This is a genomic window from Vibrio sp. EA2, assembly GCF_033042495.1.
GTDB lineage: Bacteria > Pseudomonadota > Gammaproteobacteria > Enterobacterales > Vibrionaceae > Vibrio.
In genome coordinates this window covers 1-230,686 of sequence record NZ_JAWLID010000002.1, presented here as the reverse complement: position 1 = coordinate 230,686, position 230,686 = coordinate 1, and the positions used below count along the sequence as shown (strand labels likewise).

Here is a 230,686-nt window from a genome sequence, read left to right as displayed (position 1 = left end):
GAATACACTTTATGACCGTACTATCGCGTTTGCTGGCATTTGCCAAGCTGTTGCTTTGGTTCAACAAGTTGCGAAAAACGGACATTGTGATCAAGATGCCTTTGAAACATCCATTAACGCTATTTTGAACACCAGCCCAGCCAACACGATTGGTGTATTTGGTCGTGAAGCCGACCTGAAGCTCGGTCTGGAGTGTCTGGTTAAAGGCATTGATAGCACGCCATCTGGCAGCGAGCTTACTCGCTATATCATCAGTCTGATGGCATTGGAACGTAAATTGACGGCACGCAACGACGCCATGTCGCAACTTGGTGATCGAATCCAGATGGCACAGCGTCAAACCGACCACTTCGAGTTGATGGACGATCAAATGATCAGCAACCTGGCAAGCATTTATCTGGATGTGGTCAGCCCGATTGGTCCGCGTATTCAAGTTACGGGTACGCCTGCAGTACTACAACAAACCTCAATCCAGCATAAAGTACGTGCTCTGCTATTATCCGGTATTCGTAGTGCTGTGCTTTGGCGTCAGGTTGGTGGCAAGCGTCGCCACTTGATTTTTGGTCGCAAGAAAATGGTCGAACAGGCACAGATCCTGTTGGCCCGCATGTAAGAATAACAACCACGAGCTCGCGTTTATCGCGAGCTCGTTTTTTAGAATACAATCACTCTCGCGCAAACGTTTGCGCAATGTTCGTGACAATTGCCACAGTTATTGGTATAACGCTCACGAAATTTAGAAACCCAATTCAGGAGAACATCATGGAACTGTCAGCATTGACTGCTGTTTCACCAGTAGACGGCCGTTACGGAAGTAAGACAATTGCGTTACGCGAAATTTTCAGTGAATACGGTCTACTAAAATACCGTACTATCGTTGAAGTCCGCTGGTTACAAAAGCTAGCTGCTACTGCTGAAATCGCAGAAGTGCCAGCATTCAGCGCAGAAGCGAACCAATTCCTAGACGACCTTGCTGCAAACTTCTCTGAAGAAGATGCGCGCCGAATCAAAGAAATCGAGCGCACAACTAACCACGACGTAAAAGCGGTTGAGTACTTCCTAAAAGAAAAAGTAGCTGATGTTCCTGAACTACATGCAGTTAACGAGTTCTTCCACTTCGCATGTACTTCTGAAGACATTAACAACACTTCACACGCGCTAATGCTGAAAGAAGCGCGTGAGACGGTAATTCTTCCAGAAATCCGCAACCTAATCGACGCAATCAAAGCACTTGCTGTTGAACACCGTGACATTCCACTTCTGTCTCGCACACACGGTCAGCCAGCTTCTCCATCAACAATGGGTAAAGAGATGGCTAACGTGGCGTACCGTATGGAACGTCAATACAAGCAGATCGAAAACGTTGAGATCCTAGCGAAAATCAACGGTGCAGTAGGTAACTACAACGCACACCTGTCGGCTTACCCAGAGTTAGACTGGCACAAGTTCTCTGAAGAGTTCATTACTGAATCGCTAGGCGTAACCTGGAACCCATACACGACTCAAATCGAACCACACGATTACATCGCAGAATTGTTTGACGCAGTTGCACGTTTCAACACAATCCTTATCGATTTTGACCGTGACATTTGGGGTTACATTGCACTAGGCCACTTCAAGCAGAAAACCATTGCTGGAGAGATCGGTTCTTCAACAATGCCACACAAAGTTAACCCAATCGACTTTGAAAACTCTGAAGGTAACCTAGGTCTTGCGAACGCAGTATTTGGCCACTTAGCGCAAAAACTGCCTATCTCTCGCTGGCAGCGTGACCTGACTGACTCAACGGTTCTACGTAACCTGGGTGTTGGTGTTGGCTACGCAGTGATTGCATACACTTCTACATTGAAAGGTATCAGCAAGCTAGAAGTTAACCGTGAAGCTCTACTTAAAGAGTTAGACCAAAACTGGGAAGTGCTGGCTGAACCAGTACAAACAGTCATGCGTCGTTACGGCATCGAAAAACCATACGAAAAGCTAAAAGAGCTAACTCGTGGTAAGCGTGTAGACGGTGAAGCGATGCGTGTGTTTATCGATGGTCTAGAGATTCCTGAGCACGAAAAAGCACGTCTGAAAGAAATGACGCCAGCAAACTACATCGGTCAGGCAATCGAACTAACTGATAAGCTGTAAGGTTCTAGGTTCTAGGTTCTAGGTTCCAAATCGAAAAAGGTTGATGTGAGAGCATCAACCTTTTTTATTTCTCTAAGCCTGTAACAGTGACCAAGGGTTCCCAGGTTTACTGTTTTTGAAAGAATAACGTGATGGTCCCCACTTCTACACCGAATTTTTTAATTTTGGTCAGATTAAACACGTGTTTCTCATCCTGGCGATAAAGCCAATCATCAAAAGCGACCGTAAAGGTGTCGTCATCAACTTTTAACTCAAAATCATATTGCCACTGCAATGCATTCCCTCGCTCTTGGCCAGTTGCCACGCCAACAATATCATCCGCTTTTCCCTGATAACGATTATTTTCCAGTTTGGTAATCACCCATATTCGTTGGTCTAGTTCGCCATCATCGAATACGAAATCCTCCACTAGGGTCAGTTCATTGCCTTTTACTGTGCCAACAATATCCACTTCGAATCGTCTGGTTTGCTGATCGGTATAATCTTGCACCATTCCCCACGCTTTCACATTGCCCTCAAAATAACCAAACAGATCAAAACTAGGTGTGGTGGTCTGATAATTGTCTATGTCTGCGGAGCATGAACTTATAAAAATGGTAACGACGCTCACCGTCACAATGATTAAGCGTTTAAAAACATTCACTATCTCACCTGCCCTATCAATTGTTTACGAAGTTTCGGAAACTCAGTCTTTGGAGACAACCAAATGGAGAGAAAAGCATCGTTCAGCCCTTCATCCTCAACATAGCCCACCGTTACCGGAGAAACCTCTCCGGCACGACGATAAAGAAGGTGACCCGATTTCCCGTCGGTTACGTAAGCGAGTTCATCACCTTTTTTTATATTCGGGTACATCTCATTTAGCTCTGAAAGCCATTGTTGACGACGCTGCTGATTCACACCGAGCTTTTGCCATTGCTCTTCTGTTACCTCAAGCAACTGCTGCTTTGTTACATCACGCTGATAATAGATTTCAAGCGCAAAAGGATGAGGCGACACATCCGCACTCACCTGATAGCGTCCATCCGGCGCTCGTAAACGTGATTCATAGATATCAAAGATAAACCAGGTTAATTTTGCCTGGCCAACCGTTTTCCATTGTCGCCAGTCCGCCGTGCTTACCTTGGTCGTATCGGCACCCACGCTCTGTGCATACAAGGGACCAGACATAGTTAAACCGATAACGAGCAATACACTAGTTAGACTGTTGGTTAAATTTCCCTGTAAGCTTCTCATTTCCATACACCCTGAGTATCAGTAGCGTTACGACGAACCACTCGATAAATAAAATCACCAGAGTGACAATAACGTCATAACCAAAATCCACGGCTTGGAGTTTGTAACCTGCAAAATAACTGGCCCCTCCTCCGATGCCGCCTACTATTGATACGTAAGTTTTAGGGAAACGATACAAAACGGTCTTAAGTTGACAGGCATACCAGGCAAACATCACCCACAAGCAGAACAACCAGAGTGGTAACCATAAGGTTGGAAAGATCAGAAGAGAAAACTGTTGGTTAATACTATCAAGGGCAAGCCCGAACATAGTGATCACAGCGATGGGTTTCAATGCAGCCGCATCGCGTAAGGCACAATAGGCAATGGTGACCAACGTAAAACAAACGGTAAGCCATTGCAACTGATAGGTACCGAGTACCGCCGCAAACCAGCACAGTTGAAACCAGGTTGAAGCAAGCAATATTTTCATGACGAATTACGGACGCTGGAAAGTCATGTGCACGGTACTGATGCTTCGGGCCAAAAACCCACCCTCACAGTAGCTCAGGTAATAGCGCCACATACGTACAAATCGGTCATCATAACCAAGCGCACGAACTTGTTTCTCGGCGATATTAAATCGGCGGTGCCATTCATTGAGCGTTTTCGCGTAGTCGAGGCCAATATCGAACAGGTCACGCACAACCAGATCACTATACTTGGTAGTGGCTTGCGTAAGCGAGGTAACAGAAGGTAAAAAACCACCCGGGAAAATGTACTTCTGAATAAAGTCGACGTTATTGCTGTAATATTCATAACGCTGATCGGCAATCGTAATCGCCTGAATAGCCATTAAACCACCTGGTTTGAGCAGTGATTCGCACTTCTTGATGTAGGACGGCAAAAACGCTTTCCCCACCGCTTCAATCATCTCAATCGAAACCAGTTTGTCATACGTACCATTCAGATTTCGGTAATCCTCTTTGAGCAAGGTGATTTTATCCGCTAAGCCTTTCTCTTCAATCTTACGTCTGGTGTAAGCATGCTGCTCGTCTGAAATGGTGGTGGTGGTTACCTGACAACCATATTGCTCTGCCATGTATATCGCCATCGCGCCCCACCCCGTACCAATCTCAATAACGTGATCAGATGGCTTTAAATCGAGCTGCTGACAAAGACGATCCATCTTATTTATCTGAGCTTGCTCTAGAGACTCGTTATCTTGGTGAAATAGCGCCGAAGAATAAAGCATTTCACTATCAAGGAATGACTCATACAGCTCGTTACCCAGATCATAGTGAGCATGAATGTTTTTTCGAGAATTCTCTTGTGAGTTGCGGTTAGCCCAATGGCTGACTTTGTAAAATAGCTTGGTTATCCAGCTACCCTGATCTTCTATTTGGTCTAATGCACGCATGTTGATCGCCATCAGCTTCATAAGTGCAGTGAGATCCGGGCTGTCCCACCAGCCATCCATGTATGCCTCACCCGCAGCGATACTTCCACCTCGTAATAGGCGCGAGTATAAACCGGGATGTTTCACTTCGATGGTAGCAACAACCGGCTGACCGTTATACGACCCATCAGGTGCAGTAAAACGTTCACTTCTTTGTGTCGTGTCTGAATTAAAGCTCTCTATTAAGGTTAAGCAACCAAATTCCATTTTTTTCAAACATTGAACGATCACTCTGCGAGCCGCTTTTTGAGTTGTAGTCAGTTCGCGCGGTAATGTGATTGCACTACTACTATTCAACATGCAGAATTCTCCTTGTTATCTCTTTTGTTATTTTTATTCTCTGGCTTTGTTTTACTTTCAGCTGAGTATTTAGGATGAGAATAAAAAGGTGCTCCTTTTCTCCATAACTTTAATGCGTGCCAGTAAATCCCAAATACCACTTTTACCGTTTGGATTGGTGTCACAACTAAGCATTTCATCAGGCTTTTGCTTGATAGAACCTTCGCTTTCATCGCCATTGTGGCATCAAAATGCTTACCGTCTTTGTGACACTCCAAGTGGATATTGAGCTTGTCGGTCAACGGTTTAATCTTCCACAGGTATTGTTGGTCAATCGGGTTAAACGGGGAGACATGAAATGCTTTCTCTTGCTTCCAGCCAAACTGCTCATCTTCCTGATCAGCACAAATAGCGTAATAATGACGCTCATTCCAAGGTGTATTACTCACTTCGGCCAACAAGTATTTCCATTCACCCCGCTCGTTATAAATATAATAGAAATTAACCGGACTAAAATAGAGCCCTAAATAACGCAAGTGACAAACCGCGATGACTCTGCCACGGCATCGTACGCCTGTGAGGTTTTCCAGCTTGTCTTGTACCGCCTGCTTAAGGTTTCCTTCACCGACATAGTCACTGCGCTTAAATCTCGCCCAGTGCCACCAGCGGGTACCGAACCCCCACACATTGATTTCGAGCTCACCAAGTTCATCGAGATCAATCGCCGGCATAAATAACGAATAGTTCAGTTCATGCAACACGGGCGTAAATCGTCGGTGCCTTACATTGCCGATAAACAACCGGCTGTTCATCCCGCTAACCATATTACGCCGCCCCTTTCTGTAGAGTCGCCACAGACTGTTCTCTGGTTTTGTTTCCCAGCGCTTTCACCACATCTAATGCACTACGTACACCATCTTCGTGAAAACCGTTGTACCAATAGGCCCCGCAAAACCAAATATTCGACAGCCCCTGAATCTCATCCTTTCTTTTTTGAGCGGCAATGGAATCAGTTGTAAATACCGGATGATCATAAGTAAACTTGCGCAATATTTTGCTCGAATCGATTTGGTCTGTACTATTCAGCGTAACGCAAAAAGTGTTTGGGCCAGCATCCACGTGCTGGAGTATATTCATATTGTAGGTCAGTGATGGAAGTCGTTGCTTTTCCCCTTCACATCCTTCTAACAGATAGTTCCAGGAAGCCCATGCCGCTTTGCGTTTCGGCAGTAAACTCGAATCGGTGTGTAAAACCACTTCATTCGCTTGATAAGCCATATTACCGAGAATACTTTGCTCCTCGGCGGACGGTTCACTGAGGATTTTCATTGCCTGGTCGCTGTGGCACGCGAAGATGACTTCATCGAACCATTCTGTGGTTCCATTTACCCGCAAAAGCACACGGTCTTTTGTTCGAGTGACACTCTCAACTGGACTATTGAGACGAATATGTTGAGCAAAGCCTTTGGTAAGCGGCGGAATATAAGCACGAGAGCCACCCTTGATCACATACCATTGAGGTCGGTTCGTCACATCAAGCAACCCATGATTCAAGAAGAAGCGCAAGAAAAACATCAGCGGGAATGCACGCATGTCTGCGAGTGTCGAAGACCAGATCGCCGCGCCCATAGGAAGAATATAGTTATCAGTGAAGAATTGACTAAACTGGTGTTCATCGAGGAATTCACCCAGCGTTTTCGTGTTTGTCTCCTCTTTTCCAGCAAACGATTTTGCTAACTTATTAAAGCGAAGGATCTCAAAAATAAAACGATAGAACTTCGGATTTACCCAGTTACGCTTTTGAGCGAAAAGTGTCGAAATCGTATGCCCGTTATACTCTAACCCGTTACTATTGTTGCGGACGCTGAAGCTCATTTCAGTCGGTATACCTTCCACACCAACCTCGTTCATCATCTTGATGAAATTAGGATAAGTCCGGTCGTTATAGACGATAAAACCGGTGTCAATGGCATAGTCTTGACCATCAACAGTCACATCAACGGTTGCCGTGTGTCCACCAATGTAATCATTCGCTTCAAATAGAGTGATGTCATGCTCTTTGTGCAAGTAATAACCGCACGTCAGTCCGGATATCCCAGTGCCTATAATTGCGATTTTCATATTTATTCCTTTTACGACACAAGTTTACGCGTTAAGCGTGCTTGCCAGCGGTATGGCAGTAACGAAATGAAACGGAGAATGCTGGTAAATCTCGCGGGAAAATAGATAAAACTTTTATTGGCGGAAAGCTGCTTTCTGATTGAGTCAGAGGCTTGCTTAACAGAAATGATCATCGGCATTTCAAAGGTGTTTTTGTCGGTCAGAGGCGTTTCAACAAAGCCCGGAAAAACCGTCACCACTTGTATGCCTTTTCTTTCGACATCTAACGCTAAAGTCCGCGCGAAGTAACTGACTGCAGCTTTTGATGCCCCGTAGGCTTCAGCTCTCGGTAGCGCGACTTCTGAGGCAATCGAACCCACAATTACGATGCGGTGGCCTGACTCAAAATAGGTCTGGCAAGCTTCGACACAGTTCGCTACGCCAATTACATTGACGTTCATTACCCGCGCCAAAAGTTTCGCGTCAACCTCACCATTATTCATATACTCACAATCACCAGCATTAAAAACCCAGGTTTGGGGGACAACGTTAAGTGACGACAACGCTTGCTTGGTTTGGTCGTAATCTGTCACATCAAAACGAAGCGTTTCAATCAGCGAAGAATGTTTACTCAATTCATCAAGTACACCTTCGTTTCGCCCGCAAGCGATCACTCGCCAACCTGAGTCTGCGTAATCAAGAGCCAGCTGCTTACCAATCCCAGATGTCGCACCGGTAATCAAAATAGAACCACTCATTGTCCGATCCTCTGCTTCACCATTTTTACCACTGCTCCAAGAAGCGGTAGGTTTTCATAGAGCATCTCTCCGAGATCGAAGTAGTCACGGTGATAGATGACCTGACCGTCAGAGAACTTGAGATGAGACGCGCCGTTAACCTCAATAGGTGAACCTTGTTGGAGCTTGGGGTGCAGTAGTTCCATGGTCCAGGTAATAAAGCCACTTTCTCCTACCTGTTGATGCTCATGAATATCAAAGTCGCAGCGGATAACATTGTTGTAGAGTGACTGGAAGTATTGATAGAGCTCAGTCCTGCCCTGCAAACGATGCGCTGCGTCTTCGAACACCACGTCAGGGTGATAAATCTCTTCCAGCAAATGTAAGTTTTCTTTGGTGAGCTGCTGGTAAACATCGACGACAGACCGTATTTCCATTTCGTTGCTCCTACTACGCACCTTAAATCATGAATGTTGTACAAAAATATGATACGTACAACATAGACTAATCGATCAAAGTTGTACAAAAATTATTTTGTATAACTTTGTGTCATTAGACTAAATACGTGAATCAGGAAGGTGGCGATCAGGCAGACGAAAAAAAGGCTTGGTAAAAACCAAGCCTTTTCAGAAAATTATTCGATTAGTACTGTTGACTACGTAATGCGTTAATACGCTTGTCCAGTGGTGGGTGGCTCATTAGTAGCTCTGTCAGAGACTGCTTTCCGTTGATACCAAACGCCATCATGGTGCCGTCTAACTTCGACTCCTGGCTCATTTTCAAACGCTCCAGCGCAGCAATCATTTTCTCTTTGCCGACCAGATGCGCTGCGCCCGCGTCTGCATGGAACTCACGATGACGGCTGTACCACATGGTGATGAAGCTTGCTAAGAAGCCAAACACCAGTTCTAACACCATAGAGACACCGAAGTACACCATCATGTTTGAGCCCTGGCCTTCTTCATCATCATTAGATGCCACAATATTGGCGATAAAACGAGACAAGAAGATCACAAACGTGTTCACGACGCCCTGCATCAGTGTCATTGTGACCATGTCACCATTCGAGATGTGGCTTACCTCATGGGCCAACACCGCTTCGGCTTCATCGCGAGTCATGTTATGTAACAGACCGGTAGAAACCGCAACTAAAGAGTCATTACGCTTCGCGCCTGTCGCGAAGGCATTGATATCTGGCGAGTCATAGATGGCCACCGTTGGCATGCCAATGCCTGCTTGTTGCGCTTGACGACCAACGGTCTCTAGTAACCAATGCTCTGTTTCGTTACGTGGACTTTCGATAACCATACCACCAACCGAACGCAGTGCCATGCCTTTAGACATCATTAACGAAATCAGTGCACCACCAAAACCAAAGACCGCAGCCAAGACCAACAGTCCAGACAGACTGCCCGGCTGCATTCCAGTTGTCGCGTAAACAATATTCAGAACAACACTAAGTACCAGCACGACGGCCAGGTTAGTTGCCAGGAATAACATAATTCGCTTCATTACTTTTCTCCGAGGAAGCTTATTGTTGTAAAAGCCGATCCCACTTGGTTTCGTGCTCCGTTGCGTTATAGATATAGTCTATCGATGTTAAAAACAAGGTTAAGCAATAAATTGCAACATTTGTTTTCTCAGCTGAAATAATTCGTAAATTTTTATAGCCTAAAAACAGTATTTTAGACTAGGTTTAGACTTTGGTCTTATTGTCCGATTGAATGAGCATGCTAAATTCAACTCAGATGAACGAAAACCGAGCTTACTCTAAACGCTTAACAAAGCCGAGTGGCTTAAAGATTCCATGTCTTGAGGGAAAAAATCATGGTAGAAACGAACGACTATCAAATGGCTATCGATTTACTACGTTGTCACCTAGGTATCTCAGAGGACGAGGCAAAGCAACAACTAGGTATTTCGACTGATGATCACATGGCTAGCCGTGTTGCAGAAACTCAACACGCGCTGATGGGCCTAGGTAACGAAAAATAAACCTGGCTTAGGTTATCGAATAAAGAAAGGGCTGCATTGTGCAGCCCTTTCGGTTTTTGAACTAAATGATTAACACTGAAGCAGAGGATCAATGTTAATGAACTTTCCAAGCTCTTTACGCTTAGCACTTGGAACATACGGAATCTCGCCTAATTTCGGCGCTTCTAAGCGATCTTCCAGCATTGCGATAATATCTGCGTAATGTTCAGTGCCTGGATTAATGCGGTTTGCTACCCATCCGACTAGGTTCAAGCCATCAGCCCGAATCACCTCTGCGGTCAATAGAGCATGACTTAAACAACCCAGTTTAATACCAACGACCAAAACCACCGGAAGCTGTTCTTGTTGCACCCAAGTGGAAAGGTTATCTGTATCAGAAACTGGAACACGCCAACCACCAGCACCTTCAACTAAGACAATATCTGCTTGCTCTTTGTGGTGAGCTAATTTCTCACTTAAGACCTCGTATTTTATCTCAGTATTTTCATGCTTCGCGGCGATATGAGGTGAAGTTGGAAGCTCTAACGCGTACGGATTAATATCGTCATAAGCGACTTCTAGCGTCGCTGCTTTTTGTAAATGCAACGCATCTGAGTTACGCCACCCCTGCTCAGTCTTTTCGCTGCCTGCTGCCACTGGCTTATAGCCAATGGTGTTTAACCCTTTTGCCGCTAACGCTTGCAGAATAGCTTTCGACGCTACCGTTTTTCCTACATCAGTATCCGTACCAGCAATAAAAAAAGCATCAATCATAGATGTATTACTCCAAAACAAACCTGATAACTTGCAGGTAAAAGACCTTTATTGTTTTTGAATTCTTGGTACGCGCGCTCTACGTGCATAAGTTTACGGCGGCTCGTGAGTGCAGGAGAACGTCCACTGACGTGGTTTGCTCCTATCCCCTTGAGATCCCGCATCACAGAAAACGCAGAGTCGTACCAAACTGTGATGGAGGTCAAGTCTAGATGATGGTCATTGCAGTGAGCTTGCGCCAACGCAATTTTTACCTGATTGATCGTTACAAAGTGATTGACGTGTTGATATGCATCAATTTTTTTCCATGATTCACGTAGTTCGAAAAGTGAACCATCGACAAGAGTAGAGAAAAAGCCGGCTCCCCCCTCTTTCAGGATTCGACGCACTTCACGTAGCGGGTCGCTTAAGTCACGGCACCACTGCAGCGCCAAACTAGAGAAGACGTAATCAAAACTATGATCATCAAAAGGCAAATTCTCTGCGTCAGCCAACACATAGCTTGCTCTTTCATCACCACATCGTTGCTGGGCTTTATTTAGCATCTCTTGAGAGATATCTGCGCAAACGACTTCGGCACCGCGTTGTTGGAGTAATTCAGAAAAATATCCGGTTCCACAACCGAGATCTAAAATGCGTTTGTCTGATAAATCTTCCGGAAGCCGCGCTAATAATCGGTGTCCGACATCCCGTTGAAAGGCTGCATGTGCATCATAGGTATCGGCGGCTTTACCGAATGAAATAGCGATAGCACTCTTATCTTGACCGTCAAGCGCCAGATCTCGCTGTTCTGCTTGATTCATTACTGCGCTCCTAGTGCTTGTTCAAGTGCGTGTGACAACGTTTTGATTTGATCTTTGGTGTGATTAGCCGTCAAGGTGATACGTAACCGGGATGTCCCTGCCGGAACCGTAGGTGGTCGAATCGCCGTTACCCAGAGGCCATTTTTGCGACAAGAGTCTGCCACACTTAACGCTTGTTCTGCGTCGCCTGTAAGAAAAGGTTTAATCGGTGTTAGCGTTTCAACAAAGCCGCTCTTGCCTTGTAAGCACTGCTTATAGTAAGCGCTCAACTCTGCAAGCTTCTCGCGCCGCCAACCTTGTTCTTGAACAATAGAAACGGCATGCGTTAAGGCATACGCTTGAGCAGGAGGCATGGCTGTCGAATAGACATGATGTCGTGCGAATTGTGTCAGGAAGTCACCCGTCACTCGGTCACAAAGAATAGCCGCACCGGAAATGCCAAATGCTTTGCCAAATGTGACCACGAGAATATCTGGTTTTATATTGCTCTTCTCACAAGATCCACCGCCGGTGTCGCCAAGTACACCAATGCCATGAGCATCATCCACTGCCAGCCAAGCGTCATTCGATCGGGTCAGTGTGGCTATCTCTTCAAGAGGAGCGCAATCGCCATCCATGCTAAACACACCTTCCGTCACCACAAGATGATTATGATTGGCCTCGAGAAACGATTTGAGGTGCGACATGTCGTTATGCTTAAAACGCTTCATCTTAGCCGGTGACAATGCCCCCGCTTCCATTAAAGAAGCGTGATTGAGCCGGTCTTGTAGCAGAACGTCTGACTTTTCCAATAAGGTAAATAATAATGCCTGGTTAGCACTGAAGCCTGAACCAAACAATACGGCTCGTTCAAAACCGAGCCACTCGGTCAGTGCGGCTTCTAAATTACTGTGTGCAGCGCTAAACCCGGTCACCATCGGTGAAGCACCGCTTCCGCTGCCGTAAACACTCAACCCTTGCTGCCAGGCACGAATCAACGCTTGATCATTGGCCAAGCCAAGATAATCATTGCTCGAAAAATTAATATAGCGTTTACCAGCATGTTCCAGAGTGGACTGGTTACCGGCAAACACTAGATTCATTGAACGATTCAGCCCCTGCTCTTTACGCTGCGCGAGAGCTGATTCGATACGAGATTTAAACGCTGGCATCGTAGAAAAGGTCGTCTTTTGTCGGGCGAGCGGCAACACGTTCTACCACACGATCAAGCAATTCGTTCTCTTCAATTTCATCCGGCTTTTGCGAGACTTGCTGGCTGTTTATGCCTAACTTATCAAACAGCATCATATCTTTGTCTTCAGAAGGGTTTGGTGTCGTCAGTAGTTTGCAACCGTAGAAAACAGAGTTCGCACCAGCCATAAAGCACAGTGTTTGCATCTGCTCATTCATGTTTTCGCGTCCCGCAGACAAGCGAACCGCAGATTGAGGCATCATGATTCGTGCGATAGCAATGAGACGAATAAAATCAAATGGTTCAACATCTTCGACTTTTTCAAGCGGTGTGCCTTTCACTTTAACCAGCATGTTGATTGGTACACTTTCTGGATGAGTCGGCAGATTAGCAAGTTCAACTAATAAACCAGCACGGTCGTTGGCACTTTCGCCCATACCAATGATGCCGCCCGAACAAATTTTCATGCCCGCATCACGAACATGAGATAGCGTATCCAAACGATCCTGATATGTGCGTGTCGTGATGATATTGCCGTAAAACTCAGGCGACGTATCTAAATTGTGGTTGTAATAATCAAGCCCCGCATCCGCGAGTTGGTTCGCTTGCTCAGGTGTCAGCATACCCAGCGTCATACAGGTTTCCAGACCCATGTCTTTCACGCCTTTGATCATATCGGTCAAATGCGGCATATCACGCTCTTTCGGATTCTTCCACGCCGCGCCCATACAAAAACGGGTAGAACCTGCGTTTTTCGCTTTTTGTGCCGCATCGAGGACACGCTCCACTTCCATCAGACGCTCTTTTTCAATGTCTGTGGTGTATCTCGCGCTTTGAGGACAGTACTTACAGTCTTCTGGGCATGCACCCGTCTTGATTGATAGCAATGTGCTAACTTGAACATGATTGGTTTGCTGGTATTGACGGTGAACAAGCTGTGCTTCGAACAGAAGATCCATAAATGGTTTTTCCATTAGCTCTTGTACTTCTGCATGCGTCCAGTTATGACGTACTTCCACGTGTATTCCTTAGATTACTTTTTTTGTTGTGTTGACAGTCTACCGAGTCCCGTTAAACTGTCAACATAAGCACAAAATCAAAAGTTTACTTCTGGTTATTTTTTAATCTACATTAATCTTGGAATTACACATGGATCTTGCCTTCGACCGCCAACATATCTGGCATCCCTACACTTCTACGCTCACTCCTCTGACCTGTTATCCCGTCGCCTCCGCGCATGGCGTATACATTAGCTTAGAAGATGGAACCCAATTAGTAGATGGCATGTCTTCCTGGTGGTCAACGATTCATGGCTATAATCACCCCCATTTAAACCAAGCTGCACATCAGCAAATTGAACAGGTTTCTCATGTCATGTTTGGTGGTATGACTCACCAACCCGCGATCAATTTATGTAAGAAGCTGCTTTCCCTGGCACCTGACAATCTCGAACACGTTTTTCTTGCCGACTCAGGCTCTGTAGCCGTAGAAGTAAGCCTGAAAATGGCATTGCAATATTGGCACGCAAAAGGCGAACGCAGACCCAAATTCCTTACCTTAAAGCACGGTTATCATGGTGATACCTTCGCAGCGATGTCGGTCACCGATCCCGACAATTCGATGCACTCACTATACAAAGGCTTTTTGCCAGAGCACATCTTCGCAGACTCTCCGACATGCGGTTATTGGGATGAATGGAACCCCGACGACTTGGCTGATTTCGCACAGAAGATCGAGCAGCATCACCAAGAACTTGCCGCAGTGATCCTCGAGCCAATCGTACAAGGTGCTGGGGGGATGCGTATTTATCATCCTGAGTTCCTTAAAGGGGTCAGAGCACTCTGTGATAAATATGAACTTCTATTGATTGCTGATGAGATTGCGACAGGATTTGGACGCACTGGAAAGCTTTTCGCATGTCAGCATGCCGGTATTCAACCTGACATCCTTTGTGTTGGTAAAGCATTAACTGGTGGCTATATGACGTTATCCGCCACCCTTGCGACCAAACATGTCGCTGATACGGTTTGCGGTGGCGAAGCAGGTTGCTTTATGCATGGGCCCACCTTTATGGGAAACCCGCTCGCTTGCGCGGTAGCGACCGCGAGTTTAGAGCTTATCGAGCAAGGAGACTGGCAGCAGCAGACTCAGCAAATTGAAACGCTTTTTTCTGAGTTGTTACCCAAGCTAGAACAATATGATGTGGTGAAAAATACACGTTGGCTTGGTGCAATAGGCGTTGTGGAAACTCATCGTCCCGTTAACATGGAAACGATTCAGGCACTGTTTGTTGATCAGGGTGTGTGGATTCGTCCGTTTGGCAAACTCATTTACATGATGCCACCATTTATCAGCGAGCCAGAACACATTGAAAGGTTGGTAAACGCGATTGAAACAGCGCTTCAACGTGAAGACTGTTTTTTATAACAACAACGCCCACTGATTTTGTTTTTTAGATATTAAAAACCCAGCTCAAAAGCTGGGTTTTTGTATTTATTCAGTTTACTTATTAACCGATGTGCGTTGCGCCGCCCATGTACTTCTGAAGTGCTGTAGGGATAGCAATACGGCCATCTGCTTCTTGGTTGTTTTCAAGGATAGCAACCATTGTACGACCTACCGCTAGGCCAGAACCGTTTAGCGTGTGCACAAGCTCAGGTTTCTTTTCGCCTTTACGACGGAAACGCGCTTGCATACGACGAGCCTGGAAGTCCCACATGTTAGAACATGAAGAGATTTCGCGGTAAGTTTCTTGAGCAGGAACCCATACTTCCAGATCGTAAGTCTTACGTGCGCCGAAGCCCATGTCACCCGTACATAGAACCACTTTACGGTAAGGAAGTTCCAGAATTTGCAGTACTTTCTCTGCGTGGCCAGTCAGCTCTTCAAGTGCGTCCATTGAATCTTCTGGTTTGGTGATTTGTACTAACTCAACTTTGTCGAACTGGTGCATACGAATCAGACCTCGAGTATCACGACCGTAAGAGCCTGCTTCAGAACGGAAACACGGTGTGTGAGCCGTCATCTTAAGTGGCAGATCGGCTTCGTCAGAAATCGTGTCACGTACCATGTTAGTTACTGGTACTTCAGCCGTTGGGATAAGTGACAACCTACGCGGCTCTTCGTCGTTTACTTTCTCTTCAAGTGGCTCTGTATGGAAAAGGTCTTTACCAAATTTAGGTAGCTGACCCGTACCAAACAGGCTGTCAGAGTTAACCAGGTAAGGTACGTACATTTCTGTGTAGCCGTGTTCTTCTGTATGAAGATCTAGCATAAACTGAGCGATTGCACGGTGTAGACGCGCGAACTGACCTTTCATTACGATGAAACGAGCGCCAGTGATTTTAGTCGCGCTAGCGAAATCCAGGCCATCGCCCATTTCACCTAGATCAACGTGATCTTTCAGTTCGAAATCGTAAGTTTTTGGCTCGCCCCAACGAGAGATTTCTACGTTGTCTTCTTCATCTTTACCGTCTGGCACATCGTCAGCTGGCAGGTTAGGAACAGAAAGCGTGATTTCCTCTAGTTGAGACATCACTTGCTCAAGTTCCACTTTTTTCGCATCAAGATCGCTACCTAAAGTACCGATTTGTTTCTTGATCTCTTCTGCACCTTCTTTGTCACCAGCCGCCATTTTTTGGCCGATTTGCTTGGAGATGGAGTTACGCGTGGATTGTAAATTTTCAACTTCTACTTGAATGGACTTACGTTGTTCTTCAAGGTTACGGATTGTCTCGACGTCTAGCTTAAAGCCACGACGTGCCAGTTTTGCAGCTGTTTCATCCAGCTCAGTTCGAAGTAATTTAGAATCCAGCATTGTTAATCCTATGCTTTTGTAGTTGTGAAATCGCGCACCAGCATCTTGCTAATACGCTATAAAAATTTACCGAATAAATGTATCCAAAAACGCCTACTTTTCATAGCGCTTTTGTGGACTATTTGCGTCTAAAGTAGCCAAGTAATCTAACTTTTCGCCGATTTTGGTCTCCAGACCACGATTTGTCGGCTGATAGTACTTACGATCGCCCATTTCTGGTGGCAGATATTGCTCGCCGGCTGCATACGCGCCCGGCTCATCATGAGCGTAACGATATTCGGCACCGTAGCCCATGTCTTTCATCAAGCTCGTTGGTGCGTTTCTCAAATGATGCGGCACTTCGTACTCGGGTAAGTTATGCGCGTCCGTGAGCGCTTGTTTCCACGCCACATAAACGGCATTGCTCTTAGGCGCACACGCAAGATAAACGATCGCCTGAGCAATCGCACGTTCGCCTTCTGCCGGGCCAACACGCGTAAAACAGTCCCATGCAGAGAGCGCCACTTGCATCGCACGAGGGTCAGCGTTGCCAACATCCTCAGAAGCAATCGCGAGTAAACGGCGTGCAATGTACAAGGGATCGCACCCTGCAGAGATCATTCTCGCCGCCCAATACAGCGCTGCGTCTGGGTTAGAGCCACGGATAGACTTATGCACTGCAGAGATTAAATCGTACCAAATATCGCCTTTGTTATCGAAGCGAGAAACTTTTTCTCCAGCGACTTCGGCAAGTAACTTAAGCGTAATCTCTTTCTCGCCTTGTGCATTGTCTTCGGCCATATCGTAGAGCAACTCAAGGTAGTTCAGAGACATGCGAGCGTCACCATTCACCAGCTCTGACAACCGATCCAGAACGTTATCAACAAAGTGTGCGGGGGTATTCCCCAAGCCACGCTCTTTATCGTTAATCGCTTGATTAAGCGCTAATGCGATCTCATCTTGATTGAGAGACGTCAGTTTGTATACTCGCGCCCGAGACAACAATGCGTTGTTCAGTTCGAAAGAGGGATTTTCTGTCGTTGCACCGATAAAGGTAACCGTACCATCTTCAATGTGTGGTAGAAAAGCATCTTGCTGTGACTTGTTAAACCGATGCACCTCATCGACGAATAATATCGTTCGGCGTCCCGCTATTTTATTCTCTCGCGCTTTCTCAATCGCAGCACGGATTTCTTTCACTCCAGAGGTCACCGCCGAAACACGCTCAACCTCTGCATTGGCGTAGTTCGCTGCAACTTCTGCTAACGTCGTTTTACCTGTACCAGGCGGTCCCCACAAAATCATCGAGTGGATATTGCCCGCTTCCAGCGCACGACGTAAAGGCTTTCCCGGACCTAAAATATGCTGCTGTCCAATATACTGCTCGACCGTTTGCGGCCTCATACGCGCAGCAAGGGGACGAAAATCTTCGTCCCCCGAGAAATCTAGTGTGTAATTCGTCACTACCTATTAATTCCTTTGGTCATCCACTTCCACACCTTTTGGAATCGTGAATGTGAATCGGTTGGCTTTTGGTTTTCCAAGCTTTACATTGCTGAATGTGAACAAGCCTCTTTGGCCGTCTTGTTCAATCACATTAAAGCCTTTCACAATCCCTTTTGCATCGATATTAATCTGGAAACGACCTTGTGTAGAGTCGACTGCCGTCGGGATGAGTGTGAACTCGTTACCTTTTTGAGAGACTTTGTAATTTTCCCAATCACTGGCGCGATTACGAGTCAAAAGTACAAAGGGGGTTTGTTCAGCCGCTTGCTCTTGCCAGTAAATACTGACCTGCTCGATGAACGGGCTGTAATACCAAAGTGTTTTACCATCAGACACCAACAAGTTTTCATCTGGGAATGTGGTACTCCAACGGAATAAGCTCGGACGTGCGATTTCAACCGTCCCTTCCCCTTCCATCACCGTTTCCCCTTCCGGGCTGATGACTTGTTGAGAAAAGTCAGCACTGAAACCTTCGTTAATGGCCAAACGCTTGCTTAACTCTGTTTTTGGGGATGCGGCGTACACCGTTGAGAATAAAGAGAAGCTTAAAACAAGCGCGGAGATGAATTTCGCAGAAAATCGTTTTTTCATTCAAATACCTATCACTGGGGTCGAAAGACCGAATATTACTCACCTCATTTGGACTGAGGTGAGTAAGACAAGTTCATTAATCTTTTGGCGGTGCAGGTGCCAGAACTTCACGGTTACCGTTGTGACCAGGGGCACTAACGATACCTTGTGCCTCAAGTTGCTCAACGATTCGAGCTGCTCGGTTGTAACCAATCTTAAAGCGGCGCTGAACGCCTGAAACTGATCCGCGGCGCGACTGAACGACGTGCTCAACCACCTGATCAAACAATGGGTCGACATCTTCGTCGGCTTCCATCTGCTCGCCAGGGAGCAAACTTTCCGGACTTTGTTCGCCACTGATGATCTCGTCAATGTAGTTTGGTTTACCGCGCGCTTTCCAGTTATTCACGACAGCATGCACATCTTCATCTGAGGCAAACGCGCCGTGTACACGGGTGGTATGGCTAGAGCCTGGCGGCAAGTAAAGCATATCACCCATACCCAATAGTGATTCTGCGCCACCCTGGTCCAGGATAGTACGAGAGTCCGTCTTGGTGGAAACCGTAAACGCCACACGTGTTGGGATGTTGGCTTTAATCAAACCAGTAATGACGTCAACCGATGGGCGCTGAGTCGCAAGAATCAAGTGAATACCCGCTGCACGCGCTTTCTGCGCCAAACGTGCAATCAGCTCTTCCACTTTTTTACCGACCACCATCATCAGGTCAGCAAATTCATCCACGACGACAACGATGTATGGCAGTTTTTCTAATAGCGGTGGTTCAGTGTCCATGCTATCGCCTTCTTGCCAGAATGGGTCGTGTATTGGGTGACCCGCTTCAGCCGCCATTTTCAGCTTCTCATTGAAGCCTTTTACGTTACGAACGCCGAGTGCTGACATCAGTTTGTAACGACGTTCCATTTCACCCACACACCAACGCAGGGCGTTAGAAGCATCTTTCATGTCTGTCACAACTTCAGATAGAAGGTGTGGAATGCCTTCATAAATGGAAAGCTCCAACATTTTCGGGTCGATCATGATAAAGCGCAGATCTTCCGGAGACGCTTTGTACAGCATACTCAAGATCATGACGTTCACACCTACCGACTTACCCGAGCCAGTAGTACCGGCTACCAGCACGTGAGGCATTTTAGCAATATCAGCAATAACCGCTTCACCCGCAATGTCCTGACCAAGTACGACGGTTGTCGGCGATTTAGCTTGCTCAAATTGAGGGCTACTGATGACATCCGACAGGAATACGGTCTGACGACTCATGTTCGGCAGTTCCAAGCCGACATAAGGTTTACCCGGAATCACTTCCACAACACGTACCGCCATTGCCGACAGTGCTCGTGCCAGGTCCATTGAAAGGCCAGAAATGCGGCTAACTTTCACACCCGGCGCCAGATCCAGCTCAAATCGAGTGATAACAGGACCAGGGTAAATGCCGACAACGTCCGCTTTAATTTTGTAGTCCGCCAGCTTACTTTCAACTAATCGTGCGACCTGCTCTAGCGCGTCACGATCAATGAAGTTCTCGCGTTTTTCTGGGTGATACAAAAGCTCAAGTGTTGGTAACGGCTCTTCAGGCACTGGCAGGTTTTCTTCCTGTTTCATCAAGAACGGATTCTGTGTTGCCGCAACTTTAGCCTGTGCACCAGCAACCATGTCCTGGAATGCAGCCACGTCTTGATCACCTTCTGCGACCTCTTCAGCTTCGGCCACCGAAGTGGGCTCAAAGGATGAGCTCGTTGAAGGTTGAGAGTTTCCTGTGTGTTGGCTTGATTGCGCTACCGACGGCTCTGGTTGAGGTGCGGCTGAATACACTGCAGCCTCAGGTTGCTCAGCAACATACTCATCTTCATCATCGAGCACATCAAAGTTAGAAATAGTCGGCTCAATATGCTGGCCAGGTTCCGTTTGATCCGAAATGGTATCCAGAGAAGCGTTATCGATAATCGGTTCTTCAAATGGTATCGATTCCGCTGGAGTCTGCTGTTCTTGCTCCGCCGCAAACTGAGCATATTCAGAGTAATCCGGTTCAGTTTGGAATGGTTGCTCACCCGCCACATCATCTTGAACAGGACGCGTAGGCTCTGCATGATGTTGTGTCGATGTTGATGTTTGTTTGGGTTGCGCTTCCACCGCCCAATCGTCTGCTTGCTGAGCAGCGGCTTCCAACTCTTCAATCGTGACATTCAACTGTTTAGTACGTTCCTGAGATGGGTCAACGTGACTCATGCTGAATGCCTGCGTTTGTGGTTCTGGTTTAGGTGCAGCCTCTTCCGCAGCAGGTGAAACAGGTTTGGCCGAATCCGCGACAGGTTTTGAACGGCGCGATTCCGGTTGAGTTTGCGGTACGTAAATAGGATATTCGTGCGGCGCTTGTTTAGGCTCTTCGACATCATAGGCTGTAAGATGAGGAAGCAGCTCTTCATCCTGTTCGTCATCAACACGTTTTCTCGCCACTTTATCGTCAATAAACTCATCCAGCTGAGGCTCTAGCATTTCCTGCTCAGAACCTCTCAGTTTATTAGCGATGCCACTGACTAACTCAAGAGTACGATCGCCAAGCCATTCAACAATGTTTAACCAGGAAATACCGGTAAAAAGAGTAAAGCCCGCTCCCCATAAAAACAGTAGAACTAGCGTGGTGCCTAGTACGTTGAGAGTAGGCAGTGCCAAACTCGACAGGACGTCACCGACAACGCCTCCAGATGAGAAGTACCAGATATCATCGAAGTTAATATCGGCCAGACCACAACTGGTCATAATGAGGACAACAAGACCAAGTAATCTTGTCCCCCAAAGCATAAGATCAATTGGCTCGTCTTCGCCGCGCTTACGACAAAGCACCCACGCCGCCGCTGCCACTAAGAAAGGCAGAGGGTAGGCCAATGAGCCAAAAGTAAAAAATAGAGTATCGGCTAGCCAGGCACCAAATAAGCCACCTGCATTATCGATCTCCCCTCCCCACGCGGTTTGGGACCAGGAAGGATCGGCCGGGCTAAAGGTAAATAACGCTACAGCAAGTAATACCGAGCTAAGAACGCCCACAATAAAGCAGCACTCTTTCAAGCGTTGGAAGCCATTTAAGCGTGAAGACTGAGGCTCTTCACTGGTTTTGATGATGGTTTCGACTTTCTTTGCGTTCTCTTTGAACATAAATCAACTTGAATATGGAAATGAAATAGGAAATTACAAAACATTCCGAGCGGCATAAAGCCGCTCGGTAAATTGATTTAACCATATCAAAGAGAAAAACCCAATTACTCAATGCCGAAAGCGGAAGCATATACCGCTTTCTTTGCAAGAATTTAACGAGTTTTAATCACAAGCTGGTTAGATTGTTTCACTTCTTCCATAACAACGTATGTACGAGTGTCGTTTACACCAGGTAAACGGAGAAGCGTATCGCCAAGTAATCGACGGTAAGCACCCATATCTGATACACGAGTTTTAAGAAGATAGTCAAAATCACCTGATACTAGATGACATTCTTGGATATCATCCAGTTTTTGAACCGCAGTGTTAAACTGTTCAAACACATCCGGTGCACCGCGGTTTAACGTAATTTCAACGAACACTAATAGTGAAGCATCCAAAAACTGCGGATTCAACAACGCAGTATACCCTGTAATGTACCCCTGACGCTCTAATCGACGTACACGCTCCAAACACGGCGTTGGAGAAAGACCAACACGTTTGGAAAGTTCTACGTTCGAAATACGACCGTCTTTCTGCAGCTCATTAAGAATGTTGCGGTCGATACGGTCTAGTTCCTTGGACGGCTTTTTATAGTTGTCTGCCATTTTTTATTCCACCTTATTACTTCCTTGCAAAAAAATATACTACAACTTTTTAATATTTGGTGCCAAATTTTACAAATCTATAACTATACTAGTTATTAATTCGATAATAACACCCTACAAATAGTTAATATAACCATTATAGAAAGAGGATACAGGATGATCATTGGCGTACCTAAGGAAATCAAAAACCACGAATATCGTGTCGGTATGATCCCAGCAAGCGTGAGAGAGTTAATCTCACATGGTCACCAAGTTTTAGTTGAGACCAACGCAGGTGCCGGCATTGGTTTTTCAGACGATGATTACATCGCTGTCGGCGCATCCATTCTCCCTCATGCTGCAGACGTTTTCGCGCAAGCAGACATGATAGTAAAAGTTAAAGAACCCCAAGCAGTTGAGAGAGCTATGCTCCGCGAAGGGCAAATTTTATTTACTTATTTACACCTAGCACCAGATTTTCCACAAACTGATGAGCTAATCAAGAGCAAAGCTGTCTGTATAGCCTACGAGACTGTAACAGATAATATGGGTCGTTTGCCACTGTTAGCACCAATGTCTGAAGTCGCAGGTCGGATGTCTATTCAAGCAGGTGCACAAACGCTAGAAAAATCTCATGGTGGTTGTGGTTTACTACTCGGCGGCGTACCAGGTGTTGGACCAGCGAAAGTGGTCATTATTGGCGGTGGTGTCGTTGGTGCAAACGCAGCTCGTATGGCTGTTGGTCTTCGTGCAGACGTCACTATTCTTGATCGTAATGTCGATACTCTGCGTAAACTTGACGAAGAATTCCAGGGTCGCGCTAAAGTTGTTTATTCTACAGAAGACGCTATCGAGAAGCATGTTCTAGAAGCAGATCTCGTCATCGGTGCCGTTCTTATCCCGGGCGCAGCAGCGCCTAAACTAGTGACAAAAGAACATATTGCGAAGATGAAGCCAGGCGCAGCGGTTGTTGACGTTGCTATCGACCAAGGTGGCTGTTTTGAAACTTCTCATGCGACCACACACGCAGAGCCAACTTACATCGTTGATGAAGTCGTTCACTATTGTGTAGCAAACATGCCAGGTGCCGTTGCACGTACCTCTACTTTTGCGTTGAACAACGCTACATTGCCTTACATCCTGAAGCTGGCAAATAAAGGCTACCAAAAAGCACTTCTTGACGAGAAAGGCTTCCTTGAAGGTCTAAACGTGATTCACGGTAAAGTGACTTGTAAAGAAGTTGCGGAGAGTTTTGATCTGGAGTACGTAGAAGCCGAGCAAGCGATCGCCATGTTTAACTAATGACAAAATAAATCATTTTTGTCACGTTTTGTTTACAAAAGCCCACAATTAGGTGGGCTTTTTCATATAGAGCATTTAGGTATAAATAATAACTACCTCTTATATGCGCAAATTAAAATGTTTCGGGGTGTGACAGATTTAGCGCAAAATTCCGACAATCTGGCACGATAACCATGTTGCTCAAGATAAAGTGCTTTATCTAATGCTAGCCAAACCTCTAATGGACGTTGAAAAACCAATTGTATTAAGCTCATTCTTTCCATATGCCAAAAGCGTTCTTCCGCCAACTTTTCGAACGCGTTGAACTCAATCGACTGACTAATATCAATCTGCTTTTGCTCTGCCGCCCAAAGACAAAAAGCCTCAAACCCTTCACTTAATTGTGACTTACGAAGGCTAGGAACTGGTTGATATTCTTCAATGCCGAGCACCTGACGAGTGATCAGATCAAAGCCAAGCCTGAAAATCATTTCTTGCTGACGATGACGACGTACACGTTCCCCACCCGTCACGGTTTGTTGCAATGGGATACGAAGTTCTTGTTTCGACAGCACTAACGTAGAGTGTTGAGCAATCTCGGACAATGGTTGATACTTTTCGCGCTGAATAAGGTGATAACAGCAGGGAGAAATCGTCATTGCCGAGATCCCTGCTTCACAGCCGTACTGAAGCAAACGAACATGTAAATCACCACAAGCATGCAAGGCTACGGCATGCTGCGTGGGTTTGAAAATCGCTTTCGTTTTAACATCAAACGCATTGCCCTGAATAAACGTCATTTTCCATTGATGTTCATTCGCCGCCAACTGCCCTGACTCACACAAGGACTGTTGATATTCAAAGCTGGTAACAGGCTGACCCGTTTGTGTGGTCAAAATGCGTCCAAGGTATCCCTTACCCGAGCACCACTCTAACCATTCTTCACCATAATGGCTCTGGATTGCGGCTTCTCCCATGGCAACTATTTGCTCAAGTTTACGACCAGGAACACCGCTGTCTAAACCGCGGTCAAGTGCCAGGCCTTGGAGTGGTACCGTTTCTAATTGAGTATGCTCAGACAGTGATTTAAGTACTGGTAGATAAGCGCTAATTTCACTCAACGCTTCTTCTGGTTTTGCTTTTAAGCGTTCAATATCAAGGGGAGACAGTGACGCTAACCACTGACAAAGATTGGGATACTGTTCTTGCCAAGGTAGTACTGGATGAATGCTGCTTTGGAATGGATCAAATCGCCACAACGATTGGTTGTCAATCAGACAGTCATTAATAAATTGGAATCGAGTGTTCATTAAGCCCCCACCACACTAGCGGGGGCGAATTATATACCTAACCAACCCTTTCAGGAACACTCGGCTTAGATATGGACATATAATTCATGGTTATCGGATTGGAAGGTCGATATCTTTAAACATCTCTTCGATTTCTACGTTTGACTTCAAAGAGATGGCTTGCTCTACCACAGGGCGAGTTAAGTGAGGCGCAAATCTTTCCATGAAATCAAACATATAAGAACGAAGGAAAGTACCACGACGGAAGCCAATACTGGTGGTGCTTGCGCCAAACAAGTGGCTCGCATCTATCGAAACCAGATCACTGTCTTGCTTTTCATCGACGGCCATACTTGCAATCACACCAACACCAATGCCCATACGTACATAGGTTTTAATTACATCCGCATCGGTTGCTGTAAATACCACGCGAGGAGTCAGGCCTTCACGGTTAAATGCAGTATCAAGTTCAGAGCGACCTGTAAAACCAAAGACGTAAGTCACCAGCGGGTAAGCGGCTAAATCATGGATGCTGATGTTAGCCTTCTTCGCTAGAGGGTGATCTTTCGGCACAACGATCGAACGGTTCCAGTGATAACAAGGTAACATGATTGCGTCTTGATAAAGGTGGAGTGCTTCCGTCGCTATCGCAAAATTCGCCGTGCCTTTTGCGATCGCTTCTGACATTTGAGATGGCGTGCCCTGATGCATGTGTAAAGAAACTTTAGGGTAACGAGTCGTAAAACCTTTAATGACATCTGGTAAGGCATAACGCGCTTGTGTGTGCGTCGTCGTAATGTTCAGGGTTCCCATTTCAGGATGCGTATGCTCACCCGCTACCGCTTTAATACTTTCGACACGTCCAAGGATTTCTTGAGAAATTCGAACAATCTCTTCGCCCGCACCAGTCACCTGAGTTAAGTGTTTACCACTTCGCTCGAAAATTTGGATACCCAGCTCATCTTCCAGTAACCTCACCTGCTTACTGATACCTGGCTGTGAGGTGTACAAACTTTCTGCGGTGGCAGACACGTTCAAATTATGGTTTACAACCTCAACAATATACTTCAGTTGTTGCAGTTTCATCGTAATCCCTTACTCGTTCCCGAGACACTAAAATCGAAAGCTAAAACGATCACTCATTTTGAGCGATATAATAATTAGTTATAACGCGACATACGCTAAATGAACAGTAATTTCTAACATATATCTCAAACTCATACTAAAAAATTAGAAGCAAATTAATATGCGCATGGTTGAACCGTTTAAATGCTGCTTTATAGATGTGAGCGAATCCATATAAATTAAAACGTGTGACGGGCTAAATAATCCGATAAATAGGGTGCCTTGCTTGTTGAGATTCATGTATTCTTTGTCGCTAGCCGTAGAAAACTGAAAGCAGACACAAAGATATGAATATTAGTTTAATAATCGCTTTGGTAGCCATCTTATTGGTCTTAATCCTAGGCTATAACATGATGTTGCAATACAAGGTCAAAGTAGAAACGGCAAGGAGACAGGAATCCGCTCGCTACGTTGCCTTAATTGACGGTACTGAAGAACTTATTGGTCACGCTCACCATATCCCTTTCAGCCCAGACCTTCTACTATGCCTAAACAATCGCATTCTTGATGCTTTAGAAAACATGCAAGAGCTCGATCCAAAGAATAAACACCTATCGCAACGGATAGAGAGCCTCAAGCAGCAAATTGTACAGTTGAAATTAAACGAGCAAGCCAGTGACAGTACAACGTTCAAGATGCCAAACAGCGATAAACAAGCGATTGCAATGCTGAAGCTGGTAAAACGCCTGAGAGATACGGTCCGTAATGAACACAACAAAGGTCGCCTGGATACTCAAACATACGTCAGTGAAAACGCGCGCTTGGAGACGATCCAAATTCGTATCAATATCGAGAACGTCATAAAAAGAGCCAACGACTCTATTGCGCGTGGTCAACCAGGTACTGCACTTCAGCTTCTGCGTAAAGGCATTGATGCGTTAAGTACCAAAAATGATGCTTATTCAATTCAGGCCAAACAAAAGCTAGAAGAGATGCTGGGTGATTTAGATAAAAGACGCCAAGATAAAAACAACTCAGAAATTCAGCAACTGGCCGATAAAGAGCGTGACAATGATATGGAAGTGCTCTTCGGCGAGAAGAAAAAGTGGTAATATCCACCCAGCTTTCCGCCCAAGGAAAAGGCTGCTCTGGCAGCCTTTTTTATATTTACAGTCCCGGTGGATAAAAATCAGAACGTAAAGTATTAAATTAACATGATAAATTTAGACGCCTACCAAGATCTTCTCGCTCCGATCAATCAGTTTCTACAATGCAGCACACCTGACGAGTGGGTTGAAGAAGCGAAAAAACCACAAAACCTGCAAACCATCTTGTTGGATCACTTGCTTTGCGAACTCAAAGCAGGTCAATCGGCAATGTTTTTGATCCGAAAATACGCCGTCGACCAAACCAGTTCTCACGCCTTATTGGATTGGTTTAAGCCGTATGAAGACTTCGCTTATCGTAATGTGGGCTCTTTAGAGACCTTAAAAGGCAAGAGTAATATTTCTAAATCAATCATGGCGAAATCAGACTCTCCGTATAGTCAGGAGCTGATTGATAAAATGGTGCTTTTGATTAAAGAAGAGTTACACCATTTTTATCAAGTACTTGAGATTATGGAAAGTCGTGGAATTGAATACCAGAATATCCCTGCGAGTCGCTATGCGAAAGGCCTTATTTCTCATATGAAAACGCACGAGCCGGAGACATTGATCGATAAGTTGATCATTGGCGCATACATAGAAGCTCGCTCATGCGAGCGCTTTGCGAAACTGGCACCACATATGGAAGAAGATATCGCTAAGTTCTATATCTCGCTGTTGCGTTCTGAGGCTCGCCACTATCAAGACTACTTAGTGCTGGCTGAGCAAATTGCAGGGAAAGACATTAGCGAACGCATCGCATACTTTGGTCGCGTCGAGGCGGATCTCATCCTGACCCCAGATGAAGACTTCAAGTTCCATAGCGGCGTTCCTGTTTAACGAAGTAAGACCAAGCACTCCTCACAGCCGGGCATCGTTTTCAAGCGTCCGGCTTTGTTATTTACTAACCCTCGTTACAAATGAATAAAAACGGCTTGTCGCTAAAAAAGAAAGGGGTTTATCCGCAAAGATAATTTCATCATGCCACTATTCCCCACCCCCTCATTTGTGGCTTAATAGCTAAACAATAATAACGTTTCGCTACGGGATACCTGAATGGACTCAGTTTTACATCAGTTGCAATTTTCTATATCGATTACAGGCCCCATCTGTTTGATGTTAGTACTCGGCGTACTGTTTAAACGAATTGGCCTAATTGATAATAACTTTATCGATGTCGGCTCCAAACTGGTGTTCAAGGTGACGCTTCCTGCCATGCTGTTCATTAGCATTGTGTCTTCAACACATGACTTTTCTTCAGCCAGTCATTTCGTCAACTACGGTGTCATCGCCAGCATTTCGTTTTTTGTTTTTACCTACCTTTCCGTCAAATTCTTATTTCCATCCTCCCCCGATCAAGGCGTGCTTATTCAGGGCGGATATCGAGCCAATACGGGCATCATAGGTCTTGCTTATGTGTCTAGTGCTTATGGTCCAAAAGGCGTAGCGATAGCCGCACTCTATGTTGCAGTGACCACCTTCATCTATAACGTTCAAGCGGTGATCTGCTTATCGCCAAAAGGGGCAACATCCGTCTCTCAGGCCGCGAAGTTGATGATTCGCACACTGACTAAAAACCCACTGATTATTTCCATTGTTCTCGGGATGCTTTTTTACGTCCTATCTATCCCGGTACCTCAAATTGCTATTGATGCGGGCAACTACTTGTCGAAGATGACATTACCGCTCGCGCTGTTATGTACAGGTGGTTCATTAAATCTACGCTTAATGCGGCAGGAAAAAGGGCCATCGTGGTTTGCCAGTAGTTACAAGTTATTGGTCGCACCAGCAGTAATAACACTAGGCGCTTATTTGGTGGGGTTCAGAGGTGTCGAGCTTGGCATTTTGTTCTTTATGAACGCCTCGCCTGTTGCGGCTGCAAGTTATGTTATGGCTCGTTCGATGGGGGGGAACTCTGTGCTGGCGGCAAATATTATTGCCATGACCACGGTGCTTTCTACATTAAGCTGCACCCTAGGAATCATTATACTGAATTCTCTGCAACTGATTTAAAACATAAAGTCGGCAGGCAGCTATTGTATTACCTCGTTGGTTGCGTTCCTCTCATGCTCAATCATGGTTGGCAAGCGTAACTTTCCTCACCAGACGCTTGAACTCCAGCGATTCCGATTCAGATAAACAAGAAAAGAAATCTCGTTGCAGATTGGCCATGATCTCATACACCTTGTGCAGCGTAGTTTGGCCATCCGCTGTCAGGCTCAACATTTTTATTCTTCGGTTGTAGTCACATTTAGAAATCTGCACTAAACCGCGCTTTTCCAGATTATCGACCATACGCTTCGCTACACTGCGTTCACAAAGTACCGCATTCGCTAATGCTTGCTGACTCATTGGCTGAAATTCTTCGATAGCCGCTAAAGCACTCGCCATTTCTAAGGTGGTTAAACTTTGACGGGATAATTCTGCCTGTGCGCGATTTCGATACATGCGATGCATCACGCCACACACGAACATAGGACTCTTGTCCAAAACGCTGATGGGAGAAATCTTGTTTTCTTTCATAGTAGACTAATTTGTATATGGCTCGGGTCTATGATACTTCTCATCGCCTTTAATTTACCGGCTACGTTCCTTTATCGCACTGATGAATCACTGTGTGATTGGCTTATCCAAAGGAGCGTAAACCTTGTTAAAGCATAAGACGTTGTTATTACAACGTTTAACAAGTGTACATAAACAAAGAGCGCCGAAGCGCTCTTTTATTACAAAACTATCAGTAGTATACCTTAGTTCAAACCATTAGGGTCTACTTTGGTGACTCCGATTCGTGAGCCAAGGCCTGTTGCTGTTCCTCTTCCTGCTCTTTTCTCGCTTTGCGGTCAAACAAACGTTCAACCACAACAAAGAAAATCGGAACAAAGAAGATACCCAACAATGTCGCACTCACCATACCACCAAGTACGCCGGTACCTACTGCGTTTTGACCCGCAGAACCTACACCTGAACTGATTGCCAGAGGCACAACGCCAAGACCAAACGCCAGTGAGGTCATGATGATTGGACGAAGACGCACTCGAATCGCATGTAACGTTGCTTCAATAAGTCCAGCCCCCTTCTGGTAGTAATCTTTGGCGAATTCCACGATCAGGATGGCGTTCTTAGTCGCCAGACCAACGGTGGTCAATAGACTCACCTGGAAGAATACATCGTTGTCCAAGCCTCGTCCCATTACCGCTAGTACTGCACCAAGCACACCCAGAGGCACGACTAATACAACCGCAAACGGCACAGACCAACTTTCATAAAGCGCAGCCAATACGAGGAAAACAACTAGAATCGACAACGCGTATAGCATTGGAGCCTGGTTTCCGGATAGTCGCTCTTCATAAGAGATACCTGTCCACTTCACCTGGAAGCCTTCAGGTAACTGTTTTACCAGCGATTCTATCTCTGCCATTGCGTCACCAGTACTAACGCCAGGAGCAGCACCACCTTGAATGTTCATCGCAGGCAGACCATCAAAACGTTGCAACTGAGGAGAACCATACGTCCACTCACCATAGGAGAACGCAGAGAATGGCACCATGTCACCATTGGAGTTACGCACGTACCAAGAATCAAAGTCTTTCGGCTGCATACGGAACTCAGCATCACTCTGCAACATCACCTTCTTAACACGGCCACGGTCAATGTAGTCGTTGATGTAAGCACCACCCCATGCTGAAGACAGGATTTGGTTAACGTCATCAATGCTCACATTCAAAGCGCGTAGCTTCGCGTGGTCAACGTGTACCTGGTACATCGGCGCATCAGCCTGACCGTTAGGACGTACACCAACAAGATTTGGATTTTGTGCCGCCATGCCAAGTAGCTGACCTTGCGCTGCAACCAATGCATCATGCCCTTGGTTCAATGAGTCTTGAAGGTAGAAATCAAAACCGGTGGCATTACCTAATTCCTGGATTGGCGGTGGCGCAAAGGCATACACCATCGCTTCTTTAATCGTCGAGAAATAACCCATCGCTCGACCCGTTAATGAAGCTGCATCCATTCCCGGCTCTTTACGCTCTGACCAGTCCTTCAAGTTGATAAATGCCATACCCATATTTTGTCCCTGACCAGCGAAACTAAAGCCAGCCACAGTAAATATCGAGTTCACAACTTCTTTTTCATCTTCAAGGAAGTAATCACGCATCTTGTCGAGTGTTTTCTCGGTTTGCTCCTGCGTTGAGTTCGGCGGCAAAATCGACATCGAGAAGATAGTGCCCTGGTCTTCATCAGGTAAGAAAGACGTCGACAGATTAACAAACAGCCAACCTGCACCTGCAGATAAGGCAACAAACAACAGCATCATACGGCCAGTGCGTTTAAGCAATTTGGCGACGCCCGATTCGTATCCTGAAGTTAGCGAGTCAAATTTACGGTTGAACCAGCCAAAGAAACCTTTCTTCTCAGCTAATTCCGCATCGCCCTTTTTCAGCAACGTAGCACACAGTGCTGGCGTCAGGATGATGGCAACCAGTACAGAAAGTGTCATTGCTGCAACGATCGTGATCGAAAACTGACGATAAATAACCCCGGTAGAGCCGGTCATAAATGCCATCGGTACAAATACCGCAGACAGGGTCAAGCCGACACCAACCAATGCACCAGTGATCTGCCCCATCGACTTTTTGGTCGCTTCTTTAGGTTCGAGCCCATCTTCATGCATCACACGTTCAACGTTCTCTACGACGACGATGGCATCATCCACCAGCAAGCCGATTGCCAGAACCATCGCAAACATGGTTAAGGTGTTGACGCTAAAGCCTGTCGTATACAAAACAGCAAACGTACCCAGCAATACCACAGGAACCGCAATGGTCGGGATAATCGTCGCGCGGAAGTTCTGTAAGAACAGGTACATGATCAAGAATACGAGAACAATCGCTTCCAGTAGCGTCTTCACCACTTCATGGATCGATGCTTGAACGAAAGGTGTGGTTTCAAACGGGTAAGCAATCTTCAAACCCGCAGGAAAGTTTTCTTGCAACTGGCCTAAACGCTCTTTTACTGCTGCTGCGGTTTCCAGCGCGTTCGCTCCCGTACCCAAAGAAAGACCTAAGCCCGACGCAGGGAAGCCATTGTATTGACCCTTGATGTCGTAACTTTCCGCGCCACGTTCAACACGAGCGACGTCTTTTAGGTAAACGTTCGCACCGCTGGTATCAGACTTAAGAATGATATTTTCAAACTCTTTAACACTGCTTAAGCGACTGGCAGAAGAGATGGTCGCATTCAGCAGTTGTCCTTCTTGAGATGGTGCTGCGCCAAGTTGACCTGACGAAACCTGAGCGTTCTGCTCACTGATCGCACCTGCGACATCAATTGCAGTCAGATTAAACTGGGTCAGCTTGAATGGGTCTAACCAAACACGCATCGCATATTGAGAACCAAACGCCTGAACCTTACCCACACCGGATACACGGCTGATTGGATCTTGAATGTTAGATACAACATAATCAGCGATATCATTTTGTGTGTAGTCTGGATCTTCCGAATACAGCGCCACCACCAATAAGAAAGAGGTATTCGATTTCTCGACCACGATACCTTGGCTTTGCACTTCACTCGGCAATGACGTCAGGGCTAGCTGTAGCTTGTTTTGCACCTGAACTTGCGCAATATCAGGATCAGCTTCGCTATCAAACGTTAGCGTGACCGTCGCATTACCAAACGCATCACTGCTTGATGAAAGGTAACGTAAGTAGTCAAGACCCGTCATATTTTGCTCAATAACCTGCGTTACGGAGTCTTCAACCGTTTTTGCAGACGCCCCAGGATAACGAGCAGAGATAGTAACCGTCGGCGGTGAAATAGTTGGATACTGCGATACTGGTAGATTCATCAGGGACATGATCCCCGCCAGCATGGTCAGAATAGCCAGAACCCAAGCAAAGACCGGACGATCGATAAAGAATCGTGCCATGATTACTCCTGTTCTCCGGTTTGAATGCTTACAGAACTACCCGGCCCTACCTTTTGCAGACCAGCCGTAATGACTTTATCGCCCGCATTCAGGCCGTCGATAATACGCCATTGATTATCAACCACTTCTGCTGTCGATACCGGAGTTGCAACGACTTCGTTATCCGCGTTAACAACCATAACGGTCGCTTGTCCTCTTGCATCACGAGTGACTGTATTTTGAGGCACAAGAATCGCTTCAGGATCCACACCCGTAATTACCGTAGCACGAACAAACATTCCCGGTAGAAGCAAGCCATCTGGATTAGGGAATTCCGCACGCAACGTCACACTGCCGGTGCTTTCATCGACGTTGACTTCGACAAACTTCATTGTGCCTTTATGGGCATAAGTTGAGCCATCTTCTAATTCTAAAGTCACTTCAGCTGACTCATCCTGTTGGATGTGTCCTTCAGCCAGAGCAGCTTTCAGGCGCAGCAACTGAGCAGATGACTGCACTATGTCGATATTAATAGGATCAAGCTGTTGAATTGTCGCTAATGTGTCAGCCTGGTTTGCGGTAACCAAAGCACCAGCGGTGACGCTTGATTTACCAATAACACCGCTGATAGGAGCCTTAACCTGGGTGTAAGACAAGTTGATTTTCGCGGTATTGATTGCCGCTTTTGCAACTAACGCTTGAGCTTTTGCTTCTTTGTAAGCTGCCTCTGCTTCATCAAGATCTTGTTGACTGATCGACTTTTTAGAAATTAGGGCACGGTAACGCTTAACCGTTGCAAAGGTTGATTCTTCAGTCGCATTCGCTCGAATCAATTCCGCTTCAGCACTTAACAAAGCCGCTTGATAGGTTGAGTCGTCAATTTGGTACAGAGATTGACCCTGTTCGACAACACTACCTTCGACAAAATTACGTTCCGAGACAATACCGCTCACCTGCGGGCGGACCTCTGCCTCTTTAAACGCACGGCTGCGGCCCGGTAGCTCTACGGTTAACATTTGACGAACTGGCTCAACAGTCATCACTTCGACTTCTGTTGTCTGTGCAGCACCACCACCTTGGTTCGCTCCTTCTTGACTTGGTTGGCATCCGGCCATAAACAGGCTCGACGCAATCAACAGCGATAGCGTAGTTTTACGTCTCATTAAACATCTCTCTTCTTACTTTCTCTAAAAACCATTTAGGGAAAAAACCCTAAGAAATTACGGTTATAATTGCTATTGTGATATTCAAAAATTACTTAGGATAATAAATATCCATTGTTGTACATACAACAACATTTACACTTCTATACGCATGCAGAATGCGTTTGTCCAAAAGGTGTGCTTTAGATCTCAGAACGAAGTATTTTGCGTTGGAAATCACACTTTTCTGTGGGCAATAACATAGCTCAATAAACAAACAAAAAGATGACAAAACCATCGCCACGCTGTGCAAAAAATTGATCTTAAGTCCAGTGTTATTTCCTAAACGCTTAAAAACTATTTCATCGATAACTAAAAGTAATGTTAGTTAATGCACCAAGAATGGCCTCGATTTATTCGAACATTCTTACTTTTAGTACGAGTTTAGTAGTCAGGATCAACCAGTAGCACATTTTTATCTTTGACGATGTTATGCACGACTGACCTTATGAGTTAAACGCAGATGCATCATCCCCACTAGCAAGCCCCATAATGTCGCGCTCACACCAAGAAAACTGATCCCAGACAGAGTGATAAGAAAGGTAAAAAGCGCTGACTCTCTGTATCCTTGATCATGAAATGCTGATTGCAGACACATCATTAACGTGCCTAACAAGGCAAAACCAGCCAGAATTTTTGTCACTTCATCAGGTAATGATAGAAAAATCGCCACCACTGTTGTCGCAAACACGCCTGCAATCAGATAGAAGACTCCAGCCCATAGTACTGCGCGATAACGTTGTGTTTTGTCGCAATCTACCTCCGGTGTCATACAAATTGCTGCTGAGATCGCAGCAAGGTTGACACTAAAACCACCAAATGGGGCTGAGAATATATTAGTAATGCCAGTGCCTATCAAAATAGGTTTCACTGGTGTGCCATATTGGTAGCTTTTCATCATCGCAATACCAGGCAGATTCTGCGAAAGCATCGTGATGATATAGAGCGGGATAGATAAGTTCAGCATGGCACCGAGATCGAATCCCGGCGTTACCCATACTGGCTGAGCAATAGACAGTTCCTTGATGTTAATTACCGCGCCTTCCACGCCAATAGCGCATACCACACCTAAGATCAGTAGTATCAACATTGCGTATCTTGGCATCGCATTCTTCGCCAATAAAAAGCCAGCAAACATAATGAGAAAGGTAATGGGTGCCCCGCTAACGGCCTGAAAGCTTCCCAAACAGAACGGTAACAAAATAGCGCCAAGCATTGCAGTCCCCAATTGTGGAGGAATGCGTTCAAGCGCTCGACTCAACGGCGTAATCAGACCAGTTAATAAGATGAGAACACCGGAAAGGACAAAAGATCCTATAATGACCGGCAGCTCATACTGCTGTGAAGCAACGACTAACATTGCTGCACCGGGCGTTGACCACGCGGTCAAAATCGGCGTTTTATACAACCAGGAGTATGCGATGGAGGTAACCCCCATTGTGACCCCCAAGGCTAACAACCAGCTTTCTATTTGATTAGGTGTTGCGCCAGCAGAGGTCGCCGCCTGAATGATGATCACCACCGAACTGGTGTAGCCGACTAACACAGCCGTAAACCCTGCTGACAAGTGACTTAAATTGAACAGTTTTTTCATCATTCGTTTTTCCCTGCTTTGTGGTAAAATCTTCGTGCGCTATAACATACAACAAAAAGATAACACTGTGCGCAATAACGCACAACAAGGTATTTAGTTATGAATGAATCCGCATTTAAATCCGAGATTGCTCATCACCTAAAATCTGAACGGAAAAAAAGAGGATTAAGCTTAGATGCCACGTCAAAATTGACCGGGGTTTCAAAAGCGATGCTAGGGCAAATAGAACGACAAGAATCCAGCCCTACCATTTCAACACTTTGGAAAATTGCCAGTGGACTGGACACGTCATTCTCCGCGTTTTTTGCCAATGACCCAGAACTACGCTCCGCTGATCACGCCTTCCCTGAAGACGCGAAGATGAAAGTGAATACACTATTTCCGTATAAAGCAGACTCTGGCTTGGAAATGTTTGAGATCACCTTGACCGGACATCATCGCCAGATGTCTTCTCCACATGGTGTCGGTGTGATTGAACATATTCACGTGCTTAGTGGTGAAATGAATGTCTACTTCAATGATGAATGGCATCATTTGGCAACAGGAGAAAGTATTCGCTTTTTTAGTGACCAACCGCATGGCTACGAAGCGGCGACTGAGAGCACCACGTTTCAGAACATCGTTTGTTATCCGAGGTAAGCCTACCCTTCAACAGTGATTGGAACAGAGCTCCCATTCAAGCACGTAAAAACGTTCAAAAAGTGTATAAGCCTCAGATTAAAGCCTATATTTTAAAGACCAATGCCCCAGTCAGTGCACGAGTTATAGTGTGCCTGGTATCGAATAGTTGGGCTTTATTTCTTCCTGTGTTTAGCCAGAGTGTTGATGCTCTGGCTTCTTTTTTACGTTGCGTTTATTGGCAGTAACGTACTTCATCCAATTAACCTGCTCTCTTTACCCACTCTAGGGTATTGTCTAATTTACTGGCGTCGAGGCTGATGCATTGTGTCTGGCTCATTGATGACTGACAAAGGGACGTGAGCACCGCGCCCGGAGAGCATTCCATGGCCAGTTTCACGCCACGCTGTCCCATCATCGACAAGGTCTCCCACAAATTAACGGTCTGGCACATATTAAACGCTAAGTCGTGACGTATTCTCTCTACATCATTTAGCACACGAGCTCGATTCGCACTGACATAAATGCTCTCTGGTCGGTTGAGCGTTACCTTTTGCATTTCGGTATACAGAACCTCCGCCTGGGGAGCGAGCAAATCACAGTGAGAAGGAACGGAGACGTTAAGACGTCGAGCGCTGTGTGCCTGTTTGTTGACTGCTTGTTTACAGATGTACGCCAAATCGTCAGACTGTCCAGACACGATGGTGGTATTTTCAGAATTTACGTTCGCCACATACACGCAGCGCCCCTGCTCTCTCGCGAGAGAGACAAGTTCGTTCACCTGAGCAAGTGGAAGGCCGATGATCGCGGCCATGCCATAACCACTTGGGTAAGCCTGAGCCATCAGTTCTCCCCTCAGAGACACAATATTAAGTCCTTGCTCTAAATCTAAAATGCCACTACAAATCGCTGCGGTAAACGCTCCGATAGACAGTCCCATCATATAGTTAGGTTTCACACCAAACGCTTTAAGATACCGATACTGAGCATACCCTGAAATAGTGAGCGCTAACTGAACATTCCTATTGGAGCTATTCTCGTCAAGGTTATCAAACTTCGTTGGAGAGTAACCCAGTACTTCCTCCACCTGTTGCAGAGCAGACTCGACTTCGGAGTGACAAGGTAACTCCGATATCATGTTAGGTCGTTGCGTTCCCTGTCCGGGAAAAGTCATTAGAATACTCATAACCACAGTTTCTCTGATTCGAGTGGATGCCCGGTGCTACCAACGAAACCCGGCATAAAGAGGATAAATTTGAGGACTATTTCGCCCAAGGATTATTAGTCAGAAGTGGACCCGTGTCCGTTTTTAGCAGTACTTTCGACTTACCACGACTGTTGACCCACTCCCTTAGTGCCACTGCACCTAAAGGGGTTTCTATCTGCGTGTCGACCTTACAAGGTAAAGCATCCAGTTGATGGTTTAGGGACTCTAACATTTGAAAAGGCAAAGGTTCGGTCAAGTACAGCGTCATGTCGATATCACTGTCCTGATGGGCACATTGCATTCCTGTTGCCAACTCGTAACCTAAGCTACCAGTTACGCCCCACTCCACGCCATGCCGTTCGCATATTGTGTTTACGTCGGTCAGTGTTTGAAATGACGTTAAATTACTCGACTGCCAGTACGCCTGAGCATGTTTTGACTGAACAAGCTGCTTAGGCGTAACAGACTTGATGACCGATGATTTACACGCCCATGCAGCCAAGCGTTCACTGCGTTTTTTGCCTCTCACGCCAACCGGGATTAGGGTATGACGATTAGCCCGGCGGACAACAACCGGCAGTGAATTATTGTGGCGTGCGTACCAGCTTGGAGAATCATTTCCTTCCAAGGTGAGATCATTAACCCACAATAAGTCATGAGCGTTGTAGGGCATAAACAGACTCCTTGTTCGCCTAATCAATCCATGCTTTCTGCATCTGGTCACGAATATCACGTGTTGCGCGTCGATTCTCGCCCTGCAAGCGATGTGACCAATCATTCCCATTAATATTGATATCTTCTAATGCGGCAGAAAACAGAGAGCGGATATGGTCGATATCTTGCCTGCTAGGCTGTCCGGCGTTCTCAACAGTGACCAGTTTCCACAACAATCCCAAAGTATTGTAATTGTTGATATCGTATGCCATTGGCGGATGCTCTGCTGCCAGTGACTCTAGCTGTTCGATCGTACGTAGTGTCACTTTGGCCGCAGAAGCTTTTCCCATCGCATGTACGCTGCATTGCTCGTCGTCTAAGGCTATCAATCGAGAAGCCTGATAACCATGAGCGAGAAAGCCACCTGACATCGCTTTACCTACAATCAAACCTAATACAGGGTGACCAGCTTTACGTGCCTGAGCATACGCATTGGCCGCTGCCGCCAAAGACAAGTGAATTCCATAAGCTTCTTCACGACGACCATAAGCTTGTGAAGGAACATCAATAATGGCCACGATAATAGACTTGGTGTGGCTGTCTTTATCGCGTTCAACAATCTGATTCACCGCCTTCGCAACATTCCATCCTTCCAGTAGCCCAACTTCACCGTTTCTCGCTCTTGGGAACGCGTTATTGCTGTCTTGAGTCACGTTGATATAACGCGTAGCAAGACCATTAAACTGATCATCAACGACTTGTACTGACGGAGGAAACCCAGCGACAACTTGACCTTCAGAAGCTAATGCTTTCATCCAAATATCACCTCGTTTACTCATCGGCCTTGCCTCCTGCTAAGTCTATACATACTTGTGTCGGTGTTGCCTGAACCGATGTATCTACACGATTCAAGATAGAAAGGTAGTGTTCAATTTGTTCACTTCTGGTTATCTCTGGCTTGCCTGACAGCAGAGCGTCAACCAGCTGTTGTTTAACTGTGCTCGCGTCGTCATCCACCAAATGGTCAACCAGCTTGCTGCGATATCTCTGCTCTCCCCCTGTGATTCCCCAAATGAATGGTCGGTCAGACGAATCATATTCTGCGATTCCCGCTTCTTGTTCGATAACCGCCGGGCCGTTTAAGCCTAATCTCGCTTCGCGGGTAACAATAAGCTTGCTGCAAAGCGCTGCGGCAATTGACATACCACCAAAGCAGCCAACCGCGCCAGCAACAATCCCCACAACCGGAACATAGTCGTTAAGCCCGATAATGGCAGAATGAATGTCTGCAATGGCGGCCAGACCAAGGTTAGCTTCCTGCAATCGAACGCCGCCCGTTTCCAATACGACAACCACTTGAGTTTTCACACCGCGTTGATTGTCTTGTAGTGCAAGGTCGAGTGCGGCTGCGATTTTGGCGCCAGAAACTTCCCCAATGGCACCACCCTGAAAACCACCTTCAATACCGAGCACAACGCAGCGCTGCCCATTAATTTGCCCTAGCATGACTACACCACCATCATCACTTTGTGAGACGATGCCCTGCTTAGGTAACCATGGGGAGGTTAGCTGCGCTTCACAGCCCAACAGTTCCTGAGCGGAGCCTTCATCAAACAGATACTGGCAGCGCTGACGAACCGACATTTCCACAAAAGAATGACCACATAGTTCGCTTTCATTAGTTACAATGCTTTGCTGTTCTTCTAGCTGCTCTAATGCCTGAGCCAGTCTGAGATTAATCACGCCTGGTGTCGCACCAAAGTCATTAATGGTGACACACATTGCCTCGCCTACCTCATCAAATGCGCGAGATAAGATCACTTGCCATATTTCGTGGCGGTGATTGATCGAAGTTGAAATCTTCACATCAATTTCCGGATTTGAGTTTGGCTGCAGCAAAACTTCTAAGTCACCAGACCCAACGTTACCGACCCGCACATTTTTCACCATCGAGTGCTGGCCGGGATAAGTAAATTGCAGTTGTTCCATTGCTAAGATTCTCCTTTAACAATCAATGAAATAAATCATTGACCAACCAAAATAGCCTTACGATTTGTTATCGCATCAATAAAAAGTGTCGCCGCCAGCAGATCGGCAGCCCCTCCCGGAGATGCATTTATCGCAACCATATCTTTGTTTAGTTTGATGAGCTTGCTGAAGCCTAACTCTGTCGAAGTTCCACCAACCTTGATAATGTCACTCGCGCCATGTTGCATCAGCGTTAGCCCTTGCAGTCCAGCTCTTGCCAGCACACAGGTATCGGTGAGGTTAGCCATCAACGCCACTAACGCATCTAGCTGTGCATGGGATTCGGAGCTTGAATGCAGTCTGCTGGAGATAAGAGCCGGAAGCGCGATGCCGATAATGGCAGGAAACCCGTTCTGAGCTTGTTCACGGGCGCCATTGACTTGGTATTGACGAGTCGCCTTTAATCCTTTGCTCCATGTCTGCTTAACGAACTTATCCGGCAAACACGCAATGCGCCCTGCAAGTACACAGAAATCATTGGGTGTTGCATGCTCACCAAGCATTCCAGCAGACGTGGCAAGCAAACCCAGCGCCCAGATAGCACCACGATGGGTATTCACACCCTCTGTCACCTGCATCATTTGTGACTCGGCTTGTCGGCCGATAAGACCAATTCTTTCTCTCAGTGAGAGCAAATCGTCCGCAGACTGTTGGGATTGATACCTTTGTCCTTCTGCTGCCATTTGAGCAAAATAAGGAGCCAGACAGTTAGCGGAACGCACCATCATCTCAACCGTCAAGTCACTATGTGAACCGGTATCCCACTGATCAACCAAGCCAGGTTTTGGTGATAGCATGACTTCTGCAACCAGCGCATCTCGAGCCAAAGTACCTATCTGTTCCGCAAATGGGCTAAGCTGTTCCTCAAATTGGGAAAGCGGTGAGTTTTCTTGCCAATTGGTTTTGAGCTGTAGAGCGATATGCGTCATTACGTTCCCCTCGTATCCATTACCCGCTACGGTGCTTGTTATCGACTTGAGACCTACCAACTACGAAATTTTGCAGGTGGCTCGTATAAGCCCTCAGACCACTTAACCAGCTCATTCATATTTTTCGCGGCTAACAAGTCACGAGTCGCTTCAGAGCGTTTGATACCCAGGTCCTGAGGTGTGGCGACCTTACCTTCGGCCCGGAGTTTATCTATCTGGCTTTTAGTCACTGTCTGCCCTAAATGCGTAACGCCAGCCACCGCTGCAATCATCTGTTTGCGCTCTTCCAAATCTCGCGCCATGTACAGGTAAGCAATGCCTTCTTCGGTCAATACGTGGGTAACGTCATCGCCATAAATCATCACAGGTGCGGTTGGCATATTGCTGTGCTGACCAACATCCACCGCATCAAGCTTATCGACGAAGGTTGGCTTTTCCCCACTTTGGAATGTCTCAACCATCTGTACCACCAGCTTTTTACCTTTGATGATGTCTTTGTCGTGATCGGTGATGAGATCCATCCAAGCATCACTCGCGTGTCGACGACCACGAGGATCGTGCCCCATGTTTGGTGCACCACCGAAGCCTGACAGTCGGCCATGAGTCACAGTAGACGAGTTGCCTTCGGCGTCCATTTGTAACGTAGCGCCAATAAACATATCCGCCGCGAACTGACCCGCCATCTGACACATGGTTCGGTTTGAACGCATCGAACCATCGGGGCCGGTAAAGAACACATCTGGTCGGTGACGGGCGTACTCTTCCATGCCCAATTCACCGCCAAAGGAATGCACACTATCGACCCAGCCAGACTCGATTGCAGGTATTAATGTTGGATGCGGGTTCAGTGTCCAGTGCTGACAGATCTTGCCTTTAAGACCCAGCTTTTCACCATAGGTTGGTAACAGAAGTTCGATAGCGGCGGTGTTAAAACCGATGCCGTGGTTTAAGGTTTGAACCTTATGTTTGGCGTAAATCCCTTTAATCGCCATCATCGCCATTAAAATATGCGTCTCTTTGATCAAACGAGGATCGCGGGTGAATAGTGGCTCGATAAAGAAGTCTTTGTCGGCTTCAACCACGAAATCAACCCAATCTCCGGGAATATCAACACGGGGTAAGTCATCCACTGTATCCACGATGTTGTTCACTTGCGCGATCACGATGCCATCTTTGAACGCTGGCGCTTCCACCAGCGCAGGCGTGTCTTCTGTCGATGCACCCGTGTATAAGTTGCCTTTTCGGTCGGCGGTATAGCCTGCGACAAGTGCGACATTCGGAATCAAATCACAATACAAACGCGAGTACAGTTCGATATAGGTATGTACAGCGCCAACTTCTAATATTCCGTCAGCAAGCATCTGAGAAATGCGGACACTCTGTTTCCCTGCAAAAGCGAAATCCAGCTTTTTGGCAATCCCCATTTCGAAAATATTCATGTGTTCAGGCAAGCTCACACTTGGCATGATCATATGCAGGTTGTTAACTACATCGGGGTTAACTTTTTCCAGACTTCGCGCCAAGAAGTCAGCCTGCTTTTGGTTATTACCTTCGAGAATAACTCGATCACCGGGTTGGATAATTTTTTCCATCACTTCAACCATATTTGAAGTTGGAATAACCTTACCTTCCGTTATTGAATTAACTGAATTAATTCGCTCCTTTTTTAAGGTGCGTTTAATATCCCACTTCTTTTTTGCCGTCATAAAAGTGCCTCACGATATTTTTCAATCACGCTGTTATTTTCAAATGAGAAAATAACCCGCTATTCCATGGCATTGTTTTCCTTGAACTAATGTCAGTGACAACGCTGTGAATTTCTCTATACATTCAAACTACTCGCGAATGAGATCACATTCAATTAACTGACTTGCAACACTATTAACCCCAAGTTAACAGTGATATGGTGATGTTATTATTGGAAGGGATTCAAACGAACATGATTAGTGATGGCGTTACATTAAAGAAGATCATGATTTTTCATGAGTTTATGAAAAGTAGCAGTATGAAGGGTGCTGCGGAAAATTTAGATATTAGTGTTGTGAGTGTGCATAAGGCACTCCATTCTCTGGAAGAAGCCATTGAGTGCCCGCTTTTTGAGACTCAGGGACGTTCGCTACGCCCGTTAAAAAGTGCAGAAAGCTTTTATACGTATTCAGAAAAGCTGCTCACTGAACTGGACTCCGCCATCAAAGACGCCAAAGATCAGCTGGGGATTCAATCCGATAAACTGGCCCTTGGCAGCTTATACTCATTAACTTATGACCTGGTTCCGACGGTTGTTTCAGGGCTGCAAAATCGAAGACCAGAGCTTCAAGTTTCCATCACCCAAGGTTCAAACCAAACCCTATTACAACGCCTAGACAAAATGGAAATAGACGTTGCACTGATCGCCCAACCACACGCTTCCACCAGCAGCACCTATACCGTGATGCCTATCTATCAAGATCATATGGTGATTGCGATATCTAACGCTTCACCGCTGGCAAAGAAATCAAAGATCGCGCTGGAAGAGTTAACCAACGAAAAACTCATCACCCTTTCTCCTGGTTTTGCAACCTACGAGCACTGTATAGCGTGCTTCCAAAGAGACAAGATTAAGCCTGCTATTGGAATGCAGGTGGAAGACATCTTTACGCTAATGAACTTGATTCAATCCGGCGTAGGTTACTCTATCGTACCTGCCCGATTAAAAGAGAGATATCAGCCGCATGTCACGTTCGTTGAAATCGATACCCTTCATCCTGAGCCTGAACCTCAAACGGTCTCGCTGGTTTGCTTGAAAACAAAAGAGCGTGAAATCGGCATTTTAAGTTGTATCGCTGAATGCCGCTTATATGCGCTCAAACATAAAGCGTAGGATTGGACACTAAAATAAGAAAACCCCAGTCGTTGAGTCTGGGGTTTTAAAAGCGAGCCTTGCGCATCATTAAAGAGCTAAGTTTATCTATTCAAAAATAACGACGACTTCACTTGAACAATTGGTAGTTCCAGCTTCACACACCTTTTATTGAGTGTTTACACAGTTCACTAGTCAGTCTAGGACAGTTTTTGCCTATAGCATGTTTTAGAAGTGTTTTGAGTCGACGCTGCTATCATGAGGGAATAGTGTTAATCTTCGCGGTTTTCGAAGAACACGTCATTCACTTCCGCGCATCCTGACTACCACTCAGACACTAATAGGCGACTCTTCACTCCTCTGACTTGTAGTCCCATCGCTTCAAATACTGCTTCAAAGTCAGCACATTGAGGAGGTAAGTTAGGCAAAGAGAGTGACGCTTCGGTAAAAAAACGTTGTCGATGTTGTTCGCTGGCACCCCACGCTAACAACCACCATTCCAAAATACGACGTTTAGAGTGGTTCAATCGTCTAAGTGTCGGTATTCGATCACTTTTACTTCGATTCTCTTTGCTCGTCGTTGGCAGCAAGTTCCACCTATCGTTATTTGGCCAAAATGTGAAAGGCAGGCAGTGATCCACGTCATATTTATCTTTCAACACGGTATCGCTCCAAGCACTCGTAATATCCGCTCCTCCCTCTCTCAACTCCTCAACACGTTTGCGAACATCTCGCGTATCACGGGACGCATCGATCCAAACAAGGCAATCATGATAAGTTTGCAATGAAATACCACGTGTACGATTAAGTTCAAAACGCTGCATTTCTTTTATCCACTGGTTAACCACTAACGGCTCTATCCATGAATGATAGATTCGGAAGCAATCCCAAAGTTTTTCATCTAAAACAAACTGGCCATACCCTTGCAAAAAAACACTATCTAAGATTATTGAATCTGACCGCTTCCTGCGAACACTCGGAGACTGTAGCTCAAACAAACGATTGTGCTTTTCTCCCTGATAAATGAAAGAAACCGGACCTGATTTTATCGTACTTAGAGAATGAGCAAACAGCTTTTGAACAGCCATTGCTTCAACACCCACAAAGAGTGAACCTATAGTGAAGTCATCAGCAGAAAGATGTTTCAGTTGCCCCCAACCATCTTCTTTTACAAAGCCCAACCCTTTCGTCGTATTTGAGTTCTGTTGAATTCCCCTTCCTTCAATATCAACATCGATTAGGCGTTTGAATTGGCGAACCCAATACAACGCAATGAGGCCAGCAGGCAGTACCACTTTGCCATCATTGCGGTCCAGCACCGCACCGGGGTGTGCGTCAGCAATCCGAAGTAAAGTTCTGAGTAGAGCGAGCTTGTAAGTGGCCGACTTACTGTCATTGACAATAATGCGTCGAACTGTATTTAGATTGCCCGCTCCGTCATCAGGCAAAACCATCACGACTGTCTGCCAAGAAACATTCGACCGCTGTAAATTATCTTGGCTTTCAATTACCTGATGAAGCTGCAACGCATGATCTTTTGATAGTATTTCGAGCTCTTCGACGGAGACAGGATAACTCTGGCGGCCATCCGTAAATGCTCCATGACGCAGACTTATCACTAACTTGCCGTTCGGTGTTAGTAAATTTGATAGCTTGCGAAAAGCTCTTTCTCGCACTGAAGTTGGCAAGTGCATCCAGACTGCACTAATAAGTATTAGATCATAGCGCATACCAAGGTTTTGAACTTTTTTGAGAGCTGGCAGTGAATCATCCAACCAAGTCACGTCATTGCCGGTACTTTGCTTGCCTAATTCACGAAGATCATGGCATGGTTCTACTGCCATTACTTCGCAGCCTTGTTGACTCATCCACTTCGCATCTCGCCCAGAGCCTGCACCAACATCTAGAACATTCGCGCCTTTTTCTGGCCAATACTGTTTCCATGACTTGTGCACAGACTCAAATGAAAGAGAGTTGTATTGCTCCGCTAACTCAACAGCATTTTTATTGTAATAAGAGATATTAACTGACATAAACCAAGCCATCGTAGACCACTCAATGATGATAATTAGCTTGGTTGCATAAGGCGATTAAGTATTAAGAAATAATGAGTTCTTGTGATTTTTGTCACAATAAGCCTAAGGAAGAGACAACAAAAAAGTAGATTGGAGTTTTTATGATTAAAAAAGAGCTCAGATATGAGCCCTTATATAAGGTACCTAATTAGCACACAGTCTAGAAAAAGTTATATACGGCGTTTATATTGAATCCAGTAATATCAACGTCATCTTCATCGTATAAGCTCATCCATTCAATTTGTATCTCTAGTGGCGCTGATTTACCCTTGCTGATTGCCATACCTACCCCATATTGCAAGTCCTCATCACTGTCTGAGACAGAGCCATAAATATCACTAGCTTTGACTTTTGAATCCGCAAAACCAAGCAACCCATAAAAATAAATATATTCGTTAGCAGGTATAATACCTTTAGCTAAAATTGAAAAACTACGCTCTATTTTTACTGTTGTTCCGTAAACTTCATCGTCAGACACATTACCATACGCCCTCAAGTCAACCCCAAAGTTTGGGTGAAATTTGTACCCAAAGATCGCTCCTAATAAACCGTTATCTATCGATGTACCATACACATCTGCATCAGCATATGTGTACCCAATGCCAAAATAAGGATGAGGCTCAAACGACTCTGCTCTTGTTGTACTACTTAAAAGGATTAATACTGTAAACAATAAGTATCGTGTAACTTTCATATTCACCACCGCACTATGCTATTAAGGAATTAATATATTTTGACTATAAAATGAATCTAGTTGCAGTGAACTTAAGTTGTAGTGATATAACTCACACAAAGTAGAACATAACAGATATAAGTAGATAAACCTAAAATTAGAGAACTGAGAGAAGTTAGTGAACTAAGGCTTTTAGAACCACCATGCGGAAGTAATAGGCTCCCGATTGGGGATGTTTATATGAAGACGTCATAATGCTCATTTGTATCTACTCTTTGTACCAGTAGGTAGCTAAGCCAGAAACAACTAAGCTTTATAACTTAAGAATTTATTTTGCACTCAACTTGGCTCATATTCACACCAAAAGTCATGCTTTTTTATGGCCTTGATAAATATCAATCAGTTACAAGTTTACGTAGCCGACTTCAATCTTGCACCTGTACTATCAAGTAATGCCGATTTTCATAAATGTCAGACATAAAAAAGACGTCCTAGGACGTCTTTTTCAGCGAATGTGGCGGTGAGTGAGAGATTCGAACTCTCGATACGTTGCCGTATACACACTTTCCAGGCGTGCTCCTTCAGCCACTCGGACAACTCACCGAATCAAATTGTGGTTAGCAACATTGGCTAACGAGGCGCTAATTTAATGATTATGTGCCCTATGGTCAAGGCTAAACATGAAAAAAAGCCCCATTTTTCTGCCGGTTGCTCACTAAGTAACTAAATTGAACAAAACAGTGTCAATTAAATACCTTGGTAGTAGCCAGGAACTCGGAACCAACGGCGACACATGTCTAAGAAGTAGCCGTACAAAATACCCATTCCGCAAGATACAACCGCGTTACTCGCTACCGCAGTAATGATCTGGTCTGTGGATGCGCCTACCGCAAGCAAGATGCCTGCATAAACCGGAGATTGAAAAAGCACATAGGCGATAAGGTCAGACACATTTTTCATAAATGAAGACGGTGAAACTTTATTACCTTGACGCAATACCCAATCGCGGAAAACACCATACGGCCAAGCGATAGCAATGTTTACGGGGATGGATAACGTGCGTGATGCCAGAGACTGTTCAAACGTCATTCCTGAAATCAAAATCTCGATAATCATCCCTGTGACAAAGCAAAAAACCACCATAGCAAAGGTATCCGCTGCGGCATTACGAATACAAAATGGTCCACGAGACTTCATTTAACAACCTCTAAAATCAAACACTGCAATTAATAGAAAAATAAATACGATTAACTATACATTAACTAATCACCCAGATTATGTCGCCATTAAAACATAACATTTGCAGTTTATGGTTCTATTTTTAAAATAAGGATGTAAATTTATAACCAAAATTTGCAATAAAAGTAGTTTAATGCACCTGTTTGGACAAAAATTGCACTTTTATGGCCCAAAATGGCGTAAAAAACCAAAAAACTTCGACATTCAAGGGAGTTAGAAGTGGATAAAAGGTAATTTTTTAGAACAAAATCTGGCAAGAGAAGCAAAAAATAATTCGCTTATGCTACCTGTAGAGGGTAATTCAGAGCTTCCCAATTTTTCAGTTCGTTAGTCGATAAACAACAGTGACCAACCTACCGAAAGATTGAGGACGTTAGGGAATTGCAAGCATGACCGTCAGCGCATCGATATCCACAGGCTCAGGGATCATTTGACGCTGTAAATGACTTTCTATACGTACAGTAACTTATGGCAATTTCTTCGTTGGAATACGGGGAAATTGGCTTAATGAAGGTGCGTTAGCGACGGTGCAAAGATACTTTTTCGGCGGAGTGATGAGCGAATTTCAATAGGTGTTAACAAATCTTCCCTAATATCGATTTATCGTTAATTGATTGGTAAGATGGCCGCAACCAACCAGCCCATGAACAAATGGTATTCTATTTTGAAACTACAAGACATTCTTTCTCTTCCAGAACTTGATGGAAAACTACTCAACCTAGCGAAAACTCAAGGCTTTGTAACAGCAATGGCATCTGCACCAAATGTATTGATGCCTCAGGAGTGGCTACCATTCTTGTGGGGTGGCGAAGAGACAGCGCCTTTTAGTGATGGCGAACAGTTAGAACTGTACATTGATGAAATTGTACAAATGTGGAATGAAACTCGCCCTGCACTGCTGGACGGAACCTGGAGTTGGCCCGAAGGCTGTGCGTTGGATGAAAAAGACATCGTAACCATCAGCACTCGTGACTTCTGTGAGGGTGTATTACAAGGCTGGCAGTTAGCTCGTGACGACTGGGAAACACTCATGCCAGAAGAGAGTGAAGATAACGCACTACTGGGTGGTGTGCTACTTTCTCTGACAATGCTTTACGATCCAGAAACTACTATCGAAACGCTGGCAGAGCAAGGTATGGAAGGGCTTGAGCAATTCGAAGAGATCTTCAATGCTATGCCTGTCATGCTTTGCGGTTTGACTCAACGCGGTGTAACGCTTGCTGAAGAGCAGTAAGATCATCTTAGCCGTTCGTTTAACAGCGAACGGCATGTTTAGCCTCCCGTCATCCTGCATAGCGACGAAGGAGCGTGATTCAGGATCTAATTTCCGAGTGCTTTATAACCAAAGTTATTTCATAACTGCTCAGTGCGCTGCTATCAGATTCCTAGTCTCGCTTGGGCTCGCTGGAATGACACAGATAAAAATCGTTGAGCGGTTGGCATTACTCACTCAGAGAGCTGTTTTGATCAGGTCAAAATGATATGGGGAATATAACGCGCCATATCCTGAGTCACTAAGTTGCTGTCCTCACGAATTGAAATACCCGCGGCTCGGTCGTTAACCAGCCAACTCCCGATTAACGTATGACTTAGTCCAAACTTCGGTAACGGATGATATTGCTGAACAATGTTTTTGCTTGATTCATAAGGTCCTGGTGTTTTAACCACGCGCTGACCATTTTTTACTATCTCGATATTCGCGCCTTCACGTGAAAATAGTGGCTTAATCACATAGTCTTTTAAGCTAGACGCTTTGGGATCGTCGGCAAAATACGCTGGCAGCAAATTGGGGTGGTTAGGGAAGCGTTGCCAAAGCAAGGGCAACAGCGCTTTGTTCGAAAGAATGGACTTCCACATCGGTTCCAGCCAATTGACGTTCGCTGTTTCGAGGTAGGTATTGTACTCATCCTCAAACATAAATTCCCAAGGATAAAGTTTGAACATCCAGCGAATAGCTCGGTTGTCCGCATCAACAAATATCCCCTCTTCCGTCACGCCAATGTCTTCAACGTAGACAAAAGCCGTTGATAACCCAGCCTCCCGAGCACAATCTTCAAGATATTGCACGGTACCTTTGTCTTCTTCGGTATATTTGCAGCAACTGAAATGCAGTGTTTGGCCCGGCTGTAGTTTGGCGATCTCAGCGAAGCGCTCGATAAGGAAATCTTGCAGTATATTGAATTGATCTGCGCTTTGGTGAATACGCCCTTTATTCACCACATCTTCTAACCACACCCATTGCCAGAATCCAGTCTCGAATAATGACGTTGGCGTATCTGCATTGTTTTCCAGAAGCTTCGCTGGCCCAGATCCGTTGTAGGCGAAATCCATTCGTGAATAGAGGGACGATTCACTGCGTTTCCATGAGGAAGCGACCTGCGACCACATTGCTTCAGGAATGGCGCATTTCGTCAGTAACTGTTCACTGCGTACCACTTGGTCAACAATGTCGAGGCACATCTGGTGCAGCTCTTCTGTGGGATCTTCAAGATCCTGTTCGATCTGCGCCAGAGTAAACTGATAATACGCGGTCTCATCCCAGTAAGGTTGGTCGTACATGGAATGGAAGCCAAAACCAAACTGGCGTGCTAATTCACGCCAGTTTTCTCTTTCTTGTATTTCTCTTCGAAACATAGTGTCTGTTAACCGCCGCGACTACCTGATACCGCTTTGCCAAAGCCGCCTCGGGACATAGCCTGACCAATCGTACCGCCGCCACGCTTGTTCAATCGGCTGCTCGCAACACTAGTCGGCTGGTTTCGGTACGAGCCATAAAACTGCCCGGCACCATTATAGTATTTCGACTTATAACGGTACATTGGCTCGGAGTAGTAACTCTTGTTGTACCCGCTCAGATTACTAAGAGCGCGGCTAAAAAAGAAACCACTGACAAAGGGAACATAGGAGTTGTAGCGAGAACTGTAATAGCAGTCATCTTGATAGAAGTCGTTCTCACACTCATGCTCTGTGGTATAGCGAGGTGCATTCTGCTCTGCTCTTGCCATCGCTTCCTGATAGGCAACTTCACATTGCTCGCTGAATCCAGGTTCCGATGATTTGCACTCATTAGCATCAAGATAGATAGCGCCTTCGGTCGTTGACTCCTGTGTGGCAAGGTAAAAGATACCACCAAAGGCTGCAAACGGGATAAGTCGGCTGACTTTAAAACGCTTATCCATGGATGAACGTTTAACGTTAGAACTGCGTTTCATCGTTCCTCCTAATACGTCATACAAGCGGCATTAAGCAAACCGACCGACACCGATACTGCGGCAAGCACGATACCCGCCGGCAATTCGTTATTCTCAATTTGTTCTGACACTTTTGGCATCAGAATAAAGCGAACAATACCAAACGCAATAAGCTGCGCTAACATCGCGACGATGCCCCACACCATAAAATCAACGATGCTGACTGAGTTTTTTGCGGCACCAGCTATCGCCAGACAGTAACCAAGAAAAGTACCACTTAACGCCACCGCTGCTGCGGTATTTTGCTCTTCTTTGATCAGCTGCCATTCATCGTAAGGCGTTAGCTTGATATAAACGAATTTGAACGCCAACACGAATACAATCGACACGGAAAAATAGAGTAAGAAATAAGGGAAACCCGCTAGCAGGTCTGCGATGATGTGCATTATTTGTCCTTTATCATTTCGTTCCATGCAAAGTCTTCGATACGTTCATCTGCAATGTAAAAAAGTTTACTGTTTGGTGGTACGTCAGAACCTAACTCTGGATTTAGCTCAATGCCGTCGCCCAGATCGATGGCAATTAGCGTTGCGTGGTGATGCTGCTTAATAAATCCAAAGATGTTCTCAATCTTAGTGGTGGGTTGATTTTCCGGATAAACCACGGAGTATTGAGTCATACCACGGGTCGAGGCGAGCAACTCCTGATGCAACGCACTGGAGCCAGGGTCCACCGCAGCTTTAGCTAACATTTCGGCACCGACTGCTGGAATACATTCCGCTTTCGGACAATGTTGGCTTAATAAGCGGCCCAGCGCTTCATCCTTAAAATAGGCGAGCAAGTGTGCGTCAGGATTGACGGAAGCACAGTACAAGGCCGCCGAGAGCGTGATATCGTCCGACAGGTTATCGACAATAATACAACTCGCCTCAGCGATGTTGGCGTTTTTCATCTCCTGTGAGTCGGTGTAACTGGTAACTTTGATAAAATGAATCTCACCCGGTAACGGGTTTTCAATGTCCGAACGACTACACAGAACGACGGGACGTTTGCCTGCCTCTTCATGCTGTAACATGCGGATCAGGTGCATGGTTCTCGAGCCATTCCACCCCAACAATACGATATGGTTTTCCACTCTTACTCTCCGTTTACCGATAATACCCGCTCGCCAATACTCCACAGCCGCGCCTGCCACACGTCCCAAAAGTGCAGCAAACAAGCTTAACCCGCCCGGAATAACAAACAAGACAACAACCCACTTCCCTAAGTCCGTCACCGGAGAGTGGTCACCATAACCGACCGTACTCGCTGTCACCATCAGGTAGTAGACAAAACTAGAAAAGTTCTCCGTGAGTTCTGTCTCGCCAGCCAGAACCAATAGGCCCCACGAAAGCGCGATATATAACAGGCTAATAAAAAGAAGATTGCGGGTGCTTAGCTTAAAAACGTGCGAACTTAACCACTTTTTAACGACCAGCCACACTGCCATAAGTATTCAGTCCCTAAATGCATTACTTTATTTAATAGTAACCGATTGATTGTAAGACACAAAAAAACCAGCCATATTCAGCTGGTTTTTGAGATTCATCTTAAGGTAATAGCAAAGTTTACGCGTTACCTTTTACCTGCATGTTGAGCTGTTCTGCGAAATCTAACATACGGTTCAGTGGGATAAGAGACTTAACGCGAAGTTCTTCATCAACAAAGATTTCATGCTCTTCACCACCTTCACGAAGCGCCTTTTCAATCGCTTTAAGGCCGTTCATCGCCATCCAAGGACAGTGAGCACAGCTACGACATGTCGCGCCTGCACCCGCTGTTGGCGCTTCGATCAACTCTTTTTCAGGAACGAGTTGCTGCATCTTGAAGAAGATGCCTTTGTCTGTCGCGACAATCATTTGCTTGTGAGGAAGCTCTTTTGCTGCTTTGATAAGTTGGCTCGTTGAACCCACAGCATCTGCCAGTTCTACCACGCTTGCTGGTGACTCCGGGTGAACAAGAATTGCAGCATCAGGATAAACGCTCTTCATTTTGCGTAGTGCGTCTGCAGAAAATTCATCGTGAACCACACATTCGCCTTGCCATAACAGCATGTCTGCGCCGGTCTTGTTCGCAATGTATGAACCCAGGTGACGGTCAGGACCCCAGATAATAGGTTTATCTTCCGCATCCAGATGTTCAACGATTTCAAGTGCAATACTTGATGTTACCACCCAGTCTGCACGCGCTTTAACGGCTGCAGAAGTATTGGCGTAAACCACAACTGTGTGGTCAGGGTGAGCATCACAGAACTCACTAAACTTATCCGCTGGACATCCAAGATCAAGAGAGCACTCTGCCTCCAACGTTGGCATCAGAATACGCTTCTCTGGAGTTAGGATCTTAGCCGACTCCCCCATAAAGCGAACGCCACCGATGATCAATGTGCTTGCTGGGTGACGGTTACCAAACTTCGCCATTTCTAGCGAGTCACCGACAAAGCCGCCAGTCTCTTCAGCCAAGGCCTGAATTTCTGGATCGGTATAGTAGTGTGCGATAAGAACAGCATCTTTTTCTTTCAGCAGCTTTTTAATCTGCTCAATGTAAGACGTTTTCTCTTCATCGCTCAACGGAACGGGTTTTGGAGGGAATGGGTAAACAGTGTCGATTTTATCTAGTATATGGCTCATTGCTCTTGCTCTACGCAACTTCCTTTAATCCGAGTATTGTAACCTTGTTAATTTTTAAAAACCAACCCATAGCGAGGATTTCTGGAGGTCTAGCCGTATATCTTTGTTCCAATTAACACTTCTATTGTTTTATCTATCCATCAGCAAAGCCAATAAAACAAAAAGGAGCCGAAGCTCCTTTTAAACATAATCAAGGCTGTAATCACAGCTTAGAAGCTGCAATTTTTGCTGAAGCGCTATTCGGGTATTCATCAACCACTTGCTGATAGAACTTCTTCGCCTGCTCTGCATTGTTATTACGTTCGGCGATATCGCCTAATTTAACCAACGCATCCGCTCGCTTGTTAGAGTCTTTGTAAGAAACAACCGCAACAAAGCTTTTTGCCGCATCCTTATCCTGCTTCTTCGCGTAGTACAATTGGCCTAACCAATAATGTGAATTCGCAGTGTAAGTGGAATCAGGATAATCCTTTTGGAATTGCTGGAAAGCGGCAATCGCGCCAGCGTAATCGCGCTTTTTAAGGATAAGATCGACGGCGTCTTGATAAGCTGTTTGTTCATCAGCGTTAGGGGTATACTGACCGCCTGCTTCTGCTGGAGGAGTCTCTTGAGGAACAGGTGCTGACTTCATCTCACCACGCATGCGATCAAGCTCAACGAATAACTCGCGTTGCCTTTGAAGCATTTGCTGCATTTCATGGTTATTTCGTTCCAGCTGACCTCTTAGTTCACTGATCTCTCGTGACATTTGGTCAATTTGTTCTTGCATTTGGAACTGAAGACGGCTGCGACTTTGCAATAGGCGCTCTAATCGCTGGACATCCGATTCGGATGAACGACTGGAAGATGTGCTGTTGAGATCAGATACTGGAGCTGGTGCAGCGAACGCAAAGCTCGCTGCACTTGCCAGTAACGTAAGCGCAACAGCGCGCTTAGTGTTACTGAACAACATGAGGAATTCCTCGAATTAGTATACTAGAACCGCACGACGGTTTTTCGCGTACACTTCATCTGATTGACCCAGAAGAAGTGGCTTCTCTTCACCGTAGCTAACGATTGAGATTTGGTTTGCCTGAACACCTAGAGCTTGTAGGTAGTTAGCAACCGCTTGTGCACGACGCTCACCTAGCGCGATGTTGTACTCTGGAGTACCACGCTCATCTGCGTGACCTTCAATAGTTACGCGTAGTGATGGGTTTTTGCTTAGGTAAGACGCGTGAGCTGCTAGCATCTCTTCGTAATCACCTGCAATTGTTGAGTTATCAAATGCGAAGTAGATAGTTTGAGTTTCGCGTAGCGCTTGCTCTTTTAGCTCTTGCTCAGTCAGTTGACCCGCTTGATCCATAGGCGATACGACTGTTGTTTCAACAGCACCGCTTTGGTTAGTTGCATCACCAGTACTTGAAGCTGCGTCATCGCTTGAGCTACACGCTGTCATAGCCATAACTGGAAGCGCGATAAGTAGCCCTTTTAGAACCTTGTTAAGTTGCATCTTATTTTCCTTTATTAATCTATCTTATTATTACAAAAACGGTGACCACGCAGGCGCTCTTACGCGTCCATTTGTTGCAGGTAATCTCGCTTTAAATCGACCATCAATGGAAACCATCGAAAGTACGTTTTTCTTATTGAACATGGAGCTATATACAACCATGCCACCGTTCGGAGCAATACTCGGTGACTCATCAAGCAAGGTCTTGGTAAGAACTTGAAGAGCGCCCGTTTCTAAATCTTGTTTTGCCAGGTTAAAGCCTGAATCACTGCGGTTCACCATTACCAGGAATCGGCCGTCAGGTGTGATTTGACCACTGAGGTTCTGGCTGCCTTGCCAAGTTAAACGATTAGTATTGCCGCTGCCCAAATCTACTTGATAAATTTGAGGTTTTCCACCCCTATCAGATGTGAAAACCAACGATTTTCCATCTGGGTGCCAGAACGGTTCTGTATTATTTGATCTGCCACGCGTAATTTGTGTGAGCTGGCGAGATCTCAGGTCGAATGTGTAGACCTGTAACGAACCAGTCTTCGACAGAACAAGAGCAAGTTTGCTGCCGTCTGGCGAGAATTTTGGTGCGCCGTTGTGACGCGGGTAAGAGGTGATCTTCTCACGTTCGCCAGTGTAGATATTCATGATGTAAATTTCAGACTGACCGTTTTGGAAACTTACATACGCTAACTTCTGACCATCCGGGGACCATGACGGTGACATCAACGGCTGTTTAGAACGCAGTACCAAGCGCTCATTATAACCGTCGTAGTCAGACACACGGAGTTGATAAGGGAAACGCTCGGTGTCGCTCACTACCACATACGCGATTCGAGTCATGAAGGCACCGCGGTCACCCGTCAACTGTTCATAAACCAAATCTGAAATACGGTGGGCATACTCACGCATTCGAGAAGCTTCTACGGTCGCAACCTTGTTAAACAACACATGGTCTTTCGATAGGACGAGTTCACCATCACTGCCTAGTGCTTTACCCTGACCACCAGTAAGTTGACCACGAACAATATCAACAAGCTGGTAGTTAACCACGTAATTACCCTGCTCATTTTGAGTAATAGAGCCTGTCAGTAAGGCATCAACACCCAAGTTGGTCCATGAATCAAAGTTAACCTCAGATTCATTAAAAGGTGTCTGTGGCATTTTGTTGGTCGGTACCGGGCTGAATTTTCCGCTGCGTTGTAAATCAGAGGCTATTACCGCAGAAATATCTGTTGGCAGCGCCGCAGCACCTTCCCATTTAAACGGAACCACAGCAATTGGTCGTGCTGAATCTATACCGTCGGTAATAACCAACTCTAGTGCAGCATTCGCTACATTCGTCATACTGCTTAACAGTACAAACATTCCTAGTAAAAGGCGTTTAATCACGTCTCTGTTCCTTTTAGTCCAAAGCAACCGTTAAGTTGATGTCTTTCAGTCTTTCATTGACCGCGGCTTCTGACGATTTAGGGAACGTCCCAACTTGTGCAATCGCTCGTTTCGCCGCTGCACAAACTCGTGTATCGCCACTTAGCACGGTAACACCTGCAACCATCATATCCGATCCAGTAGGAATCAGTTTGATGTTTACCCTACACTCCTTTCCCAGCAAATAGTCATCCTTAATCAACTTTTGCTGGATATTCTGAGTGTATATCGACGACATACGAGAAAGCTCGTCGTTGATAAATTGGTTACGAGCAGCGCTGTTTTGGCTTGCTTCATCTTCCAAGCCAGCAAAAATGTCATCCAGTGCTGCTTCTTGTTGTTTACGTTCACGCTCAGCTTTCTCGGCAGCTTCACGAGCTTTACGTTCTCGCTCAGCGGCCTCTTTGGCTGCTTTTTCCTTAGCGATACGTTCTTGCTCCGCTTTTTGCGCGGCTTCTCGCTCACGTTTGGCTTTTTCTTCAGCTTCTTTCGCTGCTTTCTCGCGCGCCACACGTTCTTGTTCCGCTTTGGCAATTGCCGCTTCTTTCGCTAAACGTTCCTGCTCCGCTTTACGTACCGCCTCTTCTTTGGCTTTACGTTCTTGTTCAAGCTTAGCAGCTCGCTCTTGCTCTTTGCGAACACGTTCCTCTTCGGCTTTTCGCTCCTGCTCTTTTTTCTTACGTTCCGCTTCTGCTTCACGCGCGGCTTGAGCGTCTTTGGCTTGCTGTTCTTTCAACTTGCGAATTTGCTCTTCTTCAGCTTTGCGATTTTTTTCCAGCTGCTCCGCTTCGCGTCTTAATTTATCAAGACGTTCTTGCTCTTTCTTAGCGGCTTTTTCGCGTTGCTGACGAATCTCTTTCGCCTGCTGCTGAACAAGCTTAGGATCAATAACAACCGCCTGAACCATCTGCCCCGTTGGTTCAGGTTTTGACATTGTTAAATCCGTACCCCAAAGCAATGCGACGACTAACAAGGCATGCAAGCCCACCGATATCATTATCGGCTTGGAGTACTCTTTCGTCTGGTTCTTTTTTTCTTTCATGAATGGTTGACGTTTATTCCCTGATATCGGTCAGAAGCCCTACTTTAGGGATACCAGCACGACTCAATTCATCGAGTAGAAGGACTACCTCTGCATAAGGTGTCGCTGCATCACCACCTACCGCAACTGGTGAATCTGGCTTAAGTGATCGTTCCGCCTTAACACGTACAATCACATCTTGCAGTGTTAAACCACGTTGAACTTCTTCATCGTTAACGCTTAAACCCAAGTTACCATCGCTATCAATTTCGATAATGATGAAACTGCTATCAGTATCTCCAGCCAACTCCTGCGCGGGTGTTGCGTTCGAGGTCTTTGGAAGTTCGACATCAACACCTTGCGTAACGAATGGAGCAGTAGCCATGAAAATGATCAACAGTACTAGCATCACGTCGATATAAGGTACAACGTTGATCTCTGCCGTCATTTTGCGCTTTTTAGGTTGGTAACCCGCCATGCTTTATTCCTTATCCGCGCTGTCTCGGCCAGCCATCGCCTGGCGATGAAGGATGCTGTGGAATTCTTCTGAGAAAGTCGCGTAAGTGTGTTCAAGCTTACTTACTTTGTTGCTTAGTCGGTTGTAGGCCATTACCGCAGGGATTGCGGCAAACAGACCCATTGCCGTCGCGATCAACGCTTCTGCGATACCAGGTGCTACCATCGAAAGGGTTGCTTGTTTTACTTCACCCAGTGCGATAAACGCATGCATGATGCCCCAAACGGTACCAAACAGACCAATGTACGGGCTGATTGAACCTACCGTAGCAAGGAAAGGTAAGCTGGTTTCAAGCTCATCAACTTCACGAGCAACAGCAACGCGCATTGCGCGACCCGTGCCTTCCATAATGTAAGCTGGTGAGTTCGCGTTACTCTTACGCAGACGTGCAAATTCTGTAAAACCGGCGTAGAAGATCTCTTCTGTGCCGATGATTTCGTCTTTTCGAGCTTTCACTTTTTGGTAAAGCTGAGAAAGATCCGTACCCGACCAGAATTTGTCTTCAAATGATTCTGCATCTTTTGATGCGTGGGAAAGCACTTTGCTGCGCTTAATGATCATCGCCCATGACGCAATCGACATACCAAGTAATGTCAGCATCACGAGTTTTACCAACAGACTTGCCTGAAGAAAAAGATCTAAAATGGAAATATCAGCAGTCACTATTTGTTAGCTCCGAATTAATAAACGCTGGGATAGCTATTGGTTTCATTTTCTTATTATCGACACATGCTACCTTAACAAAGGTACTGCACAATATCCGCCCTTGATCATTGACCAACTCTTGACAGAATTGTAAAGACGCACGTTTTATTTCTGACACTCGGGTCACGACTGTCAGATGTTCGTCCAGCTTTGCCCCTTGTTTGAAATCGATATCCATGTGTCGGACAACAAAACCGATGTTTTGTTCCAGTAACACTTGTTGAGAGATACCCTTCGCTCGCAACATTTCAGTGCGGGCACGCTCAAAGAATTTCAGATAATTTGAATGATAAACAACGCCACCCGCGTCTGTGTCTTCATAGTACACAGTGATCGGCCAGTTGAATGAATTAGATGTGCCTTGCAAGAGAGTACCAATAGAGTCAATTCTTTAAAGTAGTTACTATAACTTAAGCAATATGAATTGGTACCAAGTGAGCGGAATATTTTTGATTTTTGTAGAAAAAATAAAAGCCAGGCAAAGAGCCTGGCTTTTAATCGATGATGAAATAACCGACTTTATTTCAGCTTATTTCAAGCTAAGTGAAATAAAGTAGAGTTAGATAGAATAAGATAGTCAGTGAGAAGTAAGGGCTGAATAACACCTGCCAGTACCAACTTCTCGGCTTGAAGCCCACACCAAACACCATGCTTGAACATATTGCCCAAATCAATGCTGGAGCGATAAGAGCGTTAAACCCGCCAATCGCTTGGCTGTACGCCTCTGGTTCCCACATCACCAATCCAACATGCATAAAGCCGAGGATGAGAGATAAGACCCTCAGCAGAGTCTTATCTGTTGGTTGATGTAACTTCGCTACCTTATCAGCGAGATCACTCACTGTCTTTGTCCATCATTTCTGAGTGCTCTAACCAAAGAGCGTTGATGATACCGAATGCACAAGCAAGTAGTACACCTAGAATCCATGCGAAATACCACATAGTGATTGCTCCTTAGTAAAGTGAGTTTTTGTTGTCTTCAATGTATTTATCATCCAGGCGGCCGAACATCTTGTAGTAAGTCCAAGATGTGTAACCCAGAATGATTGGCACCATAACGATCGCAACACCCGTCATTAGGTTAAGGGTCAGTTCAGATGAAGTCGCATCCCACATCGTCAAGCTGTGATCAGGCATTAGGTCTGATGGCATGATGAATGGGAACATCGCAAAACCAGCAGTAAAGATAATACCCGCAACACCAAGACTTGAAGTGATGAATGAAGTCGCACACTTTTCAAGGCGTGATGCCAATACAGTAAGCAACGGCATCGCAACACCTAGTACCGGCGCAGCCCATAGCAGTGGGTAGTTTTCAAAGTTCTTCATCCAAGCACCCGCTTCACGAATCACCTCTTTGTTAAGAGGGTTAGACGCTGCATTGGTATCAATACCACCAACAATTACGTAGCCTTCAATATTCTGAACCCAGAAACCAGCAACAACAAACGTTACCACGGTTAGCAGACCAGTAAGTTGAGCAACGTTACGCGCACGTGTATGAACGTCACCCGTTGTCTTCATCTGTAGCCAGCTTGAACCTTGCATCAGGATCATGAATAAGCTCACCAGACCACATAGCAATGCAAATGGGTTTAGCAGACCAAAGAACGAGCCGTGGTACGTTGGCATCAGGAAGTCACTTAACTGGAATGGCACGCCTTGTAGAAGGTTACCAAACGCCACACCAAAAATAATTGGCGGTACAAAGCCACTGATTGAGATACAAATGTCCCAGTTTTTGCGCCATTTTGGATCTTCAATTTTTGAGCGGTAATCCAGACCCAGGGGACGTAACCATAGCGCGGCAAGCGTCAGGATCATCGCCAAGTAGAACCCGGAGAACGACGTTGCGTAAACCAATGGCCACGCTGCAAACAATGCACCACCTGCAGTGATAAGCCATACTTGGTTACCATCCCAGTGAGGGGCAATTGAGTTAATCATGACACGGCGTTGTGTGTCGCTTTTACCGATAACAGGTACAAGCGCGCCTACACCCATATCGAATCCATCTGTTACTGCAAAACCAACTAGTAGAACACCGATCAGTACCCACCAGATGAATCGCAAGATTTCGTAATCAAACATCTTGTTGTCTCCTTGTCTTACGCTTCTACTTGGCGACTAACTTTGTCTTCAACAGAGTCAGCGTTTTGCTCGAAGTGGTAACGGCCAGTTTTCAGGCTGCTAGGGCCTTTACGAGCGAATTTCACCATTAGGTATACTTCTGCAATCAAGAATGCAGTGTAAAGCGCCAGAATCGCGAATAGTGAAGTTAAGATTTCACCCGCTGTCAGTGCTGAAGCAGCGACGTGTACAGGGAGAATCTCACCTACCGCCCATGGTTGACGACCAAACTCCGCAACAAACCAACCCGCTTCGATAGCAATCCATGGAAGTGGAATACTAAATAGCGCAGCTTTAAGCAGCCATTTCTTCTGTGTAATTTTCTGACGACATGTTTGGATGAACGACAAACCAAATACGAATAGCATGATGAAGCCACACGCAACCATGATACGGAATGACCAGAATAGCGGCCACACGGTTGGAATAGAGTCATCGGCTGCCGCTTGAATCTGCTCTTCTGTCGCATCAACAACATTGTCTGTGTAGCGTTTTAGCAGTAGGCCGTAACCAAGGTCACCTTTCACTTCATCAAACGCTGCCATGTTCTCTTCAGATTTATCACCTGCGCGAAGCTTCTCTAGCAGCTCGTACGCGTACATACCTGTGCGGATACGCTCTAAGTGTTGTTCATGCAGATCACGCAAACCCGTCACTTCTGTATCAATAGAGCGAGTTGCGATAATACCCATTACGTACGGGATCTTAATCGCGTAGTCGGTATGCATGTCTTCTTGATTAGGAATACCAAACAGTGTGAACGCCGCAGGTGCTGGCTCTGTGTGCCATTCTGCTTCTACCGCTGCTAGCTTCACTTTTTGGACTTCACCAAGCTCATAGCCTGATTCGTCACCAAGAACGATAGTAGAAAGGATCGCTGCCATACCGAATGAAGCGGCAATAGCAAATGAACGACGAGCAAACGCTACGTCACGACCTTTTAGTAGGTAGTATGAACTGATGCCTAGAACAAACATTGCGCCACAAGTGTAGCCAGAAGCTACCGTGTGAACGAATTTAACCTGAGCAACTGGGTTAAACACAACTTCAGCAAAGCTCACCATTTCCATTCGCATGGTTTCGAAGTTGAATTCCGCGCCAACTGGGTTTTGCATCCAGCCGTTCGCAATAAGAATCCACAGTGCTGAAAAGTTAGAACCTAACGCCACCAGCCAAGTTACCGCTAAGTGCTGACGTTTAGATAGACGATCCCACCCGAAGAAGAATAGACCAACAAAAGTGGACTCCAGGAAGAACGCGACAAGAGCTTCAATCGCTAGTGGTGCGCCGAAGATGTCACCTACATAGTGGGAGTAATACGACCAGTTCGTACCAAACTGGAATTCCATGGTAAGGCCAGTTGCCACACCAAGTGCAAAGTTAATACCAAACAGCTTACCCCAGAACTTAGTCATGTCCTTATAGATTTGCTTGTTCGTCATTACGTACAACGACTCCATAATGGCCAAAAGGAAGGCCATACCAAGGGTCAATGGTACGAATAGGAAGTGATACATCGCAGTCAGTGCAAACTGCAACCGCGATAGATCAACTACGTCAATCATGGTAACTCCTATGTGTCGGCTGAATGACACTCTCTACATATTACAATCCATAATCAGGTGTTATTCACACATGAAATATGTTGAATTGTCACAACTTTTTGTTGCGAAAATGTACTTCGTTGGTTAGTTAATTGTTAAGCATCAGCTAATATAGCTAGGGCTAATATTACTTCTAAAACCACATTGTTTCAAAAGATTTATAGCCAGGATGCGCTTTGATATACATCAATATTTATGCACAGAACCTGGACAGAAATCCATCACCTTGACGCAAATCAAACAACTACTGACGCAAATGTTAAGACTGGGTAATCGGAGGCGAAAATAACGGGTCACAGGCAAACATTAGCGCAACAACTGACGCCTTTCTATTAACTCAAAAGAAATTAAAGAAATTGAAGAAGTGGGATGCAGATCACTTAAAGTGAAAAGGCTGAGCATTTTGCCCAGCCTTTTTAGTTTCTATTTTTCGATACCAAAGTGGAGATACGCCCGATCAGTGGCAATTCTTCCGCGCGGTGTTCGTTGTAAATAACCCTGCTGAATCAGATAAGGCTCCAGGACATCTTCGATGGTGTCTTTCTCTTCACCAATTGCCGCTGCCATGTTATCGAGGCCAACCGGGCCACCGCCGAACTTCTCCATAATCGCGAGAAGAAGCTTGCGGTCCATATAGTCAAACCCCTGCGCATCAACATCAAGCATGTTCAGAGCTTTATCTGCGACATCCGCACAGATGTGGCCATTGCCTTTTACTTCCGCGTAATCTCGCACACGACGCAGCAAGCGGTTTGCAATACGAGGTGTACCACGAGCTCGACGTGCTACTTCTAGTGCGCCTTCAGGGTCCATAGAGAGGCCTAAACAATCTGCACTGCGTTGTACGATGTCCTGCAGATCTTTGGTTTTATAAAATTCAAGACGCTGAGTGATGCCAAAACGGTCTCGTAGCGGCGATGTCAATGAACCAGCGCGTGTCGTCGCACCAATTAACGTAAATGGTGGCAAATCGATTTTGATCGAACGAGCAGCCGGACCTTCACCAATCATGATGTCTAATTGGTAATCTTCCATCGCCGGATAAAGCACCTCTTCAACCATTGGGCTTAAGCGGTGAATCTCATCGATAAACAGAACATCGTTTTCTTCCAAGTTGGTAAGCAACGCTGCCAAATCCCCCGCTTTTTCTAGCACAGGACCTGACGTGGTACGAATATTCACGTCCATTTCGTTAGCGACGATATTGGCGAGCGTAGTTTTACCTAAACCTGGAGGACCAAAAATAAGAAGATGATCTAACGCTTCATTACGCAGCTGCGCCGCTTTAATAAAGATTTCCATCTGGTCTCGCACATGATCCTGACCTTGATAGTCTTCTAACTTTTTCGGTCGGATTGCACGGTCAATCACGTCTTCTTCACGAAACGCTGGATTTTCTGGAGCGATTAAACGATCGGCTTCAATCATCTTGTTACCTTGAAAAATGGTTACCTGAGAGAATGGTTATCTTGGGCAATTGTTACCTTCGGATTAGTGTTACACCATTGATTTGAGCGCTTCACGGATAAGCTGTTCGCTGTTCATATCCGGTTTAGCGATCTGAGCAACAACTTTTGATGCTTGCGTCGGTTTGTATCCCAGAGCAAGCAGAGCGCTAATCGCCTCTTCTTCTGCGTTGTTCGATGAAGCTGACGCAGAATCCGCTGGTGCGGCGTCTGTGAATGGAGTAAACAGGTCGCCTACGCCCCATCCTTTCAGGCGGTCTTTCATTTCAACCACCAGACGTTCAGCGGTTTTCTTACCAACACCCGGCAGTTTAACCAGCGTTGAGACATCTTCATGTTCAACACAAGTCACAAATTGACTTGCTGTCATTCCAGATAAAATACCTAAGCCCAGTTTAGGACCCACACCGTTTGCTTTAATCACTTCGCGGAACAGTGCGCGCTCTTTGACGGTATTAAAACCATAAAGCAGCTGAGCATCTTCGCGAACAACAAAATGAGTATAAACGATGGCTTCTTCGCCGATTTTTGGCAGCTCGTAAAAACAGCTCATTGGCATCTGAACTTCATAGCCAATACCATTAACTTCTATTAAAACTTCAGGTGGTTGCTTTTCAAGCAAGATGCCGCGAAGACGTCCAATCACAATAGATACTCTTTGGAAATGAATTTGCGACAGGATAATAAAGAACTGGATAGACATCCAGTTAATTTTACCGGTAGCGCCCTTTTCGTGCGCTGGTCGCCTTTCCCGCTAAAGCAACAAGCGTTTTGTTAGTATTTGCGTGACAGATTGCAACACCGAGCGCATCGGCTGCGTCAGCTTGCGGTTTGGCCGGTAGTTTTAACATCTGCTGAACCATATGCTGAACTTGCGATTTATCCGCTCCACCGGTTCCGACTACCGCTTGCTTAATCAGACGCGCTGCGTATTCATAGACAGGCAACTCAGAATTCACAGCGGCAACGATTGCACTGCCTCTTGCCTGTCCTAATTTAAGGGCAGAGTCGGCGTTCTTCGCCATAAAAACTTGTTCTATTGCGAATACATCTGGCTGAAATTGAGTGATGATTTCAGTGACACCCGCATAGATTTGTCTGAGTCGCCCAGGTAGTTCTTTTTCAGACATACGGATACAGCCACTGCCAAGATACTGCAAATGGCGACCTTGTTGGCGGATGACACCGTAACCGGTAATACGAGAGCCTGGGTCAATGCCCAAAATAATTGACATGAATATTCCTAGAAATGAGGCCGTATCTGGCCTCAATCTTTTATTATTACTTTTCTGAGAGAGGAGCAGTTATCTCTCCTGACTCAGTGAGTTTACTCTAATGTTGCGGCAACTTCGTCAGAGATATCACCGTTGTGATACACCTCTTGTACATCATCCAGATCTTCTAATGCATCAATCAAGCGAAGTAATTTAGGTGCTGTATCCGCATCCAGTTCCGCTTTAGTAGAAGGAATCAAAGACACTTCTGCGTTCTCAGACTCAAAACCCGCAGCATCTAGTGCATCTTTAACCACACCAAAATCAGACGGTACGGTGTAAACGTCGATTGAACCATCTTCTGAAGTTTCGATATCATCAGCACCGCTTTCTAACGCGACTTCCATGACTTCGTCTTCATCCAGGCCCGAGGCGTAAGAAATAACGCCTTTCTTGTCGAACAGGTAATTGACGCTGCCATCAGTGCCAAGATTACCGCCTGATTTGGAGAACGCGTGACGTACGCCAGAAACGGTACGATTACGATTGTCTGTCATACACTCAACCATGACTGCGGTGCCACCTGGCCCATAACCTTCATAGATGACGGTTTCCATGTTGTCGTCACCTTCGCCACCCGCTCCTCGGGATACAGCGCGGTTGACGGTGTCACGCGTCATATTGTTCGACAATGCTTTATCAATGGCAGCGCGTAAGCGAGGATTATTTTCCGGCTCACCGCCGCCCTCTTTCGCTGCGACAACGATTTCACGAATTAATTTAGTAAAGATCTTACCGCGCTTAGCATCTTGCGCCGCTTTACGGTGACGAATATTCGCCCATTTACTGTGACCTGCCATAATTCACCTTTTAATGTATTTTGACACTTTTTAGCGGACATGAGCTAAAAAGTGTTGCTTGGGAAATTGCTTTGGAAGTTTCTTAGGGTTATTAAAACAAAAACTCCCGCAGTTGCGGGAGTTTTCTTTAATGGATGTGCGCTTATTCTGCGTCTTTTTCTTTCGCTGCCGTCACTGCAATAGCTAGCTCTTCTAGTGCTGCAGGGTTCGCAAGGCTTGGGGCATCTGTTAGAAGACACGCCGCTGCTGTTGTTTTCGGGAATGCGATAACATCACGGATATTCTCTGTACCACATAGCAGCATAACCAGACGGTCAAGGCCAAACGCAAGACCAGCGTGTGGCGGTGTACCGAATTTCAATGCATCTAGCAGGAAGCCGAACTTAAGCTGTTGCTCTTCTGGCGTGATACCCAGAATATCAAATACTGCTTCTTGCATGTCTGCATTGTGAATACGAACAGAACCACCGCCCACTTCGTAGCCGTTTAGAACCATGTCGTATGCGTTAGAGTTCGCAGCCGCTGGGTTCGCTTTTAGCTCTTCCGCAGTCACACCTAGAGGTGACGTGAATGGGTGGTGCATCGCGTGTAGGTTGCCTTCGTCATCTTCTTCGAACATTGGGAAGTCAACAACCCATAGTGGTGCCCATGCAGATTCGTCAGTTAGCTCTAGATCTTTACCTAGCTTCAGACGCAGTGCGCCCATAGCTTCTGCAACGATACCCGCTTTATCAGCGCCAAATAGGATGATGTCGCCAGATTCCGCTTGAGTGCGATCTAGGATGCCGTTGATCACGTCTTCGTTTAGGAACTTAGCCACTGGAGACTGGATACCTTCCACCCCTGCAGCGCGGTCGTTAACCTTCATCCACGCCAGACCTTTCGCGCCGTAGATACCAACGAACTCACCGTAACCATCAATTTGCTTACGAGTCAGAGACGCACCGCCTGGGACACGAATCACTGCTACGCGGCCTTTCTCATCGTTTGCTGGACCAGAGAATACTTTGAACTCAACGTCTTTTACTAGATCAGCAACGTCGACTAGCTCTAGTGGGTTACGTAGGTCAGGTTTGTCAGAGCCGAAACGACGAATAGCTTCAGCAAATGGCATAACCGGGAATTGACCCAGGTCTACGTTTAGTAGCTCTTGCCACATATCGCGAACCATGTTTTCAGTTACTTCACGAACTTGATCGGCCGTCATGAATGACGTTTCGATATCGATCTGAGTGAATTCTGGCTGACGGTCAGCACGCAAGTCTTCATCACGGAAACACTTAACGATCTGGTAGTAACGGTCAAAACCAGACATCATTAGCAGCTGTTTAAATAGCTGTGGAGACTGAGGAAGCGCGTAAAAGCTACCTTTGTGAACACGGCTTGGTACCAGGTAGTCACGCGCACCTTCTGGCGTCGCTTTGGTCAGTACTGGCGTTTCGATGTCCAGGAAGCCGTTGTCATCAAGGAAACGACGAACGAAGCTAGACGCTTTAGCACGTAGCTTGATGCGATCGCTCATTTCAGGACGACGCAGGTCTAGGTAACGGTACTTCAGACGTTGCTCTTCTGAGTTCTTCTGGTTGAAGTCTAGTGGTAGTACGTCAGAGCGGTTGATGATCTCCAAGCCAGTTGCCAGGATTTCAACTTCGCCTGTCGCCATGTCTTTGTTTGCTTGGCTTTCTGGACGAACGCGAACTTCACCCGTCAGTTTGATACAGAATTCATTACGAAGTGTGTTTGCCACTTCATACGCATCTGCCATATCTGGATCTACAACTACCTGAACGATGCCTTCACGATCTCGCATATCAATAAAAATAAGACCGCCTAAATCACGGCGACGGTTAACCCAGCCGCAAAGTTCTACAGTTTGTCCTGCAAGGGACTTGTTCAGGTGACCACAGTAATGGGTACGCATAATGAAATTCCCAATCTCTCAAAGTTTGTTGACTACGCTCTGTCGGCTTCGTTGCCAAGCAGAGTAAAGATTCCGTTATACGCTGAAAGTCCATGAAAATCGACTACTCGGCGTACAATTAAGTGTGTTTTATCATTCATTGGTGCTTTTTAGAACAACAACTGTTCAAAAGCCCACCAAAGCGAAAAAATTGCTGCTGATTATAACGTGAAACTACCTGTTTCAGCAAAACTCTCGTAAAGTGAACGCAGTAATAAATGTAAAGAAGAATGATGGATAACTTACCCCTCCGACTTGGATTAACCATGTGGTCACATAACCTGTGGCAACAAAGCTTTTATGGCAGTGGCACCAAACCTGCTGAGCGTTTGGAAAAATACGCGCAGGTCTTTCACACCGTGGAAGGCAACACTACGTTTTACGCCACGCCGACACTCAACACTGTGCAAAACTGGAAAGCAGCAACGCACGATGAGTTCAAGTTTACCTTCAAGCTGCCAAAAGCCATCACTCACCAGCAAATGCTAAGAGGGTGTGATGAGCAGTTGCGTGACTTTATGAAAGTGATGGAGCCACTGCATGATCGAGTCGGCCAATGGACCATACAGTTGCCAGCCGCGTTTGGCCCCGAACATTTAGATCGTTTAAAAAAGTTTTGCGCCAGTTTTCCGCCAAACTTCCCACTAGGGGTGGAAGTCCGTCATATGGCGTTTTTCTCTAAAGGCAACGAAGAGAGAGCGCTTAACCAATGGTTAATTGAGAATGGTATCGACCGAATCATCATGGACAGCCGACCTGTGTTTGTAGCTAAACCAAATAGTGAAGCAATCATCGATGCGCAGATGAAAAAGCCCAAAGTACCGGTGCACGCTATTGCGACGGCATCTCACCCGATGATTCGTTTTATTGGCCACCCAGAAGAACAGCAGAATTACGAGTTATTCACACCTTGGTTGAAGAAGCTTCCACAGTGGATTGCTGAAGGTAAGCAACCTTATGTGATGATTCACACCGCAGATAATATAATCGCACCTGAACTGGCAACAAACCTGTACAAAATGCTGCAAAAAAGCGTGGCGTTACCTGATTTAGCACCATTCCCAGCTAACGATGGCAACGCCCAGTTGCAGATGTTCTGACCCAATCTAAAGCAATACATGACAGAGGCGCGAATTTCTCATAAAATACGCGCCTTTTTTGATGCCTGACGTTTTTGAAGACGAATGGGGTTTTGAAAACCAATCGCGCCGTCAGCTTGTATACAGAGATAATGTTATGACCCCTAAGAGCAATCCAGATACTATTTTTTCGGCTCCAATCGATAAAATTGGGGATTTCACGTTTGATGAACGCGTAGCGGAAGTGTTTCCAGATATGATCCAGCGTTCCGTTCCTGGGTACAGCAACATCATTTCTGCTATTGGCATGCTGGCAGAACGCTTTGTTAAGCCTCATTCTAATATTTACGATCTTGGCTGCTCTTTAGGCGCGGCGACACTTTCTATGCGACGTCATATCAAACAGGAAGGCTGTCAAATCATTGCCGTTGATAACTCACCCGCCATGGTAGAGCGCTGTAAGTTGCACGTGAATGCTTACCGCAGCGACACGCCTGTCGATGTTGTGGAAGCGGATATTCGTGATATCGAAATTGATAACGCATCGGTTGTGGTCCTGAATTTCACTCTGCAGTTTCTGTCGCCAGAAGATCGCTATACCTTGTTAGAGAAGATTTACGCTGGTCTGCGTCCGGGCGGCATTCTGATTCTGTCCGAGAAATTCGTATTTGAAGATGAAACTTCGAACGAGCTATTGATTGACCTTCACCACGATTTTAAACGCGCAAATGGCTACAGTGAGCTGGAAATCAGTCAAAAACGCAGTGCGATTGAAAATGTGATGCGCCCAGACTCTAAGAAAGACCACAAAGAGCGCTTCGCAAAGATTGGCTTCTCGAGCTACGACGTTTGGTTCCAGTGCTTTAACTTTGGATCTATGTTCGCAATCAAATAGGACTTGTGAACCAATAGTTTTACGATTAAGCATCCATTAGTGCTCAGACAAATTTTACTTTTTCACCATCAACTCAGCGATCAACTAACTATGTTTAACTTTGCAAACTTCTATCAACTAATTGCCCAGGACACACGTCTTCAACCGTGGCTAAACGTGTTACCACAACAGCTTACGGACTGGCAAAATGCAGAGCACGGGGATTTTAGTCGCTGGTTGAAAGCACTGAATAAAATCCCAGAAGGGTCACCGAACCAGGTTGACATCAAAAACTCGGTCACCATCAGTAATGACACGCCTTTCCATGAGGGTGAACTGAAAAAGTTAGAGAACTTGCTGCGTACCTTCCACCCTTGGCGCAAAGGTCCGTACACTGTGCACGGTATTCATATTGATACCGAATGGCGCAGTGACTGGAAATGGGATCGCGTACTTCCGCATATCTCACCATTAAAAAACCGCAGCGTGCTTGATGTCGGCTGTGGTAATGGCTACCACATGTGGCGCATGCTAGGTGAAGGCGCACGTTTGTGTGTCGGTATTGACCCATCGCACCTGTTCCTGATTCAGTTCGAAGCGATTCGTAAGCTGATGGGTGGTGACCAACGAGCACACCTGTTGCCATTGGGGATTGAACAGCTACCAAAACTAGAAGCGTTCGACACGGTATTTAGCATGGGCGTGTTATATCACCGCCGCTCTCCACTGGATCATCTGATTCAACTTAAAGACCAGCTGGTTTCGGGTGGTGAGCTTGTGTTAGAAACTTTGGTGATTGAAGGCGACGAGAATGCAGTACTTGTGCCGACGTCTCGCTACGCTCAGATGCGTAATGTGTATTTCTTCCCATCAGCGAAAGCGCTGAAAGTTTGGTTAGAGTTGGTTGGCTTTGAAAATGTCCGTATCGTCGATGAGAATGTCACTACAGTCGGTGAGCAACGCTCAACAGAATGGATGACTCACAATTCACTACCAGATTACTTAGATCCAAACGATCCAAGCAAAACAGTGGAAGGCTACCCTGCGCCTCGCCGTGCTGTGCTCGTAGCGGATAAACCATAATTAACTCAGATTTCTGACATTGCCCTAACTTACTGCTTCTATTAAGACATTACCCTCTCACCAGTTCTCTTCAAGGGTGTGGTTCACACCCTTGATTTTAAGCTTTTCGTCACTATTCCTCACTCTATAAGAGTCAGACAAAGATTCTTACTTGTGAGGGTTTATCGATATAAGCTAAACTCTTAAAAATCAAACAACTTAATCCATCCCAAGGTTTTCAATGTTATTACGATTGACTCCGGTTGTTGCCATCGTCTTGCTATCTGGATGCTCACTTACCAAAGGCGAACAGTACCACCAAGAAACGTTAGCCGCTATCCAGTCCTCAGAAACCAATGTCAATAATCGTATTGTTATTCTGGAGCAGCAGCTCAGTAATCAATCAAACCATATCGACAATCTAGAAGGCCAGATAACGACGCTAAAAAGTGAGCTGAATACATTTCGAGATGAAGTCATGACCGAAGTGAAAAAGCCAAAAGCTCCCGCCATTGTTCAGGCTCCTGCCCCGGTAGAACCGACGCCAACGCATAACATTACGCTTGGTTCAATTGAGAAAGTGACCATAGATTCCATCAAGCAGACTTTCGATGCGCGTATTGATACTGGAGCTGCCACTTCGTCGTTAAATGCTATCGATATTAAAGAATTTGAGAGAAACGGGAAAAACTGGGTTCGCTTTCATCTGGCCGACAATACGAAGTCAGAAGAAGAAAAGAATATTTGGATAGAAGCTCCTGTCCTACGCTATGTAAAGATACGCCAATCCACAACGGATGATCTTGATCGCAGAGCCGTTGTGGAACTGTGGGTCAAAGTTGGGAAAATCCATGAAAAAGCGCAATTTACGTTGGCAGATCGCTCCCACATGAACCATCCTATTTTACTGGGTAGAGAATTTATTCGCGACATCGCGTTGGTTGATGTTAGCCGCACATATATTCAAACAGAAGAAAACTAAGAATAATAAGGTAGATTATGACGTCAAAAATACCGTTTTACGTATCCGTCATTTTATTGATGGTTGCGGGCATCGCTTTAAGTGTGTTTAGACACCAAACTTATGGCGTGCCATGGACTCCGGGTGAAACACGTCAGGTATGGGATGTAGAAGCTCGGATCGAATTCAATGCTAACGGTAACGAAGTTAAAGCTTCACTTGCCGCCCCTCATACTCAAAGCGGCTACACACTTATCGGCGAATCCGCTTCTTCTTCTGGTTATGGCGTCTCTTACATCAACTCAGATTCTGGCCGTCGTGCAGAATGGTCAATCCGCCAAGCCAGAGGTCCTCAGACCATCTACTACAAAGCACAATTTCTGGTGGATCCACAGGCTCAGGTTACTCCTCTCCCACCAGCAGATGAGATTACCCCTCCTACCCTTTCGGCTCCACAACAAGCTGCAGCAAATGCACTGATTGAACGCGCAATGAGTCGCTCAGCAGACAACGTGACATTTGCACGTGAACTGATTAAAACGTTGAACGATCCTGACAGTCAAAACTCAGCGCTGCTATTGAACGACTTTGATCGCACCGATGCATTACACAAAATCCTGCTTTCAGCGGGCGTAGAAAGTAAAGTCGTAGGAGTTATCGAGCTGGAAGATGGACGCCGACGCCAAACGATTCAACCAATGGTACAAGTGTGGTCAGGTGATGACTGGGTTCTGTTCTCTCCAAACTCAGTACAAAAGGCCGTACAACCTAACCTGTTGGTTTGGGATGAATCCAATGTCTCTTTGCTTGACTTAGTTGGCGGTAATAACAGCCAGGTTCATTTCTCTATGATCAAGCAGGACATGACCCCTCAACAGGCAACTAACAACAAAGTTGAAGCTGACGGCCTGATGAACATCTCTATCCATAGCTTGCCTCTTGAAGAACAGGCGATGTTCAAAACCATCATGCTGATCCCAATCGGCGCACTGATTGTGGTATTCCTGCGAGTGATCATTGGCCTTAAAACATCAGGTACCTTCATGCCGGTTCTGATTGCGGTGGCCTTTGTTCAAACCCAACTGATTACTGGTATTGTCGGCTTCTTGCTGATCGTCGGTACTGGTTTGATTATACGTAGCTATCTGTCGCGGCTTAACTTACTTCTGGTTGCGCGAATATCGGCGGTTATTATTACGGTAATCATGATCATCTCAGTATTTACTGTCGTCGCATTTAAGATCGGCCTGACAGAAGGCCTGACGATTACCTTCTTCCCGATGATCATCTTGTCATGGACCATTGAACGTATGTCGATTCTTTGGGAAGAAGAAGGCGCGAAAGAAGTGGCACTGCAAGGTGGTGGCTCGTTACTGACCGCAGTACTGGTTTACCTGGCAATGACCAACTCATACATCCAACACCTGACTTTTAACTTTATTGGTCTTCAGTTAATCGTACTGGCTGGCATTCTGCTGCTTGGTACATACACAGGTTACCGTCTAACAGAGCTACGTCGCTTCAAACCATTAGCGGAGGATTAAACGATGCTTGAACGTTTTACTTCGCCAGCAAAACTTCGCCATAAAGGTATTATGGGGATGAATAAGCGTAACCACAGCTATATTGGCCGCTATAATGATCGTTCCAAATACCCATTGGTGGATGACAAGCTGAAAACCAAAATCATCGCTCAGGCAGCGGGGGCTACCGTCCCTGCTCTTATCGGCGTTATTCACAACCAGGCTGAAGTAAAAACCATCCACAACATGGTTAAAGAGTGGCCTGGCTTTGTGATCAAACCGGCGCAGGGAAGTGGTGGTAAAGGTATTCTGGTTATTACCTCCCATAAGGATGGGGTTTACACCAAGCCTTCAGGTGCAACCATCGGTAAAGAAGAAGTCGAGCGTCATATTAGTAACGCGCTTGCCGGACTGTTTTCCCTTGGTGGTAAGAACGATGTTGCCGTGGTAGAGAACCTGATTAAATTTGATGACTGCTTCGATGGCTTCAGTTATGAAGGCGTGCCGGATGTTCGTATCATCGTATTTAAAGGCTACCCGGTAATGGCTATGATGCGTTGCTCGACAGCCGCTTCTGATGGTAAAGCGAACCTTCACCAGGGCGCAGTCGGTGTAGGGATTGATATCGCGACAGGTAAAGCCATCAGAGCCGTGCAATTTGACCAGCCAGTCACCCACCACCCGGATACAGGAAAAGACTTATCAACGCTGCAGGTGCCGCATTGGGAGCGCTTACTTGAACTTGCGTCCAGTGCTTGGGAAATGACAGGGTTAGGCTACATGGGTACAGACATGGTACTGGACAAAGAAGAAGGACCCATGGTTTTAGAGCTCAACGCTCGTCCGGGCCTGGCTATCCAAATCGCGAATGGCATGGGGTTGCTGCCTCGCTTGAAACATATTGAAAGTCTTGGCACTCCGGCTGAATATCCAAAACCGAAAGAGCGTGTCGCCTACGCGGCAGAGCAGTTCGGCGTTAAACCAAAATTCTGATACGATTTTTGCTCACTGAACCTCAACCCTGTGGTTCAGTGAGTGAAGCTAGCATAAATTCCCCCAATTGCTAGGTGACATTTCATATTTGAGTGATATGCCTCGTTTTCAATTTAAAGCGAGAAAATGCTTGTCTCAATCAATGACCTATCTAACAAATTCAACAGAGAACGTTTTTTTAATACTCAACATATTGAGTATTATTAAGACTCCCCTTACTCAACTTATGAGGTTGAGACATGTTAACAAAAGAGATAAATAATAAAGAACCATCGCTTGTTGACCAGGAGACGCTCGATCAGCACTTACAACGCTTATCAGAGATCTCTATCCAAGCACTTGAAGAGCTTGCTGAAATGATCGATGTTAAAAATGACGTTTCAGATGAGTAGCACTTAGCCTTTCTGTTGCCAAGTGCTCAAAAAGCCGAGACTGTCGTCCTACAGCCTCGGCTTTTTTATATGCTCAGTGAGCAACTGGTCACTAACCCGCTTTGGTTACGGCCGATTCAGCCCCTGTAATAGTCGAGTACTGTGACTTAATCTTATCTGCGACTTTCTCCGCAATCATAATCGTGGGCGCATTGGTATTCCCACCGATAAGCGTTGGCATTATCGAAGCGTCAACCACTCTGAGCCCTTCTAAGCCGTGCACAACTAAATCCTTGTCCACCACCGCTTGTGGGTCATCTGCAGCTCCCATTTTACAGGTACCGACCGGATGATATTGGGTATCCGCCCGGTTACGGATATCCTGCTCGATCGCACGATCATCGTGAGCATCAACCGGATAAAAGTTCTCACCTCGAACCTCATCAAATGCCTCGCTTTCCATCATCTGATGTTGCTTCTTCCAGGCTTTGATCATGATGTCTATATCGTCCGGGTGGCTAAAAAATGCAGGATCAATCAGCGGTGCGTCATAGGGATCGGCACTTTGGAGTTTGACGGTACCACTACTTTTTGGTCTGAGTAGCGTGACGTGCGAGCTGTAGCCATGGCTGATATGAAGCTTACGGGCATGGGCATCAACCACCGCCACCACAAACACGAATTCCAAGTCAGGTACATCGAGGCTGTCATTGGAGCGAAGAAAGCCTATTCCCTCGGCAAAATTGCTACTCATTTTGCCCCGCCGCTGACTCATCCACTGAGGTAACGCCTTAGTCATTTCGGAGACCATTCGCAACGAAACGCCAAAAGACTCTTTCTTGTCCAGACACTTGTAGCTGTGAACCAGATCAATGTGATCTTGTAAGTTTTCGCCAACACCTGGTAACTCATGAACTTGCACGATACCGTGCTTATCGAGATCGGCTTTCGCTCCGACACCAGACAAAAGCAAGATTTGCGGAGAACCAAATGCCCCGGCGGAAAGAATCACTTCCCGATGACTTTTGATCTGGAAACGCTTTCCTTTTAGCCCGTATTCGACACCAATCGCACGTTTACCTTCAAATAGAACCTTGTGCGTGGTGGCTTTAGTGAGCAGCGTCAGATTCGGTCGGCTCAAATGTGGCGTCAAATACGCTTTTGCTGCGCTGCAACGCTCACCATCGCGCTGAGTCACTTGGGTGTAAGTCGCACCAAACTGCTGTGCGCCATTAATATCCGCACTGCGGGGAACACCAATGGATTCACATGCTGATAAATATCGCTCAACAAGCTTACTCGGCGAGCGTAAGTCCGTCACATTCAACGGTCCGCCCTGACCATGATATTCGTTGTAGTGAACCTCGTTATTTTCCGCTTTTTTAAAATATGGCAGACACTCGTCGTAGCTCCACCCAGTGTTGCCAAGACTAGCCCATAAATCATAATCATAACGATGGCCCCTCGAATACATCATGGCATTGATCGAGCTCGAACCACCCAGAGCTTTTCCTCTTGGCTGGTAACCTTTGCGGCCATTTAATCCGGGCTGGGGTACCGTTTCGAAGCCCCAGTTGTATAATTTGGTCGGCATCATGGCAACCGTGCCGACGGGTGTATGAATAAATGCGCTGTTGTCCTTACCACCAGCCTCAATGAGACAAACCGTCACGTTAGGATCTTCAGATAAACGCGATGCTAAAACACAACCTGCAGAGCCACCGCCAACGATGATGTAATCGTAACTTTCCATTATTGACCTCCCCAAGGCAGCAGATTAACCCTGCTGTTCTGCCATAGACACCGAGCAACATCACGGTCTGAAGACACACACGACGCGTGAATGCGTAATCCTTTCGCTGATTTCGTCATATTTCATCCTTTGAATATATTTGGTCATTCCAATCGGAATAAGAAACGCGCGGCAACACAGCGCTAAGCTAGTGATCACAAGGGGAAGACATCATTCGGCGTAAAGAACCTGTCTTCCCAACCACCTAAGAGGTGCTGTATCAGCTATTTTTTATTATTTAATTGAGAGTCGGGTTTGCCGACAAAAAAACGTAGAATCAGCTTTTGCACCCAGCTCCCGTACGGAGGCGAGAAAAGCTGAATAGGGAACCAGTCTCGCATTTGCAAGACCGAACGCGCATGGCTCAACTCTCTGAACCCTTCCTCACCGTGGTAATTACCTATCCCGGAATTACCTACCCCACCAAACGGTACCGAGTGATTGAGAACATGCCACCCCCAGTCATTAATGGTGACACCACCACTGTGAGTATTAGTAAGCACGGACTCACGCTGTGTCTCGTTATTAGTAAACAGATAGCAGGCGAGAGGACGTGGCCTGTCAGTTATGTATTGAATCACCTCATCAATGGAGCGAAAGGTGTGCACCGGAAGTAAAGGGCCAAAGATCTCTTCCTGACAGATACGCATGTCCGGTGTCAGATTAGTAGCGATATAGAGCGGAGTTTTACGCCCTTCGCCATAATCCAGGCATTGAAGAATCTCAGCGCCTTTCTCTTCGGCATCGTCGAGTAATGCATGGAATCGTCGGTGTTGTGCTTCATCAACCAACGAGGTGTAGTCCCGATTCGCTTTAATCTCACCATACATGGCTTGATGGGCTGCTTTGAGTGCGTCGATAAACTCTTGTTGTTTGCCTTCCGGGACAAACGCATAATCCGGCGCAATGCATATCTGACCGGAGTTCATACCTTTACCGTGGGCAAGACGTGCAGCCGCCTTTTTCACGTCGTAATCTTCAAATACAATCGCTGGTGATTTGCCGCCCAATTCGAGCGTCACAGGCGTTAAGTTAGCCGCGGCGTTTGCCATGATGTTTTTGCCACTGGCTGGCGAGCCGGTAAAAATCAGGTGATCAAATGGCAGGTGCGAAATTTCCATCGCTTCAGGATGATTGCCATCAACGACACGGACCAAATCCTCTGGATAAATCTCAGCTAACATTCGACGCAACTGTTTTGTTGTCGCTGGGCAATTAGGCGGCATTTTGATCATGCAGCGATTCCCCGCCGCTAAAGAGGTGATCATTGGCCCAATAGAGAGGTAGATTGGGAAGTTCCAGGGACAAATAATGCCCACGACACCTTTTGGCTGGTATCTGACTTCCAGCTTATTGCCTTTAAATAACCATTCTGTTGGTCGTCTGCTGGGCTTCATCCAGCTTTTCAGGTGTCGAACAACATGGTTAATATCCAGAATTGGAGCAAGTACATCAGCCATTACCGATTCCGTATGACTGCGTCCGCCGAAGTCCTCATTCATCGCTTCAGCTAAAATATCCTGATAGCGAGAAAGTTGTTTTTTCAGTGCCAGTAAACGCTGCTTTCGGACGGCCAGCGTTGCTAAAGGCTCAGCTTGATAAGCTGACTTCAGTTGCGTAAACCAAGTGGCCAATTCACTAGAGTTCAATGCTTCACCCGCTGGCGTATTTTGGCCCCGGTGACTCGCATCATCTTGCTTTGCCAGCATATTCATATTTCTCTCCTATCCTACAATTTATTGCATTACAACATTTTGATAACATTAATCACAGGTTACAAAAAGACAAAAACCGGTGATATTCGGACAGCTTTGAGAGCAACATGACAGAATATCAATCAGATAAGCGCTAGGATGATCTTGGTCTGTAGAGGGAAAACAATGGAATACACCGCAGTTTATGAGCCAGATACACAAGCTTTCGGCATTTTAGATTTACAACTGCTCAAGCGCTATTTAGATCCTGAAGTCAGCGTCGAAACCTTACTGGATGGCAGTGGTATCACTGCTTCTCAGCTTTACGCACCAGATACGCATATCACCCTGGCACAAAAGCTGGTGATTTTTAGTAACGCCCTTAGCCACGCAGAAGAACCGAGTTTAGGGCTCAAAATAGGTCAACAGGCCAAGTTCAGCGATTTCGGTGTGCTCGGTTATGCGGTCTTAAGCAGTAATACACTATTTGATGCCTTAGTGATGGGATTTAAGTATCTGCGTCTCGCGGGGCCTGTATTGAAAAAGAAGATGTGGGTTGAAGACAACTTAGGTTATTTCCGTGCCGAGCAATTAATTGACCTTCAATCCATGCTGCCGTTTTGCTGCGAATACTGGTTTTCCACCATCCAGAATCTATGTGAAGAAGTGATGCAGCACCCTTTTCCTTCAACGGTCATTCGCTTTCCTTATCCTGAGCCAGAGTACAGCGACTTGTATAGGCAAGTATTTCACTGTGATATCGAGTTCAATAGCGATCGGCTTGAATGGCAATTTGACGCAAAAAGTATTTACCAACCATTACCAGCCGCGAACCCGACAACATTACAAATGTGCCTGAAGTCTTGTGATGAAATGCTGGCTAAAGTCAGTGGTAACGCCTGCTTAAAAGATAGGATAACCCAGATATTTATTGAACGTCCGGGCAGCTACCCTTCCATTGAAGCGCTCTCATCTGAGCTGGGAATGTCGTCCAGAACCTTAAGTCGTCATCTCAAACAGGAAAATACCAGCTATCAGCAACTTCTCGATCAGGTGCGTTTTCGTTTAGCACGTCACTACCTGTCTGAAACACAAATCAGTATTGAAGATATTTCAGAACGAATTGGTTTTTCTGACAGCGCGAACTTTCGTCATGCCTTTCGTAAATGGAGCGGTTGTTCGCCAAGGCAATATCGGCAAACCACTTCTATAGAGAACACGACGGTTTAAATGAAAGCGCTGATGACTTAACCATAAAAAATGCCCGCTATCGTTAGCGGGCATTTAACTTCAAAACGGAAGATTAAGACTCAAACTCTTCTGCCATTTCCTGGGCTTCGCTCTTCGTCTTATCTGTTTGTCCAAAGCCACGCAGACCCACCACGTGTACATGCTCGTGATCTTTAAACACCTTACGCACCAGTTTGTAGGTTGTGCCTTTCTCTGGGCTGATGTTTTCTGGAGCAGCAATCAGAAGCTGCATATCCAGACGGTCACACAGTTCGAATAGTGTCGAGATAGATCTCGCATCCAGACGCGCCGCCTCATCAAGGAACAACAGACGACAAGGTACAATGTCTTTACTACGCAGACGACGGGATTCTTCTTCCCAGCTTTGTACCACCATCAGTAGGATCGACTGACCCGTACCGATCGCCTCACCAGTAGAAAGCGCGCCAGATTCCGCCTGTAGCCAACCCTCTGAACCACGGTTCACTTCCACGCTTAGCTCTAGGTAGTTACGGTAATCCAGTAACTCTTCACCAAGTACTTGTGGAGAACGTTGCCCCATGTCGATATGTGGGTTTACACGTTGGAACAGCTTCGCCATTGCCTCTGAGAAAGTAAAGCGTGAAGACTCAAACAAGTCTTTGTGTTGCTCCTGTTGAGAAGACAGGCCGTGCAATAGCACCTCGTGACTTTCGCGGATCTTCACATTCAGACGCACACCTTTCACCTGACCGAATGAGATGTTCGACAAGCCCTGGTTTAGCATACGAATACGGTTTTGCTCGCGCTGAATCGTCTTCTTAATGATGCTTGCCGCCGACTCTGAACTGATCGCCAGGCGGTTTTCACGCTGAGTCAGCTCTTCGGTCAGACGCGCCAGCTCCACTTCCATCTCTTCGATCGCTTCTACCGGATCATCAGTACGGATAATGTCCTGACGAATTCGCTCACGCAGATGCTGGTAAACGGCAATGTAGAACAGAACCTTACGCTCAGGACGGGCATTATCTTCAGACAGACGCAGTGCATCTCGCAAGTCGTCATTATTTGCCACCGCCAGACGCAGCGCACCCAACGACTTATCTGACATTGAACGTAGTTCATCCGCTGACATGTACGCCAGTTCACGTTTATGCAGGCGGCGTTCAACATCATTTTCACGCGCAAGACGAAGTACCGAACACCAGCCAGCTTTCGCGGCTACCACAAAGGTACGAAGCTCTGCGTACTCTTTCTGCACTTTCTTCAGACGCTTCGCCAGACCTTTCATCTCTAGCTCTGTAGAGGTGATGGTGCGTTCATATTCGCTCTTGCGACTGCGAGATGAGTGCAGACGCTCTTGCAGCTCGTCACGACGACGCATAGCGCGCTCTTCTGCACCTTCATCCGCATTAACGCCGAACTCTTGCAGCTCCTGCTTGAACTCCTGAACCGTTTCCAGTTTCGCCTGGTGTGAACTTTTCAGCGACGCCAATACCTGGTTGTATTGATTCATCTGAGCTTGCGCTTGTTTCAGTTCTTCACGAGAACGAGAACGCATTTTCTCGGCCTGGACCAACTTGCCTTTCAGCTGCTCGCTCAGTTCGCTGCTCTTGTTGAGCAGATCGACCGAATCTGAGTAGGCAAAGTAATGACGACGTTCTACCAAATCGGACAAAGCGAAGATTTGCTTCTTAAGCTCTTGCAGTTGCTCGTCTGCCGCCTTGTATTCTGCTTCTAGCGCATCGAACTGTTCAGGGTCCGCATCCAATGCGGAAACAATCTTCTCAAGCTCAGTCACGGCTTTCGCATGGTTGTTCAGGAAGGCTTTCGCCTCTGACAATTGCGCGATTTTCTCTTCCAGCTCATCAAAGCGCGCTTGCAGCGTATCATCTTCGATTAGGGACATGTTTGGTGCTAGCTTGTCGAGTGACGACAGCGCTTGCTTGCTGGTTTGCAGTTGAGAACGGTGCTGCTGTTCTTTCGCTTCCAGATCAGTAAGCACACGAGCAATTTGGTTACGCTTTTCACGTACATTTGCCAATGCTTGCTCTGGGTCAGCTTCAAACGCCACATGAATGTGGTGAGCAACGAAATGGTTGAACGCTTGATACAAACGCTGCATCTTCTGTGAGTCGAATGCCGCTTTTGCGTGCTTCTCAACCACTTCTTCACGCTCATTACGCAGTAGCTCCAATCGCTGCTCTCGTGCAGCCCGACCAAACAGTGGAATTTCCGGGAAGCGTGAGTAACGCATTTGACGGGCATTCATACGAACGCATACAGCGCCTTCAAGTTCTTCTGCATCGAATGAGCTGTCATCAAAGGCATCAATGTCACCTTCAATGATGTACAAATCTTCCGGACAGTCGTCCAGCTCAACCAGTTTCTCTTCAATGTCTGACAAATCAGAAACCACGATCGCATGACGAGCCGGGCCGTACATGGCACTGAAGTACGGCGCATCATCGATAGTAATATCGTCGTAGATTTCAGATAGCAATACGCCACCCAAGGTGTCGGCAAGGCCCTTCAGACGAGGATCATTTGAACCACCTGGTGAGGCCAAACGTTCGATTTCGCTTTCTAGCTGAGTACGACGTTCTGCCAGTTTGTCTTTGGCCAGAGACTGCGCTTTCTCTTGCTCAAGAACGATCTGCATGTGGCTCATTACCGCTTGGCGATCTTCTAACTCTGCACCGCTTTGCTCGCGCAGTTTTTCCAGTGCATCATTTGCCGCAATCCAGGCCGGGGCTATCGCTTCCAGCTTGTTGATTTCCGCAACGGCATCCTTCTCTAAACGACGCTGTTCACTGCGCTGTTCACGCACGTCTTCTTGCGTCATTTCCAGCGATTCAATCTGCGTTGCGTGACGTTCACGTTCCTGTTCGAAGGTGATTTCGTCGGTTAGCTCAACATGGAACTGCTTTTGATATTCTGTTACCAGCTCGCTCGCCTGACGCTGCTGGTTAAGGCTGCGCTCAAGGTCGCGGTGTTGTGCGCGCCACTGTTGTTCATTCTGAGCAATTTGCTGGGATTCACGGGCTTTGGTAATCGCATTTTTCGCCTTTTCAGCGGCGTCTTTACGATCCACCTGACCAACAATGCTTTGTACTAGCTTCAGCGCCGTTTCAAACTGTTCCGCCGCAGCTGATGACATATCCAGCTTGTGCTTCACCGACAGTAACTCGTTGGTGCTGTCCGTTTGTTTATTTTTCAGTTCGGCAACCAAGGCTTGTGCAGATTCTGCTGTCAGACCGTCATCACCAAGAAGCTGTTTCGCTTTATCCAGTGCCTGAACCGCTTGTTGGTATTGAAGGGCACGCGTTTGCTGCACATCTAGTGCCTGCTGGTAATCCGCAAGCTGCGTTTTAAGGCTATCCACTTCTTCTTCAGAAACGGTCGCTTGCTCTTCAGCCATCATCACGCGTTCTTGCGCTTCTTCAACGACCATCATCTGTTCTTCAAGACGCTCGCTCAGCTCTTCAAGATCTTCCTGATAACGTTCGATCTTCTCTTGCTGACGCAGCGCATTTTGCACCAGCTGCAAGTGATCTGACGCGGCTTGGTAGTCCTGCTCTAACGCGGATTCTGAGTCAACCAGCAGCTCAAGCTCTTCTTGCACTCGGTTAAGCAGGTTGTTTTGCTCAATCAAGGTCTCGCGAGAACCAAAGAGCTCAGAACGCAAAGAGAGTGTCTGCTCTAGTTTTTTGCGGCGCTCGTTGGCATGGCGCATGTAGTCAGCGGCCACGTAATTGGTGGACTCTGTGATCAAATGTTTGAACAAGTCACGGTCAGCCTGCGTGGTTTTGATCGCTTCCAGCGTCATGCGGTTTTCGCGCAGCGCGGATTCCATATCCTGGAATGCTTTCTTCACGCCGCCGTTTTGTGGCAGAAGGTAGTCGCGCAGTGAGCGAGTGATCGCACTAGAGATACCACCGTAAAGCGAGGCTTCAATCAGACGGTAGAATTTCGAACGGTCACCAGAGTTACGCAGTTTCTTCGGAATCACACCAAACTCAAACATCTGCGCGTGATAATCAACAATAGATGAGAAAGCTTTGAACTGAACGCCTTCAAATTCAGAGATAATGTCTTTAACTTCGTTAATCTGACGCACACGTGCTTGTGTTGCAGAGACGCTCTCAACAAGAACATCTGTCGGCTTCACATGGCTTGGAAGGCCTTGAATAACAAACGGTTTTATGTCTACTTTCTTATCACGGCCCGCCACCTGCTGCAGTTTTACCGCAAAAAGCAGACGTTGGTTTCGTGAGTTCACTACATCCAATGCAGCGTAACACGCGCCCGGCTGTAACTTACCGTAGAGGCCTTTGTCACGAGACGACTGGCTGCTGCCCGCTTCTGTGGTGTTACGGAAATGAAGTAGCGTTTGGTCGGGAATCAGAGCGGTGATAAATGCCGCCATCGTGGTTGATTTACCCGCACCGTTACCACCCGATAACGTCGTCACCAGCCCATCAATATCAAACGTACGGGCAAAGAAGCCGTTCCAGTTGACCATGGTTAGCGATTGATATTTACCGCGTTCGATCATGCTCATGCTTCACCCTCTTCAGTTATTTCTTCTTGGGCTTGTTCTTCCTGGTCTTCTTCAGACAGCAGACTACCCTGGCTTGGCTCTTTAGTATGAACGACGGCTTCACCATCACGGATCAGACGCAGCTGAGCTTCACGCATATCGTCACCGACACGCACATCCGCACCAAAACGGAATACCGCTTCACTGATGCTGAATTTACCGGTTTCGCCGATATTGATGATCATGCCAAGGCGGCGCAGACGACGCAGTGAGGTGCGCACTTTTTCAAACAGCTTCTCTTTATCCAGGTCCGAGCCCGTGGCACGGTTGGTCACCAGCTTCATGAGCTTTTTCTCGTCCGCCAGAGCCAACATCTCGTCGTAAAGTTCCTGATTGGTAAAGATGCCTTCATGCGCCAGACGCTCTGGACTCAGGTAAAGGAAACACAACACCTTACCCACCAGCATGTCCAGTTCAGAGAGGACACTACGACCAATCAAAGATGTAGAACGTGGACGAAGGTAGAAGAAACCTTCTGGGGCTTTCACCAGCTCAGTGTTGTAACGCTGGTAGAAAGAAGACAGCTCAAGTTCAAAATCCGACAACAATGCGTGGTTGTCTAAATCTTCGCTTGAGATATGACGCCCTGCCCGGAGCATACTGTCGAGTGCTGGGAACAGAGGGTTCGTAATTGCTTTTGCCAGTTTCTCTGACATGTATTCGTTAGTATCGGTCGATGACATTCGCTTGTACCTTTGCCCCAAATTCGTTGATTGATTTCCAGTCTGGCTGAATGGCTTGATAATCCGATTCTGAATAACCCAGACGAACGGCCTGATCAACAATAATTCGAGCTAAATCAAAGTGATGAGTAAATGGATGTTGTGCAAGGTAATCCCGTAGCACCACACTCAAGTCGATTGGTGTGCCCTGCTCTTTATGGGCTTTTAACATGTCACCAATACGCTCTGATAACTCATCATTGACTTGTTGAAATTCTTCGTATTCCACTTCCATCGGAACTTGGCCGGTTACCTCGTCATCACGCAGTACCAAAGCTTCGTCACGAAGGTCGGACAATCGCTCAGCATCTGCATAAGTCAGATACCAAGGCATATCAAAGTAATCTTTAATCGATTGACGTAATCGAGAGCTGAACGCACGGTTCTTATCCATATCGATGGCGGTACGGATAAATTTATGTACGTGTCGGTCGTAACCGATCCAAAGGTCAATCGCTTGCTGACCCCAGCTCGTGATTCGGTCTAACTTCATTTGCAGGCCAAATAGCGCTTCCTCAATAAACTCAAGATCAGGATCGCCATAGACAAGCTCCTGAATATCGAGGATCTGAGTTTGCAGCTCATCACTCGCTGCCTGCAAGGTATCTTGAAGTTCACGCAGCGTGCTTGACGTTTCAGACAATAACGCTTCACAGTTATTAATCGCTTCACGCCAATCTTTATTCAGCAGGTCAGCAATCTGCTTTTTCACAGATTGTTGCTGCTCGTCCATCACACGCTGGTTAAGGTCGATTTGGTCGAAGATCTCGCCTACAGAATACTTAAGTACGCCATACACGTTTTTCTTCCAGTGACCCGGAGTGCCACCTTTTTGCGCCGCTTCAATTGCTTTTGCCATTTCATCCGCAACCATAGATAGCTGGATAGAAAGGCGAAGTTTTGAAAACTCACGATGACGGACGTAATAATCCGTGATGCCTATCGCCAGTGGCGACAAACGGTAAATACTCGCCCCATCCGTCACCTCGCTGACAAAGCGACTGATCAAACGCTGCTTCACCATCTCATTGATGGCATTGTTCGCTCTGAAAGCAGAGGCTTCCCCCGTTTCATCAAATAATCGAGTGACGATTGCAAACGCATCGTGCAGTTCACCTTCACCCAATTCATCGTCAAACCTTTCATTACTGAGTACTGCGATGGCAATCAAAAACGCCAGTCGCTCTGTGGTCAGGTTCAACGAGAAATCTTGCTGCTTAACCCAGCCAACCAATTCATCAATAGGTTGTTCTGCAGCATCGAGAGTCATCTCACTCATTGTTATTCCTGTTTTTGTTTCTTTTTGGCCCACACGTGAATGTAGCGACCTAATGAGAGGTATGGCTCTTGTCGACAAAGTTGTTTTTCTAGCGCCAACACATCTTCAAACTCGTAATCACCCATGTATTGCATATTTCCTATGTAATCACTGAATGAGCGAATACCAGATTTACCACAAATACTGAACCCGGAGTCTTCTATCCATTGGTAAACTTCTTCTGGTTTCAGGCCTTTTTGCGGCTGTAATTTAAATCTTTTTCGGTGAGGCATGCCATCCAAAATATGAGGAATGTTGCCACAAACCACGTTTTTATAGACTAAACCATGGTGGTTATAGAACATCACCGATGCAATGCCTCCCGGTCTGACTTGTTCCAACACCGTTTCGAGCGCCGCCTTTGGATCGACCAACCACTCCATCACAGCGTGAAACATGACAAGATCCACCTGGCTGTCCATGTGCTTGCCAATGGACTGGACAGGTGAATGAATCAGGCGATACTGCTCAAGCAAACCATTATTTTCAATATCCTGTTTGGCTAGTTGCAGCATTTCCGAAGATAGATCACATAAAGCGACACGATGTCCGAGCTTAGCAAGCTTTTGAGACATTTGTGCTAAACCACCACCTGCATCCAAAACGTCTAGGGGTTGCTGGTCGGCCTCTAATTCACTTAGAATCTGTAGAAAATCTTCCCACACAATGATTTGGCGGATCTCCCCTTTGTCGGAGCCGTAAATATTTTTTGCAAATTTGTGGGCGATATCGTCGAAATTGCGGTCTTCTGTCACTTCTGCTGGGTTATCATAACGGATTGTGCCGCTATTCTGGCACAAGGAAAGCAGGAATAAAGAGGAATACCCTCATTTTTATTTTCAATTGATGTTTTTTCGGACTATTTATGTATGTTTGAGCTGAAAAAAGTAGTGTCAGCTTTGCTCATGCCCTTACCAGCATTACTGCTGATAGGATTATTGGGTCTTGCTCTCATTAGTTTTACCACTAAGCGTAAAACCGGCTGCTTCGTTGTTTTATTCTCTTTTGTCGGCATTTTTCTTGTTGCCTTCCAGCCTGTTTCAACCAAGCTTCTTATGCCACTGGAACGCGAGCATAAAGCGTTTCTTCCCGTTTCCGGAACCATCGACTACGTAATGGTGTTAGGCAATGGCCATGTTATCGATGACGAAATTCCACCGACTTCCCAGTTAAGTCGTGCCGCACTGATGCGTTTAACCGAGGGAATCCGGATTTTACGTATGTATCCTGGGGCCAAATTAATTTTGTCTGGCTATGATGGTGGCTCTGAAATCAGCCATGCGCGTATGATGGCGAACGTGGCTCTGGCGCTCGGTGTGGCGAAATCCGATATTATTTTACTGGAAGATGCGAAAGATACCTGGGAAGAAGCTCGTCAGGCTGCAGCGTTTGTTCAGCAAAAGGAAATTGTTTTGGTTACCTCCGCCAGCCATATGAGCCGGGCGCTGTATGAATTTAACGCAGCAGGAATTAAACCCATCCCGGCGCCGACAAACTTCCTAGCCATCGAAGATGTTAATCAACCTTGGGACAAATACTCACCGAAAGCGCGTTACTTAGAGCAAACCGAATTATTCTGGCATGAGTATCTTGGCAGTATCTGGCAACGCTTGCGTGATACGGTAGGACAAACGCCGATGGTCGAGCCTCAATAGCGGATGCTTTGAGTGGATGACAGAAGGTCATTTAACGGAACAAAAAGGAGAGCAACGGCTCTCCTTTTTGTTGTGCTTGTGTTTTGAGTATTAATCACCAGCAAACATATAGCCTTCCCCATGAACGGTAACAAAGATTTGCGGGTTCTTAGGGTCAAATTCCATCTTCGCACGCATGCGTCTAATTAAGACGTCAATTGTGCGGTCATTTGGCGCATCCACACGATGGCTGATCATATTCAGAATTCGTTCCCGACTCAGCACCTGATTCGGGTACGAAGACAACGCAACCAATAGCTCGTACTCCGCCTTGGTCAGTTTGACCGGCTCACCGTTGCGGCTCAACGCTCGACGTTGAATATCAAACGTCCACTCGCCAAAACGGACAATATGCTGTTCGTTAGTTTCGTTCACTTTGTTTGAGCCATTGCGTGCATTCGAAATACGCCACAATAAGTTTTTAACGCGAACTAATAATTCTCTGAGTTCAAAAGGTTTGGTGACATAGTCGTCCGCCCCCATTTCCAGACCAACGATTTTGTCGATGCTATCCGTGCGTCCTGTCACTAATATGATACCAATATCCGATTGGCTACGTAATTCACGCGTAAGCATCAGGCCGTCTTCACCCGGCAAGTTAATATCCAACATGATAAGGTCAACGTCACCAGCTTGCAGCACTTCACGCATTTGCATGCCGCTTTCGGCCTCACTGACTGTGTACCCTTCATTTTGGAAATAACCCGCCAGCTTACTGCGAGTTACAACATCATCTTCTACGACTAATACGTGATAGCTCATTTACACCACTTTCTGTCATTTATTATTCGAGATGTATTCTATTCATAACTATTAACATTTCTAGTCATGGGCGGGCTAAAAAGCAAGATTTAATGATTTTGTTGATTCAAAACAAGCTTACTGAACCCTGTTAATAAATGGACATATTTCTCTATAAAACATCATAGTTATAGTTACTGCTGTTCATTTTAATTGATTACACTTAAGGGACATCTGAATTTGATTTTGTGGTGCCAGAAACAGAGCATCATTCAGGAGCCTAAAATGCAAGAAGTGAAAGCTTTTAATGAAAAACGCGCCGAGATCTACTGGTGGTTTTCTAGCTTATTCGCTAAAGAACTGACAGCCAAAGAATTGGAGGCTTACCATAGTGTCGAAATTCGTAGCTTTTTGGCGGGCTTAGGTGAAAATGAATCTCTCAAACCCGCAATTGATCGCCTTGTTGACGCGTTGAATCGCTTACAAGACCGTGAAGATGCGCAACTAGAGCTTGCTGCTGATTTTTGTGAGCTGTTCTTAAAGACAGAAAAGTACGGCGCACTTCCTTACGCTTCGATGTATATCGGCGAATCAGGTTTGCTCAATGACAAGCCAGCAGAAGAGATGGAAAGATTGATGGCGGAGTTTGGTGTCCAAGTTGACGACAGCCTGAAGGAACCCGCCGACCATTTAGCGGTAGAGCTCGACTTCTTAGGTAATATGATCATTCGCTCTAATGAGTTTGAACAAGAAAAACACATGGAAGAAGCCTTCCTAAAACAAAATGAATTCATCCAAGGCCAACTCATGTCCTGGTTACCACAGTTCGCACAAAAATGTCAGCAACTGGATGAATTTGGCTTCTATGCCAGTGTCTCGCAACTATTAATTGCATTTTGTAAACTGGACAGCGCTTACCTTCTTGGTGAATAATTGCCGCCTATTTTAGGGAGCCTGTCGATGAGGTTCCCTATATTTTATTCGTTAACGATTAAAATTGTTCCGAGCGCTCGCTTTTTAGCAATCAAAATGTGACTTCCGAGACACAAAACCATTGCTGAAATTATTGCCAGCCTGCCCGCATAGGGCTAAAATGTGAACGCAAACGATTAAATATGATTTTATGTAAACCGCTGAAATAAAGCGGTTTTTGTGTTTTCTTAATAGGTTGTTGACCTTTCTGCACTCAGTTGAAGAAAGTTGCTTTATCAACCGCTGTTGCTACTTACCCTCTACCGACTTCGGAGTAACCACTGCTAAACATACTCAGCGCCATTAATTTTGTTGCGCTAAGTTTACACAAGACACGCAGCACAAGGTTTAGTCCCTCGGTATATTAGTAGCTCGATACAGGACACCATTTATGGCCACTATAAAAGACGTCGCTCGATTAGCCGGCGTTTCTACCACAACAGTTTCGCACGTTATCAACAAAACGCGTTTTGTTGCAGAAGCAACGCAAGAAAAAGTAATGAAAGCTGTTGATGAGCTTAACTATGCACCAAGTGCGGTAGCTCGTAGCTTGAAATGTAACTCAACTCGGACTATCGGTATGTTGGTAACGCAATCTACCAACCTATTCTTCTCCGAAGTCATCGATGGTGTAGAGAGTTACTGTTACCGACAAGGCTACACACTAATCCTGTGTAACACTGGTGGTATCTATGAAAAGCAAAGAGATTACATCCGCATGCTCGCAGAAAAGCGTGTAGATGGCATTCTGGTGATGTGTTCCGACTTGACCGAAGAACTTAAACAAATGCTCGATCGCCATTCTGATATCCCAAAAGTTGTTATGGATTGGGGCCCAGAGAGCTCCCAAGCCGATAAAATTATGGACAACTCAGAAGAAGGTGGATATATCGCGACTAAGTACCTGATTGATAATGGTCATACCGATATTGCTTGCTTGAGTGGCCACTTTGAGAAACTCGCATGCCAAGAGCGTATCGCTGGATTCCGCCGCGCCATGGCAGAAGCGAATTTACCGGTAAACGAGGACTGGATTCTTGAAGGTAACTTTGAATGTGATACCGCTGTTTTGGTCGCAGACAAAATTACTGCCATGGAAAAACGTCCAACGGCCGTATTCTGTTTCAATGACACCATGGCGCTCGGTTTGATGAGCCGTTTACAACAAAATGGTATCAAGATTCCAGAAGAGATATCTGTCGTCGGTTACGACAACATCGAGTTGGCAGAGTATTTCTCGCCACCACTGACAACGATCCACCAACCGAAGCGGCGTGTCGGTAAAAATGCTTTTGAGATTCTACTTGAACGTATTAAAGACAAAGAGCACGAGAAACGCATTTTTGAAATGCAGCCAGAGTTGGTCATTCGAAATACGGTCAAAAAACTCAATTAATTACTAATAAGCGCTCGCCAGAGCGCTTATTTTTCACGTTAAAAATTATCTTTTTTCGTCGTTTGTGTTCACTACAATCAATAAACATTTTATAAGTTGCTGTTTTGTATAAACACGAGCTCCCTCACATAGCCTTACAACCTGTGCTCAGTCTTCAATCTCAATTATGAAACCACAACCATAATATAAGGGCGTTTTACTGAAGCAACATCACATTTTGATCTCTGAAACGTGATGTTAATTCAAGATAAAAAGTATTCTCTACGTGTCACGCACAGGGCAAACCATCCGAAAGGATGGGACGCAAAGCTTCCGGCCTTAACCATGTTTCTAATGGAAGGTAGCGGGGTTACCGATGGCAAATATGCGTATAATGAGTTTACTCTATAATGACATTGTTCCTGCATGTATTTGCTATTCTCTCGGACCTGACTTTTGGTGGCGTAATATTAATTACACCGAGATAACACATAATGGATAAACCGATACTCAAAGATTCTATGAAGCTATTTGAGGCACTTGGTACGATCAAGTCGCGCTCAATGTTTGGTGGCTTCGGACTTTTCGCTGATGAAACGATGTTTGCACTGGTTGTAAATGATCAACTTCATATACGAGCAGACCAACAAACTTCATCTAACTTCGAGAAGCAAGGACTAAAACCGTACGTTTATAAAAAACGTGGTTTTCCGGTCGTTACTAAATACTATGCGATTTCCAACGACTTATGGGAATCCAGTGAACGCTTGATAGAAGTCGCGAAGAAGTCTTTAGAACAAGCCAATTTAGAAAAAAAGCAACAAGCCAGTAGTAAACCTGACAGGTTAAAAGATCTGCCAAATTTACGACTAGCCACAGAACGAATGCTTAAGAAAGCTGGCATTAAATCAGTTGAACAACTTGAAGAAGCTGGCGCACTAGGTGCTTACAAGGCGATACGTGACTCGCACTCTGCAAAAGTAAGCATTGAGCTGCTGTGGGCTTTAGAAGGGGCAATAAATGGCACTCATTGGAGCGTCGTTCCCCAATCTCGCAGAGAAGAGCTAAAAAGTGCGCTTTCTTAACCAGCAGAGACAAATCTTTACGATGTATTTAAACCGCAGCTCTAGCCGCGGTTTTTTTTGAAATTTTTTCCGGCCTCAACCTGTCTATAAGTCTGTATATCAAATAATTGATAACGAGTACCCTATTTCTAATGGTATCTGTTAAATTCTTAGGGCAAGGCTGTCCTTCCGGAGTACAACAATGAATAAAAAACTGGTTTTTGGGTTGATACTGCTCTTAACGATAATTTTGTTAGCCGTTAACTTTAGCCAGTACTTCACTTTAGATAACGCCAAAGCGCAACAAGAAGCGCTCAACACCTATATTAGTGAAAGGTTTGTCGTTGCTATTACGCTCTATTTCATCGCTTATATCGCGATCACGGCGTTTTCTATTCCCGGCGCAGCCGTCGTCACTTTATTAGCTGCTGCCCTATTTGGCTTCTGGGCGAGCTTAGTTCTTGTCTCCTTTGCCAGTACTATCGGTGCGACGTTAGCTTTCCTGAGCAGCCGTTACTTATTACGAGATTGGGTACAAACAAAATTTGCTGCTAAGCTCAGCGCGATCAACGAAGGCGTCAAAAAAGACGGATCATCTTACCTACTTTCGTTGCGATTAATTCCTGTATTCCCTTTCTTTCTCATCAACTTATTGATGGGGTTAACCCCAATGTCTGTTGGTCGCTTTTATATTACTAGCCAAATCGGAATGCTCCCAGGTACAGCCGTTTATCTCAATGCAGGTACTCAGTTAGCAACGATTGAAAGTCTATCGGATATTGTCTCTCCCAGTGTTCTAGCCTCATTTGCGTTGCTCGGTCTTTTTCCTATGATTGTCAAATGGGTGATGAAGAAACTCAGACCTAACCAGATACAGCCAAATGGACATTCTTGATGAAGATATTTATTGCGAAAAATCCGGCGGAAGCACATATCGTTTGCGAACTGCTTAAAACAGAGCAAATACATTGTGAGGTTCGTGGTGAAGGTCTTTTCGGTCTAAAAGGAGAGTTGCCATTCGGAGACGATACAGACCCGTATGTCTGGCTATTCGCAGAAGAACAGCATATGAAAGCAACTGCCATTATTGATGATTACCAAAAACAAGCTCAGCCAAACACCTATCAAGATTGGACATGCCCTAAATGTTCAGAAATCAATGAAGGACAATTTGGTGCTTGCTGGCAGTGTGGTTATCAGATAGATGGAAGGGGCTAGGTAGTTAAGGTCCTAGATCCTAGGTCCTAGGTTCTAGGATTGCTCGCTGGGACTTCAGTGTTTGTATTAAGCGCTTGTAGTTGTTGTTTGGGAATACGGAGCGCTTCGCTTACGGATAACAGGAAGGGCCTAGGTCCTGGGATTGCTCGCTGGGACTTCAGTGTTTGTAGTTGTTGATTGGGATTACTGAGCGCTTCGCTTACGGAAAAGTGAAGACAGCAAGAGAGCTCCCCTATGGCCTAAAATCTAGGACCTAGGACCTTATAAATTAAACAACTAAACTTTGTCGCTTGATGAACTCAATCGAATGTTGATTGAAATCTTCCGGACGCTCCACGTTACAAACGTGACCACAGTTTGGGATCTCACGCAGTACACTCAGTTTGTGTGCCGCAACCATCTCTTTCACGGGCTGGATAAACATGTAATCCCTATCGCCCATCAAGTAAAGCGTTGGAATAGCTAATTCTCTGTCTTTAAAATACTTCATTAGCGGGTTCACATCCGCTGCCAAAATAAACCAACGCTTAAACTCTTTTTGGCAGAGCTTTTTGGCTTCCCTGATAAACAGGTGGCGAGACTCTCGTTGATTACGCTGCGGCATGACGATATACGCAAACAACTTGTACAGCCACATATAAGGTAAGATATGTTTACCAAAGTTACCCAATTTGACGAGTATTTGTGAACGTGTATTAAGACGAGTGACCGCGCCACCTAACACCATTGAATCGACTCGCTCACTCGCCAACTCGGCAAGATTTCGGACGATAATGGTTCCTAACGACATCCCTACAAAATGCGCAGACTGGATTTTTAAGTGATCCAGGACTTTCAAGATATCTTGAGTCACTTCCGTGAAGGTATAACGGCTGGTCATCAACTCTTTCAATAGCTGATTGGACTTCCCATGTCCTCGAAGATCAATCAATAACAAATTAAAGTGCTGTTTATAGGCTTTAATTTGCTTAAACCAAATCGAAGAACTGCCACCAGCACCATGCACGAAAACGACCCACTCATTACTGGTGGGGTGCAAATAGGTTTTATGGAAAAGTAGTGGCTGAGTCATATACCAATAATAATAGTATTGTTATTAAATGAGAGAGCAATCCTATCACACAAGGGTGACAGGCGATAATAAAGGCACCGCTTTAGGTGCCTTTTGTTACAATTTCAGATTAGCTTAAAAACCATCAATGTGGAATAGAAGGCGTTAATGCTGAGTGGTAAAGCTGCAAATATTCTTCCGCCGCTTTGCGCCAGCAAAAATCCTGTTGCATTGCGTGCAGTTGAACCCGCTTCACTTCTGGATTGTCTTGCGCATACAACAACAACGCTCTGAGCATGGTTAACAACAAAGCTTGCGGGGTTGGATCATAAAAGACGAAACCCGTCGCGTCAGACGGATCAGCATCATAATCGTTAACACTGTCTTTTAGGCCCCCAACGCCACGCACAATAGGCAAAGTACCATAAGCCATGCTGTAAATCTGATTGAGTCCACACGGTTCAAATTCAGACGGCATCAAGAAGAAGTCAGATCCAGCTTCAACCAAATGAGCAAGCTCATTGTCATACGCTTCAACAAAGACAAATTTATCAGGGAACTGTTCAGCAACCTCCGCTAAATGTGTCGCAAGAACAGGATCACCCGTCCCGACCACAACCAATTGAACATCGTGCTTTAGAAAGTCCGTCAGCGCTGGCAGCAAGTAATGCAGTCCTTTCTGCATTGTCAGGCGACAAACCATACCAAACATAGCACAGCCCTTCTCGGCCAGATTCAGGCGTTGCTGCAGTGCTTTTTTACAAGCACTTTTGCCGGCAACCATGCTTTGTTCATTGGGTTCAAAGTTCAGTGGCAAATAAGCATCTGTTTTAGGGTTCCAGGCACTGTAATCACAACCATTGAGAATACCGACTAAGTCGTTTGCTCGTTGTTGGAACTCCCACGCCATGCCATGACTACCAAGCTCTGTCTGTAACTCTTCAGCATAGGTAGGGCTAACTGCGTTAATTTTATCAGCGTTTAACACACCCGCTTTCAGCATCGCAATGTGCGTTGAACTAACCCCTGCATCCGGGACATTTCGGCCGTGAAACTCGGGCAAACATTGCACTTCATCATAGCTAAATACCCCTTTAAACACCGCATTATGAATCGAAATCACGCTGCGGATATTCGCATAAAATGGGTCTGAGACGTATCGATGCTTCAACAAAAATGGTACTAAGCCAGTGTGCCAGTCATTGGCATGTACAATGTCTGGCCTGAAGTCCAACTTAGGTAGCATGTCCAAGCAAGCAGCACTGAAAAACGCAAAGCGCTCGCCATTATCTGAGTAGGCTTCGTTATTCTCAGCGTACATTGATGGACGATTAAAGTAAGGCGGGCAGTCAATCAGGTAAACAGGCATATCACCAAGATACAGCCTCAATACTCGATATTCAGTGTGCGGCCAAGACGTTAGCTCTGTCTCTAGCAGCACCTCCGCTTCAGCCAGCCTTTCAATACCACGGTATGCAGGGATGGTAATACGTACATCTTGCTGAAGACCGTGGAGCGCTTCGGGCAGTGCCTTGGCTACATCAGCCAAGCCACCACTTTTAATCAATCCTTCGACTTCAGACGCTACAAACAGAATAGATAAGTTGTTAGTAGCCAACTCGTGCTCCTTTAGGAATAACCACAATACCGTCATCCGACACATGGAAGAACTTCTTATCTTCCTGGAGGTTCACTCCAATTTGTGTACCAGGTGCGATATCGGCGTTCTTGTCCACTATTACTCGACGTAAAACACAGCCTTCACCGATTTTGACGTCACCAAGGAGTATACATTCGCTGATATCGCAGGCAGATGCAATATTACTTCTAAAACCAAGTACAGATTTTTCGATTCGGGAGCCTCGAACATAGCTGCCATTACACACTAGGCTATCGATAATTTGTACTCGACCGTTGTCTGAGTCTGTGAACGTTGCTGGCGGTAAAGGCGGGTAATAGGTATGCAGCGGCCATTTACGGTTATACAGAGAGAATGGCGCATCCTTTTCTAGCAGATCCATATGAGCTTCCCAGTAGGCATCAATGGTACCGACATCTCGCCAGTATACTTGCTCTTTCTCACCATTGATTTTGTTGGTGCTGAAGTCATACACAAACACATCACCACGTGGGAACATTTTCGGGATAATGTCTTTACCAAAATCATGGGTAGATTCTTCGTTACTGGCGTCTTCGATCAATTCAGAGAACAGATCTTTCGCTTCAAAGACATAGTTGCCCATTGAAACAAGGGCGTACTCAGGATCTCCAGGAATCGATTTTGGACTTTCTGGCTTCTCTTCAAAGCCAATCATACGACCTTCACTGTCAACTTCAATAACACCGAACTGAGAGGCTTCTTTAAGCGGCATGCGTAAAGCCGAGACGGTCAATGAAGCTTGCTTGCTGGTATGGAAATCCAGCATCTGCTTAATATCCATTTTGTAAATATGATCAGAGCCAAAAATACAAACTTGGTCTGGCTCTTCCATTTCCATAAAGCGAAGGTTCTGATAGATGGCATCTGCCGTCCCCTCATACCAACGCTTACCCGTGCGCATCTGAGCAGGAATCGGGTCGATAAAACGATCAGTGATTCCGTTGATGTTCCATCCTTTTTTTAAATGATGAAACAGTGATTGTGATTTAAATTGGGTCAGTACGTAAATGCGCATTAAATCCGCATTAACAAAGTTGTTGAGTGCAAAGTCAATCAGGCGATAACTACCACCAAATGGAACTGCAGGTTTACTACGAGATTCAGTTAAAGGTCTCAAGCGAGAGCCTTCACCGCCAGCAAGAATCATTCCCAAAACACCAGCCATTGTCGTTCTCCATATAGTTATAGCTTGGAATGGATGCTCACTTAATTGAATGTATTGTGGGGAATCAAGTGAACACATTGTCAGACGCATTCCGTGCTTCTTCGAGCACATATAATGCGAATTAAAAGAGCGTTGGCATTGCTCTGCCAATTTGCAGGAGGTGTTAACTTTTCGTGGATAGTGTTCTACTTTACTCGAAAATTCGTTTTAAACGCGAAAATGAGTTTATGAGAGCGCTATTCCATTTTCTAATCAAAAAAGTCAGCACTCTTTAAGTATAGGTACCCAGCCCACTTCCATTGAGCTATCGATATTTGGCAATTCTAAATCGTGATTTGCTTCTCAATAAAAAAATGACAAATCAACGAGGTTATTTATATTCATGCCTAATACCTCGATACCAATATCATCACGAAGCAACACGCCCTAAATATTCTTATCTGTCGAGACTAACTTTAAGTGCACTTGGTTGCATTTATTTTTGTAATAAAATATCCAATTTGAATCTCCATTACAATTTAAAATACGTCATTCTGTGTGTTGGGTGCAGGCAACTTGCTCGATACGATATTCAGATCACATTAGAAAATGTAATAGGCTACAAGTTGAAAACAATTTACGAACTAAATTAATACATCGTTAGTCAATTAAATAGGCACCCTGTTTTCTGTGTACAAAGTACGCTTGTAAATATCAGGTTATCCGAGTTGCACACTACAACATACATGTGACTATAAAATGAATGAGAAAGGTTTGAGATAAGGTTTTTAGACCAAAAGATGATAGGTCAAAATTAAATAGCAATAATATATCGGTGAAATCATAGATAACTAATATAAAGTAAAAAATAAGGCAGCGAAATCGCTGCCTTATTTTTCACTGAAGTGTTTAAGCTTTAGGTTTTTTACGCTTATCGGTGACTTCCCATTTGCCATCGACATAAAGCACCGTCCAGCCACTTGGCTTGCCGTTCTCTTCAGAGCGAACATAGTTCTCTTTCGTTTTACGGCTAAAACGAACGACAGCCGGACGACCATCAGGATCTTCCTGTGGAGCCGTAGCAAGATATTTGAACTTGTCTGGTAAACGGTCTTCGTAACGAGCAAGTTCTGACACAAGCGGCGCACGGGTTTCACGTGATTTAGGGAAGTTGCTGGCTGCCATAAACAGACCTGATGCCCCATCACGCAACACAAAGTAAGCATCCGAGTTTTCACATGGTAGTTCAGGGAAATGCACTGGATCTTCTTTCGGCGGCGCGACTTCACCGTTCTTCAGAATCTTACGGGTGTTTTTACATGTTTCGCTGGTGCAATCCATGTATTTACCAAAGCGACCATTCTTAAGCACCATGTCAGAACCACACTTGTCACACTCGACAACAGGTCCGTCATAGCCTTTAACTTTAAACTCGCCGTACTCAACGATGTAGCCTTCACAGTTGGGGTTGTTACCACAAACATGCATCTTGCGCTTCTCGTCGATAAGGTACGCATCCATTGCGGTTTCACAGATTGGACAACGTTTCTTAGCACGAAGAGCCGCCGTTTCTACATCTTCTTCTAGAACGTTGATGATGCCTTCTTCATCGCCTAGGTTGATGGTGGTCTTGCAGCGCTCTTTAGGTGGCAGAGCATAGCCAGAACAACCTAAGAATACGCCAGTCGATGCGGTACGAATCCCCATTGGGCGACCACATGTCGGACATTCGATGTCTGTCATCACGATGTGGTTAAGCTTCATACCACCTTCAGACTCGTCAAGATCCGCTTTTTCAAGATCACCGGTAAAGTCAGTAAAGAAGTTATCAAGTACCGCTTTCCAGTTGACTTCGCCTTCCGCAATTTGGTCCAGCTTTTGCTCCATTCGCGCGGTAAAGTCGTAGTTCATCAGGTCATTAAAACTGTCGTCTAGGCGATCAGTAACAATTTCACCCATTTTCTCTGCGTAGAATCGACGCTGGTCTACTTTCACATAACCACGATCCTGAATCGTCGAGATGATTGATGCGTAAGTCGAAGGACGGCCAATACCACGCTTTTCAAGTTCTTTAACCAGTGCGGCTTCAGTGTAGCGCGCTGGCGGCTTGGTAAAGTGCTGTTTAGGATCAAGTGACTCTAGGTTCAGCTTATCGCCAAGTTGTACCGCAGGAAGGATTGTATCCTCGTTTTTGCCCATAGGACGCTGTACGCGAGTCCAACCGTCAAACTTAAGAATACGACCTTTCGCTTTTAACGTGTATTCGTCGGCTTTGACGCTGATAGTTGTAGAGTCATACTCAGCAGGTGTCATTTGACACGCAACGAACTGGTTCCAAATTAACGCGTAAAGCTTGTGCGCGTCTGCGTCGACACCTTGCAGGTCTTCCGCTTTCACATCAACGCTTGAAGGACGAATCGCTTCGTGCGCTTCCTGAGCCCCTTCTTTGCTGCCGTATTTTAACGGTGAAGCTGGAAGGTACTTATCACCAAACTCAGAGCCAATGAAATCACGAACTGAATCGACAGCTTCTGCGCTCAAGTTGGTTGAGTCTGTACGCATATAGGTGATGTAACCCGCTTCATATAAGCGCTGAGCTAGCATCATGGTCTTCTTTACACCGTAGCCCAAGCGAGTACTTGCCGCTTGCTGCAGTGTAGAAGTAATGTATGGCGCGGACGGCTTGCTTTTCGTCGGGCGGTCTTCACGCTTGCACACTTCGAAGCTTGCGTTTTCCAGCACAGACATAGCGGCTTTGGTTTCTGTCTCATTGACAGGCTTAAAGGCAACGCCATCTTTCTGAGCGACTAGCAGTTTAAAGTCCGCTTTGTCTTTGGTCTTGGTGTTTGCGTGGATGTCCCAGAACTCTTCTGGTACAAACGCATTGATTTCGCGCTCACGCTCTACCAGCAACTTAACCGCTACCGATTGAACACGACCAGCCGACAAGCCACGTGCGACTTTCTTCCATAGCAACGGAGAAACCATGAAACCAACCACACGGTCCATGAATCGACGCGCTTGCTGTGCATTTACGCCATCCATATTTAACTCACCAGGTGTCTGGAAAGCTTGCTGGATAGCATTTTTTGTAATCTCGTTAAAAACGACTCGTTTGTATCGCTCTTCATCGCCACCGATGATCTCACGAAGGTGCCATGCGATTGCTTCCCCCTCGCGGTCCAAATCGGTTGCGAGATAGACGTAATCAGCATCTTTGGCTAATTTTTGTAATTCGCTGACTACTTTTTCTTTGCCAGGAAGAATCTGATAATTCGCTTCCCAATCGTGATAAGGGTTGATCCCCATCTTTTTGATCAGCGCTTTACGATCTTTCTCTTTTTTGACTCGTGCTTTCTCTTCAGCACTCATCCCTTTAGTTGAAATGGCAGCGGCTTTCTCACCAGTGCTTTGGCCGGCCGTAGGCAGATCACGCACATGACCAACACTAGACTTAACAACAAAGTCTTTACCAAGGTACTTATTTATTGTCTTGGCCTTGGCTGGTGACTCCACTATAACGAGTGATTTACCCATAACTGACTCTAACGTCCTTCATAATAATGCGGGTAATTTCCTGACTTGGAAGTCACCCGCATAATGTTCTATTTCATTGCTTCTTTTTTTACTATTGTGCGAGATGAAAAGAAGATCAACTGCTTTTTTGCAATTCGGATCTGATCGGTTGACAATTCATCGTCTTTATACATTAAACAGACAGGGCTCAAAAAGGTCTGGTCGGCATATCTAATCAGGCAAACTTTACTACTGCTAATCGAATTGAGGAAATTTTGTTACTCATCACAAAATCATCTTCCTTGCGTACATGCAACCCTAGGCTGCGACAATGAAGCCCAAACATCAATCGAGTAACCTTTAATTGCATTCAATTGGGTATAATCCCCTGTTAATTATGGGTATACTTCTCGAATCTAAGGTTGTTATGAATGACGGGAACGTTATGTCTGATAGAAAGTTTATTGAAGAATTTGATCTTCTTTTAATCGCTAACCAGATCATCCAAGAACACGATGATTATATTGAAGGTATGCGCGCAACTAGTGTGGAAGAAAAAGACGACGTTCTGGTGTTTAAAGGTGAATACTTTCTTGATGAGAAAGGGTTACCAACGGCAAATACGACGGCGGTTTTCAACATGTTTAAGTACCTGGCGCATCATCTTTCAAAAGAGTTTACCCTCAATAAATAGTCAAAAAGAATGACTGACCTAAAAAAACCAGAGCGGAATTGGCTCTGGTTTTTGTTAGTATTTAGACCTAGAGACCTAACAACTCAGCGACTTAAGCTTGTCAAAGTAGTCAGGGAACGTCTTCGAGGTACACTTCGGATCGTTAATCGTTACAGGAGTATCGCTCAACGCCACTAGTGAAAAACACATCGCCATACGATGGTCGTCATAGGTGTCAATCGCGGCATGTTTGAGCTGAGGAACAGGCTTAACAATGATGTAATCCTCACCCTCTTCCACTTCTGCCCCTACTTTACGAAGCTCAGTCGCCATCGCACTTAAACGATCCGTTTCTTTTACGCGCCAGTTATATACATTGCGAATGGCTGTGGTGCCTTCTGCAAACAGAGCCGTGGTTGCAATCGTCATTGCGGCATCAGGGATATGGTTGTAATCCATATCAATCCCCTTCAACTGACCTGCACGAGCAATCACATAATCATCGCCCCACTCAATTTCTGCACCCATTTTCTCTAGTGCATCGGCAAATTGAATGTCGCCCTGAATACTGTTTTTACCAATACCGGTTACCTTAACTTCGCCACCTTTAATCGCCGCAGCAGCCAAGAAGTAAGACGCTGAAGAGGCGTCACCTTCGACTAGAAAATCACCAGGCGCAATATAATGTTGTCCAGCAGGAATAACAAACTCTTGGTAATCGTTGTTAATCACATTAACGCCAAACTGCTTCATAATATGCAGCGTGATATCAATATACGGCTTGGATACTAAGTCTCCTTCGATATTGATACGCACTTCGCCTTCAGCAAGTGGTGCTGACATTAGAAAAGCGGTTAAAAATTGACTCGAAATGGAACCATCAATAGATACCGTGCCCGACTTCAATCCCGTACCCACAATTTTCAATGGCGGGTAGTTTTCGTTTTCGAGGTATTCGATGTCTGCACCAGCGTCTTGTAATGCGGTAACGAGGTGACCAATTGGACGCTCTTTCATACGAGGTTCACCGGTCAAAATATATTCACCTTTACCAAGACAAAGCGCAGCCGCGAGTGGGCGCATTGCCGTGCCAGCATTACCTAAAAACAGCTCTACAGGCTCTGACACTGAGAATGGTTGGCCAAGCCCCTCAACAACGCACTCGGTTTTGTCTTCAGACAACTGATATTGAACACCAAGCGTGCTAAGCGCATTAAGCATATGACGGATGTCGTCACTATCAAGAAGGTTGGTCAGACGAGTCGTACCTTTTGCTAAAGCGGCCAGCAAAAGAGCTCGGTTAGAGACACTTTTTGATCCTGGAAGGTTAACTTCCCCTTGGATTTTATTGATTGGTTGTAACGTTAGGCTTTCCATTGAAAGTTGATAATCCTTTGTGCTCTCAGTTCACGGTTTATCGAGAGCTGAACAATTCTTCGTGGATTCAGACTAACCAAAAAATCATTACAAAACCAGAGCAAATCTACGCTAATTTATGAATAATTAGTCAGCGTATCTATTTGCCTGAAAACACGCGCCTAATAGACCATATCTACCCGCACACCATCATCAAAATATAAGATACGAACCTCATCGCCGCGGCTGAATAACATACGTTTGTCGACGTCCTGAATGACATTAATAAGTTTGTCGCCATCGACCTTTATCAACAATTCAACCAGCTGGGATTCAACCGTATATTGCTCGGTCGTTTGATTTTGTGCCACAGCAGCGCCGGTAAGCGCACCAACGGCGGTTGCCACTTCCTTACCTGTTCCTCCACCAAACTGGTTTCCGACCAATCCACCGATCGTTGCTCCTAGCAATGTTTTCCAACCATTACTTTTCGATTTAACAACCTCTTGCTGCGTGATATAACGAACAGAGTCCACTTTTCCATAAACCACTTTATTGACGGGCTTTGCTACATTTCTCTCATAAGCTGCATTGGCGAAAAATGGTAAAAGCAGTATGATCCAACACCACACAGTCGCTCGGTTTCGTATTCGCGTCATCATAAACTCCTCTGGTTCAAATGTTGGTAATGAATTTTTATGGCAATTTATTTAACTGAACTTGATAAAACGTTCTCCTTTCCCTCCCCTTATAAAGCACTGAGTGAACCTAACGGGCTACTGGCTTTTGGTGGCGACTTGGACCCGATGAGAATACTTCAAGGCTATCATCAGGGGATTTTCCCTTGGTACGGGCCAGGTGAACCAATACTCTGGTGGAGCCCTTCCCCTCGCGCCGTTTTTGATCCTTTGACTTTTAAACCATCCAAAAGTCTCAGAAAGTTTCAGCGCAACAACAATTATCAAGTCACCCTCAACCAAGCTACAAAGAAGGTGATTCAGCTCTGCTCATCAACCCGCCCCGAAAGCGAAACATGGCTCAACGAAGACATGCAGGCCGCTTACATAAAGCTAGCGGAGCTCGGTCATTGTCACTCAGTAGAAGTATGGCATGACGGTGATTTAATTGGAGGCTTATACGGGTTGAGTATTGGCCAACTTTTTTGCGGTGAATCTATGTTTAGCTTAAAGGATAACGCATCAAAAATTGCTTTGTGGTATTTGTGTGAACATCTCAAATCAAACCAAGGTCAATTGATCGACTGTCAGGTCATGAACCCTCATTTAGCATCACTGGGCGCATTTGAACTTGAACGGGACGAGTTTATGCAAAAGCTACTATCTTTAAGAGAAAAGCAAATGTCTTCAGACACTTTTGAGCCACAAGCTCTGCGGAATTCAATATCATGAGCACAGATCTACAACACATTCGTATTGGATTAACCAACAATCACCCTTGTAGCTATCTGCCAGAGCGACAAGAGCGTGTTGCGGTCGCTCTGGATGACAGCTTACATACAGAAGAAAACTATCAACTGCTGATGGCCAATGGCTTTCGTCGCAGTGGTGATACGATATACAAACCACACTGTGAGCACTGCAATGCCTGCCAACCAATACGGGTTGCGATTAAAGATTTCGTCCTCTCCAAAAGCCAAAAACGACTGCTTAACAAAGGGCAAGGTTTGCGCTGGGAAATGAAACCCCAAATGGACCCAGAGTGGTTTGAGCTCTACAGTCGCTACATTTGCAAACGGCATAAAAGTGGGACCATGTACCCGCCAAAACGTGATGAGTTTGCTCGCTTTGCACAAACCAACTGGCTTACCACTCTATTTTTGCATGTCTATGATGAATCAGAACAATTAGTTGCCATCGGCGTCACCGATGTGATGCCTCATTGTTCCAGTGCGTTTTATACCTTTTTTGATCCTGATTACCCGCTATCGCTTGGTACATTAGCGGTTCTTTATCAAATAAAATACTGCCGAGAAAACAACCAACAATGGCTATACCTGGGCTATCAGATTGATGAATGTCCAGCAATGAACTATAAAACACGTTTTCAACGCCACCAAAGGCTAGTAAATCAGCGTTGGCAAGGGTAGAATACGCTCCAACTTTACATAATTACTATTTAGCGGCAAAATAAAGCCCGCTAAAATTTGCCTAATTTCTAAAGAGGATTAAATGGCTAAAGAAGACGTAATTGAGATGCAAGGCACTGTCCTTGACACTCTACCAAACACTATGTTCCGTGTTGAACTTGAAAACGGTCACGTTGTGACTGCGCATATCTCTGGCAAAATGCGTAAGAACTACATCCGTATCCTTACGGGTGACAAAGTAACTGTAGAGATGACTCCATACGACCTAACTAAAGGTCGCATCGTCTTCCGTGCTCGTTAATCTCTGATTTTCGAATACAAATAAGAAACGGAGCTTTAGGGCTCCGTTTTTTATTTGTGATCAGAAATCGGTCAACAAGTTTATCGCGTATACTTCTGCTGCTTTAAACAAAAAAGGATGCAAATGCATCCTTTTATTTATCTACTGAAGTCGGAAATTAATGCATTGCTGCTTCTTTCTCGTTCAGATACTCAAACTCTAGCACATCGTTTACCAGCGTCACTTTAACGGTACCACCGTTAACCAATGAACCGAACAGTAGCTCGTTGGCCAGAGGCTTTTTAAGCTGCTCTTGAATAACGCGTCCCATTGGACGAGCACCCATCGCTTTGTCGTAACCTTTGTTTGCCAGCCAGTGACGTGCGTCTTGAGAGACTTCCATCGACACACCACGAGCATCCAGCTGTACTTGAAGTTCAACAATGAACTTGTCGACAACTTGATGGATAACGCGCTCATCCAAGCTGTTAAACCAGATGATATTATCAAGACGGTTACGGAACTCCGGCGTAAACACTTTCTTAATTTCCGCCATCGCATCAAAGCTGTTATCTTGCTGAATCAAGCCAATCGATTTTTTCTCGGTTTCCGCAACGCCCGCGTTGGTGGTCATTACCAGGATCACATTGCGGAAATCTGCTTTACGACCGTTATTATCTGTTAGCGTACCGTTGTCCATCACTTGGAGTAACAAGTTGAAGATGTCTGGATGCGCTTTTTCAATCTCATCCAACAGAACCACTGAGTGTGGATGTTTGATAACGGCATCGGTAAGCAAACCACCTTGGTCATAACCAACATATCCCGGTGGCGCACCGATTAAACGACTCACTGAATGACGTTCGCCGTATTCCGACATATCAAAACGCAGCAGCTCAATACCAAGTAATTTAGATAGCTGAACCGTAACCTCCGTCTTACCCACACCGGTTGGGCCAGCAAACAAGAATGAGCCTACCGGTTTGTTATCAACACCTAAACCCGCGCGAGTCAGCTTAATCGCTTCTGATAGCGCATCGATAGCATTGTCTTGTCCGAACACCAGCATTTTCATCTTGCTGTCCAGATTCTTCAGAATATCTTTATCCGAAGAGGATACTGACTTCTCTGGAATTCGAGCCATTTTCGCAACCATGGCTTCAATGTCCGCCACGCCGACCGTTTTCTTACGTCGGCTTGCTGGAGCCAGGCGGCTGCATGCCCCTGCTTCATCAATAACGTCGATGGCTTTATCAGGCAAATGACGCTCATTGATGTACTTAGCCGATAACTCTACAGCCGCACGCAGCGCTTTATTAGTGTAACGAACCGCGTGATGCGCTTCGTATTTCGGCTTGAGGCCCATCAAGATCTTGGTTGTATCATCAAGTGATGGCTCAACTATATCGATTTTTTGGAAGCGACGAGACAGCGCACGCTCTTTCTCAAAAATGTTGCTGTACTCTTGGTAAGTGGTAGAACCAATACAGCGAAGCTTACCACTGCTTAACAGAGGTTTAATTAAGTTTGCCGCATCAACTTGTCCACCAGACGCAGCACCAGCACCGATAATAGTATGAATCTCATCAATGAATAAAATCGCGTCCTCTTCTTTTTCGAGTTGTTTCAATATGGTTTTGAAACGCTTCTCAAAGTCGCCACGGTATTTGGTACCAGCAAGCAAAGAACCAATGTCTAAAGAGTAGATGACGCTGTTTTCAATAACTTCAGGCACCTGTCCTTCAACAATTCGCCACGCCAGGCCTTCTGCGATTGCCGTTTTACCCACGCCAGCTTCACCGACAAGCAACGGGTTGTTTTTACGGCGACGGCAGAGCACTTGAATAGTGCGCTCCAGCTCTTTGTCTCGGCCAATTAGCGGATCAATATTTCCCGCTTTAGCCACTTGGTTTAAGTTGGTAGCAAAACTCTCCAGGCGCTCTTCTGAGTTCGCATCATCCGTACTATCTGAACTGAAGGTATCTGGTGAAGATGGATCTTCACTCGCGCCAGACGCTTTAGTAATGCCATGGGAGATAAAATTAACGATGTCTAAACGGGAGATATCATTTTTTTTGAGGAGGTAAGCTGCGTGAGATTCCTGCTCACTAAAGATCGCAACAAGTACGTTTGCACCTGTCACTTCATTTCGACCCGACGACTGAACATGAAACACTGCACGTTGCAGGACGCGTTGGAAACTTAAAGTCGGCTGGGTTTCACGCGTCTCATCACTTTCTGGAATGAGAGGCGTTGTTTGATCGATGAATATATCGAGTTCGTTACGCAAAGCGTCAAGATCCGCTTTGCAGGCTAGAAGGGCTTCCTTAGCTGCATCATTTTCCAACAATGCAAGTAGGAGGTGTTCGACAGTCATAAACTCGTGACGTTTGTCTCGCGCACGAGCAAATGCACTGTTAAGGCTTGACTCTAGTTCTTTGTTTAGCATAAGTACCTCCCGAAAAAACAACTGGGGTTGTTCGAGCAAGTCTTCTTTTTACGCTTGCTCCATAGTGCAAAGCAACGGATGTTCATTTTCCCTTGCGTACATCGTAACTTGCGCTACTTTTGTCTCGGCAATTTCTGCGCTGTATGTCCCACAAACTGCCTTTCCTTCATAGTGAACCTTGAGCATTATTTGAGTCGCTCGATCTATATCATGAGAAAAGAATCGCTCAAGTACCTCTATGACGAAATCCATAGGTGTATAGTCATCATTGTTGAGTACAACGTTATACAGCTTAGGTGGCTGAATTTTTGTACTTTCTCGCTCCAGAAGATCAGAGTCCGGAGTGACCCATTCAAAATTTTTACTCATGGCAATTTAAAGTTATCGTATCAAAGGGTTGATGTTTTCGACCTATAAAAACAATCTACCACAAGCATGCAGCGCGGTGTAGTGAGAAGTGACACCGAAATAGAACTTTGATCGATAAAAGTTACTACCTATATAGAGACTAATGCACCTCTTGCAGGGGTGCAAATAAAAGATGCTTCTCAATACGCAACGGACTTTTACTCAAAAAAACTCCCCACCAGTTCTCGCTGTTTATGCCCTGGGAGTAATGAAACCGATACCAAGCCTCGCAAGATTGAGATCACATTTCCGAGTTTATAAGACGATATTTATCACGAAAACTTCATTTTTTATTCAATCAGAGGATTTCACTAACTTAACATACACAAATAGTATGGCTATTTTCCAACTTATCCGTTTGCAGCTAAAACATCTGAACATCAGCGTATAGCCAGGAAAGTCTTTGCAAAATTGTTAACCTCAAAAGTGATTTGTTTTCAATAATGTTTCCGTTTGTTGCAATACACTATTGACTGTGTGGACTGATTGACTACAGTGGAAAGTGTTGATGCATAAATCATCATCTCTGCGAAGCTATGATTTAATTTCGCGGTGTAGGATTTAACATTGACGAGATGAACGAATTGAAACACGTTTGTCAGCAGTCGTTAATAGTAGTTTCAAGTTAAAGGTATAACTTGATAGTAGTAACAACATCAGTAAAAAATGCATGAGGGATGTAACAGCATGGCTACAGGTACAGTAAAGTGGTTTAACAATGCCAAAGGATTTGGGTTTATCTGTTCTGACGAAGAAGAAGGAGATATCTTTGCCCACTACTCAACTATCCAGATGGACGGTTATCGTACACTGAAAGCAGGCCAACAAGTCTCATACGAGATCGAAAAAGGTCCGAAAGGCAGTCACGCAAGTAGCGTAGTGCCAATTGAAGACCAAGCTAAATAAGAGCGCTGTAGAAAAACCATTGCTCTCGTGATAATGGATTAAGACACAACCTTTAATCTATCGTTGCGCAGAGAAAATAAACCCGCCAAGTCAGCGGGTTTATTATTATCTGAACAACACACCGCGCACGGTGTGTGTCGTTGCGATTACTTATCGATAATTGAGTTAAGCGTTGTGCTTGGACGCATCAGCTTAGAAGTTAGAGAGTCATCAAATAGGTAGTAACCACCTAGTTCACCCTTCACACCTTGTGCATTGTTAAGCTCAGCGACAATCGCTTCTTCTTGTTCTGACAAGGCTTTGGCAATTGGTGCAAATTCAGCAGCAAGATCAGCATCTGCAGTTTGCTCAGCCAAGGCTTTTGCCCAGTAAGAAGCTAAGTAATAGTGGCTACCACGGTTATCCAACTCACCAACTTTACGTGATGGTGACTTGTTGTTATCCAGGAATTCACCTGTCGCTTTATCCAACGTATCAGCCAAGACTTGAGCCTTAGCATTACCTGCAGCGACGCTTAGGTGCTCTAGTGATGCAGCTAGCGCCAAGAACTCACCGAGAGAGTCCCAACGAAGATGGTTTTCTTTTTCAACTTGTTGAACGTGTTTCGGAGCTGAACCACCCGCACCCGTTTCAAATAGGCCACCACCGTTCATTAGTGGAACGATAGATAGCATCTTAGCTGACGTACCTAGCTCAAGAATTGGGAACAAGTCAGTTAGGTAGTCACGTAATACGTTACCGGTTACTGAAATGGTGTCCAGACCCTCTTTAATGCGCTCAAGTGAGTACAGACAAGCGTCTACTGGCGATAGGATCTTAATTTCCAGACCATCAGTATCGTGATCTGGTAGGTATGCATTAACCTTCTTAATCAGCTCTGCATCGTGTGCACGGTTTTCATCCAACCAGAACACGGCTGGAACGCCTGTTGCGCGAGCACGAGTCACCGCTAGCTTCACCCAGTCTTGGATTGGCGCATCTTTCACCTGACACATACGGAAGATGTCGCCTTCTTCTACTGCTTGCTCAAGTAGAACCTGACCTGCTGTATCAACAACACGAACTGTACCTGCTGCATCTAGGATAAACGTCTTATCGTGAGAGCCGTACTCTTCCGCTTTTTGAGCCATTAGACCAACGTTTGGTACGCTGCCCATTGTTGTTGGATCAAATGCACCGTTTTCTTTACAGAAGTCGATAACAGCCTGATAAATACCTGCGTAGCTACGATCTGGGATCAGTGCTTTAGTATCTTTCTGCTTACCGTCAGGTCCCCACATTTGACCAGAAGAACGAAGCATTGCTGGCATAGATGCATCAACAATGATGTCGCTTGGTACATGAAGGTTTGTAATACCACGGTCAGAGTCTACCATCGCTAGCTCAGGCTGAGTTTGGTAAACCGCTTGAATTGCCGCTTCAATCTCTTCTTTTTGTGCTGCTGGTAGTGATTCAATTTTCGAGTAAACGTCACCGATACCGTTATTGACATCAACACCAAGTTCTTCAAACAACTTGCCGTATTTAGCAAATACGTCTTTGTAGTACACTTTTACTGCATGACCAAAGATAACAGGGTCAGAAACCTTCATCATGGTCGCTTTCATGTGTAGAGACAGCAATACGTCTTGTGCTTTTGCTTCAGCTATTTCGTTTTCGAAGAACTCAACCAGTGCTTTCTTCTTCATTACTGAGCTATCGATCACCTCTTTATCAAGTAGAGGGAACGCTGCTTTAAGTTCTTTAACCGAGCCGTCAGCAGCAACAAATTCGATTTTTACGTCTGTTGCACCTGAAACCGTGGTCGATTTTTCACTGCCAAAGAAGTCATTATCAGACATGCTAGACACATGTGATTTTGAATCTGCAGACCATGCACCCATTGAATGCGGGTTTTTCTTTGCATAGTTCTTAACAGAAAGCGGCGCACGACGGTCAGAGTTACCTTCACGTAGAACTGGGTTTACTGCACTACCCTTAATCTTGTCGTAAGCCGCTTTAATCGCTTCTTCTTCATAAGTCGCCGGCTCATCAGGGTAGTTCGGTAGATCGTATCCTTTGCCTTGAAGCTCTTTAATCGCCGCTCGTAGTTGTGGGATAGATGCAGAAATGTTTGGCAGCTTAATGATGTTCGCTTCTGGTGTCTGCGCTAAGTTACCAAGCTCTGTCAACGCATCGCCAATACGTTGCTCTTCTTTCAAATGCTCTGGGAAGTTAGCAATAATTCGACCTGCTAGTGAAATATCACGAGTATCTACATTGATGCCAGACGATGCAGTAAACGATTGGATAATTGGTAGTAGTGAATAAGTTGCTAGCGCCGGTGCTTCATCAGTGATGGTGTAGATAATTGTAGGCTTTTCTGTAGGCATGAAATTTCCCTATTTTTTAATCAACTTGTTGGTTGATCAACTCAAGTTCTGAGTTGGTTTCTTTTACGCACTGCCGCGCATGAGAAGTACGATTCGACTCGATAACGCAACATGCGGTGTGCACCCTTTGTTATAGTTTGAAGCGCATGGCTCTGAATCCATGAGTGCACTGATATAATTAAACAATTAACACGAATTAGTCTATCATTCTGTGCGCGTTTATTAAATTTAGGCGCGCAAATGATATCCGATCATAAGAAAAGTTGAAACTTTCAAACACAGTTCATTTACATTTTTGCAGGGTAGTTAACATGTCATCTCGCACAGGTTCTGAAAAAGGTCGTCGTAATCATCAATCTAAAGCGGGACAATTAAAACGGTCTGGTACCGCCAATCGTGCTCACGAACATACGAAGAATAGACGCCGCCCTAGCCGTGTCGCGCAAAATAAGAAACCACCAGTCGATCCTAAAGACCGTAAAGTCATTATCTTTAACAAACCTTATGACACGCTGAGTCAGTTCACTGACGGTGACGGGCGAAAAACGCTTGCCGATTACATTCCGGTGAAAGATGTCTACGCCGCAGGCCGGCTGGATCGCGATAGTGAAGGGCTGATGGTGCTTACTAATGATGGTATTTTGCAAGCAAAGCTGACTCAGCCAAAGTCTAAATCCCCAAAGACATACTGGGTGCAAGTAGACGGAGCACCACAACCATCCGATCTTGATCAATTGCGTAAAGGTGTTGAGCTGAAGGACGGAATGACACTGCCAGCTAAAGTTGAGGTAATGGATGCGCCCGAGATATGGGACAGAACGCCACCTGTGCGTTTTCGTGCCAATATCCCTACCACGTGGTTAGCGATAACCATCATTGAGGGAAGAAACCGTCAGGTGAGACGCATGACCGCGCATATCGGCTTCCCTACTCTGCGCTTAGTGCGTTTTTCAATGGGAAGTATCGAGCTAGGCGATCTTCAGCCAGGGGAGTGGCGAGAGGTCGAGGTATAAGGACTGTTATTATCGCCTGCAATAAACATAAATACAGCGGTCAGGGTAGCAAGCGACATTACAAGAGCGGGAGGACCCTATCCCCCCTCACAAAGACTTATTCCTCAGATAACCATTTAAGGAATGCAGTGCGATCGCTATCTGACAGCTGTAGATAAACATTTTTTGCTTGATTGAGCTCAGGACTGTCTACGCTACGACTAACAGATGTCTCTGCTATTGTCGCATTAGTAACCTGTACGCCATTAGCAAGATTGTATTTCGCTAGCTGTTGATCAAGATTCGCATAAGGGAACATACCTTTGTTACCTGGCATTTTGTATTGCGTATAATCAATGGCTTGATCATTCAGTGTTACGTTCCAATCTAACTGCTCATTTGAGAAGAGTTTTTCTGCGTCACGAGCATCTTTAAAGCTCGGAGAGTCAATATAAAGCGACCCAGCACCAACCTCTACATTGAGAATGTAAGGCGCAGATTTAATTTGAGTGCGTTTATCGCCACGGCCAATGGCTTTGTCAACTCGGATTACCAATTGGTTACTGCCTGCAGGTAGCTTAAATGGTGACGTCAAATCATCCGCATCAGTACTGTTTATAAACAGTACTTCAACGCCTTGTTCAGCTTGAAATGTTGTTAGTGTTTCATTCTCAGCACTCGCCGTTGTTGCAACAACCGAAAGTGCGAATGCTGTAGTCCAAATATTCAGATTCATTTTTAAAACCTTTAAAATCATTAACGTCAAGTCGTTGGATTAATGTTCAACCCTAAGTACTGCCCGCCCGCAGACTAGTAAAACGAGGGCACTACTTTTATATCCTTGTGAGAATAACAGCAAAAACACTCGGTACAAACTCCCAACCAGCTATTGCCGACTCGAAATTGTACTCAAATACATTTTGCAAGACAGAGTATTAGAATTGAGTAAAAGAAAAAGGCCGCATAAATGCGACCTTTTCAATATTAGTTTAGACAAACACAAAACTTAGAAAGTGTAGTAAACACCAGCAAGTACTAGTTCATCTTCGTCTTTAACGTCAGCAACATCAAACTCAACAGCAGAGTATTCTACGAACGCTAATACGTTGCTTGAGAATGCGTAGTCAGCACCTACAGTGTAGTAATTAGCATCGTCATCGCTGTCAATATCAGTGAAGCCGAATGAAGTGTATAGACGAGCATCTTGGATTTGGTAAGACAGTGCTGCACCAATGTTGTCGATGTCAGTATCGTTAGCTTCTGAAGTGATGTACTGAACTGCCGCTGCAAAGTTATCAACATTGAAGCGTGCTGCAACACCTAGGATATCGTATTCCAATTCACCGTAATCGTACGTGCGAGTACCTTGATCTTGATAAGAAGCACCTACAGTGAACATGTCGTTGAATGCGTACTGAGCAGAAACACCGTAACCAACGTCGTTGTCTTCATTGTCGTCTAGGTAAGCGTCAGCAATAACAACCAGTTGATCGAAATCACCCTTCACAGAAATACCGTGACCACCACTTTCAAGACCTTCCTCTAGTAAATCATCTGCGAAGCCGTAACCTTCGTTAGTGTTATCGATAGTGATTGCGTCTAGAGAGTCACCAAAGTCACCTACTTCACCTACAGCTACACCCCAGTTTTGACCGATGTACGCACCGAAGTAAAGGTCATCAGTTTTAACTTCGTTTTCGCCGCTATCGTTGTAACCAAAACCGCCGCCGTTTTCTACTTCGAATGAACCGAATAGTGAAACATCGTCGTTTAGTTTGTGTGTAGCATCAATTTGGATTTTAGCCCATAGGTCGATGTCTGCCTCGTTTTTAGCAACTTCTTGTCCGTTAACTTCGTTTTTACGAGTGCTTAGGTAAGTATCAATCTCACCTTTAACGTTGAACGCTGTAGTGCCGTCATCGTAGATGTTACCTGCTGCTAGAGCAGAAGTAGATACAGTTGCAACTGCTAATGCTAAAAGAGTCTTTTTCATAATTAATCCACTGCCTTTTCTTAGTTTGGGATATCCTTTTCCGGTTCCCTTTTTTTATGTTTTTGAGCGCTTTCGTTAACTAACTGTTACGCAACGCTTTCCAAAAATCTGAGCCTAGAGTGCAAAAGATTGTTCTGCCTGTCAAATTTTATAAACTCAAATGTAAAAAAAACAAAAAAACCTTACATTTCAGCATCTTGCTGTTTTATATATATTTTTTTCGAGTAACATCTAAACAATAAACTTGATTTTTTAGTGTTTACCCAGCGTTTAACAATAAATATAAACACAATGATTTGCTCACTTTCAAACCAGAAAATAGGAATATAAACCCAAAACCACTACATTTTTCAGATTTTTATATAGAAAGAGAAGTGAGCTTAATTTCATTTAAATAAGGTTCAATCTTTTTTTGTGAAGGAGATCGACATTCCTTATAAAAGCATTCCATTTTGTGAACTACTTTACAGCTAGCGATGTGTGCTACTATGCGCCTCCAACGCATTTGAGGCCCGTATGCTGACCAGTAACATCCAAAAATCGATTCGCACTAGTTATCAAAACCTGCAAGCTCAGCTCGATAACTTTGTTCCGAGAAGAGCACAAAACTATCTCGTCGCTGAAATAGCGAAAACACTTTGTGGTCAATATCATCAATCTAACCGCATGCTGGTCGCAGAAGCAGGGACTGGTATAGGTAAGTCTCTCTCCTACTTGATGGCAGCCATTCCAGTCGCCGTTCACAACAATCGCAAAGTGGTGATATCTACTGCCACTGTCGCGCTACAAGAGCAGCTTATTAACAAGGATTTACCTTTATATCGCCGTCTAACGGATAAAGAGTTTTCTTTTATTCTGGCAAAAGGTAGGCAACGTTATTGCTGTGCAGAAAAACTTGCTACGGCGAGCGGGGTCGATGGCGGCCAGTTGGCCATGTTTGAAAGCAAACCTAAGAAGAAAGACATTGATCTATTGGAGACGATGTATCGCTCACTTGCCCAAGGCAAATGGGATGGTGACCGCGACTCTTGGCCAAAACCGATCGATGACCAACTATGGCAGCTGATAGTCAGCGACAAGCACAGTTGTAATAACAGCTTACCAGGGCATCGTGGGTGCCCATTTCAGAAAGCTCGTTCTGAGTTAGATAAGAATGATGTGATAATTGCGAACCATTCTTTGGTCATGGCCGATGCCGACTTAGGCGGTGGTGTAATTTTACCTGAGCCGGAAAACACCATTTATGTGTTCGACGAAGCTCACCACTTACCGCATGTGGCCCGCGATCACGCGTCTGCATCAGCGAGTTTGAAAGGCGCTGCAGCGTGGTTAGAAAAGCTCAATCAATCGATCAGCAAATTTTCCTCGTTAGCGGATGAAAAACGCGTGGCTCGGTTTAGAAATGATCTACAGGAATCCGTGCAAACGTTAATACCGGAGCTTAGCCAGTTACCAAAGCAGTTTGACCCGGCGCACTTCGACCAGGACATATATCGTTTTGAACACGGAGAATTGCCAACCTGGCTGGAAAATCAGTCTAAAGATCTGAAACAGGCCAGCAAAAAAGCCAATCAAAGTGTGGCAAAAATCGCCGATCTTATTGCAGAAAGAGTAAAAGATGGCGAACTGGCAACAAGATTAGCCGAGCCAGCACTAGCGGAGCTGGGGTTTTATATTCAGCGCTTAGAGAATCTTGCTCAAGTGTGGCACCTGATGGCGGAGCCTACACGCGAAAAAGGTGCACCATTGGCTAGATGGTTACAAAAACACCCGGATCGAGAGGGTGACTTCATTGTCAGCGTCTCCCCGTTAGAAATTGGCTGGCAGCTGGATCAGCAAATTTGGAGCCGATGTATTGGTGCGGTATTGGTATCGGCAACCATCAGAGCACTCAATTCGTTCCAATATTTTTGTCATCAAGCCGGTATTGATGGCAAAGCAGAATCTGGGACTCAATTTTTAGCCCTGGCTTCTCCTTTTGATTATCAGAATCAAGCTGAACTGCTTATCCCTGCGATGAAATATGAGCCTCCTGCACCACAGTTTACTGAATATCTTATCGATATTTTGCCTAAGTACTTGGAAGACAGAAAAGCCAACTTGGTATTATTCTCTTCTTATTGGCAGATGAACCAAGTCGCCGAGGCATTATCTACCGACTTTGTTAAACGAGGTTGGGCATTGCAAGTACAAGGGGAAAGTTCACGTCAAGAAATTCTAAAAAAACATAAAAAGCTAATAGAATCAAACAAAACCAGCGTTTTATTTGGTACTGGAAGCTTTTCTGAGGGACTTGATTTACCCGGTGAACTGCTTGAAAACCTAATCATAACCAAAATACCTTTTGGTGTTCCAACCTCGCCGGTAGAGCAAGCACACTCTGAATACATCGAAAAGAAAGGCGGGAATCCGTTTATGCAGATCACGGTGCCGGACGCCAGTAAAAAGCTCATTCAGGGCGTGGGTCGATTACTGCGGAAAGAGCGAGACTCTGGTAGAGTAACCATTCTAGATAGACGCCTTGTCACAAAACGATATGGGCAAGCCTTAATCGATTCGCTGCCACCATTTAAACGTAAAATAGAATATTAGAAGAAAAACCATTTATGGAAATGATTGAGCCAGGCATGTTGCTGGTGTTGGCGCTAGTCGCTTTTGTTGCAGGATTTATCGATGCCGTTGCGGGTGGCGGTGGAATGCTAACCGTCCCAACCCTGTTATCTTTGGGCCTTCCTCCCCATATTGCTTTGGGTACAAACAAGCTAGCCGCGACCTTTGCTTCTTCAACGGCCGCTTTCACCTATTACAGAAAGCGTTTATTCCGCCCGCGAAGCTGGGGAAGATCTTTTGTTGCCACGCTAATAGGCGCGACACTTGGTACGCTGTTTGTCGATGCAATCAGTACCGAGTGGTTAGAGAAAGTACTGCCACTGATTATTTTGGCTGCCGCGCTTTATACTGTTTTTCATAAAACCCCGCAAACAACACACCAAAGTCCAATACCAGAGCCATGCCCGCTGCTACATAAAAAACAGTATGCGCAAGGCTTTTCACTTGGTTTCTACGATGGACTTGCAGGCCCGGGGACAGGCGCATTCTGGACGGTGAGCTCCATGGCGCTATACCGTCTAAACATTTTGCTGGCTTCTGGTCTGGCAAAAGCGATGAACTTTACCAGTAACTTTACGTCTCTGATTACTTTTGCGCTATTAGGGCATATCAACTGGGTGCTAGGCTTAACGATGGGAGTATGCTTAATGGCAGGTGCCTTTGTTGGTGCTCACTCCGCGATTCACTTTGGTGCGAAGTTTATTCGCCCAGTCTTCGTTACTGTGGTGAGTATACTGGCTATCAAGTTGGCTTATGACGCCTGGTTTGTAGGTTTAACATGAACATCGATCAACTTTCAGCCCATTTAGAACAGATGGCAAAGCAAGCAGCCATACTTGATCGTCAACGAGGCGAACATCATGTGCCGCTTTTTGACGAACGCCTGTTTAGCTGCCGTTCTCGATTGTTGACGCCATGTGTCAAGGAAGCGAAGTCGACATTGAGTACTATAGTTCGCGAGCAGGACGAAGGAATGTTAACCGCCCTGCGCGCTGAATATCTTACTGAGCGCTTAGTTGCACAGATTGCCGCTATCCAGCGGGAAATCTCGACCACCAAAATCCGTAAAAACGAAATTAAACACAGTAGTCATTTCCGAAAACCAATCAACGTGCTGTATCAAGAGCTGGCCCAACACCAAGAATGGGCTCGACGTTTACGAGAAATGGTGCTTGATAAAGAGAGAGACGTAGCAACCGCTCCAAGCTTTATGCGTGCCGAAGCGCAAAAGGTATTACTCGCTACAGAGCAAAGACTGGAACGCTGCGAAGCCGCTATAGTTAAACTCGAAAACCAAATCACTTACAGGGAAAAACATCAGTAATGTCTGACCAACCAACCTCTCCTCTTGACGATGCTCCAGAAGAAGTAAAGCTGGCCGTCGATCTGATCTACTTACTTGAGTCGAACGAAATTGCTCCCGAAGTTGCGCTAAGTGCTTTGAAAATCGTCCAGACCGATTTAGAAAATAAATTGAAACAAAAACAGTAACCTGATCCTCGCATTTTGTTGAGAGCCATTTGCATCGCGATTCAGCAATGCTACCATCCACGACAAATACGCCCTTGAGAAGGATAAATAATGAAAGTAATCAGCTTTAACATCAATGGACTTCGTGCAAGACTGCACCAGCTCCAGGCGCTTATTGACAAACACCAGCCGGATGTTATCGGTCTACAAGAAATCAAAGTCCACGATGAAGCGTTTCCAATTGCTGATGTCGAAGCCATGGGCTATAAAGTGTACTTTCATGGTCAAAAGGCGCACTACGGCGTAGCGATGCTTTGTAAGCAAGAGCCTCTCAGCGTACAAAAAGGGTTTCCAACCGATAATGAAGAACATCAAAAGCGCATGATCATGGCGACTTTTGTCGATGAAAATGGCGAAAAGATAACGGTACTTAACGGCTACTTCCCTCAAGGGGACAATATCAGCCACGAAACCAAATTCCCGTATAAGCGCCAGTTCTACAAAGATCTGATGACCTACTTAAATGATCATCACAATAACGGTGAGCAATTGATTGTCATGGGTGACATTAACATCAGCCCGATTGATGACGACATTGGCATTGGCGAGCCAAACCGTAAACGCTGGCTAAAAACGGGCAAATGCTCCTTCCAACCAGAAGAGCGTGAATGGCTGAAAATTTTATTAGACTGGGGCTTTGAGGATACGTTCCGCAAACTGTACCCAGAAGTGAATGATCGCTTTTCTTGGTTTGATTACCGTTCTCGCGGTTTTGATGATAACCGTGGCCTACGAATCGATGTGATTCTGGCAACACCCTCACTGGCACAGAAATGTATTGAGTCCGGTATCGACTATGAACTGCGTGGCATTGAGAAACCATCAGACCACGCCCCTATCTGGTCAACGTTCAAATAATCCGATTTAGGGCGAGATACGGTCCAAAAAAGAGCGCCTTCTTAAAGCGCTCTTTTTTATTGGTCACTATAGATACCACTATTAGCTTAACGGACGTGTATAAGCCAGGAAGCGCTTCTCCGCCTGTTTAAAGCACCACAGGATGATAAATGTCAGCATCATATAGAATAAGCCCGCAGTTAAGAATGATTCAAATGGCGCGTAATAACGCGAGTTAACCAGACGTGCAGCACCTGTCAGATCCATGATGGTGACGATACCGGCTACCGCACTTCCGTGAAGCATAAAGATAACTTCATTTGAATATACGGGTAACGCTCTGCGCAAGGCGCTCGGCAAAATGATACGACGGTAAGTCTTAAATTTACTCATTCCATACGCTTTAGCCGCCTCTACCTCACCTTTTGGTAACCCATTAATTGCACCACGAATAATTTCCGCTGTATAAGCTGAGGTATTCAATACAAAGGCCACAAGGGCACAAAACCAAGCGTTTTCCCAAAGCGTATCTTTTACCGGGAAGAACTGATCCATACCGTAATAAATGAGATAAAGCTGTACTAGCAGAGGCGTGCCACGGAAAAAGTAGATGAACGCCCATGATGGCATACTCAACGCATAGTTCTTACTGTTTCTTGCTACCGCCATCGGAATAGACACACACAACCCGATGATAAGCGCAAGACCCACCAGCCATACCGTCGTCCAAAGCCCACTCAGGTAAATCGGGAAACTTTCAATAATCAGTGAAAAGTCCATAACTTACCTCGCATGAATACTGAACTTGCGTTCAACAAGCTTAAGCAAACCTGTAGAAACACTGGTAAAGAATAGGAATATGATGGCGACAGCCATGTAGAACGTAAATGGCATTTTTGTCGAGCCAGCAGCCAATGAACTCATTCTCACCATGTCATCAAGACCAATGATAGAAACCAAGGCCGTGGTTTTAAGCAACACTAGCCAGTTATTACCAAAACCAGGTAAAGCATGACGGATCATCTGTGGCAAAAGAATTCTTCTGAACGATAGAACTGCGTTCATACCATAAGCTTTTGCCGCTTCTAGTTCGCCTCTGTCGACGGCCATAATCGCACCACGGAACGTTTCTGCCATGTAAGCACCAAAAATAAAGCCAATCGTTAGTACACCAGCAATAAATGGGCTCACGTCGATATAATCTGGTAGATATGACGTCCACTCATGGTTAGGGTCACTCGACGCAAACCACTCATTTAACGTTTCATTGATAGAATAAAGGCTGTTGTTTAAAAGTATTTGTCCACCAAAGAAAATCAGCATCATCAGAACCAAATCTGGGATACCGCGAATAATGGTGGTGTAGAGCGTGGCAATGGCTCTTGCCCATTTATAAGGTGATAACTTGGCTAAAGCACCAAGCATGCCCAGTATTACTGCAAGTAGCAGAGAAAGCACTGCAACTTCAATAGTTACCAAAGCTCCTGTAAAGATGGAAGCTTCGTATCCTTGTAAATCCAGCATAGGTGAGTTCCTAATCCCTAAACTCAAAAAATCGACCGTTGACTACTTCTAGGAACAGGCCAACGGTCGCTTAATTACGACTTATTCGCCGTAGATATCGTAGTTGAAGTATTTACCAGCGAGTTCTTGGTAAACACCTTTATCACGTAGTGACAAAATCGCCGCATCTAGCTTTTGCGTCAGGTCTTTATCTTGCTTACGAACCGCAATACCAAAACCTTCACCAAACCATTTCGGATCTGTAAGCGATGGACCAACAAATTCATATTCATCACCGCCAGCTTTGTTCAGTACACCTTCTTCTAAAGCTGAAGCATCGCCAAGTACCGCAACAACACGACCGTTAGCAAGGTCTAGATAAGCTTCATCAAATGAGCCGTAACGCACGATCTCAACTTTGTCACCGTAGTTGTCTGTCAGGTATTTATCGTGCGTGGTTGCACGTTGTACTGCGATTTTCTTGCCATCTAGGTTGTCAAAATCTAGATTCGCACCTTTCTTCGCAATGAATTTGTTAGGAATAAGTGCGTATTTACCAGTGAAGTCAACTTTCTTCTTACGCTCTTCGGTAATCGACATTGCTGCGATGATTGCATCGTATTTACGTGCTAGCAGAGAAGGAATAATGCCATCCCAGTCTTGAGCAACGATTTGACACTTCACTTGCATTTCTTCACAAAGTGCATTTGCCATATCAACGTCAAAACCTTTTAAAGAGCCGTCAGTTTCAGTCCAGCTAAACGGAGGATATGCGCCTTCAACACCAAAGCGAACCGTTTTCCATTCTTTCGCTTGAACGGCGCCAGATACTGCCGTTGCAGCAAGCGTTGCTGCTAATAACCACTTTTTCATTTCCATACTCCTGTGATTTCCATTTTATTTGATTTTGTTTGTTGTGTTTGCGTAGGAGGCAAAAAGCTGCCTCCCAAAGAATCTTAGTAAATCGATGAAATAAACTGCTGTAAGCGCGGTGAATCTGGATTAGTAAATAGCTTAGCAGGATCACCTTGTTCTTCGACCAGTCCTTGGTGAAGGAACATCACGTGGTTCGATACGTCACGAGCAAAGGCCATTTCGTGAGTGACGACTAACATGGTACGCCCCTCTTCTGCCAAGTCTCTCATTACCCCCAGCACTTCTCCAACTAGCTCTGGGTCTAGTGCAGATGTTGGTTCATCAAACAGCATCACTTCTGGATCGACAGCCAAGGCACGAGCGATTGCGGCACGTTGTTGCTGACCACCAGATAAGTGCCCTGGGTAATAATCCTTACGTTCGTAAAGACCCACTTTTTTAAGCAGCACTTCTGCGTTTTCAATGGCTTGAGCTTTCGGCACACCCAATACGTGAACAGGTGCTTCGATAACATTCTCTAAAACGGTAAGGTGAGACCACAGGTTAAACCCCTGGAATACCATAGCAAGACGAGAACGAATACGCTGCACTTGCTTTTCGTTGGCAGGTACAGATTCCCCAGCTCGGTTATTCTTCATTTGAATAAGCTCACCGTTTACCCAAATCTCGCCAGCGGTTGGTGTCTCTAATAAGTTGATACATCTGAGAAAAGTACTCTTGCCGGAACCGGAAGAGCCAATGATAGAGATAACATCCCCTTTATGTGCGGAAAGAGAGATTCCCTTAAGGACTTCATTTTGTCCAAATGTTTTGTGCAGGTCTTTTATATCTAGCGCTGGTACATCATTCATGCGCTTTACTCCCTGTGTTTTTTCACTGCTGTAAGGGACTCCGCCCTATCTGATTCGAAACAAATTAGCACCCCGGCTTGAAAGTTGCAACAAATGATTAACCTAAATAATTCGAATAGTTAGATAGGATAGCCAAATTAATATGCAATATTTAGCACTATATGCTTTATTTCTTGAATACTATATATAAAAAAACCCCTTCTAGAAGGGGTTTAATAAAATTACAAAAGTGTTAATTGAAACTTATTCTGTGTCGCTACGAGTTAATTAAAACGACTGACTACCAGTGAGTTTGAAGTACGTAATTTGACTTCATTCTCTAAGCCTTCTTTTTCAGAAGTAATAATGCCATCCAGGTCTTGTTCTAGTTCAGGCTCTGATGCTTGACCATTAGAAAAGAAGCTCATGAAAGTCTTAGAGTCGATATTGCTACCTTCACTCAACACCACAGTTGTGCGATTAAAGTCGTCCGAATCTGAAACTTTCAAACCAGTAATAACCGATGTAGGAAAGTTGTAGTAAGACAGCTCAGGAACAACGACAGAGTCACTATCACTCTTTGTGAAAATGCGATGTGTGACTTTATAGTCTCCAGAAGCAGCAAAGTAAGCGACACGAGTGAAGCCTTCTGTTGACGACGTTAAACCCATGTCCAGATCAATCACCGACTCTGAACTTCCTTGCATTGAAACACTTGGTTTTGTATTTGGCAGGTTATCAATGTTTAGGTAAGAGCTCGGATCAACATCAATATCCCATCCATCTGAGACCGTTTCGTTAAGTCGAGACTCCCAGCCATTAACTTGACTCTCAGAGAGCGCCATGTAAACCCAAGTTTCATTATTGGTTGAGCTAGGGCGATTATATTCATCCGTCGATTTACCTAGTTCCAGCGCATCATACGCAAAACCGTTAGTAACAAAACCAATGTGAAGAGAATCGTAAGCATAATCAGAAGAAGAATAAATGTTTGACGTATTATCAGCCCTTACTAAAGCGATCTCACCAGTCCCCCACGAACCAATACCATACTGGTAAAGCGCCTCGTTACTTGAACCAGATTCATATTGGAACAATGCAGTTGGCTCATCTTTTAGCCCCATTAGTTCATCTGTCGGCAACATATCAGGGTTAGGAGAGGTGAAAGTATCGGTTTGCGAGACAAAGTTGTAATCGCCACCACCTGACTCAGCATTTCGGTAATCTAAATTAGTGAACTCGTTGCTCGCCAAATTGCCGCCAGTAAAGCATTTATTCAAAGAGTCTCGGTTCAGGGCAAAAGTGGCATTACGTAGTTTCTTATCTTGCAAGAATTGTTTTGAAAACGTATTTACGCGAGCTTCCCTACCGTTAAACTCTATTGCCTGAAACGTGATAAAACCGCCGTCAGGGATATCTTCAAGATAAAACTTAAAATTATCGGTGGTTGGTTTAATGATATCACCCGACATTTTTCCATCAGCATCAGAGTAGTAACCGATAATATAGTTAGTCACTTGCTCTTTTGACGCTGCGCTGTAGGTTAAAACCGTAATATCGTCGTTATGGTCATACACCGTACAACCTTTCGCAGTAGCTTCACTTTCAGTCATTGTTGCTGGTATCGCAAAATCAAAAGTAAATGCCGTTTTCGGCGCAGCACCGCCACCACCGCCACCGCCGCCACAACCGACCATTAATCCTGAAATGATTGCCACTAGTGGCACTATTTTAAGCTGTTTCATGTTTTCTTCCTAAACTGAGCGGCAATGATTAGCCAAAAAAATCGTCTTTCCCGGTTTAAGCAAGATTAAAGCCAGCTTTATATGCATCTGAACAATAAGCTTATTTTCCGTGCTACTAGTGTGATATCTCCCGGCAACTTCTAACTTTATGCAACTTGTGTAATGAAATTACGCGGAAAATAGCCGTATTATTCCTGTAACGGACATATTTTGTAGTTTTCTTTCATGTCACTTATTTAAAGTGATCTAAATCAATCACCCAAAATGGCTATCTTGTTAGACTCCAGCCACCATTTGAGGAAAATTTTGTGCCTCAACACAACAAGTTATTAGCTATGCTTAGGCACAAGGTTAACGTGCAACAAATCTAATAATAGCTAGCATAGGGCGGCGCGCATCAAGCGAAGCAACGCCACTGAGTAAAGAATTCATAACTTTTAAATATATGAGGAATCTATGTCAGACGCAGTGAATAAAGTGCACTCTGATTCAGATATCGAGACCAAGAGCTACCGAGAGCTTCATCGTCCAGCATCTGAGTTCGACAGCCGTTCAGACTACCTAGACCACGAACTGCAAATCATGAAGCCACGTCGTTTTGGCTTAAACTTGCCAGGTCGTGATTTCCGTTTCGAGCTTGAAGATTTTGTTCCGGCTATTGCGGGTACTATCGGCATTATCGCGATGTATTCTGCAGTAATGATGTCTTGGGCAGAAGGTTTAACCCAAGCTTGGGATCATGTGCATTTGACAAAAGAGTTCGCAATCGAAGTTGCTCGTGTCGAAATGCTTATCCCTGCTCTTCTTTTCTGTATTTTAGCTTCAGGGGTCTTCAACCCTAAAGCGAACCTCGCCGGTAACCATGGTCCAATGATTCCATTGATTGGTACTATCGCTCTTGCAGGTGCTCACCCTCTTGCTCTTGCAATCCTTATCGGTATTTTTGGCCTTCTACTCTCATTTTTTAAAGGCGGCTCAAAACTCGTCAACCTCACTTCTGAAGGTACCGCCGGTGGTTTGCTTATTTTCTTAGGCTTAACGGGTACGATTAGCCAAATCAATTCCATTCAAGCATGGGCGACTGGCTTACAGTCAGCGGATGTAGCCGCAGGCAGCATGGGCTACGTTGGTTTTGTGGTTCTGGGTATTACTGTTGCTATCTATGCTTACCTAGCGAAAATCAACAAACGTTGGTTGGCAATTCCAGTGTGTGCATTCACCGGTCTTGCGATTGCGCTTGTTTTTGGTGCTGGCTTTGACATTGTATTCGAAACGAAAACGGGTCTGCCAAACCTTAACCCAGTTTACTGGTGGGGTAGCACAGAAGAAGGTTGGATGCTAGGTCTGCCAAATGCAGAACACTTCATCGCTTCTCTACCATTCGCTATTCTTGCCGTTGCAATGTGGTCACCAGACTTCCTTGGCCACCGTATCTTCCAGGAAATGAACTACCCACGTAAGACAGAAAAAGTACTGATGGACGTGGATGACACCATGACCATGTGTTCTTTCCGTCAAATGGTTGGTACTGCTGTAGGTGGTGGTAACATCACTTCATCTTGGGGTACTTACATGATCCCAGCTGCTATCGCCAAACGTCCTATCCCAGCAGGTGCGATTCTTCTTGGCTCTCTATGTATCATCGTAGCGATTCTAGGTTTCCCAATGGACGTAGCGGTATGGCCACCAGTAATGCGCGTTGCGCTACTTGTAGGTGTCTCTCTACCTCTACTTGAAGCGGGTATGCAAATGGTTCGTGATACAAAAGATTCTCAAGCAGCGGGCATCTGTATCTTTGCATCTATTGTCGCTAACCCAGTACTCGCTTGGGCATTAACCATGTTCTTAGATAACAACGGCTTGATTGGTGATAAAGAACGTGCATCACGCTTGTCATTCATGGATAAAATTATTATTCCTGTGACTGTATTTATTATCTGTTTGGTTGCTATGCTAGCTGTTGGTATGCTAGAAGCTCAGTATGGATTAAAGGCTTGGCTATAATGCCTAACGCTTAAAAAAATGTTTGGGTAGCGCTTGTCGCTACCCCATTTTTATCCAAAAAGTTGAGCATTTATTGATTTAGTTTAAGGTTTGCAAAAAAATTTTAGTTTAACCTGCAATTGTTGTTTGAAAAGGTAGACGTTTTAAGCAGTGACAATATTTATAGTTTTGTAACCCAAAATTGTGAATTTAAGACTATAAATATTGTTATTCATAAGAGTGTACTGTTCCCCTGTTTCACTGGGGATAGCTGGCTCAACGGCGAAGCAGTACGTATTTTTTTCTACTAAAAAGGTAGGTATGTCATGGCAGAGCAATTTGCTAAAGCTTGGGAAGGTTTTGCTGCAGGTGATTGGCAAAACGAAGTAAACGTTCGTGATTTCATTCAAAAGAACTACACCCCGTACGAAGGCGACGAATCTTTCCTAGTTTCTGAAGGTACTGAAGCAACAAACAAGCTTTGGGCTAAAGTAATGGAAGGTATCAAACAAGAGAACGCGACTCACGCGCCTGTTGATTTCGATACATCTGTTATCTCTACCATCACTGCTCACGATGCAGGCTACATCGAAAAAGATCTTGAAACTATTGTAGGTCTACAAACTGAAGCGCCTCTAAAACGTGCGATCATCCCTAACGGTGGTATTCGCATGGTTGAAGGTTCATGCAAAGCATACGACCGCGAACTAGACCCACAAATTAAGAAAATCTTCACTGAATACCGTAAAACACACAACGCTGGTGTTTTCGATATCTACACTCCTGATATCCTTGCATGTCGTAAGTCTGGTGTACTAACTGGTCTTCCTGACGCATACGGCCGTGGTCGTATCATCGGTGACTACCGTCGCGTTGCGCTATACGGTATTGACTTCCTAATGAAGGACAAACTAGCTCAGTTCACTTCTCTTCAAGAGAAATTTGAGAACGGCGAAGACCTTCACATGACGATGCAACTTCGTGAAGAAATTGCAGAGCAACACCGCGCGCTAGGTCAAATCAAGACTATGGCTGCAAAATACGGCTTCGATATTGGTCGTCCAGCTGAAACTGCACAAGAAGCTATCCAATGGACTTACTTCGGCTACCTAGCGGCAGTTAAGTCTCAAAACGGTGCTGCAATGTCTCTAGGCCGTACTTCTACATTCCTAGACGTGTACATCGAGCGCGATATTGCTGCAGGTAAGATCACTGAAGACCAAGCTCAAGAAATGATCGACCACTTCGTAATGAAACTACGTATGGTTCGTTTCCTACGTACTCCTGAGTACGATGAGCTATTCTCTGGCGACCCTATCTGGGCTACAGAATCTATGGGTGGTATGGGTCTTGACGGTCGTACGCTAGTAACGCGTTCTAACTTCCGTTTCCTAAACAGCCTGTACACTATGGGTCCTTCTCCAGAGCCAAACATCACTGTTCTTTGGTCTGAAGCGCTTCCTGATGGTTTCAAACGTTTCTGTGCAAAAGTATCTATCGATACTTCTTCTATCCAGTACGAAAACGACGACCTAATGCGTCCAGACATGGATTCAGACGATTACGCTATCGCTTGTTGTGTATCTCCAATGGTTGTTGGTAAGCAAATGCAGTTCTTCGGTGCTCGTGCGAACCTTGCAAAAACTATGCTTTACACCATCAACGGCGGTATCGATGAGAAGCTGAAGATCCAAGTTGGTCCTAAGATGGATAAAATCGAAGGTGAATACCTGGATTACAACGAGCTATGGGAAAAAATGGATCACTTCATGGATTGGTTAGCTAAGCAGTACGTGACTGCACTAAACAGCATCCACTTCATGCACGACAAGTACAGCTACGAAGCGTCTCTAATGGCTCTACATGACCGTGACGTTAAACGTACAATGGCTTGTGGTATCGCGGGTCTATCTGTTGCTGCTGACTCTCTATCAGCAATCAAATACGCGAAAGTTAAACCAGTTCGTGACGAAGATGGTCTGGCAATCGACTTTGAAATCGAAGGCGATTACCCTAAATTCGGTAACAACGACGCTCGCGTAGATGACATCGCTTGTGAACTTGTTTCTGTATTTATGAACAAGATCCGTGAGCTTAAGACTTACCGCGACGCGATCCCTACTCAGTCTATCCTGACTATCACTTCAAACGTGGTATACGGTAAGAAGACTGGTAACACGCCAGATGGTCGCCGCGCTGGTACACCATTTGCGCCAGGTGCAAACCCAATGCACGGCCGTGATGAGAAAGGTGCAGTAGCATCATTGACTTCAGTAGCGAAACTACCGTTTGCTGACGCTCAAGATGGTATCTCTTACACATTCTCTATCGTGCCAAACGCACTAGGTAAAGAAGAAACTAGCCAACGCGCTAACCTTGCTGGCCTAATGGATGGTTACTTCCACCACGAAGCAGGCATCGAAGGTGGTCAACACCTAAACGTGAACGTGCTTAACCGCGAAACACTAGAAGATGCGGTTAAACACCCAGAGAAATACCCTCAGCTAACTATCCGTGTATCTGGTTACGCTGTACGTTTCAACTCTCTGACTGCTGAACAGCAAGCTGACGTTATCGCGCGTACATTCACTGAGTCACTATAAGACTGTCGCAAAATAACGTATAAGCAATACAACCAGAGCCGATGCTGAAAAGCATCGGCTTTTTTTCATTTTCAGCGCTAATCTTGGGACATGGCAAAGGATTTTGCTGCCAATCTTACGTATGATGCAAAGAAAATGACTAAAAGTATTACATGAAATTTTATAAACTTATCGCGCTTGTCTTACTCTCGCCTGCGGCTCTCGCATCCACCAAATCCACCGTTTCATTTACAATCGATAATGACGGTATCTTCGGTGTTGACCATGATTATACCAATGGCATATTTCTCTCTTACGCGACCGGAAAACTAAAAAAAGAAAGTGAATGGGACTGGCTAAGCCTAAGTCACTCTTCACTCTCTAGTGTTGATAAAATAGAACTGGTGCTTGGCCATAAAATGTGGACGCCGAAAGACATAGATGCCAATTATCCTCTGGCAAATGATCGCCCTTACGCTGGTTATCTGCACACAGAACTTAACTATCTTTCATTAACTGCAGATAAAGCCGTGCGCTATAACTTTACCATCGGTACCACCGGCGAAAGCGCACTGTCGGAAAAGGCGCAGTCACTGGTTCACAGCATTACTGGATCCCCAGCTCCACAAGGCTGGGATTACCAAATTGACGACTATCTCGCGTTAAGCGTTGGATACCGCGCATTCAACAAGTTAATGCGCAGTGAAGGGAAAACCACTCAGTGGGAAATCACTAACATCAATGATATTAATGCTGGCAATTTTCGCAGTGACTTATCCCAGGGTGTGATGTTTCGTTGGGGAACAAACTTGGCGAGTAGTCTTGGTGCGGCAAACATCAGCGTGGAAAGTCCATTTTCGGCCAGCATGCTGTCCAATCACTCTACCAGCTGGTTCTTGTTTGGCGGATTTGAAGGGCGTTACCGTTTCAATGACATCACTATCGAAGGTGATCGCTCCGGTATCCCGGGGGCATCTGAGCCCTACGATGTCACACTGGAACACTGGCAGGCCAGCGCTGTCGCCGGAGCGACTTGGTATAACCAAAGCTATGGCGCAAGTGTCACGTTTACGGTTAAAACGCCAGAGTATAAAGAGTCACAAACCGATGTTTACGGTACGGGCTCGTTTTCTGTCTTTGCCTTCTTTTAAATAATCAGCTCAAATGGTCAATAAACGGCGCATTGACCATTTGATTGCTCGTTATACCGCACCTTCTCTTGCTACAAGACTGTTTTAACCCTGATTTTTGTAATAAAATAACAGCATTCTTATATAAGTCATGAGAGCAAAAGATGTCAGCAACTGGTCGTATTCACTCGTTTGAGTCATGTGGTACCGTAGACGGACCTGGTATTCGTTTTATCGTCTTCTTGCAAGGTTGTTTGATGCGTTGTAAGTATTGTCATAACCGCGATACTTGGGATACGCATGACGGAAAAGAAGTTACCGTAGAAGAAATCATTGCGGAGGCGAAATCATACCGTCATTTCATGAAGGCGTCTGGCGGTGGTATCACTTGTTCAGGCGGTGAGGCTATGCTTCAACCTGAGTTTGTTCGTGACTTTTTCCGAGCGGCGAAAGCGGAAGGAATGCATACCTGCCTGGATACTAACGGTTATATTCGTAAGCATACTGATGTGATTGACGAAGTACTCGACGCCACTGATCTCGTGATGTTAGACATCAAACACATGAAAGATGAAATTCATCAGGATTTAGTCGGTGTATCGAACAAAAGAACGCTGGACTTTGCTCGCTACCTGAACAAGATCGGCCAGACAACCTGGATTCGCTATGTTGTGGTTCCTGGTTATACGGATGATCCTCAAGCGGCACACATGCTTGGTGAGTTTATCAAAGATATGGACAACATCGAGAAAGTGGAACTGCTTCCTTACCACAAGCTTGGCGCACATAAATGGGAAGCGCTTGGTTTAGAGTATCCTCTTGAAGGTGTTAACCCACCACCTAAAGAGACGATGGATGAAATACAGTCGATTCTTTCTCAGTACCACCCAAATGTAAAATACTAACAGTGCACAACTTTCTTCCATTTAAAATACCAGCCAAGTGCTGGTATTTTTTTATTCTGTTAAATCAAAAGGGTTATTTACCTTCTTCGCCCATGTAGAATAGCGCTCAATGACCAGAATGCGCGTAACAGTAACAAGAGAATGTTTTAGGAAATAAGTCATGGATTGGTTTAACTTGGGATCATTAATCGTAATCGCATGGGTGGTCATTGCCTTTTGTATACCCGACTGGAAAAAAGTCGTCTGGCCTAAGCTTGAGCAAGAAAAATCATTTCAGCACATTGTTTTTGCAACACTTTTTCTGTTAACCATTTTGTGGTCCGCCCAGGCGGGCGTGAAGGATGGGCTGAAAATACACTTTCTCGCGTTAACGACCTTAACCATGATGTATGGGTGGCGAATGGCGTTTTTAATCAGCATTCCCGCTATGGTTGCCAATCACTGGATACACGGTATTTCGCTCGTCTTGTTGCCAAGCTCTCTGGTACTTTCTGCCCTACTTCCTATTCTGATCAGCTATTTGGTATTTCTACTTAGTTATCACTATTTACCACGTAACATCTTTGTGTTTATTTTTGTTGCGGGTTTCTTTAACGGGGCCATTACCGGCAGCTTGCATCTGCTAATCAATTCGTTCTATCACTTGTCTGTAGGTCATTACGACTGGGAAACGATTCAGCATAACTACTTTATTTTTGTCCCTCTGCTCGCTTTTCCCGAAGGCTTGCTGAATGGGATGTCACTCGCTGTGCTGACCGTATTTAAACCGGAATGGCTGAGGGTATTCTCCGATAGAGATTACATATACAACCACTATCACAAAAAATAGCATGACTTTGAAATATATCGTGATGAAAGCTGGCTGTATAGAGAAATTCTTGTCATTTTTTCATATTAAATATGTGTTGAGATCATGTTTCACTCATGTCTGAAGCGTTAACCTAAGCACATTATAAGTGTATTAGAAACTCAGTGAGGTTACCCATGGAAATGTCAAACGCTCAACGTTTGATTCTATCAAACCAGTACAACCTAATGTCTCAACTCGACCCAAGTAATGCGGCGAAATACAAACGTCTGCAAACGATTGTCGAGCGTGGTTACGGACTACAAATGTGCGAGCTAAACAAAGACTTTGGCCGTATTACTGAAGCAGAGTGTCGTGAAATTATCGACATTATGGAGATGTACCATGCGATGCAAGAGTCCAACAACTTACTCGATGATTACGAAAAAGATAAAGTCGACCAACGTCGTCTGCAATTCCTTGGCTTTGATATTGCGTCAGAAGCACAGCAAGTACACTACGTACGCTTTTTAATTGACTCTGAAGGCCTTTACCCACAGTTCAATAAGGCTGACCATCACTTCAACAGCCAAATGCCAATGCTAGACAAATACCGTCGCATGCTGCAAACATGGCGTAACTGTCCTCGCCAGTACCACCTATGTGCAAACGAGCTGTCACAAATCTTCAGCGCATAAATATGCAACCCATTAAGTAGGAGAGCGCCGGCTCTCCTTTTTATTTCCTCCATCACCAATTATTTTTTACACCTCAGCTCTATTTCTCCAATCTTTCTTTAAGCTCAAAGATGAATCACTAACATTAGTCATTAGATGCAAAACATTTGATTTATCAATGCTGAACACGCAACACAATCCCGTCATTTATACCTGCGTGATGAAAATGCCACTTCTACAATAAATTCATAATTGTTAAGCAAAATTGCAAATCCCCGACTAGGCTTAAGTAGAGAAAGGCTGTGATTGAATGATTCAAATCCACCGCTCACCGTTGTGATGATAAATCTCTACATAAAGCAAAGTCTTTGGTGTCGCATAGCTGGTGTCCTGTAAAAACCAATTCAGATGTCAGTACGTATACAGTGAGACAACCAAGAGCATGACAACAGGTGGGTAAGCCTTCATCAACGTTCGTCGGTAGACTGACTATTAAAGGGGAAAGCGACATGAGTATTTTTGACCACTATCAATCCAGATATGAAGCTTCTAAAGATGAAGAGATGTCGTTACAGGAGTTTCTAGCCCTGTGCAAGGATGACAAAAGCGCATACGCTAATGCAGCAGAACGCCTACTGATGGCCATCGGTGAGCCTGAAGTAATCGATACGGCGAAAGATCCACGGCTAAGCCGAATCTTCTCAAACCGCGTCATATCACGTTATTCAACATTTAAAGATTTCTATGGCATGGAAGATGCGATAGAACAAATCGTTTCGTACCTAAAACACGCCGCGCAGGGTCTGGAAGAACGTAAACAGATTCTTTACTTACTCGGTCCGGTTGGTGGTGGTAAATCATCATTGGCAGAGAAACTGAAAGCACTGATGGAACAGATGCCGATTTATGTTCTGACTGCCAACGGTCAACGTAGCCCAGTCAATGACCATCCTTTCTGCCTCTTCAAAGCTTCCGAAGATGGCGAAATTCTGAAAAAAGAATACGGCATTGAACAGCGTTACCTACGCTCAATCATGTCTCCTTGGGCGGCCAAACGTCTGCATGAGTTTGGTGGTGATATCACTAAATTTAAAGTGGTGAAAGTCCGCCCTTCTATCCTCGATCAAATCGGGGTAGCCAAAACAGAGCCGGGTGATGAAAACAACCAAGACATTTCATCACTGGTCGGTAAAGTGGACATTCGTAAACTTGAGCATTTCTCGCAAGATGATCCGGATGCATACAGCTACTCTGGTGCACTCTGTAAAGCGAACCAAGGTTTGATGGAGTTCGTAGAGATGTTCAAAGCACCGATTAAAGTGCTTCACCCGCTATTAACCGCGACTCAGGAAGGCAACTTTAACGGGACCGAAGGTCTGTCTGCGATTCCGTTCGATGGCATGATCCTGGCTCACTCGAATGAGTCAGAATGGCAAACGTTCCGTAACAACAAAAACAACGAAGCGTTCCTCGACCGTGTGTACATCGTGAAGGTACCATACTGTCTACGCGTTTCTGAAGAAGTGAAAATTTACCAAAAACTTCTCGAAAACAGCGAACTGTCACAAGCACCATGCTCACCAAGTACGTTAGAAACGCTGGCACAATTCAGTATTCTTTCACGCCTGAAAGAGCCTGAAAACTCGTCCATCTTCTCGAAAATGCGGGTATACGACGGTGAAACCTTGAAAGACACCGATCCTAAGGCAAAAAGCTATCAGGAATATCGTGACTACGCGGGTGTGGATGAAGGTATGAGCGGTCTATCCACTCGTTTCGCATTCAAGATCTTGTCTCGTGTATTTAACTTCGATCAAACCGAAGTGGCCGCGAACCCGGTCCACCTGTTCTACGTGATTGAACAGCAAGTTGAACGTGAACAGTTCCCGACAGAAACGGCAGAGAAATATCTTGAGTTCTTGAAAGGATACCTTGTACCGCGTTACGTCGAGTTTATTGGTAAAGAAATTCAAACGGCATACCTAGAGTCCTACTCTGAATATGGTCAGAACATCTTTGACCGTTACGTGACCTATGCGGACTTCTGGATTCAGGATCAAGAGTACCGCGATCCAGAGACTGGCCAGCTATTTGACCGCGCTTCACTAAACCTAGAGCTAGAGAAGATCGAGAAAACCGCGGGTATTTCTAACCCTAAAGATTTCCGAAACGAAATCGTCAACTTTGTGCTTCGTGCGAAAGCCACTAACAATGGTCAGAACCCAGTTTGGACTAGCTACGAAAAACTGCGCACAGTTATCGAGAAGAAAATGTTCTCTAACACTGAGGAACTTCTTCCGGTTATCTCATTTAATGCGAAAACCTCTTCTGAAGATCAGAGGAAGCATGACGACTTTGTCGCTCGCATGATGGAAAAAGGCTATACCGAGAAACAGGTTCGCCTACTTTCTGAGTGGTACCTACGAGTACGTAAGTCATCCTAACCAATTATTGAGTTAGGTCGCTTGTGTGAAACATGAAGAGGGCTATTTCATGGCGCAATTTATAGACCGAAGGCTCAATGGCAAGAACAAGAGCGCTGTTAACAGACAGCGCTTCTTGAAGCGCCATAAAGAGCAAATCAAGGAGTCGGTGGCAGACGCAGTGAATCGACGCTCGATCACGAATACGGAAACGGGCGAAGACGTATCTATACCGCACAAAGACATCACAGAGCCGATTTTTCATCAGGGCCAAGGTGGGTTACGTGAACGCGTCCACCCGGGTAATGATCAGTTCATTACTGGTGATAAAATTGAGCGTCCAAAATCCGGAGGGCAAGGTAGCGGCTCTGGAGAAGGTAATGCAAGTCCAGACGGCGAAGGTCAGGACGAGTTTGTATTCCAAATTTCGAAAGACGAGTATCTTGATATTCTCTTCGAAGATCTGGAGTTACCGAATTTAGAGAAAAACCAAATCGCGAAAATCACCGAGTGGAAAACACACCGTGCTGGTTTCCAGACCGCTGGTATTCCCTCGAATATCGCAATTGTACGTTCGCTTCAACAATCTCTGGCCCGAAGAACGGCCATGACAGCAGGTAAAAAACGTCTTCTTAAAGAGCTTGAGGATGAGCTCGCGCGCATTAAGAATATGGAGCCGGCGCAACCGTTTGAAGAGAGCCGTTTGAAGAAGGAAATAGTCGAACTGCGTAAGAAAATCGACAGTGTCCCATTTATCGACACATTCGATTTGCGTTTCAAAAACTACGAGAAACGCCCTGTTCCATCTAGCCAGGCGGTGATGTTCTGCTTAATGGACGTATCCGGCTCTATGGATCAAGCAACCAAAGATATCGCTAAACGATTTTACGTCCTGCTTTATCTGTTCTTAACTCGCACTTATGAAAACGTGGAAGTGGTGTTTATTCGTCACCATACACAAGCAAAAGAAGTGGATGAGCATGAGTTTTTCTACTCTCAGGAAACCGGTGGTACCATCGTATCCAGTGCTCTAAAACTCATGGATGAGATAATCAAAGCTCGTTACCCAATTGGACAGTGGAACATTTATGCCGCGCAAGCATCCGATGGTGATAACTGGGCGGATGACTCACCGAGATGCCGTGACTTATTAGTGAATAAGTTACTGCCTAACTGTCAGTACTACTCATATATTGAGATCACACGTCGTTCTCACCAAACTTTGTGGCATGAGTATGAAAAACTCACTGAGGAATTTCCTAACTTCGCGATGAAGAATATTCGCGCTGTAGAGGATATCTTCCCTGTCTTCCGTGAACTATTCCACAAAGAAACGGCGTAAGGAGGCTAGCGATGAGTACCGCAACGAAGAACCTCTCCGGTGAAGCTCCAAAAAAGCGCAGTAGCAAAATGCTACCCGATGGTCCCGATTGGACCTTTGAGCTTCTGGAGCGATACCATAAAGAGATAAAACGTGTCGCTGAGCACTATCGCCTCGACACTTACCCAAACCAAATTGAGGTCATCACGTCAGAACAAATGATGGATGCTTACTCAAGCATTGGTATGCCGATAAATTATAATCATTGGTCGTTCGGTAAGAAGTTTATTCAAACGGAGCAAAACTACAAACACGGCCAAATGGGTTTAGCTTATGAAATAGTTATCAACTCCAACCCTTGTATCGCATACCTAATGGAAGAGAACACGGTGACGATGCAGGCTCTGGTTATGGCCCACGCCTGTTATGGCCATAACTCGTTCTTTAAAGGGAACTATTTGTTCCAAACATGGACAGACGCAGGTTCTATCATCGACTACTTGTTGTTTGCCAAAAAATACCTGGCAGAGTGTGAGGAGCGCTATGGTGTTCTGGAGGTTGAAAAACTTCTCGACTCTTGCCATGCACTGATGAACTTTGGTGTTGATCGTTACAAACGACCAGAAAAAATCTCAATCACAGAAGAAAAAGCACGCCAGGAAGAGCGCGAGGCTTACCTGCAATCACAAATCAATGATCTATGGCGCACGGTACCCAGAGCAAAAACCAAAGAAGAGGACATGGTTGAACGCTTCCCTAGTGAGCCACAGGAAAACTTACTCTATTTTTTTGAAAAACACGCCCCATTACTTGAGCCATGGCAACGTGAAGTTATCCGCATTGTGCGTAAAATAAGCCAGTACTTCTACCCGCAAAAACAAACGCAGGTCATGAACGAAGGTTGGGCAACCTTCTGGCACTACACCATATTAAACCATCTGTATGATGAAGGTTTGGTGTCGGAAAAATTCATTCTTGAGTTCTTACACAGCCACACCAGCGTGGTGGCGCAGCCGGCGTATAACAGCCCTTACTTCAGTGGTATTAACCCTTATGCGCTCGGATTTGCCATGTTCCGTGATATCAAACGTATTTGTGAAGAACCAACTGATGAAGATAAAGAATGGTTCCCGGATTTAGCCGGTTCGGATTGGCTGGATGCGTTGCACTTTGCCATGCATAACTTCAAAGATGAAAGTTTTATCAGTCAGTACCTGTCGCCTAAGTTGATACGCGACTTTAAGCTGTTCGCAATCAAAGACGACGACCATAAAAACTTCATAGAAATATCGGCGATTCATGATGAGAGTGGTTATAGGAGCATAAGAGAAAAGCTCGCTGCGCAATATAACCTATCCAACCTTGAGCCGAACATTCAGGTATTTAATGTTGACGTTCGAGGTGACCGTTCATTAACGCTTCAATACGTTCCACATAACCGGATTCCACTGGATGACAGTTATGAAGAAGTATTAAAGCACGTATACCGCATCTGGGGCTTCGACGTTATTCTTCAAGAAGTGAAAGATACGGGTCATAGAGAAACGCTGGCGACATGCCCTAAGCGTAACCAATACGACAACAATATCTGATATTGATACCAATTCCATTAACCCCTAAGCAATACCCCTAAAGCAAAAGGCTCCAGAAATGGAGCCTTTTTATTCTTTGCTAAAGTACTTTTTAGAGCTTTACTACGCTAATAGCTACTTATTCCATTAACCTAAGTAAGAAAGTGGTCATACTTAATTATAGAGAACCTGAAAACAGGCATCGAACACAAACACGCATGAACCCATCCATGGGGCTTCGATTTGCCATCCATGGCAAATAGAGTTTGTTTATCGAACCCTGCTCCCTAACCTGTTAATTTCCCGGATTAATGATATTAGCTGCGTTAGCAACTATCGCTCGTACCGCTTCCAGATCTTCGGGAGTGTCTACCCCTGCTGCTGGCGCTTCCTTGGCGACTGCAACATGAATTTTTTCGCCATACCAAAGTACGCGAAGCTGCTCAAGGCATTCTATTTGCTCTAATGCACTTGGCGTCCAGTTGATGTAGGTATTAATGAAACCAGCTCGGTATGCGTAAATACCAATATGGCGCATCAACGGGTTCGCAATGGTTTTATCTTGCTTGGCAAAATTGTCACGATCCCATGGAATGGTTGCCCGGCTAAAGTACATGGCGTATCCACGTGAGTCTGCCACCACTTTGACCGCATTTGGGTTGAAGACTTCATCTTCCGAGTCCATTTCGACGGCCAACGTTGCCATTGGCGCCTCACAAGCGGCTAAGTTATCAGCAACCTGACGAATGATAGAAGGTGGAATTAATGGCTCGTCACCTTGTACGTTAACAATAATGTGATCAGCAGGAATCGCCATTTTCTCAACCACTTCCGCCAATCGCTCAGTGCCTGATTCATGATTTGGCGAAGTCATGCAGACTTTTCCACCGAATTTCTCTACTGCTGCAGAAACACGCTCATCATCAGTCGCGACGATGACATCCTCTGCACCGGCTTGCATGGCTTGTTCGTAAACCCACTGAACCATAGGTTTACCACCAATATCAGCCAACGGTTTACCCGGTAAACGACTAGAGGAATAACGAGAGGGAATGACAACAGTAAAAGACATTAACGACCCTCATCCATGCTCATGGTTCTTGCTTCCGGCTCAAGTAGAACAGGAATGCCCTCTTTAATCGGATAAGCAAGGCGATCCACTTTGCAGATCAACTCTTGATTATCTTTATCGTACGTCAGCTTACCTTTACACACAGGGCAAGCTACAATCTCAAGCAGACGGTGATCCATAAGTCGCTTTAACCTCTTTTATTCTATTTAAAATTCGTGCTGCATCGTTTGCTTCAAACTGAGCAGATACAGGCAGATACCACCAATTATCTTGTGCGTATTCACGACACTTAACGGCATCTTTCTCGGTCATAATCACATTCGCTCCTTGCTGAGCCAATGCCTGTAATTCTTGCTGGTCAAAGTCTTGATGGTCCGCAAACCCTTTGGTTACTTTGATATCAGCATTCATTGTGTTCAGTGTATTAAAAAATCGCGGTGGATGCCCAATACCAGCGAAAGCAACCAACTCTTTTAATTCTGACACTTCAACTTGCTGTTTGGTCTTCAGGTTAATCGCCTTCTCAGGCGCTAGTGACATCGTGATTTCACCTTGATGAGCCTGACCACCATTCGTGATCACGAAGTCGACTTCATTTAGCCTTTCGACGCCTTCTCGTAATGGCCCTAAAGGTATCAGGCTTTCATTACCAAAGCGTCGATTACCGTCGACAATCACCAATTCAATATCTCTCGCCAATGCGTAGTGTTGAAGGCCGTCATCTGTAATCACGATATCGACACCGGTATCCAACAACGCTTTAACCGCATTCGCTCGCACTGGGTCAACTGCAACAGGTGCACCTGTACGATTATGAATAAGTTTAGGCTCATCACCGCAATGTTTCGCAGGGGTGTCTGAATCTAAAACAAGTGGATATTGGGGCGCTTTGGCACCATAACCACGAGAAACAACGCCAGGTTTATAACCAAGCTGCTGTAATTGCTCTACCAGCCATACCACAACTGGCGTTTTGCCGTTCCCACCAGCGGTGATATTACCCACAACGACAACTGGCACAGGAGCTTGATACGCTTGCTTGTTACCCTTGAGGTATTGTTCACGCTTCGACTGACTGATTGCACCAAACAACAAACTCAGTGGCCACAAAAGCGGCCACAGGAGATATTTGAACGGGTGGTTTTCAAACCAGATTTTTTCAATCACAACTTAACCGCCAAACTGGATTCGGTGCAATTGAGCATACGCGCCATCTTTTGCAATCAGATCAGCATGGGTGCCACGCTCGACAATCGCACCATCATCGACAACCAAAATTTCATCGGCTTTTTCGATAGTCGAGAGTCGATGCGCAATGACCAATACGGTCTTATCTTTCTGCAACTCATCTAATGCTGCCTGAATGGCACGCTCCGATTCGGTATCCAATGCCGACGTTGCTTCATCCAGAATCAGCACTGGTGCATCACGTAATAACGCGCGTGCAATCGCAATACGTTGACGCTGACCACCAGAAAGGCTCGCGCCATTTTCGCCGATCATGGTGTCGAGGCCGTGGTCCATTTTGCTGACAAACTCTGTCGCATGCGCAAGCTCAGCGGCTTTCTCAATATCACTGCGCTGGAATTTATCTTCGGTTGCGTAAGCAATATTGTTCGCGATGGTATCGTTAAATAGGTGGACATTCTGCGAAACCAAAGCGAATTGCTCACGCAGGTTTTTTAGTTCGTACTCTCGTATATCGTGCCCGTCCAGCTCAATCGCACCACTGTCTACATCGTAAAAACGATTGAACAAGTTCGCGATGGTACTCTTACCCGACCCCGAACGACCAACCAGAGCGACTGTCTTGCCCCGGGCAATATCGAAGCTGACATGTTCTAGTGCAGGCTTCTCGGCGCCCTCGTAGGTGAAAGTGACGTCTTTTACAGAGATATCACCGTTTGCACGATCAACTTTGTGCTGGCCTTCATTCTTCTCTGGCTCAAGATCAACAAGGGCAAACAAAGTTTGGCTGGCTGCCATTCCTCGTTGGAACTGAGAAGTCACGTTAGTCAGCGCTTTAAGTGGGCGCATGAGACCAAACATCGCCGAAAATACTACGGTAAACGTACCCGGAGTCAGTTGCTCTTTAATAGAGTCAATGCTTGCCAGATACAGAACCGCCACAATAGCGACAGAAGCAATCATCTGGATGATAGGGTTCGCTGCTGCCTGAGCCGTTACCAGCTTCATGCTTTGCTGACGCATTTGGTTGCTGACTTTTTCGAATCGTTGACGTTCGATATCCTGACCACCGTAGCTCAACACCACTTTGTGGCCCTTCAGCATTTGCTCTGCTGAAGCGGTCACATTACCCATCATGGTTTGCATGTTTTTAGAGATCTTTCTAAAGCGTTTAGAGACAACGCCAATTCCCCAAGCAACAACAGGTGCAACCGCAAAAAGAACCAGTGAAAGCTGCCAACTGTTGTAAAACATCAGCGTCAACAGACCAATGATACTCGCCCCTTCGCGAACAATGCTAACTAATGCACGGCTGGTCGCTGCCGAGACCTGCTCTGAATCATAAGTGATACGAGACAGCAGGTTCCCCGTCTTTTCTTTGTCAAAGTAAGACACTGGCATATGCATAAAGTGGTTAAATACCAGGCGTCGTATTTCCATAACGACGTTACCCGAAACCCAACTCAAGCAATAATCAGAAACAAAACCACTGGTACCACGAATGAACATCATGGCAAAAATTATCAGGGGAAGTGTACGCAGGAAATCAGACTCAGCACTGCCAAAACCTTCATCAAGCAAAGGCTTTAGTAAGGAGATCATATACGTGTCTGAGATAGCATTAATAATTAATGCAATGATAGCAACGATAAGACCAGCTTTATAAAGGCGAATGTATTGCCAAAGACGCTTAAACGTCTGCCAAGTCGTTTCATCAGTATTTATCGACATAGAAGTGCTTTATTTTCTTACATTAAGACTCGCATTCTACCCCCTTACGCAGCATCTGCCTATACCATGGCTCAAATGTATCACCACGTTTCTTTTCAAAATCCCACTTATCTTTATTCACCCGAATTGTTATTTGCCCGCAATGCCCGGTATCAAGCCATAAAGCACCTGCATTGCGGTAAGATGTTACTACCGTCTCAGCAGGCATTCCCCACTGGTTATTTTTCGCCAGTGACGCTATTGCTAAGGTCGGTTCGACGGCATTGATAAAGCGCGGGTTGGAAGAGCTTTTACTGCCATGATGTGGTACGAGCATTACGTCGCTACGCAGTTCCTCTGGATTTCGAAGAAGTATCCACTCACTGATGGACTCGATATCGCCAGTAAACAGCATAGAAAAATCAGAGTTCGGGTCTGTGAGTCTAAAAACACACGAGTGAGGGTTGTAAGCCCGAGTGACAACTCTTGGTGGCCAAAGCACTTCGATATCGAGTTGCTGCCAGTTCCAATTGTCACCACTCACACAAGGCTGATAGCCTTCAAAGTGTTGGCTGCTGTATTTATTGGTAAGATTGAATTGCGACTCCATCACACTCCGACCTCCTGCATGGTCATTATCCCAATGGCTGATAATCATGGTATCAACGGTTTTGAACCCCCTGCGATGAAGTATGGGAGTAATTACCAGCTCAGCAATACTGCCCCGGAGCCAAGATTTGCCAGTATCGTAAAGCAGGACCTTGCCGTCTTTTTCAATCATCACCGCTAGACCATGACCGACATCGAGAACATCGATTCGCCAATACTCACGCTTCCACCCATTTAAACCTGTAACCATGATGGAAATTACAACGAGCAGGAGCCAGCCCTGCCATAACAAAAACCGTTGCAGCACTAAGCAGGTACAGAAAAGAGCTAGCATCCACGTGAGCGCTATAGATAACGGCTGCCACGACCCAAGAGCAAACTGAAGAGATTCACTTAACGGCCACAAACAAAGATCCACTGATTGCCACAAGAATTTCGCTAATGCGGGTAGCAATAAAGAAACAAATAACGCGATGAATATCAGTGGAACGACAACCAACCCAAACCATGGGATAAAAACAAGGTTATACGCAATTGCCGAGAGGCTGAAACCTGAAAAGAAATAACCACTGATAGGAATAACAAATACGCTCAAGGCGATCTGCGTAACGATCAGGGTTCTCAATTTCCACAACCAGTTCCTATTCTCCAGCCGCACAAAGTTAATGACCAACAGCACGACACCGACAGAAAGATAAGAGAGCCAAAAACTGATACTAAATGATGCAAAAGGCTGAATAAGCAACTGAAAAGCAATGGCTAACAACAATACTCGCCACGTGCTCCAGTAAACCAGAGAAGTTTTTAAAACGACATAAATCACACAAACTGTAGCAGCGCGAGTGGTTGGCAGAGAGAAATCGGCAAGCCAGGCATAACACAAAGCAACCGCTAACCCCGTGATTGAAGGCATCATTTGATAACGCGGCAAAGCGGAGCGAATACTTACTCCAAGCAATAGCCCAAAACTAAAAGCCATGCCGATGTGTAGACCAGAGATAGAGACAAGATGTAACAGCCCACTGTCTCTCAACCCTTTCCAATCTTCATCAGAAAGCCGGTTGCGATCAGCAAAAACCAAGGCGCTAATCAATGCAAAGTGGTTCAGTTGAGATATATCCTCCGTCACCTGATTCACTATCGTTTGACGTGCAGAGCTTCTGTTTCGAATAATCCAGTGAGCATCACCAGACACAATCGCTCTGGCTAAAATCCCGTTGCCCATAGCCTGCTTTTCAGCATCAAAACCTGCTTCGTTACGCAGTCCAATAATCGGTTTTATCAGCGCCGTCGTGGTAAATTCGCTGTTAACGGGGATAGGAAAAGTGGTGATAAAACGGACTTTAGGTTTAAGAAAAGGTAACAGAGGTTGATCACCCACTTGTTTTAGCGTCACGAACCCTTCATATCCATGACTTATTTGATTAAAAGAGCTGTCAACTTTGCCAATTATGGTACTATTCTCCCCTACATTAAAAAGGGCTTGTCGCTGATACTCCAAAACATTGCCGTGGATGATGACTACCATTAAGCCCCAAATTACGCCTATGCTAATTAAGCCACGACGTAATTTAATTATTGAACCAGTGGTAATTATTCCCAGCAGCAACCAGCGCCAATCTGGCATTGTCGGCCACCATGCAGACGAAATAACGCTTGCTACAAATAACGCCAAGGTCCAACTTTTTTCTGAGAGAGTCATGCAGTCCTATGCCTAGAAAGCTGATAAAACGCTTCATGCCAGATCACGAGTTGATCAAACGTCAAAAAGCATTAAAGGTCTTCGGCAATGTGTTATATAACCCGAACTTATGGTGCCTTAACCGTCGTTCTGCGTCTGGTGCGTTTGCCGTTGGTCTGTTTATGGCGTTTGTGCCGCTTCCTAGCCAAATGCTCATGGCAGCAGGTTTAGCCATTTTATTGGGCGTCAACTTACCGCTTTCTGTTGCTCTGGTATGGATTAGTAACCCAATTACTATGCCGGTTTTGTTCTACTTTGCTTACAAGATTGGCGCTTGGGTCATGCATGTTCCTCCACAGCCATTCCACTTTCAACTATCGTGGGAATTTATCGTGCAACAAATGCATACCATTGGCCCACCATTTTTGCTTGGGTGCATGATATGCGGGGTAGTCTCAGCCATCATCGGCTACTTTGGCATTCGTGGAATATGGCGCTATTCAGTTGCTCGTAGCTGGCATAAACGCAAGATAAGATAAGTCGTCTGCGTAAAAAGTTCAGCACTTAATACAGCTGGTGAGGCGCAGATAACGCTCTACTTGAAAAGCTATGTTAGTCAGGTGCGACAACCCGAAAAGCAAACACAAAAAAGGACCGAGTTCGGTCCTTTTTTGTATTTGATATTGCAGAAAAAGTTACTTAGCGCTTAAAACCGCAGCTGGGTTTAACTTGGCCGCACGAGAGGCAGGATACCAAGTCGCCAGTAAGCTGAGCACTATCGCCGTAATCGATACCAAAGCGACATCCGGCCAGTGCAGTTGTGATGGCAGGAAGTCAACAAAATAGATATCGCCCGACAAGAAGTGGTGCCCAATCAAATTCTCTAACCCGGTAATGAGGGGCGTCAGATTTAAGGCAACTAAAACGCCAATGACACTGCCAGCCAAACTCCCCAATACGCCAGAGAACACACCTTGCCAAACAAATATTCGTTTAATCAGGCTATCTTTGGCTCCCATGGTTCTCAGGATGGCAATTTCTGCCGCCCGGTCTTTCACCGCCATCATTAGAGTCGAGACAATATTGAAACAGGCGACGCCAATCACCAGCACCATCACCAAATACATAATAGTTCGCACTAACTGAATATCACGATATAGGAAACCAAACCGCTGTTGCCAGCTTTTCAGATACACATACACATCGATAAGGCCGCCCACTTCACGAACAATTTCCGGCGCATTAAGGACATCGTTTGTTTTCAGTGAAACACCGGTAACGCCATCACCCAATCGAGCATATTGCTGGGCATCCGCTAATGGCACTAACGCAAGAGAGTGATCAATCTGACCATTCAAAGTTAAAAAGCCGATGACCTGTACACGTACACGCTTCGGAGCCTGAACTTTATTCCCCGTCCCCGACTGTGGGATCATTAACGTGACATAGTCACCAACTTCCACATTGAGCTCAGTCGCAACGCCCCGACCTAAAATAATCTGCTGCTGGCCAGCATAGAAGTTCTGCCACGCTTTCGGATCGATAAAGTCGGACATATTGGAAACCGCTTGCTCAAAGGACGGCTCGACCCCTCGTACTTCGACGGCTTTGAGTTTGCTGCCCTTCTCTGTCAACCCGGTGAAACGGACATAGGGCGCGGCTGCGACTACATTTTCATGTTTCAACGCTTGGTTAATCGTCTTGGAGTAGTTCTGTAACGGGCCATCGACGCCTTCTAACTCACCGTGTGGAATCACAGACAGAACACGCGACTGTAATTCCCGTTCAAAACCATTCATCGCAGACAGACCAATGATGATGACCGCGACCCCAACCGCAATACCAATTGTCGACGAAAGAGAGATGAACGACACCATTTTGTTACGCTTTTTCGCCCGACTAAAACGACCGCCGATCATCAATGCTAAAGATGAAAACAAAACTAGCCCTCCACCACAGACGCTTGTGGAGTCAAACTATCCACCAGCAAACCATCTTGCATGTGCATTTGACGATCCATCTTAGCGGCTAGCTCTTTGTCGTGAGTCACTACCAAAAAAGCAATGTTTGACTCTTGGTTTAACTCACGCATCAGGTCATAGATAGAAAGTGCAGTGTTATGGTCCAGGTTACCCGTCGGCTCATCGGCCAGCACTAAGTCAGGCTTATTGACCAATGCACGCGCAATCGCCACACGTTGACGCTCACCACCAGAAAGTTCTGATGGTCGGTGATCGATACGATGACCTAGCCCCACTTTATCCAACAACGCTTGTGCTGCGGCTTTTGCTTCCAGGGCTTTCGTGCCACCAATCAAGAGCGGCATGGCGACATTCTCCAGCGCCGTGAAGTCAGCTAGCAGGTGATGGAACTGGTAAACAAAACCGAGATGCTTATTGCGCAACGCAGCTTGCTTATTTGAACCGAGTGACGAGAGGTTTTGGCCTAAAAAGTCCACTTCTCCGTGCGTCGCATCATCCAGCGCACCGAGAATATGTAGCAAAGTACTTTTACCTGATCCCGATGAACCAACAATAGAAACCAGCTCACCTTTCTCGATATCAAAGCTGACCCCTTTGAGCACTTCCGTATCTAGTGAACCTTCTCGGTAGACTTTGCGAATATCACGACATTCTAATAGCTTATTCATAGCGAAGTGCCTCAGCAGGTTTAACAGAAGATGCTCGGTAAGAAGGATAAACAGTTGCGGCCAGGCTCAGAGCAATTGCCAACACCACCACTAACAGAATTTGCAATGAATCAATTAAAATTGGCAGACGGCCGCCAAAAGAAAACAGTGCGACCCCTGCAGCTTCAAGAATCGCATTTAAGTTGAGCGATAACGTCACGCCAGCCAAGCCACCAACGATAGCACCAATCACACCACTACTTGCGCCTTGCACCATAAAGATGGTCATCACTTGAGATTGCGTCATTCCCTGAGTTTTAAGAATGGCGACTTCAGATTGTTTTTCCATCACCACCATGATCAGCGCTGAGATAATATTAAACGCCGCAACGCCAACAATCAGCCCCAGCATTAAGCCCATCATGTTCTTTTCCATTTTTACTGCCTGGAAAAGTTCACCACGCTGTGCGCGCCAGTCGCTCCATTGCCATCCCTCTGGCATAGTCTTATCCGCGAAATCCGTCACCATAAATGGGTCAGAGAAAAAGACACGCCAGCCAGACACGGTATCCTGAGGTAAACGCATCAGCTTGGCTGCATCGGTCATATTGACAATCATAAGCTGACCGTCAACGTCGGATCCGGTATTAAAGATACCAGCCACAGTAAAGTTACGTTGGCTGGGAATACGGCCAATTGGCGTAAACTGCGTGGCATTTGTCACCATCAAGCGAACTTTGTCGCCAATAGAAACTTTCAAATCGCGTGCGAGACTATGACCCAAAAAGACATTGTATTCACCTGCCTCCAGCGCAGACAGCCGACCTGCAATCAAGTGATTCGCGATGGGGTCTCGCTTTTTAGGTTCAATACCGATCAAGTAACCTGCGGTCAATTGCGCTGAGCTCTGAATGACCGCTTCGCCACGAACGACAGGTTCCGGCTCTGCGACTTGAGAAATCGTTTGGATAAATTCTGGTGCCGTTTCAGTTAGTGGTGTTTTGCCATCATTTTGAGAAATCACGGCATGGGGCAGCACGCCAAGAATGCGTTCTTTCAGTTGCGCTTCAAAGCCGTTCATCACCGACAAAACCGTCACCAACGCCATCACGCCGATGGTGATGCCTGCAGTCGACATATAAGAAACAAATCGGCTAAACCTATCTCCAGAGCGACCCCGGAGATATCTCAAACCAATAAATAATGAGATAGGATGATACATATAAGACAAACCAACCGGCTGTTTTGATATTAAGACTAAACTTTGTCGGCTATCTTACCTTACTCTTCTAATGAAAAAGACAAGATAATCGCTAAATTTGTCAACGACATGCAATAAGTCTGCATTTAGAGCGAAAAGTTCATGCGGAAAAACCGCTAAACTTGATAACTTCATTCAGTTAGCGATAATCAGTGCCTTACTCTCTGTTTTGTAAATCACGCAGAGAGCGCTCGAAGGCCAAAGGACAACCATATGACAGAGCAAGAATATTTCACTGTTCACCACAACCTCACCATCAACGTGGAAGCGTTAGGTACTGATTTTGCTTTGCCAGATGAAGAAACCTTTGTTGCCGAAATTCCGGCACCTTTCATTGTTGCCAGTGAGTTCAGTCAGTTAGATATGCTGGCAGACAACGCTCGTCTGGAATTGCAAAATAAAGACTTAAAGCATGTTATCCGCTTACTCGACACGCAAAATACCAAACTCAATCTGCTATTAAGCTTTATGCTGTCGCAACAGGATGACGCATCTGTCAGACATCAGACGACGCAATTTGGTGCCAGCCAGCTAAGCTACCATGCAGATAATGCGTTAGACACCGATCAGTTAGTACGCGTGAAACTGTTCCTCGACAACCCAGCAGCAGCGATATACTGCTACGCTGAAGTCGTAGAGTGTGTTTCGTCAGAGCACGGCTTTGCTATCACTCTGAAGTACAAAATGCTCAGAGACTCCGATCAAGATTTACTGATCAAAGCCGCCTTATATCAACAACAAAAACTTTTACGTCAGCGCTCACTGGAGCGAGATAAAAAATAACTCCTATGACAAAAGCAACGATACTTTCCGTCACCAACCCATCTGAGCGTGGCGATAAAAAACAACTCGGTAATTTACCTGGCGCAGCACTGCCACTTGCGATTGCAGAACTGGCGAAACAGCATACAAGCCATTCACTGCTTGTGGTGCCCGATCCTCAAGTAGCCTTAAAACTGCAAGCCGAAATAGAACAATTCACCGATCAACCGGTAAGCATTTTCCCTGACTGGGAAACCCTGCCATACGATAACTTTTCTCCGCACCAGGAAATCATTTCTGACCGGATTGCACGTTTGTACCAGTTACCGAGTCAACACAACGGCATCACCATTGTGCCTGTCAGTACCGCTTTACAACGCCAATCTCCGCGTGACTTCTTGTTGCAACACACATTGATGGTAAAAACCGGTGATCAGTTCTCACTCGAGAAGCTGCGTGTTCAGTTGGAAAACTCTGGCTATCGTCACGTAGACCAAGTTTTCGGTCCTGGTGAGTATGCAAGCCGTGGTTCTATCCTTGATCTCTTCCCTATGGGGTGCGATGACCCATACCGTATCGACTTTTTTGACGATGAGATAGATACGATCCGTACATTCGATCCGGAGAACCAGCGCTCGATAGAAGACATCAAGCAGATTCAGTTGCTTCCAGCACATGAGTTCCCGACCACCAAAGAAGCGATAGAAGAGTTTCGTACCCGCTGGCGTACTCAATTTGAAGCGCGTCGTGAGCCAGAATCGATTTACATGCAAGTGACCAAAGGAACATGGCCGGCAGGGATTGAATATTGGCAGCCTCTGTTCTTTGAACATACAGAGACCCTGTTTGATTACTTGCCAGAAGACTCGCAACTAATCACTTATGGAGATATAGAATCCGCCGTAGAAACTTTCCTGACTGACGTCGAGTACCGTTACGATCAGAAGAAAATTGATCCATTACGCCCACTGCTCGCACCGCACGATCTCTGGCTGAAGAAAGATGAACTCTTCACCCACTTCAAACAGCTTCCGCAAGCCCAGCTGCATCTGGACAAAATCGTACAGCGTGGCGGTCGGCAGAATCTGGCGGTGCAGTCATTGGCAGAGCTCGGCGTTCAACAACAGAATAAAGAACCGCTCTCTCGCCTGCGTCAGTTTAGTGAGCAGTTCACGGGTAAAATCATCTTCTCTGTGGAATCAGAAGGCCGAAGAGAAGCGCTGACAGAACTTCTTCAAGGCATTAAAGTTCGCCCGGTCGTTCATGAGTCCTTCTATCAGGCCCTGGCTTCCAATGATCGTTTTAGCTTGATTCTGGGTGCGAATGAGCATGGTTTTATTCATGATGAGCAGAATTTTGCCCTTATCTGTGAAAGTGACCTGCTCGGTGACCGCGTCATCCAACGTCGTCGCAAAGACAAAAAGACCGTCAACAGCGATACCGTTATTCGCCACCTCGCCGAGCTAAAGCCAGGCCAGCCAGTCGTGCACATAGACCACGGTATCGGTCGCTATATCGGTCTGCAGACGCTTGAAGCAGGCGGTATGAAGACAGAATACGTAACCCTCGAGTATCAAAATGAAGCTAAGTTGTACGTACCGGTTTCCTCGCTGAACCTTATTGGCCGTTACTCCGGTGGCGCAGAAGAAAGTGCCCCTTTACATAAACTCGGCGGCGAAGCATGGGCTAAGGCTCGTCGTAAGGCCGCAGAGAAAGTGCGTGACGTAGCAGCCGAGTTACTTGATGTTTACGCCAAGCGTGAACTCAAACCTGGCTTTAAGTTCGAATTAGATCGAGGTCAATACGCCACTTTCAAAGCGACGTTCCCATTCGAAGAAACCGATGACCAAGCCATGGCGATCAATGCCGTGATGTCCGATATGTGCCAACCAAAGGCCATGGACCGCTTGGTATGTGGTGATGTGGGCTTTGGTAAAACCGAAGTAGCAATGAGAGCAGCGTTTGTTGCGACAGACAACAGCAAACAAGTCGCGGTGCTGGTTCCAACAACTCTGCTTGCCCAGCAACACTTTGAAAACTTCCGCGACCGTTTTGCTAACTTACCAATCCGTGTAGAAGTACTATCACGCTTTAAATCGGCCAAAGAGCAAAAAGCGATTTTACAAGACGTCGCAGAAGGCAAAGTCGATATCGTGGTTGGCACGCATAAACTGCTGTCGAGCGATATCCGTTTCAAAGATCTTGGTCTGTTGATTGTTGACGAAGAACACCGCTTTGGCGTGCGCCAAAAAGAGAAAGTAAAAGCAATGCGTGCCGATGTCGACATTCTGACGCTCACCGCAACACCAATCCCTCGTACGCTCAATATGGCGATGAGCGGAATGCGTGATCTATCCATCATCGCGACGCCACCAGCCCGTCGTCTCGCAATTAAAACTTTTGTGCGCCAGCGTGAAGAGTCGGTGGTACGTGAAGCCATACTGCGTGAAATAATGCGTGGTGGCCAGGTTTACTTCCTGCATAATCAGGTTGAAACCATCGAAAAGACCGCCGAGGACCTGCAAAAGCTGATTCCAGAAGCGCGCATTACCGTCGCACATGGCCAAATGCGTGAGCGCGAGCTGGAACGCATTATGAACGACTTCTACCACCAGCGCTTTAATGTACTGGTGTGTACTACGATTATTGAAACAGGTATCGATGTGCCTACCGCAAACACCATTATCATGGATCGCGCAGATAACCTTGGTTTGGCTCAGCTGCACCAGTTACGGGGCCGTGTTGGTCGTTCTCACCATCAAGCCTATGCTTACTTACTGACCCCGCATCCCAAAGCGATGACTAAAGATGCCATCAAGCGTCTTGATGCGATTGCTTCTCTCGAAGATCTTGGTGCCGGCTTTACACTGGCCACCCATGATTTAGAGATTCGTGGAGCCGGTGAACTGCTTGGTGATGAACAAAGTGGGCAAATTCAATCGGTTGGCTTTACACTGTATATGGAGATGCTCGAACAAGCGGTTGAAGCCTTGAAGGAAGGGAAAGAGCCTTCACTCGATGAGCTGCTGCGCGAACAAACTGAAGTGGAAATGCGCATTCCTGCGCTGTTGCCGGATGATTACATCCCTGATGTAAACACGCGTCTTTCCATGTATAAGCGCATCGCGAGCGTCACCAATACTGATGAATTGTCAGAATTGAAAGTGGAATTGATTGACCGCTTCGGCCTTTTGCCTGACGCGACAAAAAACCTGTTGGCTGTCTCAGAACTGAAATTTGCCGCAGGTAGTCTGAAAGCGAAAAAGATTGAAGCCCATGATAAAGGCGGATTTGTCGAGTTTTACCCTGATGCTGACATAAATCCAGCGTATTTAGTTAAACTCCTGCAATCACAGCCTCAAAAATTTGCGATGGAAGGTCCAACTAAGTTCAAGTTTAGCGTACCATTAGCTGACCGACGCAAACGAGTTCAGTTTGTTAAAGACTTACTGAATGATTTTAAACAGAATTTATTACCAACGAGCTAATAGTCGAATGAGAATACTGATCCCGTTATTACTTCTTTGTGTCTCAATGCCCTCTTGGGCACAACGTCAATTTGATATTGAAGTGATCATTTTCAAGCGCACCGTCGACGCGGAAAACACGAGTGAGTCTTGGCCAGACCAACTGCCGAAAATCGATATGACTAATGTCGGCAGTTTAGATAGCGACGCTTATCGCTCATCTAAAGGGGTGTCATTGCTGCCTAGCTCTTCTTTCCACCTGAATCCACAAGAAGCTGCGCTGAACGGTCATGCCGGATTTCGAGTGCTAAAGCACGTAGCCTGGCGACAAGGTGATCAGGGGCAAGGCAGTGCACCAACCTTCCGCATCGTGGCTGGACGTGATTTTTCTGGCTCGTATTATCCAGATGGCAGCCCTATCGATGGTAGCCAAACCACCTTTGCTAGCGATGGTTACAGTGAGTCAAACGTTAACGGCCCGTTGTACGAATTAGACGGTAAAATTCAGGTTTACGTTCAACACTACCTGTTTGCAGAGACAACCATGGATTTGCGTGCGCCGGGAGTCCGACAAGTTCGTTTTGAACCTAAACCCGTTGAGCAGCTTGCAGACGAAATGGGTGACGTTGACACTAATGTTCAAGTTGGCAACTTAGCAGACGTATCACCTACCGTAACTGAAGAGAAGTTCCTCAAGACTTACCGCCTCGATCAAAAACGTCGGATGCGAAGCAGCGAAACACATTACCTGGATAGCCCGCTAATGGGAATGATCATCCAAGTGCGTCGTGTAAACTAGATAATAACGATAATAAAAGCGCAGCTCAGGCTGCGCTTTTGTTTTATAACTAAAAAAACTATCAGCCAGGGAGTCATACCGATTCATGAGCCCCGATTTTGAAATCATCACGCCACGCTTAGCTTTACGTCTTATTCCTGCCGAAGGCGCTAACGCTCTGCATGCTCTGCTTGCCCAATCACCTTCCCTGCATACCTGGCTAGACTGGTGTGATGAAAACGTATCAATCCAATATGCAGAGGACTTCTTGCTTTCCACGCGCCTGAACTGGGTGAAAACAGAAGCCTTTGGTTTTGGTGTTTATGAACGTGAGAGCAATGCCCTGCTGGGGATGGTTGCGATTAATGAGCTTTATCACACCTTCAATATGGCCAGTATCGGCTATTGGATAGCTGATCGTTACCAACGACATGGTTACGCTCGAGAAGCCGTGTACGCATTGGCCGAGTTCTGCTTTGCTAAGCTGAGTCTGACACGTATAGAGATCGTTTGTGATCCGGATAATATGGCCAGTCAGGCGCTGATCGAATCCGTTGGGGCACACCGAGAGACGATTGCGAGAAATCGCTATATTTATAACGGTAAGCCAAAAGATGGTATTGTCTATTCACTGCTACCAGACGATCTTAAGTAATATCAATCTGGAAAATTAACTGGTCAGGGAACAGGGTTCGATAAACAAAAAGCCACCCATGCGGTGGCTTTGTTATTAATAACAGCTGATAAACTCGTTCTGCTTTCGCAAAGCGAGTTTGAAATATATTAATGCAGCTTCAAGTTCGGGCGCAGTACTCGGTTAATACGACCAACCAACATCATCAAACCCGTTTTGAACAAACCGTGCAGCGCAATTTGGTGCATGCGGTACAGTGAAATGTACACCACGCGAGCAATGCGACCCTCAACCATCATTGAACCTTTGGTCAGGTTGCCCATCAAGCTACCCACTGTCGAGAACTGGCTTAGAGAAACCAAAGAACCATGATCTTTGTACACATAGTCTTTTAGTTCGCGGCCGTTAATCATCGCGACAATGTTGCTGAATGCTCGGCTTGCCATTTGGTGCGCAGCTTGCGCTCGTGGCGGTACAAAAGAGCCGTCTTCCTGAGTACACTGAGCCAGATCACCAATAACGAAGATATTATCATCACGCGTGGTTTGTAGGGTACTTTTCACCACTAGCTGGTTGATTCGGTTGGTCTCCAGACCAGCAATGTCTTTGATGAAATCAGGGGCTTTAATACCTGCCGCCCAAACCATGATTTTAGCCGAAATCTTCTCGCCGTCTTTGGTTGTCAAACCGTCTTTGTCAGCTTTGGTCACCATCGTTGATGTGCGAACATTCACACCAAGTTTTGTCAATTCTTGATGTGCTGCAGTTGAGATTCGAGAAGGAAGAGCAGGAAGAATACGTGGGCCAGCTTCAATCAGGTTTACATTAAGTTTGCTTGAGTCTAAGTCACCAAAACCGTAAGCACGCAGTTCTTTAATCGCGTTGTGTAGCTCCGCAGACAGCTCAACCCCTGTCGCACCAGCACCAACAATTGCGATATCAACGGTACCATTACCACTTTTCGCGTGAAGCTTAAGGAACTCATTGTTCATTTCGCTACGGAATCGGTGGGCTTGTTCTGGGCTGTCCAAGAAAATACAGTTTTCACGAACACCAGGGGTATTGAAGTCGTTTGAAGTCGAGCCTATCGCCATCACCAGGATGTCATATTCCAGCTCACGACTTGGCATGAGCAGTTCACCATGTTCGTCTTTAAGCTCACTCAATGTGATGACTTTACGCTCACGGTCAATGTCTTGAAGACTACCCATTTGGAAGTCGAAACTATGATTCTTCGCATGAGCACGGTAGCTCAGTGCATCGACACCCTCGTCTAATGATCCGGTTGCTACTTCGTGTAGCAATGGTTTCCACAAGTGGCTCGCTTTACGGTCTACCAGCGTAATTTCCGCTCGGTTCTTTCGACCAAGTGTACGGCCAAGCTTAGTTGCCAATTCCAGGCCACCAGCACCGCCGCCTACAACGATAATGCGTGTCACAATGATTTTCCTCTACAAAAATGAATAAATGGGTTCAGCCCGACCCTTCACTATCAGCCACACTGATGAGAAGCATCCAACTGATGAATTCTTGGTTCTTAGAGGTGTCTCAAGTTTTGGGATTAAAATAGATGCTTTACTTTTTTTTCATTTTTATCAACTGGTTATTTTGCATCTTTTACTGCGTCTGATGCCTACAAGCTCAGACTAAAATGGGCAAGTTTTTACCTGCTCTCACTAGTTTTTTTTGATATTTGTCAAATAATTTTAATCTCGCTCATTATATAGAGACATGTTTTGAAGGCAACCAAAATCCTTGCTCAGAATGCGGTTTGCCTACTTTATCGACCAGTCTACAACACCACCTTCGTGCCACATAGAACCTCTACGGTAAAACTTTAGGCGGAACACAATTATTGTTTAATTTGATAAGTCAGAGATCTAGTGACTGAGGCACGGAAAGTCGGTAATCAGGAGTGTGTGATAAAAAACAACACTCCTGAGAGTGCTGTTTTTAATGCGAAGATAGGATTGAGAAAAACCTTGTCAGTTATTTTTAAACTCTTTCACTGCTTGTAAGTGATGAGAGATCTTCTTGAACTTATGTGTTTGAGTGTCATCCCAAATGATTGGGTAATGCTTTTCTAGCTCCGCGGCAGTTTCTGTATTGTCGCGCACTTCGTCTTCTTTAGACAAAATAACCAAGCAATGTCCCTTATTTTTTGCTCGGAATTGGTCTACACACTTCGTTGCAATATCTTCGTACTCTTCAGGACGGTCAATACGCCCTGCCATGTTCTTCTCTGGATGCAGGTTCGGATTGAAAATCACCTGCTTGATACCACACAGAAAACCAATACGCTCTGACCAATACCCACCGAGTCCAACACCACAGATCAATGGATTCGGATCATCGGATTGATCAATGACCTTCGACACCTCTTTTAGCAGGTGTTGCATGTCATGTTTCGGATGAAGCGTACTGTAATTAATAAAACGAACATCATCGTCGATAAATTGCAATTGAAGAACTTTTTCGTGGTTACCCGGGCTCGTACTATCAAAGCCGTGCAAGTAAATAATCATCTGTACCTCTCCCTGTAAATATCTGGTACTTTTTTTAAAACTAACACTATTTCCTTACTCTTAAAGGGGAATATGTCACGAGTTATCAAAACAGTGACCGTCGATACACAATAAACCTTTAAACTCATTGGCACTGTTTAAGTATTGTTCATCTCCCCACAATTGATAAGCTAATAAGTACCAAAGCATCGCCATCACTAACGTTCTTGGCTGCCACGCTCTCACCCCTTCTACCCACATTGAGACATCTTCAATGTTGCGAATTTGACAATAGCGCTCTACCGCATCTTCTACAGAAACATCAGCAACCTGTAACGTCAGCGCTAAGTCTAATCTCGGATCGGCTAGCCCGGCATACTCCCAGTCGATAACTCTCAATCCCTCTTCGCTACGGACCAAGTTGTAGCAACCCAAATCAAAGTGACACAGTGCCAGGGGGAGTTGCTCTATGCTCGGTTCTGTTCGCCACTTTTGATACAGCACCTCGAACTCAGTGCCGACGTAGTTACCGCCTAATTCTAGCCAATAATGATCGATTCGGGAGAGATAAGAGAAAGGAACAACGGGGACAACTTTAGATGGATATGTGTGAATCGCCGCCGCGAGAGAAAGTAACTCGTCTAGCTCAATACCCACATGTGTCAGGGTTTCCCCCTCTATCCACTCGACGAGAAGACCTTGTTGATGGATGAATTCTGGCTTAGGTCCAATTCCAAGAGGCTCGATCGCCCTCAGGACCTGATATTCGTTGTGACGAGAAATAAAAAATGCCTGACATACTTTGCTCAATGGTCTCCAGACGTAAGCCTGTCCATCGGATGTCTCCAGTCGCCAACAGCGATTAGTCAGCCCTCCTGTGAGAGTCTGTACTTTCACAGGAGGTGCTACGAAGAAGCTATCAAGCGCATTCAGGGTTGGATCCAGCTGCGTTGCCTGTGGCCAAGAGAACAGTGCCATTGATAACTTCTCCGTTACTATCTGTTAGAGACCGAATAAGCTCTTCGATTGCGCTTTACGGATTTCGGTTTCATCTGCCCACTCGATCAGGCCTGTTTCCAGATCCATCAGTCTCATGGTCATTTTGTAGTACACATCTTTATCACTTCCAGCGTTCTTCACGATGCTGGAAAGGTTGCCGTAAAGCATGTATTGCGCGCCAACCATTTTCCCAAACTGAATAGCAGTACTTTGATTGACTAGCTCATCGGTATTCTGGAAGTTCAGCTGCTGACGAACAGACTCAACGCGGTCCATATCGACAAAACGGAACTTACCTGAATTCAGCATCTTAGTAGAAATCGTATCAGTGATGGACTCAGTATCAATATGCTCGCTGGTCTTATTTTTAATCCGTTCAACAAACACAATAGGACGTTGATCACGAGTAATTGCCGCTACAGAGCCAGACATCATCATACTATCGACCATCTCAGCGGCAATGGTTTGCAAGTCAGTAGAACCAAAATCAATGGTGGTGGTTTCTGTCGCTTGCGCATCACCGTAAGAGACCTTGTTAGAACACCCTCCTAAAATGACGGCAAGACCTAAAAGAGCAATAATACTTTTTTTCATGAGAGTTCCTCAGTTTATACAACACCTACGCACTCAGGGCGCAAGCTAAAATTAGTTATCTTGTGCTTCTCTGATCTGCACGCGGAATAGCGTGCCATTTGGGTTCACGGTCACTTCAGAAAGTGTCACCGACTCAAATCCACGCACAATCATTTTCCGCCACGGACCCGGCTTGGTATTCACTTCCAGGCCGTTATTGTCATACCAGTAAAAGCGGTAGAGGATATGCTGATCCCCTTGATAATGACTATTAAGCTGAACCACGCCTCTTGGTCGGTCGTCGACATAACTGGTCGTAACGTTGTCCACTACGAGACGGCTGCCCAACACATTGTCGTTAAAAAAGATTTGCTGCGTCTGGCCATCAATTCGGATACCTGCCGTGTTGTCTGCACATCCAGCCAAACCCATAATCATCGCTAAGCCTATAAGCCACGCTCTCATTACCATCTCCCCAGTTGTTTATGCCATACCGTCGAATGTGACCCCTGACGTGAGACCCAAACCAATGTCGTTTGCTGTGCTGGCACGTCAAATTGATAAACTTGATCACCCAAGTTTAAACGTTGCACTCCTGGTTTCACGATTTGTGAAGCGGTTTTTACTTGTGCCGGCAGCGTTTGCCAGCTTCGGGTATCAGGCTGCTCGGTTAATGTGTTCCAGACGTTAAAAAGAATGTTACCAACATCATCACCTCTCGCGGCCGCTTCTTTGCGAACGCGGTCTTTTGCCCAAACTCGAATCGCCTGACGAATCACAATCGTCATTAAACGCTCATTAAGGTCATTTTGGGCCATTGCATTTACATCTGCCAAAATACTCGAGTTGAGTGTCATACCATTCAGGCTCACATCACCAAACCTCGGTGAACCTCGATGAGGGTAATAAGGCAATGCTAACGAGTAGATAGCCCATTGTTTTCGGCTGTCGTAAATGGGCAGATCGATGCGCCAGCCTTGCAAAGCTTCTACCACACCTTGCTCATCAAAAATGATGACGCGACCTTGTGACTTATTCAGACCCAGTGGTGCTTTACCATAACGTTTTTCTAGTAGCTTAAGGTCTTCACGCATGCCCAGGTTCTTTGCAGCATACAGTGTACTTTCTATCACTTGTTTATTGTCTGGCATCACAGCCAGAGCGCGCCGGTAATCGACATACGCACTATTCAGGTCTCGCGATGCTTCATATAAAAGACCTGAAAGATAAAACAGATAGCCGTTTTGTACCGCACTGAGTTTCCCCCCTGCATCGGGATAGTTTGCCAATACGCTACCCAAATTGGCTGACATGCCTTGGTTTTTCAGATCTTCTTCTGCAGCTTGTAACGATTTCTCACGCGCTTTTCTGGCAGCTTCCTGGACTTGGTTAGCACGACGAACTTCAACCAACGCACCTTCCAGATCGTTTTTCTGCAAGTAATTGAGTCCCAGATATAAGTGCAGAAAGCCAAGCTCATAATCCGCAGGTTGATAATCTTTGAGGTTATCGTTGACGGCTAAAGCACCGACGCTGGTGGTGGTTTCGGAGAGCGAGATAGTGGCGCGTTCTTGTTGAACACGAACAGCGCGATCGCTTTTTTCCAAAGCACTGAGGCTGGTTGGATAGTCTTGAGCGAGAAATGAGAGTCTGCCTTTTTCGAAATTGCCGAGTATCTCACCACCAACATCACTCGACTGAAGTTGCTTGGCTTTCACATATTCTCCAGCAACCACAGCTTGATACATCTCTTGGCTTTGATCACTGTAGTGGCTAAACAAATTACCCGCAGACAAATTAGCACAGCCGGTCGCTATAAGAGCCCAACTGACCAGCCCGAATAGCTTCACACCTAATTTCACATTTATCTCCACAAATGTGTGCTCAGAAAATAGTATAAATTGGGTGGCGTATTCACCACCCAAAAAGGCAGATTAGCTCACCACCATAGGCCCTAAAGGACGGCCGCCTAATAGGTGCATATGAATGTGATAAACCTCTTGGCCACCATGTGAGTTGCAGTTCACGATCAAGCGGTAACCGTCTTCATCAATGCCTTCTTCTTTTGCAAGCTTTCTCGCGACGGTAAATAAACGCCCCATCATCGCTTCATCTTCAGCTTCCACATCATTTACTGTCGGAATCAATTTATTTGGAATGATAAGGATATGGCTAGGCGTGCGCGGGTTAATATCGCGGAAAGCAGTCACTAAATCATCTTGGTAAAGGACGTCTGCAGGGATTTCCTTGCGAATAATTTTACTAAAGATTGTCTCTTCCGGCATGGGTACTCCATTTAATAAAGTTGTGTAACTTAGTTAGTATGCGCCAACCCTAAGCAGAGCTCAATAAAAACAGTGTTCACTTAACATTATTCGTTAAGGTCTTTAAAACAAAGCTCTTTTTGTCGCCTGCGTCATAAAATGCGCGTCGCGTAATCAATACAATCCGATTAATTTTGTTACATTTTTAAGACAACTATAAATTATCTCCAAATCACTGATAGATGCTGACCAGGTAAGGACAAACCCACTACGAAGTCTGCACCTTGACGTCATTTGGCAACCTTTTGTCTATTTTTCGGGAGAGGACGCTCACGTATGCGAGGTTCAGTTATTAAACGGATGTATGCTGGTTTTGCACTTATCATCATCCTATTTGCCATCACTATTGCCATTATGATGGGAGGGATGAACGACATTCATGGAAAATTCCAGACCGTGTCCGAATCATCTTTACCATTAGTTTCACTATCTAACCAAACCAGTGTTGAGATGCTGTCGGCGGATAAAGCTTTCAAAGACTTCCTGACCACTGAGAATAAACAACGCATGGACGAAATACGTCAGGAATTCGCTAAATCTCAACAACGTTTCGAAGCCACTTTGAATGACCTACAAACCGCGAGCCAGAGCTACCCTTCTCTGACAGAGCCATTTGCTGAGCTAAAAACATTAGAGCAAAGCTACTTTACGGAAGCCATCGAAGCCATGGACAATTACGAAGCCATGTTCGCAGCCCAAGCAGCGGTTCAAAAGTCCTCTCGACGCTTTCAAAAATTGAATACCGAGCTTTCTATCGGGCTGAAGGAGTACGTCGACGATCAATCCAGTATCTCTGTGAAAGTTTTGGCGAAAAGTTATTTCATCAAGCTCAAAGACGCTGAAGTGATCACTTCCGATGCGTTAGCCAGCTCAGATTCTGAGTTTGTCACGAAAGCCGTGCAGAAAAACCGCAAAGCGGTCACGCACTTGAACTATGCATTCCGTGGGCTGTCGGCGCAATTGCCAGAGCTTGAAAAAGCCTTTGGCGATTCGGTAGAACAGTTCACTCGTGATGTGGGTAAACGTGGCGGGGTTCTGGATCAACACAATAACTACCTCACCTCCCGTTCAGCGCTGTATGCCAACATAGCCAACCTGACAAACAAAGTCGACGCCACCATGGCGGTTCTTGAGCAGTTTACAACCACCGCCACGGATAAATTAAATGACTCCCTTGCTGACGCGGGTGAAATCTACTCGGCAGGGGTTACAAAAGCATTAATCATTGGCGTGGTGGTGGTGCTGTTTGCTGCCGCTATCGGTTATCACATTTCTCACAGTGTGCGTGAACCACTCACCAAGATCCTAAACGTGCTTGAGAGCCTGACTGAAGGTGATATGACTCAGCGAATAGATGTTCGGTACAAAAATGAATTCAGCCGGGTTAGTGGTCACATTAACTCTCTCGCTGACAGCCTGCACAATATTCTTGTTAAGTTGAATGATGCCTCTGAAAACTTGTCGTCCACTGCTACCACTAACGAGCAAACTTCTTCCTTAGCTCAGGATCAATTGAACTCTCAGCGTGAACAGACCGCTAATGTCGCAACAGCGATGACCGAGATGTCTCATTCTGTTCAGGAGGTGGCACAAAATGCGCAGAGTTCTCTGGAAATGGTCCAGCGTGTAGAGTCTGCTTCAGAAGAAGGTCGCAATACGATGAGCGGCAATATTAGCACTATTAATCAACTAGAGACGCGTTTACATGAGTCTGTCAGTGCTGTATCTGAATTACAGAAGATGAGCGGACAAATTGGCTCTATCCTAGATGTGATTCGTAACATTGCAGAGCAAACCAATCTATTAGCACTGAATGCAGCGATAGAAGCGGCTCGCGCTGGCGAACAAGGTCGTGGCTTTGCCGTCGTTGCGGATGAAGTACGAGTGCTGGCCTCCAGAACCACAGAATCAACCACGGAAATTGAGTCGATGATCAGCAATCTGCAATCGAGCTCCCAATCCGCCAGCCACGTCATTCAAAGCTGTATGCATGATATGGAAGTCTCTGTGGAACAAGCATCGAAAGCCAATAGTTCGATGGAAGAAATTCAGGCACTTATCATCGAAATCAGTCAAATGAGCACACATATTTCGCAAGCAGCAGCAGAGCAAAGTGAAACATCAGCAGATATCGCACGTAACATTGAAGACATCAGCAATATCGCAGATAAAAGCTACCAGGCCATGTCGAGCATAGCGCAAACCAGTGAATCGCTGACTCATTTAGCTCATCAACAAAATGAACTGGTTCATCGATTCAGGCTATAGGTATTGTTGCTGAAACTGGTTCAACCAACTGTGTAAGGGCGACTTTTTATGAGGTCGCCCTTGTTTTTTATACGCCGTGTCTACATATCGTTAGTATGGCCGGCTCATCCTCTTGCATATCTATTTTCGAGCGGCCGCATAAAAAGGAAAATCTATGGCTGTTCATGTTGGTATTATTGACCAAGACCCTGTGAGATTGGTTACCCCTCTTTTGGATAATCGCACACTCAGTTCGCATATTGTCTTTATCGGTGACTCAAGCCAAAAACAAATGTACAACCGATTGAGTTCCGTATTAACGCAACGAGAGATTACCTCCGAATTCTTTGAGATCCCTTCCGCAGTCAACACCTCCTTGATTAAACAGTCGATTCAGAAATTAGCACAGGACCTTCATGACCGCGGTGAGGAAGTCAAACTCAATGCAAGCTGTGGCCTCAGACATCGCCTGCTTTCTGTTTATGAAGTCTTCCGCACTTATCACTGGCCCATCTTTGTGGTTGAACCCAACAGTGACAAATTATGCTGGCTTTACCCTGATGGCCAGGAAGACACACAGGTAGAAGATCATATTAAAATTTCCGATTACCTGACTATTTTCGGTGCACGTGGCGAGTTCCAATACCTTGACCTCCCCCCTTTGCTTGATAAAAAGCTTTACGAACTGGGTGAGCGCTGGGCATCAAACGCACTCGAGCTTGGCCCTGGCTTAGCGACACTGAACTACCTTGCGACAACATGTCGTAAAGAGCAAAAGTTAGATGTAGAGCTATCTGAAAAACAACAAGGTTATCGCGAACTCAATATGTTGATTTGTGATCTTGTTGAAGCGCAAATTGCCACTTACGAAAACGGCATTCTAACGTTCGCAAACGAAGACGCTCGTCGCTTCTCTAACGGAGAATGGCTAGAGACGCTAGTGCACAGCACGGTTAAACAGATTCAAGACACCATGCCGACGATTCAAGACCGCTCATTGAATGTTCAGGTCTATCGCAAGCTTGGAGAGAGCGAAGTACGTAATGAACTTGATGTGGCGACAGTAGTAAACAACAAGCTTCACATCATCGAATGTAAAACAAAAGGCATGCGCGATGATGGCGATGATACGCTGTACAAGCTGGAATCACTGCGCGATCTATTAGGTGGCCTGCAAGCAAGAGCGATGCTGGTTAGCTTCCGTCCGTTACGTCATAACGACATTACTCGTGCTGAAGACCTGGGTCTAGCTCTGATAGGCCCTGATGAACTTAAAGATCTTAAAACCCACCTTACTGCATGGTTTGAAGCGGCAGGTGGCTCGGACGAGGTTTAATCAAGGACAAGACAAAAAGCAGCGGGAAACGTTGCTTTTTTGTCATCGTTGCTACAAGCATAAGCAAAAAGCCAGAGGTTTCCCTCTGGCTTTTTCGATTCTCTTTCGTCAATGAGAGACGAATTAAAGCATTTTGCGCGCAGCTTCTACAACAACTTTGATAGAGCGAGCTTCTGTCTCTTTCAGCGTAGAGTGATCCGGGATCTCTTTCTGTGTTCGGTTGATAATAACACCCGCAACACAACCGGCTTTAAGACCAGAACTTGCACACATGGTTAGCAGTGTCGCTGATTCCATTTCAAAGTTCAGAACACCCATGTCTTGCCACTCTTTCATTGAGCCTTGGAAACGCTTAACCACACGGCCAGTGAACGTGTCGTAACGCTCTTGGCCTGGGTAGAACGTATCGCTTGATGCTGTTACACCCATATGCACGGTCGCACCAGACTCTTCCACAGCAGCTTTCATCGCGGTTGCAACATCAAAATCAGCGACCGCAGGGAACTCCATTGGCGCAAAGTGCAGGCTCGCACCATCCAGACGAACAGAACCCGTCGTCACAATCATGTCACCAACGTTTACGCTTGGTTGGATAGCGCCAGTGGTACCAACGCGTAAGAAAGTACGTACGCCAAGCTGAGCTAACTCTTCAACCGCAATAGAAGTCGAAGGGCCACCGATACCAGTTGAACAAACCACAACAGGCTTACCGTCCAACTCTGCGCGGTATAGCGTGTATTCACGTTGGCTTGCAAGAAATACTGGGTTCTCCATTTGCTCCGCGATTTTTTGCACGCGTGCCGGATCACCAGGAATGATGGCGAGAGTCGCACCATTAAGATCAGCTTCAGTAACACCTAGATGGAATACAGCTTGAGACATAAGTCGCTCCTTGTTGTGGCTTATTTTTATTAATAAGTAATAAGCTCATTAATCTGTGGTTGGGTACAGAAGTACTGTAACCAACCTTAAGGGTACATATAGTGACTCTCGTCACACACATAAAATGTAAACAAGCACCACTTTCACATAAAACAGATCTAGCTCACAATAAACATGAAAGAATAATGTAGTTGCATATATGATGTAGGTCTATCATTCCCAATCATCAAACTAGATAATGTTAAACGCAGCAGAATAAAAAACCCGAGACACTGCCGTGCCCCGGGTTAAATATAGTGCAACTTTATTTCATTACTACTTCTGTTTTGACTTAAAACGCAGCAGTCTCAGGGCATTCAATGTCACTAATGCCGTCGCCCCACTGTCGGCCAGTACCGCGACCCAAAGCCCGGTGATACCGAAAAGGCTGGTCACAAGAAAAATCCCTTTAAGACCGAGTGCTAACGTAACATTTTGACGAATATTATTCATTGTTGCGCGTGACAGTTCGATCATTGCAGGCAGCTCTACCAAGCGATTGTGTGTCAGTGCTGCATCTGCCGTCTCAAGCGCGACGTCTGTCCCGCCTCCCATAGCAATACTTACACTGGATGCCTTCATCGCTGGCGCATCATTGATCCCATCCCCCAGCATCGCAACGGTATGTTGCTTTGAGAGCAGTTCAACGTAATGGACTTTATCAGCTGGCAGTAGACTGGCTTGATAATCTAACCCGATTTGGTTTGCCATCGCTTCCGCGCTACGCGGGTTATCACCGGTTAACATCACAGAAGAAATACCCAACTTTTGGAGGGCTGCCACCGCGCGCTGTGCATCCTCACGTAACGTATCCTGCCATGCGATCAAACCGACTACCTGTTCTTCTACGCGAACAATGACCACCGTTTTACCGGACGCTTCCAGGTCAAAAACCTGTTCTTGCTGCTGTTGAGAAAGCGGCAAATCCAGTTTTGAAGGTGCTATGGCCTGAACTAACTTACCTTCCACGATACCTGACACGCCCGAGCCAGCTTGTACTGTCTTTTCGTTTGCTTCTGGTATTGGGAGGCCCAAATCTTTAACCTTGTTAACCAGCGACAACGCTAGTGGGTGACTTGATCCCACTTCAATCGCCGCGGTAAGGCTCATTAACTGCTCTTTAGTCACGCCATAGGTCAGCACATCGGTCACTTGAGGCTTACCCTCGGTCAACGTACCAGTTTTATCAAAAGCCACCGACTCTACTTTGCCAAGCAACTCTAACGCTGCACCACCTTTGATTAACGCACCACGACGTGCCGCCGCCGCTAACCCCGAGGTAATGGCAGCCGGTGTAGAAATGACCAAGGCACAAGGACAAGCAATAATCAGGAGCGCTAATCCACGGTAAATCCATGTATCCCAGGGCTGAGCGAACAACAGTGGTGGTGCTATAACGACGACCAGCGACACCAGCATCATAAACGGCGTATACCAACGGCTGAATTTATCAAGGAAACGTTCGAACGGCGCTTTTCGTGATTCCGCTTCTTCAATCAAATGCAAAATTCGATCAATCGCATTATCCCCCTGTCGAGAAGTGACTTGTACCTGTACCACCTTATCGACAACCACAGCGCCCGCCATGATTTTTCCGCCTTCTTGGTATTCAACAGGAATGGACTCGCCTGTTAGGGCACTTTCGTCAAAACTGGCCAGCGAGTTCATGAGGACACCGTCAGCGGATAAGCGACCACCAGGAGCCACTTCAATCACGTCTCCAGGTTGAAGTTGGGAGGCTGGCACTTCTTCACGCACGCCGTCTTTAAGTACAGTCGCGTTTTCAGGCACCAAATCCATCAGCGCCTGAATACCACTTCGAGCACGTGATGATGCATACGCTTCTAACTTTTCACCAATAAGGAAAAGCAATAGCACCATCGCGGCTTCTGCGGTTTCACCTAAATACAATGCCCCTAACGCTGCAACGCTCATTAGGGTTTCAATAGCAAACGGCGTTCCTCCTTTGGCTAACCTCACCGCTTTACGGGCAATAGGAAATAGTCCTAACAGACAGGTTAACGTAAATATCCATGAGCTGATTTGAGGACTCACACTGGCAAGCGAAGCAGCGACTAACATCGCTACGGCGATAGATAAAATATGCACATTGTCGGTAATAACGGCGCGCCAACCTTTGATTTGATTTTTCGGTTTGGTTTTATCCAGTGTCGCGAGAGGAAAACCGGTCTGGCGAGCGGTTTGTTCAATTAAAGGGGTCAGCGAATGATCATCAAAATCCACCACCAACTTCTCGGTGGAAAACAACACTTTTGCATGATTCACCCCGTCTAAACTGGTAATGGCTTTTTCAAGTTTCAGTGCACATGACGGGCAATCCATGTCGGAAACCAGCCAGCTACTTCGGATGGAAGAAATGGATGTTCTATCGGGGGCTTCCTCTTCAGGTGGCTCTGAGCTGCAACCTCCACCGCCGCAACATGAACTTTCAGCCGTATCAACACTCGCTTGTGAAATAGTGAGTGAGGGTTTGGTTGGCGCACAGCAGGTATTATTCTGCCCAAGCGGCACCGCCGATTTTATTTTGCTTGATTGGCAACCTTGATGTTTTGTACACATAAGCTTGTTCCTTACTGGTGATAAACAATTCATCTAACAATAAGGATAAACCTTAGAGTAAGCTCCAAGGTCAAGTTGGTTTGGTAAAAACTTTTCTACCCAAGGGATAAAGCCCAAAAGACGCCAGCGCGCCTTTTGGTTTTCTCTGCATGGTTTGCATTTTATACCGGATGCATGAAGCATTCGTTGAGAGTCACACCCAGCGCCCTCAAAACATCACTTCGGGTAATAATACCAACCAGCTTCCCCTTCTCATCAACCACTGGATATACCTTCGGCTTACCGACCTTCATCATATCCGCCAACTCAATGATCGACATTTCTGGAGAAACAGAAAGCACGTCCTGATGCATGCATTCTTGAACTGTATGCGTATCCTGGCAGTGGTAACTGGCTTTAACCAATTTATCCAACAAATCCTGTTCTGATAAAAATCCCACTACCTTTTTATTTTCATCGATAACGGGACCACCGAGAGTGACGCTTTTTAATACCTTATTCAAAGCAGCCGTAAGTGACATGTCTTTGGTGAAAGTCACTGCTTGCAACGTCATGTAATCTTTTACTTTTAATGAACGCATTCTTATCTCCTTGGAACCATATTCTTGCGGCCTTAAGATAAGTGTCGTCTAATTTTTTGATTTTACTAAATGGAAAGTGTCAATTTTGCTCATAGGGCTAGTCTATTGATCTTTATCCGAATTAATAGAACGACTAAACCAATAAAAACTCAGTGGTATATTTATGTTAGTCACCCATCTGTTAGCCATTATTTTCCATACCAATACCTAAGTGGAATAAGCATAAATACGCTGCTTTGATGAAGTTTGTAGAGGAAGCAAAACGAGACAAATAGTGCAGGAAAATTACATACAAAAAAGCCAGTCAGTTCTCCTGACTGGCTTTAGCTATTTTATCGCGTTGGTGAAATTACGCGTTTTCCATTGCTGCAACAATATCGCGAGCTACCGCTTCCGCAACTTTGATACCGTCGATACCAGCAGATAAGATACCGCCTGCGTAACCCGCGCCTTCACCCGCGGGATAGAAACCCTTCAAGTTAATGCTCTGGAAGTCGTTACCACGTTTAATGCACACAGGTGAGGAAGTACGCGTTTCCACACCGGTTAACAGGCCATCGTCGGAAGCAAATCCTTTGATCTTGCGATCGAAGGCAGGAATGGCTTCTCGAATTGCTTCTACCGCAAACGCTGGCAGCGCTTTGGATAAATCAGTTAATTTGATGCCCGGTGTAAATGACGGTTCTACATCACCTAACTCACTTGGATCGCGACCTTTCAGGAAGTCACCAATTTTTTGCGCTGGCGCATCGTAAGTCTCACCACCTAGCTTATAAGCGCCAGATTCCAGTTCACGCTGGAAGCGAATACCTGCAAGCGGATCACCCGGGTAATCTTGCTCTGGCGAGATACCCACAACAATAGCACTGTTCGCGTTACGCTCTGAACGAGAGTACTGGCTCATACCATTTGTGACGACACGGCCTTCTTCTGATGTCGCCGCAACCACAGTGCCACCCGGACACATACAGAAGCTGTATACCGTACGACCGTTCTTACAGTGGTGCACCAGTTTGTAATCTGCTGCGCCAAGAATTGGATGACCTGCATTGGGACCAAAGCGGGCTTCGTCGATCATCGATTGTTTGTGTTCTATTCGGAAACCGACCGAGAATGGTTTAGCTTCCATGTAGACACCACGCTCATGCAGCATCTCAAATGTGTCACGAGCACTATGACCAACCGCCAGTACAATGTGGCGAGATTTGATTTCTTCACCATTGGATAATGTGACGCCTGTAAGCTGACCATCTTCCATATGAAGATCATCAACACGAGTACTAAAGCGGATTTCACCACCTAATTCGATGATTTTCGCGCGCATTTTCTCGATCATCGTAACCAGTTTGAAGGTACCGATGTGCGGCTTACTTACGTAAAGAATTTCTTCTGGTGCGCCCGCTGCGACAAATTCAGTGATAACTTTACGGCCGTAGAAATTGGGATCTTTTACCTGACTGTACAGTTTACCGTCAGAGAACGTCCCCGCGCCGCCTTCACCAAATTGCACATTTGATTCTGTGTTTAACGCGCGCTTACGCCAAAAGCCAAACGTGTCTTTAGTACGCTCACGTACTTCTTTACCACGCTCAACGATAATTGGGTTAAAGCCCATTTGAGCCAAAACCAGACCAGCAAATAGACCACAAGGGCCAAAGCCGATTACCACAGGGCGCTCTGTTAAGTTTTCAGGCGCTTTCGCGACAAACTTATACTCCATATCCGGAGTTTGGCGAACATGTGGGTCCTTCGTAAACTTCTCTAGTAGCGCCGCTTCATCACCTTCAACAATGATGTCTAGCGTGTAGATAAGCTGAATATTCGTTTTCTTACGAGCATCGTAGCCGCGTCTAAAGACGTTAAAAGAGATAACTTTCTCAGCAGGAATGCCAAGCTTTTTAGTGATCGCGTCTAATAGCGCGCCTTCCTCATGATCCAGAGGAAGTCTAATTTCATTAATACGAATCATATCGATGTCTCGGGTAGTTGGTGTCTTAGCCAAAACCCTGCTAAATACAGGGTCAGCTCACAATGGCGCGCATTTTACGAGAAATTGAATTGTCTGTCATACTAAATCAAAGTGAGGTGAGCTATTTAACCGATGGAATGTTGAATTTTACCTTGGGACGAGTATTATCCCCATTCTTTGATTTTGACTAACTTAAGAGCGGATTATCATGGCATTTGTCGTAACCGATAACTGTATCCAATGTAAATACACTGACTGTGTCGCAGTGTGCCCAGCTGATGCCTTTCACGAAGGGCCAAACTTCATGGTAATCAACCCAATAGAGTGTATCGACTGCGGCCTGTGTGTTGACGAGTGTGACGCTCATGCGATTTTTCAGGAAGATGAAGTCCCAGAAGATCAACAAATCTATACGGCATTAAATGCAGAGCTTGCTGAGATTTGGCCAGTACAGACTGAGGTAAAACCAGCAATGGAAGATGCCGAGAAATGGAACGGCGTGCCAAACAAGCTAGATATGTTGGAAAAATAAAAGTATCCAAAACGAAAAAAGCGTAATAACCGCAGTTGTTACGCTTTTTTTGTCTCTCAATTTCGCTCAATCCATCAGCTGTGTTGACGACGCATATTGTCCAGAATAATGCCCGTCGCCATGGCTACGTTTAGCGATTCAGCGCCACCAAACGCTGGAATGGTGATCTTATCAGTCACGAACTTCGATGCCTCTTCACGCACACCATGTGATTCACTGCCCATCAGTAAGATACCTTCGGCAGAGAAATCCGTTTTATGCACGCTCTCCCCTTCCAGAAACGCACCGTAGACTGGTAATTTTACTTGCTCTAAGTAGCTTGGCAGGTCGACAAGGCTAACCTGAACTCGGTCGAAGCTGCCCATGGTCGCGCTGATGGTTTTAGGGTTATACGGATCCGCACAGTCCGAACTCGCGATAATGTGCTTAATACCGTACCAATCGGCTACACGAATGATGGTCCCTAAGTTACCCGGATCAGACACACCATCCAGTGCAATCATCAGGCCTTTCGCCTCAGGCACTTTTGTACTTGGAACTTCTACGACCGCAATTGCCGCATTGTTGCTTACCAGCGTGCTTGCTTTGGTTAGGTCGTCCAACGATGCTTCGATACAGTCAAAGTGACCAAGCTCTTGGCGGTGCTGGTCAAGGAACTCCGCCGTCGCAAAAATCTGTTTTACTGTAAGTGAACTATTGACCAGCTCCAGTACGTTCTTTTCACCCTGAACCAGAAATAAGCCATGCGCTTTACGCTGCTTCTTTTGACCCAAAGCACGAAGCAGTTTTAATTGGTTTTTTGAAATCATGAAAATATCCCGGGAGAAAATGGTTAAGTACTGAATAAAACGGGGGGATTATAGAGTAAAGACGTGCATAGCTAAAGAGAGGTTGAAGTGAGAGGCACAAAATCCCGCAATGATGACATCTTAGACTTGGCCACTCACACTTCCAGTTACAATAATACTGCTATTTATTGCTCAACTTTTTGCATTGCCTCTGAACAGACTCTCTGCTGATCACGAGTGAAGAAGGCGTCAACCCAATGTAAAAACAGAGCAGAATCATTAGGCTTCTTCAACTGCACAAAGGCATCTTCGTACTGATGTTGAGGAAGCAAATGCTGGCGCTTCCTAACTAACTCTTCTGTAAACTTGGTGCTGAACTCGGGGTGGCCTTGTACCGTTAAAATATGGTTGTCCTTCACCAGCATAAAGTTAGGACAAAACTCGTTACCGGCTATGACACGCAACTGTTGTGGTACAACCACGACCTGATCTTGGTGGCTAACCAGCATACGCGCACTGTCAACAGCAAGGTTCATCCATTTCTTGAGCGCGACAACTTTTACCTCGTAACTGCCTAACCCCCAACCTTTGTGAGACTTTTCGACGACACCACCAAGTGCTCTGGCAATTAACTGATGCCCAAAGCATATCCCGACCAGTGGTTTTTTTCTTGCTTCACAGCTACGGATCCAATCTGCTAAAGCAAGGATCCATGGCAAGTCATCATAAGCATTGTGTACGCTGCCAGTAATAATAAAACCATGGCACTCGTCAAAGCCTGGTAACTCGCCTTTTATCGCATCATAGTTTTGAAACGTCATCGCATCATTCACGCTAGCAAAGGCGCTTTCAATCATATCAGCATATTGACCATAGCCATCCGACAAAGGTGGATCTACATATCCGCAGGTTATTATCCCAATTTTCATTGTTCGCCTATCTCATCCTTGATATTACATTGCACTTTATAGCAAGCCTTTCGACCATCGAGTGGTGGTACTTTTCATCCGAGTATCAAATCGAACTCCATTCATTCCATGAATTTTCAATTAACGCACCCCAATATTTAACAAGATAGACCAAATACGCCGGATATATGTCTAAAAATTATTAAATACTGAACATTTAATTGATTTATCTACGTTCACTATCTACGTTTTGATGAGTTTATTAATCAAACCTTATCTTAGAGTAGAACGAAAAGTCAGCGAAGGACATGAGTATTTATTGCGATATCAATGGACTAGAAATCTTCATCGCGAAAAAGGCGTAATAACGTGCGCGTTTCGTTCCCTATTATCAAATCGCTCTAATCAGGTACACACTTTGAATCTTTAACGCAATGGAGAGAACACAGCGTTAAGCCTACTTCGCTATTTAACCGCTAAGCGGGTTTAACACTTCATTTGGATTAAATACACACAAAAAGGAATAAGGACAGGGAATGGATACGATAAACTGGCACGATAAAGCCACTGAGTTGAGGTTTAACACACAAGCCTACATTAATGGAAAGCTAACCAACGCGATCAACAATGATACCTTCGAGATTATTAACCCTGCGACAGGCCAGCATCTCGCTCACGTGGCGCGTTGCCGAGAGGAAGATGTCGAGATTGCAGTTAAAGCCGCGCGTGATGCTTTTCATTCCCGAGTCTGGGCAGGACTGCCGCCAGCGCAGCGCAAAACCGTTTTACTTAACTACGCCAGGCTTATCGAACAACACCAGGAACAGTTCGCTATTCTGGAGTCTTTAGATATGGGAAAACCCATTTCTGATGCCATGGGATATGATGCACCAGCCACCGCTCGATGCATACAATGGAACGCTGAAGCGATCGATAAGATTTATGATGAAGTCGCGCCTGTGACCGAAGAAGCGCTTGCACTGGTCACTAGAGAACCTTTAGGGGTCGTAGCGGCAATTGTTCCTTGGAACTTCCCTACCGTCATGGCGGCCTGGAAAATTGGCCCAGCATTAGCCACTGGTAACTCGGTCATCATCAAACCATCGGAAAAGTCGCCACTTACCGCGATATTGCTCGCTGAATTAGCTTCTCAAGCCGGCATTCCTGATGGTGTACTACAAGTTCTCCCAGGGTTTGGTCACGAAGCTGGTCAAGCATTATCCCTTCACCCCGATGTCGACTGTATAACCTTTACTGGTTCAACAGCTGTCGGTAAAAAATTACTGACCTTTGCCGGTGAATCCAACCTTAAGCGTACCTTTATGGAATGTGGTGGCAAAAGTCCTCATATCATCCATTACGATGTCAAAAACATTGAGAAAGCAGCGGCTACTGCTGCAACCGCCATTTGCTACAACCAAGGTGAAGTTTGTACCGCAGGCTCTCGTCTTTTGGTTCAGTCGTCCATCAAAACGCAATTCCTCGAGCTACTATTAAAAAACATGGACAAATGGCAACCTGGCGATCCTCTTAACGACAGCTCTCGTGTTGGTGCCATTGTTGACAAGGCTCAGTATGAACGCGTACTTGATTATATTGAGGTCGGCAAGCAAGAAGGGGCAACGCTGCTATTTGGCGGCCAAAAGTTGCTTGAACACACTGGCGGCTACTATATCCAGCCCGCAGTCTTCGCCGACGTGACACCTGACATGCGTATATTCAAAGAAGAGATATTTGGTCCTGTGCTTTGTGTGACGACTTTCGATACCATTGATGAGGCGATAGAGCTTGCCAACGACAGTGAATATGGCCTTGCGGCTGGGGGGTGGACTTCCGATATTTCCACTGCGGTAAAATGCTCACGCGCGCTAAGAGCCGGTACCGTCTTTGTGAACAACTGGGACGGCGGTGATATGACGATGCCGTTTGGCGGGTTCAAACAAAGTGGTAACGGCAGAGATAAGTCTTTACACGCCTTAGATAAATACACCGAAATCAAATCGACATGGATCGAGCTTGATTAGTGTTTTTGTCTCATAACCGCATTCACCGTGACTAAAAATGCACCGTGATTAAAAATGGCCTCATAACAGAGGCCATTTTTTGTCGAAAAGCGAGTATCTAAAACGTTGGTGGCGTCGAAGCGCTAATCAGCTCACACTCCACTTTTCCCTTATTGCGAAAGCGGTGTGGTTTACGTGTTTCAAAATAATAAGAATCCCCAGCTTTCAGTACCTGAGTGCGGCTGCCTACCGTGATCTCGATTTCTCCTCGAATCACCACGCCGCCTTCTTCACCTTCATGCTGCATGAAATCAGTGCCAGTATCAGCACCTGGCGGGTAGACTTCATGCAATATGGCAAGTTTGCGACCTTCTCGTTTCGCACCCACTAACATCAGGTTAATTTTGCCATCACCTAAATCCGCCATCTGTTCCGGACTAAAAAAGATGTCGTCCTCGGATTCAACGTCTAAAGTAAAAAACTCGCCCATTGAGATGGGAATCGCTTCCAGTATCTTTTTTAGTGACCCGACAGACGGATTAACCAGGTTCTGTTCAATTTGAGAGATCATGGAGTTCGTCACGCCGCTTCTCTTCGCAAGCTCTCGTTGGGATAAACCACGCATGGTTCGGATCGTCTTAAGTTGCTTGCCTACATCCATGTCTCTATCCATGTATCTCTCCTAATTTGTCAGCGAATGCCTCTACTGCTGGCTCATTTTCACCTCTTGTAGTCGTCGTTTCTCCGCTTTAGCAAGTACCCACCATGCAATAAAGGTGGCACACGATACCGCTAAAATGATCAACGTCGCGAGGGCATTAATTTTAGGGCTCACGCCTAGTCTCACGCTGGAGAATACCACCATTGGCAGTGTTGTAGCACTCGGACCAGATACAAAGCTTGCAATCACCAAGTCATCGAGCGACAAAGTAAACGCCAGTAACCAACCCGCAATAATAGCCGGAGCAATCGTTGGTAAGGTAATTTGAAAAAATACTTTCCAGGGTGGCGCACCTAGATCCATTGCCGCCTCTTCGATTGATCGATCCACCTCTTGTAGCCTGGAGCTCACCACTACCGTTACGTAAGCGGTGCAGAATGTAACATGCGCGATCCAAATCGTCATCATTCCACGTTGATTAAATAAATCAAACACTTGCCCCATCGCAATAAAGAGTAGCAATAAAGACAGTCCGGTGATCACCTCTGGCATAACCAAGGGAGCTGTGATCATAAATGCGAAGCCGGTTTCGCCTCGAAATTTACCAAAACGATTTAGGACAAACGCCGCGATAGTACCAAGCACCACCGCTGCACTTGCAGAAAGAAAGCCAATTAACAGGCTCAGCTTTACCCCGCCCATTAATAAGTCGTCGTCAAATAACTCGGAATACCACTTGAAAGAAAACCCGGACCAAACGGTTACCAATCGGTTTTCGTTAAAAGAATAAATAATCAGAATTAAAATCGGTAAGTAGAGAAAGGCGAAGCCTAACCCTAATATCAACCACTTCCCTTTATTGTTGTAAACTGGAATATCGTTCATCCCTGTACCTCCAATTCACGTTTTTGATAACGGTGGAACCAAAGAATTGGCACCATTAAGATGAGTAGCATCGTGGTTGCAACAGCCGAAGCCACAGGCCAATCTCGGTTATTGAAAAACTCTTGCCATAACACTTTTCCGATCAGGATCGAATCCGGTCCACCGAGCAGTTCAGGAATAACAAATTCCCCTACCGCTGGTATAAAGACCAACATGGAACCGGCAATGATGCCAGCACGGGTTAACGGAATTAAAACATTAAATAATGTGGTTACTGGTTTCGCACCTAAATCACTGGCGGCTTCTATCAGTGAGTAGTCAACTCGCATCAGCGCGGTATATAAAGGCAGGACCATGAAAGGTAAATAGGTATATACAATGCCGATATACACAGCGGCATCGGTGTGTAATATCTTTAATGGTTCGTCAATCGCCCCAATGGTTAACAGTACGTTATTGAGTAATCCATTATTTTTGAGGATACCTATCCAGGCGTAGACTCGAATTAAGAAACTTGTCCATGATGGAAGAATGATAAGCATCAGTAATACGTTACGCGTCGAGGGTGCTGAGTGTACGATTGCCCAGGCAATTGGAAAACCGACCACTAAACAGAGTAACGTTGATATCAGCGCAATACGTATCGACTCTAAATACGATGAAACGTATAAATCATCTTCCAACAAGTATTCGTAGTTCCCTATATTCAGTAGCAGCTGCAGTTGCTGCTCGGCATAACTGAGTAGCTCAGAATAAGGTGGTATTGAGACTTGTGCCTCTGCGAAGCTGATCTTAAAAACGATCAAAAATGGAAGTAAGAAAAAGAGTAATAACCATCCATAAGGGACAGCAAGTAGTAAGCACTTTGGCGTGGGTATGACACGCCAAATATTGAGTTTCGCTGTTTTTATCATATTTTAAGTACCACGCAACTTTCCATGTCCCAACTTAGCGTGACCTTCTGTTCCCACGTCGGCATGTCTTTTCTCAAGCGAGTGGTATTTTGTAAGGTGGCCGTGACCAATTTTCCAGACGGTAGACGCACATGATAAATTGATTGATTCCCCATGTAGGCAATATCTTCGACAACCCCCGAGCAGCTATTTACCGAGTGGTTGCTATGCGTACTCAGGGTCATTTTTTCGGGTCTCACCGCTATCATCACTGGAACACCCGTTACTCCGGAAATACCTTCATTAATATAAATTGGGTTGTCGAGATCCTGACAGCGCACAGTACAGCTGTCGTTTTGACTATTTTCTACTATCCCTTCAAAGATATTTACCGTGCCGACAAACTTGGCAGAGAATTGAGAATTAGGATGTTCATAAATGGACTCCGGAGAACCAATTTGAACAAACTGTCCCTTATTCATAATCGCCATTCGGCTGGCCATAGTCATCGCTTCTTCCTGATCGTGCGTGACCATCACACAAGTCACCCCCACACGCTCTAAGATATCCACCACTTCGAGTTGCATTTTTTCTCTTAAGTTTTTATCTAACGCCCCCATTGGCTCATCAAGAAGCAGCAGTTTTGGCTTTTTCGCTAAACTACGAGCAAGCGCAACACGCTGTTTTTGGCCCCCAGAAAGTTGATGAGGTTTACGTTTGGCATAGTCAGACATGTGCACCAGTTCCAGCATCTGTTTCACGGTCTCATCTATTTCTTTGCGTGGCATCCCGTCTTGCTTGAGTCCAAATGCAATATTGTCAGCCACTGTCATATGAGGAAACAGCGCATAGGATTGAAACATCATATTGACCGGGCGACGATAAGGAGGGATCGTGGCGAGATCTTCCCCATCTAAGATGATCTGTCCTGCTGAAGGTTGTTCAAAGCCGGCAAGCATCCGGAGCAAGGTGGACTTTCCACAGCCCGATGCGCCAAGTAGTGCGAATAATTCGCCTTGGTTGATCGTCAAGTCCAATCCATCTACGGCTACGTGGCCGTCAAAGCTTTTGGTTAGCCCTTTAATTTCAAGTAAAGGTTTTGGCGGGTTAGATTCCACATGCATATGAGGAAGGTCGTTACAAAGTGACATCACTGTCATGGTACTCTCCATAAAAGAGGCGACCCTAAGGTCACCTCTTTGTCTCTATCTAGTTTTTAACAAAATCTGTCCACGCACGAGTCATCGCACGAGCGGTTTTATGAGGCAACATTTTCGCGCTGTAGAGCTTCTCCTGTGTTTCCTCACTAGGATAGATACCCGGATCATCCAGAATTTCAGTATCGATAAACTCACGCGAAGGTGGGTTTGGATTCGCGTACCAAACGTAGTTACTGATTTCTGCGATTACTTCAGGTCTTAGCAAGAAATTGATGAAAAGGTGGGCATTTTCAGGGTGCTTAGCGTCTTTAGGGATCGCCATTAAGTCAAACCAAGCTAATGCGCCCTCTTTTGGAATTGAGTAAGCAATCTCAACACCGTTATCCGCTTCTGCCGCACGATCTGCTGCTTGAAGAACATCTCCGGACCAACCGATGGCAACACAAATGTCGCCATTAGCTAAGTCATTGATGTATTGCGAAGAGTGAAAGTAAGTAACATATGGACGGACCGTTTTGAGTAACTCAAGTGCATCCTTTTTGTAGTCATTCGGGTCAGTACTATTAGGATCTTTGCCTATGTAGTTTAATGATGCCGCCATGATCTCCGATGGCGCATTCAAAAAGCCCACACCACATTTCGCCAGTTTTTCCATGTTCTCTGGTTTAAACACTAAATCCCAACTGTTGACGGGGGCATCTTCTCCAAGTGCCGCTTTGACCTTCTCGACGTTGTAGCCAATGCCTGTTGTGCCCCAAAGGTAAGGCACCGAATAAGCATTTTCAGGGTCAACGGTGTCTGACAAGATTCCCATCAATTTAGGGTCTAGGTTTTTATAGTTGCTTAGCTTTTCTTTATCCAATTTTTGAAAAGCGCCAGCTTTTACCTGTCTGCCCAAAAAGTCGTTACTCGGGACAATAAGGTCGAAGCCAGTATTGCCTGATAGAACTTTCGCTTCCAGAACTTCATTAGAATCAAAAACATCGTAGACAACCTTGATACCTGTTTCCTGCTCAAATTTGGCGATGGTATCTTCAGCAATATAATCAGACCAGTTATAGATATTGAGTACTTTGTCTTCCGCAGCAATTGATGTTAACGGGGCGAACCCAAGAGTCATCCCCAACGCTACCCCACAATAAACCTTCATTTTCTCCATTTGGATCTCCATTCCTTGGTGAGTTTTGGTATTGTTCTCGTCGGCTACTGCTGAACGTCGGCGAGCGTGTTATCTAAAGCCAGTTTTGCAAGTGCAACTAATTCGTCTATTTCTGATTTAGTGATAATCAGTGGTGGTGAACAGATCATTGAGTCTCCGACGGCTCTCAATACCACGCCACTGTTAAAACAATGGTCGCGGCAACGAGTCCCCACATCTAACTCTTTATCGAAACGTTGTTTGGTTTGTTTATCTTTAACAAGCTCAATTGCACCGACCAGACCAACGCTACGCGCTTCACCAACCAATGGGTGCTCAGCGAGCTCTGCCCAGCGTTTGGCAAAATATGGACCGGTCTCTTCTCGTACTTGATTCACAACGCTGAGACGTTGCATCTCTTTAATGTTGGCGATGGCCACCGCACAAGAAGCAGGATGACCTGAGTAAGTAAAACCGTGTGCGAATTCCGTATCGGCATCGGTGAGTACTTTGGCGACATGATCACGAACCATCACACCACCTAGCGGCAGGTAACCTGATGTGATCCCTTTCGCCATACACATAAGATCTGGCTTTATGTTGAAGGTCTGACTTGCGAACCATTCGCCAGTGCGGCCAAAGCCACAAATCACTTCATCAACAATCAATAGAATTTCATATTTGTCACAAATACGTTGGATTTCAGGCCAGTAGCTTGACGGTGGAATAATCACGCCACCAGCACCTTGAATAGGCTCTGCAATAAAAGCAGCGACATTGTCCTCACCGAGTTCTAGAATCTTCTCTTCTAGCTGCCTTGCACGCTCTAAACCAAATTCGGTTTCATCAACGCCATTTCCTTCACCAAAATAGTAAGGTTGATCGATATGCACGATGTTAGGCAGAGGAAGGCCACCTTGCGCATGCATCGCAGACATGCCACCGAGACTTGCCCCCGCCATAGTGCTGCCGTGGTAAGCATTTTTTCGGCTGATGATGGTTTGCTTTTGCGGTTTACCTAGGCTACTCCAGTAGTGACGAACCATTCTCACTACCGTGTCATTACACTCAGAACCTGAGCCCGTATAGAACACATGGTTCATGCCTTCTGGCGTGACCTCGGCCAATAAAGTAGAAAGCTCTACCGCTGGTGGGTGTGCGGTTTGGAAAAACAAATTGTAGTACGGCAATTCCTGCATTTGCTTTGTCGCGGCATCAATAAGAGGCTGGCAACTGTAGCCCATATTCACACACCATAAGCCCGCCATACCATCGAGGATCTTGTTATCATCCTCATCATAGATGTAAACCCCTTCCGCGCGGTTAATAATGCGAGACCCTTTGTCATTTAACGCCTTGAAGTTAGTAAAAGGGTGCAAGCAATGTGCACTATCTTGCTCAATCCATTTAGACATAGTTTGATTCCATGGTTTATTAATAGCGTCGTATGAGCACGGCTTGCCCAGCATCATTAAAGACAAATGCTTTCTACTTAAAGGGGTGCTAAGGTAAGCCGCTTTCAATTAGCTATTAAGTTTGACTTATACGTTTAAGAGTAAAAACTCACGCTCCCAAGAGCTGATGACTTGGAAGAAGGTTTTGTATTCTTTTCGCTTGATAGCAACGTAAGCTGAAACAAATCGGTCACCGAGAATTTCTCTCAGCTCATCACTGTTTTCTAACAGCACTAAAGCGTCTTCCAATGTATGAGGAAGTGAGTAAGGCTCGGTCGTCATGTCACCAGTGCTTTGCGGTGTCGGAGTAAGCTTTTCTTTCATCCCCAAATATCCACAAGCCAGTGACAAAGCCATCGCTAAGTATGGGTTCGCATCAGCACCGGCATAACGGTTTTCAATGCGACGGGCATTCTTATCGGACACAGGAACTCGAAGTCCAACCGTGCGGTTATCTTCTCCCCAAGCCACATTGGTTGGCGCTGACTCGCCGAAGACCAATCGACGGTAGGAATTGACGTTTGGTGCAAAAAAGGCAATCGCAGCAGGGGTATATTTTTGCATACCAGCAATATAATTTAGGAACAGCTCGCTGTTGGAACCATCTTCATTGGCAAACAAGTTCTTGCCGTTCACATCGACCAGACTTTGGTGAATATGCATCGCGCTACCTGGCTCATCTTCCATGGGTTTAGCCATAAACGTGGCGTAAACGTCGTGTCGCAGCGCGGCTTCTCGTACTGTTCGTTTAAACACAAAAACTTGATCTGCCAAATCTAACGGTTCACCGTGATCGAAGTTCAACTCCATCTGAGCGGCACCCGATTCATGAACTAATGTATCAACGTCCAGGCCTTGCGCCTCACAGAAGTCATACATATCTTCAAAAATAGGATCGAATTCATTCACAGCATCGATACTGAAGGATTGTCTGGCCGTTTCTGGCCTGCCATTTCGTCCAATCGGCGGCTCAAGCGGGTAATCCCAATCCAGGTTCTTTTTCACCAGGAAGAACTCTAGCTCTGGCGCGACAACCGGACGCCAGCCCTCTCTTTCATAAAACGATAACACGCGACGTAATACCGCTCTTGGCGAGACTTCTACCGGCTCTCCGTCGACGGTAAAACAGTCATGAATTACCTGACCGGTTGGATCTTTTGTCCATGGAACAAGTCTAACCGTGTTTGGATCGGGCTCCAGGTTCATGTCCTTCTCCGTGAGATCAATCATGCTCTCATCGTCTGGCCAATCACCATTCACTGTTTGGAAAAAAATCACTTCGGGAAGATGCATCCCTCCTTCCCGAAGAAACTTTTTAGCGGGCATAATTTTGCCTCGTGCGTTACCGGTGATATCTGGGATAAGGCACTCCACCTCGGTAATACGGTTTTCTTCAATCCATTTCTTGAATGTTTCCATAAATCCTTCTTTGCACTAATTTCGGTCCATGAAATACAGCTTTATGTTTACAGCTCTGCGTCCGCTAAAAACTGGCAGACAGCAAAATAACACTCGTATGTTTTCCTAATCCCAACCACCAAACTGATTGGGTTGAGTTTAAAGCCCCAGTTGTTACTCCATCTAAAAATCGTGGATGTATCAATAAGCTCTATTTAGCATTGTGCTTAATTCACCCAAAAGTCAACCAATCTGTTAAATATTTTATATCAAGACACATCATCGGTAAGGTTAAAGTTACAAAAGTGTTGCAATCCCCTAAACAATGTGTGTATGTTTAAAAAGCAAGTAAAGCTGTCTGCAGGGCATTCCTGAGCCCATATAGAACAAGGGATTATTACGTTTAACGCCAAGGAGGCACTGCGGATATGACTAGTCTTGCCAATCAACCGATTAACATTGACCGACTAAAAACCAAGCAGGAGCAACAAGAAATTGCTCATTTTATCGAACAGAACCCAAACATCACGACGATTGATTTGATTCTGTTCGATATGAACGGCGTGGTCAGGGGAAAGCGGATCAATACCAATCAACTAAGCAAAGTGCTGGAACAAGGTATTTGTTTACCCGCGTCTGTTTTTGCACTTGATATCTGTGGTGAAACCGTCGAAGAGACCGGGTTAGGATTTGAAAAAGGCGATGGCGACCGTGTTTGCCATATTGTGCCAAATTCTTTGCAGGTCGTACCCTGGCAAGAGAATAGCGCCCAAGCCATCGTTACGATGTACGAGCCAGAGACTAACCAGCCTTTCTTTGCAGACCCAAGACACGTCCTAGAGCAACAACTTAAAAAATTTCAAAGCAAAGGATTACACCCCTGTGTCGCGGTTGAGCTAGAGTTTTATTTACAGGATCCTGAGCCCGATGATACCGGCAGTCCCCAACCCCCACTGATGCCAGTTAGCGGCGAGCGAATGACACAGACTCAGGTTTATTCACTCGATGAACTTGACGAATTTAAGACCTTTTTGGATGAAATCGTCAGTGCATGTCAAGCACAAGGCATCCCGGCAGAAAACATCACAGCGGAATATGCACCAGGGCAATTTGAAGTAAACCTGAAACATTCAACCAACATATTGCTCGCCTGCGATCATGCGATGCTTCTAAAGCGTGTCGTTCGCGCGATAGCCAAAAAACATGGATTTCACGCCAACTTCATGGCGAAACCTTATACCGAATATGCAGGTAGTGGTTGTCACATTCACATTAGCTTGCAAAACGAAGATGGCACTAACGTGCTTGGATATAATGATGACTTGCTGCTCAATGCCATTGCAGGTGTCTTGGAACACATGGATGAATGCATGGCGATTTTTGCTCCCAATGCGAACTCCTATCGACGCTTGCAACCGAATATGTTTGTACCAATGCATGCTTCATGGGGATGGGATAATAGAACGGTTGCCGTTCGTGTACCGGCGAGCGGCGCTGAAGACAAACGAATCGAACACCGTTTATCAGGTGCAGATGTTAACCCTTATCTCACTGTTTCTGTTTTATTGGCATCTATCCTAGATGGTATTGAAAACAATCTGACCCCACCAGCGCCAATAGATGGAGACGCCACTCAGCTCGCTCTGCCGACTCTGCCAAGTTCTTGGGACAGCGCTTTGCACGCCTTCGCGACAAGTGAATTTATGCAAACCAGCTTTGGAGAAGAACTTTGCAAAGTCTACCTCGCGAATAAAAAGCACGAGCAGGAAAGGTTTTCGGCTCAAGTATCACCACTTGAATACCAATGGTACCGATAAGTATTAAATCAAGATTAGACGAAAAGGATGTCAAGATGAGTACGAAGCATACCCTCTCTTACTATGCTGCATCAAAAAACCTGGATTTACGCTTTCCCACACTAAAAGGAAGCCATGTGGCCGATGTGTGTGTGGTGGGCTCTGGTATAACCGGAGCGACAGCAGCACTTGAACTTGCCAATAAGGGCTATAGCGTTATTGTTTTGGAAGCAAATCGTGTCGGTTGGGGAGCTTCGGGACGGAGTGGCGGCCAGGCAATTTTTGGCTGGGCTTCAGAGCAACATACACTTGAAAAGCTCGTCGGCGAGTCTGACGCAAGGAAACTTTGGGAGCTCTCTGTCGAGGCACTTGCTCTAACCAAAAATAATATTAAAAAGTACAATATTGACTGTGATTGGCGCGATGGCATGGTTCACTTAGGCATGAAATCGCGTCATGACAAAGAACTTCAAGAGTGGTACGCCAACCTGACTGAGCGATATAACTACGACTCGCTCGAGCTATGGGATAAAGAACAGGTTCGAGAGCATATTGACAGCGACAAATATACTTCCGGCATGTTTGATCATAATAGTGGTCACCTACACCCATTAAACTACACGCTCGGCTTAACCAATGCCGCTCAAGCCGCTGGTGCTCAGTTTTTTGAAGAAAGTGCGGTTATTAAAATTGAGCACGGTGACCCTGCCACTCTATTTACCAAGCATGGCGAAGTGAAAGCGAATCACGTGATTCTGGCGTGTAATGCTTATATGGAAGGGTTAGAAAGCTCACTAGAAAACAAAGTTATGCCTGTGGGCACCTACATCTGTGCCACAGAACCTCTCGATGAAACATTAACCAATAAACTGATGAAAAACCATATCGCCGCGAGTGATATCAATTTTGTACTCGACTATTTCCGCTGCTCCGGCGACAACCGGATGCTATTTGGCGGACGAGTCAGCTACTCTGGCGTTGCGCCATTTAACTTAGAGAAAGCGATGCGCAACCGGATGGTGAGCATATTCCCGCAATTGACTAACGCTAAAATTGATTATGCGTGGGGTGGCAATGTGGCTATCACCATGAACCGCGCGCCTCACTTTGGCCGGCTCAAACCCAATGTCTATTTTGCTCAAGGGTTCTCTGGTCATGGAATTGCGGTAACAGGTCTGGCAGGCACGCTCATGGCTGAGTGCGTTGCTGCAACCGCTGAACGCTTTGCCATTTTTGATAAAGTACCTCATATGTCGTTCCCTGGTGGACGTTTACTCCGCACTCCAGCACTTGTATTAGCCATGTCATACTACCGGGTTCGTGATTTGCTTTAAGTTATGGGTTGTATTTAAAACGGTGAGAGCAAAAAGGGCTGCAATTACAGCCCTTATAGTATATCTGGCTAACTTACTATTGATACGCATGTTCATTACCAGTTAGTTCCATAATATAAAGATACCAATAGACAACTAACATTGAGTGTTGGTTGACCTGTCATAGCAATAAGCCGGACCACCATCAACTTGATAAGTAATCTGCCTAAACGAAAACGAGAGGCTTTCTGTTTGTGGCTCTTTCATATCGCTTGAACTGCCAACATTAAAAGAGCTTATTAGGACATCTTTCAAGGTGATTTTTAATCCATCCCGGGCGAACTCGACGGTATCAAAGTGGCTTCCTGTGACTATATATCTTAAGAGTGCAGCCGATTGAGCATCACTGTAACGGGTGACATTGAGCTCACCAATATTCACTTTTCCCGTACCACCACCTCCAGACCCAGTTGAATAGCTAATGCTCTGACTTGCCGTCCATGACCACGACAACAGCTCTGAAGCACCCACTTCTTCGATTGTCATCACCATGGGTCCATCTACTTTTGCTGAGGCAGCGCTACTCACTCCGATTAAGGCGCTGGCGACTATTACTAATGCTTTATTTTTTATACTCATGAACTGTTCTCCTCGGTCGACGTTCAGATACAGTATAGATAGCGTTCAAGCATAGAGTATTAGGTTTAAAGTCGAGGAAAGAAGGCCGGATGAATTCTTATCTCTTTGAAAAATCGAAAATTAAGGGGCATTGTAACAATCCCCCTTAATTTAACCTCAAGATTTAAATGACTATTTTATAAGAGGCAATTTTAGTGAGCCCCTAGATAACTTCGCCAGCCACCTAGCGCCGTAATGTCCTCGGCACCTTCGATACCAATGGCTTCACAGATAAACCCTGTCACCCAGTTTCCATCACTTAGCTCTACTTTGCCTAACCCTAATGGATGTGGGATTTGACACAGCAAACTACCTAGTGCTGATTTCGGGAACGACCACACTTCGATTTCGATAGCCTGACCATTGTCTTCATCGCGTACCAGTCCCGGACGAGCTGGAGGTCCACCAGCCAGCGCATACATACGGTAAGACTTGGCGGTTTCACCTTTTGCTTTGAGTATCGCCCCCTCTCCCGTTAACTGATGATTCAGTGGTAACCCTTGCATATGGGCACCGCACACCAACAGATCTACACGTTCATCTTCAGGTAAAAATTGCTCAGTAGCCCCAAGCGGAAGACAGGTTTCTTTTTGCCATGCCTGCGCAAGCTTGATCAAACCCGAGTCCGTAAATGCAGGCGCAAAAAACGTAAAGCCAAACGGTAAACCGGACTCACAGAACGATGACGGAATAGCAATGGCTGTATAATCCAATAAATTCATGAAGTTGGTGTAATAACCAAGATTGCTATTCAGCTCAATCGGATTAGATTCCACCTCTTCAATCGTATATGTGCTGCCCGCAGTCGGAGTAATGACAACGTCCACCTCCCCAAGCAACTTGTCACACTGAACTTTGTAATCCTGTAACTGATACATGTATTTAAACGTATCAGCCGCTGTGTAGTTTTTCGCACCACCGACAATGGTTTCAATCACGGGTAAACAGCGGCGGCTGTCTTCGTCAAAAAACGACTGAATGGCTGCGTAACGCTCTGCCACCCAAGGGCCTTGATACAAGAGTTTTGCAGCATCAATAAACGGTTGCAGATTAAACTCAACCAGCTCAGCGCCCATTGCTTTCATTCTTTCCAGCGCCAAAGCAAACTGTTTTTTGTATTGATCGTTGCCAAAAAATGCCAGCTGATCTTCAGCGGGAACCCCCACCTTTAAACCGCGAAATTCACCAGGCAGCGTTTGCTGAACATTTGGACGCGCATAACCATCTTTTTCATCATACACTGTGGCAACATCGACAAGCGTCTCAAGATCACCCGCACTGCGTGCAAAGAAAGTAACGCAGTCCAGTGTACGACAAGCGGGAACGACGCCACTGCAGCTCAATAAGCCCTTGGTTGGTTTCAAGCCCAAGATATTATTGAATGCAGCCGGAACGCGACCTGAGCCAGCGGTATCCGTACCTAACGAGAAAAACACCTGATTTAAAGCCACACTGATGGCACTCCCAGCACTCGACCCACCAGACACATAATCAGGATCGAAGCTGTTTTTGCCCGCTCCCCACGGACTACGAGCCCCAACTAACCCAGTCGCAAACTGATCGAGGTTCGTTTTCCCCAGCGGTACCGCTCCTGCTTTGATCAAAAGTTCTACAACAAACGCAGACTCTGACGGTTGATAAGCATATTCTTTACATCCGGCGGTTGTCGGTAAATCTTGCAGATCAATGTTATCTTTTATCGCAAATGGCACGCCATACAACGGCAGTAATTGACGATCTTTTGTCTCCAAATCAGAAAGGTAGTCATCCAATTGCGACTCTGAAATCAGAGAAATCCAGGTGTTATGCGTATCTTCCTGCGCCAGTTGGTATTTCTGTTTAAGAAAAGTACGTACGTCTATTTCACCGCTGCGGTAGCCGGCAAGTAATTGTTCGATAGTAACTGGAGTATTCATCCCTTTACTCCTTATGCTGCTTGAGTATTGATAATGACGAGTGGCTGACCAGCACTGACCTGTGCCCCTTTATCGGCGCAGACCTGATCAATAATGCCCGACTCTGAAGCGACCACTTCAAGTTCCATTTTCATCGCTTCCAGAACCATAATGACTTGTCCGGCTTTAACTGTATCCCCTGGTTTCACCAGCGCTTGCCAGACATTGCCGGCAACATGGCTTTCTACCAGAGCCTGCCCGTCTTCGAGCACCATTTGTTCCTGCTCTTCTTCTTCCGCTTCTTCAATGACGAAGTTTGCTTGTCCGCTTTCAATCCAACGTTGGCGCTCCGCCTCAAAAGCGGTTTGCTGACGTGTCTTACATGCATCGATTTCCTCAGAGTGTTCATCAATCAGAGACTGATAACTCGCCAGTGAAAATTCCGTCTCTTCGATTTGCAGTGGGTATTGGCCGAGTGGATGCTTACGTCGTATTTCCAGCAGCTCTTCTGCACTAACTTCGTAAAACTTAATCTGGTCAAAGAAGCGTAATAGCCAAGGCTGTTCGAACTCTTTGGTCTGACGATAACGGTTCCACATCTGCAAAGTTCGACCAACAAACTGATAGCCGCCCGGGCCTTCCATACCATAGACACACAGATAAGCGCCGCCGATTCCGACTGCATTCTCAGGCGTCCAGGTTCTCGCTGGGTTATACTTCGTGGTAACCAGACGGTGACGAGGGTCCATTGGCGTTGCCACAGGCGCGCCCAGATAAACATCTCCCAAGCCCATCACTAAGTAACTGGCATCAAAGACAATCTTTTTCACATCCTCGACGGAATCCAGACCGTTAATACGACGAATAAACTCAATATTATCCGGACACCAAGGCGCGTTTTTACGCACCACTTCGTCATATTTGCGAATCGCTAAACGTGTTGCTTCATCGTCCCACGACAACGGGATATGCACGACACGAGCCGGAACCGTCAGCTCATCAATATCGGTCAACTGCATTTCCAGTTGTTCTAGGTATTTGAGTAATTTATGACGAGGTAGCGTCAGGTTATCGTAGTGAATTTGTAGCGATCGAATACCTGGGGTTAACTCTTTAACACCGTCAATATCCATGTCTTCAATCTTCATCATCAGTGCATGGACACGGAAGCGAAGACGAATATCCAGCACTTGCGGACCATATTCGACCAGTAAGAAATCTTCGCCACTCGGACGATAAACCACGTCTTCACCAAAGACTTCTTTAGGCAGTGTTTTTATCACCGGCGACGATAGCTCTGCCGCTTCCAGCTCTGCTTCTTCAATATTCAGAGATGCAATGCCATCAAGTTGAGCGCGTTCTGCCATTTCAGCTTGCTCAATCGTTACCGGGACAAAACGTATTTTATCGCCAGCCTTGAACTGACCTGCTTTCCATAAATCGGCTTTGATGATGGTCGCAGGACAAACGAAACCGCCTAAGCTTGGACCGTCAGGGCCCAGAATCACGGGCATATCACCGGTAAAATCGATCGTGCCTACGGCATACGCATTATCGTGGATATTAGAAGGGTGCAACCCGGCCTCACCACCATCCTGACGTGCCCAGTTTGGTTTCGGACCAATTAGACGAACACCAGTACGGCTTGAGTTGAAATGCACTTTCCATGTCGCAGAGAAGAAGGCTTCGATGTCTTCATCAGTGAAAAAGTCCGGAGCACCGTGTGGACCGTAAATCACACGAACCGTCCATTCTGTACTCAGGGTTGGTAATTGAACCTGTGTTCCTTCAACGGTGGAGTCTGCGGCAGAGCCTGTAACATGCAAGACATCACCAGCAACAATGGCGCGACCAGCATGTCCGCCAAACTGACCTAAAGTAAAGGTGGATTTACTGCCAAGATAATCTGGACATTGGATGCCGCCTTCAAACAATAGGTAACTGCGCGCCCCATCCCCTTTCACAAATCCGGTTTTAAGAATTTGACCCGCTTTTGCTGTCGTCACGACACCATGTTCAATCTCTACACCATCCAAGGTCGCATCAAGATGTGCGCCGGTAAGAACGAAAGATTGTTCAACGTTAAATTTCAGAGTCGGGCCAGAAATGATGATTTCCAGACCTGCGCAAGCTTCATCATTGTTGAGCATCTGGTTACCAAGACGGAAGCTAAGCGAATCCATCGGGCCTGAAGGCGGCACACCAATATGCCAGTAGCCTGAACGGCCAGGGTAATCCTGAATAGTCGTCTGGGTACCACCACTGATCACATCGACTGAAGTAGGCTGATAGACAAAGTCGTTGAGAGAACGGGTTAATACCATTCCGCTTTGCACCAGGTCATCCTGAAGCAGTTGCTGCAAATACGCCTGGTTATGCTCGATACCGTAAATGGCCATCGTCTGCAGCGACTGTGCCATTTTATCTAAAGCATCGGTGCGGAACTCGCCCAACGTAATAATCTTCGCCAACATAGGGTCAAAGAACGGAGAAACCTCGACGCCCGCTTCAATCCAGTGCTCGATTCGTAATCCATCAATCTGCGGCCACTCAACGTGACTCAGTAATCCTGCGCATGGCTGAAAGTTTTTATTGGCATCTTCGGCATACAATCGAACTTGCACTGCGTGTCCCTTTGGCTTACGCTCCGTCAGCAATTCGGCTTGAGTTAAATCGCCAGAACCTAATTTCACCATCCATTCGACAAGATCGACGCCAAACACTTCTTCGGTAACACCGTGTTCAACCTGTAAGCGAGTATTCACCTCCAGGAAGTAAAATTCTTCAGTGGTTTGGTCGACAACAAACTCAACGGTACCGGCATTGCGATAGTTCACTTGTTTTGCCAGGTTAATCGCCGTCTGGTGAAGGGCTTCCCGGGTTTTATCGCTTAAGTTGGGTGCTGGCGTCTCTTCAATCACCTTCTGGTTACGGCGTTGAGAAGAACAGTCTCGTTCACCAAGCGCAACCACCGTTCCCTGCCCGTCACCAAAAATCTGCACTTCAATGTGACGTGCACGTTCAATGAATTTTTCGAGAAAAACGCCGCTGTTACTGAAGTTGTTCTCACTCAGGCGTTTCACTGAGTCGAAAGCCGCAGCCAATGACGACTCATCGTAGCAGCATTGCATACCGATACCACCACCGCCAGCGGTACTTTTCAGCATCACTGGATAACCAATGACTCGGGCTTCATCTAACGCTTGCTGTTTGTCTTTAAGCAGCTCGGTGCCTGGCAAAAGAGGGACACCCGATTTCTCGGCAATGGCACGAGCGGAGTGTTTTAGGCCGAAAACATTCATCTGCTCCGGCGTTGGACCAAGGAATACCAAACCGTGAGTTTCACACAAGCCGACGAAATCTGGGTTCTCACTTAGAAAGCCATAGCCAGGGTGGATCGCTTCAGCACCAGCCTGTTTGGCAATATCGATGATTTTTTTCTGGTTGAGGTAGGTCTCTGCAGCGGCGCCCTGGCCTAATGAGTAGGCTTCATCAGCCTGAGTGACGTGGAGACTTTGTGAATCTGCTTCGCTGTAAATCGCAACACTGGTGATACCTAATTTTTTTAGCGTTCTGATCACACGGGTAGCGATAGCGCCGCGGTTTGCGATAAGTACCTTGTTAAACATAGACGATTCCAATTCTTGTCCGGGTCGTCCCGGCTAAAAACTCAGAGTCAAAGTATGGGGTCGTCCCCGACTCTCTCATGGATGCGCTGAGTTTAATCCCACACCAAGACTTCAACTGGCGTTGGGTTGTAGGCATTACATGGGTTGTTCAATTGAGGGCAGTTTGAGATTAGGACGATCACATCCATTTTGGCTGTGAGTTCGACATACTTGCCCGGCGCACTGATCCCGTCTTCAAAGGTTAATCCCCCTGCCTCGGTGATTGGCACATTCATAAAGAAGTTGATGTTGTGCGTGATATCGCGTTTGCTCATGCCGAACTCTTCGTTTTCAGCAACAGCCAGTAGCCAGCTATCACGGCAAGCGTGCATGCATTTCTTATCAATCGCATAGCGCACAGTATTACTCTCTGTCGCACACGCACCACCTAAGGTGTCGTGACGGCCACAGGTATCAGCGACAATCTCCAACATTTCGTTGCCATGATTTGACAAGATTTTGGTGCCTGCTGTCAGATAAACATTACCTTGTTCACGAATAGTATCGATAGCGCTGTAACGTTCTGCTGGATCATTGGCATTATAAAACAACGTGTCGGCGGCCTGGTTTCCTTCCAAATCGAGGATGCGGAATGTCTGACCCGCTTTAACGACTTTCATGTAATAGTCACCAGCAGGCACGATATCCCGGCGAATTGCCGTTTGAGGTTCTAATTTACTTTCAACAATCATCTTTCATCCTCCTTACTGATGACAGCACGCTGAGTGCATGTGGTAACGGCGGTTGTTTTCAAAACCTCGGCCATTTTCTTCTCTGGACATGACACAAGCGTCATCTTCGCGGACTGGTTCTGCTTCAAACAATGCAATTTCAACCGGTTTAAATGGGTATTCTTCTGCTGGGTTCATTGGGTGAGGACAAGTGGTTAACACCACCAAAGTATCCATTTCAAAACGCAGCTCAATACAATCACCCGCTTTACTGTGGTCTTCTGCATATTGCAGATTGCCATCTTCGTCAGTTTTTACACGGCTGAACAAGTTCAGGTTAGCGGCAAGATCTCGTTGACCCAGACCGTATTTCGCCACTTCTACTAACAGCGCATCATAGCCATTTTGTTTCCACTGGTTTCTGTCTTTCTGATAATCACGTTCGCCCCATTTTTCAGCGACTTTTTGTTTGTTGGCAACACCACAGACGGAATCAATCCAATGGGTATCATCACGGACTATCGAACAGAATACGCGTCCCATATCTGAATAAAGGCAATGCCCGGCAGTCAGCTTAAAAGTATGCTGGCCCTTCAGGGAATCAGGCGCGTTATAGCGCTCCAACAAATTGGTCGGATTGTAGAACAGCATGCTCAGGTTAGCGCCACCTTCCAGGTCTTTCGCTTGTAATACATGTCCTTTTGGAATGACCATTGACCAGTGTGCGGCCCCTGGAATCGTATCGGTAAAAATAGGTGTGTTAGACGACATCATTGTCCTCCTATGCAATTTTCTTTTCTAATAAACTGTTTACCACTTCGGCTTGCTCTGGTTTTCTCAAATCGATATCAAACGTAACCTGTGCGCCAAAGCGTTCCGGAGCCTGTTCGTCATTTCTTACATGATCAAACACCCACAATCGGTTGCCTAAGTGAAAACCTTCACTGAGGTCATGAGTGATCATGAACACGGTGAGCAGTTGCTCCTGACAAAGTGACTTAATTAAGCTGTGCATGTCTTTTCGGATGCCCGGATCAAGTGCGCCAAACGGCTCATCAAGGAGCAAAATACGCGGCTTTTTAATCAGGGCCTGAGCAATCGATAAGCGTTGTCTCATCCCACCGGAAAGCTCATGAGGGTATTTGTCCAAAGCGTGTCCTAGCCCGACTTGCTTGAGAATCGCCGTTGCTTCTTCCCGAGCTTTTTTCTTGTTGGCTCCAAAACCACGACCGGTTAAAGAGGTCAGTACACTGCTCGATTCTAACTCCTTGCCTAACATGACATTCTTTAGTGACGTCAGGTGAGGAAATACGGAATACTTCTGAAAGACAATGCCTCGTTCGATGCCGGGTTCTGTCGACAGCGGCTGACCATCAAGCAAGATCTCCCCACGAGTCTGCTTTTCTGTACCCAGTAACATGTTGAGCATGGTCGTTTTGCCGCAACCTGAAGCACCAACGATACTGACAAAGTCACCAGGATAAACATCGAGATTTAGCTTCTCTAAAACGATGTTATCGCCGTATTCTTTCCAGACTTGCTTAATCTCAATGATGGGTTTTCTCGTGTTCATGCTTATTCTCCCTGTGCTTCGTGATACCAAGGGCATGTCTTCTCAGACAGTTTTCTTAATAACCAATCCATGGTGAAAGCAAGAATGGTTATCCAGATAACATATGGAAGAATGACATCCATCGACAAATAACGACGGACAAGGAAGATGCGATAACCCAGGCCATCAGTCGCGACAATCGCCTCGGCGGCAATCAAAAACAGCCATGCACTGCCCAATGTCAAGCGAACCGCTTCGATCAATCGCGGGAATATCTGTGGCAGCACAACTCGAACAATGATTTGCCAGCTGTTAGCGCCAAGTGTCTGCGCTTTAATCAACTGCTCCTGAGGCAGTGACTGAGATTTAAGTTGAAGATCCCTGACGATAATTGGGCAAATCCCAATAAAAATAAGGACAACTTTGGAAACTTCACCCAAGCCAAAAGTAATGAACAAAATGGGAAGTATCGCCATTGGTGGAATCAAAGAAATCGCAGTAACCAGTGGAGACAGCGAAGAACGAACAACCGGTAACATCCCATTCGCTACACCGATCGCTAAACCGAACAAGGCACTCGCACCGACCCCAATCGCTAAACGTTGCAGACTGGCTAACGTGTCAGTCCAGAGCAGATAATCTCCAGTACGCTTGCTCGGTGTAAATGCCATACGATCAATAGCATCGGCAAAACTGCTAAAAGCAGGTAGTAGCTTGTCGGATGGGTTTACCGCCAGACGAGCATCAGATGCCGTCATATAAACAAACAGCAATATGATGAACGGCAGTAAACCCAGCATTACCTTACTAATGCGAGAAGGTTGACGGTTGATGAGTTTTGTCATGGCAACTCCTAAAACTCTGGGGGTGAATATCGAAACTTACAATTTGCCGTCTGCTGCCATTTGCATGTATTCAGCGGTGAAACGTAGTTTGATATTGCTTGGGTTACCATAGACACCAGAAGGTGTTTCGACACCGATAAAGCTCGCATCAGGCGCGCCTTCACCAAGGAGGCCGTGATCAAAGGAAAATTGCGCCACTTTTTGCATGGTCGATTTCAAATCTTCACTTGTTGTAAAGTTAACCGCCTCTCCCGCAGAGAAGTACATCTTAGTTGCAGCAAGTTGGGCATTGTAACCCGCTAAGTCAGTGCCAGACGCTTTCGCCATGTAGGTTTTTGCTTCATCAGCAGCGGCTTTGTCTTCACCAGACATGATCGACATGATTTCATACCATGCACCGGTTAACGCTTTGCCCAGAGCCGGGTTATCTTGCAGGGTTTCTGTATTTGCGACCATCAGGTCAATGATTTCGCCGGGAATTTGGGATGAGTCAAAAACGAGTGTACTATTAGGTTGGGATTTTATTTCGCTAAGTAGCGGGTTCCAGGTGACGGTAGAAGTGACATCATCAGTAGTAAATGCAGCGACCATATCCGCATCTGAAGTGTTTACGACTTTAACGTCTCGCTCACTGAGACCAACACTCTCAAGGCCTCGAGCCATTAAGTAGTGTGAAACACTAAGTTCAACCAAGTTAACATTCTGCCCTTTGATGTCTGCTAGTGACTTGTTATCACCTTTTAGCACAATGCCATCATTACCATCCGAGAAATCACCAACAATAACAGCCGTTGAATCCACACCACTTGCAGCCGGGATCGTCAAGGCATCCATGTTGGTCATTACCGTTGCATCAAACTGACCTGCAGTGTACTGGTTGATAGACTCAACATAGTCGTTTACCTGAATGACATCGATATTAATGCCATATTTATCCGCCCATTTATCGATAATTCCACTGTATTTTGCGTAATCCCAAGGCATCCAACCAACGTAGATAGACCAAGCGATAGTGAAATCTTGCTTTTCTTCTGCGAGCGCAGTCGTGGAAATAAAAGGTGCACTAAGCACACTAGCGGATAAAGCGATTGAGATAAGCGAGCGTTTAGAGAAAAGTGACATGGACCACCTCCAATGTGAATCACATAAATTGAACAAGCGCGCAGAGACATCACCAATGAAATTGGTTGGCCTCCCGGGCTTTTGTCCCGCCGTGTGACCTCATAAGAGGTTGACAACTCTCGGACCAGTCACTAACCGCAATTAGCCGGAACCCTAGATGTCTATTTTACCGAATTGTATCCAGTGCACTCCTATTCACTGGTTGATGACTCTTTGCTACGAACACTTAAAGTAAAGCAAAACCGATGCCATGATATAATTTATTTATTTTTCAATAAATTAAAAACACACCTCCAGTGAATGCACCTTAATCGCACCAATGAGAATCAGAATGAGCACCAATTAAGTGCATAACAGAAGGTGAACGTGACCCACAGCTCTCAAGAGCGCATCAATAAGATGAGAAATCAGATACGAATAAGTGGAGGATGTTATAGAGGGGGAGACACAAGCACATTTGCATCAGGTAGGCTTCGGTAATGAGATCACTACCGAAGCCCTTTTAACTCATACTATGCCTTTGGTGGAGTCAGCGCTTCACCATTGGTTTGGATGACGTTTTGGTACCAGTGAAAACTTTTTTTCTTTACACGATTTAACGTGCCTTGCCCGTCATTATCACGGTCAACATAAATCAGACCGTATCGTTTTGACATTTGTGCGGTTGAGGCACTGACCAAATCAATAGGTCCCCAGCAGGTGTAACCCATGATTTCGACGCCGTCCTGAAGAGCTTCACCAACCTGGTATAGATGATCATTGAGGTACTGAATGCGGTAGTCATCCTCAATCTCGCCGTTTTCGTTGATGGTGTCCGTTGCACCCAGGCCATTTTCTACGATGAATAATGGCTTTTGGTATCGGTCATAAAGTAGGTTCAAAACAATACGCAGCCCCTTCGGGTCAATTTGCCATCCCCAATCCGTGGACTCCAGATATGGATTGCTTCCCATTTTGAAAGCTTCCTCATCGGTCATCTCTAAGTTTTCGTTCTGAACACTGACACAACCCGTCATGTAGTAGCTGAATGAGATAAAATCGACCGTTTCTTTTAGCGCCTCTTTATCTTCGTCTGTGATATTGAGAACAACGCCCATTTCTTTGAATTTGCGCGTCATATAACCCGGGTAGTAACCACGGCTCTGTACATCGCCAAAAAACAGCCATTCGCGATTCTGTTGCACCGCTTCAAATACATCGTCCGGATGGCTGGTTAATGCATACTGAATAGCCCCCAGCATCATATTGCCGATCTTGGCGTCTGGTAGCAGCTCATGACAGGCTTTGACCGCTTTTGCACTGGCTACCAACTGGTGATGTATTCCCTGATAAAGCGCCTGAGCATCACTGCCGCGTGGTATGCCGGCGCCGGTAAACGACTCATGTAAAGTGGCATTGATTTCATTGAAGGTCAGCCAGTACTTAACGCGATGCCCGAAGCGGGAGAATACCGCAGTAGCATAACGTTCAAAGAACTTAATCAGCTCTCTGCTTGTCCAGCCATCATATGTCTCAGCCAAATGCAGAGGCATTTCATAGTGAGATAAGGTGACAACTGGCGTAATGCCGTGCTTTTCCAGTTCATCAAAAATCCGGTCGTAATACGCCAGCCCAGCCTCATTCGGTTCTAGCTCATCTCCCTTAGGAAAGATTCGGCTCCAGGCAATTGAAAGGCGAAAACAGGTAAACCCAAGCTCGGAAAACAACTCTATATCTTGCGGATAACGATGATAAAAATCGATCGCTATATCTTTGATATTAAAGTCTCCGTCCTGTCGATGCTTTAATTCCCCAAACGAGCCAAAAGGTTGAATATCGGATGTCGACAGTCCCTTACCATCAGCAGTATGCGCACCTTCGATTTGGTTTGCCGCCGTTGCTCCACCCCACAAAAAACCATCGGGAAAACGAAAAGACATAGGTTGCTCCTTGAAACTGACAATTAAAATCACATAAGACAAGCTAATTAAAAAGGAATACTTTGATCGTCACAACTCAATTCGAGTACAGTATGAATTAGCTGAACTAATAGATAAGAGCAAGATGGAAAACAAACAGCACGTCGTCTCAAACCTGTATACTTTCAACGTGGCCGCAAAGTGTTTAAGCTTTACCAACGCGGCCGAAGAGTTGCACTTAACTCAGGGAGCGGTAAGTCAGAGAATTAAACAACTGGAGCAGCAGTTAGGCTTCAAGCTATTTATCCGGCTGACCAGAAAGCTGGAACTGACGGAGGAAGGAAAACGACTATACGAAACAGTAAGCGGCTCTTTTTCTACCATCTTTTCTGACATTGATGATATTCGCTTTAATGAGCTCACCGGAGAGCTATACATCGGGGTCGCACCGACATTTGCTCAGTCATGGCTTTTACCTAAACTGGCAAATTTTCAGGCTCGCTATCCTAACCTGAACTTAAAGATCCGAGTGAAAGCCAGCTATCTGGACTTTCATCACGAGCCAGTGGATTTAGCTATCTACTACAGCCGCGAACCCCAATCTGATATGCATAACGAAATGCTGTTTGAAGAGCATCTGACCCCGGTTTGCACGCCACTTTATGCAGAAAAACATAAGATCACTGATCAGGTAAGTAGCTTAGCTAACGCCAATTTAATCCATTGCACAGAGTCTATTGATTCAGCCAATTACGATTTTGAATGGCAACATTGGCTCAAGCAGCAAACCGAACCGATTACACCAAACGCCAATTACTATGTTTTTAACCATGGTGAGATGGCAGTATCCGCAGTAAAAAATCATATGGGCGTAGGCATGGGACGCGTGGCGCTGATCCAGCCTTATCTTGATAGCGGTGAATTAATCGCACCATTTGGCGTGACGCCAGCCGACATGAAGTATTTACTTATTTGTCCCAAAGGAATGGAGCAACGACCGAGGTTCAAAGCGTTTACCTCATGGTTACGCAGCCAGCTTATTGAAAACGGTTAATTTAACGATTAAACGCTATCCACTCGGCCAGGCGTTGCGGCGTATCTATGTCAAACGCCGCATTGGAAAGCGGGATTTCGCAGACAGGCAGCACATCGCCGCGCAATAGATGTCGGGCACCATGCTCGCCTTGCAGTTGCATTAGCTGCTCAAAACAGCTGGCAGGAAAGAGCGCAGGCACGGCGCGCTTACCGTTATAGTGTGAACAAACAATGCGTTCAGTTTGGGCCAGTTCAGAAATTTGGATTAAATCGGCCCCATGCAGTGCCACTTGATCGGCAAGCGTGATTAGAATAGCGTCATAATCAGCCGCCAGCGTTCTGACGCCATGTGCGATCGAGTTGCCTAATCCCTCAGACCACTTGGCATTGTAGAGTAACGGTACCGATGGCAAACTACCCTCATGCTGCGCGTGCTCAATTTCGCTGTGCCAGCGGCCGGTCACAACAAATACCGGCCCGACTTTACTCCCCAGCGCGATATCCACGGCATGAGACAATAAGCTGTGACCACTATCAAGCTGACTCAGCAACTTGCAGCCACCAAAGCGTTTACTCTGCCCGGCAGCCATGATCATCACGGCGATTTTCATTTTGCCTGACTCCGACACTACTCGTACGCACCGGCCGGTATCACGCCACTTAACGAACGCGCCGTTTTTTGAGTAACCGCAGCCTGGCACTCAGCCAGAATCGACAACGCAATGGTTTCTGGTAATTCTGCGCCCAGATCAAGCCCTGCTGGACCCGATAAAGGAACGGACAACTCGTCCAGTCCAATGCCCGATTGAGCGATAACTTGCTCACGGCGGTTAACAGGACCAAGCAGAGCAAGGTAATTAAGTGGAAGCCCGGATAAAGCCGACAAAGCATTCGCGTCCATGGTGACATTATGGCTCATCAAAACCGCTGCTTTTACGGAGTTCTGCCTGCAATAATCGTTTAGTTGGTTTGCATCCCCACTCAATTTTTGCGAGAGATGAGGAAAATACTCCATTCTCCCATTGGCAGGTCTTGGATCCCACAAGCTCACTCGCCAACCCAATTGATGCGCCAATTGAGCGACGGGTCTTGCGTCAATACCGCCGCCGACGATAAGCAAATGCAAGGGCGGCTCTATTGCGGTACACAGCCATAACTCATCGTCCTGTTCGATAAGTTGCGAGCGCCGGGCTTGCTGCAGCCCCGGCAGCGGCTCGTCCATAAATCGGGCTGCGACATCCTGATTCGATACTTTTTGAAAGTAGTAACCTTTACGATGCTGTTGCAAAGCCTCTAACACTTGGGGAAGTCCTAAATAACGATTTTCCTCTGTTAGTGGCTGTAAAAGGATATGCACGGTTCCACCGCACCCAATACCAAGCTGAAAAGCCAGGTCATCCTCATCACTGCCGTCATAGGTCAGCGTTACGGGCTGTTGATTCAGCATCACTTTGCGCGCGTGCAGGTGGATATCGGATTCAAGGCAGCCACCACTGAGCATACCTAACTGGTGTCCGGCATCACTGAACAACATCATCGCACCCGCTTTACGATAGGCGGGGCCTTCGGTTTTATAAACGGTTCCCAGTACCCAAGAATCTTCGTCTTTCAGACCAAACCATTGGGTCAATAGATACAACAAATGATTAGACATCACTCTTCACCTGGCGTCGTTGAATTGAGAGAGTCCAATAGCTGGACTCTCATCCTAAGTAGAGCGACTTAAGCCGTCGCCAATTTCAGGGGTAAGGTGTGTAAACGCTGTCCGGTCGCGGCTGCAACGGCATTTGCCACTGCAGGAGCAATAGGTGGAACACCTGGCTCACCGACACCAGTAGGCGCTTCTGCCGAAGGAACAATGTGGACTTCAACTTCCGGCATCTGATTTAAGCGCAATACCTGATAGTTGTGGAAGTTCGATTGCTCTACGACTCCGCCCTCACCCAGCGTGATTGAACTCATAAGTGTAGGAGACAGACCAAAACCGATACCGCCTTCCATCTGAGCAGCGATAACATCCGGATTCACCGCTACACCACAATCAACAGCACACACGACTTTGTCGACAGAGATACTGCCGTCTTTGACCGTAACCTGAGCTACCTGAGCAACAAACGTATTGAACGACTCATGTACCGCAACGCCCAAGCCAGTACCAGCAGGAAGTGTTTTACCCCAACCCGCTTTTTCCGCAGCCAGTTTGAGCACACCTTGCCAGCGAGGATGTTTAGCCAGTAATTGCATGCGCATTTCGACCGGATCTTTGTTCGCTTTTACCGCAAGCTCATCAATCATCGTCTCAACTGAAAACGCGGTATGAGTACTGCCTACAGAGCGCCACCATTGCACGGTTGGCCCCTCGTTAACCGTGGTCAATTCGATGGATAAGTTCGGAATCGCATATGGGATGTTAGACGCCCCTTCCACCGATGTATTATCGATGCCCTCTTTTACCGAGAAAGCTTCAAAAACCGTATTGGTCAGAATCGATTGACCAACGATATGTTGCTGCCAGCTTGAGATGTTTCCATCCGCATCGAGACCCGCCTGAATACGATGCACATAAGCAGGACGGTAGTAGCCCACTTGCGTATCATCTTCTCGGCTCCAGACTAATTTAACTGGCGTGCCTTTCTTCTGTTTGGCGATTTCAACGGTTTCAATCAAATAATCAGAATGCGGGTTCGCACGGCGACCAAAACTACCACCAGCGAGTAACATGTTTATGGTCACTTGCTCTGGTTTCATTCCCAACACTTTAGAGATGTTCATTTGATCCACGGTTTGAAATTGTTCACCGTTCCAGATCTCACAGCCATCATCAGTGACATGAGCGACACAGTTCATCGGCTCCATGGCTGAGTGGGACAAAAACGGGAACTCATATACGTTATCAATAACCGTGTCAGCTTGCTCTAGTGCGGAGGTCGCATCCCCTTCGCTGCGAGCAGGCAAGCCAGACTTTTTCACCAGCTCTTTGTATTCCGTCATGATTTGCGACGAACTTTTGCTAAACGCGTCGCTTTCATCCCAGGTGACCGAAAGCAGGTCTCGCGCTTTCTTCGCACTCCAGTAATCTTTTGCAAGGACGGCTACGCCGGTTGGAATCGTCAAAACATCAACCACTCCCGCTGATGCCTTCGCCTGATCGGCATCCAGAGACTTTAACTTGGCACCAAATTTCGGCGGGTGTAAAACCATCGCTGTCAGCATACCTGGCAACTTAAAATCCTGGGTGAAGATAGCGGTACCGTTGTTTTTGCCCGTATCTTTGCGACTGACGTTTTGTGTACCGATAAAAACAAACTGTTCTGGCTTTTTAAGTTTTACACTTTCTGCATCCGGAATCGCTTGTTTCGCAGCGTCTTCTGCCAACTCGCCAAAGGTCGCCTTATTATTACCGTGACTAACGATACCTGATTTCACCTGAATTTCTCTGGCATCAACGTTCCAACGCTGAGCGGCAGCCGCGACTAACATCGCTTTAGCAGCGGCACCCGCGGTGCGCATTTGAGTATAAGAGTTGGCGATGGCAGTACTGCCACCTGTACCCTGCATTTCACCCCAAAATGTGTTGTTGTAACGTTTTGCATCTGCTGGGGCACCTTCCGCTACCATTTGATTCCAGTCAGCATCGAGCTCTTCAGCCACTAACGTCGTCAAACCGGTATAGGTCCCCTGACCCATTTCGATATGTTTGATCATTACGGTTACTTTATTGTCAGTCCCGATACGAACAAAAGCGTTAGGTTCAAATGATACGGCGGAGGAAGTGGCCTCTGCCGCTTGTGCATTACGTGATGCAGGGATGGAAAATCCTAAGGTTAGCCCGGCACCCAGACCACCCATGATTTTTAAGAACTTTCGACGACCGAGTGCAACATCTTCAGCCGGATTTGAAAAGGACATTCTACGCATGATTTATCACTCCTTTGTCAAACGACTTACAGCTTGGTCGCAGCATCTTTGATTGCTTTACGAATACGAACGTACGTGGCACAGCGGCAGATATTACCGGACATCGCCGCATCGATATCATCATCGCTCGGGTTGGAATTATTCTCTAATAATGCAACCGCAGACATAATCTGTCCGGACTGACAATAACCACACTGCGGAACTTGCAGTTCATCCCAAGCTTGCTGAACCACTTTCGCTGCAGGGCTTTCCACCCCTTCTATCGTGGTAATTTTCTGGCCGACCGCCGCCTGAATAGGCGTGACACAAGAACGAATCGGCGAACCATTCAGGTGTACCGTACAAGCACCACACTGAGCCATTCCGCACCCGAATTTGGTACCAGTCATTTCAAGATGGTCACGAACCGCCCATAAAATAGGCGTATCCGGAGTTGCATCGATTTCTCTATCGACACCGTTCACATTTAAAGTCACTGACATGGAGCTTCTCCTGCTCTCTATAATGATGAGTAAGCGCACTTCCCCCTTCTACTAAGAGAAAAGGCAGCACCTTAATTTAATTAAGTTTGTTGAGCATCAATAATTATAGAAGTACATAAAAGGCGTGCCAGACAGAAAATCCTTAGTGCTTGCCTAATTGTCCAAAATATTAGCAACAGCACCCGCATATACATGAGGGAGGTTAAACCTACCGGTCTGGTCATGATGATAAAGCGCTCCAGCACCAATAAGGCCTATCAAGGACGAAGAGAAAATAGGCCAAGCAGATAAGGCATTCAGCTGAATAAACTACAGCAAATTTTCTTTTCCTCTCTTTACCCCTTAATTGCCCCGTAATCTGCTTACACTCTCACCAACATTGATCATTCTGCAACATTTAGGTGCACAACACCCTTCGCTTTTGTTGACAAAATACCCAACAAACCCCGTCGTAACTGTATACAACCATGTGGCATGAAAAGTGCTTTTCATAAAACGAGCACCAAGAAAAATATTTTACTTGATGTTGTTATGTTAAGAAAAAGCCGGAAGCAGCATGCTTATCCAATGATGTCTTGGAGCTGCTTATTTGGTGAAAAGGCGTAAGTTTGCGCTGAACATGGATTGAATTGAATACTGAGGGAACAATCATGAAAACACGATTACGTAGTTATCTTTCCACCGCTGTTAAATCAAGCTTGTTGGTTGCTAGCTTAGCTGGCTTTCAGTCAACTGCAGTAGCGAATGAAAATGAAGCAACACTGACAATTCTTAACTCACAGTGGTTAGATGCGTTACGTGGTGAATCTTTATGGGGCGCGGTTACAAAGTTTGAGGCTACTGACCCAAGTATTACCCTTGAACGTGAAATGATTTCTTCATCAGAAATGTATACAAAAATGATGACACAGTTAGCAGGTGGCCAGGGTGCTGACCTGTTAATTCTTCAGGAAGGTCTGTTTTACTCTGCAGCAACTGCTGGATTTCTAACAGACATTAGTGAAGCAGTGGAAGGTGTCGATAACCTTAATACAACCAATAGCAACGGTGTTGTTGATGGTAAGCGCCTGGGTATCGCATGGCAGCGTGCTCCTTATGCACTTATCTACAACAAAACACTTGCTGATGACGCACAGGTGTTTCTGCACCAACAACGGTTGATGAGCTAATTGCAGCGGCTAAAACCGTGCATGAAAAATCTGACGTGATTGGCTTTACCGCTCGTCACCGTATGGCGGATGTCAGCACATGGGCAATGGATTTCCAAAACTGGGCGTTTGGTTACGGTGTAAACTGGGTGAATGCTGATGGCAAGCTGACGGTGAATACGCCAGAAGCGGTAAAAGCGGTTGAAGCGTTTAAGAAGCTATACGATGCGGATGTGATTCCAAAAGGTGATGACTTCCCGACGCAACGTACTCGCTTTAAGCAAAACCAGGTCGCATTCAGTATTGATAACAGCGGCGGTACTTTGAATATTGCCAACGGTGGTGAATTAGATTCTAAAAACCTGGCGGCTGCATTACTACCATTCCCTCAACCAGGTGCTCACCAGCAGTTATTTATCGCACTTAACGCCGAAAGCGAGCACAAAGCTGAAGCGATTAAGTTCCTGAAATGGCTAGTTTCAGCAGAAGGCCAGAACTCTTTACGCCAGGCATCTGGTCCGGATTCACTAGCAACCGATGTTCCTGTTACACCTGAGTTTCTTGCTGCGAACCCTTGGGCTGCTTCATTTGCAGAAGCGGGTAAGCACTCACGCAGTACTCTGATTCCTGGATACGAAAACGAAACTCCGGCGATCATGCGTACCGTTATGGGCGCGGTAGAAAAAGTCATTGTTGCTAATGAAGATGCTAAAGAAGCGCTAGATTTCGCTCAGAAGCGTATTTCAATGAAATACTAAACCAGAGTCCTATCGATTAAGAGAGTCCTCATGGAAGCAATTTTAACACAACGCTCGCGTAAGTCGCGGGCGTCCCTTCTGCCCTATTATTTCGTCGCTTTGCCGATGATCTATTTGGCGGTATTTATGTACTGGCCGCTGATTAAAGAGATGTATATGAGTTTGACATCAGCGATGTTGACCAATCCATCAGGCGGTAAATTCATTGGTTTAGGGAACTACGAACTACTGTTCCAGGACCCAACCTTCTTTAAAACGGTAAGAGTCACGATTGTTTACTCACTACTGTCTGTAGTGTTTAGCGTGGCGTTAGGTGTTGTAGCAGCGCTTGCTATCAACCGTCCTTTCCCTGGACGTGCCATTGTGCGTGCAATCCTTCTGTTTGGATGGGCGGTACCAAGTGTAGCAGCAGCGTTGATCTGGTTGTGGATGTATAACGAGCGTTCAGGTGTCTTTAACGAGATTGCACAGATGCTTGGTTTTGATGCGCAATCCTGGCTGACAAACGCAGATATGGCGATGACATCGATTGTTTTGGTGACTGTTTGGCAAGCCGTACCATTTGTGATGCTGGTTGTCCTGGCTGCCCTTCAGTCGGTACCTGATGAAGTAAGAGAAGCAGCTCGAATTGACGGAGCAGATGCACTTAACGTTTATCGTAATGTGACCTGGCCACACATCCGCCCTGCGGTTCAGCTGGTCGCGCTACTGATTACTGTATGGTCAATTCGCCGTTACGATTTGATTTACCTTCTTACAGGTGGTGGTCCACTAGACAGTACCGGTACTTTGGTTGTCCAGCTTAAACAAATCGCATTCCGCGACTATGACCTTGGTGTAGCAAGTGCTTACGGGGTTGTCGGACTGGTACTTGCGATGTTGGTTGCTGCTTTCCACCAATATGTAGAACGTCGTCAGGCAAGGAAATAGATATGTTGTTACGGAAAACACCTGCGTTATTACGCTATGTATTGATCGCAATCTTACTGGCCTTTAGTGGGTTCCCGATCTACTGGATGCTGAATACTGCGCTATCTTCTGAAGCTCAGCTTTATAATGAAGGTCAGAGTTTTTGGCTCCAGCTAGAAAACCTACCGGCCATGTTTTCGGCAATAGGCAGTGTGCCAGTTATGCACTGGTTGTTTAATACTTTCTTCATTGCTGCGGGCACGACAATATTAAGTTTGTTATTAGGCTCTTTGCTGGGTTACGCATTAAGTCGACTCAAATTCCATGGTAAAGGCCTGATTGGTTTCTTACTGTTCACTACACAGGTTGTGCCTGAAGCATTGTTGGTTGTTCCGCTTTACTCAATGTTTATTACTATGGGCTTGCTCAATAGTATGTATGGTCTGATTCTGGCTAACGTTGGTTTTGCTCTGCCTGTTGCTGCTTTTATCATTAAAGGTGCGATCGATCAGGTTCCTTACGAAATTGAAGAATCAGCTGCGGTTGATAACTGCCCACGTTTTGGCATTTTCACGACCATCATTCTCCCTTTGATAGCTCCAAGCTTATCAGCGGCGGCGGTCATTTCATTCTTCTCCGGATGGAACGAATTCCTGTTCGCTTCAACCTTTGTTAATGACGACGATTTATGGCCAGCGAGTGTCGGTTTGGCTTCATTCATTGGTCAATACGACACACCTTTATCAACCGTTATGACGGCGGCGCTGATTTTCAGTATTCCAGCCATTGTCTTTTTCCTAATTATTCAACGCAGAATTGTAGCTGGTTTAACTGCTGGCTCAGTTAAGGGGTAATCATGCCTAAACTTAATTTCAACAATATCTCTAAGTCTTTTGGTGATCATACCGTCATTAGCGAATTCAATGCTGAAGTCAATGACCGCGAGTTTCTGGTTCTACTGGGTCCATCAGGCTGTGGTAAATCAACACTACTTCGCATGATTGCTGGTTTGTCTGATATTTCAGGCGGCGAGTTCCTTATCGACAATCAAGTCGCTAACGACTGGACGCCGAAAGAGCGTGGCATTGCGTTTGTATTCCAGACGTATGCGCTATATCCACACTTAACAGTGCGCGAAAACATTGCGTTCCCATTAATGATGAACCGCTTTAACTGGTGGCATCACTTACCGATTATTAACACGCTAAAACGTTGGTCTCTGATGAAAGATGCCGCCATCGTAAAAGCGACTGACAAAATCGCTGAGCAACTTGAGTTGACGCCGCTACTGGACCGTCGCCCTGCTGCGCTTTCTGGTGGTCAGCGTCAACGTGTAGCGCTAGCACGTTCATTGGTTCGTGACCCATCTATCTATCTTCTGGACGAGCCGCTATCAAACCTGGATGCAAAATTACGTACTCAGATGCGTTCTGAAATCTCTGCGTTACACAAAAAAGTGCAAAAGACCTTTGTCTATGTCACGCATGACCAGGTTGAAGCGATGACCATGGCAACGCGAATCATCATCATGAACCAGGGTGAGATTCAGCAAGTCGATACACCGGAAAATATTTATAACGATCCGCGTAATACCTTTGTCGCTCGCTTTATTGGTTCACCAGCGATGAACCTGATTACGGTTGATATTGACGGTAAAGAGCTAAAAGCTTCAGGACACGAAAGCTGGACACACTCTGGTGCGTTACCAGAGGCGAAGAAAGCGATCCTTGGCGTTCGTCCAGAGAAAATGATTCTCGCAGAGGGACTGGAAGGGTTAATTAAAGGCCACGTGGTTGCGGTAGAAAAGCTTGGTGCTGAAACAGTGGTGGGTCTCAACCTTGGTCTCGAAATCGATGAAGAAGAAAACTTGATCGAGAAAGACACCATTTTTATTCGAGTTCCGGGCAATGTGCACCTTGAAATCGGTCAGCAAGGCTCATTTAGCTATGAGGCTGAAGATTGCTACTGGTTTGATGAAGAAACCGGGGAGCGTATCGAAAACCCTGTGGGAAAGCTTTATGAACTGGATAACCGTGTCACTGGCCGAGTAAAGCAAGCATAAAACAAAGAGGCGATTGAGTTTGGGTGTAAATATGTCTGATACCAATAAAACCAAAGTAGTCAAAGACTCATTTATCTCACGCGTAAAAGAGCATTATCCATCGTTGCACCCTGTTGAGAAACAACTCGCGGGATTTATATTGGACTTTCCGGGTGAATTAGCCAGCTACACTGCGTCAGAACTGGCTTCTTTGGCCGGGGTATCTAATGCAACCGTGTCTCGTTTTATTCGTCATATTGGCTATCAAAACTTTGATGAAGCGAGACGGCAGGTACGAGAGGAACGTAAATCGGGGGTTCCTCTGTTTCAAGCTGAGCGAAAAGCGGTGTTGAGTGATGAAAAGATGCCAGACACCAGCATCCTCTACGGAAGCAATATTACTGAAACGTTTAAACAACTTGGTGAATCACGAGTAAATAGTATCTCAGATAAGATGCTTAACTCTCGCCGAGTGTGGGTTTTTGGTTTCCGAGCAAGCCATGCTTTAGCAGCCTACTTTCAACTTCAGTTATACCAACTCAATGATGAGGCTCGCTTAGTCCAGACCGGTGATGGTGGCTTGGGCGAGTTTCTTAGCGCCATAAACGAACAGGATCTGGTGGTTTTGTATGGCTTACGTCGCCGCCCAACTATATGGCGTCAATTGCTTAGTCAATGCATAGACACCGGAGCCGAAATATTGCTGATTAGTGACAATCACTTAGCGTTTAATCAGGAAGTCTCCTGGCACATTCGCTGTTGTTGCGACAATACAGGCCCACTTGACGATCACACCTCCGTCATGGCCTTAAATCACTTGCTACTTAATGCAGCTTTTGAACGTGCTGGCCCCAACGAGCGCCGCAGACTCGCAGATTCATATAATCAGCATCAGCAATTGGATGAACTGTAAAACAGCCAATTATAAATAATGGAAGTCATGCCTGAAGGAGTAATAAAATGGCTATGAATCAGTTTGAAAAACTTTTACAAGGGTTTGAACCCAGCTTTGAATTTGTGCCACCAAAGGCGATTCCTGAAGCAGAATTTTATTCCAGAATTGAGCAAATTCGTCGTGAAGCGATGATTGCAGAACTGGACGTCACCATTGTGAACGCCAACGGTGCCAGCGGTTTTAATACCACCAACAAATACCTTCGCTATTTATGTGACTGGATGCGTGAAGGCGTGTTAATTATCCCAACTGACAGCAGCAAAGGCTTACAGTTATATTCCTTCTACACACAATCTGTCCTACTGCCACCTTCTCTCGGTGAAGCGGTAGGCGTTGAAAAAATGTATCAGGTTGGTGCACTAGGCCGCGAATATTCAGGCCGTCAAGGTGACTCCGGTCGTCAACTGGTTGAAGGCGTGGTGAAATCACTGGCCCACCTTGGCTATAGCACAGCCAACATCGGTTTGATTGGTGATTCATCATCGGTTAAACACTGGCATGGTATTCAGAGTTTGCTGCCGAAAGCGACATACAAAGAGATGACTCACGTTATCCTTAACATGCAACGCATTCGTTCTAAAAACGAAGTGGACCAAATCCGTGCATCAGCACAACTAATGGATATCGGCTTTGAAGCGGCAGTTCATGCCTGTAAACCGGGTGTGACTGACTTTGAATTGTACGCAGCATTTAGCTTTGCACAGCTGGCTCGCGGTGGTGAAAATGCTGATGCTTACCAGATTGGTGTCAACCAATATGGTACTCATTGTGGTAAGCCATACGGCCACCGTATTGTGTCTGGCGATCTGATCAACTTCTACGTATCAGGTATCTCTTTCCGTGGTTATTCAGCACAAATGGCACGAATGATCGCTGTTGGTGATATTACCGATAAGCAGGAGCAGACGCTTGAAGTTTGTACCGAAGCACTGCGCCGTGCAGAAAAAGCGATTCGTCCGGGAGCACGTGCCTGCGATATCAACAAAGCCGCATTCTCAGCGTATGTGGAGCAAGGTTATGTTGAGGATGATATTACCGCGACCATGCCTTACAACTGGGCACCGAATGATGACCTCTCTGCAGTAGAGATTCCTGAGCAATACGTACCCGATGTCGATTTTGAAGCTACCGGTCGCAAACTTATGCATATTTATCCTGCGGTTGCGGGCCCACATAACCCGAACGTTGGCCACAGCGTTGGTATGCATGGTAATCCGGACAAATTTAACCTGACGTCACATAACACCGATATCTGCCGCCCAGGCTTAACATTCGTATTGCATCCACAATGGTTAGCACCACAAGAATCTGGTGCCAACATCGGTAACAGCTATGCCGTGACTGAAGATGGCTACGAAAACCTAAATTGCCACACGCCAATCGAAACGATTCGTATCAAAGCGTAATTTTTTAAAAGTTAACAATTAACTCACTCAGTATTTAACTGATTAAATTTGTTCGTCCTGAATCTGTTCAGTACTGGGTTATATCGGCATGATTGCCAGAGGATTTTATGGAAAAAATTCAAATTGCTGCAACCGGGCACAGCCTTAACTATTTGCCGGAATATCTGGCGGTAGCAAACGGGTATTTTGCAGAAGAAGGCATTGAACTAAACGCTATCGTACCTAGCCCATGGGACAAGGTGATCACTGAAATCGAACAAAGCACGTCAAACTATGCTCTGGGTGGCATTTGGGTGCCTGCGATGTATCACGGTAACGGAAAACAACTGGTGCCTTTTGCACAACTTGCTGCACGTTGCCCTATGGTGATTGTTGGCAGAAAAGAAGAACAATTTCAGTTCGAAAACTTAATCGATAAAACCATTTTGGTCCCTGGAGGTAATGGTGCCAGCCCGGGCATGTTCCTGGAGCAGTTGCTAAAAGAGCATGATATCGACCAGGCTCAGGTCAAAATGGCTCGTTGTCTGTCCGGCGCGATGATGAAAGAGCTGTTTGTAGGTGGATTAGGCGATTACCTGCTGATTGATCCTATTTCTGCTCTGAAGCTCAGTCGCGAAACCGACAATGTAATAGTGACTCATTTAAGCCAGACAGGTGGCGCAGTTCCATGGAGTGTTTACTACTGCACACCAGAAACGTTGGGCGCTGATGAAGAGTTTCAGGTTAAGTTCAGCCGTGCATTAGACAAAGGTATGCAGTTTGTGAATGAGCATCCTGCAGAAGAAATCAGTGAGCTACTGGCCAAATTGTTCCCAGCTAATGAGCTTGATGACTTGATTACTCTCGTCAATGCGTACCGTGAATGGGGAATGAGGACTTCGCCAGAGATTGACCGCCCTTCATGCGAACGTTGGTTGCAAGCTATCGCTGACGGAAACCTATCTGCACAACCAATTCCTTATGAAGAACTTGTTAATCATAAAATTGCTGCTCGTGCATTAAACCAAACGGCTTAATGATACGTTGTAATTTGACTAGTCTACTCTGTGCCTGTGTTTAAAGCTTAGAATTTATCCGTTAATAATATGCGCCCCATTGGTGGAGAAGTAGCATTCGCGGGGCGTATTTTTTACTGATATAACTTTGAATATTATTCAGGCAGAGAGTATGTCGTTAACCTATTGTATTGAGAATCTATAATGTCTAGCGAAGATAAAATATACAATAAGCTATTGAAAACAATAGTTGCGCATCAGTTGCCACCGGGTGCCAGGTTACCTGAGGATAAGCTTTCTGAAGCATTTAATGTCAGCAGAACGGGGATTAGAAAAGTATTACAACGTCTGGCTCTTGAGCAATTCGTTTTGATACGACCAAATAAAGGCGCTGAAGTTTATGCTCCCGATCAACGTGAAGCTAATGAAGTTTTCGACTCCAGGATATTAATTGAAACTCAATTGATTCCAAACCTGATACGTAATTGGGACCGTAAATTATCCGCCCAATTACGACAAATTGTTTTACAAGAGAAACAAGCTGAAAAGGACAATGATTTACCGTCTTCGATTTTGTTAACTTCTCAATTTCATTATGAATTAGCTAAAATTGCCGGCAATACGGTACTGGCCAATTTTGTAGAAAACTTATGCTATCGCTCATCGCTAGTTATCGCCTCTTATGGCTCTATTAATAGCGTCGGTTGTGACTGCGGCGATCATGGCCATTTGCTCGACTTACTGGACAATCAAGACACTGAAGGTGCAGTGGTATGGATGAAGCATCATCTAAGTCAGATCAAAGCATCACTCGAGATTGATAGGCAGAGAAATAGCCAAATTGATTTTCGAGAATTGTTCGCGAGTTAAGCTTTTTTGGTTGGGCCTAACATCAAAATGCGGGAACTTTTATTGCAAGCCTACAACAAGAAGAGCCTATGAAGACTTCTACAACAAATATGAAAAAAGCCTGCAATGTATTTAAACACTGCAGGCTTTTCAATTTGATGCTTGCAACATAAGTCAGCAAAATCGCTTGGTGATCATAGTAAGCCTGATCATTTTAAACTTGGGATAGAGCAGCGAACCTTTTGTACTAACCCAATAAGCTCGACTTAGCATAATTTAGTAATGTCACCACATCGAATACGGGAAGCCCGGTAGCTTGTCTTATCGCATTCGAATATGGCGGCATATTCGTGCATTCCAGTACTATCGCACCAAGATTCGGGTTATTAGCAACAAAACGTTGCGCTGTTTCAACCATTTCCTGACAACACAGAGACTCATTCAGTTCAGTTTTATTACCCAAAAATACTGATACAAATTCTGAATCTTTATCCATACCAATAATTGGATAATCGGAACGACGCACACCCAATGCCGAAAAATGTTTTTCCGTCAGTGAATCAGAGCTAACGGTCATGACACCTAATGACTGAGATGATTTGAGCATTATTGGCGCAGTTTTCAATTGCAGCAAACTTGACGTTAAAACAGGGATTTCAACACAAGCGCTCAGTTCCTGCTGATACATAGCAAGAAAACCACAACTGGTCGAAATCATCGTTGCGCCACGAGTTTCCAGCTTACGGGCAGCTTCTATAAAGGGTTCTAACAGCCCAGAATCCGCTTCTTTTACCACTCGTTGGGCTGTTGCTCCACTCACTCGCTCGTAAATTACCGGAAATTCAAAAGTAGCTGGGTTACCAATGTCACCTTTGATACGTGGAAATTGAGTATCAAGCATAATCAAACCAAGAACTGGTTCGCGATCGGGACTACTCATCAGAAAAAGACTCCAATGAAATTAAATTTACAGGCTTAACAGGGAAGCGAACGCTCGTCGATGTCGCTGTCAGATTATTAGCAGTAAGGATATCATTCAGTATTGGTGAACAAGTTCTACCCTGACACCGCCCCATACCTATTCTTGTACCGCGCTTTAGTAGACTCACCGAATCAAGCCCGAGTTCCATCGCTTTCCTGATATCCCCCATGGTAATGTCTTCACAGCGACAAATAACAGTATCGTCGGCCACATCTTCCCAGGCCGGAGTAGGAACAGAACTCAGCTCAGATATAAATTTATTAAAACCCAGCTGACTGCTCCTAAAATGTTGTAACTGCTTGATTCGCGTTTCAGTTGCGTCAGATAAGTGTCCCAACTGCTCTGCGATAACTAAAGCAGCCAGTTCTCCTTCACGTAGGGATTGCTCCCCACCACCGATACCCGTAATTTCACCGGCTGCATAAATGGAATCTTTCGATGTTTTTAAACGGGAATCAGTAGCCACAATCCAACCACCCAGTTGGTCTGAATAGCGCACGTCACAGCCTGCACCTGAAGCAAGCTCAGTATTCGCAACCAGCCCCTGACCGATTGCAAGACTATCCGCACTGACAGTATGTTCCGTATCAGGAATAAATTTGCCGTGCTTATCGAGTTTGGCATAAACCACTTCTTCCAATTGGCCGTCCCCACGAGCTTCAACGACTGCGTGCTGACTATGCATTGGTGTAAAGTGTCTGGTAATCGTACTCATGTCCTGAACGACCTGACCGATCTTCGACCATTGTGGTGGCATGAGTTTAAGAAACTTCATCTTATCAATCATGGATGAGCGATCCAGAATCAAAGGAATCTTCCCACCATGACGTAAAATCTGCCCGGACAAAACATATAACAGAGGTCCGCCACCTGCGATAACCGTATTTTTTCCCGGTAATATCCCAGAACTTTTCATCATCACCTGACAACCGCCAAAGGAAATCACACCGGGTAATGTCCAGCCTTTAAAAGGCATGAATTTTTCACGCCCTCCTGTGGCTAACAAAATGAAACGACTTTCGATAAGGTGAGTTTTTCCCTGAGCATCTTCCAGATAAATATTTTGGTCGCCAAAAATACCGAGAATTCGGGAGTTTCGCAGAATGTTTGTATTCTCAGCGAAGTCATCCACTAACTGGAAACCGGCTTTTTTAACTTTATCCTGAAACTTGTCTAACGGAGGTTGCCCGGGTTGCTTGCGAATAAGCTGACCACCGAGGTGACGGTTTTCTTCGACAACCAGGTAACGAATACCCAGATTTGCAAACTCTTTTGCAGCAGCCATTCCTGCAAGACCACTACCAACGATGACTACGTCATACTGCTTACTTTTCATCGATTACTATGTCCATATCAGCAACAACTTCTGTCATACAGGCGCGAACATTTGGAACGTTATTTACCGTTACCAGGCATTCGTAACAAACGCCCATACCACAAAAAACGCCTCTTTTTTCTCCGAGCTTAAGAGAGCTGCGTAATTGTCTTTTCTCTGCAGCAATAAGAGCAGCGTGAACCGACTCTCCCTGATATACCGTAACTGATTCGCCATTCACTTTAATCAGTACCTGGGGACCAAGCACTTTAGAAATTCGTAGATCACTCATGGTTAAAGCACTCCCTGCGGTGCAACTTCAAACCGCGATAAGGCAAACTCATCCAAAGAGATATCGGTTTGATTATCAACGGCAAGCTGAGAGATCAAATCTCCGGTAATAGCAGATAACGCAATACCATCACCCTCATGACCGGCTGCCATAATAAACCCTTTGATATTTTCAACATGTCCCAGTATGGGCAGTCCATCAGGCGTATAGGGTCTTAAACCGGCCATAACCCTTACAATTTGTCTTTTCTTCAATTCTGGAATCACCCGTGCAGCGTTACCTGCAATTCGACTGATTGCGTCAGGAGTTGTACTGCGGTCAAAACCAACAAACTCTCTGCTGGAACCTAACAATAATGAACCCGTTTTTGTCTGTTCAATCGAAACCGCTTTTGCCCCAGCTTCGGCTAAACTGGGATCGAACTTCTGAGCAATATAGCTTGCTGATATCATGCAGGTCTTAAGAAGCTTCGGAATAGGTTCAGTGATAAGCAATTGCCCACGGCGAGGCTTAATCGGTACAGTAAGTCCCACCATTTTGGCTATTTCTGGTGCATAGATACCAGCGGCATTAATAACTATGTTAGAGGAAATGGTACGCTTACTTGTTTTTACACCCACCACTTGACCGTTATCACACAACACATCAATGACAGGCTCACGCATTAATAAGGTAGCACCACGCTGTTTAGCACCGAACGCTAGCCCTAAATTAAGTGTGAGTGGATTAATCTGACTATCAATAGGCGAGTATGCAGCCCCGACAATAGAGTCAGCTAACGCAGGCTCAATCTCCCGAGCCTGTTTACCGTCTATCAGAGAAACGTCCAATCCGGCAGATTTCTGCTGTTGAACATACTGGCTCATGGCCTTATATTCGGCTTCACTCTCAATTGTGACTAAACCACCAGTATGCTCTAATTCCATATCAAATGGCAGCTCACCCACCAAGGAATCGAATATTTTTTTGCTTTCCATCGCCATTTTCAGGTGGGTCCCAGGTTTTTTAGACTGACAGAAAATCAATCCATCACAAGCACCTGACGTTTCACCCGCTGGCTCATTTTTATCAACGAGTACCACAGACATTCCACGCTTAACAAGATGGAATGCTATAGAAGATCCTATGACACCAGCACCAATTACTACGACATCCGAAGTTAAATCAGACAAACAACACCTCCTAGAGACAATTAGTCGTTAAACCAAACGACCAACTACTCACAATCAACTGGTACTGGTTGGCGCTTTCCCAAAAAGCGACCTACAACTTTATAAAATAAGAAAAGATAGATAGCGCTTTCAATGGCTATAACCACGGGATGACTAACAAATTCAGGGTGCGCGCATAGCAGCATCACTCCAACCGCTAAACCGATAGTCAGCACACGCTCCAGCAAAGAAAACTTTCGTTTCCAGAAACCGGTAAAGCCCATCGCAAATAAAGAAATAGCAATAACCAAAAGGCCAACTAAAAGAAGAATATCGAATGTGTCGGCTTGCAGTAACATCGCTTTGTTGTAGATAAATAAATAAGGAATAACAAAGCCTATAGATGACAACTTAAACGCTTCTATACCCGTTTGTAATGGCTTCGACCCCGCGATTGCCGCGCCACAATAGGCAGGAACACAAACTGGCGGTGTTACACCTGCGAGAATAGCAAAGTAGAACACGAATAAGTGAGCAGCGAGAAGATCAACGCCCATATTAAGTAACGCCGGACCACCGATAGTAATCGCAATGATATATGCTGGTGTACAAGGTAATCCCATACCCAGAATTAGCGAGGTCACCATAATAAGGAACAGAGCTGGTAACAGGAACCCTCCCGACCAACCAGTGATCACAGATGCAATACCAAGCGCTAAACCAGTATGAGTGACTACAGCCACTACCATACCTGCACCCGCACACGCTAACGCGATCATCACCATGTTCGTTCCGCTGGATTCCAAAGTGTAGAATAGACGCTTCGGAGTCATGCGCGTCTCTTTATTAAAGAAACTGATGATGAAGGACAATACGATAGCGGCGTTTGCTGAAACATACGGAGAATATCCAGCAAATAAGAAACCAACCAGCCCGACAAGAGGAATAAACAGATACGCTTTTTTGGCAATTCGGCTCCAAGGCACAACATCTTCTTCGTTGATGCCACTCATCCCTTCTTTATACGCAGTAAAATGGACTTTGAGGATAAGACTGGCGTAAAAAAGAACCGCACCAATTAAGGCAGCCAAAACAATATTCAGATAAGAGACGCCCGTAATTTCTGACATCACAAAAGCGCCCGCCCCCATAACCGGTGGCATTAACATCCCACCGGTAGAAGCAGCCGCTTCCACAGCACCCGCAAACTGCGGTCTATAACCCAATTTTTTCATTAATGGGATAGTAAAAGTCCCTGTCGCATAAACGTTTGCTGCCGCTACGCCACTAATGGAACCAAAAAAGCCACTAGAAATAACAGCAACTTTAGCCGGTGCGCCCGGACCTTTACCTGATAGACGGCATGCGATATCCGTTAATAATTCGCCAGTTTTTGTTTGCTCCATAAAAGAGCCAAAGATCACGAACAAAGCAACAAAGGTTGCCGACACCCCAGTAATAGAACCGTAAATTCCCGAATCGGTCAGCAAAAACTGCATTTCAATGATTTCACTAAACAAGACAGGTTTCGCGTAAAAAACGCCTGGCAAGTATGGAGCGATAAACAGGTAACCAATAGCAACGGCGATCAGAATAGCCATTGCCGGGACCACAGCTCTTCGAACCGCTTCCAAAATCAATATAATATTTAACGTCCCGAGACAGACTTCTAACGTCGTCAATGGGTCGATAAATGAATATCTCATATTTAGAGCATCATTATTTATGATGACATAGAGAGATGGTAGTAGAGAAAGAAACGCTAAGACCCAGTCATAAAAAGGTATTTGGTCCTGCTGTTTATTTTTACTTCCTGAAAACAGCAAAAACGCGACCGGCAATAGAAAGAGTATATGAATACCCCTTTGCCAACGCGGTTCCAGAATTCCCGTAAAAGCTGTAATTAGCTGAAAAACTGCTGCGCTAAATAACCACCAGCCAATAATGGTTTTTTGAAAACCCGATAAATTCCTCATGAGGACGGTCCCTGTATATATAACAACTCGACGACTCAATAATCTGAATATCAAACAATTATCCAGTTCGTCGTAACAACCCTGATGTCACATCATCATATTCGTGCGACATCAAGGTTTCAGGTATAACTGACTTGCGAAATTACTCCATGTAACCTGCTTCTTTGTAGAATCTCACTGCACCTGGATGCAATGGTACTGCTACGTTTTTCCAACCGTCTTTTGGAACAAAGTATTTGTTCGCTGGGTTTTCTTTTTTCAACGCATCAATATTGTCAGAAATGATTTTAATGATCGTATAAGCAACATCATCAGAGATATTTTTATTAATCAATAGTTCACCAGACGAAACGACAGTAGAAACACCACCAGATTGGCCTTCATAAGTACCCGCTGGAATAACAGCCATACCACTTTCTGAAGAAAGCGTACCTAGAGAATCATGAAGGGATGCAATACATTCTTCGCTAATTTGTAACAACTGAGTATCACGGCTGACTGCCATTTCAGTTACTGCAGCGCCTGGAATTGATAGATGGGTAAAGACATAATCAACATGACGGTCTTTATATAAGCTAACCATATCTGAGTACACAGCATGAATGACTTTACCGCCCGCATCTTTGATCATATCAATAGACACACCATAGAAGCCCAGAATCTGTTCTATCATAGGTAGATCAGATGTTCCTTTCATTGGTACTGCAACATTTATTGATTTGCCCGCTTTGACCATATCTGCAAGTTCTTGCAATGTTGTTATGCCTGTATCCGCAGCTGCAACGGTATGAATGTAGTACATACCAAATACTCCGCCTAAACTGGTCACATCAGGGCTAGGACGTCTAAACAAAGGTTCAGAACCATTAAGAGCCATTTTATCGATAAAAGTAATACCCCAACCAAGGTCATCTTTACCCATTGATACGCGCATTGGGTTAACAACACCACCACCCGGTACTACTTTAATGGTCAGATTAGGCTCTTTTTCTTTGACCAGGTTTGCAATCCCCCCCGCCTGAACATACCAACCGCCACCAACACCACCGGCAGCCCAGGTCAATGTTTTAGGCGATAACTCACTCGCATGAGAAAGTTGCGATTGAAAAGAAAAAGCCAAGAACATCAGAGATAACATCAACTTACTAAAGTAAGATGTCTTTATCTTTTTTAGATTCGAATAATCCATAATTAACCTCATTCCGGGGTTGTTAACCTAAATTTTAATTTAGTTCCGTACATATCCATGCAAAAGCTTCGAATAATAATACAACTTATTTAGCAAGCGCTCCAGACTATACTATCAGAGGTCACATTTTCAATTGGTTATAACAATGGCATTACAAAATAGTTGATTACGCTAAAAGGTGTAATGAAACCCTCAATTGACTCGGTTTACTTACAGTCCAGGCCTTATTTTCCGCTCCCTTTGGCGAAAACTTACCCACATAAAACCTATATTGTTACGGCGTATTACTATGGGCAGAAGAGGCAAAAGCCTCTGCTGGTATCAAACCTAGAGTTCGTTTTGATAAATTATTTTCATAAATGTGGAATTAAAATAAATTGACAAAATAATTTCACAATGGCTTGATGGTTTTAATCGACACAAACCACGTATTGTTATGAACGTAAAACAACGAATCGAACAAATGTCTAAGGAACTCACATCAACAGAGCAAAGGCTTAGCTCTGCGATATTGGCTGACTATCCATTCGCCGGACTACAGCCAATCAATGAGTTCGCCCAAAATTTACAGACTTCACCACCCACAATTTCAAGATTCGTAACCAAGCTCGGGTTTTCTGGCTATCAGGAGTTTCAACGCCAGCTAATCAACGAACTGAAAGAAGGTCAACGTTCACCAATTGAACTCAAAGATTCAAGCGTGCCAGTTGAAGGCGATTATTTAAACGGCTTTTTAAACCGCGTGGAAACACTGGTTGAGCAGACAAAAAATTCGCTCTCTGAAGCACAATTTAACCGAGTATGTAAATTGCTTTCCGCCTCAGATAGACGTGTGTTTATCATAGGTAACCGAATGAGTGACCCAATCGCTCTTTACTTTTTCAGACACCTCCGACAAATCCGCAGTAAGGTTTACCACATCCCTTCAGACCCAGAAGAGTGGCCAGAATACCTTTTGCGGATTCGGCCTAAAGATATTCTCGTTATCGTTGATTTTCGCAGGTATCAGGAACGTTTATGTGAACTCGCAAAACATGCACGTACAGAACGCAATGCCCATGTAGTTCTGATAACAGATCCCTGGTTTTCCCCGATAGCAAGCTGGTCAAAAGAAGTACTCGCTTTACCCGTTGGAATAGACACATTCTGGGACTGTTACGCTTCAGCCTTTGCCGTTATTGAGGCTATGTTCACTTATATCGCAGAGTCGAACTGGGATGAGACAAAAGATCGAATGGAATCATGGGACTCATCGAGAAAATGGCTAAACCTTAGTCGTGATGAATAACCTGGCTTATTTAGGTTACCCATAAAAAAGAAAATATTAGGAGGCAAGGAATGCTTGTTGTCAGACCAATTAAAAGAGCCGATTACAGCACGCTCAGATTGTGTGCTGAAGAATCTGGTCATGGATTTACCTCACTCCCTGTCGATGAAGCGCTACTCAATGAAAAGATAGCGAGCTCGATTAAGAGCTTTGAAAAGCAGAAGGTTAATGAACCGACTGACGAAAACTACCTTATGGTAGGTTTCGATTCTGAAACAGGAGAAGTTGCCGGGACCACAGCTATAGAAGCATCAATAGGTTGGGAGGTGCCAGCATATAGCTACCATATCAGCACGATCCTTCATTCTTCCTCGAAGCTTGGCGTGAAAAACATCGTGAAATTACTGACATTCGGGAACAATTACACTGGCTGTACAGAAATCTGCACGCTGTTTTTACGTCCTTCTTTTCGGGCAGGGTTAAATGGAAAACTGATGTCAAAATGCCGCTTTCTTCTTATGGCTGAACACCCGGAGCGGTTTGCGAAAGTCATTATTGCAGAAATGCGCGGAATCTCAGATGAAAAGGGTCACTCCCCTTTTTGGAAATGGCTACAGGATTCCTTTTTTTCTATTGATTTTACACAAGCTGATTACCTAATCGGTACACGCGACAAAAGCTTTATTACAGAGCTAATGCCTAAGTTACCCATTTACGTAAATCTACTTAGCCCTGAAGCTCAGGCTGTTATAGGCAAAGTCCATACTAATACCGTCCCAGCACTTAAAATGTTGGAAAAAGAAGGGTTTGTCTGCCGTGATTACGTAGACATTTTCGATGCGGGACCGACTGTAGAATGTGATTTAAGAAATATAGAATCGGTGCGCAATTCATTCCGTGCCACTGCGAAAGTCGGAGATATTGCCGAAACAAAAGACTTTTTGATCAGCAATACATCGTTTGAGAACTTCAGAGCAACGTCAGCCAAAGCACATTATGACACTTCAACGGGTTCTCTTTATTTGACGCAAGAGATTTTAAGTGCGTTAGAAATTGAAGAAGGACAATCAGTTCGAGCTTTGCCCTTATAATGATGAACAACAAATATGAAAAAAGCCTGCAATGTATTTAAACACTGCAGGCTTTTCAATGGGTGGGACCCCAGCCACATCCCGGCACACAAGTCACACGCTGCGGCTGCTTCCTTCCGGACCTGACCGAGTTCACGAGCTATTGTTGCGAGAGGACCAGGGCCCCATAATTCTTTTGTTGAGTGCTTGCCTCAAACGATGGGGCGATTATTCAGTATCGGACCTCATAATGCAAGGGCAAAAACCTTTAATTTCACCAATTAGCGATCGTTTGAACAAAACTCGGTCAATATAGGATCTGATAACTAACTATAGCTCCGCTTGCTCATCCCCACTGCGTAAGATGTAATCCGTCATCCAGGCCGTACCCAGTAAGCAGATCCACACAACAAAGACAGGTTTAGGCACATCTGTCGCAGGGCTTACAACCAGCGCTGCAAAACCTACTGTTGGTAACGTCCAGCAAAGCAGCTTACTCCAGTGAATGGATTGCCTGATCCTTGTCAGCGTCTCCATTGAGGCGAGCATACCAGTCAAACAGAGTGCCACCAGCGCAGCGTAGGTCAAATCCGCCACCCATAAAGGCAACAACAATAACAATGGCCACCAGCTGTGCTTATTCGAAGCCTTCCAATGAGTAATTGCCCACCACATAACGATGACAGCGAGCGTCTGTACAACCGTTACCGATGCTGAGCCATCCAATTTCCCCCCCTGCTGGGTCACCATAATGCCGACCTGTAAAGTCAAAACAATTAATCCGGTAGTAAGCAACACACCAAGGGAACTGCGATGAGAGAACACCACCATTAACAATGGGAATAGAATCAATATCCCGATAGATAACGCGATCGGTTGAATCGAGAGCGTGGCTCCAAACGCCATCATCGCGCCAAGCAGCACTAAACCGGCTAGTCCGCCTTGGGGAAGTAGCCATAATGCAGGGATCATAAGAGCAAGAACAGGTAGCTCTCCGCCACTTAAACTCATTGCTCTGGCACACACTACCGCGAGTAGAATCGTGATAAAAAACTGGATTGTAGAAAAAATCATAGCGCCTCCTGGCTTCCCCACCAACTTTGGAACTCAACGACAAACAAGGCACGAACTCGTTCGTCGTTAAGTGGGGTCTAGACATCATTTTGTATCGCACAGAGTTCGCCAATATCGTACTGGGCTGCGAAAATGTAACGGCGTTCAAACGCTAAAAACTGGGTTGCTACACGCGTCAATAACTAATGGCGAAATACTGGCCGCCTGTATTACCATTCCTTGGTAATCCACAACGGACACTTTGAGTATGGACCAATTCTTAACGCAAATCTTTGCTGTAATTCACCAAATTCCACCAGGGAAAGTGTCAACTTACGGGGAGATCGCAAAAATGGCAGGTTATCCGGGCTACGCGAGGCATGTTGGAAAAGCACTGGGAAATTTACCGGAAGGCAGCAAACTCCCGTGGTTTAGAGTAATCAACAGTCAGGGCAAGATTTCATTAAAAGGTCGGGACCTGAATAGGCAAAAAGCCAAGCTTGAGGCTGAAGGAATAGAAGTGTCTGAACTTGGAAAAGTATCGCTTAGAAAATACAAATGGCAGCCTTAAACAAAGCTGCCATCTTTTGTTCGCACTTTTACTTTAACGGTCGGAAATTAGCGAACGCCGACAAGTCTGATATCGACTTGTTGAGTTTGCTCCGGATCAGTAATCACTGCGTGGCGAGTATCGCTGATGAAACGTAACTTACCGTCGACGTCAATACGTGCACGAACGCTGTAAGTATGCTTCGCCTGAATTTCGTTGCTGTCGTAGTTAAGTTCAAAAGCAAAAGGAACCTGCTTGCCTTCTGTTTCAAATGTTTGCTTAGCAAGTACTTTTGACGGCGCATCTGCCAGAGACACATCCTCTAGTGATACGGTAACCACAGCATTTGGCGGTAAAGCAATACGTTCGCGGTAAGCCACTGTACCTGTAATTGTCTTCATTGACACCTCAGCAGAATCCATTTCTGTTGTTTGAGAAGTTTGGCAGCCCACCAAAGCAGCACCAAAAAATAAAGATGTAACAAGTAATAGTGTTTTTTTCATATATTCCTCAGGATGAATATTAAGCCGAGATAAGTATACGGCCGAATCAGCATGCTGTCTTTGACAAGTCACTTGATTTAACAATAGTTTGACGGAGTTAAGAGATACCAAGCATTTGATTTTGTTTCATTATTGTTACAAAGTATACTTCTGGTAGTTTAGACCCCTTCACAGACCTGTGGGAAATGGGGTAACTTGATATCAACACACTCGGTGAGGAGACACAATGAGTAAACCACTAAAAGAGTTGCTCAGCCTGCTACAACTCGAACAACTAGAAGAAGGCTTGTTCCGCGGACAGAGCGAGAACCTAGGTTTACCTCAAGTGTATGGTGGTCAGGTGATTGGACAGGCACTGTCTGCCGCCCGATATACCGTCGAAGAGACTCGAACTGTACACTCATTTCACAGCTACTTTCTCTATCCGGGCGATTCTGAAAAACCAATTATTTACGACGTGGAAAACCTGCGCGATGGTCGTAGCTTTAGTACCCGCCGTGTTAAAGCGATTCAAAATGGCCGCCCTATTTTCTACCTGACGGCTTCCTATCACGGCGATCAACCTGGATTCGACCACCAGAAAACCATGCCTGATATTCCGGGGCCAGAAAACTTTCCTTCCGAAAGCGAGCTGGCAAGCCATATTGCGGAATATCTGCCTGAACGGCTGCGCAAAACGTTTTGTGGTGAAAAGCCGATTGAGACGCGACCGGTCACGGTAATCAATCCACTCAAACCGACCAAAGCAGAGCCTAAACAATACCTTTGGATTCGAGCTAATGGCGAAATGCCGGATAACCAATTAATTCACCAGTATTTATTAGCGTACGCGTCGGATTGGGGCTTCCTAGTCACTGCGTTACATCCACATGGTGTTTCTTTAATGACACCAAATTTCCAGGTGGCAACCATCGATCATTCTATCTGGTTCCATCGTCCGTTTAAGATGGATGAATGGTTGCTTTACGCTATAGAAAGCCCAACCGCGAGCCACACTCGAGGGCTGGTTCGCGGAGAAATCTACAACCAACAAGGTCACCTGGTCGCAACAGCGGTTCAAGAAGGCGTGATGCGTTACACGAAATAGATTGGCTTTTAAATACGACAAAGGAGCGGCACGCGCTCCTTTTTAGCAACTGATTGCCGTTGATTAAATACGACCAATAGGTAACTCTGTGGTGTATTTAATCGACTCCATGGCAAACGTAGAGGTCACATTTGAAAGCCCTTTCACACTATTCACCAGACGCTTATAAAACTTATCAAAGCACTTCATGTCTTTGACCAGCACTTTCATCATGTAATCGTACTCACCCGCCATTCGATAGAATTCCATGACTTCGGGGAAATCACTCACTGTAGTGACAAAATGGTGATACCACTCTTCAGAGTGATCAATGGTCTTAAGTTGCACAAACGCAATGAACGATAGATCCAGTTTTTCCGCACTTAACAGAGCAACTCGCTTTTCAATGAATCCACCGTCCTCCAATTTCTTAAGACGCTTCCAACATGGCGTTGTGGTGAGGTTAACCCGCTCTGCCAACTCATTGAGCGACAGTGTTCCGTCTGTCTGGAGTAAAGAAAGTAACTTCTTGTCAATTTTATCTAAATCATTTTCCATAAAATCTAATTTTAAGAGAATTTGTTTCTACAAAATAACCATCACAAAACAAATATAGCAAAGTTTTTCTCCCGAATTATAGGTAAATTATTTTCAAACAAAATCTAATTTATCACTTTCAAGGAGAGACGCTATGTGTACTGACCACCAGTGGATCAATAATGCAGTACGTAAAATTGAAGCGGATTTTCAACGCTCTGCAGATACTCATCTTTTTAAACTCGACCTTCCTTCTCTGGAAGGGATCGATATCTATTTAAAAGATGAGAGCACCCATCCTACTGGATCATTAAAACACCGTTTAGCGCGCTCTCTGTTTTTGTATGCGATTTGCAATGGCTGGATTGGCCCTGAAACCACCGTGATTGAAGCCTCCTCAGGAAGCACTGCTGTATCTGAAGCCTACTTCGCTCGCCTGCTTGGCCTGCCATTTATTGCTGTTATGCCAAAAAGTACGGCCCGAAAAAAAATAGAACAAATAGAGTTTTATGGTGGTAAAGCCTATTTAGTCGAACGCTCGGATCAAATCTATGACGAGTCCCGACGTCTCGCCCAAGAGCTGAATGGGCATTATATGGATCAGTTCACCTATGCGGAACGTGCAACTGACTGGCGTGGAAACAATAACATTGCAAACTCCATCTTTAGCCAAATGAAGTTAGAAGACCATCCCATTCCAACTTGGGTGGTAATGAGTCCGGGTACGGGTGGCACATCGGCAACCATAGGTCGATTTATCCGATACCAAAAATATGAGACGAAATTGTGCGTTGCTGACCCTGAAAATTCGGTGTTCTATGACGCTTTCCAGTCCGGAAATTCGAATTTGAAGTGCGAGAGCGGAAGCAAAATTGAAGGTATTGGTCGCCCTCGGGTAGAGCCTAGCTTTATCGCTGGCGTGGTCGATGAAATGCGCAAAATACCAGATACGGCAAGCGTAGCGACTGCTCATTGGGTTTCTCAGCTAATAGGCAGAAAAGTGGGCGCTTCTACGGGAACCAACCTGTATGCGGTGCTTCAGCTCGCCTGTGAGATGAAACTTAGTGGTGAAACGGGATCTATCGTGACTCTGCTGTGTGATTCTGGTGACCGCTACCTGGATACTTACTTCAATATGGCATGGGTTAAGACAAACATCGGTGATATTCAGCCTTATCTTGCGCAGCTTGAGGTCATCCAAGCGAAAGGCTGTGTTGAGCCTGCATGCTGTGAGCCGATTGTAGCCTAAAGAGGCTAAACAACGAGATAGGAAAAACAAAACAGCCCGCACGATGCGGGCTGTTTTTTATACGGTTTAAAGCACTACTTTTTCTGACGCGCTTCAAAGGCGGCTAACTGCTCTGGCGTTGCTGCTGGTTGGTGGTTTTGCTTCCACTCATCGTAAGTCATACCGTAAACACGCTCACGAGCGTCATCGATGTCTAAGTCGACACCGAGTTTTTCTGCCTCTGCGTTGTACCACTTACTAAAGCAGTTACGGCAGAAGCCCGCTAGGATCATTAGGTCTATGTTTTGAACGTCTTTATTTTCGTCCAGATGAGCTAATAGACGACGAAATGTCGCTGCATCGAGTTTGTCCTGCTCTTCTTGGGTAAGATTTTTGTATTTAAATTCAGCCACTTTACTTTCCTTCTCGATTATTTCACTTGCTGCCAGCGGCATGAATGCGAACTACACGTCACATCCTTAGCCAGAGAGTAAACAACAAGCACTATTATTGTAAAAATGATTCGTCACACAGGGTAACGCCAAGTCACCTAAAACGCCATTGTGTCTTACGCAAAACGGATTTAGACAAAACAAAAAAGCACCGAATGAACCAATCAATCGGTGCTTTCTACCGTCGACAAATTGGCATTATTAAGGGTGAGCAATACGCCCTTTTGTATCCTGGCTCAATGCCTTGTTGAGTTTAGCTTCTACGTGACCTGGTGCGCGCGTATTTGCTGCAATCAAGCGGTACATTGCCGGGATAACAAATAAAGTCACCATGGTCGCAAAGGCCATACCAAAGAAAATTACCGTACCAACCGCGACTCGGCTTTCATAACCCGCCCCTGTCGACGAAATCAATGGGATAGCACCAGCTAGAGTGGTAAATGCCGTCATCAAGATTGGACGCAAACGGCGAGCCGCCGCATCAATGATGGCTTTTTCAAACTCAACCCCACGGTCACGAAGCTGGTTAGCGAATTCAACGATCAAAATGCCGTTTTTCGTTACCATGCCGATCAACATGACCATACCAATCTGGCTGTAAATGTTCATGCCCTGGCTCATTACGATTAAGCCCAAGAAACCACCAAATACCCCCATTGGAACGGTAAACATCACCACTAATGGGTTGACGAAACTCTCAAACTGAGCCGCCAGTACGAGATAAGCAACCAGCAAGGCCAGTGCAAAAACAACCGCAACGCTGGACTGATTCTCTTTAAAGTCTTTTGACTCGCCAGAATAGCTTATTGAGATATCACCCGGCAGAGAATCAATCGCTTCTTGGTCGAGATAATTGAGAGCCTCACCTAAGGTATAGCCTTCAGATAAGTTCGCCGTAATGGTGATGGATTTCTGTTTGTTGTAATGAGAAAGACGAATAGAAGCCGCCACTTCTTCTATTTTGGTGACCGTATCCAGCGTCACTAATTCACCACTGTTGGTGCGCAGGTAAATCTGACTTAAATCCGCCGCGTTGTTGAAACTATTCTCATCACCGCGCAAGTAGACGTCGTATTCTTCACCACGATCAACATAAGTGGTCTCACTTTTACCACCCAGCATTATTTCAAGGGTATCGGAGATATCTCTGACACTGACACCGAGTTCCGCTGCACGCTGTCTATCGACGGTCACTAACAGTTCTGGCGTCTTCTCAGAGTAGTCAATCTCTGCGCCTTCCATCATTGGTGACTCTTCCGCTTTGTTTTTCAGTTCTTCAGCCCAGACCAGTAGCTCATCATAATCCGAGCCGCCCAACACAAACTGAACGGGCTCACTGGAACCGCCCCGGAAACCTGGCATAAACGGGAACACACGCACATCTGGAATACCCGCAAGTGCACCACGCACTTCTCCTAAAGCCTGCTGAGCGGTGATCTCTCGATCATTCCAGTCTTCAAGAATCATAATCACAAAGCCCGTTTGGTCGCCTGCCTGGCCACCAAATGCCGGGGTCTGGATACTAAATGACTTCAGGAACCCTTGCCCCAACAACGGCATTAAGCGGTCTTCGACGGTGTCCATGTTGGCAGCCATCCGGTTGTAAGACGTTGCATCCGCACCACGAACAAAAGCAAAAACCACCCCTCGATCCTCTTGTGGTGTCAACTGCGCCGGAACCTGATTCATCAAAACATAGCTTCCGCCCATACAAGCTAAGATCACCAAAGGCGCGATTAAGCGAACTTTCAATGCACCTTTCAATGCGCCGCGATAACCACGCTCCAGTTTCGCAAACAGGCGATCGACCGTTTCGTTGAAACGATTTGGTTTGACGTTGGCTTTTAAAATCTGACTGCCTAATACTGGCGTCAACGTCAGTGCTATCAGCGAAGAAAAAATTACCGACATTGCCAGCAATACTGAAAATTCCGTAAACAGCAAACCAACCATGCCATCCATAAAGGAGATTGGCAGGAACACCATCACCAGAACAAATGTGGTTGCGATAACCGCAAAGCCAACTTCACGCGTTCCTTTATAGGCGGCGAGTAACGGAGACTCACCTCTCTCGATATGGTGGAAGATATTCTCCACGACCACAATGGCGTCATCGACCACCAGACCGATGGATAGAATCAGTGCCATTAGCGTAATCAAGTTGATAGAGAAACCGAAGTAATACGCGGCGATGAAAGACGAAATCAACGAGACTGGTACCGTCACCGCTGGTATTAACGTCGCTCGAGCCTGACCAATAAAGATATACAGCACCAGAATAACCAGACCACCAGTAATAAATAGCGTGCTGTAAACTTCTTCTATGGATCGCTCGATAAACACCGTGGCATCATAATCAATCGCAAGGCGTGTGCCATCCGGTAAGAACTTTTGGATATTATCTACTTCAGAGCGAACCCGCTCAGCTACTTCCAACGGGTTAGCATCCGACTGCGGCACCACGCCTAAACTGACGTTCACCACACCATCGCTTTTAAAGGTCGAGTTTTCGTTTTCCGCGCCAATAAAAACATCGGCAACATCTTTCAGGTAAATGGGCGTGCCATCGTTCGCCCGCTTTACCACCAGGTATTGGAAGTCTTCGGGCGTTTTATAGGTTCGTGCGGTTCGTACCGACATGACGGTAGAGTCATTACGGACTTCACCACCAGGACTCTCAAGGTTTTCGTCACGCAGTGCGGTGGTAATATCCGATGCCGTCACTGATCGGCCAGCCATAAGATCAGGCTTGAGCTTCACATACATGACTTTGTAAAGGCCACCCGAAAGGTCGATCGAACTCACCCCGGAAATCAAGCTGAAGCGATCCATTAACACACGTTCTGCGTAGTCCGTCAGTTGGGTACGGTCCATCTCTGCAGAGCTGAGGTTAATATAAAGAGATGCCTCACCTGAGCCGTTGTTCTTATAAACAATTGGGTCGTCAGATTCATCAGGCAATGAACGTTGAGCTCGAGCGACGGCATCACGCACATCGCTGACCCCGGTGTTGAGGTCGTACCCAAGTTCAAAGGTAATCGTGATTCGTGACGAGCTGTTTCGTGTGGTAGAACTGATCTCGTCAATGCCACTGATACCGGAAAGTTGGTCTTCGAGAACGGAAGTAATTTGGCTCTCAATGATGGTGGCAGAAGCCCCCTCATAACGAGTAGAGACCGACACGACAGGGCTTTCAATATCTGGCATTTCGCGCACGGAAAGCTTGTTGAATGACACAAAGCCAAACACACAAAGCAGCATACTCAATACCAGTGACGCAACAGGACGTTTTACAGCAATATCAGAAAGTAACATCAGTTCTATTCCTTATCCGATTCACTGTTCACACCGGTTGACGTTATTTTTGGCGCTTTTTTTGGCGCAACAATTTCTTCAACCTGTACGCCATCACGCATATTTACGATGCCTTGAACAACGATCTTGTCACCGACTTTTACTCCTGACTCAATCACAACTTCGTTGTCCACGCGAGCGCCAAGCAGCACCTCTGTACGTGTGGCTTTGTTATTTTCATCAATGACATATACGTATCGCTTGGTGCCAGAATACTCTAACGCTTGGACGGGTATAATCGGCGCTTCAATAGCAGGAAACGCTAAAGATGCGTTCATCAACATCCCCGGCTTTAAGCGATTTTCCGGGTTATCAAACTGAATACGCACACGTAAATTCAGCGTCTCTGTGCTAATACGAGTATCAATACCGGTTACTTTGCCGATAAAAGATTGATCACCCCATGCGCTTGTCTTGGCTTGGACGTCCATCCCAACAGAAAGCATCGACAAATATCGCTCTGGTACCTGCAGGTCTAATTCCATAACAGAAAGATCATCCAGGGTTAAAAGTTCAGTACCCGCACTGACCATTTTTCCTCGGCTGAAATCAATAAATCCAACAGTCCCGGAGAATGGTGCAGTAATATGAAGATCGGCAAGGTTAGCTTTTGCAGCATCTAAGCGAGCATCTGCAATTTGAACACTGGCTTTCTGAGCATCAATTTCCGTCGGCGTAATTGCATTTCGTGCGACTAATCGCTGAAACTCTTTGAGCTTACGTTGCTCATCTTTAAGGTATGCCTGAGCCTCAACAAGCGCTGCTCTTGCTTTGTCATCATTTAACTTAATCAACAGTTGCCCTTGCTGGACATTCTGATTCGCTTTTACGGCAATTTGCTCGACTTTGCCCGACACTTCAGAAGCAACAACCACAGACTCTGCTGCCTCTAATTTACCAATTAGAGATAAGGACTGGTTGATTTCATGCGTTTCTACTTGCTCTGTCACAACCGTAACAGCAGTTGGGCCGCGCTGCGCTGCTAAAGTAGTTTGCGATGCCAATAATAGAGAAAGCGTTAAAACAGATAAGGATAAAGTGGCTTTCATATTCATATTCTTAGTCAATTAGCGAATAAACTTAGGTCATTAAACTTCATACAGTTTATCAATAGTTACGAGCCGCAACGTCAAGTAGTGTAAATTCCGGAAGAAATGAGGATTTATTCTGTATAAATGACAAACAAAACGCTGACTTTCTAGCATCTTTGCATAAAAAGACAGCATTCGACGTATAAACGCAAGAAAAATACTTTACAGTCGGAGCGAGTTTGCTATGATTCGCTCCGCACTTGGGAGATGAGTTGGGAAAACAGCTTCTAAGTATAAAAA

At 45.6% G+C, this 230,686-nt stretch carries 201 protein-coding genes, 1 tRNA gene, 1 other RNA gene and 2 riboswitches (1 of these 205 cut by a window edge); of the genes, 71 read left to right on the top strand and 132 right to left on the bottom strand.

Going from position 1 to position 230,686, the window contains the following annotated elements; translation table 11 throughout:
* On the top strand, window positions 1-613 hold the 3' portion of the coding sequence (gene hflD, locus RXX31_RS05385) for a high frequency lysogenization protein HflD (RefSeq protein WP_014231478.1). It extends 5 nt beyond the left edge of the window; the window shows 613 of its 618 coding nt (coding positions 6-618); its start codon lies beyond the left edge, outside the window; the stop codon is at window positions 611-613.
* Between the two features lie 149 nt (window positions 614-762).
* On the top strand, window positions 763-2,133 hold the full coding sequence (gene purB, locus RXX31_RS05380) for an adenylosuccinate lyase (RefSeq protein ID WP_317588070.1): 1,371 nt from the start codon (window positions 763-765) through the stop codon (window positions 2,131-2,133).
* Between the two features lie 106 nt (window positions 2,134-2,239).
* Here purB and RXX31_RS05375 read toward each other — a convergent pair whose 3' ends face one another.
* From RXX31_RS05375 to htpX, 9 genes are all read right to left on the bottom strand, one after another.
* A complete protein-coding gene (locus tag RXX31_RS05375; protein WP_317588069.1) occupies window positions 2,240-2,776 on the bottom strand; it encodes a DUF3833 domain-containing protein in 537 nt (178 codons plus the stop codon).
* The gene (locus RXX31_RS05370) at window positions 2,776-3,369 is read right to left on the bottom strand and encodes a chalcone isomerase family protein (RefSeq protein ID WP_317588068.1); all 594 of its coding nucleotides are present in this window, start codon (window positions 3,367-3,369) and stop codon (window positions 2,776-2,778) included. The genes RXX31_RS05375 and RXX31_RS05370 overlap by 1 nt, the downstream gene beginning before the upstream one ends.
* The gene (locus RXX31_RS05365; RefSeq protein ID WP_317588067.1) at window positions 3,329-3,841 is read right to left on the bottom strand and encodes a DUF2878 domain-containing protein; all 513 of its coding nucleotides are present in this window, start codon (window positions 3,839-3,841) and stop codon (window positions 3,329-3,331) included. The genes RXX31_RS05370 and RXX31_RS05365 overlap by 41 nt, the downstream gene beginning before the upstream one ends.
* Before the next feature lie 6 nt (window positions 3,842-3,847).
* The gene (locus tag RXX31_RS05360) at window positions 3,848-5,107 is read right to left on the bottom strand and encodes a cyclopropane-fatty-acyl-phospholipid synthase family protein (RefSeq protein WP_317588066.1); all 1,260 of its coding nucleotides are present in this window, start codon (window positions 5,105-5,107) and stop codon (window positions 3,848-3,850) included.
* On the bottom strand, window positions 5,101-5,910 hold the full coding sequence (locus RXX31_RS05355; RefSeq protein ID WP_317588065.1) for a DUF1365 domain-containing protein: 810 nt from the start codon (window positions 5,908-5,910) through the stop codon (window positions 5,101-5,103). Before RXX31_RS05355 ends, RXX31_RS05360 begins: the two co-directional genes overlap by 7 nt.
* Before the next feature lies 1 nt (window position 5,911).
* A complete protein-coding gene (locus RXX31_RS05350; RefSeq protein WP_317588064.1) occupies window positions 5,912-7,207 on the bottom strand; it encodes an NAD(P)/FAD-dependent oxidoreductase in 1,296 nt (431 codons plus the stop codon).
* 11 nt (window positions 7,208-7,218) lie between these two features.
* On the bottom strand, window positions 7,219-7,944 hold the full coding sequence (locus RXX31_RS05345; protein ID WP_317588063.1) for an SDR family oxidoreductase: 726 nt from the start codon (window positions 7,942-7,944) through the stop codon (window positions 7,219-7,221).
* The gene (locus tag RXX31_RS05340; protein WP_317588062.1) at window positions 7,941-8,360 is read right to left on the bottom strand and encodes a nuclear transport factor 2 family protein; all 420 of its coding nucleotides are present in this window, start codon (window positions 8,358-8,360) and stop codon (window positions 7,941-7,943) included. Before RXX31_RS05340 ends, RXX31_RS05345 begins: the two co-directional genes overlap by 4 nt.
* A gap of 205 nt (window positions 8,361-8,565) precedes the next feature.
* A complete protein-coding gene (gene htpX, locus RXX31_RS05335; RefSeq protein WP_317588061.1) occupies window positions 8,566-9,435 on the bottom strand; it encodes a protease HtpX in 870 nt (289 codons plus the stop codon).
* Between the two features lie 315 nt (window positions 9,436-9,750).
* Between htpX and RXX31_RS05330 the strand changes: the two genes are divergently transcribed.
* Complete coding sequence (locus RXX31_RS05330; RefSeq protein ID WP_317588060.1) at window positions 9,751-9,918, top strand: hypothetical protein; 168 nt, start codon at window positions 9,751-9,753, stop codon at window positions 9,916-9,918.
* Between the two features lie 69 nt (window positions 9,919-9,987).
* Here RXX31_RS05330 and bioD read toward each other — a convergent pair whose 3' ends face one another.
* The 4 genes from bioD to bioB are packed head-to-tail and all read right to left on the bottom strand — an operon-like array spanning window position 9,988 to window position 13,664.
* Complete coding sequence (gene bioD / locus RXX31_RS05325; RefSeq protein ID WP_317588059.1) at window positions 9,988-10,671, bottom strand: dethiobiotin synthase; 684 nt, start codon at window positions 10,669-10,671, stop codon at window positions 9,988-9,990.
* Window positions 10,668-11,474, bottom strand: a complete 807-nt coding sequence (bioC, locus tag RXX31_RS05320) for a malonyl-ACP O-methyltransferase BioC (protein WP_317588058.1) — start codon at window positions 11,472-11,474, stop codon at window positions 10,668-10,670. Before bioC ends, bioD begins: the two co-directional genes overlap by 4 nt.
* A complete protein-coding gene (gene bioF / locus RXX31_RS05315; protein ID WP_317588057.1) occupies window positions 11,474-12,625 on the bottom strand; it encodes an 8-amino-7-oxononanoate synthase in 1,152 nt (383 codons plus the stop codon). The genes bioC and bioF overlap by 1 nt, the downstream gene beginning before the upstream one ends.
* Entirely contained in the window at window positions 12,612-13,664 is a 1,053-nt protein-coding gene (bioB, locus tag RXX31_RS05310; RefSeq protein WP_317588056.1) for a biotin synthase BioB, read from the bottom strand. The genes bioF and bioB overlap by 14 nt, the downstream gene beginning before the upstream one ends.
* 130 nt (window positions 13,665-13,794) lie before the next feature.
* Between bioB and bioA the strand changes: the two genes are divergently transcribed.
* On the top strand, window positions 13,795-15,072 hold the full coding sequence (bioA, locus tag RXX31_RS05305) for an adenosylmethionine--8-amino-7-oxononanoate transaminase (protein ID WP_317588055.1): 1,278 nt from the start codon (window positions 13,795-13,797) through the stop codon (window positions 15,070-15,072).
* Window positions 15,073-15,154: 82 nt separating this feature from the next.
* Here the strand turns inward: bioA and serS are convergent, their stop codons facing one another.
* From serS to lrp, 5 genes are all read right to left on the bottom strand, one after another.
* Window positions 15,155-16,462, bottom strand: a complete 1,308-nt coding sequence (gene serS, locus RXX31_RS05300) for a serine--tRNA ligase (protein ID WP_317588054.1) — start codon at window positions 16,460-16,462, stop codon at window positions 15,155-15,157.
* Window positions 16,463-16,555: 93 nt separating this feature from the next.
* Window positions 16,556-17,905 (bottom strand): replication-associated recombination protein A, encoded by a 1,350-nt coding sequence (locus RXX31_RS05295; protein ID WP_317588053.1) that lies wholly within the window; start codon window positions 17,903-17,905, stop codon window positions 16,556-16,558.
* A gap of 6 nt (window positions 17,906-17,911) precedes the next feature.
* Window positions 17,912-18,538, bottom strand: coding sequence for an outer membrane lipoprotein chaperone LolA (gene lolA / locus RXX31_RS05290; RefSeq protein WP_317588052.1), 627 nt, complete (start codon window positions 18,536-18,538; stop codon window positions 17,912-17,914).
* A 76-nt stretch (window positions 18,539-18,614) separates the two neighbouring features.
* Complete coding sequence (locus RXX31_RS05285; protein ID WP_317588051.1) at window positions 18,615-21,686, bottom strand: DNA translocase FtsK; 3,072 nt, start codon at window positions 21,684-21,686, stop codon at window positions 18,615-18,617.
* Between the two features lie 152 nt (window positions 21,687-21,838).
* The gene (lrp, locus tag RXX31_RS05280) at window positions 21,839-22,333 is read right to left on the bottom strand and encodes a leucine-responsive transcriptional regulator Lrp (protein WP_317588050.1); all 495 of its coding nucleotides are present in this window, start codon (window positions 22,331-22,333) and stop codon (window positions 21,839-21,841) included.
* Between the two features lie 156 nt (window positions 22,334-22,489).
* Between lrp and ald the strand changes: the two genes are divergently transcribed.
* The gene (ald, locus tag RXX31_RS05275; protein ID WP_317588049.1) at window positions 22,490-23,614 is read left to right on the top strand and encodes an alanine dehydrogenase; all 1,125 of its coding nucleotides are present in this window, start codon (window positions 22,490-22,492) and stop codon (window positions 23,612-23,614) included.
* A gap of 92 nt (window positions 23,615-23,706) precedes the next feature.
* Here the strand turns inward: ald and RXX31_RS05270 are convergent, their stop codons facing one another.
* Complete coding sequence (locus RXX31_RS05270; RefSeq protein ID WP_317588048.1) at window positions 23,707-24,903, bottom strand: methyltransferase; 1,197 nt, start codon at window positions 24,901-24,903, stop codon at window positions 23,707-23,709.
* Between the two features lie 90 nt (window positions 24,904-24,993).
* A complete protein-coding gene (gene cysB / locus RXX31_RS05265) occupies window positions 24,994-25,968 on the bottom strand; it encodes an HTH-type transcriptional regulator CysB (protein ID WP_317588047.1) in 975 nt (324 codons plus the stop codon).
* Between the two features lie 326 nt (window positions 25,969-26,294).
* Between cysB and RXX31_RS05260 the strand changes: the two genes are divergently transcribed.
* From RXX31_RS05260 to RXX31_RS05250, 3 genes are all read left to right on the top strand, one after another.
* The gene (locus RXX31_RS05260; protein ID WP_317588046.1) at window positions 26,295-27,059 is read left to right on the top strand and encodes a DNA repair protein; all 765 of its coding nucleotides are present in this window, start codon (window positions 26,295-26,297) and stop codon (window positions 27,057-27,059) included.
* Between the two features lie 102 nt (window positions 27,060-27,161).
* The gene (gene miaE, locus RXX31_RS05255) at window positions 27,162-27,932 is read left to right on the top strand and encodes a tRNA isopentenyl-2-thiomethyl-A-37 hydroxylase MiaE (protein ID WP_317588045.1); all 771 of its coding nucleotides are present in this window, start codon (window positions 27,162-27,164) and stop codon (window positions 27,930-27,932) included.
* Between the two features lie 216 nt (window positions 27,933-28,148).
* On the top strand, window positions 28,149-29,105 hold the full coding sequence (locus RXX31_RS05250; RefSeq protein WP_317588044.1) for an AEC family transporter: 957 nt from the start codon (window positions 28,149-28,151) through the stop codon (window positions 29,103-29,105).
* A gap of 57 nt (window positions 29,106-29,162) precedes the next feature.
* On the opposite strand, the gene RXX31_RS05245 is transcribed toward RXX31_RS05250, so the two are convergent.
* The 4 genes from RXX31_RS05245 to RXX31_RS05230 all read right to left on the bottom strand — a co-directional run bounded on the left by RXX31_RS05245 (window position 29,163) and on the right by RXX31_RS05230 (window position 35,796).
* Window positions 29,163-29,615 (bottom strand): MarR family winged helix-turn-helix transcriptional regulator, encoded by a 453-nt coding sequence (locus RXX31_RS05245; protein ID WP_317588043.1) that lies wholly within the window; start codon window positions 29,613-29,615, stop codon window positions 29,163-29,165.
* Between the two features lie 244 nt (window positions 29,616-29,859).
* Entirely contained in the window at window positions 29,860-33,021 is a 3,162-nt protein-coding gene (locus tag RXX31_RS05240; protein ID WP_317588042.1) for an efflux RND transporter permease subunit, read from the bottom strand.
* Window positions 33,022-33,023: 2 nt separating this feature from the next.
* Complete coding sequence (locus RXX31_RS05235; RefSeq protein ID WP_317588041.1) at window positions 33,024-34,163, bottom strand: efflux RND transporter periplasmic adaptor subunit; 1,140 nt, start codon at window positions 34,161-34,163, stop codon at window positions 33,024-33,026.
* A gap of 469 nt (window positions 34,164-34,632) precedes the next feature.
* Window positions 34,633-35,796: a benzoate/H(+) symporter BenE family transporter gene (locus RXX31_RS05230; protein WP_317588595.1), complete on the bottom strand. Its 1,164-nt coding sequence runs from the start codon at window positions 35,794-35,796 to the stop codon at window positions 34,633-34,635.
* Window positions 35,797-35,895: 99 nt separating this feature from the next.
* Here RXX31_RS05230 and RXX31_RS05225 point away from each other — a divergent pair, with 99 nt between their 5' ends.
* Window positions 35,896-36,435 (top strand): XRE family transcriptional regulator, encoded by a 540-nt coding sequence (locus RXX31_RS05225; RefSeq protein WP_317588040.1) that lies wholly within the window; start codon window positions 35,896-35,898, stop codon window positions 36,433-36,435.
* A 241-nt stretch (window positions 36,436-36,676) separates the two neighbouring features.
* Here the strand turns inward: RXX31_RS05225 and RXX31_RS05220 are convergent, their stop codons facing one another.
* The 6 genes from RXX31_RS05220 to mdcA form a co-directional block, all read right to left on the bottom strand.
* Entirely contained in the window at window positions 36,677-37,600 is a 924-nt protein-coding gene (locus RXX31_RS05220) for an ACP S-malonyltransferase (protein WP_317588039.1), read from the bottom strand.
* Between the two features lie 76 nt (window positions 37,601-37,676).
* Window positions 37,677-38,294: a malonate decarboxylase holo-ACP synthase gene (locus RXX31_RS05215; RefSeq protein WP_317588038.1), complete on the bottom strand. Its 618-nt coding sequence runs from the start codon at window positions 38,292-38,294 to the stop codon at window positions 37,677-37,679.
* Between the two features lie 19 nt (window positions 38,295-38,313).
* Window positions 38,314-39,114, bottom strand: a complete 801-nt coding sequence (gene mdcE, locus RXX31_RS05210) for a biotin-independent malonate decarboxylase subunit gamma (RefSeq protein ID WP_317588037.1) — start codon at window positions 39,112-39,114, stop codon at window positions 38,314-38,316.
* Window positions 39,107-40,264, bottom strand: coding sequence for a biotin-independent malonate decarboxylase subunit beta (locus tag RXX31_RS05205; protein WP_317588036.1), 1,158 nt, complete (start codon window positions 40,262-40,264; stop codon window positions 39,107-39,109). Before RXX31_RS05205 ends, mdcE begins: the two co-directional genes overlap by 8 nt.
* Window positions 40,265-40,299: 35 nt before the next feature.
* The gene (locus RXX31_RS05200) at window positions 40,300-41,232 is read right to left on the bottom strand and encodes a triphosphoribosyl-dephospho-CoA synthase (protein ID WP_317588035.1); all 933 of its coding nucleotides are present in this window, start codon (window positions 41,230-41,232) and stop codon (window positions 40,300-40,302) included.
* A gap of 53 nt (window positions 41,233-41,285) precedes the next feature.
* Window positions 41,286-42,938, bottom strand: a complete 1,653-nt coding sequence (mdcA, locus tag RXX31_RS05195; RefSeq protein ID WP_317588034.1) for a malonate decarboxylase subunit alpha — start codon at window positions 42,936-42,938, stop codon at window positions 41,286-41,288.
* A gap of 197 nt (window positions 42,939-43,135) precedes the next feature.
* Between mdcA and RXX31_RS05190 the strand changes: the two genes are divergently transcribed.
* Window positions 43,136-44,092 carry a LysR substrate-binding domain-containing protein gene (locus tag RXX31_RS05190; RefSeq protein ID WP_317588033.1) on the top strand — a complete coding sequence of 319 codons (957 nt, stop codon included), beginning with the start codon at window positions 43,136-43,138 and terminating at the stop codon, window positions 44,090-44,092.
* A gap of 302 nt (window positions 44,093-44,394) precedes the next feature.
* On the opposite strand, the gene RXX31_RS05185 is transcribed toward RXX31_RS05190, so the two are convergent.
* The 4 genes from RXX31_RS05185 to RXX31_RS05170 all read right to left on the bottom strand — a co-directional run bounded on the left by RXX31_RS05185 (window position 44,395) and on the right by RXX31_RS05170 (window position 48,016).
* A complete protein-coding gene (locus RXX31_RS05185; RefSeq protein WP_317588032.1) occupies window positions 44,395-46,104 on the bottom strand; it encodes a class I SAM-dependent methyltransferase in 1,710 nt (569 codons plus the stop codon).
* Window positions 46,105-46,306: 202 nt separating this feature from the next.
* Entirely contained in the window at window positions 46,307-46,840 is a 534-nt protein-coding gene (locus RXX31_RS05180; protein WP_317588031.1) for a porin family protein, read from the bottom strand.
* 494 nt (window positions 46,841-47,334) lie between these two features.
* Window positions 47,335-47,422: transfer RNA gene (locus RXX31_RS05175), tRNA-Ser, on the bottom strand.
* 144 nt (window positions 47,423-47,566) lie between these two features.
* Complete coding sequence (locus RXX31_RS05170; protein ID WP_176291262.1) at window positions 47,567-48,016, bottom strand: L-alanine exporter AlaE; 450 nt, start codon at window positions 48,014-48,016, stop codon at window positions 47,567-47,569.
* A gap of 664 nt (window positions 48,017-48,680) precedes the next feature.
* Between RXX31_RS05170 and RXX31_RS05165 the strand changes: the two genes are divergently transcribed.
* Window positions 48,681-49,292 (top strand): YecA family protein, encoded by a 612-nt coding sequence (locus RXX31_RS05165; RefSeq protein WP_317588030.1) that lies wholly within the window; start codon window positions 48,681-48,683, stop codon window positions 49,290-49,292.
* A gap of 233 nt (window positions 49,293-49,525) precedes the next feature.
* On the opposite strand, the gene RXX31_RS05160 is transcribed toward RXX31_RS05165, so the two are convergent.
* From RXX31_RS05160 to aspS, 21 genes are all read right to left on the bottom strand, one after another.
* On the bottom strand, window positions 49,526-50,692 hold the full coding sequence (locus RXX31_RS05160) for a glutathionylspermidine synthase family protein (protein WP_317588029.1): 1,167 nt from the start codon (window positions 50,690-50,692) through the stop codon (window positions 49,526-49,528).
* Window positions 50,693-50,700: 8 nt separating this feature from the next.
* Complete coding sequence (locus RXX31_RS05155; protein WP_317588028.1) at window positions 50,701-51,270, bottom strand: DUF1190 domain-containing protein; 570 nt, start codon at window positions 51,268-51,270, stop codon at window positions 50,701-50,703.
* A gap of 8 nt (window positions 51,271-51,278) precedes the next feature.
* The gene (locus tag RXX31_RS05150) at window positions 51,279-51,695 is read right to left on the bottom strand and encodes a DUF350 domain-containing protein (protein WP_317588027.1); all 417 of its coding nucleotides are present in this window, start codon (window positions 51,693-51,695) and stop codon (window positions 51,279-51,281) included.
* Window positions 51,695-52,738 (bottom strand): potassium channel protein, encoded by a 1,044-nt coding sequence (locus RXX31_RS05145; protein ID WP_317588026.1) that lies wholly within the window; start codon window positions 52,736-52,738, stop codon window positions 51,695-51,697. The genes RXX31_RS05150 and RXX31_RS05145 overlap by 1 nt, the downstream gene beginning before the upstream one ends.
* 118 nt (window positions 52,739-52,856) lie before the next feature.
* Window positions 52,857-53,918, bottom strand: a complete 1,062-nt coding sequence (gene nadA / locus RXX31_RS05140) for a quinolinate synthase NadA (RefSeq protein ID WP_317588025.1) — start codon at window positions 53,916-53,918, stop codon at window positions 52,857-52,859.
* 202 nt (window positions 53,919-54,120) lie between these two features.
* Window positions 54,121-54,867: a tol-pal system protein YbgF gene (gene ybgF, locus RXX31_RS05135; protein WP_317588594.1), complete on the bottom strand. Its 747-nt coding sequence runs from the start codon at window positions 54,865-54,867 to the stop codon at window positions 54,121-54,123.
* An 18-nt stretch (window positions 54,868-54,885) separates the two neighbouring features.
* The gene (gene pal / locus RXX31_RS05130; protein WP_317588024.1) at window positions 54,886-55,410 is read right to left on the bottom strand and encodes a peptidoglycan-associated lipoprotein Pal; all 525 of its coding nucleotides are present in this window, start codon (window positions 55,408-55,410) and stop codon (window positions 54,886-54,888) included.
* A gap of 30 nt (window positions 55,411-55,440) precedes the next feature.
* On the bottom strand, window positions 55,441-56,793 hold the full coding sequence (gene tolB / locus RXX31_RS05125; RefSeq protein WP_317588023.1) for a Tol-Pal system beta propeller repeat protein TolB: 1,353 nt from the start codon (window positions 56,791-56,793) through the stop codon (window positions 55,441-55,443).
* Between the two features lie 13 nt (window positions 56,794-56,806).
* Entirely contained in the window at window positions 56,807-57,874 is a 1,068-nt protein-coding gene (gene tolA / locus RXX31_RS05120) for a cell envelope integrity protein TolA (protein ID WP_317588022.1), read from the bottom strand.
* 13 nt (window positions 57,875-57,887) lie between these two features.
* On the bottom strand, window positions 57,888-58,331 hold the full coding sequence (locus RXX31_RS05115; RefSeq protein ID WP_317588021.1) for an ExbD/TolR family protein: 444 nt from the start codon (window positions 58,329-58,331) through the stop codon (window positions 57,888-57,890).
* 3 nt (window positions 58,332-58,334) lie between these two features.
* The gene (gene tolQ, locus RXX31_RS05110) at window positions 58,335-59,033 is read right to left on the bottom strand and encodes a protein TolQ (RefSeq protein WP_014231360.1); all 699 of its coding nucleotides are present in this window, start codon (window positions 59,031-59,033) and stop codon (window positions 58,335-58,337) included.
* Complete coding sequence (gene ybgC, locus RXX31_RS05105) at window positions 59,023-59,442, bottom strand: tol-pal system-associated acyl-CoA thioesterase (protein WP_317588020.1); 420 nt, start codon at window positions 59,440-59,442, stop codon at window positions 59,023-59,025. Before ybgC ends, tolQ begins: the two co-directional genes overlap by 11 nt.
* Window positions 59,443-59,614: 172 nt before the next feature.
* A complete protein-coding gene (ybgE, locus tag RXX31_RS05100; protein WP_317588019.1) occupies window positions 59,615-59,917 on the bottom strand; it encodes a cyd operon protein YbgE in 303 nt (100 codons plus the stop codon).
* Window positions 59,910-60,017, bottom strand: coding sequence for a cytochrome bd-I oxidase subunit CydX (gene cydX / locus RXX31_RS05095; protein ID WP_000270284.1), 108 nt, complete (start codon window positions 60,015-60,017; stop codon window positions 59,910-59,912). Before cydX ends, ybgE begins: the two co-directional genes overlap by 8 nt.
* A gap of 12 nt (window positions 60,018-60,029) precedes the next feature.
* Complete coding sequence (gene cydB / locus RXX31_RS05090) at window positions 60,030-61,166, bottom strand: cytochrome d ubiquinol oxidase subunit II (protein ID WP_317588018.1); 1,137 nt, start codon at window positions 61,164-61,166, stop codon at window positions 60,030-60,032.
* Window positions 61,167-61,183: 17 nt separating this feature from the next.
* Window positions 61,184-62,770, bottom strand: a complete 1,587-nt coding sequence (cydA, locus tag RXX31_RS05085; RefSeq protein ID WP_317588017.1) for a cytochrome ubiquinol oxidase subunit I — start codon at window positions 62,768-62,770, stop codon at window positions 61,184-61,186.
* A 462-nt stretch (window positions 62,771-63,232) separates the two neighbouring features.
* Complete coding sequence (gene ruvB / locus RXX31_RS05080) at window positions 63,233-64,237, bottom strand: Holliday junction branch migration DNA helicase RuvB (RefSeq protein WP_317588016.1); 1,005 nt, start codon at window positions 64,235-64,237, stop codon at window positions 63,233-63,235.
* Window positions 64,238-64,306: 69 nt separating this feature from the next.
* Window positions 64,307-64,921, bottom strand: coding sequence for a Holliday junction branch migration protein RuvA (gene ruvA, locus RXX31_RS05075; protein ID WP_317588015.1), 615 nt, complete (start codon window positions 64,919-64,921; stop codon window positions 64,307-64,309).
* Window positions 64,922-64,988: 67 nt separating this feature from the next.
* A complete protein-coding gene (gene ruvC, locus RXX31_RS05070; protein WP_317588014.1) occupies window positions 64,989-65,510 on the bottom strand; it encodes a crossover junction endodeoxyribonuclease RuvC in 522 nt (173 codons plus the stop codon).
* Between the two features lie 92 nt (window positions 65,511-65,602).
* Entirely contained in the window at window positions 65,603-66,349 is a 747-nt protein-coding gene (locus RXX31_RS05065; RefSeq protein WP_317588013.1) for a YebC/PmpR family DNA-binding transcriptional regulator, read from the bottom strand.
* Window positions 66,350-66,491: 142 nt separating this feature from the next.
* A complete protein-coding gene (gene aspS, locus RXX31_RS05060) occupies window positions 66,492-68,270 on the bottom strand; it encodes an aspartate--tRNA ligase (protein WP_317588012.1) in 1,779 nt (592 codons plus the stop codon).
* A 305-nt stretch (window positions 68,271-68,575) separates the two neighbouring features.
* On the opposite strand from aspS, the gene RXX31_RS05055 reads away from it, so the two are divergent.
* From RXX31_RS05055 to RXX31_RS05025, 7 genes are all read left to right on the top strand, one after another.
* Complete coding sequence (locus RXX31_RS05055; RefSeq protein WP_317588011.1) at window positions 68,576-69,409, top strand: DUF72 domain-containing protein; 834 nt, start codon at window positions 68,576-68,578, stop codon at window positions 69,407-69,409.
* Between the two features lie 136 nt (window positions 69,410-69,545).
* A complete protein-coding gene (gene cmoA / locus RXX31_RS05050; RefSeq protein ID WP_317588592.1) occupies window positions 69,546-70,283 on the top strand; it encodes a carboxy-S-adenosyl-L-methionine synthase CmoA in 738 nt (245 codons plus the stop codon).
* 90 nt (window positions 70,284-70,373) lie between these two features.
* Window positions 70,374-71,345: a tRNA 5-methoxyuridine(34)/uridine 5-oxyacetic acid(34) synthase CmoB gene (gene cmoB, locus RXX31_RS05045; RefSeq protein WP_317588010.1), complete on the top strand. Its 972-nt coding sequence runs from the start codon at window positions 70,374-70,376 to the stop codon at window positions 71,343-71,345.
* A 220-nt stretch (window positions 71,346-71,565) separates the two neighbouring features.
* Complete coding sequence (locus RXX31_RS05040) at window positions 71,566-72,306, top strand: ATP-dependent zinc protease (protein WP_317588009.1); 741 nt, start codon at window positions 71,566-71,568, stop codon at window positions 72,304-72,306.
* 17 nt (window positions 72,307-72,323) lie between these two features.
* Window positions 72,324-73,829 (top strand): inactive transglutaminase family protein, encoded by a 1,506-nt coding sequence (locus tag RXX31_RS05035; RefSeq protein ID WP_317588008.1) that lies wholly within the window; start codon window positions 72,324-72,326, stop codon window positions 73,827-73,829.
* A 3-nt stretch (window positions 73,830-73,832) separates the two neighbouring features.
* Window positions 73,833-74,801, top strand: a complete 969-nt coding sequence (locus RXX31_RS05030; RefSeq protein ID WP_317588007.1) for an alpha-L-glutamate ligase-like protein — start codon at window positions 73,833-73,835, stop codon at window positions 74,799-74,801.
* A gap of 239 nt (window positions 74,802-75,040) precedes the next feature.
* A complete protein-coding gene (locus RXX31_RS05025) occupies window positions 75,041-75,193 on the top strand; it encodes a hypothetical protein (protein ID WP_317588006.1) in 153 nt (50 codons plus the stop codon).
* Window positions 75,194-75,284: 91 nt separating this feature from the next.
* Here the strand turns inward: RXX31_RS05025 and RXX31_RS05020 are convergent, their stop codons facing one another.
* Together RXX31_RS05020 and RXX31_RS05015 are read right to left on the bottom strand one after the other, a co-directional pair.
* Window positions 75,285-76,925, bottom strand: a complete 1,641-nt coding sequence (locus RXX31_RS05020; RefSeq protein WP_317588005.1) for a choline dehydrogenase — start codon at window positions 76,923-76,925, stop codon at window positions 75,285-75,287.
* 263 nt (window positions 76,926-77,188) lie between these two features.
* Complete coding sequence (locus RXX31_RS05015) at window positions 77,189-78,679, bottom strand: coniferyl aldehyde dehydrogenase (protein ID WP_317588004.1); 1,491 nt, start codon at window positions 78,677-78,679, stop codon at window positions 77,189-77,191.
* A gap of 165 nt (window positions 78,680-78,844) precedes the next feature.
* On the opposite strand from RXX31_RS05015, the gene RXX31_RS05010 reads away from it, so the two are divergent.
* Entirely contained in the window at window positions 78,845-79,888 is a 1,044-nt protein-coding gene (locus tag RXX31_RS05010) for an AraC family transcriptional regulator (protein WP_317588003.1), read from the top strand.
* A gap of 73 nt (window positions 79,889-79,961) precedes the next feature.
* Here the strand turns inward: RXX31_RS05010 and mukB are convergent, their stop codons facing one another.
* The 4 genes from mukB to cmoM are packed head-to-tail and all read right to left on the bottom strand — an operon-like array spanning window position 79,962 to window position 87,265.
* A complete protein-coding gene (gene mukB / locus RXX31_RS05005; protein ID WP_317588591.1) occupies window positions 79,962-84,425 on the bottom strand; it encodes a chromosome partition protein MukB in 4,464 nt (1,487 codons plus the stop codon).
* A 2-nt stretch (window positions 84,426-84,427) separates the two neighbouring features.
* Entirely contained in the window at window positions 84,428-85,153 is a 726-nt protein-coding gene (gene mukE / locus RXX31_RS05000; RefSeq protein ID WP_317588002.1) for a chromosome partition protein MukE, read from the bottom strand.
* The gene (mukF, locus tag RXX31_RS04995; RefSeq protein WP_317588001.1) at window positions 85,134-86,471 is read right to left on the bottom strand and encodes a chromosome partition protein MukF; all 1,338 of its coding nucleotides are present in this window, start codon (window positions 86,469-86,471) and stop codon (window positions 85,134-85,136) included. Before mukF ends, mukE begins: the two co-directional genes overlap by 20 nt.
* A 2-nt stretch (window positions 86,472-86,473) precedes the next feature.
* Window positions 86,474-87,265 carry a tRNA uridine 5-oxyacetic acid(34) methyltransferase CmoM gene (gene cmoM, locus RXX31_RS04990; RefSeq protein ID WP_317588589.1) on the bottom strand — a complete coding sequence of 264 codons (792 nt, stop codon included), beginning with the start codon at window positions 87,263-87,265 and terminating at the stop codon, window positions 86,474-86,476.
* Window positions 87,266-87,379: 114 nt separating this feature from the next.
* Here cmoM and elyC point away from each other — a divergent pair, with 114 nt between their 5' ends.
* Window positions 87,380-88,165, top strand: a complete 786-nt coding sequence (elyC, locus tag RXX31_RS04985; RefSeq protein WP_317588000.1) for an envelope biogenesis factor ElyC — start codon at window positions 87,380-87,382, stop codon at window positions 88,163-88,165.
* 90 nt (window positions 88,166-88,255) lie between these two features.
* Here the strand turns inward: elyC and torR are convergent, their stop codons facing one another.
* Window positions 88,256-88,966, bottom strand: coding sequence for a two-component system response regulator TorR (torR, locus tag RXX31_RS04980; protein WP_317587999.1), 711 nt, complete (start codon window positions 88,964-88,966; stop codon window positions 88,256-88,258).
* 264 nt (window positions 88,967-89,230) lie between these two features.
* On the opposite strand from torR, the gene torD reads away from it, so the two are divergent.
* The 5 genes from torD to RXX31_RS04955 all read left to right on the top strand — a co-directional run bounded on the left by torD (window position 89,231) and on the right by RXX31_RS04955 (window position 93,574).
* On the top strand, window positions 89,231-89,878 hold the full coding sequence (torD, locus tag RXX31_RS04975) for a molecular chaperone TorD (RefSeq protein WP_317587998.1): 648 nt from the start codon (window positions 89,231-89,233) through the stop codon (window positions 89,876-89,878).
* Window positions 89,879-90,308: 430 nt separating this feature from the next.
* Window positions 90,309-91,313, top strand: a complete 1,005-nt coding sequence (gene purR, locus RXX31_RS04970; RefSeq protein WP_317587997.1) for an HTH-type transcriptional repressor PurR — start codon at window positions 90,309-90,311, stop codon at window positions 91,311-91,313.
* A gap of 268 nt (window positions 91,314-91,581) precedes the next feature.
* A riboswitch (cyclic di-GMP riboswitch) is annotated at window positions 91,582-91,670 on the top strand.
* A gap of 116 nt (window positions 91,671-91,786) precedes the next feature.
* Window positions 91,787-92,377 carry a TfoX/Sxy family DNA transformation protein gene (locus RXX31_RS04965; protein ID WP_317587996.1) on the top strand — a complete coding sequence of 197 codons (591 nt, stop codon included), beginning with the start codon at window positions 91,787-91,789 and terminating at the stop codon, window positions 92,375-92,377.
* A gap of 181 nt (window positions 92,378-92,558) precedes the next feature.
* Window positions 92,559-93,251, top strand: coding sequence for a TVP38/TMEM64 family protein (locus tag RXX31_RS04960; RefSeq protein ID WP_317587995.1), 693 nt, complete (start codon window positions 92,559-92,561; stop codon window positions 93,249-93,251).
* Window positions 93,251-93,574, top strand: coding sequence for a putative signal transducing protein (locus RXX31_RS04955; RefSeq protein WP_317587994.1), 324 nt, complete (start codon window positions 93,251-93,253; stop codon window positions 93,572-93,574). Before RXX31_RS04960 ends, RXX31_RS04955 begins: the two co-directional genes overlap by 1 nt.
* A 268-nt stretch (window positions 93,575-93,842) precedes the next feature.
* Here the strand turns inward: RXX31_RS04955 and RXX31_RS04950 are convergent, their stop codons facing one another.
* The 4 genes from RXX31_RS04950 to topA all read right to left on the bottom strand — a co-directional run bounded on the left by RXX31_RS04950 (window position 93,843) and on the right by topA (window position 100,966).
* Window positions 93,843-94,646, bottom strand: a complete 804-nt coding sequence (locus RXX31_RS04950; RefSeq protein ID WP_317587993.1) for an alpha/beta hydrolase — start codon at window positions 94,644-94,646, stop codon at window positions 93,843-93,845.
* 124 nt (window positions 94,647-94,770) lie between these two features.
* Window positions 94,771-96,243 carry a glycogen synthase GlgA gene (gene glgA / locus RXX31_RS04945; protein WP_317587992.1) on the bottom strand — a complete coding sequence of 491 codons (1,473 nt, stop codon included), beginning with the start codon at window positions 96,241-96,243 and terminating at the stop codon, window positions 94,771-94,773.
* Complete coding sequence (glgC, locus tag RXX31_RS04940) at window positions 96,233-97,450, bottom strand: glucose-1-phosphate adenylyltransferase (RefSeq protein ID WP_317587991.1); 1,218 nt, start codon at window positions 97,448-97,450, stop codon at window positions 96,233-96,235. The genes glgA and glgC overlap by 11 nt, the downstream gene beginning before the upstream one ends.
* A gap of 888 nt (window positions 97,451-98,338) precedes the next feature.
* The gene (gene topA / locus RXX31_RS04935) at window positions 98,339-100,966 is read right to left on the bottom strand and encodes a type I DNA topoisomerase (RefSeq protein WP_317587990.1); all 2,628 of its coding nucleotides are present in this window, start codon (window positions 100,964-100,966) and stop codon (window positions 98,339-98,341) included.
* A gap of 424 nt (window positions 100,967-101,390) precedes the next feature.
* Here topA and RXX31_RS04930 point away from each other — a divergent pair, with 424 nt between their 5' ends.
* A complete protein-coding gene (locus RXX31_RS04930; RefSeq protein WP_264902270.1) occupies window positions 101,391-101,639 on the top strand; it encodes a YciN family protein in 249 nt (82 codons plus the stop codon).
* 75 nt (window positions 101,640-101,714) lie between these two features.
* Here RXX31_RS04930 and aroA read toward each other — a convergent pair whose 3' ends face one another.
* Both aroA and RXX31_RS04920 read right to left on the bottom strand, forming a co-directional pair.
* Entirely contained in the window at window positions 101,715-102,995 is a 1,281-nt protein-coding gene (aroA, locus tag RXX31_RS04925) for a 3-phosphoshikimate 1-carboxyvinyltransferase (RefSeq protein WP_317587989.1), read from the bottom strand.
* Between the two features lie 161 nt (window positions 102,996-103,156).
* Window positions 103,157-103,633 carry a glycine zipper 2TM domain-containing protein gene (locus RXX31_RS04920; RefSeq protein ID WP_317587988.1) on the bottom strand — a complete coding sequence of 159 codons (477 nt, stop codon included), beginning with the start codon at window positions 103,631-103,633 and terminating at the stop codon, window positions 103,157-103,159.
* Between the two features lie 39 nt (window positions 103,634-103,672).
* Between RXX31_RS04920 and aat the strand changes: the two genes are divergently transcribed.
* The 3 genes from aat (at window position 103,673) to infA (ending at window position 105,382) form a co-directional block, all read left to right on the top strand.
* Complete coding sequence (aat, locus tag RXX31_RS04915; RefSeq protein ID WP_317587987.1) at window positions 103,673-104,383, top strand: leucyl/phenylalanyl-tRNA--protein transferase; 711 nt, start codon at window positions 103,673-103,675, stop codon at window positions 104,381-104,383.
* Window positions 104,380-105,081 carry an arginyltransferase gene (locus RXX31_RS04910; RefSeq protein ID WP_317587986.1) on the top strand — a complete coding sequence of 234 codons (702 nt, stop codon included), beginning with the start codon at window positions 104,380-104,382 and terminating at the stop codon, window positions 105,079-105,081. The genes aat and RXX31_RS04910 overlap by 4 nt, the downstream gene beginning before the upstream one ends.
* Before the next feature lie 82 nt (window positions 105,082-105,163).
* A complete protein-coding gene (gene infA, locus RXX31_RS04905) occupies window positions 105,164-105,382 on the top strand; it encodes a translation initiation factor IF-1 (RefSeq protein ID WP_006075347.1) in 219 nt (72 codons plus the stop codon).
* Between the two features lie 157 nt (window positions 105,383-105,539).
* On the opposite strand, the gene clpA is transcribed toward infA, so the two are convergent.
* The gene (gene clpA / locus RXX31_RS04900; RefSeq protein ID WP_317587985.1) at window positions 105,540-107,810 is read right to left on the bottom strand and encodes an ATP-dependent Clp protease ATP-binding subunit ClpA; all 2,271 of its coding nucleotides are present in this window, start codon (window positions 107,808-107,810) and stop codon (window positions 105,540-105,542) included.
* A 48-nt stretch (window positions 107,811-107,858) separates the two neighbouring features.
* Window positions 107,859-108,179 (bottom strand): ATP-dependent Clp protease adapter ClpS, encoded by a 321-nt coding sequence (clpS, locus tag RXX31_RS04895; RefSeq protein ID WP_014231320.1) that lies wholly within the window; start codon window positions 108,177-108,179, stop codon window positions 107,859-107,861.
* 726 nt (window positions 108,180-108,905) lie between these two features.
* Between clpS and cspD the strand changes: the two genes are divergently transcribed.
* Complete coding sequence (cspD, locus tag RXX31_RS04890; RefSeq protein WP_317587984.1) at window positions 108,906-109,124, top strand: cold shock domain-containing protein CspD; 219 nt, start codon at window positions 108,906-108,908, stop codon at window positions 109,122-109,124.
* Window positions 109,125-109,270: 146 nt separating this feature from the next.
* Here cspD and RXX31_RS04885 read toward each other — a convergent pair whose 3' ends face one another.
* Complete coding sequence (locus tag RXX31_RS04885) at window positions 109,271-111,496, bottom strand: NADP-dependent isocitrate dehydrogenase (protein ID WP_317587983.1); 2,226 nt, start codon at window positions 111,494-111,496, stop codon at window positions 109,271-109,273.
* A 311-nt stretch (window positions 111,497-111,807) separates the two neighbouring features.
* Between RXX31_RS04885 and RXX31_RS04880 the strand changes: the two genes are divergently transcribed.
* Window positions 111,808-112,509 (top strand): pseudouridine synthase, encoded by a 702-nt coding sequence (locus RXX31_RS04880; RefSeq protein WP_317587982.1) that lies wholly within the window; start codon window positions 111,808-111,810, stop codon window positions 112,507-112,509.
* 97 nt (window positions 112,510-112,606) lie between these two features.
* On the opposite strand, the gene RXX31_RS04875 is transcribed toward RXX31_RS04880, so the two are convergent.
* Together RXX31_RS04875 and RXX31_RS04870 are read right to left on the bottom strand one after the other, a co-directional pair.
* Window positions 112,607-113,224, bottom strand: coding sequence for a DUF2057 family protein (locus RXX31_RS04875; protein ID WP_317587981.1), 618 nt, complete (start codon window positions 113,222-113,224; stop codon window positions 112,607-112,609).
* Window positions 113,225-113,494: 270 nt separating this feature from the next.
* Complete coding sequence (locus RXX31_RS04870) at window positions 113,495-114,481, bottom strand: porin (RefSeq protein WP_317587980.1); 987 nt, start codon at window positions 114,479-114,481, stop codon at window positions 113,495-113,497.
* Window positions 114,482-114,997: 516 nt separating this feature from the next.
* On the opposite strand from RXX31_RS04870, the gene dinG reads away from it, so the two are divergent.
* The 5 genes from dinG (at window position 114,998) to xthA (ending at window position 119,479) form a co-directional block, all read left to right on the top strand.
* Entirely contained in the window at window positions 114,998-117,073 is a 2,076-nt protein-coding gene (gene dinG / locus RXX31_RS04865) for an ATP-dependent DNA helicase DinG (RefSeq protein WP_317587979.1), read from the top strand.
* Between the two features lie 14 nt (window positions 117,074-117,087).
* A complete protein-coding gene (locus RXX31_RS04860) occupies window positions 117,088-117,873 on the top strand; it encodes a sulfite exporter TauE/SafE family protein (RefSeq protein WP_317587978.1) in 786 nt (261 codons plus the stop codon).
* A complete protein-coding gene (locus RXX31_RS04855; protein WP_317587977.1) occupies window positions 117,870-118,415 on the top strand; it encodes a primosomal replication protein in 546 nt (181 codons plus the stop codon). The genes RXX31_RS04860 and RXX31_RS04855 overlap by 4 nt, the downstream gene beginning before the upstream one ends.
* Complete coding sequence (gene rsmS, locus RXX31_RS04850; protein WP_317587976.1) at window positions 118,415-118,582, top strand: pleiotropic regulatory protein RsmS; 168 nt, start codon at window positions 118,415-118,417, stop codon at window positions 118,580-118,582. Before RXX31_RS04855 ends, rsmS begins: the two co-directional genes overlap by 1 nt.
* Window positions 118,583-118,672: 90 nt before the next feature.
* A complete protein-coding gene (xthA, locus tag RXX31_RS04845) occupies window positions 118,673-119,479 on the top strand; it encodes an exodeoxyribonuclease III (RefSeq protein WP_317587975.1) in 807 nt (268 codons plus the stop codon).
* 81 nt (window positions 119,480-119,560) lie between these two features.
* Here the strand turns inward: xthA and RXX31_RS04840 are convergent, their stop codons facing one another.
* From RXX31_RS04840 to RXX31_RS04820, 5 genes are all read right to left on the bottom strand, one after another.
* Entirely contained in the window at window positions 119,561-120,238 is a 678-nt protein-coding gene (locus tag RXX31_RS04840) for an ABC transporter permease (protein WP_317587974.1), read from the bottom strand.
* A gap of 3 nt (window positions 120,239-120,241) precedes the next feature.
* The gene (locus RXX31_RS04835; RefSeq protein ID WP_065302145.1) at window positions 120,242-120,982 is read right to left on the bottom strand and encodes an ABC transporter permease; all 741 of its coding nucleotides are present in this window, start codon (window positions 120,980-120,982) and stop codon (window positions 120,242-120,244) included.
* An 81-nt stretch (window positions 120,983-121,063) separates the two neighbouring features.
* Window positions 121,064-121,834, bottom strand: a complete 771-nt coding sequence (locus RXX31_RS04830) for an ABC transporter substrate-binding protein (protein WP_264902313.1) — start codon at window positions 121,832-121,834, stop codon at window positions 121,064-121,066.
* 83 nt (window positions 121,835-121,917) lie between these two features.
* The gene (locus RXX31_RS04825) at window positions 121,918-122,688 is read right to left on the bottom strand and encodes an ABC transporter ATP-binding protein (RefSeq protein WP_317587973.1); all 771 of its coding nucleotides are present in this window, start codon (window positions 122,686-122,688) and stop codon (window positions 121,918-121,920) included.
* A gap of 263 nt (window positions 122,689-122,951) precedes the next feature.
* On the bottom strand, window positions 122,952-124,412 hold the full coding sequence (locus RXX31_RS04820; protein ID WP_317587972.1) for a 54K polar flagellar sheath protein A: 1,461 nt from the start codon (window positions 124,410-124,412) through the stop codon (window positions 122,952-122,954).
* A 456-nt stretch (window positions 124,413-124,868) separates the two neighbouring features.
* On the opposite strand from RXX31_RS04820, the gene RXX31_RS04815 reads away from it, so the two are divergent.
* From RXX31_RS04815 to RXX31_RS04775, 9 genes are all read left to right on the top strand, one after another.
* Complete coding sequence (locus tag RXX31_RS04815) at window positions 124,869-126,416, top strand: DUF3360 family protein (RefSeq protein ID WP_317587971.1); 1,548 nt, start codon at window positions 124,869-124,871, stop codon at window positions 126,414-126,416.
* Between the two features lie 305 nt (window positions 126,417-126,721).
* Window positions 126,722-128,998, top strand: coding sequence for a formate C-acetyltransferase (pflB, locus tag RXX31_RS04810; RefSeq protein ID WP_317587970.1), 2,277 nt, complete (start codon window positions 126,722-126,724; stop codon window positions 128,996-128,998).
* A 152-nt stretch (window positions 128,999-129,150) separates the two neighbouring features.
* The gene (locus tag RXX31_RS04805; RefSeq protein WP_317587969.1) at window positions 129,151-130,128 is read left to right on the top strand and encodes a lipid A deacylase LpxR family protein; all 978 of its coding nucleotides are present in this window, start codon (window positions 129,151-129,153) and stop codon (window positions 130,126-130,128) included.
* Window positions 130,129-130,271: 143 nt separating this feature from the next.
* Window positions 130,272-131,012 (top strand): pyruvate formate lyase 1-activating protein, encoded by a 741-nt coding sequence (pflA, locus tag RXX31_RS04800; protein WP_317587968.1) that lies wholly within the window; start codon window positions 130,272-130,274, stop codon window positions 131,010-131,012.
* Between the two features lie 160 nt (window positions 131,013-131,172).
* On the top strand, window positions 131,173-131,841 hold the full coding sequence (locus RXX31_RS04795) for an energy-coupling factor ABC transporter permease (RefSeq protein WP_317587967.1): 669 nt from the start codon (window positions 131,173-131,175) through the stop codon (window positions 131,839-131,841).
* Between the two features lie 155 nt (window positions 131,842-131,996).
* A complete protein-coding gene (locus tag RXX31_RS04790) occupies window positions 131,997-132,497 on the top strand; it encodes a YfbU family protein (protein ID WP_317587966.1) in 501 nt (166 codons plus the stop codon).
* Window positions 132,498-132,985: 488 nt separating this feature from the next.
* Window positions 132,986-134,920, top strand: a complete 1,935-nt coding sequence (locus tag RXX31_RS04785) for a PrkA family serine protein kinase (protein ID WP_317587965.1) — start codon at window positions 132,986-132,988, stop codon at window positions 134,918-134,920.
* A gap of 49 nt (window positions 134,921-134,969) precedes the next feature.
* Window positions 134,970-136,241 (top strand): YeaH/YhbH family protein, encoded by a 1,272-nt coding sequence (locus RXX31_RS04780; protein ID WP_317587964.1) that lies wholly within the window; start codon window positions 134,970-134,972, stop codon window positions 136,239-136,241.
* Between the two features lie 11 nt (window positions 136,242-136,252).
* Window positions 136,253-137,812 (top strand): SpoVR family protein, encoded by a 1,560-nt coding sequence (locus RXX31_RS04775; RefSeq protein WP_317587963.1) that lies wholly within the window; start codon window positions 136,253-136,255, stop codon window positions 137,810-137,812.
* 274 nt (window positions 137,813-138,086) lie between these two features.
* Here RXX31_RS04775 and kdsB read toward each other — a convergent pair whose 3' ends face one another.
* The 5 genes from kdsB to RXX31_RS04750 are packed head-to-tail and all read right to left on the bottom strand — an operon-like array spanning window position 138,087 to window position 144,072.
* Window positions 138,087-138,863, bottom strand: a complete 777-nt coding sequence (gene kdsB, locus RXX31_RS04770) for a 3-deoxy-manno-octulosonate cytidylyltransferase (RefSeq protein WP_317587962.1) — start codon at window positions 138,861-138,863, stop codon at window positions 138,087-138,089.
* Window positions 138,863-139,042: a Trm112 family protein gene (locus tag RXX31_RS04765; RefSeq protein WP_014231290.1), complete on the bottom strand. Its 180-nt coding sequence runs from the start codon at window positions 139,040-139,042 to the stop codon at window positions 138,863-138,865. The genes kdsB and RXX31_RS04765 overlap by 1 nt, the downstream gene beginning before the upstream one ends.
* Complete coding sequence (gene lpxK / locus RXX31_RS04760) at window positions 139,023-140,030, bottom strand: tetraacyldisaccharide 4'-kinase (protein WP_317587961.1); 1,008 nt, start codon at window positions 140,028-140,030, stop codon at window positions 139,023-139,025. The genes RXX31_RS04765 and lpxK overlap by 20 nt, the downstream gene beginning before the upstream one ends.
* A gap of 3 nt (window positions 140,031-140,033) precedes the next feature.
* A complete protein-coding gene (msbA, locus tag RXX31_RS04755; protein WP_317587960.1) occupies window positions 140,034-141,782 on the bottom strand; it encodes a lipid A ABC transporter ATP-binding protein/permease MsbA in 1,749 nt (582 codons plus the stop codon).
* Between the two features lie 22 nt (window positions 141,783-141,804).
* Window positions 141,805-144,072: a DNA internalization-related competence protein ComEC/Rec2 gene (locus RXX31_RS04750; RefSeq protein ID WP_317587959.1), complete on the bottom strand. Its 2,268-nt coding sequence runs from the start codon at window positions 144,070-144,072 to the stop codon at window positions 141,805-141,807.
* 8 nt (window positions 144,073-144,080) lie between these two features.
* Here RXX31_RS04750 and RXX31_RS04745 point away from each other — a divergent pair, with 8 nt between their 5' ends.
* Window positions 144,081-144,590: a DUF2062 domain-containing protein gene (locus RXX31_RS04745; protein WP_317587958.1), complete on the top strand. Its 510-nt coding sequence runs from the start codon at window positions 144,081-144,083 to the stop codon at window positions 144,588-144,590.
* A 156-nt stretch (window positions 144,591-144,746) separates the two neighbouring features.
* Here RXX31_RS04745 and lolE read toward each other — a convergent pair whose 3' ends face one another.
* From lolE to lolC, 3 genes are read right to left on the bottom strand one after another with little or no spacing between them, the layout of a single operon-like run.
* Window positions 144,747-145,991, bottom strand: a complete 1,245-nt coding sequence (gene lolE / locus RXX31_RS04740) for a lipoprotein-releasing ABC transporter permease subunit LolE (RefSeq protein ID WP_317587957.1) — start codon at window positions 145,989-145,991, stop codon at window positions 144,747-144,749.
* Between the two features lie 2 nt (window positions 145,992-145,993).
* Complete coding sequence (lolD, locus tag RXX31_RS04735) at window positions 145,994-146,701, bottom strand: lipoprotein-releasing ABC transporter ATP-binding protein LolD (RefSeq protein WP_317587956.1); 708 nt, start codon at window positions 146,699-146,701, stop codon at window positions 145,994-145,996.
* Window positions 146,694-147,902, bottom strand: a complete 1,209-nt coding sequence (gene lolC / locus RXX31_RS04730; protein WP_317587955.1) for a lipoprotein-releasing ABC transporter permease subunit LolC — start codon at window positions 147,900-147,902, stop codon at window positions 146,694-146,696. The genes lolD and lolC overlap by 8 nt, the downstream gene beginning before the upstream one ends.
* A 252-nt stretch (window positions 147,903-148,154) precedes the next feature.
* Here lolC and RXX31_RS04725 point away from each other — a divergent pair, with 252 nt between their 5' ends.
* From RXX31_RS04725 to RXX31_RS04710, 4 genes are all read left to right on the top strand, one after another.
* On the top strand, window positions 148,155-148,724 hold the full coding sequence (locus tag RXX31_RS04725; RefSeq protein ID WP_317587954.1) for a PilZ domain-containing protein: 570 nt from the start codon (window positions 148,155-148,157) through the stop codon (window positions 148,722-148,724).
* A 5-nt stretch (window positions 148,725-148,729) separates the two neighbouring features.
* Window positions 148,730-152,191, top strand: a complete 3,462-nt coding sequence (gene mfd / locus RXX31_RS04720; protein WP_317587953.1) for a transcription-repair coupling factor — start codon at window positions 148,730-148,732, stop codon at window positions 152,189-152,191.
* 7 nt (window positions 152,192-152,198) lie between these two features.
* A complete protein-coding gene (locus RXX31_RS04715) occupies window positions 152,199-152,969 on the top strand; it encodes a peptidoglycan binding protein CsiV (RefSeq protein ID WP_317587952.1) in 771 nt (256 codons plus the stop codon).
* A gap of 85 nt (window positions 152,970-153,054) precedes the next feature.
* Entirely contained in the window at window positions 153,055-153,603 is a 549-nt protein-coding gene (locus tag RXX31_RS04710; protein ID WP_317587951.1) for a GNAT family protein, read from the top strand.
* Window positions 153,604-153,731: 128 nt separating this feature from the next.
* Here RXX31_RS04710 and RXX31_RS04705 read toward each other — a convergent pair whose 3' ends face one another.
* From RXX31_RS04705 to hinT, 7 genes are all read right to left on the bottom strand, one after another.
* Window positions 153,732-155,021, bottom strand: a complete 1,290-nt coding sequence (locus tag RXX31_RS04705; protein ID WP_317587950.1) for an NAD(P)/FAD-dependent oxidoreductase — start codon at window positions 155,019-155,021, stop codon at window positions 153,732-153,734.
* Between the two features lie 546 nt (window positions 155,022-155,567).
* Window positions 155,568-156,107, bottom strand: a complete 540-nt coding sequence (gene ycfP, locus RXX31_RS04700; protein ID WP_317587949.1) for an alpha/beta hydrolase YcfP — start codon at window positions 156,105-156,107, stop codon at window positions 155,568-155,570.
* A 75-nt stretch (window positions 156,108-156,182) separates the two neighbouring features.
* Entirely contained in the window at window positions 156,183-157,064 is an 882-nt protein-coding gene (gene thiK, locus RXX31_RS04695) for a thiamine kinase (protein WP_317587948.1), read from the bottom strand.
* Window positions 157,065-157,088: 24 nt separating this feature from the next.
* Entirely contained in the window at window positions 157,089-157,679 is a 591-nt protein-coding gene (gene lpoB, locus RXX31_RS04690) for a penicillin-binding protein activator LpoB (protein ID WP_014231275.1), read from the bottom strand.
* 51 nt (window positions 157,680-157,730) lie between these two features.
* On the bottom strand, window positions 157,731-158,123 hold the full coding sequence (locus RXX31_RS04685) for a YcfL family protein (RefSeq protein ID WP_317587947.1): 393 nt from the start codon (window positions 158,121-158,123) through the stop codon (window positions 157,731-157,733).
* Window positions 158,123-159,520, bottom strand: coding sequence for a hypothetical protein (locus RXX31_RS04680; RefSeq protein ID WP_317587946.1), 1,398 nt, complete (start codon window positions 159,518-159,520; stop codon window positions 158,123-158,125). Before RXX31_RS04680 ends, RXX31_RS04685 begins: the two co-directional genes overlap by 1 nt.
* Before the next feature lie 72 nt (window positions 159,521-159,592).
* Window positions 159,593-159,943 carry a purine nucleoside phosphoramidase gene (gene hinT / locus RXX31_RS04675; protein ID WP_317587945.1) on the bottom strand — a complete coding sequence of 117 codons (351 nt, stop codon included), beginning with the start codon at window positions 159,941-159,943 and terminating at the stop codon, window positions 159,593-159,595.
* 315 nt (window positions 159,944-160,258) lie between these two features.
* On the opposite strand from hinT, the gene RXX31_RS04670 reads away from it, so the two are divergent.
* Window positions 160,259-162,250 carry a methyl-accepting chemotaxis protein gene (locus tag RXX31_RS04670; RefSeq protein WP_317587944.1) on the top strand — a complete coding sequence of 664 codons (1,992 nt, stop codon included), beginning with the start codon at window positions 160,259-160,261 and terminating at the stop codon, window positions 162,248-162,250.
* A 154-nt stretch (window positions 162,251-162,404) separates the two neighbouring features.
* Window positions 162,405-163,565: a DUF1887 family protein gene (locus tag RXX31_RS04665; RefSeq protein WP_317587943.1), complete on the top strand. Its 1,161-nt coding sequence runs from the start codon at window positions 162,405-162,407 to the stop codon at window positions 163,563-163,565.
* 123 nt (window positions 163,566-163,688) lie between these two features.
* Here RXX31_RS04665 and udp read toward each other — a convergent pair whose 3' ends face one another.
* From udp to RXX31_RS04645, 4 genes are all read right to left on the bottom strand, one after another.
* The gene (gene udp / locus RXX31_RS04660; RefSeq protein WP_317587942.1) at window positions 163,689-164,447 is read right to left on the bottom strand and encodes a uridine phosphorylase; all 759 of its coding nucleotides are present in this window, start codon (window positions 164,445-164,447) and stop codon (window positions 163,689-163,691) included.
* 315 nt (window positions 164,448-164,762) lie between these two features.
* Window positions 164,763-167,066 carry a zinc/cadmium/mercury/lead-transporting ATPase gene (locus tag RXX31_RS04655; RefSeq protein ID WP_317587941.1) on the bottom strand — a complete coding sequence of 768 codons (2,304 nt, stop codon included), beginning with the start codon at window positions 167,064-167,066 and terminating at the stop codon, window positions 164,763-164,765.
* A 161-nt stretch (window positions 167,067-167,227) separates the two neighbouring features.
* The gene (locus RXX31_RS04650; protein ID WP_317587940.1) at window positions 167,228-167,647 is read right to left on the bottom strand and encodes a CBS domain-containing protein; all 420 of its coding nucleotides are present in this window, start codon (window positions 167,645-167,647) and stop codon (window positions 167,228-167,230) included.
* A 349-nt stretch (window positions 167,648-167,996) separates the two neighbouring features.
* A complete protein-coding gene (locus RXX31_RS04645) occupies window positions 167,997-169,616 on the bottom strand; it encodes an NAD(P)/FAD-dependent oxidoreductase (protein ID WP_317587939.1) in 1,620 nt (539 codons plus the stop codon).
* Between the two features lie 208 nt (window positions 169,617-169,824).
* Between RXX31_RS04645 and fdxA the strand changes: the two genes are divergently transcribed.
* Window positions 169,825-170,148 carry a ferredoxin FdxA gene (fdxA, locus tag RXX31_RS04640; protein ID WP_014231265.1) on the top strand — a complete coding sequence of 108 codons (324 nt, stop codon included), beginning with the start codon at window positions 169,825-169,827 and terminating at the stop codon, window positions 170,146-170,148.
* A gap of 74 nt (window positions 170,149-170,222) precedes the next feature.
* On the opposite strand, the gene RXX31_RS04635 is transcribed toward fdxA, so the two are convergent.
* Window positions 170,223-170,957 carry an RNA methyltransferase gene (locus RXX31_RS04635; RefSeq protein ID WP_317587938.1) on the bottom strand — a complete coding sequence of 245 codons (735 nt, stop codon included), beginning with the start codon at window positions 170,955-170,957 and terminating at the stop codon, window positions 170,223-170,225.
* 164 nt (window positions 170,958-171,121) lie between these two features.
* Window positions 171,122-171,865, bottom strand: coding sequence for a glutamine amidotransferase-related protein (locus RXX31_RS04630; RefSeq protein ID WP_317587937.1), 744 nt, complete (start codon window positions 171,863-171,865; stop codon window positions 171,122-171,124).
* A 515-nt stretch (window positions 171,866-172,380) separates the two neighbouring features.
* On the opposite strand from RXX31_RS04630, the gene RXX31_RS04625 reads away from it, so the two are divergent.
* On the top strand, window positions 172,381-173,868 hold the full coding sequence (locus RXX31_RS04625; RefSeq protein WP_317587936.1) for an aldehyde dehydrogenase: 1,488 nt from the start codon (window positions 172,381-172,383) through the stop codon (window positions 173,866-173,868).
* Between the two features lie 97 nt (window positions 173,869-173,965).
* On the opposite strand, the gene RXX31_RS04620 is transcribed toward RXX31_RS04625, so the two are convergent.
* The 7 genes from RXX31_RS04620 to RXX31_RS04590 form a co-directional block, all read right to left on the bottom strand.
* Entirely contained in the window at window positions 173,966-174,508 is a 543-nt protein-coding gene (locus tag RXX31_RS04620; RefSeq protein ID WP_317588588.1) for a cupin domain-containing protein, read from the bottom strand.
* A gap of 42 nt (window positions 174,509-174,550) precedes the next feature.
* Window positions 174,551-175,393 (bottom strand): ABC transporter permease subunit, encoded by an 843-nt coding sequence (locus tag RXX31_RS04615; RefSeq protein ID WP_317587935.1) that lies wholly within the window; start codon window positions 175,391-175,393, stop codon window positions 174,551-174,553.
* Window positions 175,390-176,307: a putrescine ABC transporter permease PotH gene (gene potH / locus RXX31_RS04610; RefSeq protein WP_317587934.1), complete on the bottom strand. Its 918-nt coding sequence runs from the start codon at window positions 176,305-176,307 to the stop codon at window positions 175,390-175,392. Before potH ends, RXX31_RS04615 begins: the two co-directional genes overlap by 4 nt.
* Window positions 176,304-177,446, bottom strand: a complete 1,143-nt coding sequence (gene potG, locus RXX31_RS04605; protein WP_317587933.1) for a putrescine ABC transporter ATP-binding subunit PotG — start codon at window positions 177,444-177,446, stop codon at window positions 176,304-176,306. Before potG ends, potH begins: the two co-directional genes overlap by 4 nt.
* A gap of 49 nt (window positions 177,447-177,495) precedes the next feature.
* Window positions 177,496-178,605: an extracellular solute-binding protein gene (locus tag RXX31_RS04600; RefSeq protein ID WP_317587932.1), complete on the bottom strand. Its 1,110-nt coding sequence runs from the start codon at window positions 178,603-178,605 to the stop codon at window positions 177,496-177,498.
* 44 nt (window positions 178,606-178,649) lie between these two features.
* The gene (locus RXX31_RS04595) at window positions 178,650-179,999 is read right to left on the bottom strand and encodes an aspartate aminotransferase family protein (RefSeq protein WP_317587931.1); all 1,350 of its coding nucleotides are present in this window, start codon (window positions 179,997-179,999) and stop codon (window positions 178,650-178,652) included.
* A gap of 126 nt (window positions 180,000-180,125) precedes the next feature.
* Window positions 180,126-181,457, bottom strand: a complete 1,332-nt coding sequence (locus tag RXX31_RS04590) for a glutamine synthetase family protein (RefSeq protein WP_317587930.1) — start codon at window positions 181,455-181,457, stop codon at window positions 180,126-180,128.
* 407 nt (window positions 181,458-181,864) lie between these two features.
* Here RXX31_RS04590 and RXX31_RS04585 point away from each other — a divergent pair, with 407 nt between their 5' ends.
* Window positions 181,865-183,253, top strand: coding sequence for a glutamine synthetase family protein (locus RXX31_RS04585; protein ID WP_317587929.1), 1,389 nt, complete (start codon window positions 181,865-181,867; stop codon window positions 183,251-183,253).
* Window positions 183,254-183,288: 35 nt separating this feature from the next.
* A complete protein-coding gene (locus tag RXX31_RS04580) occupies window positions 183,289-184,566 on the top strand; it encodes an FAD-binding oxidoreductase (protein ID WP_317587928.1) in 1,278 nt (425 codons plus the stop codon).
* A 135-nt stretch (window positions 184,567-184,701) separates the two neighbouring features.
* Here the strand turns inward: RXX31_RS04580 and RXX31_RS04575 are convergent, their stop codons facing one another.
* From RXX31_RS04575 to RXX31_RS04535, 9 genes are all read right to left on the bottom strand, one after another.
* On the bottom strand, window positions 184,702-185,184 hold the full coding sequence (locus RXX31_RS04575) for a type VI secretion system tube protein Hcp (protein ID WP_317587927.1): 483 nt from the start codon (window positions 185,182-185,184) through the stop codon (window positions 184,702-184,704).
* A gap of 191 nt (window positions 185,185-185,375) precedes the next feature.
* Window positions 185,376-187,139, bottom strand: a complete 1,764-nt coding sequence (atzF, locus tag RXX31_RS04570) for an allophanate hydrolase (RefSeq protein ID WP_317587926.1) — start codon at window positions 187,137-187,139, stop codon at window positions 185,376-185,378.
* Between the two features lie 11 nt (window positions 187,140-187,150).
* Window positions 187,151-190,747 (bottom strand): urea carboxylase, encoded by a 3,597-nt coding sequence (gene uca / locus RXX31_RS04565; protein WP_317587925.1) that lies wholly within the window; start codon window positions 190,745-190,747, stop codon window positions 187,151-187,153.
* 92 nt (window positions 190,748-190,839) lie between these two features.
* Window positions 190,840-191,478: an urea amidolyase associated protein UAAP2 gene (locus tag RXX31_RS04560; RefSeq protein ID WP_317587924.1), complete on the bottom strand. Its 639-nt coding sequence runs from the start codon at window positions 191,476-191,478 to the stop codon at window positions 190,840-190,842.
* A 12-nt stretch (window positions 191,479-191,490) separates the two neighbouring features.
* Window positions 191,491-192,228 (bottom strand): urea amidolyase associated protein UAAP1, encoded by a 738-nt coding sequence (locus RXX31_RS04555; protein ID WP_317587923.1) that lies wholly within the window; start codon window positions 192,226-192,228, stop codon window positions 191,491-191,493.
* A gap of 10 nt (window positions 192,229-192,238) precedes the next feature.
* Window positions 192,239-193,030, bottom strand: coding sequence for an ABC transporter ATP-binding protein (locus tag RXX31_RS04550; protein WP_317587922.1), 792 nt, complete (start codon window positions 193,028-193,030; stop codon window positions 192,239-192,241).
* 2 nt (window positions 193,031-193,032) lie between these two features.
* The gene (locus RXX31_RS04545) at window positions 193,033-193,854 is read right to left on the bottom strand and encodes an ABC transporter permease (protein ID WP_317587921.1); all 822 of its coding nucleotides are present in this window, start codon (window positions 193,852-193,854) and stop codon (window positions 193,033-193,035) included.
* A gap of 36 nt (window positions 193,855-193,890) precedes the next feature.
* Complete coding sequence (locus tag RXX31_RS04540) at window positions 193,891-194,976, bottom strand: putative urea ABC transporter substrate-binding protein (RefSeq protein ID WP_317587920.1); 1,086 nt, start codon at window positions 194,974-194,976, stop codon at window positions 193,891-193,893.
* A gap of 68 nt (window positions 194,977-195,044) precedes the next feature.
* A riboswitch (guanidine-I (ykkC/yxkD leader) is annotated at window positions 195,045-195,144 on the bottom strand.
* A gap of 344 nt (window positions 195,145-195,488) precedes the next feature.
* Window positions 195,489-196,895 (bottom strand): glycoside hydrolase family 1 protein, encoded by a 1,407-nt coding sequence (locus RXX31_RS04535; protein WP_317587919.1) that lies wholly within the window; start codon window positions 196,893-196,895, stop codon window positions 195,489-195,491.
* Window positions 196,896-197,019: 124 nt separating this feature from the next.
* On the opposite strand from RXX31_RS04535, the gene RXX31_RS04530 reads away from it, so the two are divergent.
* Entirely contained in the window at window positions 197,020-197,928 is a 909-nt protein-coding gene (locus tag RXX31_RS04530) for a LysR substrate-binding domain-containing protein (protein WP_317587918.1), read from the top strand.
* A gap of 1 nt (window position 197,929) precedes the next feature.
* Here the strand turns inward: RXX31_RS04530 and RXX31_RS04525 are convergent, their stop codons facing one another.
* The 4 genes from RXX31_RS04525 to RXX31_RS04510 all read right to left on the bottom strand — a co-directional run bounded on the left by RXX31_RS04525 (window position 197,930) and on the right by RXX31_RS04510 (window position 202,309).
* A complete protein-coding gene (locus RXX31_RS04525) occupies window positions 197,930-198,520 on the bottom strand; it encodes a nucleotidyltransferase family protein (protein WP_317587917.1) in 591 nt (196 codons plus the stop codon).
* A 17-nt stretch (window positions 198,521-198,537) separates the two neighbouring features.
* On the bottom strand, window positions 198,538-199,563 hold the full coding sequence (locus RXX31_RS04520) for an XdhC family protein (RefSeq protein WP_317587916.1): 1,026 nt from the start codon (window positions 199,561-199,563) through the stop codon (window positions 198,538-198,540).
* A 68-nt stretch (window positions 199,564-199,631) separates the two neighbouring features.
* Window positions 199,632-201,827: a xanthine dehydrogenase family protein molybdopterin-binding subunit gene (locus RXX31_RS04515; RefSeq protein WP_317587915.1), complete on the bottom strand. Its 2,196-nt coding sequence runs from the start codon at window positions 201,825-201,827 to the stop codon at window positions 199,632-199,634.
* A 26-nt stretch (window positions 201,828-201,853) separates the two neighbouring features.
* Entirely contained in the window at window positions 201,854-202,309 is a 456-nt protein-coding gene (locus RXX31_RS04510; RefSeq protein WP_317587914.1) for a (2Fe-2S)-binding protein, read from the bottom strand.
* Between the two features lie 650 nt (window positions 202,310-202,959).
* On the opposite strand from RXX31_RS04510, the gene RXX31_RS04505 reads away from it, so the two are divergent.
* The 9 genes from RXX31_RS04505 (at window position 202,960) to RXX31_RS04465 (ending at window position 211,391) form a co-directional block, all read left to right on the top strand.
* On the top strand, window positions 202,960-203,478 hold the full coding sequence (locus RXX31_RS04505) for an extracellular solute-binding protein (RefSeq protein WP_317587913.1): 519 nt from the start codon (window positions 202,960-202,962) through the stop codon (window positions 203,476-203,478).
* Window positions 203,479-203,495: 17 nt separating this feature from the next.
* Window positions 203,496-204,215: an extracellular solute-binding protein gene (locus RXX31_RS04500; protein WP_317587912.1), complete on the top strand. Its 720-nt coding sequence runs from the start codon at window positions 203,496-203,498 to the stop codon at window positions 204,213-204,215.
* 30 nt (window positions 204,216-204,245) lie between these two features.
* Window positions 204,246-205,145, top strand: a complete 900-nt coding sequence (locus tag RXX31_RS04495; RefSeq protein WP_317587911.1) for a sugar ABC transporter permease — start codon at window positions 204,246-204,248, stop codon at window positions 205,143-205,145.
* A gap of 2 nt (window positions 205,146-205,147) precedes the next feature.
* Window positions 205,148-205,978, top strand: coding sequence for a carbohydrate ABC transporter permease (locus tag RXX31_RS04490; RefSeq protein WP_317587910.1), 831 nt, complete (start codon window positions 205,148-205,150; stop codon window positions 205,976-205,978).
* A gap of 2 nt (window positions 205,979-205,980) precedes the next feature.
* On the top strand, window positions 205,981-207,186 hold the full coding sequence (locus RXX31_RS04485; RefSeq protein WP_317587909.1) for an ABC transporter ATP-binding protein: 1,206 nt from the start codon (window positions 205,981-205,983) through the stop codon (window positions 207,184-207,186).
* 31 nt (window positions 207,187-207,217) lie between these two features.
* The gene (locus RXX31_RS04480) at window positions 207,218-208,078 is read left to right on the top strand and encodes a MurR/RpiR family transcriptional regulator (RefSeq protein ID WP_317587908.1); all 861 of its coding nucleotides are present in this window, start codon (window positions 207,218-207,220) and stop codon (window positions 208,076-208,078) included.
* A gap of 47 nt (window positions 208,079-208,125) precedes the next feature.
* Window positions 208,126-209,526 carry a Xaa-Pro peptidase family protein gene (locus RXX31_RS04475; protein ID WP_317587907.1) on the top strand — a complete coding sequence of 467 codons (1,401 nt, stop codon included), beginning with the start codon at window positions 208,126-208,128 and terminating at the stop codon, window positions 209,524-209,526.
* A 107-nt stretch (window positions 209,527-209,633) separates the two neighbouring features.
* Complete coding sequence (locus tag RXX31_RS04470; RefSeq protein ID WP_317587906.1) at window positions 209,634-210,542, top strand: ABC transporter substrate-binding protein; 909 nt, start codon at window positions 209,634-209,636, stop codon at window positions 210,540-210,542.
* A gap of 183 nt (window positions 210,543-210,725) precedes the next feature.
* Window positions 210,726-211,391 (top strand): GntR family transcriptional regulator, encoded by a 666-nt coding sequence (locus RXX31_RS04465; RefSeq protein ID WP_317587905.1) that lies wholly within the window; start codon window positions 210,726-210,728, stop codon window positions 211,389-211,391.
* A 226-nt stretch (window positions 211,392-211,617) separates the two neighbouring features.
* On the opposite strand, the gene RXX31_RS04460 is transcribed toward RXX31_RS04465, so the two are convergent.
* From RXX31_RS04460 to RXX31_RS04435, 6 genes are all read right to left on the bottom strand, one after another.
* A complete protein-coding gene (locus RXX31_RS04460) occupies window positions 211,618-212,310 on the bottom strand; it encodes an aspartate/glutamate racemase family protein (RefSeq protein WP_317587904.1) in 693 nt (230 codons plus the stop codon).
* Window positions 212,303-213,688 (bottom strand): NAD(P)/FAD-dependent oxidoreductase, encoded by a 1,386-nt coding sequence (locus tag RXX31_RS04455; protein ID WP_317587903.1) that lies wholly within the window; start codon window positions 213,686-213,688, stop codon window positions 212,303-212,305. Before RXX31_RS04455 ends, RXX31_RS04460 begins: the two co-directional genes overlap by 8 nt.
* Complete coding sequence (locus RXX31_RS04450) at window positions 213,678-213,959, bottom strand: (2Fe-2S)-binding protein (RefSeq protein ID WP_317587902.1); 282 nt, start codon at window positions 213,957-213,959, stop codon at window positions 213,678-213,680. Before RXX31_RS04450 ends, RXX31_RS04455 begins: the two co-directional genes overlap by 11 nt.
* 2 nt (window positions 213,960-213,961) lie before the next feature.
* Window positions 213,962-215,131 (bottom strand): FAD-dependent oxidoreductase, encoded by a 1,170-nt coding sequence (locus RXX31_RS04445; RefSeq protein ID WP_317587901.1) that lies wholly within the window; start codon window positions 215,129-215,131, stop codon window positions 213,962-213,964.
* A gap of 44 nt (window positions 215,132-215,175) precedes the next feature.
* Entirely contained in the window at window positions 215,176-217,086 is a 1,911-nt protein-coding gene (locus RXX31_RS04440) for a TRAP transporter fused permease subunit (protein ID WP_317587900.1), read from the bottom strand.
* A gap of 142 nt (window positions 217,087-217,228) precedes the next feature.
* Window positions 217,229-218,275 (bottom strand): TAXI family TRAP transporter solute-binding subunit, encoded by a 1,047-nt coding sequence (locus RXX31_RS04435; protein WP_317587899.1) that lies wholly within the window; start codon window positions 218,273-218,275, stop codon window positions 217,229-217,231.
* A 436-nt stretch (window positions 218,276-218,711) separates the two neighbouring features.
* On the opposite strand from RXX31_RS04435, the gene RXX31_RS04430 reads away from it, so the two are divergent.
* Together RXX31_RS04430 and astA are read left to right on the top strand one after the other, a co-directional pair.
* Window positions 218,712-219,563, top strand: a complete 852-nt coding sequence (locus RXX31_RS04430) for a MurR/RpiR family transcriptional regulator (protein WP_317587898.1) — start codon at window positions 218,712-218,714, stop codon at window positions 219,561-219,563.
* A 50-nt stretch (window positions 219,564-219,613) separates the two neighbouring features.
* Window positions 219,614-220,633 (top strand): arginine N-succinyltransferase, encoded by a 1,020-nt coding sequence (gene astA / locus RXX31_RS04425; protein ID WP_317587897.1) that lies wholly within the window; start codon window positions 219,614-219,616, stop codon window positions 220,631-220,633.
* Between the two features lie 65 nt (window positions 220,634-220,698).
* On the opposite strand, the gene ffs is transcribed toward astA, so the two are convergent.
* Window positions 220,699-220,795: signal recognition particle sRNA small type (ffs, locus tag RXX31_RS04420), an RNA gene on the bottom strand.
* A gap of 147 nt (window positions 220,796-220,942) precedes the next feature.
* A complete protein-coding gene (locus tag RXX31_RS04415; protein WP_317587896.1) occupies window positions 220,943-221,686 on the bottom strand; it encodes a hypothetical protein in 744 nt (247 codons plus the stop codon).
* Between the two features lie 247 nt (window positions 221,687-221,933).
* Here RXX31_RS04415 and RXX31_RS04410 point away from each other — a divergent pair, with 247 nt between their 5' ends.
* Window positions 221,934-222,236 (top strand): DNA base-flipping protein, encoded by a 303-nt coding sequence (locus RXX31_RS04410; RefSeq protein WP_317587895.1) that lies wholly within the window; start codon window positions 221,934-221,936, stop codon window positions 222,234-222,236.
* 47 nt (window positions 222,237-222,283) lie between these two features.
* Here the strand turns inward: RXX31_RS04410 and RXX31_RS04405 are convergent, their stop codons facing one another.
* Window positions 222,284-222,718: a YbaY family lipoprotein gene (locus tag RXX31_RS04405; protein WP_317587894.1), complete on the bottom strand. Its 435-nt coding sequence runs from the start codon at window positions 222,716-222,718 to the stop codon at window positions 222,284-222,286.
* Window positions 222,719-222,944: 226 nt separating this feature from the next.
* Between RXX31_RS04405 and tesB the strand changes: the two genes are divergently transcribed.
* Window positions 222,945-223,805, top strand: a complete 861-nt coding sequence (tesB, locus tag RXX31_RS04400) for an acyl-CoA thioesterase II (RefSeq protein ID WP_317587893.1) — start codon at window positions 222,945-222,947, stop codon at window positions 223,803-223,805.
* A 63-nt stretch (window positions 223,806-223,868) separates the two neighbouring features.
* Here the strand turns inward: tesB and RXX31_RS04395 are convergent, their stop codons facing one another.
* Complete coding sequence (locus RXX31_RS04395; RefSeq protein ID WP_317587892.1) at window positions 223,869-224,342, bottom strand: Lrp/AsnC family transcriptional regulator; 474 nt, start codon at window positions 224,340-224,342, stop codon at window positions 223,869-223,871.
* A gap of 133 nt (window positions 224,343-224,475) precedes the next feature.
* Between RXX31_RS04395 and RXX31_RS04390 the strand changes: the two genes are divergently transcribed.
* Window positions 224,476-225,570: a PLP-dependent cysteine synthase family protein gene (locus RXX31_RS04390; protein WP_317587891.1), complete on the top strand. Its 1,095-nt coding sequence runs from the start codon at window positions 224,476-224,478 to the stop codon at window positions 225,568-225,570.
* Window positions 225,571-225,644: 74 nt separating this feature from the next.
* Here the strand turns inward: RXX31_RS04390 and RXX31_RS04385 are convergent, their stop codons facing one another.
* From RXX31_RS04385 to RXX31_RS04375, 3 genes are all read right to left on the bottom strand, one after another.
* A complete protein-coding gene (locus tag RXX31_RS04385; RefSeq protein WP_317587890.1) occupies window positions 225,645-225,962 on the bottom strand; it encodes a DUF1244 domain-containing protein in 318 nt (105 codons plus the stop codon).
* A gap of 240 nt (window positions 225,963-226,202) precedes the next feature.
* Window positions 226,203-229,316, bottom strand: a complete 3,114-nt coding sequence (gene vexH / locus RXX31_RS04380; protein WP_317587889.1) for a vibriobactin export RND transporter permease subunit VexH — start codon at window positions 229,314-229,316, stop codon at window positions 226,203-226,205.
* A gap of 5 nt (window positions 229,317-229,321) precedes the next feature.
* The gene (locus RXX31_RS04375; RefSeq protein ID WP_317587888.1) at window positions 229,322-230,410 is read right to left on the bottom strand and encodes an efflux RND transporter periplasmic adaptor subunit; all 1,089 of its coding nucleotides are present in this window, start codon (window positions 230,408-230,410) and stop codon (window positions 229,322-229,324) included.
* Between the last annotated feature and the right edge of the window lie 276 nt (window positions 230,411-230,686).

What these genes read in the sequence shown, in the direction of transcription:
- RXX31_RS04415 (WP_317587896.1), bottom strand. Translation starts at nt 221,686, where the DNA reads ATGATTTTTTCTACAATCCAGTTTTTTATCACGATTCTACTCGCGGTA.
- ald (WP_317588049.1), top strand. Translation starts at nt 22,490, where the DNA reads ATGATCATTGGCGTACCTAAGGAAATCAAAAACCACGAATATCGTGTC.
- torR (WP_317587999.1), bottom strand. Translation starts at nt 88,966, where the DNA reads ATGAGCTATCACGTATTAGTCGTAGAAGATGATGTTGTAACTCGCAGT.
- RXX31_RS04405 (WP_317587894.1), bottom strand. Translation starts at nt 222,718, where the DNA reads ATGAAAAAAACACTATTACTTGTTACATCTTTATTTTTTGGTGCTGCT.
- RXX31_RS05185 (WP_317588032.1), bottom strand. Translation starts at nt 46,104, where the DNA reads ATGTCAGTTAATATCTCTTATTACAATAAAAATGCTGTTGAGTTAGCG.
- RXX31_RS04815 (WP_317587971.1), top strand. Translation starts at nt 124,869, where the DNA reads ATGTCAGACGCAGTGAATAAAGTGCACTCTGATTCAGATATCGAGACC.
- RXX31_RS04410 (WP_317587895.1), top strand. Translation starts at nt 221,934, where the DNA reads ATGGACCAATTCTTAACGCAAATCTTTGCTGTAATTCACCAAATTCCA.
- mukE (WP_317588002.1), bottom strand. Translation starts at nt 85,153, where the DNA reads ATGTCATCGACCGATACTAACGAATACATGTCAGAGAAACTGGCAAAA.
- RXX31_RS04775 (WP_317587963.1), top strand. Translation starts at nt 136,253, where the DNA reads ATGAGTACCGCAACGAAGAACCTCTCCGGTGAAGCTCCAAAAAAGCGC.
- RXX31_RS04910 (WP_317587986.1), top strand. Translation starts at nt 104,380, where the DNA reads ATGAGCACAGATCTACAACACATTCGTATTGGATTAACCAACAATCAC.
- RXX31_RS05330 (WP_317588060.1), top strand. Translation starts at nt 9,751, where the DNA reads ATGGTAGAAACGAACGACTATCAAATGGCTATCGATTTACTACGTTGT.
- ruvB (WP_317588016.1), bottom strand. Translation starts at nt 64,237, where the DNA reads ATGATTGAAGCCGATCGTTTAATCGCTCCAGAAAATCCAGCGTTTCGT.
- RXX31_RS05165 (WP_317588030.1), top strand. Translation starts at nt 48,681, where the DNA reads ATGGCCGCAACCAACCAGCCCATGAACAAATGGTATTCTATTTTGAAA.
- RXX31_RS04965 (WP_317587996.1), top strand. Translation starts at nt 91,787, where the DNA reads ATGGATAAACCGATACTCAAAGATTCTATGAAGCTATTTGAGGCACTT.
- RXX31_RS04550 (WP_317587922.1), bottom strand. Translation starts at nt 193,030, where the DNA reads ATGAACACGAGAAAACCCATCATTGAGATTAAGCAAGTCTGGAAAGAA.
- RXX31_RS04430 (WP_317587898.1), top strand. Translation starts at nt 218,712, where the DNA reads ATGAACGTAAAACAACGAATCGAACAAATGTCTAAGGAACTCACATCA.
- RXX31_RS05150 (WP_317588027.1), bottom strand. Translation starts at nt 51,695, where the DNA reads ATGCACATCATCGCAGACCTGCTAGCGGGTTTCCCTTATTTCTTACTC.
- RXX31_RS05180 (WP_317588031.1), bottom strand. Translation starts at nt 46,840, where the DNA reads ATGAAAGTTACACGATACTTATTGTTTACAGTATTAATCCTTTTAAGT.
- RXX31_RS04710 (WP_317587951.1), top strand. Translation starts at nt 153,055, where the DNA reads ATGAGCCCCGATTTTGAAATCATCACGCCACGCTTAGCTTTACGTCTT.
- tolA (WP_317588022.1), bottom strand. Translation starts at nt 57,874, where the DNA reads ATGAAAGAAAAAAAGAACCAGACGAAAGAGTACTCCAAGCCGATAATG.
- RXX31_RS04870 (WP_317587980.1), bottom strand. Translation starts at nt 114,481, where the DNA reads ATGAAAAAGACTCTTTTAGCATTAGCAGTTGCAACTGTATCTACTTCT.
- RXX31_RS04820 (WP_317587972.1), bottom strand. Translation starts at nt 124,412, where the DNA reads ATGAAACAGCTTAAAATAGTGCCACTAGTGGCAATCATTTCAGGATTA.
- RXX31_RS05030 (WP_317588007.1), top strand. Translation starts at nt 73,833, where the DNA reads ATGCTTGAACGTTTTACTTCGCCAGCAAAACTTCGCCATAAAGGTATT.
- RXX31_RS04725 (WP_317587954.1), top strand. Translation starts at nt 148,155, where the DNA reads ATGACAGAGCAAGAATATTTCACTGTTCACCACAACCTCACCATCAAC.
- purR (WP_317587997.1), top strand. Translation starts at nt 90,309, where the DNA reads ATGGCCACTATAAAAGACGTCGCTCGATTAGCCGGCGTTTCTACCACA.
- RXX31_RS04375 (WP_317587888.1), bottom strand. Translation starts at nt 230,410, where the DNA reads ATGAATATGAAAGCCACTTTATCCTTATCTGTTTTAACGCTTTCTCTA.
- mukB (WP_317588591.1), bottom strand. Translation starts at nt 84,425, where the DNA reads ATGATCGAACGCGGTAAATATCAATCGCTAACCATGGTCAACTGGAAC.
- xthA (WP_317587975.1), top strand. Translation starts at nt 118,673, where the DNA reads ATGAAAGTAATCAGCTTTAACATCAATGGACTTCGTGCAAGACTGCAC.
- astA (WP_317587897.1), top strand. Translation starts at nt 219,614, where the DNA reads ATGCTTGTTGTCAGACCAATTAAAAGAGCCGATTACAGCACGCTCAGA.
- RXX31_RS04555 (WP_317587923.1), bottom strand. Translation starts at nt 192,228, where the DNA reads ATGTCGTCTAACACACCTATTTTTACCGATACGATTCCAGGGGCCGCA.
- glgC (WP_317587991.1), bottom strand. Translation starts at nt 97,450, where the DNA reads ATGGCTGGTGTTTTGGGAATGATTCTTGCTGGCGGTGAAGGCTCTCGC.
- RXX31_RS04435 (WP_317587899.1), bottom strand. Translation starts at nt 218,275, where the DNA reads ATGGATTATTCGAATCTAAAAAAGATAAAGACATCTTACTTTAGTAAG.
- lolD (WP_317587956.1), bottom strand. Translation starts at nt 146,701, where the DNA reads ATGAATAAGCTATTAGAATGTCGTGATATTCGCAAAGTCTACCGAGAA.
- RXX31_RS04955 (WP_317587994.1), top strand. Translation starts at nt 93,251, where the DNA reads ATGAAGATATTTATTGCGAAAAATCCGGCGGAAGCACATATCGTTTGC.
- RXX31_RS05225 (WP_317588040.1), top strand. Translation starts at nt 35,896, where the DNA reads ATGAATGAATCCGCATTTAAATCCGAGATTGCTCATCACCTAAAATCT.
- RXX31_RS04560 (WP_317587924.1), bottom strand. Translation starts at nt 191,478, where the DNA reads ATGATTGTTGAAAGTAAATTAGAACCTCAAACGGCAATTCGCCGGGAT.
- thiK (WP_317587948.1), bottom strand. Translation starts at nt 157,064, where the DNA reads ATGGCACTGTTCTCTTGGCCACAGGCAACGCAGCTGGATCCAACCCTG.
- RXX31_RS04575 (WP_317587927.1), bottom strand. Translation starts at nt 185,184, where the DNA reads ATGAGTATAAAAAATAAAGCATTAGTAATAGTCGCCAGCGCCTTAATC.
- RXX31_RS04490 (WP_317587910.1), top strand. Translation starts at nt 205,148, where the DNA reads ATGTTGTTACGGAAAACACCTGCGTTATTACGCTATGTATTGATCGCA.
- msbA (WP_317587960.1), bottom strand. Translation starts at nt 141,782, where the DNA reads ATGTCGATAAATACTGATGAAACGACTTGGCAGACGTTTAAGCGTCTT.
- RXX31_RS04465 (WP_317587905.1), top strand. Translation starts at nt 210,726, where the DNA reads ATGTCTAGCGAAGATAAAATATACAATAAGCTATTGAAAACAATAGTT.
- RXX31_RS04930 (WP_264902270.1), top strand. Translation starts at nt 101,391, where the DNA reads ATGTCTGATAGAAAGTTTATTGAAGAATTTGATCTTCTTTTAATCGCT.
- kdsB (WP_317587962.1), bottom strand. Translation starts at nt 138,863, where the DNA reads ATGTCTTTTACTGTTGTCATTCCCTCTCGTTATTCCTCTAGTCGTTTA.
- rsmS (WP_317587976.1), top strand. Translation starts at nt 118,415, where the DNA reads ATGTCTGACCAACCAACCTCTCCTCTTGACGATGCTCCAGAAGAAGTA.
- RXX31_RS04595 (WP_317587931.1), bottom strand. Translation starts at nt 179,999, where the DNA reads ATGTCTAAATGGATTGAGCAAGATAGTGCACATTGCTTGCACCCTTTT.
- RXX31_RS05365 (WP_317588067.1), bottom strand. Translation starts at nt 3,841, where the DNA reads ATGAAAATATTGCTTGCTTCAACCTGGTTTCAACTGTGCTGGTTTGCG.
- RXX31_RS04635 (WP_317587938.1), bottom strand. Translation starts at nt 170,957, where the DNA reads ATGATTTCAAAAAACCAATTAAAACTGCTTCGTGCTTTGGGTCAAAAG.
- RXX31_RS04785 (WP_317587965.1), top strand. Translation starts at nt 132,986, where the DNA reads ATGAGTATTTTTGACCACTATCAATCCAGATATGAAGCTTCTAAAGAT.
- RXX31_RS04620 (WP_317588588.1), bottom strand. Translation starts at nt 174,508, where the DNA reads ATGGATGTAGGCAAGCAACTTAAGACGATCCGAACCATGCGTGGTTTA.
- RXX31_RS05160 (WP_317588029.1), bottom strand. Translation starts at nt 50,692, where the DNA reads ATGTTTCGAAGAGAAATACAAGAAAGAGAAAACTGGCGTGAATTAGCA.
- RXX31_RS04750 (WP_317587959.1), bottom strand. Translation starts at nt 144,072, where the DNA reads ATGACTCTCTCAGAAAAAAGTTGGACCTTGGCGTTATTTGTAGCAAGC.
- RXX31_RS04440 (WP_317587900.1), bottom strand. Translation starts at nt 217,086, where the DNA reads ATGAGGAATTTATCGGGTTTTCAAAAAACCATTATTGGCTGGTGGTTA.
- RXX31_RS04630 (WP_317587937.1), bottom strand. Translation starts at nt 171,865, where the DNA reads ATGAAAATTGGGATAATAACCTGCGGATATGTAGATCCACCTTTGTCG.
- RXX31_RS04650 (WP_317587940.1), bottom strand. Translation starts at nt 167,647, where the DNA reads ATGCGTTCATTAAAAGTAAAAGATTACATGACGTTGCAAGCAGTGACT.
- infA (WP_006075347.1), top strand. Translation starts at nt 105,164, where the DNA reads ATGGCTAAAGAAGACGTAATTGAGATGCAAGGCACTGTCCTTGACACT.
- cydA (WP_317588017.1), bottom strand. Translation starts at nt 62,770, where the DNA reads ATGATTGACGTAGTTGATCTATCGCGGTTGCAGTTTGCACTGACTGCG.
- bioA (WP_317588055.1), top strand. Translation starts at nt 13,795, where the DNA reads ATGGATCTTGCCTTCGACCGCCAACATATCTGGCATCCCTACACTTCT.
- RXX31_RS05205 (WP_317588036.1), bottom strand. Translation starts at nt 40,264, where the DNA reads ATGGAACAACTGCAATTTACTTATCCCGGCCAGCACTCGATGGTGAAA.
- RXX31_RS04880 (WP_317587982.1), top strand. Translation starts at nt 111,808, where the DNA reads ATGTCATCTCGCACAGGTTCTGAAAAAGGTCGTCGTAATCATCAATCT.
- RXX31_RS04960 (WP_317587995.1), top strand. Translation starts at nt 92,559, where the DNA reads ATGAATAAAAAACTGGTTTTTGGGTTGATACTGCTCTTAACGATAATT.
- RXX31_RS05240 (WP_317588042.1), bottom strand. Translation starts at nt 33,021, where the DNA reads ATGGCACGATTCTTTATCGATCGTCCGGTCTTTGCTTGGGTTCTGGCT.
- RXX31_RS05260 (WP_317588046.1), top strand. Translation starts at nt 26,295, where the DNA reads ATGAATATTAGTTTAATAATCGCTTTGGTAGCCATCTTATTGGTCTTA.
- RXX31_RS04860 (WP_317587978.1), top strand. Translation starts at nt 117,088, where the DNA reads ATGGAAATGATTGAGCCAGGCATGTTGCTGGTGTTGGCGCTAGTCGCT.
- RXX31_RS04485 (WP_317587909.1), top strand. Translation starts at nt 205,981, where the DNA reads ATGCCTAAACTTAATTTCAACAATATCTCTAAGTCTTTTGGTGATCAT.
- RXX31_RS04505 (WP_317587913.1), top strand. Translation starts at nt 202,960, where the DNA reads ATGAAAACACGATTACGTAGTTATCTTTCCACCGCTGTTAAATCAAGC.
- RXX31_RS04715 (WP_317587952.1), top strand. Translation starts at nt 152,199, where the DNA reads ATGAGAATACTGATCCCGTTATTACTTCTTTGTGTCTCAATGCCCTCT.
- RXX31_RS04600 (WP_317587932.1), bottom strand. Translation starts at nt 178,605, where the DNA reads ATGGAGAAAATGAAGGTTTATTGTGGGGTAGCGTTGGGGATGACTCTT.
- RXX31_RS04450 (WP_317587902.1), bottom strand. Translation starts at nt 213,959, where the DNA reads ATGAGTGATCTACGAATTTCTAAAGTGCTTGGTCCCCAGGTACTGATT.
- miaE (WP_317588045.1), top strand. Translation starts at nt 27,162, where the DNA reads ATGATAAATTTAGACGCCTACCAAGATCTTCTCGCTCCGATCAATCAG.
- RXX31_RS04745 (WP_317587958.1), top strand. Translation starts at nt 144,081, where the DNA reads ATGCCTAGAAAGCTGATAAAACGCTTCATGCCAGATCACGAGTTGATC.
- purB (WP_317588070.1), top strand. Translation starts at nt 763, where the DNA reads ATGGAACTGTCAGCATTGACTGCTGTTTCACCAGTAGACGGCCGTTAC.
- RXX31_RS04840 (WP_317587974.1), bottom strand. Translation starts at nt 120,238, where the DNA reads ATGGACTTTTCACTGATTATTGAAAGTTTCCCGATTTACCTGAGTGGG.
- torD (WP_317587998.1), top strand. Translation starts at nt 89,231, where the DNA reads ATGCAAGAAGTGAAAGCTTTTAATGAAAAACGCGCCGAGATCTACTGG.
- RXX31_RS05015 (WP_317588004.1), bottom strand. Translation starts at nt 78,679, where the DNA reads ATGAATATGCTGGCAAAGCAAGATGATGCGAGTCACCGGGGCCAAAAT.
- RXX31_RS04825 (WP_317587973.1), bottom strand. Translation starts at nt 122,688, where the DNA reads ATGAATGATGTACCAGCGCTAGATATAAAAGACCTGCACAAAACATTT.
- RXX31_RS05020 (WP_317588005.1), bottom strand. Translation starts at nt 76,925, where the DNA reads ATGGAAAGTTACGATTACATCATCGTTGGCGGTGGCTCTGCAGGTTGT.
- RXX31_RS05350 (WP_317588064.1), bottom strand. Translation starts at nt 7,207, where the DNA reads ATGAAAATCGCAATTATAGGCACTGGGATATCCGGACTGACGTGCGGT.
- cmoB (WP_317588010.1), top strand. Translation starts at nt 70,374, where the DNA reads ATGTTTAACTTTGCAAACTTCTATCAACTAATTGCCCAGGACACACGT.
- RXX31_RS04395 (WP_317587892.1), bottom strand. Translation starts at nt 224,342, where the DNA reads ATGGAAAATGATTTAGATAAAATTGACAAGAAGTTACTTTCTTTACTC.
- mfd (WP_317587953.1), top strand. Translation starts at nt 148,730, where the DNA reads ATGACAAAAGCAACGATACTTTCCGTCACCAACCCATCTGAGCGTGGC.
- RXX31_RS04515 (WP_317587915.1), bottom strand. Translation starts at nt 201,827, where the DNA reads ATGCGTAGAATGTCCTTTTCAAATCCGGCTGAAGATGTTGCACTCGGT.
- RXX31_RS05155 (WP_317588028.1), bottom strand. Translation starts at nt 51,270, where the DNA reads ATGAAACGCAGTTCTAACGTTAAACGTTCATCCATGGATAAGCGTTTT.
- cspD (WP_317587984.1), top strand. Translation starts at nt 108,906, where the DNA reads ATGGCTACAGGTACAGTAAAGTGGTTTAACAATGCCAAAGGATTTGGG.
- RXX31_RS04665 (WP_317587943.1), top strand. Translation starts at nt 162,405, where the DNA reads ATGGCTGTTCATGTTGGTATTATTGACCAAGACCCTGTGAGATTGGTT.
- RXX31_RS05370 (WP_317588068.1), bottom strand. Translation starts at nt 3,369, where the DNA reads ATGAGAAGCTTACAGGGAAATTTAACCAACAGTCTAACTAGTGTATTG.
- RXX31_RS04790 (WP_317587966.1), top strand. Translation starts at nt 131,997, where the DNA reads ATGGAAATGTCAAACGCTCAACGTTTGATTCTATCAAACCAGTACAAC.
- tesB (WP_317587893.1), top strand. Translation starts at nt 222,945, where the DNA reads ATGAGTAAACCACTAAAAGAGTTGCTCAGCCTGCTACAACTCGAACAA.
- RXX31_RS04765 (WP_014231290.1), bottom strand. Translation starts at nt 139,042, where the DNA reads ATGGATCACCGTCTGCTTGAGATTGTAGCTTGCCCTGTGTGTAAAGGT.
- RXX31_RS05270 (WP_317588048.1), bottom strand. Translation starts at nt 24,903, where the DNA reads ATGAACACTCGATTCCAATTTATTAATGACTGTCTGATTGACAACCAA.
- RXX31_RS05245 (WP_317588043.1), bottom strand. Translation starts at nt 29,615, where the DNA reads ATGAAAGAAAACAAGATTTCTCCCATCAGCGTTTTGGACAAGAGTCCT.
- lpoB (WP_014231275.1), bottom strand. Translation starts at nt 157,679, where the DNA reads ATGAAAAAAAGTATTATTGCTCTTTTAGGTCTTGCCGTCATTTTAGGA.
- RXX31_RS05200 (WP_317588035.1), bottom strand. Translation starts at nt 41,232, where the DNA reads ATGACGCATATCGCTCTACAGCTCAAAACCAATTGGCAAGAAAACTCA.
- RXX31_RS04580 (WP_317587928.1), top strand. Translation starts at nt 183,289, where the DNA reads ATGAGTACGAAGCATACCCTCTCTTACTATGCTGCATCAAAAAACCTG.
- RXX31_RS04615 (WP_317587935.1), bottom strand. Translation starts at nt 175,393, where the DNA reads ATGAACGATATTCCAGTTTACAACAATAAAGGGAAGTGGTTGATATTA.
- potG (WP_317587933.1), bottom strand. Translation starts at nt 177,446, where the DNA reads ATGACAGTGATGTCACTTTGTAACGACCTTCCTCATATGCATGTGGAA.
- RXX31_RS04480 (WP_317587908.1), top strand. Translation starts at nt 207,218, where the DNA reads ATGTCTGATACCAATAAAACCAAAGTAGTCAAAGACTCATTTATCTCA.
- RXX31_RS04805 (WP_317587969.1), top strand. Translation starts at nt 129,151, where the DNA reads ATGAAATTTTATAAACTTATCGCGCTTGTCTTACTCTCGCCTGCGGCT.
- ycfP (WP_317587949.1), bottom strand. Translation starts at nt 156,107, where the DNA reads ATGATTATTTACTTGCACGGCTTTGATAGTACGAGCCCGGGTAACCAC.
- RXX31_RS04545 (WP_317587921.1), bottom strand. Translation starts at nt 193,854, where the DNA reads ATGACAAAACTCATCAACCGTCAACCTTCTCGCATTAGTAAGGTAATG.
- RXX31_RS04460 (WP_317587904.1), bottom strand. Translation starts at nt 212,310, where the DNA reads ATGAGTAGTCCCGATCGCGAACCAGTTCTTGGTTTGATTATGCTTGAT.
- lolC (WP_317587955.1), bottom strand. Translation starts at nt 147,902, where the DNA reads ATGTATCATCCTATCTCATTATTTATTGGTTTGAGATATCTCCGGGGT.
- RXX31_RS04830 (WP_264902313.1), bottom strand. Translation starts at nt 121,834, where the DNA reads ATGAAAAAGTGGTTATTAGCAGCAACGCTTGCTGCAACGGCAGTATCT.
- RXX31_RS05235 (WP_317588041.1), bottom strand. Translation starts at nt 34,163, where the DNA reads ATGAGACGTAAAACTACGCTATCGCTGTTGATTGCGTCGAGCCTGTTT.
- RXX31_RS04645 (WP_317587939.1), bottom strand. Translation starts at nt 169,616, where the DNA reads ATGATTCGTATTAATGAAATTAGACTTCCTCTGGATCATGAGGAAGGC.
- RXX31_RS04655 (WP_317587941.1), bottom strand. Translation starts at nt 167,066, where the DNA reads ATGTGTACAAAACATCAAGGTTGCCAATCAAGCAAAATAAAATCGGCG.
- RXX31_RS05145 (WP_317588026.1), bottom strand. Translation starts at nt 52,738, where the DNA reads ATGGCAGTGTGGCTGGTCGTTAAAAAGTGGTTAAGTTCGCACGTTTTT.
- ruvC (WP_317588014.1), bottom strand. Translation starts at nt 65,510, where the DNA reads ATGTCAATTATTTTGGGCATTGACCCAGGCTCTCGTATTACCGGTTAC.
- cydB (WP_317588018.1), bottom strand. Translation starts at nt 61,166, where the DNA reads ATGTTTGATTACGAAATCTTGCGATTCATCTGGTGGGTACTGATCGGT.
- htpX (WP_317588061.1), bottom strand. Translation starts at nt 9,435, where the DNA reads ATGAAGCGAATTATGTTATTCCTGGCAACTAACCTGGCCGTCGTGCTG.
- udp (WP_317587942.1), bottom strand. Translation starts at nt 164,447, where the DNA reads ATGTCTCAAGCTGTATTCCATCTAGGTGTTACTGAAGCTGATCTTAAT.
- RXX31_RS05190 (WP_317588033.1), top strand. Translation starts at nt 43,136, where the DNA reads ATGGTGATGTTATTATTGGAAGGGATTCAAACGAACATGATTAGTGAT.
- dinG (WP_317587979.1), top strand. Translation starts at nt 114,998, where the DNA reads ATGCTGACCAGTAACATCCAAAAATCGATTCGCACTAGTTATCAAAAC.
- RXX31_RS04530 (WP_317587918.1), top strand. Translation starts at nt 197,020, where the DNA reads ATGGAAAACAAACAGCACGTCGTCTCAAACCTGTATACTTTCAACGTG.
- clpS (WP_014231320.1), bottom strand. Translation starts at nt 108,179, where the DNA reads ATGAGTAAAAATTTTGAATGGGTCACTCCGGACTCTGATCTTCTGGAG.
- lrp (WP_317588050.1), bottom strand. Translation starts at nt 22,333, where the DNA reads ATGGCAGACAACTATAAAAAGCCGTCCAAGGAACTAGACCGTATCGAC.
- RXX31_RS05055 (WP_317588011.1), top strand. Translation starts at nt 68,576, where the DNA reads ATGTGGTCACATAACCTGTGGCAACAAAGCTTTTATGGCAGTGGCACC.
- mdcE (WP_317588037.1), bottom strand. Translation starts at nt 39,114, where the DNA reads ATGAGTAAACGAGGTGATATTTGGATGAAAGCATTAGCTTCTGAAGGT.
- RXX31_RS05115 (WP_317588021.1), bottom strand. Translation starts at nt 58,331, where the DNA reads ATGGCGGGTTACCAACCTAAAAAGCGCAAAATGACGGCAGAGATCAAC.
- RXX31_RS05230 (WP_317588595.1), bottom strand. Translation starts at nt 35,796, where the DNA reads ATGAAAAAACTGTTCAATTTAAGTCACTTGTCAGCAGGGTTTACGGCT.
- bioF (WP_317588057.1), bottom strand. Translation starts at nt 12,625, where the DNA reads ATGCCAGCGTTTAAATCTCGTATCGAATCAGCTCTCGCGCAGCGTAAA.
- RXX31_RS05040 (WP_317588009.1), top strand. Translation starts at nt 71,566, where the DNA reads ATGTTATTACGATTGACTCCGGTTGTTGCCATCGTCTTGCTATCTGGA.
- RXX31_RS05065 (WP_317588013.1), bottom strand. Translation starts at nt 66,349, where the DNA reads ATGGCAGGTCACAGTAAATGGGCGAATATTCGTCACCGTAAAGCGGCG.
- mdcA (WP_317588034.1), bottom strand. Translation starts at nt 42,938, where the DNA reads ATGACGGCAAAAAAGAAGTGGGATATTAAACGCACCTTAAAAAAGGAG.
- RXX31_RS04510 (WP_317587914.1), bottom strand. Translation starts at nt 202,309, where the DNA reads ATGTCAGTGACTTTAAATGTGAACGGTGTCGATAGAGAAATCGATGCA.
- RXX31_RS05170 (WP_176291262.1), bottom strand. Translation starts at nt 48,016, where the DNA reads ATGAAGTCTCGTGGACCATTTTGTATTCGTAATGCCGCAGCGGATACC.
- RXX31_RS05035 (WP_317588008.1), top strand. Translation starts at nt 72,324, where the DNA reads ATGACGTCAAAAATACCGTTTTACGTATCCGTCATTTTATTGATGGTT.
- nadA (WP_317588025.1), bottom strand. Translation starts at nt 53,918, where the DNA reads ATGAGCCATATACTAGATAAAATCGACACTGTTTACCCATTCCCTCCA.
- RXX31_RS05025 (WP_317588006.1), top strand. Translation starts at nt 75,041, where the DNA reads ATGTTAACAAAAGAGATAAATAATAAAGAACCATCGCTTGTTGACCAG.
- bioD (WP_317588059.1), bottom strand. Translation starts at nt 10,671, where the DNA reads ATGATTGATGCTTTTTTTATTGCTGGTACGGATACTGATGTAGGAAAA.
- pal (WP_317588024.1), bottom strand. Translation starts at nt 55,410, where the DNA reads ATGCAACTTAACAAGGTTCTAAAAGGGCTACTTATCGCGCTTCCAGTT.
- bioC (WP_317588058.1), bottom strand. Translation starts at nt 11,474, where the DNA reads ATGAATCAAGCAGAACAGCGAGATCTGGCGCTTGACGGTCAAGATAAG.
- RXX31_RS05285 (WP_317588051.1), bottom strand. Translation starts at nt 21,686, where the DNA reads ATGTTCAAAGAGAACGCAAAGAAAGTCGAAACCATCATCAAAACCAGT.
- RXX31_RS04780 (WP_317587964.1), top strand. Translation starts at nt 134,970, where the DNA reads ATGGCGCAATTTATAGACCGAAGGCTCAATGGCAAGAACAAGAGCGCT.
- pflA (WP_317587968.1), top strand. Translation starts at nt 130,272, where the DNA reads ATGTCAGCAACTGGTCGTATTCACTCGTTTGAGTCATGTGGTACCGTA.
- RXX31_RS04885 (WP_317587983.1), bottom strand. Translation starts at nt 111,496, where the DNA reads ATGCCTACAGAAAAGCCTACAATTATCTACACCATCACTGATGAAGCA.
- RXX31_RS04835 (WP_065302145.1), bottom strand. Translation starts at nt 120,982, where the DNA reads ATGCTGGATTTACAAGGATACGAAGCTTCCATCTTTACAGGAGCTTTG.
- cmoA (WP_317588592.1), top strand. Translation starts at nt 69,546, where the DNA reads ATGACCCCTAAGAGCAATCCAGATACTATTTTTTCGGCTCCAATCGAT.
- RXX31_RS04390 (WP_317587891.1), top strand. Translation starts at nt 224,476, where the DNA reads ATGTGTACTGACCACCAGTGGATCAATAATGCAGTACGTAAAATTGAA.
- clpA (WP_317587985.1), bottom strand. Translation starts at nt 107,810, where the DNA reads ATGCTAAACAAAGAACTAGAGTCAAGCCTTAACAGTGCATTTGCTCGT.
- RXX31_RS05355 (WP_317588065.1), bottom strand. Translation starts at nt 5,910, where the DNA reads ATGGTTAGCGGGATGAACAGCCGGTTGTTTATCGGCAATGTAAGGCAC.
- RXX31_RS04670 (WP_317587944.1), top strand. Translation starts at nt 160,259, where the DNA reads ATGCGAGGTTCAGTTATTAAACGGATGTATGCTGGTTTTGCACTTATC.
- mukF (WP_317588001.1), bottom strand. Translation starts at nt 86,471, where the DNA reads ATGAGTGAGATGACTCTCGATGCTGCAGAACAACCTATTGATGAATTG.
- RXX31_RS05345 (WP_317588063.1), bottom strand. Translation starts at nt 7,944, where the DNA reads ATGAGTGGTTCTATTTTGATTACCGGTGCGACATCTGGGATTGGTAAG.
- RXX31_RS04855 (WP_317587977.1), top strand. Translation starts at nt 117,870, where the DNA reads ATGAACATCGATCAACTTTCAGCCCATTTAGAACAGATGGCAAAGCAA.
- RXX31_RS04585 (WP_317587929.1), top strand. Translation starts at nt 181,865, where the DNA reads ATGACTAGTCTTGCCAATCAACCGATTAACATTGACCGACTAAAAACC.
- aroA (WP_317587989.1), bottom strand. Translation starts at nt 102,995, where the DNA reads ATGGAAAGCCTAACGTTACAACCAATCAATAAAATCCAAGGGGAAGTT.
- pflB (WP_317587970.1), top strand. Translation starts at nt 126,722, where the DNA reads ATGGCAGAGCAATTTGCTAAAGCTTGGGAAGGTTTTGCTGCAGGTGAT.
- fdxA (WP_014231265.1), top strand. Translation starts at nt 169,825, where the DNA reads ATGGCATTTGTCGTAACCGATAACTGTATCCAATGTAAATACACTGAC.
- aat (WP_317587987.1), top strand. Translation starts at nt 103,673, where the DNA reads ATGGCAATTTATTTAACTGAACTTGATAAAACGTTCTCCTTTCCCTCC.
- aspS (WP_317588012.1), bottom strand. Translation starts at nt 68,270, where the DNA reads ATGCGTACCCATTACTGTGGTCACCTGAACAAGTCCCTTGCAGGACAA.
- RXX31_RS04475 (WP_317587907.1), top strand. Translation starts at nt 208,126, where the DNA reads ATGGCTATGAATCAGTTTGAAAAACTTTTACAAGGGTTTGAACCCAGC.
- RXX31_RS04455 (WP_317587903.1), bottom strand. Translation starts at nt 213,688, where the DNA reads ATGAAAAGTAAGCAGTATGACGTAGTCATCGTTGGTAGTGGTCTTGCA.
- RXX31_RS05250 (WP_317588044.1), top strand. Translation starts at nt 28,149, where the DNA reads ATGGACTCAGTTTTACATCAGTTGCAATTTTCTATATCGATTACAGGC.
- cydX (WP_000270284.1), bottom strand. Translation starts at nt 60,017, where the DNA reads ATGTGGTATTTCGCATGGATTCTAGGTGTACTACTTGCTTGTGCATTC.
- RXX31_RS04590 (WP_317587930.1), bottom strand. Translation starts at nt 181,457, where the DNA reads ATGGAAACATTCAAGAAATGGATTGAAGAAAACCGTATTACCGAGGTG.
- potH (WP_317587934.1), bottom strand. Translation starts at nt 176,307, where the DNA reads ATGATAAAAACAGCGAAACTCAATATTTGGCGTGTCATACCCACGCCA.
- RXX31_RS04540 (WP_317587920.1), bottom strand. Translation starts at nt 194,976, where the DNA reads ATGTCACTTTTCTCTAAACGCTCGCTTATCTCAATCGCTTTATCCGCT.
- RXX31_RS04470 (WP_317587906.1), top strand. Translation starts at nt 209,634, where the DNA reads ATGGAAAAAATTCAAATTGCTGCAACCGGGCACAGCCTTAACTATTTG.
- RXX31_RS05010 (WP_317588003.1), top strand. Translation starts at nt 78,845, where the DNA reads ATGGAATACACCGCAGTTTATGAGCCAGATACACAAGCTTTCGGCATT.
- RXX31_RS04525 (WP_317587917.1), bottom strand. Translation starts at nt 198,520, where the DNA reads ATGAAAATCGCCGTGATGATCATGGCTGCCGGGCAGAGTAAACGCTTT.
- cysB (WP_317588047.1), bottom strand. Translation starts at nt 25,968, where the DNA reads ATGAAACTGCAACAACTGAAGTATATTGTTGAGGTTGTAAACCATAAT.
- RXX31_RS05360 (WP_317588066.1), bottom strand. Translation starts at nt 5,107, where the DNA reads ATGTTGAATAGTAGTAGTGCAATCACATTACCGCGCGAACTGACTACA.
- RXX31_RS04950 (WP_317587993.1), bottom strand. Translation starts at nt 94,646, where the DNA reads ATGACTCAGCCACTACTTTTCCATAAAACCTATTTGCACCCCACCAGT.
- RXX31_RS04920 (WP_317587988.1), bottom strand. Translation starts at nt 103,633, where the DNA reads ATGACGCGAATACGAAACCGAGCGACTGTGTGGTGTTGGATCATACTG.
- RXX31_RS04495 (WP_317587911.1), top strand. Translation starts at nt 204,246, where the DNA reads ATGGAAGCAATTTTAACACAACGCTCGCGTAAGTCGCGGGCGTCCCTT.
- RXX31_RS05340 (WP_317588062.1), bottom strand. Translation starts at nt 8,360, where the DNA reads ATGGAAATACGGTCTGTCGTCGATGTTTACCAGCAGCTCACCAAAGAA.
- RXX31_RS05215 (WP_317588038.1), bottom strand. Translation starts at nt 38,294, where the DNA reads ATGCCCTACAACGCTCATGACTTATTGTGGGTTAATGATCTCACCTTG.
- vexH (WP_317587889.1), bottom strand. Translation starts at nt 229,316, where the DNA reads ATGTTACTTTCTGATATTGCTGTAAAACGTCCTGTTGCGTCACTGGTA.
- lolA (WP_317588052.1), bottom strand. Translation starts at nt 18,538, where the DNA reads ATGAAAAAACGATTTTCTGCGAAATTCATCTCCGCGCTTGTTTTAAGC.
- uca (WP_317587925.1), bottom strand. Translation starts at nt 190,747, where the DNA reads ATGTTTAACAAGGTACTTATCGCAAACCGCGGCGCTATCGCTACCCGT.
- elyC (WP_317588000.1), top strand. Translation starts at nt 87,380, where the DNA reads ATGTTTGAGCTGAAAAAAGTAGTGTCAGCTTTGCTCATGCCCTTACCA.
- RXX31_RS04795 (WP_317587967.1), top strand. Translation starts at nt 131,173, where the DNA reads ATGGATTGGTTTAACTTGGGATCATTAATCGTAATCGCATGGGTGGTC.
- serS (WP_317588054.1), bottom strand. Translation starts at nt 16,462, where the DNA reads ATGCTGGATTCTAAATTACTTCGAACTGAGCTGGATGAAACAGCTGCA.
- atzF (WP_317587926.1), bottom strand. Translation starts at nt 187,139, where the DNA reads ATGAATACTCCAGTTACTATCGAACAATTACTTGCCGGCTACCGCAGC.
- RXX31_RS04535 (WP_317587919.1), bottom strand. Translation starts at nt 196,895, where the DNA reads ATGTCTTTTCGTTTTCCCGATGGTTTTTTGTGGGGTGGAGCAACGGCG.
- RXX31_RS04625 (WP_317587936.1), top strand. Translation starts at nt 172,381, where the DNA reads ATGGATACGATAAACTGGCACGATAAAGCCACTGAGTTGAGGTTTAAC.
- RXX31_RS04685 (WP_317587947.1), bottom strand. Translation starts at nt 158,123, where the DNA reads ATGAGAGCGTGGCTTATAGGCTTAGCGATGATTATGGGTTTGGCTGGA.
- hinT (WP_317587945.1), bottom strand. Translation starts at nt 159,943, where the DNA reads ATGCCGGAAGAGACAATCTTTAGTAAAATTATTCGCAAGGAAATCCCT.
- RXX31_RS04875 (WP_317587981.1), bottom strand. Translation starts at nt 113,224, where the DNA reads ATGAATCTGAATATTTGGACTACAGCATTCGCACTTTCGGTTGTTGCA.
- RXX31_RS05220 (WP_317588039.1), bottom strand. Translation starts at nt 37,600, where the DNA reads ATGAGTATTCTAATGACTTTTCCCGGACAGGGAACGCAACGACCTAAC.
- topA (WP_317587990.1), bottom strand. Translation starts at nt 100,966, where the DNA reads ATGGGTAAATCACTCGTTATAGTGGAGTCACCAGCCAAGGCCAAGACA.
- RXX31_RS04520 (WP_317587916.1), bottom strand. Translation starts at nt 199,563, where the DNA reads ATGTCTAATCATTTGTTGTATCTATTGACCCAATGGTTTGGTCTGAAA.